Source organism: Stappia sp. (assembly GCF_965276915.1).
Taxonomy (GTDB): domain Bacteria; phylum Pseudomonadota; class Alphaproteobacteria; order Rhizobiales; family Stappiaceae; genus Stappia.
Genome location: NZ_OZ255709.1, coordinates 4074003 through 4296413, shown reverse-complemented (window position 1 = coordinate 4296413; position 222411 = coordinate 4074003). Strand labels below are relative to the sequence as shown.

217 protein-coding genes and 1 tRNA gene (2 of these 218 running past the window's edge) are annotated in these 222411 nt (G+C 66.1%); 98 read left to right on the top strand and 120 right to left on the bottom strand.

From position 1 onward, the window contains the following. Positions 1 to 976, top strand: the 3' end of a protein-coding gene (locus ACQY46_RS20095; protein ID WP_428697749.1) for a xanthine dehydrogenase family protein molybdopterin-binding subunit. Its footprint begins 1328 nt before the window's first position; the window shows 976 of its 2304 coding nt (coding positions 1329-2304); its start codon lies beyond the left edge, outside the window; the stop codon is at positions 974 to 976. Between the two features lie 201 nt (positions 977 to 1177). Then, complete coding sequence (locus ACQY46_RS20090; RefSeq protein ID WP_428697748.1) at positions 1178 to 2227, top strand: DMT family transporter; 1050 nt, start codon at positions 1178 to 1180, stop codon at positions 2225 to 2227. A gap of 91 nt (positions 2228 to 2318) precedes the next feature. Here ACQY46_RS20090 and ACQY46_RS20085 read toward each other — a convergent pair whose 3' ends face one another. Next, complete coding sequence (locus ACQY46_RS20085) at positions 2319 to 2699, bottom strand: VOC family protein (protein WP_428697747.1); 381 nt, start codon at positions 2697 to 2699, stop codon at positions 2319 to 2321. 51 nt (positions 2700 to 2750) lie between these two features. Here ACQY46_RS20085 and ACQY46_RS20080 point away from each other — a divergent pair, with 51 nt between their 5' ends. After that, on the top strand, positions 2751 to 3323 hold the full coding sequence (locus tag ACQY46_RS20080; RefSeq protein WP_428697746.1) for a winged helix-turn-helix transcriptional regulator: 573 nt from the start codon (positions 2751 to 2753) through the stop codon (positions 3321 to 3323). Positions 3324 to 3339: 16 nt separating this feature from the next. Here ACQY46_RS20080 and ACQY46_RS20075 read toward each other — a convergent pair whose 3' ends face one another. Further along, a complete protein-coding gene (locus tag ACQY46_RS20075) occupies positions 3340 to 3576 on the bottom strand; it encodes an Lrp/AsnC ligand binding domain-containing protein (protein ID WP_306029780.1) in 237 nt (78 codons plus the stop codon). A 444-nt stretch (positions 3577 to 4020) separates the two neighbouring features. Between ACQY46_RS20075 and ACQY46_RS20070 the strand changes: the two genes are divergently transcribed. Further along, the gene (locus ACQY46_RS20070; protein WP_428697745.1) at positions 4021 to 5091 is read left to right on the top strand and encodes a TRAP transporter substrate-binding protein; all 1071 of its coding nucleotides are present in this window, start codon (positions 4021 to 4023) and stop codon (positions 5089 to 5091) included. Here ACQY46_RS20070 and ACQY46_RS20065 read toward each other — a convergent pair. Then, positions 5088 to 5789, bottom strand: a complete 702-nt coding sequence (locus tag ACQY46_RS20065) for a TetR/AcrR family transcriptional regulator (RefSeq protein ID WP_428697744.1) — start codon at positions 5787 to 5789, stop codon at positions 5088 to 5090. The two genes, ACQY46_RS20070 and ACQY46_RS20065, sit on opposite strands and share 4 nt — an antisense overlap. A gap of 415 nt (positions 5790 to 6204) precedes the next feature. Between ACQY46_RS20065 and ACQY46_RS20060 the strand changes: the two genes are divergently transcribed. From ACQY46_RS20060 to ACQY46_RS20050, 3 genes are all read left to right on the top strand, one after another. Further along, the gene (locus ACQY46_RS20060) at positions 6205 to 7392 is read left to right on the top strand and encodes an efflux RND transporter periplasmic adaptor subunit (RefSeq protein ID WP_428697743.1); all 1188 of its coding nucleotides are present in this window, start codon (positions 6205 to 6207) and stop codon (positions 7390 to 7392) included. After that, on the top strand, positions 7389 to 10661 hold the full coding sequence (locus ACQY46_RS20055; protein WP_428697742.1) for an efflux RND transporter permease subunit: 3273 nt from the start codon (positions 7389 to 7391) through the stop codon (positions 10659 to 10661). The genes ACQY46_RS20060 and ACQY46_RS20055 overlap by 4 nt, the downstream gene beginning before the upstream one ends. Before the next feature lie 438 nt (positions 10662 to 11099). Next, positions 11100 to 12425 carry an OmpP1/FadL family transporter gene (locus ACQY46_RS20050; RefSeq protein WP_428697741.1) on the top strand — a complete coding sequence of 442 codons (1326 nt, stop codon included), beginning with the start codon at positions 11100 to 11102 and terminating at the stop codon, positions 12423 to 12425. Between the two features lie 147 nt (positions 12426 to 12572). Here ACQY46_RS20050 and ACQY46_RS20045 read toward each other — a convergent pair whose 3' ends face one another. Next, entirely contained in the window at positions 12573 to 13352 is a 780-nt protein-coding gene (locus ACQY46_RS20045) for an SDR family oxidoreductase (protein ID WP_428697740.1), read from the bottom strand. 202 nt (positions 13353 to 13554) lie between these two features. On the opposite strand from ACQY46_RS20045, the gene ACQY46_RS20040 reads away from it, so the two are divergent. From ACQY46_RS20040 to ACQY46_RS20030, 3 genes are all read left to right on the top strand, one after another. Beyond that, positions 13555 to 14361 carry a UDP-2,3-diacylglucosamine diphosphatase gene (locus ACQY46_RS20040; RefSeq protein ID WP_428697739.1) on the top strand — a complete coding sequence of 269 codons (807 nt, stop codon included), beginning with the start codon at positions 13555 to 13557 and terminating at the stop codon, positions 14359 to 14361. After that, entirely contained in the window at positions 14361 to 15404 is a 1044-nt protein-coding gene (locus ACQY46_RS20035; protein ID WP_428700528.1) for a glycosyltransferase family 4 protein, read from the top strand. Before ACQY46_RS20040 ends, ACQY46_RS20035 begins: the two co-directional genes overlap by 1 nt. A 97-nt stretch (positions 15405 to 15501) precedes the next feature. Further along, complete coding sequence (locus tag ACQY46_RS20030; RefSeq protein ID WP_428697738.1) at positions 15502 to 16491, top strand: threonine ammonia-lyase; 990 nt, start codon at positions 15502 to 15504, stop codon at positions 16489 to 16491. 23 nt (positions 16492 to 16514) lie between these two features. Here ACQY46_RS20030 and ACQY46_RS20025 read toward each other — a convergent pair whose 3' ends face one another. Next, entirely contained in the window at positions 16515 to 17564 is a 1050-nt protein-coding gene (locus ACQY46_RS20025; RefSeq protein WP_428697737.1) for a DUF2336 domain-containing protein, read from the bottom strand. A 170-nt stretch (positions 17565 to 17734) separates the two neighbouring features. Next, positions 17735 to 18991, bottom strand: a complete 1257-nt coding sequence (locus ACQY46_RS20020) for a protein phosphatase CheZ (protein ID WP_428697736.1) — start codon at positions 18989 to 18991, stop codon at positions 17735 to 17737. A gap of 127 nt (positions 18992 to 19118) precedes the next feature. Between ACQY46_RS20020 and ACQY46_RS20015 the strand changes: the two genes are divergently transcribed. After that, a complete protein-coding gene (locus ACQY46_RS20015; protein ID WP_428697735.1) occupies positions 19119 to 20351 on the top strand; it encodes an MFS transporter in 1233 nt (410 codons plus the stop codon). 21 nt (positions 20352 to 20372) lie between these two features. Here ACQY46_RS20015 and dgcA read toward each other — a convergent pair whose 3' ends face one another. Continuing rightward, the gene (gene dgcA, locus ACQY46_RS20010; protein WP_428697734.1) at positions 20373 to 21356 is read right to left on the bottom strand and encodes an N-acetyl-D-Glu racemase DgcA; all 984 of its coding nucleotides are present in this window, start codon (positions 21354 to 21356) and stop codon (positions 20373 to 20375) included. After that, positions 21353 to 22366: an N-acetyltransferase DgcN gene (dgcN, locus tag ACQY46_RS20005; RefSeq protein WP_428697733.1), complete on the bottom strand. Its 1014-nt coding sequence runs from the start codon at positions 22364 to 22366 to the stop codon at positions 21353 to 21355. Before dgcN ends, dgcA begins: the two co-directional genes overlap by 4 nt. A gap of 240 nt (positions 22367 to 22606) precedes the next feature. On the opposite strand from dgcN, the gene ACQY46_RS20000 reads away from it, so the two are divergent. The 4 genes from ACQY46_RS20000 to ACQY46_RS19985 are packed head-to-tail and all read left to right on the top strand — an operon-like array spanning position 22607 to position 26879. Next, entirely contained in the window at positions 22607 to 23752 is a 1146-nt protein-coding gene (locus tag ACQY46_RS20000) for an ABC transporter permease (RefSeq protein WP_428697732.1), read from the top strand. After that, positions 23753 to 24568: an ABC transporter ATP-binding protein gene (locus ACQY46_RS19995; RefSeq protein ID WP_428697731.1), complete on the top strand. Its 816-nt coding sequence runs from the start codon at positions 23753 to 23755 to the stop codon at positions 24566 to 24568. It begins immediately after the preceding gene. 17 nt (positions 24569 to 24585) lie between these two features. Then, positions 24586 to 26235: an MlaD family protein gene (locus ACQY46_RS19990; RefSeq protein ID WP_428697730.1), complete on the top strand. Its 1650-nt coding sequence runs from the start codon at positions 24586 to 24588 to the stop codon at positions 26233 to 26235. A gap of 20 nt (positions 26236 to 26255) precedes the next feature. Continuing rightward, positions 26256 to 26879, top strand: a complete 624-nt coding sequence (locus ACQY46_RS19985; protein ID WP_428697729.1) for an ABC-type transport auxiliary lipoprotein family protein — start codon at positions 26256 to 26258, stop codon at positions 26877 to 26879. A 129-nt stretch (positions 26880 to 27008) separates the two neighbouring features. Here ACQY46_RS19985 and ACQY46_RS19980 read toward each other — a convergent pair whose 3' ends face one another. Together ACQY46_RS19980 and ACQY46_RS19975 are read right to left on the bottom strand one after the other, a co-directional pair. Further along, positions 27009 to 28319 carry an MFS transporter gene (locus tag ACQY46_RS19980; RefSeq protein ID WP_428697728.1) on the bottom strand — a complete coding sequence of 437 codons (1311 nt, stop codon included), beginning with the start codon at positions 28317 to 28319 and terminating at the stop codon, positions 27009 to 27011. 263 nt (positions 28320 to 28582) lie between these two features. After that, a complete protein-coding gene (locus ACQY46_RS19975) occupies positions 28583 to 29800 on the bottom strand; it encodes an MFS transporter (protein WP_428697727.1) in 1218 nt (405 codons plus the stop codon). A gap of 103 nt (positions 29801 to 29903) precedes the next feature. Here ACQY46_RS19975 and ACQY46_RS19970 point away from each other — a divergent pair, with 103 nt between their 5' ends. Beyond that, positions 29904 to 30848, top strand: a complete 945-nt coding sequence (locus ACQY46_RS19970; protein WP_428697726.1) for an AraC family transcriptional regulator — start codon at positions 29904 to 29906, stop codon at positions 30846 to 30848. A gap of 12 nt (positions 30849 to 30860) precedes the next feature. Next, a complete protein-coding gene (locus tag ACQY46_RS19965; RefSeq protein WP_428697725.1) occupies positions 30861 to 31286 on the top strand; it encodes a DUF2267 domain-containing protein in 426 nt (141 codons plus the stop codon). 47 nt (positions 31287 to 31333) lie between these two features. On the opposite strand, the gene ACQY46_RS19960 is transcribed toward ACQY46_RS19965, so the two are convergent. From ACQY46_RS19960 to ACQY46_RS19940, 5 genes are read right to left on the bottom strand one after another with little or no spacing between them, the layout of a single operon-like run. After that, the gene (locus tag ACQY46_RS19960; RefSeq protein WP_428697724.1) at positions 31334 to 31609 is read right to left on the bottom strand and encodes a DUF1488 domain-containing protein; all 276 of its coding nucleotides are present in this window, start codon (positions 31607 to 31609) and stop codon (positions 31334 to 31336) included. After that, positions 31600 to 31962 (bottom strand): hypothetical protein, encoded by a 363-nt coding sequence (locus ACQY46_RS19955; RefSeq protein ID WP_428697723.1) that lies wholly within the window; start codon positions 31960 to 31962, stop codon positions 31600 to 31602. Before ACQY46_RS19955 ends, ACQY46_RS19960 begins: the two co-directional genes overlap by 10 nt. Beyond that, positions 31940 to 32197 (bottom strand): hypothetical protein, encoded by a 258-nt coding sequence (locus ACQY46_RS19950; protein ID WP_428697722.1) that lies wholly within the window; start codon positions 32195 to 32197, stop codon positions 31940 to 31942. Before ACQY46_RS19950 ends, ACQY46_RS19955 begins: the two co-directional genes overlap by 23 nt. Positions 32198 to 32227: 30 nt before the next feature. After that, complete coding sequence (locus ACQY46_RS19945; protein WP_428697721.1) at positions 32228 to 32377, bottom strand: hypothetical protein; 150 nt, start codon at positions 32375 to 32377, stop codon at positions 32228 to 32230. Continuing rightward, the gene (locus ACQY46_RS19940; RefSeq protein ID WP_428697720.1) at positions 32355 to 32672 is read right to left on the bottom strand and encodes a hypothetical protein; all 318 of its coding nucleotides are present in this window, start codon (positions 32670 to 32672) and stop codon (positions 32355 to 32357) included. Before ACQY46_RS19940 ends, ACQY46_RS19945 begins: the two co-directional genes overlap by 23 nt. A gap of 281 nt (positions 32673 to 32953) precedes the next feature. On the opposite strand from ACQY46_RS19940, the gene ACQY46_RS19935 reads away from it, so the two are divergent. Together ACQY46_RS19935 and ACQY46_RS19930 are read left to right on the top strand one after the other, a co-directional pair. Further along, positions 32954 to 33106 (top strand): hypothetical protein, encoded by a 153-nt coding sequence (locus ACQY46_RS19935; RefSeq protein WP_428697719.1) that lies wholly within the window; start codon positions 32954 to 32956, stop codon positions 33104 to 33106. A gap of 270 nt (positions 33107 to 33376) precedes the next feature. Further along, positions 33377 to 34150, top strand: a complete 774-nt coding sequence (locus ACQY46_RS19930) for an AraC family transcriptional regulator (protein ID WP_428697718.1) — start codon at positions 33377 to 33379, stop codon at positions 34148 to 34150. 116 nt (positions 34151 to 34266) lie between these two features. On the opposite strand, the gene ACQY46_RS19925 is transcribed toward ACQY46_RS19930, so the two are convergent. Then, on the bottom strand, positions 34267 to 36426 hold the full coding sequence (locus tag ACQY46_RS19925; RefSeq protein WP_428697717.1) for a methyl-accepting chemotaxis protein: 2160 nt from the start codon (positions 36424 to 36426) through the stop codon (positions 34267 to 34269). 238 nt (positions 36427 to 36664) lie between these two features. Continuing rightward, positions 36665 to 37321 (bottom strand): GntR family transcriptional regulator, encoded by a 657-nt coding sequence (locus ACQY46_RS19920; RefSeq protein WP_428697716.1) that lies wholly within the window; start codon positions 37319 to 37321, stop codon positions 36665 to 36667. A gap of 87 nt (positions 37322 to 37408) precedes the next feature. Here ACQY46_RS19920 and ACQY46_RS19915 point away from each other — a divergent pair, with 87 nt between their 5' ends. Next, positions 37409 to 38572 carry a pyridoxal phosphate-dependent aminotransferase gene (locus ACQY46_RS19915; RefSeq protein ID WP_428697715.1) on the top strand — a complete coding sequence of 388 codons (1164 nt, stop codon included), beginning with the start codon at positions 37409 to 37411 and terminating at the stop codon, positions 38570 to 38572. Next, on the top strand, positions 38560 to 39609 hold the full coding sequence (locus ACQY46_RS19910) for a membrane dipeptidase (RefSeq protein ID WP_428697714.1): 1050 nt from the start codon (positions 38560 to 38562) through the stop codon (positions 39607 to 39609). The genes ACQY46_RS19915 and ACQY46_RS19910 overlap by 13 nt, the downstream gene beginning before the upstream one ends. Positions 39610 to 39631: 22 nt before the next feature. Here ACQY46_RS19910 and ACQY46_RS19905 read toward each other — a convergent pair whose 3' ends face one another. From ACQY46_RS19905 to ACQY46_RS19870, 8 genes are all read right to left on the bottom strand, one after another. Then, on the bottom strand, positions 39632 to 40810 hold the full coding sequence (locus tag ACQY46_RS19905) for a vWA domain-containing protein (protein WP_428697713.1): 1179 nt from the start codon (positions 40808 to 40810) through the stop codon (positions 39632 to 39634). Positions 40811 to 40919: 109 nt separating this feature from the next. After that, positions 40920 to 41237 carry a hypothetical protein gene (locus ACQY46_RS19900; protein ID WP_428697712.1) on the bottom strand — a complete coding sequence of 106 codons (318 nt, stop codon included), beginning with the start codon at positions 41235 to 41237 and terminating at the stop codon, positions 40920 to 40922. Positions 41238 to 41434: 197 nt separating this feature from the next. Beyond that, complete coding sequence (locus ACQY46_RS19895; RefSeq protein ID WP_428697711.1) at positions 41435 to 43006, bottom strand: EAL domain-containing protein; 1572 nt, start codon at positions 43004 to 43006, stop codon at positions 41435 to 41437. Between the two features lie 156 nt (positions 43007 to 43162). After that, positions 43163 to 44242, bottom strand: a complete 1080-nt coding sequence (locus ACQY46_RS19890) for a YcjF family protein (RefSeq protein ID WP_428697710.1) — start codon at positions 44240 to 44242, stop codon at positions 43163 to 43165. Further along, positions 44239 to 45705 carry a YcjX family protein gene (locus tag ACQY46_RS19885; protein WP_428697709.1) on the bottom strand — a complete coding sequence of 489 codons (1467 nt, stop codon included), beginning with the start codon at positions 45703 to 45705 and terminating at the stop codon, positions 44239 to 44241. Before ACQY46_RS19885 ends, ACQY46_RS19890 begins: the two co-directional genes overlap by 4 nt. Before the next feature lie 70 nt (positions 45706 to 45775). Then, positions 45776 to 46354 carry a SixA phosphatase family protein gene (locus ACQY46_RS19880; RefSeq protein ID WP_428697708.1) on the bottom strand — a complete coding sequence of 193 codons (579 nt, stop codon included), beginning with the start codon at positions 46352 to 46354 and terminating at the stop codon, positions 45776 to 45778. A gap of 98 nt (positions 46355 to 46452) precedes the next feature. Next, positions 46453 to 46671 carry a helix-turn-helix domain-containing protein gene (locus tag ACQY46_RS19875; RefSeq protein WP_428697707.1) on the bottom strand — a complete coding sequence of 73 codons (219 nt, stop codon included), beginning with the start codon at positions 46669 to 46671 and terminating at the stop codon, positions 46453 to 46455. A 10-nt stretch (positions 46672 to 46681) separates the two neighbouring features. Then, the gene (locus ACQY46_RS19870) at positions 46682 to 47251 is read right to left on the bottom strand and encodes a DUF2975 domain-containing protein (RefSeq protein ID WP_428697706.1); all 570 of its coding nucleotides are present in this window, start codon (positions 47249 to 47251) and stop codon (positions 46682 to 46684) included. Between the two features lie 103 nt (positions 47252 to 47354). On the opposite strand from ACQY46_RS19870, the gene ACQY46_RS19865 reads away from it, so the two are divergent. Next, the gene (locus tag ACQY46_RS19865) at positions 47355 to 48002 is read left to right on the top strand and encodes a hypothetical protein (protein ID WP_428697705.1); all 648 of its coding nucleotides are present in this window, start codon (positions 47355 to 47357) and stop codon (positions 48000 to 48002) included. 34 nt (positions 48003 to 48036) lie between these two features. Here ACQY46_RS19865 and ACQY46_RS19860 read toward each other — a convergent pair whose 3' ends face one another. Next, on the bottom strand, positions 48037 to 48627 hold the full coding sequence (locus ACQY46_RS19860; RefSeq protein WP_428697704.1) for a hypothetical protein: 591 nt from the start codon (positions 48625 to 48627) through the stop codon (positions 48037 to 48039). 5 nt (positions 48628 to 48632) lie between these two features. Further along, complete coding sequence (locus ACQY46_RS19855; protein ID WP_428697703.1) at positions 48633 to 49478, bottom strand: AAA family ATPase; 846 nt, start codon at positions 49476 to 49478, stop codon at positions 48633 to 48635. 282 nt (positions 49479 to 49760) lie between these two features. On the opposite strand from ACQY46_RS19855, the gene ACQY46_RS19850 reads away from it, so the two are divergent. The 3 genes from ACQY46_RS19850 to ACQY46_RS19840 all read left to right on the top strand — a co-directional run bounded on the left by ACQY46_RS19850 (position 49761) and on the right by ACQY46_RS19840 (position 54661). Next, the gene (locus ACQY46_RS19850; RefSeq protein WP_428697702.1) at positions 49761 to 51164 is read left to right on the top strand and encodes a flagellar hook protein FlgE; all 1404 of its coding nucleotides are present in this window, start codon (positions 49761 to 49763) and stop codon (positions 51162 to 51164) included. Between the two features lie 77 nt (positions 51165 to 51241). Next, complete coding sequence (flgK, locus tag ACQY46_RS19845; protein WP_428697701.1) at positions 51242 to 53125, top strand: flagellar hook-associated protein FlgK; 1884 nt, start codon at positions 51242 to 51244, stop codon at positions 53123 to 53125. Positions 53126 to 53134: 9 nt separating this feature from the next. Beyond that, on the top strand, positions 53135 to 54661 hold the full coding sequence (locus ACQY46_RS19840; RefSeq protein WP_428697700.1) for a flagellar protein: 1527 nt from the start codon (positions 53135 to 53137) through the stop codon (positions 54659 to 54661). A gap of 280 nt (positions 54662 to 54941) precedes the next feature. On the opposite strand, the gene flaF is transcribed toward ACQY46_RS19840, so the two are convergent. The 6 genes from flaF to ACQY46_RS19810 form a co-directional block, all read right to left on the bottom strand. After that, positions 54942 to 55310 carry a flagellar biosynthesis regulator FlaF gene (flaF, locus tag ACQY46_RS19835; protein ID WP_428697699.1) on the bottom strand — a complete coding sequence of 123 codons (369 nt, stop codon included), beginning with the start codon at positions 55308 to 55310 and terminating at the stop codon, positions 54942 to 54944. Beyond that, entirely contained in the window at positions 55192 to 55686 is a 495-nt protein-coding gene (gene flbT / locus ACQY46_RS19830) for a flagellar biosynthesis repressor FlbT (RefSeq protein WP_428697698.1), read from the bottom strand. Before flbT ends, flaF begins: the two co-directional genes overlap by 119 nt. 108 nt (positions 55687 to 55794) lie before the next feature. Next, positions 55795 to 57183 (bottom strand): flagellin, encoded by a 1389-nt coding sequence (locus tag ACQY46_RS19825; RefSeq protein WP_428697697.1) that lies wholly within the window; start codon positions 57181 to 57183, stop codon positions 55795 to 55797. A 224-nt stretch (positions 57184 to 57407) separates the two neighbouring features. After that, positions 57408 to 58796: a flagellin gene (locus ACQY46_RS19820; RefSeq protein WP_428697696.1), complete on the bottom strand. Its 1389-nt coding sequence runs from the start codon at positions 58794 to 58796 to the stop codon at positions 57408 to 57410. Between the two features lie 206 nt (positions 58797 to 59002). After that, entirely contained in the window at positions 59003 to 60391 is a 1389-nt protein-coding gene (locus ACQY46_RS19815; RefSeq protein WP_428697695.1) for a flagellin, read from the bottom strand. Positions 60392 to 60623: 232 nt separating this feature from the next. Next, complete coding sequence (locus ACQY46_RS19810) at positions 60624 to 62009, bottom strand: flagellin (protein ID WP_428697694.1); 1386 nt, start codon at positions 62007 to 62009, stop codon at positions 60624 to 60626. Between the two features lie 354 nt (positions 62010 to 62363). On the opposite strand from ACQY46_RS19810, the gene ACQY46_RS19805 reads away from it, so the two are divergent. The 4 genes from ACQY46_RS19805 to ACQY46_RS19790 all read left to right on the top strand — a co-directional run bounded on the left by ACQY46_RS19805 (position 62364) and on the right by ACQY46_RS19790 (position 65951). Next, positions 62364 to 63233 (top strand): N-acetylneuraminate synthase family protein, encoded by an 870-nt coding sequence (locus tag ACQY46_RS19805; RefSeq protein WP_428697693.1) that lies wholly within the window; start codon positions 62364 to 62366, stop codon positions 63231 to 63233. A gap of 95 nt (positions 63234 to 63328) precedes the next feature. After that, positions 63329 to 64498, top strand: a complete 1170-nt coding sequence (locus tag ACQY46_RS19800) for a polysaccharide pyruvyl transferase family protein (protein WP_428697692.1) — start codon at positions 63329 to 63331, stop codon at positions 64496 to 64498. After that, a complete protein-coding gene (locus tag ACQY46_RS19795; protein ID WP_428697691.1) occupies positions 64495 to 65247 on the top strand; it encodes a class I SAM-dependent methyltransferase in 753 nt (250 codons plus the stop codon). The genes ACQY46_RS19800 and ACQY46_RS19795 overlap by 4 nt, the downstream gene beginning before the upstream one ends. Next, on the top strand, positions 65244 to 65951 hold the full coding sequence (locus ACQY46_RS19790) for an acylneuraminate cytidylyltransferase family protein (RefSeq protein WP_428697690.1): 708 nt from the start codon (positions 65244 to 65246) through the stop codon (positions 65949 to 65951). Before ACQY46_RS19795 ends, ACQY46_RS19790 begins: the two co-directional genes overlap by 4 nt. Positions 65952 to 65969: 18 nt before the next feature. Here the strand turns inward: ACQY46_RS19790 and ACQY46_RS19785 are convergent, their stop codons facing one another. The 5 genes from ACQY46_RS19785 to ACQY46_RS19765 all read right to left on the bottom strand — a co-directional run bounded on the left by ACQY46_RS19785 (position 65970) and on the right by ACQY46_RS19765 (position 70540). Next, positions 65970 to 67790 (bottom strand): tetratricopeptide repeat protein, encoded by a 1821-nt coding sequence (locus ACQY46_RS19785; protein WP_428697689.1) that lies wholly within the window; start codon positions 67788 to 67790, stop codon positions 65970 to 65972. Positions 67791 to 67899: 109 nt separating this feature from the next. Continuing rightward, positions 67900 to 68265: a flagellar protein FlaG gene (locus ACQY46_RS19780; RefSeq protein ID WP_428697688.1), complete on the bottom strand. Its 366-nt coding sequence runs from the start codon at positions 68263 to 68265 to the stop codon at positions 67900 to 67902. A 363-nt stretch (positions 68266 to 68628) separates the two neighbouring features. Then, complete coding sequence (locus tag ACQY46_RS19775; RefSeq protein WP_428697687.1) at positions 68629 to 69126, bottom strand: flagellar protein FlgN; 498 nt, start codon at positions 69124 to 69126, stop codon at positions 68629 to 68631. Further along, the gene (locus ACQY46_RS19770; RefSeq protein ID WP_428697686.1) at positions 69123 to 69455 is read right to left on the bottom strand and encodes a rod-binding protein; all 333 of its coding nucleotides are present in this window, start codon (positions 69453 to 69455) and stop codon (positions 69123 to 69125) included. Before ACQY46_RS19770 ends, ACQY46_RS19775 begins: the two co-directional genes overlap by 4 nt. Then, a complete protein-coding gene (locus tag ACQY46_RS19765) occupies positions 69455 to 70540 on the bottom strand; it encodes a flagellar basal body P-ring protein FlgI (RefSeq protein WP_428700527.1) in 1086 nt (361 codons plus the stop codon). Before ACQY46_RS19765 ends, ACQY46_RS19770 begins: the two co-directional genes overlap by 1 nt. A gap of 335 nt (positions 70541 to 70875) precedes the next feature. On the opposite strand from ACQY46_RS19765, the gene ACQY46_RS19760 reads away from it, so the two are divergent. The 3 genes from ACQY46_RS19760 to ACQY46_RS19750 all read left to right on the top strand — a co-directional run bounded on the left by ACQY46_RS19760 (position 70876) and on the right by ACQY46_RS19750 (position 73281). Continuing rightward, on the top strand, positions 70876 to 71295 hold the full coding sequence (locus ACQY46_RS19760; protein ID WP_428697685.1) for a flagellar assembly protein FliX: 420 nt from the start codon (positions 70876 to 70878) through the stop codon (positions 71293 to 71295). A 173-nt stretch (positions 71296 to 71468) separates the two neighbouring features. Next, positions 71469 to 71885, top strand: a complete 417-nt coding sequence (dksA, locus tag ACQY46_RS19755) for an RNA polymerase-binding protein DksA (protein ID WP_428697684.1) — start codon at positions 71469 to 71471, stop codon at positions 71883 to 71885. A gap of 229 nt (positions 71886 to 72114) precedes the next feature. Then, positions 72115 to 73281 (top strand): HD-GYP domain-containing protein, encoded by a 1167-nt coding sequence (locus ACQY46_RS19750; RefSeq protein ID WP_428697683.1) that lies wholly within the window; start codon positions 72115 to 72117, stop codon positions 73279 to 73281. A gap of 174 nt (positions 73282 to 73455) precedes the next feature. On the opposite strand, the gene flgH is transcribed toward ACQY46_RS19750, so the two are convergent. Genes flgH through flgF form a run of 4 tightly spaced genes read right to left on the bottom strand, consistent with a single transcriptional unit; the run spans position 73456 to position 76745 of the window. Next, the gene (gene flgH, locus ACQY46_RS19745) at positions 73456 to 74208 is read right to left on the bottom strand and encodes a flagellar basal body L-ring protein FlgH (protein WP_428697682.1); all 753 of its coding nucleotides are present in this window, start codon (positions 74206 to 74208) and stop codon (positions 73456 to 73458) included. Beyond that, on the bottom strand, positions 74208 to 75170 hold the full coding sequence (gene flgA / locus ACQY46_RS19740; protein WP_428697681.1) for a flagellar basal body P-ring formation chaperone FlgA: 963 nt from the start codon (positions 75168 to 75170) through the stop codon (positions 74208 to 74210). Before flgA ends, flgH begins: the two co-directional genes overlap by 1 nt. A gap of 29 nt (positions 75171 to 75199) precedes the next feature. After that, positions 75200 to 75982, bottom strand: coding sequence for a flagellar basal-body rod protein FlgG (flgG, locus tag ACQY46_RS19735; protein ID WP_306029845.1), 783 nt, complete (start codon positions 75980 to 75982; stop codon positions 75200 to 75202). 25 nt (positions 75983 to 76007) lie between these two features. Beyond that, positions 76008 to 76745 carry a flagellar basal-body rod protein FlgF gene (flgF, locus tag ACQY46_RS19730; RefSeq protein ID WP_428697680.1) on the bottom strand — a complete coding sequence of 246 codons (738 nt, stop codon included), beginning with the start codon at positions 76743 to 76745 and terminating at the stop codon, positions 76008 to 76010. Positions 76746 to 77029: 284 nt separating this feature from the next. Here flgF and ACQY46_RS19725 point away from each other — a divergent pair, with 284 nt between their 5' ends. The 5 genes from ACQY46_RS19725 (at position 77030) to ACQY46_RS19705 (ending at position 83993) form a co-directional block, all read left to right on the top strand. Then, positions 77030 to 77533 carry a flagellar basal body-associated FliL family protein gene (locus ACQY46_RS19725; RefSeq protein WP_428697679.1) on the top strand — a complete coding sequence of 168 codons (504 nt, stop codon included), beginning with the start codon at positions 77030 to 77032 and terminating at the stop codon, positions 77531 to 77533. Between the two features lie 13 nt (positions 77534 to 77546). After that, positions 77547 to 78770, top strand: a complete 1224-nt coding sequence (fliM, locus tag ACQY46_RS19720) for a flagellar motor switch protein FliM (protein ID WP_428697678.1) — start codon at positions 77547 to 77549, stop codon at positions 78768 to 78770. Then, a complete protein-coding gene (locus tag ACQY46_RS19715) occupies positions 78767 to 79258 on the top strand; it encodes a DUF6468 domain-containing protein (protein WP_428697677.1) in 492 nt (163 codons plus the stop codon). The genes fliM and ACQY46_RS19715 overlap by 4 nt, the downstream gene beginning before the upstream one ends. Continuing rightward, positions 79255 to 80025 carry a MotE family protein gene (locus ACQY46_RS19710; RefSeq protein ID WP_428697676.1) on the top strand — a complete coding sequence of 257 codons (771 nt, stop codon included), beginning with the start codon at positions 79255 to 79257 and terminating at the stop codon, positions 80023 to 80025. The genes ACQY46_RS19715 and ACQY46_RS19710 overlap by 4 nt, the downstream gene beginning before the upstream one ends. A gap of 92 nt (positions 80026 to 80117) precedes the next feature. Continuing rightward, positions 80118 to 83993 carry a hypothetical protein gene (locus ACQY46_RS19705; RefSeq protein WP_428697675.1) on the top strand — a complete coding sequence of 1292 codons (3876 nt, stop codon included), beginning with the start codon at positions 80118 to 80120 and terminating at the stop codon, positions 83991 to 83993. A gap of 86 nt (positions 83994 to 84079) precedes the next feature. Here the strand turns inward: ACQY46_RS19705 and ACQY46_RS19700 are convergent, their stop codons facing one another. The 3 genes from ACQY46_RS19700 to ACQY46_RS19690 all read right to left on the bottom strand — a co-directional run bounded on the left by ACQY46_RS19700 (position 84080) and on the right by ACQY46_RS19690 (position 86765). After that, on the bottom strand, positions 84080 to 84313 hold the full coding sequence (locus tag ACQY46_RS19700; protein WP_428697674.1) for a hypothetical protein: 234 nt from the start codon (positions 84311 to 84313) through the stop codon (positions 84080 to 84082). Positions 84314 to 84369: 56 nt separating this feature from the next. After that, entirely contained in the window at positions 84370 to 85071 is a 702-nt protein-coding gene (fliP, locus tag ACQY46_RS19695; protein WP_428700526.1) for a flagellar type III secretion system pore protein FliP, read from the bottom strand. A 62-nt stretch (positions 85072 to 85133) separates the two neighbouring features. Next, positions 85134 to 86765 (bottom strand): hypothetical protein, encoded by a 1632-nt coding sequence (locus ACQY46_RS19690; protein WP_428697673.1) that lies wholly within the window; start codon positions 86763 to 86765, stop codon positions 85134 to 85136. Positions 86766 to 87178: 413 nt separating this feature from the next. Between ACQY46_RS19690 and flgB the strand changes: the two genes are divergently transcribed. From flgB to cckA, 7 genes are all read left to right on the top strand, one after another. Next, a complete protein-coding gene (gene flgB, locus ACQY46_RS19685; protein WP_428697672.1) occupies positions 87179 to 87586 on the top strand; it encodes a flagellar basal body rod protein FlgB in 408 nt (135 codons plus the stop codon). Between the two features lie 81 nt (positions 87587 to 87667). Beyond that, positions 87668 to 88078 (top strand): flagellar basal body rod protein FlgC, encoded by a 411-nt coding sequence (gene flgC / locus ACQY46_RS19680; protein WP_306029855.1) that lies wholly within the window; start codon positions 87668 to 87670, stop codon positions 88076 to 88078. Between the two features lie 59 nt (positions 88079 to 88137). Beyond that, positions 88138 to 88452, top strand: a complete 315-nt coding sequence (fliE, locus tag ACQY46_RS19675; protein WP_428697671.1) for a flagellar hook-basal body complex protein FliE — start codon at positions 88138 to 88140, stop codon at positions 88450 to 88452. A 69-nt stretch (positions 88453 to 88521) separates the two neighbouring features. Continuing rightward, positions 88522 to 88791 carry a flagellar biosynthesis protein FliQ gene (fliQ, locus tag ACQY46_RS19670; RefSeq protein WP_306029857.1) on the top strand — a complete coding sequence of 90 codons (270 nt, stop codon included), beginning with the start codon at positions 88522 to 88524 and terminating at the stop codon, positions 88789 to 88791. A 2-nt stretch (positions 88792 to 88793) separates the two neighbouring features. Beyond that, positions 88794 to 89567 carry a flagellar biosynthetic protein FliR gene (gene fliR, locus ACQY46_RS19665; protein ID WP_428697670.1) on the top strand — a complete coding sequence of 258 codons (774 nt, stop codon included), beginning with the start codon at positions 88794 to 88796 and terminating at the stop codon, positions 89565 to 89567. A 4-nt stretch (positions 89568 to 89571) separates the two neighbouring features. Next, positions 89572 to 90648, top strand: a complete 1077-nt coding sequence (flhB, locus tag ACQY46_RS19660; protein WP_428697669.1) for a flagellar biosynthesis protein FlhB — start codon at positions 89572 to 89574, stop codon at positions 90646 to 90648. Positions 90649 to 90762: 114 nt separating this feature from the next. Then, positions 90763 to 93306: a cell cycle histidine kinase CckA gene (gene cckA, locus ACQY46_RS19655; protein WP_428697668.1), complete on the top strand. Its 2544-nt coding sequence runs from the start codon at positions 90763 to 90765 to the stop codon at positions 93304 to 93306. A 351-nt stretch (positions 93307 to 93657) separates the two neighbouring features. On the opposite strand, the gene ACQY46_RS19650 is transcribed toward cckA, so the two are convergent. The 11 genes from ACQY46_RS19650 to ACQY46_RS19600 all read right to left on the bottom strand — a co-directional run bounded on the left by ACQY46_RS19650 (position 93658) and on the right by ACQY46_RS19600 (position 104106). Further along, complete coding sequence (locus ACQY46_RS19650) at positions 93658 to 94377, bottom strand: helix-turn-helix transcriptional regulator (protein ID WP_428697667.1); 720 nt, start codon at positions 94375 to 94377, stop codon at positions 93658 to 93660. An 84-nt stretch (positions 94378 to 94461) separates the two neighbouring features. After that, positions 94462 to 95016, bottom strand: coding sequence for a hypothetical protein (locus tag ACQY46_RS19645; protein WP_428697666.1), 555 nt, complete (start codon positions 95014 to 95016; stop codon positions 94462 to 94464). Beyond that, complete coding sequence (locus tag ACQY46_RS19640; RefSeq protein ID WP_428697665.1) at positions 95000 to 95638, bottom strand: lysophospholipid acyltransferase family protein; 639 nt, start codon at positions 95636 to 95638, stop codon at positions 95000 to 95002. The genes ACQY46_RS19645 and ACQY46_RS19640 overlap by 17 nt, the downstream gene beginning before the upstream one ends. Before the next feature lie 13 nt (positions 95639 to 95651). After that, a complete protein-coding gene (locus ACQY46_RS19635; protein ID WP_428697664.1) occupies positions 95652 to 96599 on the bottom strand; it encodes a phosphatidate cytidylyltransferase in 948 nt (315 codons plus the stop codon). Next, on the bottom strand, positions 96596 to 97207 hold the full coding sequence (locus ACQY46_RS19630; protein ID WP_428697663.1) for a CDP-alcohol phosphatidyltransferase family protein: 612 nt from the start codon (positions 97205 to 97207) through the stop codon (positions 96596 to 96598). The genes ACQY46_RS19635 and ACQY46_RS19630 overlap by 4 nt, the downstream gene beginning before the upstream one ends. Positions 97208 to 97393: 186 nt before the next feature. Then, complete coding sequence (locus tag ACQY46_RS19625) at positions 97394 to 97885, bottom strand: hypothetical protein (RefSeq protein WP_428697662.1); 492 nt, start codon at positions 97883 to 97885, stop codon at positions 97394 to 97396. A gap of 198 nt (positions 97886 to 98083) precedes the next feature. Beyond that, the gene (locus tag ACQY46_RS19620; RefSeq protein ID WP_428697661.1) at positions 98084 to 99517 is read right to left on the bottom strand and encodes a hypothetical protein; all 1434 of its coding nucleotides are present in this window, start codon (positions 99515 to 99517) and stop codon (positions 98084 to 98086) included. A 46-nt stretch (positions 99518 to 99563) separates the two neighbouring features. Further along, positions 99564 to 100502: a DUF6384 family protein gene (locus tag ACQY46_RS19615; RefSeq protein WP_428697660.1), complete on the bottom strand. Its 939-nt coding sequence runs from the start codon at positions 100500 to 100502 to the stop codon at positions 99564 to 99566. Between the two features lie 121 nt (positions 100503 to 100623). After that, positions 100624 to 101805 carry a cell surface protein gene (locus ACQY46_RS19610; RefSeq protein ID WP_428697659.1) on the bottom strand — a complete coding sequence of 394 codons (1182 nt, stop codon included), beginning with the start codon at positions 101803 to 101805 and terminating at the stop codon, positions 100624 to 100626. Between the two features lie 197 nt (positions 101806 to 102002). Then, positions 102003 to 102956, bottom strand: a complete 954-nt coding sequence (locus ACQY46_RS19605; protein WP_428697658.1) for a pseudouridine-5'-phosphate glycosidase — start codon at positions 102954 to 102956, stop codon at positions 102003 to 102005. Between the two features lie 223 nt (positions 102957 to 103179). Beyond that, on the bottom strand, positions 103180 to 104106 hold the full coding sequence (locus tag ACQY46_RS19600) for a PfkB family carbohydrate kinase (protein WP_428697657.1): 927 nt from the start codon (positions 104104 to 104106) through the stop codon (positions 103180 to 103182). A 278-nt stretch (positions 104107 to 104384) separates the two neighbouring features. Here ACQY46_RS19600 and recA point away from each other — a divergent pair, with 278 nt between their 5' ends. From recA to ACQY46_RS19585, 3 genes are all read left to right on the top strand, one after another. Next, on the top strand, positions 104385 to 105464 hold the full coding sequence (gene recA / locus ACQY46_RS19595) for a recombinase RecA (RefSeq protein WP_428697656.1): 1080 nt from the start codon (positions 104385 to 104387) through the stop codon (positions 105462 to 105464). 659 nt (positions 105465 to 106123) lie between these two features. After that, a complete protein-coding gene (alaS, locus tag ACQY46_RS19590; protein ID WP_428697655.1) occupies positions 106124 to 108802 on the top strand; it encodes an alanine--tRNA ligase in 2679 nt (892 codons plus the stop codon). Positions 108803 to 108807: 5 nt separating this feature from the next. Beyond that, on the top strand, positions 108808 to 110208 hold the full coding sequence (locus ACQY46_RS19585) for a cyclic nucleotide-gated ion channel (protein ID WP_428697654.1): 1401 nt from the start codon (positions 108808 to 108810) through the stop codon (positions 110206 to 110208). 187 nt (positions 110209 to 110395) lie between these two features. Here ACQY46_RS19585 and murI read toward each other — a convergent pair whose 3' ends face one another. Together murI and ACQY46_RS19575 are read right to left on the bottom strand one after the other, a co-directional pair. Next, complete coding sequence (murI, locus tag ACQY46_RS19580) at positions 110396 to 111187, bottom strand: glutamate racemase (RefSeq protein ID WP_428697653.1); 792 nt, start codon at positions 111185 to 111187, stop codon at positions 110396 to 110398. Between the two features lie 22 nt (positions 111188 to 111209). Further along, positions 111210 to 112013 carry an RNA methyltransferase gene (locus ACQY46_RS19575; protein WP_428697652.1) on the bottom strand — a complete coding sequence of 268 codons (804 nt, stop codon included), beginning with the start codon at positions 112011 to 112013 and terminating at the stop codon, positions 111210 to 111212. A gap of 147 nt (positions 112014 to 112160) precedes the next feature. Here ACQY46_RS19575 and ACQY46_RS19570 point away from each other — a divergent pair, with 147 nt between their 5' ends. Then, the gene (locus tag ACQY46_RS19570) at positions 112161 to 112733 is read left to right on the top strand and encodes an HdeD family acid-resistance protein (protein ID WP_428697651.1); all 573 of its coding nucleotides are present in this window, start codon (positions 112161 to 112163) and stop codon (positions 112731 to 112733) included. Between the two features lie 105 nt (positions 112734 to 112838). Here the strand turns inward: ACQY46_RS19570 and ACQY46_RS19565 are convergent, their stop codons facing one another. Then, the gene (locus ACQY46_RS19565; RefSeq protein WP_428697650.1) at positions 112839 to 114272 is read right to left on the bottom strand and encodes a sensor histidine kinase; all 1434 of its coding nucleotides are present in this window, start codon (positions 114270 to 114272) and stop codon (positions 112839 to 112841) included. Between the two features lie 104 nt (positions 114273 to 114376). Continuing rightward, on the bottom strand, positions 114377 to 114943 hold the full coding sequence (locus ACQY46_RS19560; RefSeq protein WP_428697649.1) for a molybdopterin-dependent oxidoreductase: 567 nt from the start codon (positions 114941 to 114943) through the stop codon (positions 114377 to 114379). Positions 114944 to 115243: 300 nt separating this feature from the next. Between ACQY46_RS19560 and ACQY46_RS19555 the strand changes: the two genes are divergently transcribed. The 4 genes from ACQY46_RS19555 to ACQY46_RS19540 all read left to right on the top strand — a co-directional run bounded on the left by ACQY46_RS19555 (position 115244) and on the right by ACQY46_RS19540 (position 119101). Then, the gene (locus tag ACQY46_RS19555) at positions 115244 to 116455 is read left to right on the top strand and encodes an NADP-dependent isocitrate dehydrogenase (RefSeq protein WP_428697648.1); all 1212 of its coding nucleotides are present in this window, start codon (positions 115244 to 115246) and stop codon (positions 116453 to 116455) included. 242 nt (positions 116456 to 116697) lie between these two features. Next, entirely contained in the window at positions 116698 to 117108 is a 411-nt protein-coding gene (locus ACQY46_RS19550; protein ID WP_428697647.1) for a hypothetical protein, read from the top strand. Positions 117109 to 117363: 255 nt separating this feature from the next. Continuing rightward, positions 117364 to 117981 (top strand): 30S ribosomal protein S4, encoded by a 618-nt coding sequence (rpsD, locus tag ACQY46_RS19545; RefSeq protein WP_428697646.1) that lies wholly within the window; start codon positions 117364 to 117366, stop codon positions 117979 to 117981. Positions 117982 to 118132: 151 nt separating this feature from the next. After that, positions 118133 to 119101, top strand: coding sequence for an MBL fold metallo-hydrolase (locus ACQY46_RS19540; protein ID WP_428697645.1), 969 nt, complete (start codon positions 118133 to 118135; stop codon positions 119099 to 119101). Between the two features lie 29 nt (positions 119102 to 119130). On the opposite strand, the gene ACQY46_RS19535 is transcribed toward ACQY46_RS19540, so the two are convergent. Further along, a complete protein-coding gene (locus ACQY46_RS19535; RefSeq protein ID WP_428697644.1) occupies positions 119131 to 119304 on the bottom strand; it encodes a hypothetical protein in 174 nt (57 codons plus the stop codon). 274 nt (positions 119305 to 119578) lie between these two features. Between ACQY46_RS19535 and ACQY46_RS19530 the strand changes: the two genes are divergently transcribed. The 3 genes from ACQY46_RS19530 (at position 119579) to ACQY46_RS19520 (ending at position 123783) form a co-directional block, all read left to right on the top strand. After that, the gene (locus ACQY46_RS19530) at positions 119579 to 121363 is read left to right on the top strand and encodes a diguanylate cyclase (RefSeq protein ID WP_428697643.1); all 1785 of its coding nucleotides are present in this window, start codon (positions 119579 to 119581) and stop codon (positions 121361 to 121363) included. 115 nt (positions 121364 to 121478) lie between these two features. Then, on the top strand, positions 121479 to 122408 hold the full coding sequence (ttcA, locus tag ACQY46_RS19525) for a tRNA 2-thiocytidine(32) synthetase TtcA (RefSeq protein WP_428697642.1): 930 nt from the start codon (positions 121479 to 121481) through the stop codon (positions 122406 to 122408). A 106-nt stretch (positions 122409 to 122514) separates the two neighbouring features. Continuing rightward, entirely contained in the window at positions 122515 to 123783 is a 1269-nt protein-coding gene (locus ACQY46_RS19520) for an Hsp70 family protein (protein ID WP_428697641.1), read from the top strand. Between the two features lie 124 nt (positions 123784 to 123907). Here the strand turns inward: ACQY46_RS19520 and ACQY46_RS19515 are convergent, their stop codons facing one another. The 4 genes from ACQY46_RS19515 to purL form a co-directional block, all read right to left on the bottom strand. After that, positions 123908 to 124186, bottom strand: coding sequence for an antitermination protein (locus ACQY46_RS19515; RefSeq protein WP_428697640.1), 279 nt, complete (start codon positions 124184 to 124186; stop codon positions 123908 to 123910). Between the two features lie 211 nt (positions 124187 to 124397). Next, positions 124398 to 124730: a Grx4 family monothiol glutaredoxin gene (gene grxD, locus ACQY46_RS19510; RefSeq protein WP_428697639.1), complete on the bottom strand. Its 333-nt coding sequence runs from the start codon at positions 124728 to 124730 to the stop codon at positions 124398 to 124400. Positions 124731 to 124795: 65 nt separating this feature from the next. Further along, positions 124796 to 125029, bottom strand: coding sequence for a BolA family protein (locus tag ACQY46_RS19505; protein WP_306029889.1), 234 nt, complete (start codon positions 125027 to 125029; stop codon positions 124796 to 124798). 111 nt (positions 125030 to 125140) lie between these two features. Further along, on the bottom strand, positions 125141 to 127339 hold the full coding sequence (gene purL / locus ACQY46_RS19500; RefSeq protein ID WP_428697638.1) for a phosphoribosylformylglycinamidine synthase subunit PurL: 2199 nt from the start codon (positions 127337 to 127339) through the stop codon (positions 125141 to 125143). A 166-nt stretch (positions 127340 to 127505) separates the two neighbouring features. Here purL and yegS point away from each other — a divergent pair, with 166 nt between their 5' ends. Further along, positions 127506 to 128402 (top strand): lipid kinase YegS, encoded by an 897-nt coding sequence (yegS, locus tag ACQY46_RS19495; protein ID WP_428697637.1) that lies wholly within the window; start codon positions 127506 to 127508, stop codon positions 128400 to 128402. Positions 128403 to 128408: 6 nt separating this feature from the next. Here the strand turns inward: yegS and ACQY46_RS19490 are convergent, their stop codons facing one another. After that, entirely contained in the window at positions 128409 to 128948 is a 540-nt protein-coding gene (locus ACQY46_RS19490; protein ID WP_428697636.1) for a peroxiredoxin-like family protein, read from the bottom strand. A 155-nt stretch (positions 128949 to 129103) separates the two neighbouring features. Between ACQY46_RS19490 and ACQY46_RS19485 the strand changes: the two genes are divergently transcribed. Next, positions 129104 to 129889, top strand: a complete 786-nt coding sequence (locus tag ACQY46_RS19485; protein WP_428697635.1) for an AraC family transcriptional regulator — start codon at positions 129104 to 129106, stop codon at positions 129887 to 129889. On the opposite strand, the gene ACQY46_RS19480 is transcribed toward ACQY46_RS19485, so the two are convergent. From ACQY46_RS19480 to purS, 4 genes are read right to left on the bottom strand one after another with little or no spacing between them, the layout of a single operon-like run. Continuing rightward, entirely contained in the window at positions 129886 to 130143 is a 258-nt protein-coding gene (locus ACQY46_RS19480) for a DUF2164 domain-containing protein (RefSeq protein WP_428697634.1), read from the bottom strand. The two genes, ACQY46_RS19485 and ACQY46_RS19480, sit on opposite strands and share 4 nt — an antisense overlap. Before the next feature lie 23 nt (positions 130144 to 130166). Next, positions 130167 to 130841 carry a phosphoribosylformylglycinamidine synthase subunit PurQ gene (gene purQ, locus ACQY46_RS19475; protein WP_428697633.1) on the bottom strand — a complete coding sequence of 225 codons (675 nt, stop codon included), beginning with the start codon at positions 130839 to 130841 and terminating at the stop codon, positions 130167 to 130169. A 39-nt stretch (positions 130842 to 130880) separates the two neighbouring features. Beyond that, positions 130881 to 130988, bottom strand: coding sequence for a phosphoribosylformylglycinamidine synthase-associated small membrane protein (locus ACQY46_RS19470; RefSeq protein ID WP_428697632.1), 108 nt, complete (start codon positions 130986 to 130988; stop codon positions 130881 to 130883). 35 nt (positions 130989 to 131023) lie between these two features. Beyond that, complete coding sequence (purS, locus tag ACQY46_RS19465) at positions 131024 to 131266, bottom strand: phosphoribosylformylglycinamidine synthase subunit PurS (protein ID WP_428700525.1); 243 nt, start codon at positions 131264 to 131266, stop codon at positions 131024 to 131026. Positions 131267 to 131476: 210 nt separating this feature from the next. Between purS and ACQY46_RS19460 the strand changes: the two genes are divergently transcribed. Next, on the top strand, positions 131477 to 132241 hold the full coding sequence (locus tag ACQY46_RS19460; protein WP_428697631.1) for an SDR family oxidoreductase: 765 nt from the start codon (positions 131477 to 131479) through the stop codon (positions 132239 to 132241). A gap of 94 nt (positions 132242 to 132335) precedes the next feature. Here ACQY46_RS19460 and purC read toward each other — a convergent pair whose 3' ends face one another. Next, the gene (purC, locus tag ACQY46_RS19455; protein ID WP_306029899.1) at positions 132336 to 133133 is read right to left on the bottom strand and encodes a phosphoribosylaminoimidazolesuccinocarboxamide synthase; all 798 of its coding nucleotides are present in this window, start codon (positions 133131 to 133133) and stop codon (positions 132336 to 132338) included. A 417-nt stretch (positions 133134 to 133550) separates the two neighbouring features. Between purC and ACQY46_RS19450 the strand changes: the two genes are divergently transcribed. From ACQY46_RS19450 to ACQY46_RS19440, 3 genes are all read left to right on the top strand, one after another. Further along, the gene (locus tag ACQY46_RS19450) at positions 133551 to 133874 is read left to right on the top strand and encodes a DUF1476 domain-containing protein (RefSeq protein WP_428697630.1); all 324 of its coding nucleotides are present in this window, start codon (positions 133551 to 133553) and stop codon (positions 133872 to 133874) included. A gap of 97 nt (positions 133875 to 133971) precedes the next feature. Further along, complete coding sequence (locus ACQY46_RS19445; RefSeq protein WP_428697629.1) at positions 133972 to 134739, top strand: HpcH/HpaI aldolase family protein; 768 nt, start codon at positions 133972 to 133974, stop codon at positions 134737 to 134739. Between the two features lie 262 nt (positions 134740 to 135001). Further along, positions 135002 to 135220, top strand: coding sequence for a hypothetical protein (locus tag ACQY46_RS19440; protein WP_428697628.1), 219 nt, complete (start codon positions 135002 to 135004; stop codon positions 135218 to 135220). A gap of 43 nt (positions 135221 to 135263) precedes the next feature. Here the strand turns inward: ACQY46_RS19440 and ACQY46_RS19435 are convergent, their stop codons facing one another. The 8 genes from ACQY46_RS19435 to ACQY46_RS19400 all read right to left on the bottom strand — a co-directional run bounded on the left by ACQY46_RS19435 (position 135264) and on the right by ACQY46_RS19400 (position 141918). Further along, positions 135264 to 135944 (bottom strand): hypothetical protein, encoded by a 681-nt coding sequence (locus ACQY46_RS19435; RefSeq protein ID WP_428697627.1) that lies wholly within the window; start codon positions 135942 to 135944, stop codon positions 135264 to 135266. A 113-nt stretch (positions 135945 to 136057) separates the two neighbouring features. Continuing rightward, positions 136058 to 136618, bottom strand: coding sequence for an RBBP9/YdeN family alpha/beta hydrolase (locus ACQY46_RS19430; protein ID WP_428697626.1), 561 nt, complete (start codon positions 136616 to 136618; stop codon positions 136058 to 136060). A 45-nt stretch (positions 136619 to 136663) separates the two neighbouring features. Then, a complete protein-coding gene (locus tag ACQY46_RS19425) occupies positions 136664 to 137413 on the bottom strand; it encodes a metallophosphoesterase family protein (protein WP_428697625.1) in 750 nt (249 codons plus the stop codon). Between the two features lie 5 nt (positions 137414 to 137418). Then, complete coding sequence (purB, locus tag ACQY46_RS19420) at positions 137419 to 138747, bottom strand: adenylosuccinate lyase (RefSeq protein WP_428697624.1); 1329 nt, start codon at positions 138745 to 138747, stop codon at positions 137419 to 137421. A 42-nt stretch (positions 138748 to 138789) separates the two neighbouring features. Beyond that, entirely contained in the window at positions 138790 to 139266 is a 477-nt protein-coding gene (locus ACQY46_RS19415; RefSeq protein ID WP_428697623.1) for a hypothetical protein, read from the bottom strand. A 94-nt stretch (positions 139267 to 139360) separates the two neighbouring features. Then, positions 139361 to 140035 (bottom strand): ribulose-phosphate 3-epimerase, encoded by a 675-nt coding sequence (gene rpe / locus ACQY46_RS19410; protein WP_428697622.1) that lies wholly within the window; start codon positions 140033 to 140035, stop codon positions 139361 to 139363. 91 nt (positions 140036 to 140126) lie between these two features. Continuing rightward, entirely contained in the window at positions 140127 to 140888 is a 762-nt protein-coding gene (locus ACQY46_RS19405; protein ID WP_428697621.1) for a DUF2259 domain-containing protein, read from the bottom strand. Between the two features lie 31 nt (positions 140889 to 140919). Then, positions 140920 to 141918 (bottom strand): sodium:proton symporter, encoded by a 999-nt coding sequence (locus ACQY46_RS19400; protein WP_428697620.1) that lies wholly within the window; start codon positions 141916 to 141918, stop codon positions 140920 to 140922. Between the two features lie 159 nt (positions 141919 to 142077). Between ACQY46_RS19400 and ACQY46_RS19395 the strand changes: the two genes are divergently transcribed. Then, positions 142078 to 143298 carry an NAD(P)/FAD-dependent oxidoreductase gene (locus ACQY46_RS19395; protein WP_428697619.1) on the top strand — a complete coding sequence of 407 codons (1221 nt, stop codon included), beginning with the start codon at positions 142078 to 142080 and terminating at the stop codon, positions 143296 to 143298. Positions 143299 to 143308: 10 nt separating this feature from the next. Here ACQY46_RS19395 and ACQY46_RS19390 read toward each other — a convergent pair whose 3' ends face one another. Further along, a complete protein-coding gene (locus ACQY46_RS19390) occupies positions 143309 to 143764 on the bottom strand; it encodes a GFA family protein (RefSeq protein WP_428697618.1) in 456 nt (151 codons plus the stop codon). A gap of 191 nt (positions 143765 to 143955) precedes the next feature. Here ACQY46_RS19390 and ACQY46_RS19385 point away from each other — a divergent pair, with 191 nt between their 5' ends. Next, positions 143956 to 144579, top strand: a complete 624-nt coding sequence (locus tag ACQY46_RS19385; protein ID WP_428697617.1) for a LysE family translocator — start codon at positions 143956 to 143958, stop codon at positions 144577 to 144579. Positions 144580 to 144588: 9 nt separating this feature from the next. Here ACQY46_RS19385 and ACQY46_RS19380 read toward each other — a convergent pair whose 3' ends face one another. Further along, positions 144589 to 145068 (bottom strand): Lrp/AsnC family transcriptional regulator, encoded by a 480-nt coding sequence (locus ACQY46_RS19380; protein ID WP_428697616.1) that lies wholly within the window; start codon positions 145066 to 145068, stop codon positions 144589 to 144591. A 170-nt stretch (positions 145069 to 145238) separates the two neighbouring features. Here ACQY46_RS19380 and ACQY46_RS19375 point away from each other — a divergent pair, with 170 nt between their 5' ends. Next, a complete protein-coding gene (locus ACQY46_RS19375) occupies positions 145239 to 148733 on the top strand; it encodes an indolepyruvate ferredoxin oxidoreductase family protein (RefSeq protein ID WP_428697615.1) in 3495 nt (1164 codons plus the stop codon). Positions 148734 to 148736: 3 nt separating this feature from the next. On the opposite strand, the gene ACQY46_RS19370 is transcribed toward ACQY46_RS19375, so the two are convergent. The 3 genes from ACQY46_RS19370 to ACQY46_RS19360 form a co-directional block, all read right to left on the bottom strand. After that, the gene (locus tag ACQY46_RS19370) at positions 148737 to 149741 is read right to left on the bottom strand and encodes a P1 family peptidase (RefSeq protein ID WP_428697614.1); all 1005 of its coding nucleotides are present in this window, start codon (positions 149739 to 149741) and stop codon (positions 148737 to 148739) included. Positions 149742 to 149757: 16 nt separating this feature from the next. After that, on the bottom strand, positions 149758 to 150297 hold the full coding sequence (locus ACQY46_RS19365) for a flavin reductase family protein (RefSeq protein ID WP_428697613.1): 540 nt from the start codon (positions 150295 to 150297) through the stop codon (positions 149758 to 149760). Between the two features lie 63 nt (positions 150298 to 150360). Beyond that, positions 150361 to 151326: a LysR substrate-binding domain-containing protein gene (locus ACQY46_RS19360; RefSeq protein ID WP_428697612.1), complete on the bottom strand. Its 966-nt coding sequence runs from the start codon at positions 151324 to 151326 to the stop codon at positions 150361 to 150363. Between the two features lie 403 nt (positions 151327 to 151729). Here ACQY46_RS19360 and ACQY46_RS19355 point away from each other — a divergent pair, with 403 nt between their 5' ends. From ACQY46_RS19355 to ACQY46_RS19310, 10 genes are all read left to right on the top strand, one after another. Beyond that, positions 151730 to 152665 (top strand): ABC transporter permease subunit, encoded by a 936-nt coding sequence (locus ACQY46_RS19355; RefSeq protein ID WP_306031091.1) that lies wholly within the window; start codon positions 151730 to 151732, stop codon positions 152663 to 152665. A 4-nt stretch (positions 152666 to 152669) separates the two neighbouring features. Continuing rightward, positions 152670 to 153995: a high-affinity branched-chain amino acid ABC transporter permease LivM gene (gene livM / locus ACQY46_RS19350; protein ID WP_428697611.1), complete on the top strand. Its 1326-nt coding sequence runs from the start codon at positions 152670 to 152672 to the stop codon at positions 153993 to 153995. Further along, positions 153992 to 154837 carry an ABC transporter ATP-binding protein gene (locus tag ACQY46_RS19345; protein ID WP_428697610.1) on the top strand — a complete coding sequence of 282 codons (846 nt, stop codon included), beginning with the start codon at positions 153992 to 153994 and terminating at the stop codon, positions 154835 to 154837. Before livM ends, ACQY46_RS19345 begins: the two co-directional genes overlap by 4 nt. Further along, positions 154834 to 155565 carry an ABC transporter ATP-binding protein gene (locus tag ACQY46_RS19340; RefSeq protein ID WP_428697609.1) on the top strand — a complete coding sequence of 244 codons (732 nt, stop codon included), beginning with the start codon at positions 154834 to 154836 and terminating at the stop codon, positions 155563 to 155565. Before ACQY46_RS19345 ends, ACQY46_RS19340 begins: the two co-directional genes overlap by 4 nt. A 93-nt stretch (positions 155566 to 155658) precedes the next feature. Continuing rightward, positions 155659 to 156024 carry a DUF6867 family protein gene (locus ACQY46_RS19335; protein ID WP_428697608.1) on the top strand — a complete coding sequence of 122 codons (366 nt, stop codon included), beginning with the start codon at positions 155659 to 155661 and terminating at the stop codon, positions 156022 to 156024. Positions 156025 to 156223: 199 nt separating this feature from the next. After that, entirely contained in the window at positions 156224 to 157327 is a 1104-nt protein-coding gene (locus ACQY46_RS19330; RefSeq protein WP_428697607.1) for a branched-chain amino acid ABC transporter substrate-binding protein, read from the top strand. Positions 157328 to 157564: 237 nt separating this feature from the next. After that, complete coding sequence (locus ACQY46_RS19325; RefSeq protein ID WP_428700524.1) at positions 157565 to 158062, top strand: L,D-transpeptidase; 498 nt, start codon at positions 157565 to 157567, stop codon at positions 158060 to 158062. Positions 158063 to 158277: 215 nt separating this feature from the next. After that, positions 158278 to 159096, top strand: coding sequence for a hypothetical protein (locus ACQY46_RS19320; RefSeq protein WP_428697606.1), 819 nt, complete (start codon positions 158278 to 158280; stop codon positions 159094 to 159096). Between the two features lie 446 nt (positions 159097 to 159542). Then, positions 159543 to 159932 (top strand): CidA/LrgA family protein, encoded by a 390-nt coding sequence (locus tag ACQY46_RS19315; protein WP_428697605.1) that lies wholly within the window; start codon positions 159543 to 159545, stop codon positions 159930 to 159932. After that, a complete protein-coding gene (locus ACQY46_RS19310) occupies positions 159929 to 160648 on the top strand; it encodes an LrgB family protein (RefSeq protein WP_428697604.1) in 720 nt (239 codons plus the stop codon). Before ACQY46_RS19315 ends, ACQY46_RS19310 begins: the two co-directional genes overlap by 4 nt. Positions 160649 to 160663: 15 nt before the next feature. Here ACQY46_RS19310 and ACQY46_RS19305 read toward each other — a convergent pair whose 3' ends face one another. Both ACQY46_RS19305 and ACQY46_RS19300 read right to left on the bottom strand, forming a co-directional pair. Beyond that, the gene (locus tag ACQY46_RS19305; protein WP_428697603.1) at positions 160664 to 161920 is read right to left on the bottom strand and encodes a vWA domain-containing protein; all 1257 of its coding nucleotides are present in this window, start codon (positions 161918 to 161920) and stop codon (positions 160664 to 160666) included. Positions 161921 to 161925: 5 nt separating this feature from the next. Further along, positions 161926 to 162861, bottom strand: a complete 936-nt coding sequence (locus ACQY46_RS19300; RefSeq protein ID WP_428697602.1) for an AAA family ATPase — start codon at positions 162859 to 162861, stop codon at positions 161926 to 161928. Positions 162862 to 163062: 201 nt separating this feature from the next. On the opposite strand from ACQY46_RS19300, the gene ACQY46_RS19295 reads away from it, so the two are divergent. After that, complete coding sequence (locus ACQY46_RS19295) at positions 163063 to 163332, top strand: usg protein (RefSeq protein WP_428697601.1); 270 nt, start codon at positions 163063 to 163065, stop codon at positions 163330 to 163332. Between the two features lie 22 nt (positions 163333 to 163354). Here the strand turns inward: ACQY46_RS19295 and ACQY46_RS19290 are convergent, their stop codons facing one another. Together ACQY46_RS19290 and ACQY46_RS19285 are read right to left on the bottom strand one after the other, a co-directional pair. After that, positions 163355 to 164173 carry a tRNA1(Val) (adenine(37)-N6)-methyltransferase gene (locus ACQY46_RS19290; protein WP_428697600.1) on the bottom strand — a complete coding sequence of 273 codons (819 nt, stop codon included), beginning with the start codon at positions 164171 to 164173 and terminating at the stop codon, positions 163355 to 163357. Continuing rightward, complete coding sequence (locus tag ACQY46_RS19285) at positions 164170 to 164424, bottom strand: DUF2007 domain-containing protein (protein ID WP_428697599.1); 255 nt, start codon at positions 164422 to 164424, stop codon at positions 164170 to 164172. The genes ACQY46_RS19290 and ACQY46_RS19285 overlap by 4 nt, the downstream gene beginning before the upstream one ends. Before the next feature lie 193 nt (positions 164425 to 164617). On the opposite strand from ACQY46_RS19285, the gene ACQY46_RS19280 reads away from it, so the two are divergent. Further along, complete coding sequence (locus ACQY46_RS19280) at positions 164618 to 165634, top strand: polyprenyl synthetase family protein (protein WP_428700523.1); 1017 nt, start codon at positions 164618 to 164620, stop codon at positions 165632 to 165634. A 132-nt stretch (positions 165635 to 165766) separates the two neighbouring features. Here ACQY46_RS19280 and purU read toward each other — a convergent pair whose 3' ends face one another. The 3 genes from purU to ACQY46_RS19265 form a co-directional block, all read right to left on the bottom strand. Continuing rightward, positions 165767 to 166651 (bottom strand): formyltetrahydrofolate deformylase, encoded by an 885-nt coding sequence (gene purU, locus ACQY46_RS19275; RefSeq protein WP_428700522.1) that lies wholly within the window; start codon positions 166649 to 166651, stop codon positions 165767 to 165769. Positions 166652 to 166790: 139 nt separating this feature from the next. Beyond that, positions 166791 to 167780 carry a 4-(cytidine 5'-diphospho)-2-C-methyl-D-erythritol kinase gene (locus tag ACQY46_RS19270; RefSeq protein WP_428697598.1) on the bottom strand — a complete coding sequence of 330 codons (990 nt, stop codon included), beginning with the start codon at positions 167778 to 167780 and terminating at the stop codon, positions 166791 to 166793. Between the two features lie 10 nt (positions 167781 to 167790). Then, positions 167791 to 169566 (bottom strand): tetratricopeptide repeat protein, encoded by a 1776-nt coding sequence (locus tag ACQY46_RS19265; protein WP_428697597.1) that lies wholly within the window; start codon positions 169564 to 169566, stop codon positions 167791 to 167793. Between the two features lie 366 nt (positions 169567 to 169932). Between ACQY46_RS19265 and ppdK the strand changes: the two genes are divergently transcribed. Both ppdK and ACQY46_RS19255 read left to right on the top strand, forming a co-directional pair. Beyond that, on the top strand, positions 169933 to 172605 hold the full coding sequence (gene ppdK, locus ACQY46_RS19260) for a pyruvate, phosphate dikinase (RefSeq protein WP_428697596.1): 2673 nt from the start codon (positions 169933 to 169935) through the stop codon (positions 172603 to 172605). Positions 172606 to 172609: 4 nt separating this feature from the next. Then, the gene (locus ACQY46_RS19255; RefSeq protein ID WP_428697595.1) at positions 172610 to 173572 is read left to right on the top strand and encodes an ArgK/MeaB family GTPase; all 963 of its coding nucleotides are present in this window, start codon (positions 172610 to 172612) and stop codon (positions 173570 to 173572) included. Here the strand turns inward: ACQY46_RS19255 and ACQY46_RS19250 are convergent. Next, positions 173553 to 174335 (bottom strand): glycosyltransferase family 32 protein, encoded by a 783-nt coding sequence (locus ACQY46_RS19250; protein WP_428697594.1) that lies wholly within the window; start codon positions 174333 to 174335, stop codon positions 173553 to 173555. The two genes, ACQY46_RS19255 and ACQY46_RS19250, sit on opposite strands and share 20 nt — an antisense overlap. 114 nt (positions 174336 to 174449) lie before the next feature. Continuing rightward, positions 174450 to 176711 carry a bifunctional diguanylate cyclase/phosphodiesterase gene (locus tag ACQY46_RS19245; protein ID WP_428697593.1) on the bottom strand — a complete coding sequence of 754 codons (2262 nt, stop codon included), beginning with the start codon at positions 176709 to 176711 and terminating at the stop codon, positions 174450 to 174452. A 326-nt stretch (positions 176712 to 177037) separates the two neighbouring features. On the opposite strand from ACQY46_RS19245, the gene ACQY46_RS19240 reads away from it, so the two are divergent. Continuing rightward, the gene (locus ACQY46_RS19240; protein WP_428697592.1) at positions 177038 to 178456 is read left to right on the top strand and encodes a bifunctional enoyl-CoA hydratase/phosphate acetyltransferase; all 1419 of its coding nucleotides are present in this window, start codon (positions 177038 to 177040) and stop codon (positions 178454 to 178456) included. Further along, the gene (locus ACQY46_RS19235; protein WP_428697591.1) at positions 178453 to 179622 is read left to right on the top strand and encodes an acetate/propionate family kinase; all 1170 of its coding nucleotides are present in this window, start codon (positions 178453 to 178455) and stop codon (positions 179620 to 179622) included. Before ACQY46_RS19240 ends, ACQY46_RS19235 begins: the two co-directional genes overlap by 4 nt. A gap of 87 nt (positions 179623 to 179709) precedes the next feature. Here ACQY46_RS19235 and ACQY46_RS19230 read toward each other — a convergent pair whose 3' ends face one another. From ACQY46_RS19230 to ACQY46_RS19185, 10 genes are all read right to left on the bottom strand, one after another. Next, a complete protein-coding gene (locus ACQY46_RS19230) occupies positions 179710 to 180108 on the bottom strand; it encodes a phasin family protein (protein WP_428697590.1) in 399 nt (132 codons plus the stop codon). Positions 180109 to 180263: 155 nt separating this feature from the next. Continuing rightward, positions 180264 to 180971 carry a RadC family protein gene (gene radC, locus ACQY46_RS19225; RefSeq protein WP_428697589.1) on the bottom strand — a complete coding sequence of 236 codons (708 nt, stop codon included), beginning with the start codon at positions 180969 to 180971 and terminating at the stop codon, positions 180264 to 180266. Between the two features lie 21 nt (positions 180972 to 180992). Beyond that, complete coding sequence (gene map / locus ACQY46_RS19220) at positions 180993 to 181826, bottom strand: type I methionyl aminopeptidase (RefSeq protein ID WP_428697588.1); 834 nt, start codon at positions 181824 to 181826, stop codon at positions 180993 to 180995. A 255-nt stretch (positions 181827 to 182081) separates the two neighbouring features. Continuing rightward, positions 182082 to 182166: transfer RNA gene (locus ACQY46_RS19215), tRNA-Leu, on the bottom strand. Positions 182167 to 182223: 57 nt separating this feature from the next. Next, a complete protein-coding gene (locus ACQY46_RS19210) occupies positions 182224 to 183537 on the bottom strand; it encodes an HlyD family type I secretion periplasmic adaptor subunit (protein WP_428697587.1) in 1314 nt (437 codons plus the stop codon). Continuing rightward, complete coding sequence (locus ACQY46_RS19205) at positions 183524 to 185371, bottom strand: type I secretion system permease/ATPase (protein ID WP_428697586.1); 1848 nt, start codon at positions 185369 to 185371, stop codon at positions 183524 to 183526. Before ACQY46_RS19205 ends, ACQY46_RS19210 begins: the two co-directional genes overlap by 14 nt. An 11-nt stretch (positions 185372 to 185382) precedes the next feature. Further along, a complete protein-coding gene (locus tag ACQY46_RS19200) occupies positions 185383 to 186078 on the bottom strand; it encodes a hypothetical protein (RefSeq protein ID WP_428697585.1) in 696 nt (231 codons plus the stop codon). Between the two features lie 116 nt (positions 186079 to 186194). Then, positions 186195 to 188783 carry a TonB-dependent hemoglobin/transferrin/lactoferrin family receptor gene (locus tag ACQY46_RS19195; protein ID WP_428697584.1) on the bottom strand — a complete coding sequence of 863 codons (2589 nt, stop codon included), beginning with the start codon at positions 188781 to 188783 and terminating at the stop codon, positions 186195 to 186197. 189 nt (positions 188784 to 188972) lie between these two features. Beyond that, positions 188973 to 189938: a FecR family protein gene (locus ACQY46_RS19190; protein ID WP_428697583.1), complete on the bottom strand. Its 966-nt coding sequence runs from the start codon at positions 189936 to 189938 to the stop codon at positions 188973 to 188975. 147 nt (positions 189939 to 190085) lie between these two features. After that, on the bottom strand, positions 190086 to 190592 hold the full coding sequence (locus tag ACQY46_RS19185) for a sigma-70 family RNA polymerase sigma factor (protein ID WP_428697582.1): 507 nt from the start codon (positions 190590 to 190592) through the stop codon (positions 190086 to 190088). A gap of 537 nt (positions 190593 to 191129) precedes the next feature. Between ACQY46_RS19185 and ACQY46_RS19180 the strand changes: the two genes are divergently transcribed. After that, positions 191130 to 192575 carry a TrkH family potassium uptake protein gene (locus ACQY46_RS19180; protein WP_428697581.1) on the top strand — a complete coding sequence of 482 codons (1446 nt, stop codon included), beginning with the start codon at positions 191130 to 191132 and terminating at the stop codon, positions 192573 to 192575. Between the two features lie 51 nt (positions 192576 to 192626). Next, entirely contained in the window at positions 192627 to 193334 is a 708-nt protein-coding gene (gene sfsA / locus ACQY46_RS19175; RefSeq protein ID WP_428697580.1) for a DNA/RNA nuclease SfsA, read from the top strand. A 24-nt stretch (positions 193335 to 193358) separates the two neighbouring features. Here sfsA and ACQY46_RS19170 read toward each other — a convergent pair whose 3' ends face one another. The 5 genes from ACQY46_RS19170 to ACQY46_RS19150 all read right to left on the bottom strand — a co-directional run bounded on the left by ACQY46_RS19170 (position 193359) and on the right by ACQY46_RS19150 (position 197107). Next, positions 193359 to 194111, bottom strand: coding sequence for a L,D-transpeptidase (locus ACQY46_RS19170; protein WP_428697579.1), 753 nt, complete (start codon positions 194109 to 194111; stop codon positions 193359 to 193361). A 146-nt stretch (positions 194112 to 194257) separates the two neighbouring features. Next, complete coding sequence (gpt, locus tag ACQY46_RS19165; RefSeq protein WP_428697578.1) at positions 194258 to 194767, bottom strand: xanthine phosphoribosyltransferase; 510 nt, start codon at positions 194765 to 194767, stop codon at positions 194258 to 194260. Positions 194768 to 194798: 31 nt separating this feature from the next. After that, positions 194799 to 195548: a competence/damage-inducible protein A gene (locus ACQY46_RS19160; protein ID WP_428697577.1), complete on the bottom strand. Its 750-nt coding sequence runs from the start codon at positions 195546 to 195548 to the stop codon at positions 194799 to 194801. Between the two features lie 67 nt (positions 195549 to 195615). Then, a complete protein-coding gene (locus ACQY46_RS19155; protein ID WP_428697576.1) occupies positions 195616 to 196836 on the bottom strand; it encodes an FAD-dependent monooxygenase in 1221 nt (406 codons plus the stop codon). Between the two features lie 25 nt (positions 196837 to 196861). Then, the gene (locus tag ACQY46_RS19150) at positions 196862 to 197107 is read right to left on the bottom strand and encodes a zinc-finger domain-containing protein (protein WP_428697575.1); all 246 of its coding nucleotides are present in this window, start codon (positions 197105 to 197107) and stop codon (positions 196862 to 196864) included. Positions 197108 to 197357: 250 nt separating this feature from the next. On the opposite strand from ACQY46_RS19150, the gene ACQY46_RS19145 reads away from it, so the two are divergent. Both ACQY46_RS19145 and ACQY46_RS19140 read left to right on the top strand, forming a co-directional pair. Beyond that, complete coding sequence (locus ACQY46_RS19145) at positions 197358 to 198125, top strand: alpha/beta fold hydrolase (RefSeq protein ID WP_428697574.1); 768 nt, start codon at positions 197358 to 197360, stop codon at positions 198123 to 198125. Continuing rightward, positions 198122 to 199015: an alpha/beta fold hydrolase gene (locus ACQY46_RS19140; protein ID WP_428697573.1), complete on the top strand. Its 894-nt coding sequence runs from the start codon at positions 198122 to 198124 to the stop codon at positions 199013 to 199015. Before ACQY46_RS19145 ends, ACQY46_RS19140 begins: the two co-directional genes overlap by 4 nt. 533 nt (positions 199016 to 199548) lie before the next feature. Here ACQY46_RS19140 and ACQY46_RS19135 read toward each other — a convergent pair. Then, on the bottom strand, positions 199549 to 200397 hold the full coding sequence (locus tag ACQY46_RS19135) for an enoyl-CoA hydratase (RefSeq protein WP_428697572.1): 849 nt from the start codon (positions 200395 to 200397) through the stop codon (positions 199549 to 199551). A gap of 258 nt (positions 200398 to 200655) precedes the next feature. Here ACQY46_RS19135 and cysE point away from each other — a divergent pair, with 258 nt between their 5' ends. Both cysE and ACQY46_RS19125 read left to right on the top strand, forming a co-directional pair. Beyond that, a complete protein-coding gene (gene cysE / locus ACQY46_RS19130) occupies positions 200656 to 201495 on the top strand; it encodes a serine O-acetyltransferase (RefSeq protein ID WP_428697571.1) in 840 nt (279 codons plus the stop codon). A 270-nt stretch (positions 201496 to 201765) separates the two neighbouring features. After that, positions 201766 to 201984, top strand: a complete 219-nt coding sequence (locus ACQY46_RS19125; RefSeq protein ID WP_306030763.1) for a DUF3126 family protein — start codon at positions 201766 to 201768, stop codon at positions 201982 to 201984. A 120-nt stretch (positions 201985 to 202104) separates the two neighbouring features. Here ACQY46_RS19125 and ACQY46_RS19120 read toward each other — a convergent pair whose 3' ends face one another. Next, on the bottom strand, positions 202105 to 202830 hold the full coding sequence (locus ACQY46_RS19120; protein WP_428697570.1) for a hypothetical protein: 726 nt from the start codon (positions 202828 to 202830) through the stop codon (positions 202105 to 202107). Between the two features lie 223 nt (positions 202831 to 203053). On the opposite strand from ACQY46_RS19120, the gene ACQY46_RS19115 reads away from it, so the two are divergent. Continuing rightward, entirely contained in the window at positions 203054 to 203371 is a 318-nt protein-coding gene (locus ACQY46_RS19115; protein WP_306030765.1) for a DUF6949 family protein, read from the top strand. Between the two features lie 96 nt (positions 203372 to 203467). Continuing rightward, positions 203468 to 204001 carry a gamma carbonic anhydrase family protein gene (locus ACQY46_RS19110; RefSeq protein WP_428697569.1) on the top strand — a complete coding sequence of 178 codons (534 nt, stop codon included), beginning with the start codon at positions 203468 to 203470 and terminating at the stop codon, positions 203999 to 204001. Between the two features lie 282 nt (positions 204002 to 204283). On the opposite strand, the gene ACQY46_RS19105 is transcribed toward ACQY46_RS19110, so the two are convergent. The 3 genes from ACQY46_RS19105 to ACQY46_RS19095 all read right to left on the bottom strand — a co-directional run bounded on the left by ACQY46_RS19105 (position 204284) and on the right by ACQY46_RS19095 (position 206996). Further along, complete coding sequence (locus ACQY46_RS19105; RefSeq protein WP_428697568.1) at positions 204284 to 204913, bottom strand: transglutaminase-like cysteine peptidase; 630 nt, start codon at positions 204911 to 204913, stop codon at positions 204284 to 204286. A 689-nt stretch (positions 204914 to 205602) separates the two neighbouring features. Then, positions 205603 to 206223, bottom strand: a complete 621-nt coding sequence (locus tag ACQY46_RS19100; RefSeq protein WP_428697567.1) for a PilZ domain-containing protein — start codon at positions 206221 to 206223, stop codon at positions 205603 to 205605. Between the two features lie 119 nt (positions 206224 to 206342). Beyond that, positions 206343 to 206996 carry a PAS domain-containing protein gene (locus ACQY46_RS19095; RefSeq protein ID WP_428697566.1) on the bottom strand — a complete coding sequence of 218 codons (654 nt, stop codon included), beginning with the start codon at positions 206994 to 206996 and terminating at the stop codon, positions 206343 to 206345. Positions 206997 to 207521: 525 nt separating this feature from the next. On the opposite strand from ACQY46_RS19095, the gene ACQY46_RS19090 reads away from it, so the two are divergent. Then, the gene (locus ACQY46_RS19090; protein ID WP_428697565.1) at positions 207522 to 208301 is read left to right on the top strand and encodes a rhomboid family intramembrane serine protease; all 780 of its coding nucleotides are present in this window, start codon (positions 207522 to 207524) and stop codon (positions 208299 to 208301) included. Between the two features lie 114 nt (positions 208302 to 208415). After that, entirely contained in the window at positions 208416 to 208847 is a 432-nt protein-coding gene (locus ACQY46_RS19085; RefSeq protein WP_428697564.1) for a CBS domain-containing protein, read from the top strand. 155 nt (positions 208848 to 209002) lie between these two features. Here ACQY46_RS19085 and hisI read toward each other — a convergent pair whose 3' ends face one another. After that, a complete protein-coding gene (gene hisI / locus ACQY46_RS19080) occupies positions 209003 to 209455 on the bottom strand; it encodes a phosphoribosyl-AMP cyclohydrolase (RefSeq protein WP_428697563.1) in 453 nt (150 codons plus the stop codon). A gap of 47 nt (positions 209456 to 209502) precedes the next feature. Beyond that, positions 209503 to 210138 carry a GTP cyclohydrolase I FolE gene (folE, locus tag ACQY46_RS19075; RefSeq protein ID WP_428697562.1) on the bottom strand — a complete coding sequence of 212 codons (636 nt, stop codon included), beginning with the start codon at positions 210136 to 210138 and terminating at the stop codon, positions 209503 to 209505. A 271-nt stretch (positions 210139 to 210409) separates the two neighbouring features. Here folE and ACQY46_RS19070 point away from each other — a divergent pair, with 271 nt between their 5' ends. The 4 genes from ACQY46_RS19070 to ACQY46_RS19055 all read left to right on the top strand — a co-directional run bounded on the left by ACQY46_RS19070 (position 210410) and on the right by ACQY46_RS19055 (position 214097). Continuing rightward, complete coding sequence (locus ACQY46_RS19070) at positions 210410 to 210859, top strand: iron-sulfur cluster assembly scaffold protein (protein WP_428697561.1); 450 nt, start codon at positions 210410 to 210412, stop codon at positions 210857 to 210859. 52 nt (positions 210860 to 210911) lie between these two features. After that, positions 210912 to 211265 carry a membrane protein insertion efficiency factor YidD gene (gene yidD, locus ACQY46_RS19065; protein WP_428697560.1) on the top strand — a complete coding sequence of 118 codons (354 nt, stop codon included), beginning with the start codon at positions 210912 to 210914 and terminating at the stop codon, positions 211263 to 211265. 249 nt (positions 211266 to 211514) lie between these two features. Then, positions 211515 to 212630: a GNAT family N-acetyltransferase/peptidase C39 family protein gene (locus tag ACQY46_RS19060; protein WP_428697559.1), complete on the top strand. Its 1116-nt coding sequence runs from the start codon at positions 211515 to 211517 to the stop codon at positions 212628 to 212630. Between the two features lie 6 nt (positions 212631 to 212636). After that, positions 212637 to 214097, top strand: coding sequence for a RimK family protein (locus ACQY46_RS19055; protein WP_428697558.1), 1461 nt, complete (start codon positions 212637 to 212639; stop codon positions 214095 to 214097). Between the two features lie 40 nt (positions 214098 to 214137). Here the strand turns inward: ACQY46_RS19055 and ACQY46_RS19050 are convergent, their stop codons facing one another. Beyond that, on the bottom strand, positions 214138 to 215031 hold the full coding sequence (locus tag ACQY46_RS19050) for a DMT family transporter (protein WP_428697557.1): 894 nt from the start codon (positions 215029 to 215031) through the stop codon (positions 214138 to 214140). A gap of 128 nt (positions 215032 to 215159) precedes the next feature. Between ACQY46_RS19050 and ACQY46_RS19045 the strand changes: the two genes are divergently transcribed. The 3 genes from ACQY46_RS19045 (at position 215160) to thrS (ending at position 220256) form a co-directional block, all read left to right on the top strand. Then, on the top strand, positions 215160 to 215609 hold the full coding sequence (locus ACQY46_RS19045; protein WP_428697556.1) for an Lrp/AsnC family transcriptional regulator: 450 nt from the start codon (positions 215160 to 215162) through the stop codon (positions 215607 to 215609). Positions 215610 to 215757: 148 nt separating this feature from the next. Further along, positions 215758 to 218118: a diguanylate cyclase gene (locus tag ACQY46_RS19040; protein ID WP_428697555.1), complete on the top strand. Its 2361-nt coding sequence runs from the start codon at positions 215758 to 215760 to the stop codon at positions 218116 to 218118. Positions 218119 to 218273: 155 nt separating this feature from the next. Beyond that, on the top strand, positions 218274 to 220256 hold the full coding sequence (gene thrS, locus ACQY46_RS19035) for a threonine--tRNA ligase (RefSeq protein ID WP_428697554.1): 1983 nt from the start codon (positions 218274 to 218276) through the stop codon (positions 220254 to 220256). A 59-nt stretch (positions 220257 to 220315) separates the two neighbouring features. Here the strand turns inward: thrS and ACQY46_RS19030 are convergent, their stop codons facing one another. The 3 genes from ACQY46_RS19030 to ACQY46_RS19020 are packed head-to-tail and all read right to left on the bottom strand — an operon-like array spanning position 220316 to position 220972. Further along, positions 220316 to 220513, bottom strand: coding sequence for a type II toxin-antitoxin system VapC family toxin (locus tag ACQY46_RS19030; protein ID WP_428697553.1), 198 nt, complete (start codon positions 220511 to 220513; stop codon positions 220316 to 220318). Continuing rightward, positions 220501 to 220692, bottom strand: a complete 192-nt coding sequence (locus ACQY46_RS19025; RefSeq protein ID WP_428697552.1) for a PIN domain-containing protein — start codon at positions 220690 to 220692, stop codon at positions 220501 to 220503. Before ACQY46_RS19025 ends, ACQY46_RS19030 begins: the two co-directional genes overlap by 13 nt. Continuing rightward, positions 220673 to 220972: a hypothetical protein gene (locus ACQY46_RS19020; protein ID WP_428697551.1), complete on the bottom strand. Its 300-nt coding sequence runs from the start codon at positions 220970 to 220972 to the stop codon at positions 220673 to 220675. The genes ACQY46_RS19025 and ACQY46_RS19020 overlap by 20 nt, the downstream gene beginning before the upstream one ends. A gap of 189 nt (positions 220973 to 221161) precedes the next feature. Here ACQY46_RS19020 and ACQY46_RS19015 point away from each other — a divergent pair, with 189 nt between their 5' ends. After that, the gene (locus ACQY46_RS19015; protein WP_428697550.1) at positions 221162 to 222064 is read left to right on the top strand and encodes a lysophospholipid acyltransferase family protein; all 903 of its coding nucleotides are present in this window, start codon (positions 221162 to 221164) and stop codon (positions 222062 to 222064) included. On the opposite strand, the gene ACQY46_RS19010 is transcribed toward ACQY46_RS19015, so the two are convergent. Next, positions 222047 to 222411: the end of a hypothetical protein gene (locus ACQY46_RS19010; RefSeq protein ID WP_428697549.1), read on the bottom strand. Its footprint extends 703 nt past the window's final position; the window shows 365 of its 1068 coding nt (coding positions 704-1068); the start codon falls outside the window, past its right edge; the stop codon is at positions 222047 to 222049. The two genes, ACQY46_RS19015 and ACQY46_RS19010, sit on opposite strands and share 18 nt — an antisense overlap.

Below are 222411 nucleotides of genomic sequence, written 5' to 3'. Positions count from 1 at the left end.
GTTCGAGGCGCGCGCCGCCGCGTCGGCGGAGCGCGGAAAATATCGCGGCATCGGCATGGCGACCTATATCGAGGCCTGTGCCTTTGCCGGTTCCGAGGAGGCGACGGTGGAGCTGGGCGGCGACGGCTCGCTGACGCTTCTGATCGGGACGCAAACGAACGGCCAGGGGCACGCCACCGCCTACGGCCAGATCATCGCCGAGCAGTTCGGCGTCGACCTCGACCGCATCACCATGATCCAGGGCGACACCGACCGGGTGCGCAAGGGCGGCGGCACCGGCGGGTCGCGTTCGATCCCGATCGGCCTGCCGTCCGTCCTGGAAGCCTCCAAGGCGCTGGTGAAGAAGGTCAAGGACCTGGCCGCCGACAAGCTGGAGGCCGGTGTCGAGGACCTGGAACTGGCGGAAGGGTCCGTGCGGGTCGTGGGCACGGACCGGGCGATCACGCTGGCCGAGATCGCGGCGGCGGTGCCCGAGCCCCTTTCGGGCCGCGAGGAAGTCAAGCAGGCCGAGGCGACCTATCCCAACGGCACCCATGTGTGCGAACTGGAGGTCGATCCCGACACCGGCGACATCGAGCTTGTCGGCTATCTCATCGTCGACGATTTCGGGGTGACGGTGAACCCGATGCTGCTCGCCGGCCAGGTGCATGGCGGCGTCGTCCAGGCGATCGGCCAGGCCCTGATGGAGCACACCGTCTATGACAGCGACGGCCAGCTCCTGACGGCGTCCTTCCTCGACTACCGGATGCCGCGCGCCGCCGACATTCCCGACATCCGCTTCGAGACGCGCAACGTGCCCTCGACCACCAATGCGCTCGGCATCAAGGGCGCGGGCGAGGCCGGCACGATCGGCGCGGCGCCGGCGGTGATGAACGCGGTCAACGATGCCCTGCGCCGCGGCGCGGGGGTGGCGCAGATCGAGATGCCGGCAACGCCGTCGCGGGTGTGGGACGCGATCGCCGCCGCGCGCAGCTGACGAGGCAAGCCGCGGCCGGGGCGTTTGTCCCGGCTGCGGCCGCGGCCTTCCGCTGGGTCATGTGGCAGGCGCAGGGGTGCCTTGCGTTTTGTGCGGGAAAGCCCCTTGCGATTCATCATATAAATACGGAAAGTCGTTCCAAACCGGCGGGTTCAGGCACATGCCCAGCGTCGCTGGAGCCAGTCGTGGATCCTTGCCGGCATGCCTCTTGACCGTTCCGACCCCAGCGAAAACTTCGGCGAAAATTCCGGCGAAGTTCCCGGTGACATCCCGGCAGATCCGGCGCCTTCGGAAAAGCCGTCCCCCAAGCCTGCGGTCCGCGAACTGAACGCCTACAATCCGCGTCTGGGCATCGGCCTGAAGGTCGCCTCCGCGCTGATCTTCACCGGCATGGTCGCGATGGTGAAGATCCTCGACGGCCGTTATCCGGTCGGCGAGCTGATCTTCGCCCGCTCCTTCTTCGGCATGATCCCGGTGCTTGTCATGGTCGCCTGGCAGGGGCAGCTCGCGGTCGCCTTCACCACCCGCCGCCCGTGGGGCCATGTCAGCCGGGCGATCGTCGGCGGCTCGGCGATGGCCATGTGGTTCGGTGCGCTGGCGCGCCTGCCGCTGCCGGATGCGACCGCCATCAGCTTTTCCGCGCCGCTGATCACCGTGGCGCTTGCCGCGCTGATCCTGCGCGAGAAGGTGCGCGCCTATCGCTGGAGCGCGGTGATCGTCGGGTTTTTCGGCATCCTGATCATCCTGTCGCCGCATCTGGGCGGCGCGGTCCTCAGCGACGAGGCCACGGAGGGCGCCATGCTCGCCTTCGCCGCCGCCGTCTTCATGGCGCTCGCCATGATCACCGTGCGCCGGCTGACCAGCACGGAGCGCACCTCGACCATCGTCGTGTGGTTCGCCGCCGTCACTTCGCTGTTCGCGCTGATGACCGCGCCCTTCGGCTGGGTCGTGCCGGACACGGGCGACGCTGTGATGCTGGTGCTGATCGGGCTGCTCGGCGGCGTCGGCCAGATCCTGCTGACCCAGAGCTACCGCTATGCCGATGCCTCGACCATCGCGCCGTTCGAATACACGACGATGATCTGGACGGTGATCGTCGGCTGGCTGGTGTTTTCCGAGGTCCCGAGCGGGGAGGTGGTTCTGGGCGCCGTGATCGTCATCGGTGCCGGCGTCTTCGTCATCTACCGCGAGCGGCAGCTCGGTCTCGACCGCTCGAAGGAGCGGCGCACGGTGACGCCGTCCAAGGTGTGATCGAGGCGTCTCGGGAAGGTTGGAAAGCTTCGGCTGAGGCCGTGCCCGCCGGAAGCGCACACGCCCGCGGAGGCCACAAGAAGCCCGCGCTTCATACAGCTCCTCCGGTCAAATCCTCTGCAAGCATCAGCGCGTTGCCGTCGGGATCGTAGAATGTTGCGGTCTTGACCATGCCCTCGACGACATCGGTTTCGCCATCAAACCTGACCTTGGCCTGTTCCAGTTTCTGCCGGGCGGCGTCCAGGTCGGCGATCCCGAAGACCGGCACGCAGTTGCCGGGCGCGGGCCTGGTATGCTCGCCAAGGCCGATCGTGACGCCGGGCGTGTTCGTCCGGAGCTCGGACCAGCCAGCGTCATCGGCATGATAGAGCACCTCAAATCCCAACATGGTTTCGTACCACTTCGCGCTTGCATGGCGATCCTTGACCGACATTGCGATGGTGATGGTTTGCTCGAGCGAAACGAGTGACATGGGCTTTCCTTGTGATTCAAAATATACTAACTATATTTTATGGACATTGGAATGCTTGTCAACATCACTTCGAGGGCTTGGGCCTTGCCCATATTGTCGAGCCTGCACTCGGGTGTCGCCGGGCGGCAGGCGCCACTCCTGGCTGCGACCGGCGCAAGCAGGACCGCCTTCGCGCAAAGCATGGATCATCTGATCGAAATGGGACTGATTGAACGGAACCCCGGTTACGGCCACCCGCTGCGCCCGGAGTTCCGGCTCACACGGATGGGGGGGGCGGCCGCTGCCATCGCCAATAGGATCCACACTGTTTCCACGGAGGAAGATCGGCACTTGCTGCGCAGATCGTGGACGTTGCCGGTTCTGGTATCGCTCCACACGCCAAGCCATTTCAGCGACATCAAGCGAAACCTGCAGACGATAACGGACCGGGCCCTGTCGCAGTCTTTGAAATCAATGGAAGCGAGAAACTGGGTGTGCCGCAGCGTTGATGGAGCCGCCCGCCCGCCGAGGTCCATCTATTGTGCGGTGAACACTGGTGGACGGATAAGTCAGGTCACTGCGCCTGAAATCAACTTCATCTGGAAACCCCGGCCGTTCATCAATGCACCTGGGCCGGGGGCGTAACGTCAGGGTCCTGACCCTAGAACGCCTTGAAGGTGATGATCGTCTTGGTGTCGAGAATGCCGTCGAACGGGTGCAGCTTCTCGTTGACGAAGTGGCCGATATCGGCGTCGTCGTCGACATAGACCTTGACCAGGAGGTCGTAGTCGCCGGCCGTTGAGTAGATCTCGGAGGCGATCTCGGCGTCGGCGATGGCGTTGGCGACCTGGTAGGCCTTGCCCAGGTGGCACTTGATCATCACGAAAAACGGAACCATTTCAGTCTCCGGAGCCGGGGCGGCGGGTGCCGCCGAGTCGCCCGACAGTGAAGCGGATGTCCTGGCTCGGGGCAAGGGGAACCTCGCCTGTTGGCGCCCGCGCCCCCCGGCAAGGCATGAAACGGCCGGGCGGAAGCGTCGCGGAACCCGAAAACTTGAACGTTCCGGGCTTGCGAAGTTGCGGCGGGTGTCGGAGTCTGCCATGAAACCGTTGAGTATCCCTGCCGCGATGCAGGTCCGGACCCTGCGTCCGGGCAGGCCGGCCCGGTCGACGGGACAGTGCACCGGCATCCGTTTGCAGGCGCCCGTTTGCAGGCATCCGTTTGCAGGCACCCGTTTGCAGGCACCCGGCACGGCGCAGCCGGCCAAGGACGAATACCGAACCGAAGACATGGCCCCATGACCCGCCCGACGTCCCCTACACATCCCGCGCCGTCCTTCACGGTGACGCGACGCGGCGCGCTCGGCCTTGCCGGGTTCGGGCTGGCAGGCAGCCTGGCCACGCCGGCGCTCGCGCAGCCGACGATCGAATGGAAGATGGCCACCGCCTGGCCGGCCGATCTTCCCGGTCCCGGCCAGGCGGCGCAGCGCATCTGCGATGCCATCGCCTTGCTGAGCGGCGGCCGGATGCGGGTCCGCCTGTTCCCCGCCGGCGGGCTGGTGCCCGGCAGCGAGGTGTTCGACGCCGTCTCCGCCGGCACGGCGCAGATGGGCCATGCCTCCGCCGCGTTCTGGCAGGACCGGCTGCCGGCGGCGGTCTTCTTCGCCACGGTTCCCTTCGGCTTCCTGCCGCACGAGCATGCGACCTGGATCGAGCAGGGCGGCGGCCAGGCCCTGTGGGACCGGCTCTACGCCCCCTTCGCGGTCAAGCCGTTTCCCGGCGGCAATGGCGGCGGTCAGCTTGGCGGCTGGTTCATGAAACCGGTGCAGACGCTTGACGACCTCAAGGGCCTGCGGGTCCGGATGCCGGGCCTTGGCGGCGAGGTCATGCGGCGGCTCGGGGCGACCCCTGTTTCCCTGCCGCCGGCCGAGCTGGTGCCGGCGCTGAAGAGCGGACTGATCGACGCGGCCGAGTTCCTCGGACCGGAGAGCGACCGGGCGATGGGCTTCCAGACGGTCACCAAGCTCTGCTATGCGCCCGGCTTCCACGAGCCGAACGGCACCACCGAGGCACTCGTCAACAGGGTTGCCTATGACGGATTGCCGGATGATCTGCGCGCGATCATCGCAGCCGCCTGCCGGATGGAAACCCTGCATGGCATGTCGGAAAGCGCGTGGAGAAACGCGGAAGCGATGCGGCAGCTCGTCGGGGAGGACGGCGTCGAGCTCAGGGTCTATCCGACCGAGATCACGAGCGCGCTGCGCGACACGTCGACCGATGTCGTCGCCGGTCTTGCCGGCGGCGGTGACCTCGACCGCGAGATCTACAAGAGCTATGTCCGCGCGCTCGCCAGGCTGGCCCTGTGGAGCGATGCGTCCGAGCGTCTGTTTCTCGAGCGTCGGCGGCCGTCCTAGAGGGGTCTGGCCGGGCCGGGGCCCCTGATCTCCGGCGGCAGTTCGCGGAACCGGCCGTCGCGCAGCGCGGCGAGGGCGAAATCCACCATCGGGTCGAACATCAGGTCCTGATGCCCCTCGGGCAGGCAGCGGCAGGTCTGCGCCACGAGCGCGGGATGAAAGAACATCACCAGCGAATGCTGGAACAGCATCGCCGCCGTGTCCGCGTCCTGGTCGGCGAACTCGCCCTTCTCGATCCCCTCGCGGATGAGCCGGGCGAACGAGCCCCGCATCTCGGCCTTGTGGACCTCGATCTCGTCCCAGGCCTCTTCCATCGCGGCTTCGAGCAGGTCGTGGATCTTGCGGTCCGCGGTGTAGCTGTCGCGGGTGTGCTGGAAATGCTGGCGGACCATCTGGCGCAGCCTGTCGGCCGAATTGCCCTCGGCCGTCTCCACGCCCTTTTTCATCGCCTCGCGCAAACCGCCGGTGACCAGCAGCGTGACAGCCTTGGTCAGCTCCGCTTTCGAGGCGAAGAAGCGGTAGACATTGGCGGGCGACATGCCCAGTTCCCGGGCGATGTCGGCGACGGTGGTCTTCTGGTAGCCGTAATGGTGAAAAAGCTCGCTGGCCTTCTCGACGATCCGCCGGCGCATGTCATGCGCGGCCGGGCTCGTCGTCCCGTCCCGGGTCGCCGCCAGTGTCTCTTCACTTTCAAGCATGTCACTCATCATGCACTGATCCGGTTTTTGTTTCTTCGGTACGCCGCGATCGATGGGAACGACGGCAGTGCCGCACGGGATGCCCGCTTGCCGGGTGCGCCCGCGTGGGCCGGTTCGCGCCAACAATGGGAGCAGCCGGCGGTTGCGTCAACTTGTCCCTTCATCTGCGGCCAGGCTGTGGATGGCGGGCAGCCACGCGCCAAGGGCTTCCGGCGGATCCGTCCGCTCTTCTGTATGATATATGTTCTCTGACGTTTATTGACAATCGTCATTTAATATCCATATTCGTGCCGGGCGGTCGCCGCAATCCGGCGGCGGTCGATGCTCCGTCCGGGCGGTCGTCTGCTGCCCGTCCGGGAACGCCGCGCCCCTTGGGCCCTGAACGACCGGAATACCTGACCGGAGAAAAGATGAGATGAGCCGTTTCCCCGCATTTTCCAGCCTCGTCGACCTGATCCGGCCAGATATCTCGGGCGCCCGCCTTCGCCGCGCCCCTCTTTTGCGCTTCGCAACCGTTGTCGCGCTGGGCGCTGTCGTCGCAGCATGCCAACCGGAGGCGGCCGTCGAGGAGGACGTGGCCAAGCCGGCGCGCACCGTCTGGGTGGAGCCGGCGGCGCCGGCGGGCGGGCGCACGATTTCGCTGACGGGCATCATCCGCGCGCGCAGTGACGCACCCATCGCCTTCCGGGTCGGCGGCAAGATTTCCGAGCGCGTCGCCGACATCGGCGACCGGGTGAAACCGGGCGACGTCGTTGCCGTGCTCGATACCTCGGATCTGGAGGCGGCGCTGAGAGCGCGCGAGGCGGAAGAGCGGGCCGGGCGGGCTCAGTCCCGCCGTGCCGCGGAAGACCGTCTGCGGATCGCGACACTGAAGGAAAAGGGGCATGTCAGCCAGGCGGCGCTCGATCAGGCGGTTGCCTCCGACGATGCGGCTGCCGCGTCTCTCAAGGCGGCTGTCGAGCAGCGCATCCTTGCCGCCAACCAGCTTGCCTATGCCCGTCTCGAGGCGGATGCCGAAGGCGTTGTGACTGCCGTCCTGGCGGAGCCGGGCGAGGTCGTCACGGCGGGCCAGCCGGTGCTGCGCATCGCCCGCGATGCGGAGCGCGAGGTCGAGGTGGCAATCCCCGAGGCGCAGATCGCGGCCGTGTCCGGCGCCGCGCCGCGCATCACCCTGTGGGCCGAGCCGGACCGGTCCTTCCACGCCAGCTTGCGTGAAATGTCGCCGGTCGCGGATGCGGCCGCGCGCAGTTTCACCGCGCGTTTCTCCATTCTCGATCCAGGTGTCGATGCCCGTCTTGGCATGACCGCGACGGTGCATCTCGACCGGGCCGCGGAAGAAGGCGATGTCGCGGTGCCGCTTGCCGCGGTCTGGTATGACGGCAGCCAGGCCAAGGTCTGGCATGCGGAACCGGGTGCGGAAAAGGTCGAGCCCGTCGCCGTCACCGTGCGCCGGATCGAGGCCGAGCGGGCCATCGTCTCGGGCGGGATCGCGACGGGCGAGCATGTCGTCAGCATGGGCGCGCACCGGCTGGACCCGGGTCTGCGGCTCAGGGTGGTCGCGCGCGATACGGCCGGACCGGTTCGCGTGGGGGCCCTGCGATGAGCGGCTTCAACCTGTCCGCCTGGGCGATCCGCCACCAGACGCTGGTCCTGTTCTTCATCTTCGTCACGGCCGCCGCCGGCATCTTCGCCTACAGCAATCTGGGCCGGAACGAGGATCCCGCCTTCACGGTCAAGGTGATGGTGGTCACCGCCGTGTGGCCGGGCGCCAGCGCGGCCGAGATGCAGGACCAGGTCGCCGACCGGGTCGAGACGCGGCTGCAGACGCTGCCCTGGCTGGCACGGCTGGAGACCTATACCCGGCCCGGCTTCATGGCGACGCAGATCGTCCTGGAGGACGCCACTCCGCCGGGTGAGGTCGAGGACCTGTGGTATCAGGCCCGCAAGAAGGTCGGGGACATTTCCTCCGACCTGCCGGCCGGCGTTGTCGGCCCCTTCTTCAACGACGAATACGCGGACGTTTATGTCCAGGTGCATGCGCTGAGCGCGCCGGATGCCACCTGGACGGAGCTTTCGGATCTCGCCGAAATGGCGCGCCAGTCCTTCCTCTCCGTTCCCGGGGTCGAAAAGGTCCAGCTCTTCGGCGAGCAGGACCAGAAGATCCACGTGGATATTTCCTATGCCAAGCTGGCGACGCTCGGCATCCCGGCGAGCGCTATCTTCGACGCGCTGGCCGCGCAGAATGCAGTTGTCCCGTCCGGTTCGGTCGACACGCCGAGCGAGACCGTGCAGGTGCGCGTCACCGGCAGCCTCAAGGGGGTCGAGGCGGTGGCCTCGGTGCCGATCGAGGCGGACGGGCGCACGTTTCGGCTTGGCGATATCGCCACCGTCAGCCGCGGCGTTTCCGATCCGCGGTCCTACGTGACCCGCTACAATCGCGAGAACGCGATCCTTCTCGGCGTTGCCATGGCCGATGGCGGCAACGTGCTGGAACTGGGCGAATTGCTGCAGGACAAGGCGGCCGAGGTCCGCGCCCGGCTGCCGCTCGGCGCCGAACTGCATGAAGTTTCCAACCAGCCCGATGTGGTCGAGGAAGCGGTCGGCGAGTTCCTGCTGAAGTTCGTCGCCGCGATTTCCATCGTGCTGCTGGTCTCCTTCGTTTCGCTCGGCTTTCGCACCGGCATCATCGTCGCCCTGTCGGTGCCGCTGACGCTGGCCGCGACCTTCGTCTTCATGATGCTGATGGGCATCGACCTGGAGCGTATTTCCCTTGGCGCGCTGATCCTGTCGCTGGGGCTTCTGGTCGACGATGCGATCATTGCCATCGAGATGATGGTGGTGAAGATCGAGCAGGGCTGGGACCGCGTCCGCGCGGCGACCTTCGCCTGGGAATCGACCGCCTTCCCGATGCTGACCGGCACGCTGGTGACGGCGGCGGGCTTCCTGCCCGTCGGCTTCGCCAAGTCCTCGGCCGGCGAATATGCCGGCGGCATATTCTGGGTGGTGACGACGGCGCTGCTGGTCTCCTGGGTCGTGGCGGTGGTCTTCACGCCCTATCTCGGGCTCAAGCTTCTGCCGCGCTCGCTGGAACGCCACGCGGCGGCGCGCGGCGATGTCGACGAGGACGCGATCTATCGCACGCCCTCCTACAACCGCCTGCGCCGCATGGTCACCGGCGCGGTGCGCTTCCGCCTGCCTGTGGTGCTGGCGACGATCGGGCTGCTGGTCCTTGCCGGCTACGGCATGGGTCACGTCAAGCAGCAGTTTTTCCCCAATTCCTCGCGCCCCGAGGTGCTGGTCGAGTTGAAGGGGCCGGAAGGCGCATCCTTCGCCGCCACCGAGCGCGCAACGCGGGAGATCGAGACGCTGCTCGCCGACAGCCCGGACGTCGACTATTTCACCACCTATATCGGCGCCGGCGCGCCGCGCTTCTTCCTTGCCTACAACCCGGCGCTGCCCAATCCGGGCTATGCCCTTTTGCTGGTGCAGTCCAAGGGCGGCGAGCATGCCGACGCACTGGTCGACCAGTTGCAGGCGCGCTTTGCCGCCTCGGAAGGGGCGGTTCGCGGGCGGGCCAACAAGCTGGAGCTCGGGCCCCCGGTCGGCTATCCGGTGCAGTTCCGCGTGGTCGGACCGGATCTCGACGTGGTGCGCGGCATCGCGGAAGAGGTGCGCGACGCGATGCGGGCGAGCCCCGACACGCGCAACACCGAGCTGCAATGGGGCGAGAAGGTCAAGAGCGTCCGCCTCGAGGTCGACCAGGAGCGGGCCCGCGCGCTCGGCCTGTCGACCAGCGAGATCGGCCGTTCGCTGCAGACGCTTCTGGCCGGCTACGAGGTCACCTCGTTGCGCGAGGGGCGGCATTCGGTCGGCGTCGTCGTCAGGGCGGCGGAAAGCGAGCGCGCCGCGATCGGCGACATCTCCGACCTCGTCCTCCAGGTGCGCGACGGCCGGGCCATACCGGTCTCGCAGATCGCCCGTATCGACTATACCTCGGAGGATCCGATCCTGTGGCGGCGCAACCGGGAGACCGTGCTGACCGTGCGCGCCGACGTGGCTCCGGGCCTGCAGGCGCCGGATGTCACCGCCGCGCTCACGCCGGTGATGCAGGAAATCGCCGCCGGCCTGCCTCCCGGCTACCGGATCGACGCGGGCGGCGCGGCGGAGGAATCGGCCAAGGCGAACACGGCGCTTGCCGCGGTGTTTCCCCTGATGCTGCTCGCCATGGCCGTCCTCATCATGCTGCAGATGCAGTCCTTTTCGAAGATGGTGCTGGTCTTCCTCACCTTCCCGCTCGGGCTGGTGGGGGCGGTCGCGGCACTGCTCGTCACGGACGCGCCCTTCGGCTTCGTCGCCATTCTCGGCGTCATCGCGCTGGGCGGCATGGTGATGCGCAACACGCTGATCCTGGCCGACCAGATCGAGCACGATCTGGAGGCGGGGGCGACCATGCGGCAGGCGATCGTGGAATCCACCGTGCGCCGCGCCCGGCCGGTGATCCTCACCGCGCTGGCCGCCGTGCTGGCGTTCATTCCGCTGACCTTCAGCATCTTCTGGGGCCCGATGGCGATCTCCATGATCGGCGGCCTGACGGTCGCGACCGTGCTGACGCTGATCTTCATGCCGGCGCTCTACGCGCTGTGGTTCCGCCGCCGCCTCGATCGCACCGAGGCGCAGGTCCTTGCCGCGCGTGCGGGCAGCTCGCCGGAAGCGGACGGCAAGCCCGACGGAGCCGCTTCCGATACGGCCCCCGCGAAGGCCGTTCCGTCCGGCAGCGTTCCGTCCGGCAGTGTTGCGTCCCGCAAGGACCCGTCCGACAAGGCAGAGAGTGCAACGGACCCCGCGCCGGCTCTGCCTCAGGCGGCGGAATGACGCCCCCGTCGTTCCGTCGCCGCCCTTTCCCCGGTCCGCTCGAATCCCGGACCGTTTCGGGAACCGGGACGCCGCGCCGTTAGAAAACCGCCATTTCGGCCCTCCTCGAGTGATAAATTCGCCACAGTCTTTCTGGAAACGAAGTGCCCGGTGTCTTCCTCGCGATTTGCATATTTTTTGTGCATTTGCGCGACGGCTGCACAGGGCGTTACAAAAATGTCGTCAAACGTCCTGATTTAACCATTGCTTGACCATTCCCTAGGGGAAGGGTCGCGTTACGGAAGCGCAGTTTCGATCATTCTTCGCCGGAAAGCCCGTGCATTGTGCTGCTCCCAACGCGATTGCGAAGCCGGGACAACTTGACCATCCTTGTCGAAACGACCGCGAGGGAGGGGCAATCGCCTCGCGGTAAGTATTCGGGGAGGAGAAGGTCGAGTCATGCTGACACAAAAAACATCCGTAATTCTTTCATTGTCTGTTGTTGGCGGGATTGTTGCGGCAACGTCTGCGCAGGCTGGCGGTTTTGCACTGCGTGAACAAAGCTCCTACTACCAGGGGATGTCCTTTGCGGGCTACGGCACGACGGGGCCGTCGATCTCGTCGATGTTCTGGAACCCGGCGACGATTACAGGTGCGGGCGAAGGGTTTACTTTCGAGACGCACAACACGCTGATCGTTCCCAACGCGGAGATCACCGGCACGTTCACCTCGCCAGGTGTTCCGCTTCCGCCTTTCGCCATTGTCCTGCCGAACAGTTCGGTTCCCTCGGGCGATATCGGCAACGACGCCTTCATCCCGGCCTCCTACACCGCCTACAAGGTCAACGACCAGGTGTTCTTCGGCCTGGCGATCAACGCCCCCTTCGGCCTCGCCACCAAGCCGGGGCAGAACTGGGCCGGCCAGTTCTATTCCCGTTCCTCCAAGGTCCAGTCGATCAACGTGAACCCGATCATCGGCTACAAGATCAACGACATGCTGTCGGTCGCCTTCGGCGTGCAGTTCCAGCATTTCGCCGTGTCGCTGAAGACGGGCGTCCCCAATGTGCCGGGCTTCCCGTCGGGCATACTCGAAGGCGACGACATCGGCTTCGGCGTGACCGCCGGCGTCACCTACAAGCCGTTCGAGGGCACCGAGATCGGTCTTGGCTATCGCTCGGGCGTTGCCCACACGCTCGGCGGCAGCAGACAGACCCCGGCCGGCACCACCGCCATTGAAGCGAACCTGATCACGCCGGACATGGTCAACCTGTCGGTGAAGCAGCGTGTCACCGATGCCTTCCGCGTCTTCGGCACGGCCGAGTGGACCAACTGGAGCCGGCTGAAGTCGCCGCGCGTTACCAACCAAGCCACTGGCGCGACGATCCAGTCCTTGCATTTCAACTACAATGACGGCTGGTACTTCGCCCTTGGCGGCGAGTACGACGTCACCGAGGACCTGACGATGCGCGCCGGCATCGGCTACGAGCTCTCGCCGATCGACGATGCGATCCGCACGACCCGCCTGCCGGATTCCAACCGCCTGTGGCTGTCGGCCGGCGCCTCCTACCGGTTCAGCGAGGACCTGTCGTTCGACCTCGGCTACACCTATATCCACGGCGAAAAGGCGAACATCAATATCGGCCCGGGTCATCAGGACTACGACCCGGCGGTCGGCACCTATATCGGCACGGCCAATGCCAACGTGAACATCGTCTCGGCCTCCATGCGCTACCGCTGGGGCGGGCCGAAGCATCGCGGCGAGGTCGATCCGGTTCGCGGCTACTGAGCCCGTCCGGCGACTCAAAAAACTGCAAGTTTCGATCAATTTTTGCGCAATTATGCGCAAACAATGTTCGAACTTGTCGCGATTGCACCGGTTGAAACAGCGCCGGCGGAGCTCCTCCGCCGGTGCTTTTTCTTGCGCCCCTCGGCCTCAGAAGGCGGCCGGGTAGAGCCCGCCATCGACGAGGATATTCTGCCCCGTCACATAGCCGGCATGAACGGAACAGTAGAAGGCGCAGACCTGCCCGAACTCCTCCGCCGAGCCGAAGCGCCCGGCCGGGATTTCCGCCGCCTGCGCCCGTCCGACCTCCTCGACGCTGCGGCCGGAGGTTTCGGCGGCGCGCTCCAGCCCGCCGCGCAGCCGGTCGGTGTCCATCTTGCCCGGCAGCAGGTTGTTGAACGTGACGTTGCGCGCCGCGTAGGGCCGTCCGACACCGGCCAGGAAGGCGGTCAGTCCGGCCCGCGCGCCGCTCGAAAGGTCGAGGCCGGCAAGCGGCATCCGCACCGTGATCGAGGTGATGTTGACGATGCGTCCGAACCCGCGTTCGGCCATGCCGTCGGCCACCTTCTGGATCATCTCGATCGGCGAGATCATGTTCTGGATGACGCCGTCGATCATCGCCTGGCGGTCGAGTTCCCGGTAGTCGCGGCGCGGCGGGCCGCCATTGTTGTTGACCAGGATGTCCGGCTCCGGGCAGGCGGCAATGAGCGCTTCCTGCCCCTCGGGGGTCGACACATTGGCGACCACGGGGGTCACGTCGACGCCGAAACGGGCGCGGATGTCGCTGGCCGTGGCGTCGAGGCGAACGGCGTCGAGACCGTTGATGACGAGGTTGCAGCCGGCGGCGGCCAAGGCCTCGGCACAGCCACGCCCGAGGCCGCGGCTCGAGGCGCAGACGATGGCCGTGCGGCCGGAAATTCCAAGATCCATGTCCGTTCTCCCTGGGTGACATGTCGCCGAAGCGGCTGGTCGAGGCCGCGTTCGCGGTTGCAAGAAGTGATAGCGGAGGGGCGGGCCACGCGTCCAGTTGACCCCGCCCTTGCCACGGGACGGCAGCCGTTTCCGCGTGCTGTCATATTTCTGAGACCGGAATCGCGCATTTAAACGCTCAAAGTCTTGTCAGGAGCGTGCCATGTCCATCGAGCCGGCCCCGCGACATTACCGGGCGATCTTCCTGTCCGACATCCATCTGGGAACCCGGGGATGTCAGGCGGAGCTGCTTCTCGATTTCCTCAAGTATCACGATGCGGAGACCATCTACCTGGTCGGCGATATCGTCGATGGCTGGCGCCTGAGGCGCATGTGGTACTGGCCACAGGCCCACAATGACGTGGTGCAGAAGCTGATGCGCAAGGGCCGCAAGGGCGCGCGCATCGTCTACACGCCCGGCAACCACGACGAGTTCCTGCGCGATTTCCTCGGCACCCATTTCGGCGGCATCGAGGTGATCGAGGAGACTGTCCACGAGGCGGCCGACGGGCGCCGCTATCTTGTCATCCACGGAGACCGGTTCGACGTGGTCGTGCGCCATGCCAGGTGGCTCGCCTTCCTCGGCGACTGGGCCTATGTCAGCGCGCTCAACCTCAACACGGTGCTGAACGTGCTCCGCCGCCGTCTGGGGCTGCAATACTGGTCGCTGTCGGCCTGGGCCAAGCTGAAGGTCAAGAACGCGGTCAATTTCATCGGCAAGTTCGAGGAGACGCTTGCCGGAGAGGCGGAGCGGCAGGGGGTCGACGGGGTGATCTGCGGTCACATCCATCATGCCGCCGATCACCACGAGTTCGGCACGCACTATATTAACACGGGCGACTGGGTGGAGAGTTGCACGGCGGTTGCCGAGCATCACGACGGCACGTTCGAGATCATCCGCTGGGCGGAACGGGCGCGCGAATTGCCGGCCCTCGACGAGGCGCCGCGCGGCGCGCAGGCTGCCGCATGATGAAATCGCTGCTCATCGTCTCCGACGCCTGGCACCCGCAGATCAACGGCGTCGTGCGCTCCATCGAGCGCACCGTCGAGGAACTGCTGCGATTGGGTGTCCGGGTCGAGGTGCTGTCGCCGGCCGATTTCTACACCGTTCCCTGCCCGACCTATTCCGAGATCCGGCTGACGCTGACGACGCCCGCGGCGCTTCGCCGGCGGATCGAGGCCGGGGATTTCGAACATCTGCACATCGCCACCGAGGGGCCGCTGGGACTGCTGGCGGCGCGGGTGGCGCGCGGCCTTGGCCGGGCTTTCACCACCAGCTACCACACGCGCTTTCCCGAGTATCTTTCGGCGCGGGTGCCGGTGCCGGTCTCCTGGTCCTATGCATGGCTGCGCCGGTTCCACAATTCCGGCAACGGCTGCATGGTGGCGACGCCGACGCTGGAGCGCGAACTGCGCGCGCGCGGCTTCACCAACCTGATGCGCTGGTCGCGCGGTGTCGACCATGAGCTGTTCCGCCCGCGCGAGGGCGAACCGCGCCCCGCGGAACTGGAGAGCCGTACCGGCCCGCTCTTCATGTATGTCGGCCGGGTGGCGGTGGAGAAGAACATCGCCGCCTTTCTCGATCTCGACCTTCCCGGCACGCGTGTCGTGGTCGGCGAGGGCCCGCAGCTGGCGGAGCTGCGCGCCCGCTACCCGCAGGTGCTGTTCACCGGATCGAAGACCGGCGAGGAACTTGCCCGTCACTATGCGGCGGCCGACGTGGTCGTCTTTCCGAGCCTGACCGACACGTTCGGCAATGTCGTGCTGGAGGCGCTTGCCTGCGGGGTGCCGGTGGCGGCCTACCCGGTGATGGGCCCGCAGGACATTCTCGAGGGGACCGGCGCCGGCATCCTCGATGCCGATCTGGGGCAGGCGGCGCTTGCCGCGCTTGGAGTTTCCAGAATGCGCTGCCGCGAGGTCGCCTTGACCTATCGCTGGGCGCAGAGCACCCGGCAGTTCATCGAGAATTGCAATGCGGCGGCGGCCAACGCCGCGATGCCTGGCGCGGCCTGATTGCCAAAAGACGTGGCGAGCGAACGTCTTGCCCTTCTTCCGCGTGTGGCCATCGTGTACGGATAGGGCATTCCTTTTCGCTCCGGTGGAGGCCTCCATGGACAGTTTCGCAGTTGCCCCGTCCTATCAGGACATCGTCGATGCGCGGGCACGCATTGCCGGCGAGGCGGTACTGACACCCCTGTTGCGCTCCGCCTATCTCGACGCCCTTGTCGGCGGGACAGTGCTGCTCAAGGCGGAAAACCTGCAGCGGACCGGGTCGTTCAAGTTTCGCGGCGCCTATAATCGCCTCTCGCTGATTCCGGAAGACGAGCGGTCGCGCGGTGTTGTCGCCTGCTCCTCCGGCAATCACGCGCAGGGCGTTGCGGAAGCGGCGCGGCTGCTGGGCATGCCGGCGACCATCGTCATGCCGGAAGACGCGCCGCAGGCAAAGCTGGAACGCACCCGGCGCTCGGGCGCGCGCGTCGTCACCTACAGGCGCGGTGAAGAGGACCGCGACGCGATTGCCGCGACAATCGGTGCCGAGACCGGGGCGACGTTCGTTCATCCCTACAACGATGCCGGGGTGATCGCCGGGCAGGGAACCATCGGCGCGGAACTGGCCGAACAGGCGATGGCCATGGGGCTCTCTCCCGATGCGATGCTGACCTGCGCCGGTGGCGGGGGCATGACGAGCGGCATCGCGCTGGCGCTGGAAACGCTCCTGCCCGCCTGCGACCTGGTTCCGGTCGAACCGGAGGGTTTCGACGATCACGCCCGCTCGCTCGCAGCCGGAGTGCGGGTTTCCAACGCACGCGAATCCGGGTCGATCTGCGACGCGTTGCTGTCGCGCGAACCGGGCGAGATCGGTTTCTCGATCACCAGCCGACGGGCACGGCTGGGCGTTGCGGTCAGCGATGCCGAGGCGATGGCGGCGGTTGCCTTCGCGTTCAGGGAGCTGAAACTGGTGGTGGAGCCGGGCGGGGCGGTCGGCCTTGCCGCTGTACTGTCCGGAAAACTGCCGCTTGCGGGGCGGTGCGTGGCGCTGACGCTATCGGGCGGCAATATCGATGCCGAGGTGATGGCGCGCGCGCTGGCCGCCGGGTGAACCGGGCCTCGGCCAACAGGCCCTCAGTTGAATGTGCGCTTGCTGCCGGGGTGGCGCATGGTGCGATAGGTGTAGACCTCCTCGGCAACGCCCGAGGAGCCTACTCCCAACCATTCGCAGCGGAATTTCAGGAACTTGCCGTAGGTCTTGTGGCCGACACCGGTTTCCTTCATCAGCATTGCCACCGCGCCGCCGGCCTGCGAGGCGAAGGTGTCGCGCACCGAGCCGTCGCGCAGCGACAGGTGGCGCGAGACGAGCCATACAATCGCATCCATGTCCTTGCGCTCAAGCAGTGTCAGCAGGATGTTCTCGAAGCTGAGCTCGCCGGAGGCGATCTGGATGCGGACCTCGTGCTTCGAGAGCTGCTCGCCGCCGATCTCCAGCCCTGCGTCGCGGTCGTCGGCAACGGCGCGGCTGGCGATCCTGGTCAGCGTCTCGTCGTCGTCGAGCGCCTTTTCCAGTTCGGGCGGCATCAGCGGGCAGTCGGTCTGCGAGATCATGCGAAGGTCGTCGCGGAAGCCATCGTCCTGGGCGCAGCGAAGCGCCAGGGCACCGAGCAGGCGCTGGTCGGATCCGGCAAGGATCAGCAGTGCCAGCAGGGCCCGCACCGCGAATTCCGATCCGTCATTCTGCAGCAGGGCATTGAGAACGGGGAAGGTGCCGCGCGCCACCAGCGTGTCGACCACCTCCTTGGGCACGCGGATGCGCCGGGCGATTGCAAGCCGGTGGTGGTCGCTGCGCTTGCGCGACACCTCGATCAGCTTCTCCGTGCTGACGACCGGCGAATGTTCGAGCACCGGCTCGCACAGATCGAAAGGCTCTTCGGCAAGCCGGTCGGCGAGCGGCTGGGTGATGCGCTCCGTGCGTGCCAGGCGAACGACAATGTCGAGCCGCACGGAATGTTCGAGCTGTTCGAAGACATCAAGGACAAGGCCGGAGAAAAGATAGCGCTCCGCGTCGGTCGGCTCGCGCTCAAGCTTGTCGGCATATTGGGCACTTAGCAGGCGAACGAGTTCCGAGCGAGCCGAGGGCTCACGGATGCGCGCCAGTTCCTCCAGTCTGTCCCGGATCATGCCCCATGGTCCAATGCAGTCGTTTCAATTCGGAACAGATAACGGCAAACAGGCCGTCCTCCAAAGAACAATCGTAATTTCAGAGCGTTAAAATTACGTAGTGACGCTTCCCCTGCGGCAGGAGGGCGATGTCCGCAGTGATCCGGCATGAACCCGCCCGGGTTCCGACCCTAGCTGAACAGGGACTGCTTTTCGCCGGGCGACAACTGGTCCATCGGATCGTCGCCGTCATCGTCGGACAGGGGACTTGCGGGTTTTGCCGGCTTCGGGGTGTCCTCCGGCTCGACCTTGAACTCCGCTTCCCAGGCCGCGGTGTCCTCATCGTCGATCATGACGATGTCGTCCTCGGGGAGGATGTCGTCCATGCCGGCTTCGTCCGCCGCGGCCTTGGCGCCGGGACGCTCGAAGACATCGGCTTCGGCAAAATCGATGTCGTCGAATTCCAGGCCGGCCGTATAGTCGGGATCTCCGGCGTCGTCCTCGGGGACGGTCTGGAAGACGTCGGCGGGATCCTCGTCGGTGTCATCGGCAGCAGGCGCGGAGGCGAACAGCGCCTCGATCTCGTCCTGCGAGGCGGTTTCCCCGGCAAAGACCGAGGCGTCGCCCGCGTTGTCGTCGGCACCGGCTTCGTCTTCCGCGCGGGTTTCCTCGACCTCGGCCTCCATGGCGCTGGCCGCGGCCTCGAAAGGGTCTTCCCCGGTTTCGTCCGCGTCCTTCGCGAGGCTGCCGAACATTTCGTCGACGGCGTTCTGGGAGACGCCCTTGCCGTCCATCTGGGGGCCGTTGAGCAGATGCGCGTCGGGACGCTTGTCCTCGACGAATTTCGTGTCGGTGGCGGTGGCGTCCTCGATGCCCCAGATCGAGATCATCAGGTTGATGCGCGATTCCAGGTATTGCAGCACCTGGACGATCTTCTGGGTGCGCTGGCCTGTCAGGTCCTGGAAGGAGCAGGCCATGAAGATCTCGGTGGCGCGCGCATCGATGTCGTCGCAGCTGGCCTCGTCGGCACCGTTCTCGCGCAGCGTCCAGGCGGTTTCCTGGATGGCTTCGGCGGCGGCGAGGATCTCCTGGGTGGCGCTTTCCGTCTTGGTGACGATCGCGTCGAGTTCGTTGGAGGCCTCGATGAAGCGGTTGCCGTCTTCCTGCTCGTGCTTGATGTTGGCGATCTCGCGCTTGGTGCGCTCGATGGCTTCCTGCATGTCGGCGATGTCGAGGCGAATGCGGTCGAGATTCGGCACGGCGCGCTCGCGGGTCATCGCCTTTTCCAGCCGGCCGATTGCCTCCAGCACCACCTGGGTGTCGGGCTTCTGGTTTCGCTTGGTGTATTCCTGCAGGAACCAGCGGCCGCGATCGGTATCCGTCAAGGCGGTCAGGATCGCGTCGTAGTCGCTCTCCCGGATCGCGCTGGGCGTGCCCATGTCAGCCATCAGTGTCGTTCCGCGTTCCTGAATTTTCCCGGTGCCGGCATGCCGGCTGCGATCCCACATGCTTAATCGCCAAATCCTTAAAATCGGTATAGAACGCCAGTCCAACCGGAACACGGGTTCTCCATCCATGCCCCTGCGAGCCAGGGTTGCGGCGCTGTTCGCGGCCTATTTCTTCGGCCTCGGCCTGTTTCTCCCCTTCTTCCCGCTGGTGCTCGCAGAGGCGGGCCTGGGCGCCGGCGAGATCGGGACGCTGCTTGCCGTGCCGCTCGTCGTGCGGCTCGCGGCCAACCCGCTGATCTCCGCCGCCGTCGACCGTTTCGCCTCGCCCGGACGGGCGATCGGCCTGCTCAGCCTGTTGGCGGCAATCGCCTTTTCCGGGTTCTTCGTGGTCGAAGGGTTCCTTGCCAGCGCGCTGTTGCTGGTGGTGATTTCCATCGCCTGGTCGCCGCTGATGCCGCTCGGCGATGCCCTTGCCGCGCGGGTCGAACGGGAGGGCGAGGGCGACTATGGCCGCATGCGGATGTGGGGATCGATCTCCTTCATCCTTGCCAACCTTGCGGGGGGCGCGCTGGTCGGGCAATGGACCGTGGAAGTTGTGGTCGGTGGCATCGTTGCCGGTCTCGCAGGCGCCGCTCTTGCCGGCTGGTCGGTGCCGCTGGGGCGAATCCGGGTCCTGGAAAACGAATCGGTCTCCTTCGTCTCGCCTGACCTTGCCCTTGCCGGGCTCGAGACGGAGGAGGCGGGGCACGGCCGCCGCCGGGGGAGCCTGGCTGCAAAACTGCATCTGCTGCGCGGCGAGGCGCGTTTTCTCGATACCGGTTTCATCCTGGTCGTGCTGGCCGCCGGCTGCGTGCAGGCGAGCCATGCCGCCTATTACGCCTTCAGCGCGCTGTTCTGGTCGGGGATCGGCCTGTCCGGCATATGGGTCGGCGGGCTCTGGGGGCTCGGGGTGATCACCGAGATCGGCCTCTTCGCCATGTCGGCCGGGGTGAGGGCAAGGCTCGGCGTCACCGGCCTGCTGGCGCTGGGGATCGGCGGCGCCGTCCTGCGCTGGCTGTTGTTTCCGCTGGCGGTCGATCCGGCGTCGATCGCAGCCCTGCAATTGCTGCACGGGCTCAGTTTCGGCGCCACGCATCTGGGCGCCGTCGCCTTCGTCGCGCGCAATGCCCCGCCGCAATGGGCGGGAGCCGCGCAGGGCGTGATGTCGATGGCGGGCGGGGTGGTCACGGCGATCGCCTCCGCCGCCGCCGGCCTGCTCTATGCGACCGGCGCGGTCCCCGCCTTCGCGGCAATGGCCGGGCTCGCGGCGCTTGGAGGGGGCTTTCTGGTCGCCGGACTGGCGGCGCGGCGCGGGAGCTGAACCCGCGCGGCCGCGCCGGGTTCAGCCCCAGAGCGCCGGTCGCGGGGGATGCAGCGTGCTGCCCTCGAAGACAAGGCCCGGCTCGCGGTCCCTGGTCAGAAGCAGCGGCGCGTCGAGGTCGACATAGTCGGCCCCTTGCGCGACCAGCGTCGCAGGGGCCATGGCAAGCGAGGTGCCGAGCATGCAGCCGACCATGACCTTGAAATTCATCCGCCGGGCGGCGCGGGCCAGAACCAGCGCCTCGGTGAGGCCGCCGGTCTTGTCGAGCTTGATGTTGACCGCATCGTAAAGCGGGGCGAGCCGTTCCAGGTCGGCCGCGGTGTGCAGGCTCTCGTCGGCGCAGACCGGGATCGGCCGGGCGAGCGTTGCCAGCGCGCCGTCCGCGTCGGCGGGCAGCGGCTGTTCGATCAGTTCGACCCCGGCGGCAAGGCAGGCGGCCATGTTGCGGGCGAACAGATCCTCGGTCCAGGCCTCGTTGGCGTCGACGATCAGGCGTGCGTCGGGTGCGGCGGCGCGCACGGCGGCGATGCGGGCATCGTCGCCCTGGCCGCCGAGCTTGATCTTCAAGAGCGGCCTGGTGCGGGCCCGGGCCGTGTCTTCGGCCATCTTCTCCGGCGTGCCGAGGCTGATGGTGAAGGCGGTGGTCATCGCCGTCATCGCCGATACGCCGGCAAGCTGGGCGGCGGGAACGCCGGCCTGTTTCGCGGCAAGGTCCCAGAAGGCGCAGTCGAGCGCGTTGCGCGCCGCGCCGGCCGGCATGGCGAGTTGCAGGCTCTCCCGGTCGAGGCCGTGGGCGATCTCGGGGGCGAGGCGGGCAATCTCGTCCATCACCCCGGCCACGGTCTCGCCGTAGCGGGCATAGGGCACGCATTCGCCGCGCCCGCCATGCGGCCCCGAAGTCAGCGTCGCCACGACGACATGGGCGTGGGTGCGGCTTCCGCGGGCGATGGTGAAACCGCCCTCGATCGGCCAGCTGTCGGTTGCGACCGCCAGTTCGACGGTCATGGCTTGCCGAACTCGGCTGCGATCCGCTCGACGACGTTGTCGCAGCCGAAACGCACCGGGTCGGTGGCGGGAAGCCCGTATTCCGCTTCCGTCGCGGCCAGCAGCTTGCGTGCCTCGTCCTCGCCGAGGGCGGCCGTGTTGATGCAGATGCCGACGCAGCGGATCTCCGGGTTGGTCAACCGGCCGCAGGCGATGGTCAGGTCGATCACCTCCCGGATGGTCGGCAGCGGGGTCTTGACGCCGCGCATGTTGGTGCGGGTCGGCTCGTGGCAGACGATGAAGGCGTCGGGCTGCGAGCCGTGCAGGAGGCCGAGGGTGACACCGGCGAAGGAGGGGTGGAACAGCGATCCCTGACCCTCGATCACGTCCCAGTGGTTCTCGTCGGCGGCAGGGGAGATCCATTCCGCCGCGCCGGAGATGAAGTCGGCGACGACCGCGTCGAGCGAGACGCCGCGGCCGGAGATGAAGATGCCGGTCTGGCCGGTGGCGCGGAAGTCGGCGTCGAAGCCCTTCGCCCGCATGGCCTGCTCCAGCGCCAGGGCGGTGTATTTCTTGCCGACGGAGCAGTCCGTGCCGACGGCGAGCACGCGCTTGCCGCTGCGCTTCGTGCCCTTGCCGGTGTCGAACCGCATGTCTGAATGGCGGACATCGTGCAACTGACGCCCGTTGCGGGCGGCCGCATCGCGGATTTCCGGCACGGAGGCAAGCCGCATGTGCAGGCCGCTGGCGATGTCGAGGCCGGCATCGAGGGCCTCGACCACCGAGGCGATCCAATGGTCCGGCAGCACGCCGCCGGCATTGACGGCGCCGATGACCATCGTCCTGACGCCGGATTTCGCGGCTTCCTGCGGTGTCATGTCGGGCAGTTTTGCATCCGCCTTGCATCCGTCCAGGCGGAGCTGGCCATGGCACCAGTCCCGGCGCCAGTCGACGATGCCAAGGCCTGTCTTGGCCGCCAGCGCGTCCGGCACGTCGCCGAGAAACAGCAGATAGGGATGGGCGATTTCCATCGGATGCTCCTGATACCTGAAGAATGTCCGGCCGGCACGAGGGGAGAGGGGGCGTGTCGGGCGCGGGCTGCATGTCGCCGGCCCGCACGGCTGGACGCTTGCATCGGGGTCAAGGTATACGTGGGCGAGAGGAGGCTCGGCAAGGGGGGCGCGCGGCGGTGCGGCAAACCCTGCGGCAGCTTCCGACCTTTGCCCGGCGGAGATCCGCCGAGATGGCATCCACGACAATGGCAGAGGCGGATGACGGTCCACGCGGCGCAGGATATTCCACGGATTTCGGTCAGCGACCGGGACGGCGACTGCCGGATCGTGGTCGAGGGGCCGTGGACGATCCGCAACAGCGAGGCGATGGAGCAGGCCGTCGGCGAGTTCGCGACCCCGCGCGCAAAGACGGTCCGGCTCGATCTGTCGCAGCTCAAGGGGCTCGATACCGCCGGAGCCTGGCTCATCCACCGCCTGCAGGCGGATATCGAGTTTCACGGGGGGCGGGTCGAGCGAACGGGCGTGCGCAGCTCCTACGAGGCTCTTATCGGCGAGGTCGAGCAGCACCACCCGCCGGCCTGGAAGCCGGAGCGCCACCCCCTGTCGCTGCTTGGCATCCTGGAGAAGACCGGGCGCGAGGTCGTCGATGTCGGCGGCGACATCAAGGCCGTGCTGCATATTGTCGGCTCGCTGGTCAGCGTGCTGTCCGGTGTCTTCCTGCGCCCTCGAAGCCTGCGCCTGGTGTCCGTTGCGACCCAGTTCGACCGGGCCTGCATCGGCGCGGTGCCGATCGTGCTGCTGATGAGCTTCCTGATCGGGGCGATCATTTCGCAGCAGGGCGGGTTCTACCTGCGCCAGTTCGGCGCCGACATCTATGTGGTCGATCTCGCCGGCGTGCTGGTGCTGCGCGAGATCGGCGTCATTCTCACCGCGATCATGGTCGCGGGCCGCTCCGGCTCGGCCTTCACCGCCGAGATCGGCTCGATGAAGATGCGCGAGGAGATCGACGCGCTGCATGTCATCGGCCTCAGAGTGACGGAAATCCTGATCCTGCCGCGCCTGTTCGCCCTGATCCTTGCCCTGCCGGTACTCACCTTTCTGTCCAACCTGGCGGCGTTGTTCGGCGCCGGGCTGGTGAGCTGGATCTATCTCGACATCGCGCCGCGCGTTTTCATCGACCTGATGCAGGTGGCTGTTACCGTCGATACGCTGATGGTCGGGATCATCAAGGCACCGTTCATGGCGCTGATCATCGGCCTGGTTGCCTGCGTGGAGGGCATGAAAGTGGAAGGTTCGGCGGAATCGCTCGGGCACCACACCACGATGTCGGTGGTGAAGGCGATCTTCATGGTGATCGTGGTGGACGGGCTTTTCGCAATCTTCTTTTCCTCGATCGGAATCTGAATGCAGCCGGCAAGCGACAGTCTTCCCGCGCAGAACCCGGCCCCGGCCGGTCACGCGGGTTCGCGCGAGGTCATCCTGAGCGCCCGCGGGGTGACCGTCGGGTTTGGCTCGACGATTGTGCTCAAGGATCTCGACCTCGACGTCAACGCGCGCGAGATTCTCGGTTTCGTCGGCGGGTCGGGCACCGGGAAGTCCGTGCTGATGCGGGCCATTCTCGGGCTGACGCCCAAGCGCGCCGGCACGATCGAGGTGTTCGGCGTCGACCTGCAGAAGGCGACGTCCGACGAGCGGCAGGAGGTGGAGCGGCGCTGGGGGGTGCTGTTCCAGCAGGGTGCGCTGTTCTCCTCGCTCACGGTCCGGCAGAACATCCAGGTGCCGATGCGCGAGCACATGCGCATGTCGCAGCGGCTGATGGACGAGTTGGCGCTGCTCAAGATCGAGATGGTCGGCCTGCCACGTTCGGCGGCCGAGAAGTTTCCGTCCGAACTGTCCGGCGGCATGATCAAGCGGGCAAGCCTTGCCCGCTCGCTGGCGCTCGATCCCGATCTGGTTTTTCTCGACGAGCCGACCTCCGGGCTCGATCCGATCGGCGCGGCGGCCTTCGACGATCTGGTGCGCAAGTTGCGGGACACGCTCGGGCTGACGGTCTACATGGTGACTCACGATCTGGACAGCTTGCATTCCATTTGCGACCGCGTCGCGGTATTAGGAGAGAAGAAGGTGCTCAGGGTCGGAGCCATTGAGGAACTGATGAAGTTCGACAATGCGTGGGTCCAGTCCTATTTCAATGGCGAGCGGGCGCTGCGGCGGGTATGAGCAGGAACTGAAAAAGCATGGAAACCCGCGCGAACTACATTGCCATCGGCGCGTTCGTCTTTGCGACGCTCATCATCGGATTCGTTTTCATCTATTGGCTGGGAAGCCGCGCCGAAGGGCCGCGCGCGCTACCGGTAAAGGTGATCTTCAACGGGGCGGTCACCGGACTGTCGGTCGGCGGCGCCGTCAACTTCAACGGCATCAAGGTGGGCGATGTCGGTGATCTCGGGTTCGACCAGAAGGATCCCAGCGTTGTCATCGCGACAATCCGGGTGCGCCCGTCGACACCGCTGCGCAGGGACGTCAAGGCGACTCTCGGCTTCCAGACACTGTCCGGCATCGCCTATGTCGACCTTTCCGGGGGCACCACCGACGCGCCGCTCCTGCTCGATCCCGATGCCGAGGAGCCGCCGGTGATCCATGCCGAGCGTTCCGCCTTCGAGGACATTGTCGAGGGCGCCCGCGACATCCTTTCACGGGCCGATACCACGCTTGCCGCCATCGAGAAGGTGGTCACGGACAACCGCGAGGAAGTGAACCAGATCATCGTCAACGCACGCGTCTTTTCCGATGCGCTCGCCAAGAACGCCGATGGCGTCGACACGTTCATGTCGAGCGTGGCGAGCACCGGCGAAGCGCTGCAGAGCCTGTCCGGCCGGCTCGAGGGGCTTGTCGACAGCGCCACGGCAATCGTCGATGCGGTGCCGCCCGGGAAGGTCACCCAGATTGTCGACGACGCGGCGTCCGTCACCTCGAAGGTCGCCAGTGCCGCCGACGGGCTCGTCGGGCTGATCGACGACGCGGAAAAGGCGGCGGAGGAGCTGAAGCAGTTCACCGTGGGCCTGACACGCAGCCTTGGCGAGTTCGACAAGGTCATCGCCGCGATCCGGCCCGATGCGATTACCGACATCGTCGATGGCGTGGCCGCCTTCACCGGGATCCTCAAGGACCGCTCCGACGATATCGACCGGCTCGTCGTCTCGACGACGCGCACCATGGAGAATTTCGAGAGTGTCAGCTCGGTCGCCGCGGCGAGCGAGGAGGACATCCGCAAGGTGCTCTCCGACGCGCGCGTGCTGGGCGAGCAACTGGTCGAGACGGTCGGACGGATCGACCGGCTGGTCGCCGCCGTCGATCCGCAGAAAGTGGCCAGCGTCGTCGCTTCGGTGGAAGAGCTCTCGGGGGGACTGGCGACCCGCACCCAGACCATCACGACCGCCATCGACAAGGCCGGCGAGGCTGTCGACAACGTCACCGAGTTCAGCCAGAGCCTGAAAGGGCGCGGGCCGGAGATCGACCGGATCCTTGCCGATGCGCAGGAACTTGCCGCAAAGCTCAACGCCACCGGCACGCGCCTTCAGGGCGTCGTCGACAAGGTCGACGCGATGGTCGAGGGCGACGGCGAGGGGCTGGTCGCGGAAGCAACGCAGGCCGCTGCCTCGATCCGCAAGGTCGCCGACGTACTGGCGGAGCGGGTCGGACCGGTGACCAGCGGGCTGGAGCGGTTCACCACACGCGGATCGGCCGATTTCTCCAGTGCGATGGCACAACTCAGCCGGACGCTGGTGGAGATCCAGCGCACGGTCGCGGATCTCAACCGCGATCCGCAGCGGGTGATCTTCGGCGGCGACGACAAACCCACCTTCGGCGGGGCGCAAAGACGATGAGAATGCAGACGGGACGGGGCATGCGGTTGGATGATGTTCGGCTTGGCGGCCTGAGGCGCGCCTTCTCGGTGATCGGCCTGTCGCTGGCGCTCGTCGTTGCCGGCTGTGCAAGCTCAAGCGCGCCCGATGCCTACTACGGCCTGACCACGCCGCCGGCGGCGGAGAGCGGACGGGCCGGTCGTGCCGCCCGCGTGCAGGTGCTGGTTCCCGCGCCGCGCGCGCTGCAGGCGCTCGACACCGCCTCCATCGCCGTGGTCGATACGGGTCCGGTCTATACCTATTTCCCGAAAGCCGCGTGGACCGACACGCTGCCCAAGGTGGTGCAGGCGAAAATCGTCCAGTCGCTGGAAAACACGCGCGGCCTGCGCGGCGTCGGCCTGCCGGGCGAGGGATTGCTGATCGACTACCAGTTGCAGAGCGACCTGCGCGCCTTCGAATTGCGCATCGACGGACAGGACCGCGCCGTCGTGGAGATGATGGTTCGCCTCGTCAACGACCGCAACGGCCGCACCAAGGCGACCCGCATCTTCCGCACCGAGGTGCCGGCGAAGAGCACCAGCGTCACCGACGCGGTGGCGGCGATGAACGCGGCGGCCGACGCGGTGCTGCGCGAGATTTCCGCCTGGGTGCTGTCCAACGTCTGATTTCTCGAGGGCGCGTTTTTTGTGAGATGAAGGCGAGCGATCGCCTTGCGAAAAACAATCGGGCGCTTGCAGGGTTTCCCGCAAGCGCCCGTTCTGCTTTTCGAGATGCCTTGGGGCTCTTGCCGCCGCCTACTCCGCCGGGGCCGGCGCGGCGCGGCGCCAGAAGAACACCACCTCGTTGCCCTCATGCGGATCGTCCGGCACCAGCCGGGCCAGCACCAGGCTGACGCAGGCCATGGCCGCGCCGATCAGGAAGACGGCGGCCGGAGAGACCAGCCAGATCAGGCCGAAGAGCGCGGGAATGAACACCGCCGCGATGTGGTTGATGGTGAAGGCGACGCCGGATGTCGGCGCGATGTCCGCCGGGTCGGAGATCTTCTGGAAATAGGTCTTCATGGCGATCGCCACGGCGAAGAAGGCATGGTCGATGACATAGAGCGCAGCCGCCAGGTTTGCGTTGGTGACAAAGGCGTAGGTCACGAAGACGCCGATCAGCCCGACATATTCCACCGTCAATGCGGTCTTCTCGCCGACCTTGCCGATCCAGGATCCGATCTTCGGTGCGAGCAGCATGTTGATCGCGCCGTTCAGCAGGAACAGGCCGGCCACCTCGTGCACGTCGTAGCCGAAGCGCTCGACCATCAGGAAGCCGGCGAAAACGGTGAAGATCTGCCGCCGCGCGCCGCCCATGAAGGTCAGCGCGTAATACAGCCAGTAGCGCTTGCGCAGCACCAGCTTCTTGCGCTGCGGCACGCCTTCGCGGAACTGCGGGAAGGCGATGACGAGGAAGGCGAGTACCACCAGCGTCAGCAGCCCGGCGATCAGGAAGACGGTGGCGAAGCTCAGGTTGAAGGTCTTCCACGCGACCAGGATCATGCCGTAGGCGACAAGCTGGGCGAAGGCGCCGACGGAGAGGATCTTGCCCATGCCGGCGGCCGCCTTTTCCTTTGGCAGCCATTGCAGCGACAGGGACTGGTTCATCGTCTCGTAATAGTGGAAGCCGACCGACATGACGAAGGTGGTCATGTAGAAGCCCCAGGTGCTGGGGAAATAGCCGGTCGCGGCGACGCCGACGCCGAGCAGCGCCAGCGACAGGTAGGCGAGCGTCTGCTCGCGCAGAACCAGCAGCAGGTAGATGGCGGTGAAGGCGAGGAAGCCGGGGATTTCGCGGATCGACTGCTGGATGCCGATCTCGCGGCCGGTGAAGGCAAGCTCGTGGACCGCGAAATTGTTCATCAGGTTCCACCAGGCGGCGAAGGACAGCTGCATCGCCGCCGCCATGATCATCAGCAGCACCAGCGGCGAGCGCCAGCCGGTGCCCACGGGTGCGCCGGAAGGCGGCGGCGCGCCGAGCATTGCCGCGCCGGCCTCGCTCGCGACCAGGGTCGGTATCGTCTCCACCGGAGCGGTGGAGGTGGTGCTGGGGCGACGGTCTGGCATCGGGTTCATCCGCAAGAGGAAACAAGGGCGGCGGGGACTTGCGCCTGCGACCGGTTGGCAACCGGGGAGGGGTGGCCAGGAGGCGTCTGCATCACCGCGTTGCCAATCCTCTACCGCGAAAGGCCGTCTGCGTGTTATCGCTATTTTGTCAATTTATGTCGATGAAGCGACGAATGCCCGCCCTCGCCGAACCGCTCCTGAACACGCAGGCATGGTCCGGCGAGGGCCAACTTGTGGTTGGGGGTGCCTCGGTCAGGCCCCGGTCAGGCCCCGGCCGCTTCCGCTGCCGTGCTTTGGGCCCTGGCGTCTACGCCCGCGATGACCGTGATCGCCGCCAGCACCAGCACGGACCCGCTGGCGAGGAACACGCTCTGGACGCCGCTCAGGTCGAGGATCAGGCCGCCGATCGCCGCACCCAGGGCAATGGCAAGGTTGATCGCCGCGACCAGCAGGCCGCCGGCGCTTTCCGCCTCGTCAGGCACCGAGCGGGCGATCCACGCGGACCACGCCACCGGAACCGTGCCGAAGGCAAGGCCCCACAGGGCGATCAGCGCCAGGTCGATGACGAACGTGCCGCCGATCGTGGCGAGCAGGAAGGCCAGCACCGCGATCGTCAGCGGCATGACGGCGAGCGTCATCAGCAGCGAGCGGGCGACCAGCATGCTGCCCAGGTAGTTGCCGATGAAGTTGGCGACGCCGAAGGCGAGCAGCGTTGCCGAGATCGCCGTGATGCCGATGTCGGTGACGGTTTCAAGGAACGGGCGGATATAGGTGAAGAGCGACATGTGCCCGCCGAATACCATCAGCACGGCCAGCATGGCGAGCGCGATCCGCTTGCGCGACATCAGCTCGACCAGCATGCCGAAGCGCGCCCGGCCGCGCGAGGGCAGCGAGGGCAGTGTTGCGAACTGGAAGGCAAGGACCGCCAGTCCCAGCCCCGCCGCGCCGGCAAAGGCGACGCGCCAGCCGAACATGTCGCCGACATAGCTGCCGACAGGGGCGGCGAAGATCGTCGCGGCGGAGACGCCGGAGACCATGATCGACAGGGCCTTGGGCACGCTCGCCTCGGGCACGAGCCGCATGACGACGGCGGTGGAGAGCGACCAGAAGCCGCCAAGCGCCGCGCCCAGCATCAGCCGGCCGACCAGCAGGACCTCGACGCTGGCCGAGAAGGCGACGACGAGGTTGGAGAGAACCAGCAGGGCGGAGAAGCCGAGCAGCACCCGGCGCCGGTCGATCGAGCGGGTGAGGGCGGCGACGCTCAGGCTTGCGACGACGCCCATTGCCGCCGTTGCGGTCACGGCCTGCCCGGCGAGACCCTCGGAGATGCCCAGATCCTGCGCCATGTCGGTCAGGAGGCTGGCGGGCAGGAACTCCGCGCCTACGAGGCCGAAAACCCCCAGGCACATGGAAAAGACAGCCGCCCAGGCAGCCGTCAGGGTTGCCGCCGGAGTGCCGGCGGCGGTGTGTTCGCTAGTCATTGAAGTCCCCATCTTAGGAGCGAGATGAGTGATAGATGGGTGGTCTTTCCGGACGATCCATGACACATATCCTCCAATCATTGATCGAAAAGCCGGATGTGCCATGAACGCGCCTGTTCCCTCGGATCCTATCGGCGAGCTCTTGATGGGCATGCGCATGCGCGGCGCGAGCTATGGCAAGCTGCATCTCCCGCCTCCGCTGGGAGCCGCGTTCCCGGCCTCGACCGAGGCACGCTTCCATTTTGTGGCCGGCGGCATGGGGCTGCTGCGGTCGCCCTCGGGAGACCTGATGCCGCTCTCCTGCGGCGATGCCGTCCTGCTGCCGCGCGGCGACGAACATGCGCTTGTCTCGCGAGCGGACGCAGAGGTGCGCCCCATCGAGACCTTTCTCACGGTGCCGCTCTGTCCGGGCATGTGTTCCTTCGAGCCGGGATGCGGGAAGACCTCTCCGGAGAAGGGCGTGCTGATCTTTTCCGCTGCGATGCAGTTCGAGCTCGACACGCTGCACCCGCTGATCGAGCTGATGCCGTCGGTGCTGCATGTGGGGTCCATACCGGGCAAGGAGCCGGAGGTGCGGCCGCTGCTTGATGCCATGGAACGCGAGATGTCGACAAACCGGGCCGGCACGGCCGGCATCCTGGCGCGGCTGGCCGAGGTGGTCGCCGCGTCCGTCGTGCGCAACTGGGTCGAGTGCGGGTGCGGCGATGCCAGTGGCTGGGTCGCGGCGCTGCGCGACGAGCGGCTCGGCCGGGTGCTCGCCGCCCTGCACCGCGATCCGGGGCGAGAGTGGACACTTGCCGAGATGGCGGCGGCGATGGGCAGCTCCCGCTCGGTCTTTGCCGAACGTTTCGCCGCTGCCACCGGAACCACGCCGCTGCGCTACGTGGGCGCGCTGCGCATGCGCCTTGCCGCGCAGTGGCTGTCGCGCGACCGGATGTCGATCGACCAGGTCGCCCGCCAGCTCGGCTACCAGTCGCAGGCGGCCTTCAGCCGGGCCTACAAGCGCGTCACCGGCCAGCCGCCGGGCCAGGCGCGGAAGGCGCGGTGAGGGGAGGCGATCTTGACGATACCGGCCGAGTATTCGACCGCATCGGCCGTGTTCGACCGGTTTCTGGAGGACGCGCGGGACCGCGCCGGCCTTGCGACCCGCAACCAGACCTACACGATGGTCCAGGGCGTGTTCCAGGTCTTCCGGGCACGGCTTGAGCTTGAGGAGGCGATCCGCTTCGCCGCGGTGTTGCCGCCGCTTCTTCGCGCGCTCTTCGTTGCCGACTGGGATCTGGACGCGCCGAAACGGGATTTCAGCCGCCGCGAGGAGATGACCGGCGAGATACAGGCTCTGCGGAGGCACCACAATTTCGCGCCCGAGACGGCGATTGCCGATGTGGCAGGGGCGCTTCGCAGCCATGTCGACCGGCAGGCCCTTGACCGGGTTCTTGCCGCCCTTCCCGAAGACGCTGCCAGGTTCTGGTCGCTGCCCGCGTGAGGCGGAAGGCGGAAGCACCGGCCAGCTTGTGAGGCGGCCGTTTCCTTCTACCGGAAGTCCGAGGCGTTCAGGATGTGGGACGTGGCGCGACGTCTTGCGTGGATCGCGCGCGCGACGTCGTGAATGGTGGTGCGCAGCCGGTCGAAAGCCGACAGGCAGCCGTCCTGGGAGATATCGGGGCGGGCGGTGGTGCCGCCGGCTTTCGCAAGTGCATCCGCTTCTATGAAGAAGGGAACCTCGAACACGCCGTCATGGCCGACGAAACGCACGCCCTTGCGACTTTCGTCGAAGCTCCGGCTGGGATTGGGGAAACTCAATGCCATGAGAGGTGTCCGGTCCGGCGCCACGCTGCCCGCAGGAAGCCCGAAAGACCGCGCTCGGGCTTGTTTTCGCCGCCGTTTCGAAGCGCCCGGCGCCTGGCGTTGCGATCGTTGAGGAACAGCATGCCGTCGGTTGCATCCGAACGGCTCAGGCCGGTCATGCCCTGACCGCCGGCGACGGCCGGCATGCCACTATAGACGTGATAGATCGTCCAGGTGCGATCCGGTTCGATCCGCCTGCCGAAGTGCTGGTCCATCCGGGTGTTGTGCCCGGTGCCGGTGCCCTCGGTTTCCCAGATGGCGGTCTTCACGGGATCCGGTTCGCCATCTGGTTCATGCCTTGCGGTCTTCATCATTGTCGTTCTCCGCGGTATCCCGGCCGTTGCTGACAGGGCCGGAGTGAAGCACCGTGCCCTCGGCATCGGTTATCGTCATACCGTCCGGACGCTGTGGCAGCTCAAGCGTTTCCATCAAGCGCCCGGCTATCGCGATCGCGTCGTCGCGATCGACGGCATCGGCCGTCTCGCGACCGATGACAGCATGTGCCTTGTCCGTTTTCCGGAGCCGGAAGAACTCGATCACGATTTTCATTGCCTGCTCCTGAAACGGCCGGTCAGGCCTTCAGGCCTTGCTCTTTTCGCGCTGGCCGGTCGAGCTCGAGATCACCGAGAGCTTGATCCCGTTGGCGAAGGGCGCTTCCGGCTTGGCCTCCGTCTTCTTCTGCTTCGGTTTGCGGATTTCCCGGTTGCTACGCTTTTGTCCTTTGGCCATGCCCAAACGTCCTTTCCATCAAGGTTGCGTTGGCGCCGGTGCCTGCCGTGTCGACAGGTTCCAGCTCGTCCTGGAGCGCCACCCGCTCGTGGTTCTCCTCTGCATTGCGGATCCGGTACTGGGCGCCGCCGCCGGATGCCGGCATCATGCCGGTGATGCGGTAGACCTGCGCCTGCCCGGTCGTCTTGCCTATCGCGCTTTTCAGGCGGACGGATTGCCCGATGCTCAGGAGATGCTCTCCCGCGTCACCCGCGGACTGGCTGGCATAGCGTTGCCTGAAACTTGCCGTGGTCATTGTGGATCTTCCTTTTCACTTATGGCGTCGACAGTTGCGGGGATCGATCCGCACCATCTGTTGCGTTGTTGCCCTGGAGCCGATCGCGGGCAAATGGATGAAGGTTCCGACCCTGGGCCACGCGGCCCAGGAAAGCCCTTCGGTCATCTTGTCCTCGCGGTCGACCCGGTACTCGCCGGGCGGCCGGGCATCGGCAAGACCGGCGAGCCGAAAAGCGGTCGGGAAGCGGAGGACGGATTGCGTGTGCGGGCGGTCATCTTGTCGACCTTCAGGATGTCCGCATGAACGAGCCCATGGCTCTCGCGGACCGGTCGGGCAAACAGGAGGCGATGGCCACGCCGATGGCAAGTACGCGCCGTTTTTCGGAGTTTTTCGGGCTGCGGATTTTCTGGAATTATCTTTTAGATACGATCTTTATTTTCAGATGTAATTAAGTCTCAAATAAGGCGACTTTGAATATATGAAGTTCGATTTGGGTTTTATTTTCAAAATAGATGCTTTTCGGGAGGTTCGATTTGATTTTATTGTTTCGTTTTACGGTACACGGCCGCCTGGCGCGCTCACGGAAGGGCTGACGGAAGGGCTGGCGGAAGGCCCGGACAGAGGCCCGGTCAGAAGTCCGGCGCGGGCATGGCGGAAGCATGGCGTGGCCAGGGCATTGCCTGTATGGTGCCGGGAGCCGGCGTTCCGACACCTACGGTCCCATGATCCATCCGCTGCGTCAGACGAAGTTTCCGGAGGAGCATCCGGACCCGATCATCTCCTATGTGGGGACGGAGGCGGCCGGCTCGGTGACGCGGCCCCATGCCCACGGGCGGGCGCAGCTGTTTCACATCCTGCGCGGTTCGGTGACGGTGGCGACGCAAGGGGGCAGCTTCGTCGTGCCGCCGGAGCGGGCGATCTTCATTCCGCCGGGCGTCCTGCACCACTCCAGCTATCACACGGAGACGGAAGTCCGTTTCCTCTACATGCGCCCCGAGGGGCTTCCGGCGATGCCGGAGGAGCCGTTCGTGGTCCAGGTGACGGCATTGCTGCGCGAGTTGATCCTCGCCTTCATGGCCTGCGCGCCCGACTATGACGCAGGTGATACGACCGGACGGCTCGCCGCCGTTCTGGTCGACCAGATCGCCGCCTCCCATGTGGCGCCGTTGCATCTGCCGATCCCCGAGGAGCCGCGCCTGCGCGAAGCGATCCGGCCGTTGATAGAGGATCCGGCGGCCGGTCTTTCCGCTGCCGACCTGGCGGGGCGGGCGAACCTGTCCCTGCGCTCTTTCGAACGGCATTTTCCGGCCGCGACGGGGCTTTCCTTCCGCGCCTGGCGACGGCAGGCGAAGCTGATGAAGGCGGTCGAGTGGCTGTCGCAGGGAATGGCTGTCGGCGAAGTGTCGGACCGGCTGGGCTATGAGGGGCCGAGTGCCTTCGTCGCCACCTTCAAGAAGTCCTTCGGGGTGACGCCGGGGCGCTATTTCAGCCGCTGACCTGGCCGCATCCCGGTTTGTCCCGCTGATCGCGCCTCGCGCCTGCAGGGAGCGCGCCCCTCCGGCAAGGACGCCGGAAGGGCCAGGTTCGCAAGCCGTGGTGCTCAGGCCTGCGCTCAGGCGCTGCGCACCTGCTGCAGGAAGCGGTCGACTTCGCCGCGCAGCCGCTCGGCCTGGCCGGAGAGTTCGCCGGCGGAGGCCAGAAGCTGCTCGCTGGCGCTGCCGGTCTCCATCGCGGCGGCGTTGACGCCGGTGATGTTGCCGGTGACGTCGCTCATGCCGGCGGCGACCTGCTCGATGTTGCGGGCGATTTCGTGGGTTGCCGCGCCCTGCTGCGTGACCGAGGAGGAGATCGAGGTCGAGACGGCCCGGATCCGCTCGATTGTTTCGCCGATGGAGCTGATCGCGGTGACCGTGTCGCGCGTCGAGGTCTGGATGCCGCGCACCTGCAGGCCAATGTCCTCGGTCGCCCGCGCCGTCTGGGAGGCGAGTTCCTTGACCTCGGCCGCGACGACGGCGAAGCCGCGTCCCGCCTCGCCGGCCCGTGCCGCCTCGATAGTGGCGTTCAGCGCCAGAAGGTTGGTCTGCTCGGCGATGTCGGTGATCAGCGCGACCACCTGGCCGATGCGCTCGGCCGCCGTCGACAGTTCGCCGACCTTCTCGTTCGTCGAGGAGACGTTGTCGACCGCGACGAGGGAAATCTCCTGGGACTCGGTCACCTGGCGATTGATCTCGGCGATCGAGCTGGAGAGTTCCTCTGCGGCGCCCGACACGGCCTGGACATTGGTGGAAGCTTCCTCCGCCGCCGAGGCGACGACCGTCGAGCGCTCCGATGTGCCCGAGGCGTTGGCCGAAAGGCTGCGGGCCGATGCCAGCATCTCGGTCGCGGCGGAGGCGACGGTTTCGACGATCCCGCCGACCGCGGCCTCGAACTCGGAAGCGAGTTTTTCACGGGCAATGCGGGCCTGTCTGTCGGCCTGCGCCTGGTTCTCGGCCTGGGCCGCCTCGAGGCGACGCACCTCAAGGGCATTGTCCCTGAACACCTGGACGGCGCCGGCCATGTCGCCGATCTCGTCGCTGCGGCCGGTATAGGGCACCTCCATCTCGAGATTGCCACCGGCCAGGACGCGCATGACATTGCTCATCCGTCCGATGGGCGTGGAAATGGTGCGGGCGAAGAAAAAGCCGGCAAGGCCCATCAGCACGACGACCGCGCCGCCGATCATCAGGAACTGCATGCCCATCTCGTCGATCGGGCGCTGCACCTCCGCCTCGTCGATCTCGGCAAGAAGGGCCCAGTTGACACCCTCGAAGGAGAGCGGGGCGAAGGCCGCGAGCACGGCTTCGCCGCGATAGTCGGTCGAGCTTGCGACGTCGGTCTTGCCGGCGAGCGCTGCACGAACGGAGCTGGTTTCGGATCGGCGGGCAAGGATCGTGCTTGCCTCGCCCGGCTTGCGGAAACGGCTCTCGGAGCGCATCAGGAAATCGGTGCCGACGATGTAGGTTTCGCCGCTCTCGCCAAGGCCTGTCGAGCGGGTCATGATCTCGTTGATGCGGTCGATGGGCATCTGGAAGATGAGCGCGCCTTCGAAGCTGCCGGACGCTCCGACAACCGGTGTGCCGATAAAGCTTGCCGGAGCATTGCTGGACGGTGCGTAAGGGGCAAAGTCGGAGAAGGCGAAGCTGCCCGGTTTCGCGCTTTCCTTCACCTTGCGAAAGACCGTGGCGATATCGGTCGACTGCCACTCGCCGCTCGCAAGGTTGGTGGCGAAATCGTTCTCCTTGAAGACCGAGTAGACGATGTTGCCGGCGGCATCGACAAGGAAGATGTCGTAATAGCCACGCTGTTCGAGATAGTCGCGGAACCAGGGATGGTTCGCGCCATGAACCTTGCTGTAGGCGCTGCCGTCGCCGGCTGCGTCGAGCTTGTGCTTCTCGCCCAAGGGGTTCGGGTTGCCGGTGATATAGGCGTTTCGCAGGGCGGCGCTCGACTTGCCGTCATTGCCGGCCTCGCCATAGGCGTCCCGGAAGCTTGTCAGCGCGTCCCGGACAAAGGGGCTGCTGGCGGTGAGCTGCAGATCCTCCTCGATCGAACGGAGATAGCCGCTGATCTCGGCGCGGCGGGAGTCGACGGTGGCACGCATGGCCTCGAGCGAGGCGGCGCGCAGATGTCCGCGGGACGACTGGTAGCCCACCAAACCTGTGACAATGGTGGCGACGGCAACCGAGATCACGACCAGAAGCGGGATCTTGCTCGAGATTTTCAGGGAGATCATGGGTTTCACCATCCTCGGAATGTGGTCTGATGAAATTACCTATTCACTCTTTCCGCATGATTAATTTGCGCATGTCATTTATGCTTATGAATATAAACTCCATAAGTATCAGCAATTTAAAGCAAGGATAGACTTTCGTATCCACAACCTTTGCGCGAAGAAATTATATTGATTTCCATTCTACGTTATCGAATAGCTCTGAGAATTCGTACAAACAGGGACATGTTTTTCAGGGTTTTCAGGAGGGTTCTTTCTCCAGCAAGTAGCGCTCCAGTGTCTTGCCGGCCTCCACGATGTGCCGTGACGTCAGCTGCAAGGCGGCTTCGGTGTCGCGGCGATAGCACGCATCGAGGATGGCACGATGCTCGTCCGACGATTTCACGAGGTAGTCCAGCCGGGCAAGGGTGAAGCGCATGTAGCGATCCGCGACGTCGTGCAGGCTCGAGATATGGGCCAGCAGACGGGGTCTTTGGCAGGGCGCGTAGAGCGTTGTGTGGAATGCCTTGTTGAGGCGGCCGAATTCGATGAGACCGGCGTCCGCGATCCGGTCCTGCAGCGCTGCGGCCCTGTCGATCTGCGCGTTGGAGAGATGCGGCAGCGCCAGGCGCAGGGCGAGCAGTTCGGCCGCCTCGCGCATCTCGAAATTCTCCCGCAACTCGTTCGCGTCGATCGGGGCGACGATCGCACCGCGATTGGGCGCGAGTTGAACAAGTCCTTCGCCGGCAAGCACACGCAAAGCTTCCCGGATCGGCATCCGGCTGGTGCTGTAGGCCTTGGCGAGCTCTTCCTGGCGCAGGGTGCCGCCCGGTTTCAGTTCGCCGGCGATGATCGCCTGGCGGATCTCCCTCACCAGAAGTTCGGTCCGATCGCCTTTTCGCGTGTCGCTGGTCGTCATGCGAAAGGCCTAGCAGGCGCATGATTGACAGACAAGACGAGATAACGCATCACATATGTGTATCTTGGATCCAAGATGGAGTCTTGTATGACTGTTTCTCGACTTGCGCACATTCCCGGCATCGGTGTGGACAGGATGGGCAATGCGGCGGATGCCGCAGGGGCCGCCGAAATGCTCCGGCTGGAAAACCTCGACACCGACATTCCGCCGCCCAACGCCGCCATCGAGGCAACGCTGGCGGCCGTTCGCCGGGACGATGCCAACAGCTACCTGCCGTTCCTGGGCATTCACGACCTGCGAGCGGCGGCGGCGCGGAGGGTCTCGGCGACCGCAGGGCGCGACTACGATCCGGAGACCGAGTGCATCGTCTCGGCCGGGGGGCTGTCCGGCGTGCTCAACGTTCTTCTGGCGGTGCTGGAGCCGGGCGACGAAGTGATCATCACGGACCCGGCCTATGCCGGTCTTCTCAACCGTATCCGGCTTGCCGGCGGGGTGCCGCGTCTGGTGCCGCTCCAGGTGGTGGACAGGCGCTGGCGGCTGGACCTGGAGGCGCTGCATGCGGCGGTCGGCGACAGGACGCGGGCGATCCTGACCATGAGCCCCTCGATGCCGAGCGGCATCGTGCACACCCATGAGGAATGGACGGCGATCGTGGCCGCGGCCGAGCGCGCCGGGGCCTGGATCGTCCACGACGCGGCGATGGAGCGGATCGTCTTTACCGGCGAAGCGGTCCTTCACCCTGCCTCGTTCGGCAATGTGGCGGAGCAGGTGATCACGGTCGGCTCCGTGTCGAAGGAGTACCGGATGATCGGCTGGCGGGTCGGCTGGATCGTCGGGCCTGCAACGATCATGAAGGATATCGGCCTTGTCAGCCTGACCAATGTGGTTTGCCAGGTGGGCATCGGCATGCCGGGGGCGGCTGCAGCGCTCACGGCGGATGATGACGGGGTCGCCGCGGCGACCGCCGAGTGGCAGGCACGACGGGACACGATCGTGGACGAATTGTCCGACCTGCCGGTGGTCGTTCCCGATGGGGGCTGGTCGCTGCTGATCGACACGAGGGCCCTCGGCATGGATCCGGCGGACGCTTCCGCACGCCTTTTCCGCGACGGGGCCATCGCTGCGACCCCGATGACCGGCTGGGGCGCGGAGGACCGCGCCGGACGCTACCTGCGTTTCGTTTATGCCAACGAACCGGTGTCCCGGTTGAACGGTCTGCGCGAGCGGGTGCGAAAGGCATGGCTCCTGTGAGCGAGGAGAAGGGGAGGCTCGCGCCAGTGCCCGCGCCCGCGCCAGCGCCGCTCGCGGAGCGGTTCCCCTGGCTTGCGGGCGTGCCGGTCTGCGACGGGCTCTGGCCCTGGTCGTCCGGGTTCCTGCCGGCGGGAGCAGATCTGGCAACCCAGATCGGCCGGTATCGCGCGGCCGGTTTCACGCATGCCTCCTTCACGCTGTCGAGCGGACGGGAGACGGAGGCCGACGCGCTGGCCAATCTCGGCCGGCTGTCCGGCGAACTGGCGAGGGCGGGTGTCGTTGTCGCGCATGAGCGGGCGGCGATCCTGGCGGCGCAGGCGGAGGATGCGTTCTCTGCATCCTTCCATTTCCAGTCGGCGACGCCGTTCGCCCGTTGCCCCGAAGTCGTCGAAGCCTTCCTCGCTGCTGGCGTCCAACGTTCGATCCTCGCCTACAACGAGGCCAACATCTTCGCCGACGGATGTCACGAGCCGCGCAATGCGGGGTTGTCGGCGGCCGGCCGCGATCTCGTCCGGCGGATGGGCCGGATCGGAATGCGCGTCGACCTCAGCCATTGCGGGGTCCGCACCACCTTCGACGTGCTGGAAGCGGGCCTGCCGACGCCGCCGCTCTTTTCCCATTCGAACGCCCGGGCGCTCTTCGACCACGAACGCAACATCACCGACGAGCAGATCCGTGCAGCGGCGGGGGCCGGGTCCTATATCGGCATCAACGGGGTCGGCTTCTTTCTGGGCGTGCAAGGGGAGGCGATCCCGCGCGAGATGGCCCGTCATGCGGCGCATGTGGCGGAGATCTCGGGTTCGGCCGAACGCATCGGGCTCGGTCTCGATTTCATGTATCTGGAGGGGAGCGACTACGGCTTCTATCACGCTGCGCGCGAGCGCTGGCCGCGCGGCTATCCCGAACCGCCGTGGAGCTTCTTTCAGCCGGAACAGCTCGGCGACCTCGTCGCCGCCCTTGTGGCGGCGGGCTTCACGCAAAAGGATGTCCGGGGATTGCTGGGCGAGAACTATCTTCGCCACGTCGTGGCAGGGTGAAACGCGCGTCAGCCCCGGGTGACTAGCGCGCCAGTTCCTTCATCGCCGCCTCAAGCCCTTCCAGGGTCAGGGCGTAATGGCGGCCGTCCATCAGCTCGCGGATCATCCGGATGGAGTTGGTGTAGGTCCAGTGCCGCTCGGCCACGGGGTTCAGCCAGACGCTTCTCGAGTAGTGGTCGGTGAGGCGTTTCATCCAGACGGAGCCGGCCTCCTCGTTCCAGTGCTCGACCGAGCCGCCGGCATAGGCGATCTCGTACGGGCTCATCGAGGCGTCGCCGACAAAGATCAGCTTGTAGTCGGGCCCGTATTTGTGCAGCACGTCCCATGTCGGCAGCCGCTCGGAATGGCGCCGCGCATTGTTCTTCCAGAGAAATTCGTAGGGGCAATTGTGGAAGTAGAAATACTCCATGACCTTGAACTCGGTGCGGGCGGCCGAAAACAGCTCCTCGCAGACGCGGATGTGGTCGTCCATCGAGCCGCCGATATCGAAAAAGAGCAGCACCTTCACCGCATTGCGGCGTTCCGGTCGCATATGGATGTCGAGCAGGCCGCGATGCGCGGTGGCGCGGATCGTGTGGTCCAGATCGAGTTCCTCGGCCGCGCCCTGGCGAGCAAAGCGGCGCAGGCGCTTCAAGGCCACCTTGATGTTGCGGGTGCCCAGTTCCACCGTGTCGTCGAGGTCGCGGAAGGTACGCTTGTCCCAGACCTTGACGGCGCGCCGGTGGCGGCTTTCGTCCTGGCCGATGCGGATGCCTTCCGGATTGTAACCATAGGCGCCGAAGGGCGAGGTGCCGGCCGTGCCGATCCACTTCGACCCGCCCTGGTGGCGGCCCTTCTGTTCCTTGAGCCGCTCGCGCAGCGTCTCCATCAGCTTGTCGAAGCCGCCGAGCGCTTCGATTTGCGCCTTTTCTTCTTCCGTGAGGTGCTTTTCGGCGAGCTTGCGCAGCCAGTCTTCCGGCAGTTCGCGCGCCTCGGTGCCCGTGCCGCCAAGCTCCAGGCCGTTGAAGGTCTGGCCGAACACCCGGTCGAACTTGTCGAGATTGGTCTCGTTCTTGACCAGGCAGGTGCGGGCGAGGAAGTAGAAATCCTCCACCTGCTTGCCGGCAAGGTCGGCCTTCAGCGCCTCGAGCAGCGTCAGGTATTCACGCAGGGAAACCGGCACGCCGGCGCTGCGCAGATTGGCGAGAAAGGTCACGAACATGGCGGGAGATTAGGGCTGCCGCCGGCGGATGTCGAGACGGCGCGGATGACTTTGCCGACGGCGGTCCGGCCTCGCGGGCGTGACGCCCGCGGGGCCGGGGCTCAGGTCGTTACAGCGCCTGCTTGCCAATCTCGGCGATGACGCCGGCAAGGTTCGTGGACGGCAGTTTCAGCGAAATCTTGGCCCCGGCGCCCTGCAGGGACTTGAAGTTCGTCCCCAGGCGGGTCTCGCCGATGACCGAGGCCAGTGTCCCGACAGACACGTCGTTGATCTCGATGCTGAAATCCCCGTCGAAGGCCGCAGGGTCGACCTCGCGGATACTGGATTCGCACCACTTGGTGCATTTGCCGGTGCTGTGATTGTAGATCGCGCCGCAGCCGCCGCTGCAGGAAATGGAACAGCCGTGTCCGGCGTCACAATCAGCCATGTCATTGTCCCCCTTGAGATATCTTTATCAAAAGCATTGTGTTTTGTGTTGCGGCGAATGCCGTGCACCCGAAACGGGCACATTGTTAAAATACACTATAAAATTGTACATGAAAACCGGTAACTCACACGCAACTGCTGCAGCTCCCCGTGCGCGGCGGGGGCGTGCACGCCGCAGCGTGACCTGCGCCACCGGCCTCAGCCGACGGCGCGGCATTGCAGGGATTGCGGCGTCTGTGCCTTCATGAAATCCGCGAACTCTGCTGCCGGCATCGGCCGGGCGAAGTGGTAGCCTTGCGCGTAGCGGATGCCGATGCTGTCAAGCGAGGCGGCCTGTTCGGCTGTCTCGACGCCTTCCGCGATGCAGATCGACCCGACCTGGCGTGCGATCGCCAGAATGTTGGGCACCAGCGAGGCGCGCAGCGAGTCCTCCGATGCATCGACCTCGCCGACGAACTGGCGGTCGATCTTGATGTAGTGCGGCGACAGCTTGCGGACGCTCGACAGGTTGGCGACACCGGTGCCGAAATCGTCGATGGCGATCTCGAAGCCGCGTGCACGCAGATGCGCGATGGCCTCGCTCATGTCGATATCGGTCTCGAGGCCGGTTTCCAGGATCTCGCAGATCAGAATATAGGGCTTGCCGCCAAGGATGCGCAGGGCGGCGGATGCCTCAAGGCGGGGAATGCTGCGCGCGTGCAGGTCCAGCTGGAAGAAGTTGGCCGACAGATGGAAGCCCTGCAACCGGTCCTCCATCGGCGCCAGGTCGTCGATCGCCTTGCACAGGATGGCGTCGGTGAAGGACCACGTCCATCCGATGCGCTCGATCTCGGGGATGAAGGCGGACGGGGGGAGTGCGCCGTGCTGGTCGCGAAACCGGGCGAGCACCTCGCAGCCGACGATTTCACCGGTGCGCATGTCGATCACCGGCTGGTAGGCACAGTGAAAATCGCGGAAGTTGCGACGAATGGCGGAGCGGACCCTGCCGGCAAGCGTCGAGCGCTTCTCGAAACGGCGAAGCCTCCACCGGTAGCCAAGGAAACCGAAGGCCAGATAGGCCAGCATGCTGGCGGTGACCGTCAGGCGGTTGCGGGACAACTCGGCGAAGAGGTCGTCGCGGGTGACGACGCAAAAGCGCCATATCCCCTCGGAGCAGCCTTCCGCGAAGGTGCGGAAGGCGAGCGGGTGATGCAGGCTTTCCTGCGCTTGCAGGTAGAGCCCGGTTTCCCCGAAGAGATGCTCGCCGAACTCGCGGCCGGGTGGCCGGCTGAAAGCCTCCCAGGCGAATTCGGCGTCGCCGCCGGACAGGATCCGCTGGTCGAGAACGATGCCGATATCGTAGCTGCGGACGAAGAAGTCGACGGTGGTACCCGGTAGCGGGGGAAAGGCGAAGCCGAGCCAGTAGTAGCGGTTCGGGTCGAAGCGGGACTGAAAGCTGTAGCGGGGGAAGGGCAGCGCCTCGTCGAGCGGACCGAGTGTCGCGGAACAGAACGGCGCGGCCCGGCCATTGCGGAACAGCAGGATCTCGTGAACGTTGTTGTAGCTGTAGAGCAGCTTGCGGATCTCGCCGAGCATGGCCGGATCGCATGTGTCGAAGCGCCGCTTGTCGAGGAGTTCGAAGACGCGGTCCGCCTGCGAAGTGATCAACTCGCTGCGCTGGTGCACCGCTTCGACCGTGCTGCGCAGCTGGCTGCGCATGTCGAGATGATGCGCGACCTTCATGACCAAGAGGCAGGTCAGGAAAACCGCAAATCCGAACGCGACGCTCAAGATCCTGTCACGAATAGACGCTTGCATGGGCCGATTTTTCAGAGAAATTCCAGAATCGATACTTCATTTATGGACGTAGCATGAAATCGATTCGGGCAATACGCATAACTCAAAGAAGGACGAATGACGTTCGTGCCAGCAACCGGCCCGAATGTCCTATTTGCGCGGCGTTTCCGGCGCCTTGCCCGACGCAGTGTCGAGAAGGGCCCTGGTCTCCGGATCCGACTTGAACAGTTCACCCATGACATCGGAGACGCTGGGGCCGCCGCGATCAATGAAGGGGGCGGGGCGGCAAACCTCGATCGCGGCGATGCCGACGCGAGCGGTCAGAAGTCCGTTGATGACGCCTTCGCCGAGCCGGGCGGAAAGGCGGGCGGCCAATCCGTGGCCGAGCAGTTGCGAGACGAGGCTGTCGCCCGCGGCCATGCCTCCCGTCATCGCCAGATGGGCGCCCACATGCTGGGCGAGCCGCAGGAAGCCGATCAGGCCCGGCCTGCCGCCATAGAGCGCCGACAGGCGGCGCATGATGCGCAGGTTCTCGATCAGGACCACTGCAAGGTCGAGTGCGGCGCGCGGCGAGACGGCGGTGACGACGGAGACGCGCTTGACGCTCTCCTTGACGATGCGCACGGCGCGCGCGTCCAGCGCCTTCAGCAGGTCGCGCTCGGCCAGCAGCACCAGATCGCGCCCGTCGATCACCTCGCGCACGTGACCGGCCAGCGCCGCGCGTCCGCGCGCGGTATCCGGTCGCTCGCCGTAAAGCGCGATCAGGTCGCGAATGCCGGCGCGTCCCGTCTCGCCGTCGTCGCGGGCGGCGGCATCGGCAAGGGTCGCGCGCAGGCTCTCTATGCGCTTCAGCCGGAAGATGCCGACAATCTCGCGCAGCACGAGGCCGATCGCGGCGATCGCGGCCAGTGCGGCAAGCGCCAGGCCGAGCCAGCCGAGCCAGTCGGTGCGGGCAAAGAGGTCCCGGATCAGCGCATCCACCGACAGGCCGACGGCAAGCGAGACGAGCCCGCCCAGGCCGATCGACAGCCAGCGGCCCCAGCGCGGGCCCTTGCGCGTTTCCACGGCAGGCGGCAGCGGGGTCCCCCCAGTCTCGCGCTGCGGCACGATGCGGGCCTCCGACGCGCCGGCCGCAGCCTCGTCGTCGGGGTCCATGCGCACGCGGGCATCGTCCAGCCGGAAGGCGGCGGGCTTGCGCGGCGAGCGCGGCGTGTTGCCGGAACTGGTCATGCGAGCCGGTCTCCGATGAGGAACTGCAAGGCCCGGTCGAGCCGGATATGCGGCAGGGAGAGCTTGACCCCCTCGGCCGTCACCTGCAACTCGGGCGGCCGGAACCGGACGAAGCGGACGCCGCCGGGGGCCGCTTCCGCATCGAAGATGGCCGCTGGATCGTCCGGCAGGTCTCCCGGAAAGAGCGCGATCTCGGTCTTGCCGTCATAGGTTTCGCCGTTGACCCTTTCGCCGGAAAGAGGGGTGCCGAGGATCGCCGGCATGGTCTCGCCGCCATGCGAAAGGCTTGCCTCGCGCGTTGCGCGGATGGCGGCGAGCGCCAGCACCTCCACCTCGGCGCCGCTGTACTCGGCCCGCTCGATGGCGCGCGCGACAAGCCGGCGCAGGATCGCCTCCAGCCGGTCGTGGTCCGACCGGTTGAGGTGGTCGGCCTTGGTGGCTGCAAAGAGGATGCGGTCGATGCGGCGGGTAAAGATGGAAAACAGGCGCGAGACCTTGCCGGGCCGGAACGCCGACAGGATCTCGGCCAGCGCGATTTCCAGATCGGCCAGCGCCTCGGGGCCGGCATTGAGCGCATTGAGCGCGTCGACCAGCACGATCTGCCGGTCGAGACGGGCAAAGTGATCGTGAAAGAAGGGCCGTACGACGTGCTTCTTGTAGGCCTCGTAGCGGCGCTCCATCATCGCCCCGAGGGACCCGGGGCGCAGCGGTCCGTCGTGGCCCGACAGATCCAGCGGCGCGAAGGTGAGCGCGGGGGAGCCTTCCAGGTCACCCGGCATCAGGAACCGGCCCGGCGGCAGCATCGACAGCGCCCGCTCGTCTTCCCGGCAGGCACGCAGGTAGGTGGTGTAGAGGCCGGCGAGCCGACGGGCATGCTGTTCGTCGGCCTCGGCCGCCGGACCGGTCTCGGCAAGCGCCGCGAGATAGTCGGCGGCAATCGTCGCGCGGCCGGCCTCCCGGGCACGGGCGAGCGCTTCGGCGGAGAAGGTGCGGAAGTCCTTGTCCAGCAGCGGGAGGTCCAGCAGCCATTCGCCCGGATAGTCGACAATGTCGAGATGCAGCTTGCCGCGTCCGAGCGTCCGCGACAGGAAATGGGCGGATTCGAACTCGATCGTGAGCCGCAGTTCGGAAACCTGCCGCGTCGATTGCGGCCAGATGCGCTCTTTCAGCAGCGTGTCGACATGCGCCTCGACGTCGAAACGGGGGACATTGTCATCGGGCTGGGGTTCCAGATGGGCGCGGGCGAGGCGACCGCCGGCTGCGGCCTCCAGCAGCGGCAGCCGGCCGCCATGGACCAGATTGTGGACGAGCGCGGTGATGAAGACGGTCTTGCCTGCCCGCGACAGGCCGGTCACGCCGATGCGCAAGGTCGGCGTGCCGAGCGACCCGGCGGTCTCCGCGAGATTGTCCAGGGAATGGCGCACCTCGTCCGTGAGGCGGGTCAGCAGGCTTCTTTGCGTCACGTTTTTTCTCCGCACGCCCATGTGGGGAGAGGGGCGGGGGCTTGCAAGCGCGGGCGCGCCGGCGGCTGTCTCATGCCTCCGGCTTGGGGGCGCCGTCATTGGCGGCGGTGGGCACTGCCGAAAGCGTGGTCGCGCCGGCAAGCAGGCGCGGCAGGCAGAAGGCGACGACGCGGCCCGCGCCCGGCTCGATGGCCGACCAGCGCTTGGTGTCGAAGTCGATGACGGTCAGCGCGGCCGTCGGATACTTTTCGGAGATGGCTGTCTTCAGGGCGGGATTGCCGCCTCCGATCAGGTCGAGCGCGGTCTCCTGGGTTGCCGGATTGTGGCCGACGACCAGCAGGGTGCGGCTGCCTTCGCCGGCCGTGCGGATCGTCTCCAGGTAGTCGAACTCGGACTCGTCGTAGAGTTTGCGGGTCAGCCGGATGTCGATCTCGCCCTGCAGGGAGGGCAGGAGCAGGGCCAGCGTCTCGCGGGTGCGCTGGGCCGAGGAGCACAGGATGCGGTCGGGATTGAGCCCGTGGCGGGCCATGTGCGCACCGACCTCGGGCGCGGCCTGCCGGCCGCGATCGTTCAGGGGGCGCTGGAAGTCCGACAGGCCGGCCTGGCCCCAGTCGGACTTGGCATGTCTCAGCAATAGCAGGCGCAGCATCTCAGACGGGTTCCCCGAACGCGGTTTCGATGCCCGAGTTTAATCACATGCAGGCGCTCGCGTCCGGGGGAAGTTTGATGTGAAGCGATGCGTCGCCGTCAGTCCGTCTCGCCGGCTTTGCGGAATTCGAGAATGTCGCCGGGCTGGCAGTCCAGCACCTCGCAGATGCGCTCCAGCGTATCGAAACGCACGCCCTTCACCTTGCCGGATTTCAGCAGGGAGACGTTCTGCTCGGTGATGCCGATGCGTTCGGCGAGTTCGCGCGAGCGCATTTTCCGGCGCGCCAGCATGACGTCGAGATTGATCACGATCGGCATGTTGGCGGCCTCACACGAACTGGCGGTTTTCATCCGCAACAATGGCGGCTTCCTCGAGAATCCAGCCAAGAACGACAAGCAGCATACCGAAAACAAGGACAGTGAGGTTGTCGGTGTGCAGGCCGATGGAGACTTCCCGCTCGCCGGGAGCATTGGCCCAGGACACGACGGCGCTGCCGAGGGTGCCGATTGCGATCGTGATCGGTGCGAATGCGGTGAGAATGACGCCGATCCACTTCAGCCTCTGCCCGCTTTCGGGAGCGAGGGCGGCGCCCCGGGCGAAACCCTGGAACAACCGGCGCAGGAAGAAGAGAGCGGCGAGCACGAGGCTGAGGGGAACCAGGGCAAGCAGGATCGCCAGGACACGGGTGACGGGCGTCAGGCTTGCCTTGCCGGAGGTCGAGAGGCCCTCGATCAGCATCCGGTCGAGGTTCGACGGGTCGAACAGGAGGAGGCCGGCGATTGCGGCAGGGCCGGCAATCATGAGGAACAGCGTCAACCATGACAGGGCGCGGCTGACCCCGGCGATCCGGGCAAGACGGGGGTTGTGCCCGGTGCGAAGTGCAGGGTGGAACGTCATTCGATAATTCCTTCATAATTCAGTTTACAAACTTAATGTAAAACAATAAAAAATGCGCGTCAATCATGAAATTTCTTGGTCTTGCCCAGCACCGGAGCTTCCCATGCGCAAACCTCATCTCCTTCCCTTGAGCATCCACAAGATCGCACTCCTTGCGGCGGTTCTCATCGCCGCCTCGCTGGCTGCGTCCTGCGCCCAGCTGCCGCTTTCCAGCCTGATCGGACTGCGCAATTTCGATCTGGAGACGACGGATCCGGCGCGACTGCGCATCGCTGTGCGGCATCCGGACTGGATCCGGGTGCCGGCCGAGGGCGCGGTCATGCAGATCGAGCAGCGCAGCAAGGCATCCGGCGCGCTTATGATGAGCGAGCGGATCGTCTTCCGGCACAGTGTGGCGGGAGAGGATCTTGCATCCCTGGGCGCCGAGCGCCGGCACGGCAGCGTCATCCGGGTCTTCCGGATCGCGCCGCGCGATGTCGACCGGATGCGGGCCGTGCAGAAGGCGATCCGCGAGCGGTCGCAAGACAAGACGACGGGAGTGGAAGGTCGTCTCAGCGTGGCCGTCACCGGTTGCCGGCTGGGCGCCATGCCCGAGGGGGCGGTGAAGGTGTCGACCTATCTTGCCGCGAGCGAGCTGGACGGGTTCGTGCCGCTGACGAGGGACTTCGACCTGCGGGCGGCGATGATCGAAGCCGGGGCGCCGCATGACGACCCGATCGCTCCCTGTCCGCAGACGCGGGAAAGAAACTGACCAGGCTTCCGGTCACGGCAACGCGCTGGAGGCTTCAGGGGGCCTTTTCGGCCAGCAGTTCGGCAAAGGAGGTGACCAGAGGGCCGACTGCCTCGGCCTGGCCGGGCAGGGTGTAGGCGATCCACAACGTGTAGTCGGTGTTGCTCGTGCGGAACCGCCAGAGGCTCTCGCAGCGGCTGGTGTCTTTCTCCTGCCCGGTGAGAAAGGAGATTGCGGCGGCGGCGGCACCGGTTGTCTTCAGCAAAGGGAAGCCGGCCGCGCCGTAGCGTTCCCGGAAGGCGCGCGCGGCGATCGCGCCACCGCCGGAGGGATGACTGCGGACAATGGCCGAGACGCCGGCCGGGTTCTGGTAGATGCAGCCCGCGATCCGGTCGGCGGAGCCTGAGAGAACGCGGATGCGATTGAGGCTTGCCACCTGGTCGGGACAGGTCAGGCCGGTGAAATGGCGCATGCCGCGGGTTACCACCTTCCAGCCGGATTCCGTCGACCGCTGCTGGGACAGGGCCGGTGGCACGGAGGCCGTGGCGGAAAGGACAAGGGCAAGGGCTGTCGCGGGGAGGAGCCGTGCAGCCGCGCGCGAACCCGAACGTCGCCGCTTGCCCGTGACGGTTCCCGTGGCCCGCATCGCCGCTAGCGCCCCTCGCGCCGATTGAGGAAGGCGAGCCTTTCGAACAGGTGGACGTCCTGCTCGTTCTTCAAAAGCGCGCCGTGCAATGGCGGGATGAGCTTGCGGGCGTCGCGTTCGCGCAGGTCGGCGGGGTCGATGTCCTCGTTCAGAAGCAGCTTGATCCAGTCGAGGAGCTCCGAGGTGGAGGGCTTCTTCTTAAGTCCGGGCGTGTCGCGCACATCGTAGAAGATCTTGAGCGCCTCGCGCAGCAGTTCCGCCTTCAGGCCGGGGAAATGCACCTCGACAATGTCGGTCATCGTGTCGGCATCGGGAAAGGTGATGTAGTGGAAGAAGCAGCGGCGCAGGAAGGCGTCGGGCAGCTCCTTCTCGTTGTTGGAGGTGATGATCACCACCGGGCGCTGTCGCGCGCTCACCAACTCTCCGGTCTCGTAGACATGGAATTCCATGCGGTCGAGCTCCTGCAGGAGATCGTTGGGGAACTCGATATCCGCCTTGTCGATCTCGTCGATGAGAAGGACGGGGCGACGGTCGGCCGAGAAGGCTTCCCAGAGCTTGCCCTTGCGGATGTAGTTGGAGATGTCGTGTACCCGGTCGTCGCCGAGCTGGCTGTCGCGCAGCCGCGAGACCGCGTCGTATTCGTAGAGCCCCTGCTGGGCCTTGGTCGTCGACTTGATGTGCCATTCGATCAGTTCGGCATCGAGCGCGCCGGCGATCTCCTGGGCGAGAACCGTCTTGCCTGTGCCCGGTTCGCCCTTGACGAGGAGAGGGCGCTGCAAGGCGACAGCCGCGTTGACCGCGATCCGCAAATCCTCTGTGGCGACATATCCGGACGTACCCTCAAAACGCATTGAAATCCCCGCATCAAGACTTTCTTGCGCTGCACAGTATGAGGCAGGCAAGGCATGCGCAAGACCTGCCCCACGCGGGCTCCGGCCCGGCATTTGTTGCCGGGAGGAGGGGGACAAAGCTGCCGCCACGCCGCCGGTTGCGCGCGCGCTTCCCTTTTTGGGTCAAGCGATTTCAAAGACTTGGGACGTTTTGTGAAACTGGCACGTTGCTTGCCAACAACAATCGCGAGACCGGTGTCCGCTATGGCGCCGTCATGCCATCCGATCCGTCTGGAGGTTCACATGGGTGTTTTTGGTGCATTGAACGCGGCCGTGTCCGGCCTTTCCGCGCAGGCCTATGCGCTGGAGAACATCTCAGGCAACATCGCCAACTCGGCGACCGTTGGCTACAAGCGGCTCGACACGTCCTTCTCGGACCTTGTCGGCGGCGGTCGCGGCTCGCAGCCGAGCCAGCTTGCCGGCACCGTGTCGGCCAGTTCGCGGGCGACGAACGGCATCCAGGGCGACCTGCAGCAGAGCCAGGTCGACACCTATATGGCGATCAACGGCAGCGGCTACTTCGTCGTGCAGGGCCGCGCCGGCGAGGTCGACGGCCGTTCGATCTTCACCGGCAACGACCTTTACACCCGACGCGGCGATTTCGAGGTCGACAAGGAAGGCCGCCTGGTCAACGGCGCCGGCTACTACCTGATGGGCCAGCCGATCGACCCGGTCACCAAGAACGTCGCCGGTTCGGTGCCCTCGATCATGACCATCGACAGCTCCGTCATTCCCGCCGTCGTGACCGATCGCATCCAGTATGAAGGCAACCTGCCGACAACACCGCAGACCAGCGCCAAGCTGGCCGGCGGCACGGACCTGCTCGACACGGCGCTGACCAAGGCCTCGACCGGTGCGGTTCCCGACGCGGCGGCAGTCGGCCAGACGGTCGGTGCCGATGTGATCTCTTCCGATGACGAGGTGACCTTCCTCAACAGCTCGATCGCCGGCGAGGCGATCACGGTCTACAACGCGAGCGGCACGCCGGTAAACGTGCAGATGCGCTGGGCCAAGACCTTCGAGGATGACGGTTCCCAGCCCGACACGTGGTCGCTCTACTATCTCTCCGACTCCACGGCGACCGGTGCAGGCGCGAAATGGAGCAAGGTGTCCGACGCCCAGTTCGGCACCGATGGCCGCATGACGCTGCCGGCGACGGACTCCATGGCGCTTACCGGCCTCACGGTCGACGGACAGACAGTCGGCGACGTGACGCTCGACTTCGGCACCGATGCCCTGACCCAGTTCGCCGATGCCAACGGCAATGCCAAGATCTCCAAGCTGACCCAGAACGGCTATCCGGCCGGCGACCTGGCCGGCATCTCGGTCTCCGAGGCCGGCCGTCTCGTTGCCTCCTACTCGAACGGCCGGACCCGCGAGCTCTACGAGATCTCGCTGGTCTCCTTCTCGGGCGAGGCGTGGCTGGAGCGCGTCAATGGCGGCGCCTTCGAGGTGACGCCTGAATCCGGCGAACCGATCTCCGGGGCGCAGGGCAACATCGTCGGCAAGCGTCTCGAGGCGTCCAATACGGATATCGCCGACGAGTTCTCGAAGCTGATCGTGACCCAGCAGGCCTACTCGGCCAACACCCGTATCGTCAGCTCGAGCGATGAAATGCTCCAGGAAGCGATCAACATGATCCGCTGACGCGGATCGCGAACTGACCGGCCGGCGTTTCGCCGGCCGGCCGTCCTTTCACGTCGACGCGGAGGCCGGGCAAGGCCATGGGACTGGGTAGCGTTCTCAACACCGCACTGATCGGGCTCGGTTACAACCAGCGGCAGCTGGATGTGACGGCGGGCAACATCGCCAATGCGGATACGGTCGGCTACACGCGAAAATCCCTGACGGCATCGGTCAGCTACGACGGCAACGGCCGGGTCACGGGCCTCGACGCCGACAGCATGCGCCGCTATCTCGACCTTGCGGTGCAGACCCAGTACCGCACGTCGCTGGCGCAGAACAATTACGCCTCGGTCTCCCAGCAATACACGGCACGGCTCGACACGCTGTTCGGAACGATCCAGGATCCCGGCTCGCTGCCGAACACGGTCAATTCCTTCATCTCGTCGATGTCGAACCTGGTGTCCGGGCCGGAGGACTATTCCAACCGGCTCGAGGCCTTGCGCACCGCCGAGGCGATCGCCGGCAAGATCAACACCATGTCCCAGGAAATCCAGGACATGCGACAGGAGGTCGAGTACCAGATCTCCGACCAGGTCGACCGCGTCAACGAGCTGCTGACCGACCTGCAGGCGCTCGACCGGGAGATCGTGACCAATTCGCAGGACAGCGACATGCCGGTCGGGCTGATGGATCAGCGCGACATGATCCTGGAGGAACTGTCGGGCTATATCGACATCACGGTGAAGCCGACAGAGCAGGGCGGCGTGCGCGTTCACATGGGCGGCGGCACGTTGCTCTACGATGTCGACGTGATGAAGCTGAAGTTCGACGTGCGCGGCAATGTCAATGCCAACGCGCTTTACTCGATTGATCCTGCCGACCGGGATGTCGGCACGCTGGTGCTCGAGAACTCGGAAGGCAGCCAGATCGACCTGCTGGCAACGCGTACGCTGCGCACGGGGTCGCTCGCCGGTCTCGTGACCATGCGCGACGAGACCCTGACGAACGCGCAGACGCAGCTCGACGAACTCGCCGGCTCCCTCGCGCGCGCCTTTTCCACCCACGTGCAGGACGGCACTCCCTATCCGGCGGTGGGCACCCAGACGGGCTATGAGCTGGACCTGGCGAACATGCAGCCCGGTGACAGCCTGACGTTCGATGTCAAGGATATCACCACCGGGCGGACCAAGTCGGTCACCATCTACCGCAGTGACGGATCCGAACCCCCGGCGCTGACGGCGACCAAGGATTCCAACGACATCTTCCTCGCCGTCGATTTCTCGAGCGGCAATTACGGGACCATCGCGGCGAACATCCAGAGCGCCCTCGACGGGGATCCGCGCATCGGCGCCGGTGTCTTTACCGCCGCCAATCCGGGCGGCTCGACCCTACGGCTGGAAAGCACGGCGCCGGGGGCGACGCGGATCGAAAGCCTGTCGGCCAACGAGACGATCACCGATCTCTCCGCCCATGGCGATGCCTTCGCGCTGTTCGTCGACGACGACGGCAAGCCGTTTACCGGCATGGCCGACGGCCGGCCGAACACGACCGGCTTTGCCTCCCGGATACGGGTCTCCGAGGCGCTGCTCGACGATCCCTCGTTGCTGGTCGAATACGCGCCCGGCATCGCCAATGGCGATCCGACCCGGCCGCAGGCTGCCCTCGACAAGCTGAAAAACACCAAGGTCGCGTTTTCGCCAGGCACCAGGATCGGTGGAGTGAACGCGGTCTACACGGGGTCGATCAACGACTTCGTGACGGCTGCGGTCTCGCACCAGAGCGGGCGTGCCGCCCAGGCGAAGGCGACGCTGGCCGGCCAGGAAGTGGTGACCTCCAACCTGAAGACGCGTCTCGACAACGCCTCGAAGGTCGATGTCGACCAGGAACTGGCGCAGCTCGTCACGCTGCAGAACGCCTATGCGGCCAACGCCCGGGTGATGCAGGTGGTGCGCGAATTGTACGATATCCTGATGCGGAGCTAGTGAGACGCGATGTCCATCAATCCCTATGGCAGCCTCAACTCGCCGCGCCTGGTCAACTACCTGACCAGCATGCGCTCGCAGATGGACGACCTGCAGCGGCAGCTGGGCAGCGGCCTCAAGTCGGAGACCTATGGCGGCCTCGGCTCGTCGCGCGTCCTCGACCTGCAGCTCAAGCAGCAGCTCTCCGAGGTCGGCGTCTACAAGCAGACGATCCAGATCGCCGGCCTTCGGCTCGACACGATCGACAAGACCAGCGAGCGGCTCGAGGAAATCCGCATCGAGGCGAAGGCGACCACCGACCAGAACAATTTCGAACTGTTCAGCAATGGCCGCACCTCGTCCCAGACCGCGGCGGAGATTTCGCTTCGCGAGTTCATGTCGCATCTCAATACGGATGTCGGCGGACGGTACCTGTTCTCGGGAAAGACCGCGGACAAGCTGCCGGTGCAGAGCCTTGATTACATTCTTGCCGGCGACGGCAATTATGCGGGCCTGAAAACCGTCATCGGAGAATACAACCAGGCGGATCTCGGCGCGCTCGGCAACGGCCGCATGACGACCGCTCAGGTCGGCACCCAGGTGACGCTGGCCGAGGACGGTACCCATCCGTTCGGCTTCAAGATCGACAACGTGTCATCGGGCCTAAGCAACGTGAGTGTCACGCAGAATGCCGGCCCGCCACCATCGATGGATGTCGACTTCACCGGACAGCCGCAGCCCGGCGAGGCGATCCGCGTCTTCCTGACACTGCCGGACGGTTCCCAGAGCGAGATCACGCTGGGCGTCGACGGCGGACAGGACGATCCGGAATTCACCTTCTCGCGCGGCGCGACACCGGCCGACACGGCCGCCTATTTCAAGACCGCCCTCGACAGCGCACTGCAGAAGGCGGCGAACACGGAGCTGAAGGCGGCCTCGACGACGCGCGCCTCGGAAGCCTTCTTCGACACTGCGCCGAAGTCGCCGGTGCCGCCGGGCTATCTGCCGCAAGCGCGGGTGGTGCCGAATGCCGGCGACTTCACCACCGCGACCACCCTGCGCGACGGAACGCCGGACACGGTCGCCTGGTACACCGGTGACAACTCGCCCGGCAATCCGCGCCAGGATACCGGCGCCGCGATCGACGAAAACCTGAAGATCAACTACGGCGCACGCGCAAACGAGGACGGCTACCGCCTTGTCGTCCAGTCGCTTGCCGCCTTCGCCGCCTCGGACTTCTCCAGCAACAGCCCGGATAACCAGGCCTTCTACGAGCAGATGGCGCAGCGTTCCTACGGCGGCTTGACGCCGGCCGGCGCGGAAGCCTCCGGCATTCGCCAGAACCACATGGAGTTCGCCGCGGCGCAGCGCACGCTCAAGGACGCCGAAACCCGGCACCGGGTGGAGGAGGGATCGCTGAAGGCCTTTGTTGACGAGATCGAGGGCATCAACAAGGAAGATGTCGCTGTCAGGCTGTTGACGCTTCGGACCAACCTGGAAGTAAGCTACCAGGCGACCAGCATGACGCTGCAGCTGTCCCTGTCGAATTATCTATAGGGACGGGGCTGTCGGAGAGACGGGAACATACCTCTCTCCGGGTTGTTCCGAAGCCCTGCAAGAAAGACCCGGCCGGATCCGTTCCCGCCGGGTTTTTTCGTGCGCTGTTCGGGCCAGAAGTTTCGCCGGTCGCGTCCCGCTGCCCGGCCGGGCACAAGTTCGTGCCCGGGAGCGGGGGGGAGCGCGGGGGGCCGCGTCCTGAAACGCGAAACGCCGGCGCGAAGGCCGGCGTTTCAAGCGCTGCGGTGGCGTTCCGGGGTGTCCCGGCCGCGTTTCGCCTTCAGGTGCCGCGCAGGCCCTGGGCGATGTTGCGGTTGATCTGGATCAGCGTCGTCAACCGTTCGGGGCTCGGGTTGGTCATCACATCAAGCGTATGCTTGAGGATGAAGGCCCCCAGCGAACCGAGGTTCTGCTTGATCTCGAGCGGAAGCGGATTGTCGTTGCTTGTCACGGACGTGGCCAGGATCGTCCACAGGCGGCGATTGTAGGACAACGCCTCGTCCAGCGTCACCGGGCTGTCGCCACCCCAGTCATCCTTGACCGCCTGAAGCCGCGCTGCCGCCTTGAGCAGCAAGGTCGCCTCCAGCTCCCTCGGGTTCACGGTCGATTGCGTCGTCTGCTGATATGCTGCGTTGGCCAGATTGTGCATGTTCGATCAGTTCCCGTTCATACTCGACCAGATCCCTCGCCCGTCTCAAGGCAGCGTAGAGAGAACCGGTTAAGATCTCATTGTTGACGGCGTCCACACGGCCGATGGTGCTGGGCGCAGCCTGAATGAAGTCATTGACAAGTTCGAAGTAGATTTTCCGGTGACGCTCTATGTCCTGATTGAGGTACATGAGCTGGACTGCCAGGTAGATCCGCTTCGCGGGTGTGTTTGCCGTTTCCGCTGTATAGATGTCTTTTTCGCGAAGGATCGGTTCACTGCCCTCAATGAAGATATGCGTGCGGTGGTCACCGTTTGTTATTACGGTGGATCCGACGATAAATCGTTCCTTGGGGCGCAGTTCGATCTTCAGTGCCATGGTTGAATACTCTCATAGGCTTATGATTCAAGCAACAAGTAAGTGCTCTCAAAATAGAAAGGGCGGCGAGTTTTCTCGCCGCCCGGAAATATTTGCCTAGTATTTCTACTAGAACAGACGCAACACCGCCTGGTCGGCCTGCGAGGAGAGCGACAGGGCCGTGGTGGACAGCTGCTGGCGTGTCTGCAGGGCAAGAAGGTTGGCGCCTTCCTCGTTGGTGTCGGCAAGCACCAGGTTGTCCGCACCCGTCTGCAGGGTGTTGATCGACGCCTTGGTGAAATCCTTGCGGATCTGCACGGTCGAGAGGCTCGAACCGAACTTGGAGCCGGCCTCGCGCAGGGTGATCAGCGCCTCGGAGAGCTCGTCGAGCGAGGTGTTCGCCTCGGTGTCGCTGAGGCTCGAGACCTGGCTGATGCTGAGGCCCGAGGAGGTCAGGTCCTCGCCGCCGATCTTCAGCTCCGACTTCGTCGCCGCATCGCGCTTCTCGTTGAAGGCGACGGTGAGCTTCGAGGACGAGGAGTTGATCAGGTTGATGCCGTTGAACGAGGCATCCGCGGCGAGCTTGTCGATCTGGCCCAGGATGTCGTTGAACTGCGACACCAGCTTCTGGCGGGTGGAGGAGTTCGCGGCCGGGTTGGCCCTTGCGGCGATGATCAGCGAGTCCATGTCGCCGCCGGTGGTGCCGTCGGTGAAGGTGACCGCCGTCTCGCCGGCGTCGACATAGTCGCCATCGGCCGGGTCTGAGAGGTCGATATTGGAATTGGTGCCGAAGCCGAGCGAGGCGGCCAGCGAGGTTGCCTGGGTCGTCGAGGTGGAACCGTCGCCGCCTGTGTCGAAGATGTTCAGGTAGATGTCCTCGGCGTCCGATGCGGTGATCTTCAGCTTGCCGGCGTCGGTGACTTCGGCGGTGGCAACGCCCGAGGCATTGATCACGTCGAGGACGTCCTGAACGGTCGCGACCGGGCCGGTGCCGTCGGTCTTCTGCGTCGTGCCGACAGTGATCCCGAGGCCGGAGAGCGCGCCGGTCGCGGTGTCGTGCGCAGACAGTTCGATCAGATCACCGTTTTGGAACCCGAGGTTGGCGAGCGTCTGGCGCTTGGCCTGGTCCTGGATGGACTCGCCCGAGACCGGCGTGAGGCCGTTGGTCGAGATCGACGAGGAGCTCTCGACGACGGTGCCGGAACCGGCCGAGCCGTCCTGCAGCGCCTGACGGGCGGTCGACTGGGCGCTCTCCACCAGCTTGGTGATGGCGGTGATGCCGTTGTCGGCGGCTTCGATCGTCTTGATCGCGTTGCCGATGCCGTCGAGCAGCGAGCCGAGATCGTTGGCGCGGGCGCCGAGCGACTGCGAGGTGAAGAAGTTGGTCGGGTTGTCGAGGGCCGAGTTGACCTTCTTGCCGGTGGCAAGACGGTTCTGGGTCGTGGCCATCATGTCTGCGGTGCTCTGCAGCGTCAGGAGGTTCTGACGCACACCGGCGGAAAGAGTAATATTGGACACAGCAAAATCCTTTTGCCTGACCCCGCCGGGCGGGACAGCCTCATCCTGAGGCTTCTCGGCAGTGTGCCTTACTTATCCCTGATGAAAGGTTAAAGCGCGGGCTTGCAACTCCGAAACAGGTCGTCTTTTCAGGGGGAAAGCCTCTTGCCCGACTCGAGCAAAAAAGGGGCGGCGAGTGTTCTCGCCGCCCCTTTTTTGGACGTGAAACGCGGTTGCGTGTGTCCTTAGAACAGGCGCAGCACCGCCTGGTCGGCCTGCGAGGAGAGCGACAGGGCCGTCGTCGACAACTGCTGGCGTGTCTGCAGGGCAAGAAGGTTGGCGCCTTCCTCGTTGGTGTCGGCAAGCACCAGGTTGTCCGCACCCGTCTGCAGGGTGTTGATCGACGCCTTGGTGAAATCCTTGCGGATCTGCACGGTCGAGAGGCTCGAACCGAACTTGGAGCCGGCCTCGCGCAGGGTGATCAGCGCCTCGGAGAGCTCGTCGAGGGCGGTGTTCGCCTCGGTGTCGCTGAGGCTCGACACGTTGGTGATGCTGAGGCCCGAGGAGGTCAGGTCCTCGCCGCCGATCTTCAGCTCCGACTTCGTCGCCGCATCGCGCTTCTCGTTGAAGGCGACGGTGAGCTTGGAGGACGAGGAGTTGATCAGGTTGATGCCGTTGAACGAGGCATCCGCGGCGAGCTTGTCGATCTGGCCCAGGATGTCGTTGAACTGCGACACCAGCTTCTGGCGGGTGGAGGAGTTCGCGGCCGGGTTGGCCTGTGCGACGATCGACAGGGTGTCGGCGGCACCGGCGGTGGCGCCGTCGGTGAAGGTGACCGCCGTCTCGCCGGCGTCGACATAGTCGCCATCGGCCGGGTCTGAGAGGTCGATATTGGAATTGGTGCCGAAGCCGAGCGAGGCGGCCAGCGAGGTTGCCTGGGTCGTCGCGGTGGAGGCGTCGCCGCCCGTGTCGACGATCGACAGGTCGATCGTCTCGGCGTCCGATCCGGTGATCTTCAGCTTGCCGGCGTCGGTGACTTCCGCCGTGGCAATGCCCGAGGCATTGATCACGTCGAGGACGTCCTGGACGGTCGCGACCGGGCCGGTGCCGTCGGTCTTCTGCGTCGTGCCGATGTTGATCGCGATGCTCGAGACCGAACCCGTACCCGTGTTGGTCGTCTGCAGGGTGATCGTGTCGCCATTGGCGAAGCCGAGGTTGGCGAGCGTCTGGCGCTTGGCCTGGTCCTGGATGGACTCGCCCGAGACCGGCGTGAGGCCATTGGTCGAGATCGACGAGGAGCTCTCGACGATGGTGCCGGAACCGGCCGAGCCGTCCTGCAGGGCCTGACGGGCGGTCGACTGGGCGCTCTCCACCAGCTTGGTGATGGCGGTGATGCCGTTGTCGGCGGCCTCGATCGTCTTGATCGCGTTGCCGATGCCGTCGAGCAGCGAGCCGAGATCGTTGGCGCGGGCGCCGAGCGACTGCGAGGTGAAGAAATTGGTCGGGTTGTCGAGGGCCGAGTTGACCTTCTTGCCGGTGGCAAGACGGTTCTGGGTCGTGGCCATCATGTCTGCGGTGTTCTGCAGCGTCAGGAGGTTCTGACGGACACCGGCGGAAAGAGTGATATCGGACATTGCAAAATCCTTTCGCGTCGCCCCGTCGCGGGCGAGTCTCATTCTGAGATCGCGTTAAGGATTGCGACAAAAACACTAACGAGCGGTTAACCATAATTGCAATTGGCGGGCAAAGATTAAGAAAAATATCGCCTGGCTTTGATGCGAAAAAAAAACGGCGGGGAGAGCCCCGCCGTTTTGTTCTTCGCGCGTCTGGTCCTGGTCGATCAGAACAGACGCAGCACTGCCTGGTCGGCCTGCGAGGAGAGCGACAGGGCCGTGGTGGACAGCTGCTGGCGGGTCTGCAGGGCGAGGAGGTTGGCGCCTTCCTCGTTGGTGTCGGCAAGCACCAGGTTGTCCGCACCGGTCTGCAGGGTGTTGATCGCCGCCTTGGTGTAGTCCTTGCGGATCTGCACGGTCGAGAGGCTCGAACCGAACTTGGAGCCGGCCTCGCGCAGGGTGATCAGCGCCTCGGAGAGCTCGTCGAGCGAGGTGTTCGCCTCGGTGTCGCTGAGGCTCGAGACCTGGCTGATGCTGAGGCCCGAGGAGGTCAGGTCCTCGCCGCCGATCTTCAGCTCCGACTTCGTCGCCGCATCGCGCTTCTCGTTGAAGGCGACGGTGAGCTTGGAGGAGGAGGAGTTGATCAGGTTGATGCCGTTGAACGAGGCATCCGCGGCGAGCTTGTCGATCTGGCCCAGGATGTCGTTGAACTGCGACACCAGCTTCTGGCGGGTGGAGGAGTTCGCGGCCGGGTTGGCCTGGGTCGTGATCGACAGGCTGTCGGCGGCACCGGCGGTGGCGCCGTCGGTGAAGGTGACCGCCGTCTCGCCGGCGTCGACATAGTCGCCATCGGCCGGATCGGACAGGTCAACGTTGGAGTTGGTGCCGAAGCCGAGCGAGGCGGCCAGCGAGGTTGCCTGGGTCGTCGCGGTGGAGGCGTCGCCGCCCGTGTCGACGATCGACAGGTTGATGGTCTCGGAATCCGAGCCGGTGATCTTCAGCTTGCCGGCGTCGGTGACTTCGGCGGTGGCAACGCCCGAGGCGTTGATCACGTCGAGAACGTCCTGAACGGTCGCGACCGGGCCGGTGCCGTCGGTCTTCTGCGTCGTGCCGACATTGATCGCGATGCTGGAGACCGAACCCGTGGCGGTGTCGGTCGTCTGCAGGGTGATCGTGTCGCCATTGGCGAAGCCGAGGTTGGCGAGGGTCTGGCGCTTGGCCTGGTCCTGGATGGACTCGCCCGAGACCGGCGTGAGGCCGTTGGTCGAGATCGACGAGGAGCTCTCGACGACGGTGCCGGAACCGGCCGAGCCGTCCTGCAGGGCCTGACGGGCGGTCGACTGGGCGCTCTCCACCAGCTTGGTGATGGCGGTGATGCCGTTGTCGGCGGCCTCGATCGTCTTGATCGCGTTGCCGATGCCGTCGAGCAGGTTGTTCAGGTCGTTGGCGCGGGCGCCGAGCGACTGCGAGGTGAAGAAGTTGGTCGGGTTGTCGAGGGCCGAGTTGACCTTCTTGCCGGTGGCAAGACGGTTCTGGGTCGTGGCCATCATGTCTGCGGTGCTCTGCAGGGTCAGGAGGTTCTGACGCACACCGGCGGAGAGAGTGATATCGGACATTCGGAAATCCTTTCTGGCTGCCCAAGTTACGCATTGGGCCTCGTCCTGAGGCTTGCAGTCACAGTAGGGGCCGAAAGGCTAAATTAAGGTTAATCGGATCTTGCACGAACTCCGATTTTGCGTGCGTTACCAATGGGTTTGTTAACCATATCGCAAGGGATGCAGAAAAGGCGGCGAGTCGAAACCCGCCGCCTTTTCCGTAACGCTTTCGCGTCGTTTGCGTTTTGCGCCCTTAGAGGAGACGCAGCACTGCCTGGTCGGCCTGCGAGGACAGCGACAGGGCCGTGGTGGACAGCGACTGGCGGGTCTGCAGGGCGAGAAGGTTGGCGCCTTCCTCGTTGGTATCGGCGAGCACCAGGTTGTCCGCACCCGTCTGCAGGGTGTTGATCAGGTCCTTGGTGAAGTCCTTGCGGATCGTGACCGTGTTGAGGTTCGAACCGAAGGTCGAGGACGTCTCGCGCAGGGTGCCGAGAGCGGCGCTGAGCGTGTCGAGCGTCGCATTCGCCTCGGCATCGCTGAGGCTCGACACGTTGGTGAGGCTCAGGCCCGACGAGGTCAGGTCCTTGCCGCCGATCGACAGCTCCGACTTGGAGCCCGCATCGCGCTTCTCGTTGAAGGCGACGGTGAGCTTCGAGGACGAAGAGTTGATCAGGTTGGTGCCGTTGAACGAGGCATCCGCGGCGAGCTTGTCGATCTGGCCCAGAATCTCGTTGAACTGCGACACCAGCTTCTGGCGCGAGGACGAGTTTGCGGCCGGGTTGGCCTGGGTGGTGATCGACAGGCTGTCGGCGGCACCGGCGGTAGCACCGTCGGTGAAGGTGACCGCCGTCTCGCCGGCGTCGACATAGTCGCCATCGGCCGGGTCGGACAGGTCAACGTTGGAGTTGGTGCCGAAGCCGAGCGAGGCGGCAAGCGACGTCGCCTGGGTCGTCGCGGTGGAGGCGTCGCCGCCCGTGTCCGTAACGGTCAGGTTCAGAGTGTCGGTGTCGGAACCGGAGAGCTTCAGCTTGCCGGCGTCGGACACTTCAGCCGTGGCAACGCCCGAGGCATTGATCACGTCAACCGCGTCCTGGACGGTCGCGACCGCACCGGTGCCGTCAACCTTCTGCGTCGTGCCGACGGTGATCGAGATCGTGGAAACCGAACCGGTTGCGGTGTCGGTTGCCTGCAGCTCGATGGTGTCGCCATTGGCGAAGCCGAGGTTCGAGAGGGTCTGGCGCTTGGCCTGATCCTGGATCGACTCGCCCGCTTCCGGGGTGAGGCCGTTGGTCGAGATCGAAGAAGACGACTCGATCACGGTGCCGGCGCCGGCGCCGCCATCCTGCAGGGCCTGACGGGCGGTCGACTGGGCGCTTTCCACCAGCTTGGTGATCGCCTTGATACCGTTGTCGGCGGCCTCGAGGGTCTTGGTCGCGTTGGAGATGCCGTCGAGAAGGCTCGACAGCTCGTTGGCGCGGGAATTCAGGCTCTTCGAGGTGAAGAAGTTGGTCGGGTTGTCCAGGGCCGAGGTGACCTTCTTGCCGGTGGCAAGACGGTTCTGGGTCTGGGACATCATGTCGGCAGTCTGCTGCAGCGACAGGAGGTTCTGGCGAACGCCAGCGGAGAGAGTAACGCTCATGGGGTGTACCTTTCTGGTAACAAGTAGCGCAACGCATCCTCGTTGCCTGGCCAAGATACGGCGGCAAATCCGAATCAGTCGTAAAAACAAAGGGTTAACGGAAGTTAGGGTTAACGGCATATTACCGGCTTCCGGCAGCTTACGCAGGGGCCGCCGCGGGGCGAAAAAGTCTCGCCGAATCACATGGAAACGGGGATACTGGTGCATGCTCGAAAACGTCGCTTGCCGGAGATCGGACGTCATCAGCCGTCTGGCGGCGGCGTTAACGTCGTGCGAAATGAGCAGCGAAACCCGCGAACGCGCCGCACCGAGCATTCGGGATCCGCGTTCGCCGCGAGCCGAAAAGATCGCGAGATGAGCCTCTTCACCTTTGACAAGTGCACGGTCGTTGCCGAAATCGGCATCAACCACAATGGCAGCATCGACCTGGCGCTGGAGATGATCCAGGCGGCGCATCGCGCCGGCTGCGATGCGGTCAAGTTCCAGAAACGTACCGTCGATGTGGTCTATTCGGCCGAGGAACTGGAGCGGCCGCGCAAGTCGCCGTTTGGCGAGACCAATGGCGACCTCAAGCGCGGGCTGGAGTTCGGGCGCAAGGACTACGAGCGGATCGCCGCGCTCTGTGCCGAAATCGGCATCGCCTGGTATGCCTCGCCCTGGGACGAGGCGTCGGTGGACTTCCTCGTCGCGCTCGATGTTCCCTATCTGAAGATGGCGTCGGCCTCGGTCACCGACCGGGACCTGATTGTCCATGCGGCGCGCAGCGGCGTGCCGCTGCTGGTGTCGACCGGCATGTGCGACCTGAAGATGGTGCGTGCGGTGGTGGAGACGATCGAGGATGCCGGCGGTGAGATCGCCTGCCTCTACCATTGCACCTCGACCTATCCCGCGCTGCCGGAGGAGATCAATCTTGCCGGCATCTCGACGCTTCGCGAGCGGTTCCCGCAGCTGAAGATCGGCTATTCCGGGCACGAGGAAGGCATCCTGCCGAGCATCCTGTCGATTGCCTTCGGGGCGGTGTCGGTGGAGCGGCATTTCACCCTCGACCGGAACATGTGGGGATCGGACCAGGCATCGTCGATCGACGTGGCGCAGACCAAGGAAATGATCGCAGGCATTCGCCTTGCCGAGAAAACCCGTGGCAACGGCGTCATCGAGATCTACAATCGCGAGCGTCCGGTCATGGAAAAGCTGCGCCGGAAGGACACGCTGGCGTCGCTGTGAGGGCGGTTTTCGCATGTGGAGCAGATGGACGTTGACGTGATGCGCTTCCCGGGACCCTCGCCATCGCTCTGCATTCCATACGTGCCGGCGTTCGCATGCGTCCCTTGAAGGCCCTGCATCTCGCGTCCTTTGTCGGCAATCTCGGCGACAACGCCATGCATGACGGCGAATACCGGACGCGTGCGGCCGACCTGCCATTCGCCCTGGATCACTCCCCTTGCGAGGTGCGCGAGTTCATCCACTGGCAGCGTCGGGCCTTCGACGAGCGGTTTGTCGCCGAGGCGAATGCCGCGGATCTCGTCGTCATCGGCGGTTTCAGCCTGTTTCAGCTGTGGCGCGAGACGACCTCGTCGGGAACCTATCTGGAGGCCGGACCGGAGGTTTTCGCCGCGATCCGTCGCCCGGTCCTCTTCCACGGGCTGGGCGTCGACGCAACGCGCGGCGTCAGCCAGGTCGCGGTTGCGCGCAGCCGTGCCTTTCTCGATGAACTGCTCGCCTTCGATCATTGCCGTTTCTCGCTGCGCAACGACGGTTCGGATGCACTGATCCGCGATCATCTGGGGCCGGCCTATGCCGACGCCATGACGGTGGTTCCCGATGGCGGCCTCTTTGCCGAACCGGATACGTTCGACCATTCGGGCGTGCCGGAAGGCGCCCGTTTCATTGCGGTCAATCTTGCCGGCGACATGCCCGACAAGCGTTACGCGGGTGCGGACGGTGCCGACCTGACGCGCCGGTTCGCCGCCGATGTCGCGGCCGGCCTTGGCACGCTTCTTGGCGAGGATCCCTCGCTCCTGTGTGTTTTCGTACCGCATATCTACAGCGATTTCGGACCTATCGGGGCGGTTCTCGATGCCCTGGACGACCGGATCCGGCGCGAGCGGGTCGTGGTCTCCGGCCTGGCGCAGGGCGCAGGCGGGTGGGCGCCGTCCTTCGACCTCTATCGCCGCGCGGCGGCGGTGATCGCCATGCGCTACCATGCATGCCTCGCGTCCATCGGCTTTCGGACACCGGTTTTCGGCATCTCCACCCATCACAAGATCGAGGGGCAGTTCGAGGCTCTGGGTCTCGGCGGGCGATGCCATGCCTGGGCTGCCGAAACGGACCTTGCGCCGCTTTTCCATGCGCTCTCGCATGATCTTGCCGATCCGGCTTCAACAATCGCGCAGCTTGGCGAGATCCGTGCCGGTGAGCGGGCTGTCCTGAAGCGTCATCACGACGAACTGGCCGATTGGCTGTCGCTTCGGCTGGAGAATGTGTCGTGACATCAATCATCGAGCAGTGCCTGGCGCTCTATGGCTCGCACGACTATTTCGTGCACTATCCGGCCCGCGTCGCGCCTGATGAATATTGGGACGACAAGCGTGACCCGGACGGGCGCGTTCGCGATCTCTCCACCGAGCGCGACCTGCGCAAGGCCGACCTTGCCTATATCGCTGAAGCGGTGAATGCGCGTCCGGCCGGCCGGGTGGTCGACATCGGCTGCGGGCTTGGCGAACTGCTGGAGCAGATCGATCCGGCGCATGAGCGTATTGGTATCGATCCGTCCGAGAGAGCTGTGGAACTCGCCGCCGAACGCAGCGGAGCGCGGACGATTCGCGGCGTGCTGACCCGCGATAGCTTCGCCGCAGGCTCCTGCGACGCGGTCATTGCCCATCATGTGATCGAGCATATCGAAGAGCCTGTCGATTTCGTCCGCACGGTGGCGCAGGCGCTCGGGCCGGGTGGTCTGTTCGTGGTCGGCACGCCGAATTTCGCAAGCGCGGCGGCGCGGCTCTTTGGCGAGCGCTTCCGCTTGCTCCACGATCCGACGCATGTCAGCCTGTTCACCGATGACTCGCTGATGCGCCTGCTGCGCGCTTCCGGCTTCCGGGTCGTATCGGTCGATTATCCGTTCTTCGGCACGCGGTTCGCGACGAATGAAGCCTGGGAACGGATGCTTCGTCCGCAAGAGGGCGTGTCGCCCGCCTTCTGGGGGTCCTTCGTGACGGTGTTTGCGGAAAAAGAACAATGATCTGTGACGCGATTGTGCTTGCCCGCGGCGGTTCCAAGGGAATCCCGCGCAAGAACCTCGTCCCCGTCTTCGGCAAGCCGCTGATCGCCTGGACCATCGAGGCGGCGCAGAATGCCGGCTTTGTCCGCGACGTGATCGTCTCCACCGACAGCGAGGAAATCGCCGAGACAGCGCGCGCGCTCGGTGCACGGGTGCCGGTGTTGAGGCCGGGCGAGTTTGCAACCGACACATCGCCGGCGGAGGCTTCGCTCCACCATGCGCTCGACCGGATGTGCCGGAGCGAGGTGCCGGATGCGGTGCTCTTTCCGCAGGTTACCTCGCCTGTGCGTCGCCGCGACACGCTGGCGGGCGCCTGGGCGCATTTCGAAGAGGGGGGCTATGATTCGCTCTTTTCGGCGCGGTTGATCCGCAATTATATCTGGCGCAACCTGCCGGAGCCGGAGCCGCTCTACGATCCGCACAATCGTTTGATGCGCCAGCAGATTCCGGCCGAGGACCGCTATTATCGCGAAACCGGAAACTTCTATCTGTTCCGTACGGAAAGCTTCAGGCGCACCGGCTGCCGGCTGACCGGACGCACGGGCTTCTACGAGACCAGCGACGAAGAGGTCGTGGAGATCGACGAGCCGCAGGACATTGCCGTTGCCGAACTGATGCTGGAACGGCTGGAGCGCAATCTCGATATCCACCCGATCCAGATGTAGGCAACTCGGCGCAGCCGGTCAGCGCCGCGCGCCGAGCCACTGACGCAGGTCGCTCGCGAGACGCGGCACGATCTCGCCGGCCGGTTTTTCCGGTTCGAGGCGCAAATACCGCGTTGCCGGAGACCATGGCGGGTTCTCTTCGCCAAGCAGGATCGTGCCGGTCACCGGTCCGAACCGCCATGTCGGCACGCCGAGTGCGCCGGCCATGTCGGCGACGGACGTATTGGCCGAAATCACCAGATCCATGCAGGACGCAAGCGCCGCGACGGTTTCGAGATCATTGAAAAGATCGAGATCGTCCCAGCGATGCAGGGTGAAGGGTGCCTGCGCCTGCAGTTCGGCGATCTCGACGCTGCGGTCGGTATAGTCGAGCAGGACGAAATCGACCTCGTCGATGGCCAGCAGCGGCAAGAGATCGGCAAGCGCGAGGTAAGAGCCGGCGCGCAACCCCGTGCGGTTGCCGCTGGTCCAGGACAGGCCGACCTTCGGCCGGTCGCTGCCGAGCGGCGGCCGCATGCGGAGTTCCGCGACGCGGGCCTGGTCGGCCGACAGGAAGGCCCGTTGCCGCGGGAACGAGGCGATGTCGGGCCGCAGATGCATCGGCAGCGTGCCGAAGGAACACTGACAGTCGAACGCTTCCGCCGCGAAGAGCGTGACGGCCGCTTCGTGTTGGCGGGGGCGCACCTCGATCCCCGGGAAATTGCGGGCCAGCAGCGGAATGAGCTTGGGATGGCACTCGACGATCAGCTTTCCGGCCTGTTCGGCCAGTTCGGCAAACATGGAGGCGGAGCGCAGCACGTCGCCGATGCCCTGGTCGTCCCAGATCATCAGCGTCCTGCCGTCAAGCGGTTCGCCTTGCCATTTGGGGCGGGTGAACTTGCGGGTGATCAACCCCTTGCTGTTGGCGTCCATGCGGCGTTCGGCCAGTGCCCAGCCGCGGGCGAGATCGCCGTTGGCAAGACAGGCGAAGCCGAGCGTCATTGCCGCCTCGTGGCGCCCGGGATCTAGCGCCAGCACCTTGTCGAGCGCCTCGATCGCCTCGGCGAAACGACCGAGATGGTAGAGCGCCTTGCCACGTACCAGATGGCTGTCCGGGCCGGCAAGGCCGAGGGCCAGGCTGCGATCCGCTCCGGCCAGCGCCAGGCTGTGCTCGCCGCTGCCCCAACGGGAATTGGCAAGGCTGAGGTGGTATTCGGCGTCGCGGTCGACCTCGAAGGCGGCCGAGCTGGCAAGCAGCAGGTCGCGGGCTTCCCGGCTGCGATACATCTGGTTCAGCGCGTCGGCGCGGCTGAGAAGCGCCAGGCGATGGCCGGCATCGACGGACAGCACGAAGTCGAGGACGCGCAGCGCCTCCTCGTGCTTGCCGGCAAGGATGAGCGTCTGTCCGAACTCGACGAGAAGCGTGGCGTCTTCAGGGTTGGCGCGCACGGCCGCGTCATAGGCGGCAAGCGCCTCGGAAAAGCGGCCGGCCTGGCGCAGCAGGACGGCGCGGCGATGCAGAAGGGCAGGAGAGGGCGTTGTGATCCCGGCCAGCGCGGCTTCCGTGACGGCGAGCGGGTCGACGTCTTCCCCGAACCGTGCCTGGCAGTCGATCAGGTTGATGCGGTAGCGCTCCTCGCCGGGCATGAGTCGCACGGCGCGTTCGAACAAGGGCAGGGCCCGTTTGGGAAACTCCTGTTCAAGGAAGCACATGCCGAGCAGGTTTGCGGCCTCGGCATTTTCAGGCTCGCTCTTCAGGATCTTCTCGTAGATGGCGCGGGCGCGGGCGATCTTGCCGTCGCGCTGCAGGTGCAGTGCCTTGCGCAGCTTTTCGAGATTTGCAGGATCGGGAGCGGGCATGCGCCATCCGTGTCGGTGTGGAACGGATCGCGACTATAGCCGATTCGGAATGGCCGGCTTCAGCGCCGGGCGCTCTTGAGACCGGCCATCGGCCGGTCCCGTCACGTGTTCACAGGCTGCGGCTGAAGCCGAGGCCCGTCATGTCCTTGTGGGTCGTTTCCGCGAAGGCGCGGCGCAGGCGCAACAGCGATTCCTCGGGGATCTGCCGGACGACCTCTCCGGTGTTGATGTCGACAGCGCGAAACACCAGCGAATCCGTCACCTTGTCGCGATACTCCTCGCGCTTGATGTTCGCTTCGGCGCTGTTGAAACCGTTGTCGGCCGGACGGCGACTTGCGGCGCTCTCGGTGGCCGGCTGCACAGCCTTTTCAGGCGGCACGTCGGTGGGAACCGGAGCCGGGTCGGTCGGTTCGGAGGGCCTGACCGTCGCCGGCGGCGACGCATAGGCCGGTGTCCTGATTGCAGTTGCTTCCATTTCATACCCCTCCACCGGAAAGACCCCTGAAGGCCACGCACCCGGGATCAAACGCCTTGGTTAATTCTTCCGCCTTTCATCCATTAACCTTGTGTCGGCTCTTCTTGATAGAAATTTGTTCAGGCATGAACGACGCTAGACATGCAGTTCACGACGCAGATACTGACATAAAACTGTGAATCGGCTGTTAATGAATTCGTTAGGTTTTTCGATTGATGCGATGTGATCCTGATTCGTTCCCGTTCCGGCGCGAAAAGACCCGCAAGACCGTGATCCGGGATCTTGCCTGGCAAGATCTCGCGGAGCCCGGTCTGCGGGTCGGACAGAGAACTCAAGTCGTTCCGATTGGTGCCGGAGGCGGGATCAGAGCGCCCGGTTGACGGCGATGCCGTCGGCGAGCGACGGCGTGCGCGGAGCGGTGCCGCCGGGACCGTAGGTGGTGGGCGCCCGGCTGGTGCCGGCGCCTTCCGCGACCTTGCGCAACAGGCTGTCGGCGACCTCGCGTGCGGTGGCCAGAACGGCCAGATTGATGCGCAGCACCGGCTGGAACTCGGCGTGGCGACGTTTCAGGCGATCGACGGACTGGGGCGCCAGATTGCCGAGCGCGACGGTCTGGTCGCGCACGAAAGTCATGCCACGCATGTAGACGCTGACCAGCTTGGCCTTGTCGGGCTGCAATTCGCCGGCCGCGTCGAGTTTGCCGAGCCTGACCAGTTCGGTCTCCTGCTCGATCACCGACAGAAGATCGCCCATGGCGGATTCGAGCCGGGCACAGGTTGCCTCGGCGGCTTCCCGGTCGGCGATCGAGCCGGAAAAGAACTCGGGTGCAAGCTCCGCGAGCTGTTTCGTTTCGAGGGTCATTGTCCCTGCGTCTCCTGAAGGGAAAGCAACTGGCGCTGGACAGCATCGGCGATACCGATGCCGCCAGCCTTGGCGATTGTGTCGGCATATTGCTCGACGAGCATGCCGCTCCAGGCATCCGATCCCTCGCCGCCGCCCCAGGTCCCGCCGTCTTCCAGGCCGGCGAACATCTGCTGGAACATGGTGTTGAGGAAGATGCCTTCGAACTCTTCCGCGTTCTGGCGCGAGACGCCGGAGGCGGCGCTGGCCGCCGTCAAAGCGGAGCCGGGCCCAGCGGTGTAGCGGCCTTGCGCGGTGCCCAGCACGTTGTCGATGGCGAGACCGGTCATCACATCACCTCGATTTCGGCCTGCAAGGCGCCGGAGGCCTTGATCGCCTGGAGAATGGAGATCATGTCGCGCGGGCCGATGCCGAGCGCGTTCAGCCCGTCGACCAGCTGCTGCAGGGTGACCGACTGCTGCACCAGCGCCAGCTTGTTGTCGCTCTCGTCGTCGACGAGAAGGTCGGTGCGCGGCTCGACGGCGGTCTGCCCGTTGGCGAAGGGCAGCGGCTGGACGATCTGGGGCGTTTCGGCAACGGTGACCGTCAGGTTTCCTTGCGCGATCGCGACGGTGGAGACCTTGACGTTCTGGCCCATGACGATGATGCCGGAATTCTCGTCGATGACGATGCGGGCCGGCAGGTCGGGCTCGACGATCAGCTGTTCGATGTCGGTCAGAAGGTCGACGATATTGCCGTTGAACTGGCGCGGAAGGTCGATCCGCACGGTTGCCGGGTCGAGCGGCTCGGCCGTCGGCAGGCCGATCAGCTCGTTGACGGCAAGCGCCATGCGGCGCGCGGTGGTGAGATCGGGATTGCGCAGCGCCAGGCGCAGGCTGGTCATCGAGGCGAGCTTGAAATCGATCTCGCGCTCCACCAGAGCGCCGTTGGCGATGCGGGCGGAGGTGGGCACGCCGCGCACGACCGAGGCGGCGTCGCCCTGGGCGGCGAAACCGCCGATCGCCAGCGGGCCCTGGGCGATGGCGTAGACCTCGCCGTCGGCGCCGAGCAGGGGGGTGACCAGCAGGGTGCCGCCCTGCAGGCTCTCGGAATCGCCAAGGGCGCTGACGGAGACGTCGATGCGCGTGCCCTGGGTCGAGAACGCCGGCAGGTTGGCGGTGACCATCACCGCGGCGACGTTCTGGGTGTTGAGGTTGAAACCGCGGGTGTTGACGCCGAGGCGCTCGAGCATGGCCTCAAGGCTTTGCCGGGTGAAGGGCGCGTTGCGCAGGCTGTCGCCGGTGCCACGCAGGCCGACCACGAGGCCGTAGCCGATCAGCTGGTTGTCGCGGATGCCTTCGAAGTCGGCGATGTCCTTGATGCGCGACGCCGCGCTGGCAGCCTGCGCCATGACCAGCAGCAGGGCGAGGATCATCACGAGGCGGACGAGCCTGCTTGCGGGCGTTGCGGAGAGGAAAAAGCCGGTCAGGGTCATTCTGGCAGGACTCGATGCATCGGGTTGCGGTCAGGATCTCGCGATCCCGTGTCGATATATGCGAGGCGCGTGCCAACTTCTTGCCAGTCGTTTACGTTTCTGTACGCATCTGAAATATATGTATTTTTCAAAAATCAGAGGCTCCCCGTGAGGGTCGGCGCGCTGTCTGGAGGCCGCTGGCCCGGCAAGAAATGCCGGGTTGTTAACGGTTCGTTTACCAACTCGGAAAATTTTGTAGCGTGTGAATGGCCTCGAGCAGGACCGGTTTTCCGACAATGAGAATCTCAGGCTACGCTCCCCTCAACGGGGTTGCGGGACGCAATCAGAAGAAGCGCAGCGACGGCAGCGGCGGCACGTTCGAGCTTGGCTCGGGCGGGTCGGCAAACGCGTCGGGCGGCGCCTCGGCCAGCAGCGGCATCGGCGGCATCCAGGCGCTGCTTGCCCTTCAGGAGGTTGACGATCCGTTGACCGGCCGCCGGAAGGCAGTGGCCCGCGGCCACGATCTTCTCGACACGCTGGAAAACGTAAAGACGGACCTGCTCGCCGGACGTGTCTCGCCGGAACGGCTCGGCAGACTGATGCAGATGCTGCAGCGGCGGCAAGACACCGGCGATGCGCAGCTGGAGCAGGTGATCGACGAGATCGAATTGCGCGCAAGGGTGGAACTGGCAAAGCTCGGACACTTCGGGGATTAAGCCCGCCGAAATGCGCGGATTGCAGGCCAAACTCTCGCCGAATTCCTTCGCAACTGCGTTAAGTAGCTGAGATTCATCACGTAAAATTGGCGTTATTTTTGGCGTGGTCGACATTGTCGATTGGCCGCTGTCCCGCTATATTCCGCGCGGCCTAACGGGAGCCGGAGTAGGATATGACGGTTGAGCTGGATGCCGAGTATCGTCCGAGCGAGGACGAGACTTTCATGAACGAGCGTCAGCGCGAGTATTTCCGGAACAAGCTTTTGCGGTGGAAGGAAGAGCTTCTCAAGGAGAGCCGCGAAACGCTCGCCAATCTTCAGGAGGAAAGTCAGAATCACCCCGACATCGCCGATCGCGCGTCGTCGGAGACAGACCGCTCGATCGAGTTGCGCGCCCGGGACCGCCAGCGCAAGCTGATCGCGAAGATCGATGCGGCACTTGAGCGGATCGCCGATAGCTCTTACGGCTATTGCGTGGAGACCGGCGAGCCGATCTCGATCAAGCGCCTCGAGGCGCGTCCGATCGCGACGCTGTCGCTCGAGGCCCAGGAAGCGCACGAGCGCCGCGAGAAGGTTTATCGCGACGACTGAACACGATGTCGTTCCCGGCGATCAAGCGACCGGGCATCGACGACAGGATTTCCCACTTCGGCCCGGACCAGTCCGGGCCTTTTTTGTTTCCAGCTCCCGGAGCTGCCGGCTGGAAAGGTCTTCTTAATGTTTTCTGTTCGACCGTATTAACGGTTCTCAAATCGACTGCCGGCTATCTATGACGCAGAGGAAACTGGCCTTCACGGGCTGTTCGAATGGGTTGGCCGGCATGAGAGACGTCATCATCATCACGGATTGGGGCACCGATCCTCCGGCGTTTGCCGGAGCGCTTGCGATGGCTTTCACCGTGGCACCCGCGTCGGTGGCGACCGTCACGGCGGAGGCGATCGCCTCTGCCCGTGTGATCATCGTCTACAGCAAGCTGCGAAAGGCGGATGACGTTGCGCGTTTGGGCGAGTTGATCGGAGAGGATCGTCGCCGGATCGACACGATCTATGTCGCCTCGAACAGTGACCGGGTAGGTCTTGTCCAGGCGGAGGCGCTGAAGATCGGGCTTATCCTGCCGAGCTTCCGTTCATCGGGGGACATCCGGGCCGCCGTCCAGAAGATACTCAGCAGGGGCCTGGAGACAGGGCTGCTACGGCGCTCGCGCCTGGTGGCCAACGCGATCGAAACCGGCGATGCGCTTTACCAGGAACTCGGGGCGGCGATGCGGGCGGACAAGCCGCTGCCGCCGGAAATTCTCACTGCGGTCGCGCGGTCGATCGGGGAAGTGACCCGGCGGGAAGGGCTCGCCGAATGGCTGGACGCGGTCCAGCTGCATCACAGCGGCACCTGCCGGCACATGCTGACCGTTGCCGGTCACGCCAGCTCCTTCGGCCAATACCTGTCCTTGCATGAAAGCGATGTCGCGATGCTCGCGGAAACCGCTCTCCTGCACGATGTCGGCAAGCTCTTCATCCCGATCTCGGTCCTGGAAAAGACCGGAGCGCTTACCGAGATGGAGCGGCGGGCGATCAACACGCACAGCATGCGCGGTGCGTCCGCATTGGTGCGCGGCGGGTGCACGGCCAAAGAGATCATCGCCGCGGTGCGTGACCATCACGAGTATCTCGACGGCAGCGGTTATCCGCGGGGCGTGGGGGCGGACGGCCTTGGCCCGCTGACCCGGATGATCACCATCGCCGACATCTACAGCGCGCTGACGGAAGTGCGTTCCTACAAGGAGGCGATGACGCCGCGCCAGTCGATCGCGATCATGGCGGACCTCAAGGGCAAGCTCGACAGCCGGCTGTTCGCCGCCTTCCGGTCCATGGTTCTCGATCCCGTCTTTGCAAAACGACAGACGTCGGCACTGCCGGGCAGCGGCGGGCGTCCCGCCTGCCTGCGGGCGGGAATACATCCTTTCGATACGTCTCAGGAAACTGCGGCCTGAAGACCTCCCGGCCTTCCTGCCGCGCGATGAAATGCGACGGGCACGGGGCCGCTGGGGAGCGGGGGGATCCCGTGCCCGTCAACCGTCCTGGTGCCTGGGGAGCGTGGAACGGCTTGGGGAGACGTGTGCGTTCCGCCACCTCTCTTGGGGAGCATGGCGGCGGAACGGGAAGGCTCAGAAGGGCAGCACGATATCGAGGACCTGGGCGCCGTAGCGCGGTTGCTGCACATCGGTGATCTGACCGCGTCCGCCGTAACCGATGCGGGCCTCCGCGATCTTCTCGCTCTCGATCGTGTTGTTGGCGGCGATGTCCTCGGGGCGAACGACGCCGGCGACGATCAGTTCGCGGACCTCGAAATTGACCCGGACTTCCTGACGGCCCTCGATCACCATGTTGCCGTTCGGCAGGATCTGGGTGACGACGGCCGCGACCTTGGTTTGCAGTTTCTCCTCGCGATCGACCTTGCCGCTACCCTTGAAGGTGGATGCACCGTTCGCGGAGGCGAGGTTGTCGGAGCTGGTGCCGCCCGGCAGGAACAGGGTGTTGATCGCCGCGCCGACGGCTCCGCCGGTGCCGCTCGATTCCGAGCCGCTGCGGTTCCGCTCGGTCTCGTTGTCGAACTCGGCCTTGTCGGAGATCGTCACCATCACGGTCAGGATGTCGCCGACGCGGGCCGCACGCTGGTCCTTGAAGAAGGCGCGTGCGCCCGACCGCCAGAGCGAGTTGGAATTGTAGTGAACCGACTGGGGGGTCGGCATCGGCATCTGCACCGGGCGGTAGCCGGCGGTCGTCGTCGGGTCCTGGATCGCCGACAGGGCCGGAGCCTTGCCCACCTGGGACAGGCGATCGGCGCTGCCGCAGGCAGCGGTGGCGAGAGCAAGCGACACGGCGAGCACGGGCCGGACAAGGGACGTGAGCGGAGCCATCAGTTCGTCTCCTGGAGCTGGGCGATGCGGGTCCGGGTGGTGCCGACCTCGATCTGGTCATGGGCACGCACGATGCCGGTGACCGTACGGCGGGATTGAAGGTTGAGGATGTCGATGACGTCGCCCTTCGCGCCGTTCGACAGGGCCTGGCCGATGGTGGTCAGCGTCATGCCGGCGGTGTGGTAGACGAGCGTCACCTTGGTGCCGCGCTTGACCAGCACCGGCTGCTCGAAGTCGATGGCGCGCAGCGGCCGTCCGGCCTGGATGGAGCGCCGTGCGGCAAGGCCCACGATGTTGCCGAGATCCGCGACCTGACGAAGGGTCAGGCGATTGCGGGGCATGCGCACGGGAGCAAGGTCCGCTTCCGCGACAATGGTGCCGCGCTCGATCGGGCGAACGGCTGTGTAGACCTCGATCATCTCCTGAGCGAGCCCGGTCAGCTTTGCCGACTGGGTGCGGTTGGCGGCGCGTATCCGCAAGGTGGCCGAGAGACGGCCGGAGGCGCGATCCCAGTCGAGGGTCTCCACGGAAACCGGATTGCCCTGGCCGGCATCGGCGAGGATCGGACCGCGAAATCCGGACAGCGAGACCTGGAGCGCGTCGGCATCGAGGCCGGTCTCGCGGAGCAGAAGCGCGTCGCGAACAGCGGTCTCGACCTCGGTTTCGCCGATGGTGAGCGCAAGGCGCTCGACCACAACCTGGCGCAGTCCGTCGGTGCCGGCCTCGGCAAAGCCTGCCGCCTGGGCGCGTTCCGCGATGACATGGGCGGAAACCGCACCGCGGGTTCCAAGGTCGGGTGCCCGGAACAGCGGCGTTGCCGCGTGCCGGCCGGCTTCCGGGTAGAAGTCGCCGATCGTCACGACGGCGCCGGTGACCGCCACCTCGGAGCGCAGCGTGGCCGCGGCAAGCGGCGCTGCCGACAGCGCAAGCAGGGCGGCGGCGAGGAGTGAGTTGCGAAGCATGGCCTGCATCCTTCCGTTCAGCCGGCGCGTCAGCGCAGGTTCGAGGTGGTGGCCGACATTTCGTCGGCGGCCTTGATGATGCGCGAGTTCATCTCGTAGGCGCGCTGGGCGGCGATGAGGTCGGAGATCTCTCCGACCGCCTCGACATTCGCCATTTCCAGATGCTTCTGCATCAGGTCGCCGAAGCCGGCCTCGCCGGGGGTGCCGACAATGGCGGCGCCGCTCGATTCCGTCGGCAGGAACAGGTTGTCGCCGATGGCTTCCAGGCCCGACTTGTTGATGAAGCGGGCGGTCTGGATCTGGCCGAGCTGCTGCACCGCGTTGTTGGCATCGAGCACCTGGACCTGACCATCGGTGGAGATGGTGATGTCGCGGGCATCTTCCGGAATGACGATGCCCGGGAGGATCGCATAGCCGTCGATGGTCACCAGCTGGCCGTTGGGGTCGCGCTCGAAGGAGCCGTCGCGGGTGTAGGCGGTGCCGCCATCCGGCATCTGGATCTGGAAGAACCCTTCGCCGCGAACCGCGACGTCCAGTTCCTTGCCGGTCTGGGTCAGGTTGCCCTGGCTCATGATGCGGGCGGTCGAGGCGGTCTTGACGCCTGAACCGATCTGCACGCCGGTCGGGACGACGGTTCCATTGGCCGAGGAGTTGGTGCCCATGCGGCGCAGGTTCTGGTAGAGCAGGTCCTGAAAATCCGCGCGCTGGCGCTTGTAGCCAGTGGTGCGCATGTTGGCGACGTTGTTCGAGATGACCTCGACGTTGAGTTCCTGGGCGCGCATGCCGGTGGCGGCGATGTGAAGTGCCTTCATGACGAATATCCCTTTTCCGCTTCGCTCAGGCCGTGACCGATCCGAGGCGCTCGATTGCCTTGCGCAGCAATTCATCGCCTTCGTTGATCATCTTCGAGACAGCCGTGTAGTGGCGGGTGATCTCGATCATCCGGGTCACTTCGATGACGCCGGAGACGTTGGATTTCTCGACCGCGCCCTGCAGCACGCGAATGCGTTCGGCCGGTTGCGGATTCTCGCCGGCGAACAGGTTGTCGCCGATCCGGGTGAGCATCTGGGGATTTTCGAACTCGACCATGCGCAGGCGCCCCTTGACGCCAAGCGCCGTGGAGACCGTGCCGTCCTCGGCGATGGTCACGTCTGTGTCCTCGGCGGTGAAGACGAGCGGGCCGCCTTCGCCGAGAACCGGCCGACCATCCGCGGTCACCATCTGGCCAGTCGAATCCAGGTGGAATGCACCGTTGCGGGTGAAGCGCTCGCCATCCGGCGTGTCGATCACGAAGAAGCCTTCGCCCTCGACGGCGACGTCGAAAGCGTTTTCGGTCAGCGAGATCGAACCCGCCTCGAAATTCGAGGACGCGCCGTAGTCGACCACATACGAGAAGTCCTGGTCGCCATCGACGAAGCTGGAGGCCTCGGCGACGGGCATCAGGTACTCCTCGAACAGCAACCGCTGGGCCTTGAAGCCCGTGGTGTTCATGTTGGCCAGATTATTGGCCACCACGTTCAACTGGTTGCGAAGGGCCGTCTGACGCGACAGCCCGATCAGCAGGGAATTCTCCATGACGTGTCGTTCCTATGCTCCCCAGCGAGCATCCGTTCTCCCCAGACCGGATGCCCGTTAACCCTGTAGCAGTCTTCGTGCCAAGTCATGGATCATTGATTTAATTGAGATATTTTTAGTTCGCGGGGACGCAGCCCGGCAGCTTTGCCGACCCAATCCTTACCGACCGGCAAAAATTGCCGCGTTATGCAAGGCGTTAACGATCCGGTAACCAGTCGTTAACCATTGTGGCTTTAGAAATTAATCATACGCGCGGGAGGGTAGCGCAGCGAGAGTGAGCCACGATGACGGCGGATGCGGATGCAGTCGAGGCCGGCGCCCCGGAAGAGGCGACCGGCAGGTCGAAGAAGAAGCTGGTGATTTTCGGAGTTGCCGGCCTGGCGCTTCTGCTGGTTGGCGGCGGTGCCGGCGCCTATTTCCTGGGGGTCTTCGATGCTTCGGCGCCGTCCCAGCAGGTTGAGGGCGAGCCGGCTCCGGCCCAGAAGCCGGTGGTGTTCTACGACCTTCCCGAGATGACGGTGAATCTGTCTACGGACGGTCGGGCGACCTACCTCAAGGTCCGCATCGCGCTGGAAGTCGCCGACAAGGCGGCCGTGCAACAGATCGAGCCGTTCCTGCCGCGCATCCTGGACGCATTCCAGGTCTATCTGCGCGAACTCAGGCCGGCGGACCTGGAAGGGTCTTCCGGTTTGTTCCGACTCAAGGAAGAGTTGCTGCGACGCATCAATACCGCAGTCTACCCGGCTAGGATCGAGGGCGTGCTCTTCAAGGAAATTCTGGTCCAGTAGGGTCGCAAAACCAATGGCCGACGACGACGAACTTGGCAACATCGACGAGGCGTGGGGCGAGGCTCTGGCGGAGCAGCTCGACGGCGAGGAAGAAGACGAGGACCTGGCTGCCGCCTGGGGTGCCGCGCTCGAGGAGCAGGGCGTCGCCGGGGGCGATGACATGGCCGCCCAATGGGCGGCGATGATCGACGACAGCGAGCCGGAACTCGAGAACGCCACGCGCGGCGCCGACCGTATCCTCAACCAGGAGGAAATCGACAACCTCCTGGGTTTCAACATCGAGGACACGATCGCCGCCGACCAGAGCGGTATCCGGGCGCTGATCAACTCGGCGATGGTCTCCTACGAGCGTCTGCCGATGCTCGAGATCGTCTTCGATCGTCTTGTGCGCCTGACGACGACCTCGCTTCGCAACTTCACCTCCGACAATGTCGAGGTGTCACTCGACAGCATCTCCTCGGTGCGGTTCGGCGACTATCTCAACTCGATCCCGCTGCCGGCGATCCTTGGTGTCTTCAAGGCCGAGGAGTGGGACGGCTTCGGTCTTTGCACGGTGGAATCGAGCCTGATCTACTCGATCATCGACGTGCTGCTCGGCGGCGGGCGGGGCATGTCGGCCGTGCGCGTGGAGGGCCGGCCCTACACGACCATCGAGAGCAATCTCGTGCGGCGGATGATCGAGATCATCATGCACGACATGGAGCAGGCGTTCTCGCCGCTCTCGCCGGTGCACTACAATCTGGAGCGGCTGGAAACCAATCCGCGTTTCGCCGCGATTTCGCGCCCTGCCAACGCAGCCATCCTCGTCGAGCTTCGCATCGACATGGAAGACCGCGGCGGCAAGATCGAAATCATGATGCCCTATGCAACGCTCGAGCCGATCCGCGATCTGCTCCTGCAGATGTTCATGGGCGAGAAGTTCGGCCGTGACCCGATCTGGGAAGGGCATCTGGCGACCGAGATCTATGCCGCGGAAGTCGATGTCGATGCGGTTCTCTACGAGACGCACATCCCTCTCGGCCGGGTTCTCGACCTTCAGGTCGGTGAAACGCTGTTGTTCGACATATCCCCGAACGATCCGGTTTCGATCAAGTGCGGCGGTATTCCGCTGACGCAAGGAACGATGGGCAAGGACGAGGACGCGATCGCGATCCGCGTCGAGCGCGTCCTGCAGAAGCCCAAGATGACCCTGGCCGCGTTCGAACGCGCCATGCAGAAGGAAATGGACCCGACATGAGCACGCTCCCTGTTGGACTGATGATCGAGAGCCTGGTTGCCGTGCTGCTGCTGGTGACGATTGCCTATTGCGTCGTCCTCAACAAGCGGCTGAAGCGCCTGCGCGCCGACGAGGAAGCCCTGCGGGCGACGATCTCGGAGCTCATCACCGCCTCGGAAATTGCCGAACGCGCCATTCTCGGGCTCAAGGCGACGGCCGGCGAGGCCGATCGCACGCTGGGCCAGCGTCTTATCGATGCCGAGCGCCTGTCGCAGGAACTCTCCGCGCAGATCGGGACGGGCAATACCGTGCTTGAGCGGATCACGCAGATCGCCGAGGCTGCCTCGTCGCGTCCGGCACCCGAGGCGCCTGTCGCCCGGGTTCAGCCCGAGATGGCCGAACCGGCCCGTCCGGCGACGATGCGGGCGAGCGATATCCGTTCCGCCGCAATGGAAGCCACCGCGCGCCTGGAGCACTTCCGTCGCCGTGCAGCGGAGCAGGCCGCGTGACAAATCTGCGCCTGATCCCCGCCCTTGTGCTGGCAGCCAGCGCGTTGTTCGCGCTGAAGCTGCTCGGCTTCGCGCTGGATGGCGGCAGCCATGTCACCAGCGTCGGCATGGGCGTGGCGATGGCGCAGCAGGCGGACGGCACGAACGGGCAGGAGGGCAACGCGGCGCCCGCGCCCGCAGTCGAGGCGGCCGCATCCGGTCAGGGAAACGGGGATGCTGCGACCGGGGACGCGCCGGGCGAATCTCCCCTGCCGGCCGGCATGGGGGCTGCAACCGAACCGCCGCCCCTGCCGGGCGGACTGGAGCTCGGAAGCTCGATTGCCGAACGCAAGGTGCTTGAGTCGCTGAGCGACCGGCGGCGCGAACTCGACAATCGCGAAAAGCAGTTCGACCTTCGTCAGCAGTTGCTGAAGTCGACGGAGGAACGCCTCCAGAAGAAGGTCGACGAGATGGCAGCGCTCGAGGCCAGCATCAAGTCGTTGCGCGATGCGCAGGTGCAGCGCGAGCAGGCCGAGCTGAAGGATCTCGTGATCATGTACGAGTCCATGAAGGCGAAGGACGCGGCGCGGATCTTCGACCGGCTGGATCTCGACATCATGATCCGGGTGGCGAAAGCGATGAAGCCCCGCAAGATGGCCGACATCATGGCCCGCATGTCGCCCGAGGCGAGCGAGCGGTTGACCGTGGCGCTCGTGACCGGTCGCAAGCCGGCCGCGATACAGGCCGATGCCGGCCCGCCCGAATTGCCGAAGATCATGGGTAACTGACGGAAACATGCGGTTTCTGCCGTCCGGTTAAACATCACGTTAAGCCGGATTGGCTAGACTTGCAGTTCGATCCAACGGTTCAGGGGAGCCCCGTGAGGCAGCCAGGTCCGCAGAAGCAGAAGACGCAGGACGTCGCCACGAAACGCGTGGCGGCGATTTTTGCGTTTGCGCGCCTCTGCTTGGCTGCCCTGCTGCTGCTGCCCGTGTTTGGCCAGCTTGCCGGCGCGGAGACGCTGAAGGCGACCCTGCGTGCCTCCCAGCAGGACGGGTACGGACGGCTCGTGCTGACCTTCGAGGACCTGTCGCTGCTGCCGGAATACGACGCGCTTGCCTCCAACGGCGTGTTGCGCATCCGCTTTCGCGACGAGGTTTCGACCAGTGTCGAGAGCGTGCCGATCGACATGCCCGACTTCATCTCGATCGCGCGTCGCGATCCCGACGGGTCGGCCCTGCGCTTCGCGTTGATGCGCGATTTTCGCGTCAACACGATGGAGGCGGGTGAAAAGCTGTTCATCGACCTCCTGCCGCCGAACTGGCAGGGCTTGCCGCCCGGCCTCCCCGACGATGTGGTTCGCGAGCTTGCGCGCCGCGCGGAGGAGGCGATCCGCCGTGCCCGCGCGCTCGAGCAGGCGCGCCTCAAGGGACAGATCGAGCCGCAGGTGGACTTGAGCGTCGGCAATCATCCGACATTCACCCGATTGTCCTTCGACTGGAACCTGAATTTCGATTCCGCCTTCGTACGCGAGGGCGACATGGTCAAGCTCACCTTCAACCACGACGTTCCGCTGGATCTTGGCCAGTTGCGGGCCCATTTGCCGCCTGGCGTGGCCGATGCCACCGCCTTTGTCGATGAAGGCAGGCTCAAGTTCCTGCTGCGCGTCAACCCGGACGTCGACATCCGCGCCTTTCGGGAGGACATGTCCTATGTGGTCGACATCACGCCGCGGGCCATGCCGGAGGATCCGGTCAATGCGGCGATCGATGAGGCGCTGAAGGAAACGACGGCAGTCCCGCAAGGGGCGAGCGAGATGGTGACCGCGGCCGGCAACAGCGGCCCGGTCCAAACGCCGCCCGGTGTCGACGCGCCCGGCTCGTCGGTGGCGGCGGGGCCGGAACGCTCGCTTGCGGAAACGGATGCCGCCCCGCGGCCCGTGTCCAAGCCCGGCGCCGAGGAAACCTCGCAGGCGTCCGCCGTAGCCGATGCCGCCGCCGCCGAGATGTCGGCGGCCCTTGCCGCCGGAGATGGCGGCACGATGGCTGCCGCCGCAATGACGCAGGCGGGGGAAGCTGAAGAACCTGCCGTGGAGCCGGCAGCGGCACCGCAGACCCGGGAACCCGAACAGGTGCCCGGGGGGCAGGCGCAGGCCGCACAGGTGCCCGAAAAGCCGGCCGAGGACGACCTGCCGGGAGAGATCGACCTTCGCAAGATCGCCCGGCCGGCCGAGGTTCCTGCCGACGCGCCCGAGCCTGTCACCGCGACGCCCGAGACGCCGCCGCTTGGCTACGACGACGAGGCACGCCGCTTCGTCGTCGCCGAAGCCCGGCGTATCGGCGACACCGTCCGGATCGCGTTTCCGTTTTCCGATCCCGTTTCCTCGGCGGTTTTCAGGCGCTACCAGAGCATCTATCTGGTCTTCGATACGGCCGATCCGATCGATATTCGCGGCATGCGCTCGGTTCTCGCCGACCGCATCGAAGCGGTCGAGTCGACGGCGTCGGGCGACTGGCAAACCATTCGCATCGATCTCGACCGGGACGCGCTTGCGACAATCGGGGTCGACGGAAGCTCGTGGATCATGACCATCGGCGACACGATCCTGGAACCGTCCCGGCCGCTGACGCTCGAGCGGGCGGTTCGCGGCGACGGCGGCGCGACGATTGCCATTCCCTTCAAGGCACCGGCGCAGGTGCGCAGCGTGCCTGATCCGTTTGTCGGCGACCGGGTGTCCGTCGTCACGGGCTTCGGTCCGGCGCGCGGCGTGCTCAAGCCGCAAAGCTTCACGGAGTTCGACGCATTGATGTCGGCCCATGGCGTCGCGGTGCTTCCCAAGGCCGATGACCTGGAGGTCAAGATCGAGGGCGACGCCATCATTCTGGAGCGGCCGCGCGGACTTGCGGTGTCGCAGGGCAACCTGTCGCAGGGTTCCAAGGTCCTGCAGCCGGTCGTCGATCCCTCTACGCCGGGCCATGTCGATCTCGGCAACCTGATGAGCAGCGATACCCAGGACTTCCTCCAGAAGATCAAGGAAATGGAGTATCGCACCGCGAACACGCCGGAGGAGAACCGCCGGGTTCCGCGGATGGAACTGTCACGCTTCTATCTTGCGCACGGCTTTGCCCACGAGGCGCTCGGACTGATGCGACTGGCGGAAGGGGACGATCCGGCACTGACGCGCGATCCGAGCTTCAATCTTCTCATGGGCGCGGCGCAGGCGCTGGCGGTGCGCCCGAAGGAGGCGATGGGCTATCTCAACCAGGGCGAGCTGGTGGACAATGCGGACGCGGCGGTGTGGCGAACGATCACCTCGGCGCAATTGCGCGACTGGACGGCGGCGCGCCACAACATGTCGCGCGGCCGGGCGGTGGTCGGAAACTATCCCGAGATCATCCAGATCGAGTTCAACCTCGCCGCTGCGGAAACGATGGTCGAGGTGCACGACTACGGGCAGGCCGCGGCCGTGCTCTCCGAGATTGATCCGAGCCTTGCCACCCCCCGCCAGGCGGCGCGCTACGACATCATCCGGGGCGAGCTTGCAGATGCCTCCGGACGCTCGCGCGAGGCCCTGACCGCCTTCGATCTCGTGCAGCGCTCGACCGAGCGGCCGCTCGCGGCGAAGGCTGCCTATCTGGGGCTGCGCATCCGCCATCGCGACGGCGAGATTTCGACGGACGAGGCGATCGAGGAACTGGCGGGACTGGCCGCATCCTGGCGCGGCGACGAGATCGAACTCCAGACGCTGCGCTTCCTGGCACAGCTCTATGTGCAGTCGGGCCAGTACCGCAATGCCTTCGAGGCGATGCAGTCCGCGATCCAGGCCGATGCCGGCGCCGAGACGACCCGGGTGTTGCAGGACGAGATGGGCGCGGTTTTCGCCAGCCTCTTCCTCAACGGCGAAGCCGACGGCATGGAGCCGGTCCGCGCGCTCGCGCTCTTCTACGACTTTCGCGAGATGACGCCGGTGGGGCGTCGCGGCGACGAGATGGTGCGGCGGCTGGCCAACCGGCTGGTCGACATGGACTTGCTCGACCAGGCTGCCGAACTTCTGCGCCACCAGGTCGATCATCGTCTCAAGGGCGCAGCGCGTGCCCAGATCGCGGCCGATCTCGGTGTCGTCTACCTCATGGACCGCAAGCCGGAGGAAGCGCTTCGGGTGCTGACGCGGACCAGGCAGGCGAAGCTGCCGCGCGAGTTGGAACGCCAGCGCAATATCGTCGAGGCGCGGGCGCTGACGGAGAGCGGCCGGCCGGACCTGGCGCTGGAGATCGTGCGCAACATGCGGGGCGAGGATGTCGAGCGTCTGCGTGCCGACACGCTCTGGGCCGCCCAGAGCTGGCGTGAGGCGGGCGAGCAGCTCGAAGGCATTGTCGGCGGCCGCTGGTCGGATGCCGTGGCGCTCGCCGATCAGGAGCGCAACGACATCCTGCGCGCCGCGATCGGATATTCGCTCGCCGATGACGGGTTCAGCCTGAGCCGCCTGAAGGCCAAGTTCATCGAGAAGATGAGTGACAGCCCGGAAGCGGCGGCCTTCGAGGTAGTCACCCGTCCGCTTGAGCAGCGCGGCGTCGAGTTCATGTCCGTGCTGGACTCGCTGCAGCGGGTGGATTCGCTCGACATCTTCCTGACCGAGTACCAGCGCAAGTACCTGCAACCCTCGCAGCATGTCGAGAAGCCCGCCAGGGAGCGCACGGCGCAGCGGCAACAGGCCGAGCCGGTCGAGAGTGCCGCCGTCGCGGGCGATGCCGGCTAGCCGGGCGATTGCCGGTACGCCGGCAGTATTTCATCTTTATTGCGAATTCCTGAAACAAAGCCTGTCGTGCGGCGCGGGGCCCGGCATCACTTCCCGGGCTTCTTCCTGACGGCGGGCGCGACGAAGTCGGTGATGATTTTCACCGGAAGCCTCCAGGCATCGGGCTTGTTGTAGTTGCCGGCGAAGACAACGACGACCAGACCCATGCTCTCCTGCACGGTGAGACGCTGCCCGCCGGTTCCAAAGCCCGCGACCCAGTCAGGAGGCGTGCCGCCGGCCGAAAGCCACCATTGATAGCGTAGCGCAATTCGTCGAGGCATGCGGCGGCCAGCCTGGACGCAATAGTCATGGCCTGGATCTCGCTCCTTCTGCACCACTAGCTGCTGACGAAACTTTGCACGAGGCTGCCGGCGATCAGGTTCCAACCGTCGACAAGTACGAAGAAGATCAGCTTGAACGGCAGGGAGATCACCACCGGCGGCAGCATCATCATGCCCATCGACATCAGCACCGAGGCGATGACGAGATCGATGATCAGGAACGGCAGGTAGAGCAGGAAGCCGATCTCGAACGCACGCCGGAGCTCGCTGATCATGAAGGCCGGCACCAGGATGCGCATGCTCAGGTCTTCCGGCAGTTCGGGAGCCTCCTGGCCGGACAGTTCGGTAAACAGGGCCACATCCTTCTCGCGCACATTGGCCCGCATGAAGGCATGGAAAGGGCGCGAGCCGCGCTCATAAGCCTCGGTAAGTTCGATGTTTCCCTCGACCAGCGGCTGGATCGCCTCGTTATAGGCCGCCTCGAACGTGGGGGCCATGATGAAGGCGGTCAGGAACAGGGCAAGCGATGTCATCACCGCGTTGGGCGGTGCCGTCTGCAGGCCGATGGCCGAGCGCAGCAGCGACAGCACGACAACGATCCGGGTGAAGCTCGTCACCATGATCAGGATCGACGGCGCCAGGCTGAGGATGGTCAGCAGCGCGACGAGCTGAACGGCACGCTCGGTGAGGCCGGTGCCTTCGCCAAAGCCGATCGAGATGTCCTGGGCCAATGCCGGCTCGGCAAGGCCCAGAAGCATCAGGCATGCGAGCCCTGCGCCGGTGATCCTGCCGGACAACAGGATGCCGCGGCGCAGGTGGTTCATTTGCGTGTTCCGCTGATCTCGCTCAGAAGGCGTGCCATCTCTTCCTCGATGGCATCCATGGTCACGGGGCTGCCGTCGGCCGTCTTGCCGGGCGCGGAGGCGTCGTCATCCGCTTTCTCGGGCTGGTCCGACTGAGGGGCCTGCGTCTCGGCAGTTGCGGTTTCGGCGGAGGTGTCGTTCTCGGCCGGCGTCTCCTCGACCGTCGCCGCCGGTGTCGCCGGCGCATCGGCTTTCACCGGCTCCGGTGCATCGGCAGTAGCTTCCCGGGCTTCCGGCCGGTTTTCGACTGCCCGGTTTTCTACTGGCGGCGCGGCGGGCGGAGCTTCGGCGACGGGTGCCGCCTGCGAAGCGGGCGCAGGCATGGGCGGCGGCGGTGTCGGGCGGGCACCGAAATCGGCACGCGGTTCGCTCCGTGGCGCGGGAGCTCCACCGCGCGACTGGTCGAGTTCGGCCAGCAACGCGTCTTCCAGGGAGCCTGGCTCCGGCACATGTTTTTCCGCCACCGGCGGAGCGGACGAGGGGGCCGCCGGAGGCGGGGTGACCGGCATGGGAGCCGGGGAGGGCGCCGGAGAGGGGGCCGGGGACGGCGTTGCCGCCGGGCTTGTCGCCGAGGGAGCCACGGGCGTCGGCGCGGAGGCTGGCGAGGAGAGGCCGCTGGAGGCGCCTGTTCCCGTGCCTGCTGTGGCGCTCACGCCGGACAGGTCCCCGCGCGATGTCCTGTCGCCGTTCTCGCCTGACTGCGGAAAGGCGGTGCGGGCATTGGCGGCCGGTCCGGAAGAGGGAGGCGTCACGTTGCGCCGGATCGGCGGCGGCGGGTCGCGTCGCGGGGGAGGCGCCGAAACGGCACCAGTGGAGGAAAAGGCGGAACTCGCAGGAGGCATGGGCGCACGCGGTGCCGGTGCTGGGGCCGATGCTGGGGCCGATGCGTCCGCACGTTCCGCGGCCGGAGCGGACGAGCTCCCGCGCGCCAGACCGGCGACGGCGGCCCCTGCCGCCGCGACGGAGGCGCCTGCCCGTTTCAACGGAGACGCACCATTGTCGGGATTGTCGGCGGGGCGCGGCTGCGAGGCCGCAAAGCTTCTTTGCGGAGCCGGCGCCCTTGGTGCCGGCGGGGCTGCGCCTGCCTGGGGCGCCGGTGCCGGCTGGGGTGCGGGCCGCCGCGCGGCGGGCGCTTGTTGGGGTGCGGGGCGCGGAGGTGCCGCCTCGCGCATGGCGGGCTGCGCCGGTGCCATGGGAACCGGCTGCGGCTCGGTGTCGAGCGGCGCCATCGTGACCATGGCTTCCGAGGCTGCTGCCGGCTGGCGCGGATAGGCTTGCGACACCGGCACGCCGCGAACGATGTTGCGCTCGACGACGACGTCGCTCGGTCCGCCGACCAAAAGGAGATGCTCCACATTGTCGCGGCGGATCAGGATCAGCCGGCGGCGGGTGTCGAGGGCGGCGGCATCCATGACGGCCACGCGCGGCTGGCGCGAGCGGCCTCCGAGGGCGCGCGTTCCGGCGATCCGCCGCAAGACCCAGACGAAGATCGATATCAGTGCCAGGACAATCACGACGGCAATGAAGAAGCCGATACCGCGCGCCCAACCGGGCTCCATCTGGAAGGTGTCAACCAGCCAACTTGTCATGCCCTTCGGCCTTTTCCTTTTCGAGCGTGGCCTGGAAGGACCGCATCCACGCGGCCCGTTGCCTGTCCATCCTCGCCTCGTTTCCGGGGCGCGCACCATGCGGCCGTCCCGGAATCCCCTGATCTGTGGCCTCGCGCGGCCCACCCCTGTTCCAGGATGTGCGCGCGAATCCAAACCTGCTTCAACCTGTTTAGCCGTTTTGCGCGATTCTCTCAAAGAGGGAGGTTAACGCGGATCGGCAAAAAATGCCGAATTGGAGCCGCAAACTGCAAGGCGACGATGCGGGGCGGCTGGAAAGGCGCGCGAATGCGGGCCCGAAACTTACCGATCCGTTAATCGTTAACCGCCCGTTAACCATCTGCCCGGCAGTATCTGCCTAGCATTACTCAAGAGTCGCGAAGGCAAGGACGGCTATGTCGATCTCGGACCTGCAACTGTTCCAGGCGCTGAAATCCAAGATGCAGTGGCATCAGAGCCGGCAGGGCGTCCTGGCGGAGAACGTCGCCAATGCCGACACGCCCGGTTACGCCGGCAAGGACCTGAAGGCCTTCTCCTTCCAGGATGTCATGGCTCAGCGCTCCGTCGGCCTGCAGACGTCGCGCACCAGCACCAGCCATCTTGCCGGATCGATGATGCGCGAGACCGGCAATGTCGAGCGCGACGAGGCGACAGGGTTCGAGATCACGCCGGACGGCAACTCGGTCGTGCTCGAGGAACAGATGATGAAAGTGACCGAGAACCAGATGGACTACCAGACGGTCGCCTCGCTCTACCAGAAGGGCCTCGGCCTGATCCGAACCGCGCTCTCGCGCAACGGCTGAGGCATGGCCGGCCGCCACTAGCCAAAGGCAGGCGCGTCCGGGTGCGGACGTATCCCCTTTCTCCGATCCGGGAGTTTCACTGTGGATTTCGTCAAGTCGATCTTCATCGCCGCCACGGGCCTCAAGGCCCAGAACGGACGCATGCGGATCATCGCGGAAAACATCGCCAACGCAGACTCGACCGGCCGCACGCCGGACGAGGATCCCTACCGGCGCAAGATCCCGACCTTCAGCGCGACGCTCGACCGCGAGCTCAAGGCCGAGGTCGTCGAGCTTGGCCGCGTGGAGTTCGACAAGTCGGACTTCAAGACACGCTACGAGCCTGGCCATCCGGCCGCCGACCAGAACGGCAATGTGCGCATGCCCAATGTCGATACGCTGGTCGAAATGGTCGACATGCGCGAGGCGCAGCGTTCCTACGAGGCCAACCTCAACCTGATTTCGGCGACACGGCGCATGCTGCAGAAGACCATCGACATCCTGCGGGCCTGACGGCGGCGCTCTCAGCCTTGCAATCCTGACCTGTTTTTCATTCCGGGAGCCCCCGACACATGTCCACGCCATCGATCGCAGCCGGCGCCTATCGCATGACATCCGCGCTTGCGGGCGCGAATCAGGATAAACAGGTTAAAACTTCGTCGACGGCGACGCCGGACTTCGCCAACATGGTCAAGTCGGCCGTCGAGACGGTCGTCGAACAGGGCGAGAAGTCCGACCAGCAGGCGCTGGCCCTGACGCAGGGCAAGGCAAATGTGGTCGATGTCGTTACGGCGGTCGCCGAGACCGAGGTGGCGATGGAAACGCTCGTTTCGGTGCGCGACAGGGTGATTTCCGCCTATCAGGAGATCATGCGCATGCCGATCTGAGCATGAGCGGCGGCGGTTTGTCGCCCGAAGTCCGCAGCGCGGGGATCGGAAGACGGGAATGACACGGGAATGACCGGGCCGGAAGTACTCGATCTTGCCCGCCAGGGCATCTGGACCCTCATCATCGTGTCCGCGCCGCCGATGGTCGTCGGTCTGCTTGTCGGCGTTGTCATCGCCTTGTTCCAGGCCCTGACCCAGATCCAGGAAATGACGCTTGTCTTTGTGCCGAAGATCCTGGCGATCTTCGTGACGCTGCTGATTTCCCTGCCTTTCATGGGGCAGGCGCTGGAAGCCTATACGGCACGGATCGCCGACATGATCATTGCCAGCGGCGGCTGACCATGACCTTCAACGTCTCCATCCTGCCGCAAGTCGCGCTGCTGTTCATGCTGCTCTTCGCCCGGATCGGCACGATGCTGATGCTGATGCCGGCGCTCGGGGAAGGCTCGATCTCGCCGCAGGTCCGTCTCGGCGTGGCCTTGCTGCTGACGCTGACCTTCTACCCGCTGGTGACCCCCCTTTATTCGGTGGATGCCACCTCGCCGCTGCCGCGTATCGGCTATCTGCTGGCGATGGAATTCGCCATCGGCTTCTTCATCGGCCTGAGCTCGCGGATCATCACCTATGCGCTTTCCATCGCCGGGATGATCATCGCCAACCAGTCGGGCCTTGCCTTCGCGATGGCGACCGATCCGACGATGGACGGCCAGCAGGGCGCGGTGATCGGCTCGTTCCTGAGCCTGCTCGGCATCACCCTGATTTTCGCCTTCGACCTGCACTATCTGGTCATTGCCGCGATGCATGACAGCTTCCGCCTGTTTCCCCCCGGCGCGGGGCTTCCCGTCGGCGACATGGCGGAGATGGTGACGATGATGACGGCGGAGGTCTTCGCCATCGCCATCCGGATCTCTGCCCCGTTTCTGGTGGTCGGGCTCGTCTTCTATTTCGGCCTCGGGCTGCTCAACAAGCTGATGCCGCAGATGCAGATATTCTTCATCGCCATGCCGCTCAACATCGCCGTCGGAGGGCTGATGCTGTTCGCCCTGCTGACCACGATGATGATGTGGTACCTGGCGCATTTCCAGACGGCGCTCGGCCGGTTTATCGCGGGGTAGGGCGATGGCCGAACAGAACGACGACGCCGAAAAAACAGAAGACCCCACCCAAAAGAAGCTCGAGGACGCCCTTAAGAAGGGCGATGTCGCCAAGAGCCAGGAAGTCTCCACCTGGTTCGCGATGCTGGGCACCGGGCTCGTGGTGGCGATCATGGCGCCGAGTGCCGCCGGCGCCCTGCAGGACACGCTGGCGGGCTATCTCGCCAATTCGCACCAGATCCCGGTCGACAGCGGCGGATTGCGCCAGCTCTGGCAGGGCACGGGTCTGCGCATCGGCGCGATCCTGGCCCTGCCGCTGCTCATCCTGCTGGCGCTGGCGCTTGCCGGCAACATGGTTCAGCACCAGCTCATCTGGTCTGCCGAGCGGATGAAGCCGAAGCTGTCGAAGATCTCGCCGCTGGCAGGGTTCAAGCGATTGTTCTCCTCGGAGAGCCTTGTCAACTTCGCCAAGGGGCTGGTGAAGATCTGCGTGGTCAGTGGCCTGATGGTCGCGGTTCTGTGGCCGCACCGCGACGAGATCGACACGATGATCCTGCGCGAGACGGGCACGATCCTGGTCATCACGCGAGAGCTGATCCTGCAGCTTATCGCCGCGATCCTGGCGGTGATGACGGTGGTGGCGGCGGCGGATTTCCTCTACCAGCGCAACCGCTGGTTCGAGAAGCAGAAGATGAGCCAGCGGGAGATCAAGGAAGAGTACAAGCAGACCGAAGGCGACCCGCTGGTCAAGGGCAAGATTCGGCAATTGCGCATGGAGCGATCGCGCCGGCGCATGATGGCCTCGGTGCCTGATGCGACGGTGGTGATCACCAACCCCACCCACTATGCGGTGGCGCTCAAATACGAGCAGGGCATGCAGGCGCCGCTCTGCCTTGCCAAGGGGACGGACCAGGTTGCGCTGAAGATTCGGGAGGTCGCCCGCGACAGCGATGTGCCGATCATCGAGAATCCTCCGCTTGCCCGTGCATTGTATGCTTTGATCGACATCAACCAGGAAGTTCCCGAGGAGCAGTATCGGGCGGTGGCAGAAGTGATCGGTTTCGTTTATCGAATGCGGGAGCGTGGTTCCTGGCGCGGATAGGGCATGGTGGCGGTTGCCGTCTCCGGTCGGTCGGCGCGCCGGGGCAAGACGCGGGAATCGTTGTCGGACGAGAAGCGGGAGGCGGGCGCGTGTGGCGCGCCACGGGGTGGTTGAATGAGCAGAACTGAACCTGGTCCGTCCTCGCCTGCTGTCGAACGCGCCGAACGGTCCGGCAATATCGGCCTGCTGATCGCGCTGGCGGTCGGGCTCATCGCTGCGGCGGTCACCTTCTCGATGATGGGCAAGGACGAGGCCGAACCCTATGTTTTGGCGCTGCTCGGGGTGCTTGCCGTCATCGGTGTCTTCTCGCTTTTTGCAGGCGCCATCGGCCTGCTGCGCTTTTCCGCGCGCGCCCCGGCCAGCCCGGTTCCTTCCGCCTTTCTCAACACGCTGGACGAGGGCGTCCTGATTGCCGAGCGCGACGGGCGCATCGTTTATGCCAATGACGCCTATGCGCGGATGGTCGACGCCCAGAGCACCGCCGACGTGCGCGGCGTGGAAAGGGTGTTTTCCTCCGATCCGTCCGCGACCGAGGCCATTTTCCACCTGACCCGCGCGGCCGAAGCCGAGCGCAGCGCGGAGGAGGAAATCCGCCTGCCGCATCCGCTTGGCCGCAATGACGGGGATCCGTGCTGGTACCGGGTTCGCGTGCGGCCGTTGGCGCTTGCCGGCCAGGGCAGCAAGGAGCGTGCCTGCACCGTCTGGCAGATCGCCGATATCAGCGGTGACCGGACCGAGCAGGAGACCTCCTTCCAGGAGCTGCAGCGGGTCATCAACTTCCTCGACCATGCGCCGGCGGGCTTCTTCTCGTGCGATGCCGCCGGACGCGTCGTCTATCTCAATGCGACGCTCGCCGACTGGCTTGGATACGATCTCGTCAGCTTCGTCGCCGGATCGCTCGGCCTCGACGAGTTCATCCGCGGCGATGGCGCGGAGTTGCTCCTGTCGATGCAGGGCAAGGCCGGAGAGGTGAAGAGCGAGAGCTTCGATCTCGACCTGACGACCCGTGGCGGACGCTCGGTGCCGGTGCGCATCCTGCACCGGGTTCCCTTCGGCGCCGGCGGCCTGCCCGGCGAAAGTCGCACCCTGGTCCTGAACCGCTCGCGCGGCGAGGACTCGGCCGAGGCGTTGCGGTCCTCCGAAGTGCGCTTCGCCCGCTTCTTCAACAACACGCCGATCGCCATCGCCTCGATCGACCGGGACGGCGGCGTCAGCAAGACCAACGCGCCCTTCGTGCGGCTGTTCGGCACGCCCGAGGCGGCCAACGGGGCATTGAAGCTCGTCGATTACGTCCAGCCGGTCTCGCGCCCGGCGCTGATGGAGGGGCTGACGGCGGCGACCGAGGGGCGCAGCGAGATCCCGCCGGTCGACGTGCGTCTCGACGAGCGCGACGACGGGCGCTCGGCGACGGTCTATGTGTCGGCGGTGCGCGATGGCGAGGACGACGGCGATGCGGCGATCGTCTACGTGCTGGAGACGACGGCGCAGCGCGTGCTGGAAGCACAGTTCGCGCAAGGTCAGAAGATGCAGGCCATCGGCCAGCTTGCCGGCGGCGTGGCGCATGACTTCAACAACGTCCTGACGGCGATCATCGGCTTCTCCGATCTGCTGCTCGCCAGCCACCGGCCGAGCGATCCGTCGTTCCAGGACATCATGAACATCAAGCAGAACGCCAACCGGGCCGCCGGCCTGGTGCGTCAGCTTCTGGCCTTCTCGAGGCGGCAGACGTTGCGGCCGAAGGAACTGGCCCTCAACGACGTCCTGGCCGACCTGTCGATCCTGCTCGACAGGCTGCTAGGCGAGAAGGTCGAGCTCCACGTCGTCCACGGGCGGGACCTGTGGTCGGTGATGGCCGATCTCAACCAGCTCGAGCAGGTGATCGTCAACCTGGCGGTGAATGCGCGCGACGCGATGCCCGACGGCGGACGGGTGACCGTGCGCACGCTCAACGTCACCGAGGAGCAGTCGCGGGAGTTCGACAACACACGCGGCATGCCGGCGGCCGAATATGTGCTGGCCGAGGTGAGCGACACCGGCACCGGGATGACGCCGGAGATCATGGAAAAGATCTTCGAGCCGTTCTTCTCCACCAAGGATGTGGGCAAGGGCACGGGTCTCGGGCTTTCGACCGTCTATGGCATCGTCAAGCAGACGGGCGGTTTCATCTTCTGCACCAGCGAGGTCGGCAAGGGCACGGTGTTCCGCATCTTCCTGCCGCGCCACATCCGCAACGAGGCGGAGCAGGTGGAGGTCAAGCAGGTCGAGCAGCAACCCCTGACCGATCTCACCGGCTCGGCCACCATCCTGCTCGTCGAGGACGAGGAAGCGGTGCGCGCCTTCGCGGCCCGCGCGCTGACCTCGCGCGGCTACACCGTGCACGAGGCGGCAAGCGGCGCCGAGGCGCTGGAGATCATGGAGGAGACCGACGGCGAGGTCGACCTGGTCGTCTCCGACGTGGTCATGCCGGAGATGGACGGGCCTTCGCTCCTGCGCGAGCTGCGCAAGACACAGCCGGACCTGAAGATCATCTTCGTCTCGGGCTATGCCGAGGACGCATTTGAAAAGAACCTGCCGGAAAACGAGAAATTCTCGTTCCTGCCGAAACCCTTCACGCTGAAGCAGCTGGCCACCATGGTGAAGGATGTGCTGGCGAGTTAAAAGATTATTTTTTGGATGGTATATTTAGCCAGAGGATTCTTTCAGGCTTTTTGCGAGATGTACTTTAAGCGTTCTTGTTCTGCATTTGCTTTTGCCAATGAAAGGAAGTTTCTTGATTTTTGAAGTTTTTTATCGTTTCTTGTCTTATCTAGAGACTTTTCTATCTTGAATATTATATATTCTATTATCTTTATTTTATTGTCGTGCAATATTCTCTCCCATGGATCCCGATTTCTGCTCCGTTATGGGTTGTGTGCCGCCGCAACCAGAGCTTCTCTTCACGAGTTGTATGCAGAAAGGGTCGCAAATGGCGGCCGCGTTGGGGAGGGGGCAGATGTGACGGTTGACAGCCTAGATCAAAGAGATTTCGCCAGTCTGGATGGCACGGACGACTGCCGAAGTGCGGTTGCAGGCGTCGAGTTTTTTCGCCGCGCTTTGAACATGACCGTGAACGGTCCTGTTTGATATTCCCAGTATGACGCCAATTTCCCAGTTCGTTTTTCCGGCTGAAGCCCACTTTAGAATTTCCTTTTCACGCTCTGATAATTTGTATTTTTGTTTGCTGCCTCCGTTGCTGATCTCTTCAATGACATGGTGCGCGAATGTAGACACGATTTGTATCGACTGGCGAAATTCCTCATTTGCTTCGATGAACTCGCCCGACATGGTAATGCAGGAGCTTTGAGAATTCGGTTTGTAGAAGGGTATACAGTATCCGTCATTCATTCGAAAATCTTTGGACAGGTTCATTATATTTGAGGCCATGAGATTCTCCTTCGGAAAGTGAACTTCTGACCATCTGAAAGGAAGTATGGATCTTTTCGTGTGTGCTGCGATCGGATCGTGTTTGTAGAATTCGTTCTCGATATAAATATCGTGCCAATCTTCTTGCCACCCATTAATTTCTATATGGCTTTTGAAATCTTCCTCTTGATCAGGCATTCCTGTAAAAATGAAGTTTTCGAACCCGTAATGGGAAATGAAATTGTGAATCTCCAGATAAACTGTTTCTTTTGACTTGGATCGGAAAATTCTGCCAATGGCCTCGTATGTTCTTGCTTCGGCGGACATAATCTTTTCCTCTTTTCTGCATTAATTCATGGAGAAGCGGTTTCGCGCAAAAAAAATGTCGGGTACGGAGACGGCCAAGACCCCTCACCATTCCATCGCAATGAAATAGCCCGCATAGAACACCAGCCAGAAGCCGGAGAGCAGCAGGCGCTTTGTGCGCAGCTTGAGCCCGCCGAGCAGTCGGGTGAAGACCAGCCAGCTCGCCGCGCTTGCGAGGGCGAAGCGCAGCAGCCGGGCTGGCAGGCTCGCCGTGAGGAAGGTGGAGAGCGGCACCCCGGTCATTGCCGCTTCGGCGACGAAGAGCTTGTAGGGCGCGCCGCTGAGCGCCCCGGCCGCGAGGCCGGGGAAGAGGTCGCCGCCAAGCAGAACGGCGACGCGGGAGACAAGTTCCGGCGAGATCCCGGGCACGGCCAGCAGCACTGACGTTGCCGTTTCGGGAGCCGCCAGAACGAAGGCATAGAGGGCCGCTCCGCCGGCCAGTGCCCCGCAGGCCGCGGCGAGGCTGGCGAGGAGGGCTCGGCGCAGCCCGATCTGGGCGAGGAAGGTCAGCAGGACATCGGGAACGATAAAGAAGAGCGTTGCCTCGGCGAAGCCCCAGAGCGCCGCCGCCAGGAGGACAAGCCTATTCCCACGGGGCAAAGGTCTTCTCCGCCGACAGGCTGGCGAAGCGGGCGGCGAGGATGTTCATGAAGGTTGCCCTGTCGCCCGGCCAGGTGATCGGTTCTCCGACGAAGATGTCGCAGAAGAAGGGCACCAGCAGGAACGAGCCCTTGGGCAGTGCCTTGCCGAGGCCGTGGGTGAACACCGGGACGACGGGCGCATCCGGGTTCTTTTCGGCAAGATGCGCAATCCCCTTCTTCAGCGCGGTCATTTCCTCCGGCGCGCCGCGGCTGCCCTCGGGGAACAGGATCAGGATCTCACCGCGTGCGAGCGCTTCGTGGCACTCGGCCAGCGGATCGCCGCCGGCCGTGCCTTTCTGGCGATCTATCGGGATGATGTGCAGGATGTTGAGCGAGAACCAGGCCATCGCCCTGTTGGCGAGGAAGTAGTCGGCGGCGGCGACCGGGCGCAGCTTGGCGATCCTGGCGAGCGGCGTCAGGCTCATCATCACCAGCGTGTCGAGATGGCTGTTGTGGTTGGCGACCAGGATCGCCGGCCCGTCCTCCGGCAGCCATTCGCGGCGGCGCACATTGAGGCCGAGGACGAACAGAACGACCACCCTGACCAGCAGGAAGAACACCAGTTGCAGGATCCGCGTCATCGGCCAGATCCCTTCAGGTGTAGAGATAACGGGTGAAGTGGAAAAACAGCGGTGCGGTGAAGGTCAGGCTGTCGATCCGGTCCATGATGCCGCCGTGGCCGGGGATCAGCGCACCGGTGTCCTTGACGCCGAGATCCCGCTTGACGGCCGAGACGGTGACATCGCCGATGAAGCCGGCTCCCGCGATCATCGCCCCGGCCAGGCCGGCATGCAGCGCCGAGAAGGGCGTCACCAGAGGCGCGACCAGAACGGCAAGCACCGTCGTCGTCAACATCCCGCCGAGAAATCCTTCCCATGTCTTCTTCGGGCTGACCTGCGGCACGATCTTGCGGCGCCCGAAGAGCTTGCCCCAGGTATATTGGGCAACGTCGTTGAACTGGGTCAGGAAGACGAGGAAAAGCAGTAGCCCGGCTCCTGAGGCCGCCGTTCCGCCAATCGATCCGGGGCCCTCGACCGGCAGCACCAGCAGGAAGGCGGCATGGCTCAGCGAGAACACGCAGAGCATCAGGCCCCAGTTGAGCGTGCCGACCGCTTTCAGGAACCCTTCCGTCTGCTGCGACAGGAGCATGGCGAAGGGCAGGAACAGGAACATGTAGACCGGGATGAAGACGGCGAACATGCCGTACCATTCGTCGGCAACCCAGTAGTACTGCACGGGGATCGCCAGATAGGCCCAGAACAGCACCCGCCGGTCGGCGCGGCGCGTCGGGATCATCGACAGGTATTCCTTCAGGGCGAGGAAACTCACCAGCGCGAAGACGGTGATCGACAGCGTCCGGCTGAGCAGGAAGGCGGCGGTGAAGACGGCGATCATCGCCCACCAGCTCGTCGTGCGTTGCACCAGTTCCGAATGATCGCGGGCGGGTTGCGTTTTCGTCAGGGTGAAGACGATCAGGCTGGCGGCGATCAGCAGCGCCCAGATGCCGCCAAGCGCGATGTGGATCGGCAGCAGGGTCGTCATGCGGGTCCGCCTTCGGCAAGCGCCTTGCGGGCGCGGTTGAGGATCGTGAGCGCGACGAGCAGCGCGGCGAGACCGATTGCCCAGCCGGCAAGGCCCGGCCCGACGATGCCGAGCCCGATCAGCAGCGCCAGCGTGCCCATGAGGGCGGCGCGGTCGCTCTTTCCCATCGGCCCGTCATAGCGGCGCGAGGCGCCGATCTGGATGGCAATGACGCCGGTCATCTCGCTGATCACCGCAAGCAGGCAGAAGAGGACGACAGCGGCCGGTGAAATGCCGGGCAGCAGCGCGAAGGGCAGGTAGATGGCGGTGTCGGAGACGACGTCGCCAAGCTCGTTGAGGATCGCACCGAGCCGCGATTTCTGATCGTGCTCGCGCGCCAGCATGCCATCGACGGCGTTCAGCGCCATGCGGACGAAGAGAACGGCCGGCAGCAGGATCAACGGCAACGGATGGCCCGGCCATATCGCGATTGCCGCGCCGGCCGCCACGGACAGCAGGATCGCGGCGAGCGTCACCTGGTTGGCGGTAGCGCCGGCGGCGGCCAGGCGGCCGACGGCCGGGCGCAGCAGGTCCTGGAAGCGGGATTTCAGCTCGTAGACGGAGGCCATGGCGATATCGGTTGCGCGGGATGTGGCGGGACTGCGAAGGACGGGCGATTCAACCCGACCGCGAGACAAGCGCGTTTTCGCCTTTTGCGCAATGGGGGCATCGGTCGGCCTTTTGCCGTCATGCCCCCCGTTGCCCGGTCAGGCCCGCTGCATTTCGATGATCGGGATCCTGCGCGCCACGCCGCCTCAGGCGCAGCGGGCGCCGGCTTCCGCCTTGCCCTTCATCCCGACAAGGCTGTCGCGCGGGTTGTATTGCGGCTGGGTCAGGGTGAAGACCTGCTCCAGAGCCGTGCCGGCATTGTTGACCACCGCCACGTCCTGGACGACCAGCGTGTCGCAACCGGTGCCCTGGAAGCGGATGCGGATGCGGAACTTGCGGGGGCCGTTGTCGGAGGGGCCGAACTCGCCGTCGAGGGCCGGATTGGCTTCCGTGACGGTGCGTTCCAGCACGACCATGTTGGGCTGGTTCTGGGCGATCGGCGTGCCGCGCTCGGTCGCGTTGGCGACGATGGTCTGGCGGATCGTCGCGGCGTCGGCGCGTACCGAGATCGACTGGGCGCCGGCCGGTACGGTCAGCACTTCCTGCTGCGGCTGAAGCGAGACATTGCTGCGCCGGCCCGACTGGCAGGCGGTGAGCAGCAGCGCGGCGGCGAGCACGAGGGACAGACGGAGCAGCATTACGGCATTCCCCAAGGAGAAGGACGGCCTGGAACAGGACGAACCATTTTGGCGACGGGCGGGACGCCAGCCACCGGCTTTCGGTCGCAAATCAACATGCGCGCGCAAGGTTAACAAAGACTGGGTAGGGCGACATCCCGGCGATATTGCCAACCCGGTCCGCGCACAGGGCATGGGAGATGACCGGCGCGAAGCGGCTCAGAATGTATCACCGGAGGTGAAGCCTCCGCCGCCGAAGGACCCGCCGCTGTCGAAGCCGCCGCCTCCGAAACCGCCGCCGCCATGACCGGAACCGCCCATCGAGCCGGGCAGGCCGACGCCGCCGGGAAAACCGATGCCGCCACCCTGGCGCTTGCGCTTGCGGCGGGACTTCTCCGCCTTGGCCCAGTAGTCGGCCCCCGACAGCGCACCCTTGGCGAGTTCGCCGAGCAGGACGCCGGTCAGACTGTCATTGTCAAAGGTCGAATCCCATGTGTCATAGCGCTTCTGGCGGAACTGGCGGGTGACCTTGACGAGCTCGTCGCGGCGCCGCCCCATGTCGCGCAGATCCTGCTGATCGGCCTCGATGGTGCCGGTGCTGCGAGTGATGCGGGCATCGAGGTCCTGCAGGCGGCGAACGATGCGTTCGTCGTCGGGCGAGGGGGTGGCGAGTGCCTCCTGCCACAACGTGCCGAGCTCTTCCGATTGCAGCGAGCGCAGCAAGGCCTCTTCCGCCGTGCGGTAGTCGGCATCCTCGCCGGAGAGGTAAGGCTGCTCGCGGCGGGCCACATCCTCCAGCTCCGCCTCGAGCTTCTCGAGCGTCGCCGTCGCCTCGGCGATCCCGGCCTCCGCCGTCTCGATGGTCGCGGCAAGGTCCTCGCCGGCAATGTCCGCGGCCGCGGCGCGTGAAAGCTGGCCAAGTCTTGCCTTCTCGGTCTCGGCTTCCGCCTCCCGGTCGAGCGCGTAGGTCTCGAGCCTTTCGGGGATCTGCACCAGCATTGCGTAATTGGGCCGGGCATCGTCATAGCGGATGACCCGCGCCACCCAGCGGTCGAGCATGCGAATGACGCCCTTCGATGCATAGGCGGACGTTCCGAAACCGCGCTGCCAGAGATAAAGGAAGAGCGTGTCGCTCTCGTATGCGACACCCTTTTTCTGGCGGTCGGCCAGGGCCTGTTCGGCCTTGGAGCGGGCCGCTGCCGCGGTCTGCTCCGCCGCTTCTGCCGCCGCCCGCTGGGCTGTATAGGCCTCGTCGCCTGCAAGCTTTTCGTCGACGGCACCCAGGATCCCGTCAAGCCGGTCGCTGGCGCCGTCACGTTCGCGGGTCAGACGGCGTCGTTGCTCGGTCAGCTCGGCGATGTCGCTTTCCAGCTGATCGTGCTGGGCACGAAGAGCGGAAAGGGCGAGTTCGCGTTGCTCCAGCCGTCGCTTGGCCTCGGCCTCGTCGCGGTCGATCCGCTGGCCGAAGATCCTGTCGCCTCCTTCGCGCATGCGAAAGCGGGCGAGCTCGCGATAGGCGTCGAGCTCGGCCGAACGCAGATCGTTGATGTCGCGCATCGCCCCTTCGACGCGCCGCTTGAGCTGGTCTTCCTCATGCCGCAAATCGTTCAGGGCACGTTCGATGGACCCGAGCGTCTGCCGTCCACTCACCATGCCGGCCGCCCTCGCGCAGGTTCGCGTTGCTGTCGTTCAGTCCTGGCTACCATTGCGTGATCGCACCTTCGTCAACCCTCACGCGCCAATCCGGCTCCAGCCGGCCGCGTGCCTTGCTGCCGAGCACCGCATCGCGAACGATGCCGTCGTCTTCCTTGTCGCGGCGGACGGCGTCGAAGGTGGCGCGCGGCACGCGCTGGGCCCAGATATCGACGGACGAAACCGCGCCGTTTTCCTCGGAGGTGATCTCCTGGGAGATCACGTTCCCGTCCGGTGCCACCGCCTCGACCACGAGATAGTAGTTGCGGGTCGCGGTGTTCGCTTCCGGGATGCGGGTCACGCCGGTCGGCGTGCCGGGACGCGAAACGATGCGAACCTCAAAGACCTGGAGCAGGCGGGCTTCCAGCTTGCGCATGTCGGCAAGCGTCTTTCGCGCCGCCGCTACATCGCCCGAGGCTGCGGCCGAGCGTCCGCTGGCAGCCAGCGTTTCCGCCCGCCGGATCGCGGCATCGACCTCGGCCACGTCGCGGATGCGGGTGAGGGCATCGCCGAACTCCGCCGGCAGCGTCCGGGTCAGTTCGATGCGCAGGGCCTCGGCGGCGCGTTCGCGCGGGGCCACCACAAGAAACCGCCAGGCGAGGAAGGCGGCCGCCACCAGCAGCACCAGCACCAACAGGGCCTTCGCCCATCGCATGCGCGTCACGTAGATCAGTGCCAGCGTGCGCTGGAAGCCGGCGGCAGGCGGTGCATAGACGAAACGGTTCTGCTTCAGGTTCTCGACGCCCTCAAGCAGGATCCGGTCGGGAACCTCGATCCCCTGGCTGCGATAGATGTCCCGCAGCCGCTCGATCATCTGCGCGTCGCGCTGTTCGGTTCCAAGCTCCTTGAGCGCGATTCGTTCGTCGTGGCGCAGCGTGTCGACCACGTCCATCGCCATCATCACTTCGTCGAGTGGCGCCCTGGTCGAGGCGGTATCGGAGACCATCCAATCGCTCCCCTGCGGTCCCTGGTCAGGGTGACCGGTTCCGGCAAGCGGAACCGGATCGTCCGGTGTCAAGAAACGACCGGCGCCAACCGGGCGCCGATCATGGTGTCCCCGGGGCCGGTCAGGCCCCGATCATGTTGCCTTGCGCGGCGAGCTTTGCAAGGCGGCGCTTGCCGTCCTCGACCGCGTCGCGGATCTCCTCGGAGTTCTTCGTCGACATGGCGCGCATTTCGGTGATGATCTCGCGCGAGTTGACTTGGAAGTTGACGACGGAATCGACCAGCTTCTTCACGGCGGCCGCCTGAACGGTCGGGCCGTAACCGGCCTTCAGCGCCGCTTCCTGCACCGCATCGCCGATCTCCGCCAGCGTTTCCAGCGACTTCGACACGCCGTCCTTCATCGCGTTGAGCGTTTCGGTGGACTCGTGCAGGCCCTGCAGGCCGGTGAAGGAGGCGTTGAGCGCCGTCAGCACGGAATCGTTGGTCGAGAAGAAGCTGACGGCCTGGGCGTAGACCCGCTCCTTGGCGTTGGTCGTCTGCATCAGACGCGCCATGATCACTTCCGAGGTGTTGTAGCCGATCGTCAGGTTGTCGGAGAGATCCTTGGCGATCTGGTAGCGCTTCTCCTCGTCCTGCATCGCCCGCATCCGCTCGTCGCGGCCAAGCTCGAGCCGGGCGCGGCCGGCCGGGTCGGTGCCCTGGTAGGCCTCGACTTCCTTGTTGGCTGCTTCCAGGTCGGCCTTGGCGCCGTCCAGCTTTGCCGTCGCGGTGGACAGCACCTCGAGGGCCAGCACCTCGGCCTGCTTCAGCGCGCCGCGGAAGTCGCGGTAGGCCTCCAGGATGCGCTGCTCGCGCTCGATCTGGTCCTTGGTGTCGCGGGCGACGTCGATATAGATGTCGCGGATCTTGCCGAAACGGTCGGAGACCGTGCCGCGTGTCATGTCGCGCCACTTGTTTGAGATGTTCTCGAAGAAGGAGATCTTGCCGTCGGAAAGCTGGTCGACCATGCCCTTGGCATCGTCGCGGATCGAGTTGAACGCCTCGGTGATCGCCTCGTAGCGCTCGCCGATCGACATGCCCTGGATCTCGTTGCGAACCACCTCGTTGAAGGTCTGGGACTGGCCGAGCGTGCGCGTGATGACCGCGATCTTGTCCGGCGAGAGATCGGAAATCTTCTCGAGCAGCGCGTTGATCGGCGCCTCGGCAGTGCCATCGGGCATCAGGCCCATGTCGCGCAGGGCGGTCATCGCCTTGTCGAGATATTGCATCGGGGAAAGTCCGGTCTGCGCCACTGTTTCAGCCATCGTCCGTCCTCTGTCTTGACTGTGCCGCCTGTCACGCATCGTCGTTGGCGTGCGGGGCACTTAAAGGTTGTGCCTGACCTTGTCCGGGGGAAAAGCGACCGGAACAAGGCCGCCTGCCGTCCCGGGGCAGGGCAAGTTAAGCACATAAAATGCGACAGTTACACGTCCCCGGCACGGAACCCCGCAGCCTCGCGAATTCAACGGATGCCGGTTGCCACACGTTCCGCAAGGGCGACGGCGATCTCCGCCGCCAGACGCGCATTGTTGCGCACCAGCGCGATGTTGGTTTCCAGGCTGCGCCCGCCGGTGATCTCGAAGATCCGCGACAGGATGAAAGGCGTGACCTCCTTGCCGGCGATCCCTTCCCGCGAGGCCTGGCCGACCGCTGTATCGATCGCATCCGCGATCTCCGCCGGCGGGATTTCCGCCTCCGCCGGCACCGGGTTGGCCACCAGTACGCCGCCATGGCCGCCGAAGCGTTCGCGCATGTCCAGAAGGTCGGCGATCTCCCGGGCCGTGTCCATGCGGTAGGGGGCGGCAATGCCGCTGTCGCGCGACCAGAAGGCGGGGAAGGCATCCTGCCCGTGCGCGATCACCGGCACGCCGCGCGTTTCCAGCACTTCCAGCGTCTTGGGCAGGTCGAGCAGCGCCTTGGCGCCGGCGGCCACCACGCAGACCGGCGTGCGGGCGAGTTCGTCGAGGTCGGCGGACATGTCGAAACTCGTCTCCGCGCCGCGATGCACGCCGCCGATGCCGCCCGTGGCGAAGACGCGGATGCCGGCCGCGTGCGCCGCCATCATGGTCGCCGCGACCGTGGTCGAGCCGGGCCGTCCGGAGGCGAGCGCGATGGCAAGATCCGCGCGCGAGCATTTCATCACGCCCTCGGCCTTTGCCAGTTGCTCCAGCCGCGCATCGGAAAGCCCCACATGGAGCACGCCGTCGAGGGCGGCGATCGTGGCCGGAACTGCGCCGGCGGCGCGGATGTCCGCCTCGACCTGCCGGGCCGTCTCGACATTTCTCGGCCAGGGCATGCCATGGGTGATGATGGTCGATTCCAGCGCCACGAGCGGCCGTCCGGCGGCCATCGCGGTTTCGACCTCGTCGCCGAGAACGATGGGCAAATCGGTCTGTGGCGCGGCGTTCTGTTGCATGATGCGGGTCCGTTCCTCAGCGATCCGTATTGGCGTTCCGTGGCGGCAGCCCGATGCGGCGAAGGCCTTGCCGGCGTGCCCGGCGTCGCTCGCCGGATGTTGCAAGGCGGGCCTGATGGCAGGGCCGGCCGGATTTCGTTGTCCTATAGGCCGCGTTCGCCTGTCCTGTCGAGCACCCGTTGTCCGGCGCGGCCACACGGCGATGCTTGCCGTTGCGGTCGTGTCACTGCGGAGCGGGAGCGATTGCCGGCCAGGACAGTGCATCGGCAACCGCGCCGGCCTGCGACAGGGTCAGGGCCGCCGCATTCACGCCGGCGTTGACGGCTGCGGCGAGAGGCAGGCCGAACTCCAGGCCCGCCAGGGTGCCTGCGATCAGCGCGTCGCCGGCTCCTGTCACGTCGACGACCGGTGTTTTCCGCGTCGGGATCCGGACAACCTTGCCATCGGTCGCAAGGACGACAGGTTCGGCGCCCTGCGAAAGGATCACCGCACGGGCGCCGTTACCGTGAAGCGCTCGCGCGAGACCCTCCGCATTCGTTTCGTCCGGGCCGGTTCTGTCCGTATACGATTTGTCGCGGCCAAGGATCGCGGCTGCCTCGGCGGCATTGCAGAACAACATGTCGAGCCGGAAAAGAACGGGCGTGAGGCGTGCAGCCTTCGCCTGTGAGACGGCATCTGCGGCAATGCGGCGCGGGCCTGCCGCTGATGCGAGGCTAGCAATCACGCTCGTCGGCAGGTTGGCGTCCAGAAACCAGAGGTCCGCCCGTTCGACTGTCGGGGCGGGCGGCAGGAAGCTGCCGGGGGCAAGTGCATCGGTGATGCGGCCGTCGACCACGGCGGCCGCCAGGGATCCGTCGGGATCATGCAAGGCGAGGTAGCGGCCGGTGGGCAGGGCGGAGCGCCGAACGGCGGAGACGTCTATTCCCTCGAGAACCAGACGCGTCAGCAGCGCATCCCCCTCGGCGTCCGTTCCGACATTGCCGGCAAGGGCGGTTGCGACCCCGAGCCTTGCAAGTGCGCGGGCGACATTGGCCGCGACCCCGCCGGGGCTGGCGGAAAGGCGCGCCGGGGTCGATGTCTCGCGCAGGATCGGGACGCCGGCATGGGCGATCGTGTCGAGGTGAATGGCGCCGAAAGCGGCAACGGGCATGGTACGGCTCCGGGAACACGGGCGTCCCTCATGCCACATTCGGGCCCGCTCCCGGAAGCGGAACCGTCGGGCCGAGACAAAGGTGATTCTCCGCTTCGGCCCTGCCGTTTCGATCTCGTCTCTCGCAAAGGTTGCAACAACGCGCCGAACGAAAATCGAACAAAAACGGTTTTATGATATTTTTCAGTATGTTGATACGTATTGTAAAATCAGAACAAAAGAGGTACAAAAGCGCAGTTTGAATCGCCAAGCGTGGCGTGGAATAAGGATGACATCCGATGGCTCAGAATTCACTCCGCTTGGTCGAAGGCATGCAGATGGACAAGAACAAGGCGCTCGAGGCCGCCCTTTCCCAGATCGAACGCGCATTTGGCAAGGGCTCCATCATGAAGATGGGGCAGGGGCAGGTGGTCGAGGTGCAGACCGTCTCGACCGGTTCGCTCGGGCTCGATATCGCGCTCGGCATCGGCGGGTTGCCGCGTGGCCGCATCGTCGAGATCTACGGTCCTGAATCCTCGGGCAAGACGACGCTGGCCCTGCACACGGTGGCCGAAGCCCAGAAGAAGGGCGGTATCTGCGCCTTCATCGATGCCGAGCACGCGCTCGATCCGATCTATGCCCGCAAGCTCGGCGTCAATATCGACGACCTGCTGATCTCGCAGCCGGATGCGGGCGAGCAGGCGCTGGAGATCTGCGACACGCTGGTGCGCTCCGGCGCCATCGACGTGCTGGTGATCGATTCGGTCGCCGCGCTGACGCCCAAGGCCGAGCTCGAGGGCGAGATGGGCGACAGTCTGCCGGGCATGCAGGCGCGGCTGATGAGCCAGGCGCTGCGCAAGCTCACCGCCTCGATCTCCCGGTCGAAATGCATGGTGATCTTCATCAACCAGATCCGCATGAAGATCGGCGTCATGTTCGGGTCGCCGGAGACGACGACGGGCGGCAACGCGCTGAAGTTCTATGCCTCGGTCCGTCTCGACATTCGCCGCATCGGCGCGATCAAGGACCGCGACGAGGTGGTCGGCAACCAGACCCGGGTCAAGGTGGTCAAGAACAAGCTTGCACCTCCCTTCCGCCAGGTCGAGTTCGACATCATCTATGGCGAGGGCGTTTCCAAGATGGGCGAGCTGATCGATCTTGGCGTCAAGGGCGGCATTGTCGAGAAGTCGGGTGCCTGGTTCTCCTACAACAGCCAGCGACTTGGCCAGGGGCGCGAGAATTCCAAGCAGTTCCTGCGTGAGAACTCCGAGATCGCCGACGAGATCGAACTGGCCGTCCGGCAGAATGCCGGCCTGATTGCCGAGCGCATCACCGATCCCTTCGCGGAAGGCGACAACGAGGATGCCGGCGAGGCGTGATCACGGGCGCGGTCGTTCCCCGTCCCCTCCAATCGCGAAGGGCGGGCACCGCTCCGCGGCCGGCATGCGCGCCGGTGACAGTTTTCCCGAATAGTGGCGGGGCCTCGGGTGCAGGTTTCCGGTTGCGAGCCTTTCCGGCAGGTGCGCCGGGAAGGGCCCTAGGCATCGCCGGATCCGTCAATCGGGATCTTCCCCTCGACCGGCAGCCGGGAATGCCCGCAGCCGGAAAATGCCTGCCACCGGAAATGCCTGCCGCCGGGCAGACGGCAGCCCGGAATGCCTGCTCAAGGAGGCTCCCGCGAAGGCTCCGCCAAACGAACCTTGCGGGATGTCCGGTTGCAATGGCGATGCCGGCGGCGTGTCACGTTCGCGATATCCTGCCGCTGGCCGGCCGTTGCCGCTCACGCCTGCCCGCCCGTCCTGCCTCTCGCTGTCTGCATCAACACTCCGCCCGGCAATCGCCGGTCCGCCAGCCGTCCCGTCGCCCGCCTGCATCCGCTGGCGGGCGGGCGCTGCCGGTTGCCTGCCTCCCGCTGGACTTGTCGGCGGCGCAAAGCTAAAAGCGGGCTCAAGAACGAAGTCAGCCGCGTACCCCCCTTGTCCGAGGTCGAAAACCGCCGGGGCGGGCGGGTCGGCGCGGCAAAACGGGTGGCATCTTCATGAGCGGCGTAAACGAAATCCGGTCTGCCTTTCTCGAGTACTTTGCCCGCAACGGCCATGAGGTCGTCGCGTCGGGTCCGCTCGTGCCGCGCAACGACCCGACCCTGATGTTCACCAATGCCGGAATGGTGCCGTTCAAGAACGTCTTCACCGGCCTTGAGAAGCGCGATTACAATCGCGCGGCGACCGCACAGAAATGCGTGCGTGCCGGCGGCAAGCACAACGACCTCGACAATGTCGGCTACACCGCCCGGCATCACACCTTCTTTGAAATGCTGGGGAACTTCTCCTTCGGCGACTATTTCAAGGACCGCGCGATCGAGCTTGCCTGGAACCTGATCACCCGGGAATTCGGTCTGGCGAAGGACCGCCTGCTGGTCACCGTCTATGCCGAGGATGACGAGGCGTTCGGCCTGTGGAAGAAGATCGCCGGCCTCAGCGACGATCGCATCATCCGCATCGCCACCTCCGACAATTTCTGGGCGATGGGCGACACCGGCCCCTGCGGCCCCTGTTCGGAGATCTTCTACGACCACGGCGACCATATCTGGGGCGGTCCTCCGGGATCGGCGGACGAAGACGGCGACCGGTTCATCGAGATCTGGAACCTCGTCTTCATGCAGTTCGAGCAGCTGCCCGGCGAGCGGGTGGCGCTGCCGCGCCCGTCCATCGATACCGGCATGGGGCTGGAGCGTATCGCCGCCGTCATGCAGGGCGTTCACGACAACTATGACATCGACCTGTTCCGTGCCCTGATCTCCGCCTCGCAGAACGCGGTTGGCGTGGAGGCGGAGGGCGATGCGCGCTCCAGCCACCGGGTGATCGCCGATCACCTGCGCTCGGCCAGCTTCCTCATCGCCGACGGCGTGCTGCCGTCCAACGAGGGGCGGGGCTATGTCCTGCGCCGGATCATGCGCCGCGCCATGCGCCATGCCCACCTGCTTGGTTCCGAGGAGCCGCTGATGTGGCGGCTGGTGCCGACGCTGGTGCGCGAGATGGGGCGTGCCTATCCCGAGCTTTCCCGCGCCGAGGCGCTGATCACCGAGACGCTGAAGCTCGAGGAGCGCCGCTTCCGCAAGACGCTGGCGCGCGGCCTGACGCTGCTTGACGATGCCAGCGGCGACCTTGGCGAGGGGGCGGAGTTCGACGGCGAGACCGCGTTCAAGCTCTACGACACCTTCGGTTTCCCGCTCGACCTGACGCAGGACGCATTGCGTGCCCGTGGCATTTCGGTGGATACCGAGGGCTTCAAGGTCGCGATGGAGCGCCAGCGGGCCGAGGCGCGCGCCGCCTGGTCCGGCTCAGGCGAGGCGGCCACGGACACGGTCTGGTTCACTCTGAAGGACCGCCTGGGTGCGACCGACTTCCTCGGCTACGACACGGAAGTCGCCGAGGGCGTCGTCACCGCCATGGTGCGCGACGGGGCCGAGGCGATGGAGCTTCAGGCGGGTGACAGCGGCCTGATCGTTCTCAACCAGACGCCGTTTTACGGAGAGTCCGGTGGCCAGGTCGGCGACACGGGCCGGATGCGGGGCGAAGGCGGCGTCGAGATCGAGGTCACCGGCACGCAGAAGAAGGCGGACGGGCTTTTCGTTCACGAGGTGAAGGTCATTGCCGGCAAGGTCTCGCTCGGCCTGCCGCTCGAGCTTCTGGTGGACAGGGCCCGCCGCGCCGCGATCCGCGCCAACCATTCCGCCACCCATCTGGTTCACGAGGCCCTGCGCGAGGTGCTGGGCACCCATGTGGCGCAGAAGGGTTCGCTCGTCAGTCCGGAGCGGCTGCGTTTCGACTTCTCCCATCCCAAGCCGGTGGAGGATGGCGAGCTTGCCCGGGTGGAGGATCTCGCCAACGCGATCGTGCTGCAGAATTCCGGTGTCGAGACCCGGCTGATGGGCGTCGACGAGGCGATCGAGCACGGGGCGATGGCGCTGTTCGGCGAGAAGTACGGCGATGAGGTTCGCGTTGTCTCGATGGGCGTGGCGACAGAGGGCGACAAGGCCGGCAAGACCTATTCGCTGGAGCTTTGCGGCGGCACCCATGTTGAGCGCACCGGCGATATCGGCCTGGTGACGCTGGTCGCGGAAGGTGCTGTCGCTGCCGGCGTGCGGCGTATCGAGGCACTGACCGGGGCGGCAGCGCGCCACCACCTTGCGACCCAGGACGCGCGCCTGCGCGAGGTTGCCGGCGTTCTCAAGTCCGGCCAGGCCGAGGTGGTCGAGCGTGTGACGGCCCTGGTCGAGGAAAAGCGGCGGCTGGAGCGCGAGCTTGCCGAGACCCGCAAGAAGCTTGCCATGGGCGGGGGCGGCGAGGCCGATGGCGGCGTCCGCGAGATTGCCGGCACGCGCCTTCTCGCGCGCGCGGTCGAGGGGCTCAACCCCAAGGATCTCAAGGGCCTTGCCGATCAGGCGAAGGAGCAGGTCGGCTCCGGCATCGTCGTCCTGATCAATGCCGGGGAGGACAACAAGGCGGCGATTGTCGTGGGCGTCACCTCCGACCTGACGGACCGTCTCAGCGCGGTTGACCTGGTGCGCGTCGGTTCCGAGATCCTGGGCGGGCGCGGCGGCGGCGGGCGACCCGACATGGCCCAGGCCGGCGGCAGCGATGCCTCGCGGGCGCAGGAGGCGATCGACGCGATCGCTGCGCATCTGGAAAGCACGGCCTCGCTGACACAGGCGTGAACGGGATGGAGCGGAACCCTCAGCGTGACGATGCGCCGGGCGGTTCCGATCCACACACGACTGCCGGCCGGGCCGCACGCGGCGGGCCGCGTGCGCAGCGGGGTCTGAAAGCGCGCCTCTACCGCTGGCTGGAACTTGGCTCCGCCGGAGATCCGCAAGGCCGCATCGTCGACCGCGTTCTCGTTGTCTTTATCTTCGCGACTGTCATGCTCGTGCTTCTGGAGAGTTCTCCGGATATCGAGGCCCGCTGGGGCGGGCTTCTCTATCTCGCCGAGCTATGCGTCGGGGCGACCTTTCTCGCGGAATATGCGGCGCGGCTCTGGGTTGCCGACCTGCATCCGCCCTATCGGCGACTGAGCCCGCTTGTCGCTCGCTGGCGCTATGCCCGCCAGAGCGCGGCAATCGTCGACCTGCTGGCGATCTTGCCGTTCCTGGTCAGCCTGCTGACGCCGTTCGACCAGTTGCAGGCGTTTGTCGTGCTGCGCCTCCTGCGGTTTCTCAAGCTGGCGCGCTATTCGCCGGCGCTACGGTCCCTTGCCAATGCCATCGGCGAGGAGAAGCACGCGATCGTCGCCAGCCTGATCATCATCTTCGGCGCCATGATCCTGTCGGCGACGGCCATGCATCTGGCCGAAGGGGACCTGCAGCCGGACGTCTTCGGGTCGATACCGCGCGCCATGTGGTGGGCGACGGCGACGCTGACGACCGTCGGCTATGGCGATGCCGTGCCGATATCGGCTCTGGGCAAGATGATCGGCGGGGTCGTGATGCTGCTCGGCTACGGCCTGCTCGCCCTTCCGGTCGGCATCGTGGCGACCGCGTTCGCGCGGGAAATCCACTCGCGCGATTTCGTCGTCACCTGGGGCATGGTTGCGCGGGTGCCGTTGTTCGAGGATTTGAAGGCCGCCGAGATCGCGGAGATCGCGCGATTGCTTCGTGCCCAGTCGGTTCGCGCCGGCACCGTCGTCTCGCGGCGCGGAGACGAAACGAGCCGCATGTATTTCATCGCCGACGGCGCGGTCGAGGTGGAGATCGGCGATCGCCGTCTCCGGCTGGAGGAAGGCGCGTTTTTCGGCGAAATGGCCATTCTCGGCCACCGCCGCAGTCTGGCCGAGGTCACCGCACTGGAACCGACCCAACTGATGGTTCTGGAGGCGCATGACCTGAACAGGCTGATGCGGGAGAAGCCGGATGTGGCACGCAAGGTTCTGGCCGAGGTCGAGGAGCGCACCCGCGAGGTTTCTGCCGGAGAGGGCGGGGGAGACATCATGGAGGAGGAACTGGCTTCCGCGACGACGATCCCGGGCCTGCTGGACGACGAGCCGGCGCAGGATGAACCGGAAGAGGAGCCGGAGGCGGATCTCCTGGACGCAGACGACCTCAAGCCGCCTCCGTCCCGCGGCTGACGACCGGCCGTATCCAGGGCGCGGCCGTTAAAGACCGGTTGCTTCTTAAACCATCTCGCGGCGTTGCAAGCAGCAAGGGCGGGTCGCCCTTCCAGTCATGAAACCGGGTGAGGCGTGCCGGAAACGGAGCGGATTTCAGTTCGGGCGAGCGCACCGTCTCGGCGGTGAGCTCGCGGCGCCTCGCGCCTCAGGCAGGTTCCGCCTGGAGCAGCCGGAGGAAGCGGGAGAGGTCGGCGCCCGAGGTCGCGACGACCGTGTCGGCCATGCCCGGCATCGCCGGGTCGCTCCCGCCCGGCGTCGCGGCGGCGATCACGTCGCGCAGGCGTCTTGCGATGGCGGGGGCGGGGTCGAGCCACTCGACCGGCCAGGGTGCGATAGCCGCCAGTTCGTCCGCCAGAAACGGAAAATGAGTGCAGGCGAGGACGACGACATCGGTTCGCCTGTCGTCGCGCGAGACGAAACAGGCGGCAGCCTCGGCGGCGAGCGCCTGCATGTCCGGCACGCGACCGGCGAGCTTGTCCTCGGCAAGGGCGGCGAGCCGCTTCGACCCCACCAGCGTGATTGCAACATCGGGAGCGAAACGGCGAATCAGGTCGAACGTGTAGTCGCGGCTGACCGTGCCGGGGGTTGCGAGCACGCTGACCAGGCCCGAGCGCGTGCGCTCTGCAGCCGGCTTGATCGCGGGAACCGTGCCGACCACCGGAATGTCCAGCGCCTGCCTCAGTGGCGGCAGGACCAGGGTCGATGCGGTGTTGCAGGCGATCACCACGGCCCGGGGCCGATGAAGGCGAACGAGGTCCGTGACGGTCGCGACACAGTGGCGGGCAAGGGCATCCCCGTCCCATGCGCCATAGGGGAAGGCGGCATCATCGGCGGCGTAGACAAGCGGCAGTTCCGGCATCAGGCGCCGGACTTCGCGGGCGACCGTGATCCCGCCGACGCCGCTGTCAAAGACCAGAACCGGTGCCTGCTGGGTCACTGCGCCGAAGTCTCCCGGAAGGTTATAGCTGGTCCGGCTCTGTGCTGCGCGGCCGTGTGGCCCGCCCCTCCAGCGCCGCGATGACGCCGCGCAGGGTCTTCACTTCCTGGTCCGTCAGTGCGGCTTTTTGAAGGATGTTGCGCAGGTTGCGCACGATGGAGGGGCGCTTTTCGACCGGGCGGAAGAAATTGACCGTGTCGAGCGCGCCTTCCAGGTGTTCGAACAGGCGAACGAGGTCGTCCTTCGTCGCCGGCGGGTTCTGGAGCTCGTCGAGGCGGAAAGGCAGGGCGCCGTTGTTCGCCTTGACGCGCCATTCATAGGCGCACACGAGCACCGCCTGGGCAATGTTCAGCGAGGCGAAGTCGGGATTGACCGGCAAGGTGACGATCTCGTTGGCCAGCGCCACCTCGTCATTGTTGAGCCCCCAGCGCTCCCGGCCGAAGAGATAACCGATCCGCGTGCCGCCGGCACCCAGCCGGGTGGCGATGACGGCGGCCTCGTCGGGGCCGCGCACCGGTTTGGCGACCTCGCGCGAACGCGCCGTCGTCGCGAAGACATGGCCGAGGTCGGCAACCGCCGCCTCGACGCTGTCGAACACCTGGACGGCGTCGATGACGTGGTCGGCGCGGCTGGCCGCGGCACGCGCCTTCTCGTTGGGCCAGCCGTCGCGCGGGTTGACGATGCGCAGGTCGGTGAGGCCGAAATTCGCCATGGCCCGGGCGGCGGTGCCGATGTTCTCGCCAAGCTGCGGCTCGCACAGGATAACGCAGGGCGGAACAAGGTCGACGTCCCGCGCGGCGGGATCAATGGAGGCGTTGCGTGTCATGCGCCGGCAGATATCCCAATCCGGCGCGCATTTCCAGTGGAGACGCACCGGGGCCGTACTCACAGCCGCCGGTCATCGACAGCGCCGCGTCACGCGCTACACTCGGACTGCCCGCATTCCGGGGTTGCAACACGGTGGATCAATGACATGACAGATGCTCCCGCTCCCTCCATCACGGACATCGTGCGCGCCAAATGGGGCTGGTTTCTCGCCCTTGGCATCGCGCTGGCGCTTGGTGGCGCCTTGATGATCGCGCTGCCGCTGGCCAGTTCCATCGCCGTCACGATGATCATCGCGGCGGTCTTCGTTGTCGGGGGCATCCTGCAGATCTGGCACGCCTTCTCGGTGAAGGGGTGGAGCGGGTTCCTGTGGAACGTTGCCACCGGGCTGATCGCCCTGATCGGCGGGGCGGCGGTCTATTACAACCCCTTGGTCGGCACCTTCACGCTGACGCTGGTCGTGGCCGGCATCCTTCTCGCCCAGGGCGTCACCCAGATCCTGCTGGCCCTCAAGGTGCGTCCGCATGACGGCTGGGGCTGGGTGCTTGCGGCGGGCATCATCTCGATCCTTGCCGGCCTGTGCATCTGGCTGGAGTTTCCCACCTCGGCGCTGTGGGCGCTCGGGCTGCTCGGCGGCGTTGCCGTTCTCACTAATGGATGGAGCTATATCGCGATCGCGCTGGCGGCCAGACGAACAGACACCAGACGAACGGGCACCTGAGGAGCGGGAATCTGAGGAGCGGGAGCCTGAGAAAACCGGCCTGAAGGCGGGACGGGCACGACGTCCAGAACCGCAGGCTCCCGTCGCCGGCTGTGCCGGGCCCGGTTACTCGGCCGCGGCCAGCTGGGCGGCGTCCGATGCCGCCAGGCGCTTCGCCGGTGCGAAGTCGATCCGGAAAGTGGAGCCTTCGCCGGGCACGCTCGTTGCATCGAGGTCCCAGCCGTGACGGCGGGCAATGGCCGAGCAGATCGCCAGTCCCATTCCGGTGCCGGCATAGCGGTCGCGCGGATGCAGCCGCCGGAACGGTTCGAAGACCTGCGCCTTGTGGGCCATGTCGAAGCCGATGCCGTTGTCCCGGACGATGACGGCCAGCGGGGCGCCGTTCTCGTCGCGTTCGGCAAGGATCTCGATGCGGGGACGCCGTTCGGGATCCCGGAACTTGATCGCGTTGCCGACGAGGTTCTGGAAGAGCTGCTCCAGGAAAACCGGGTCGCCGAGCAGTTCGGCATCGCCCTCGCTCAGCACGATCTCGGCCTCGCCCTCGCGCACCCGCTCCGACAGGCTGTCGCGGACGCGGTCGATGAGGACGGACAGGCGCACCGGCTCGTTGGAGAGTTCCCGGTCGGAGGCGGCCGAATAGTTGAGCAGGTTGGAAATCAGCGTCTTGGCGCGGCCGGCGGAGGCGCGCATGACATTCGCCGCATAGTCGATGGTCTCGCTGTCGCTGTTGGCAACGCCTTCCAGCAGCAGGTCGCTGAAGACGGTGATCTTGCGAACCGGTTCCTTCAGGTCGTGCGAGGCGAGGTTGTTGAACTGGGTGAGCCGTTCGTTGGCGGACAAGAGCTCCGCATTGGCGTGGGCAAGCTCTCCGGTGCGTTCGGCGACCCGGCGCTCCAGCTGCGTCTGCAGGCGCACCAGCCGGCGGCGGTCGCGCAGCAGCAGCAGGCCCATGGAGACGCCGGCGACCAGCAGGCCGATGATCAGGAAGAGGACGAGATCGACGGTGCGCTGGAGAACGCCGCGCTGGCGCGAGGCCGCCTCCAGCTGCAGACGGTACACGGCGGAACGGAACGAATCGAGGGTGGATTGCAGCGCCTCGAAGTCGCCGCGCAGCTTGAGGGCGGCGCCCACGTCGCCGGCGCTGATCCGCTTGATCAGCGGGTCGGACGCAAGCAGGGTCTTCTCGAGCTCGGCCATCAGCGGCACGGACCCGTCGACACGCACGAGTTCCTGGCCGGCCTCGCCCTCGTCGAGGCGCATGGCGCGGCTCCACAGGATGTCGAAACGTGCCGACACCTCCTGGCGATGGCCCTCGCCGCCGTCATGCACGATCATCGTATTGAGGGCGTGCATCAGGTCCTGGTACTCGACCACGAGCTGTGCCGTGTACCAGATCAGGCTCTGACGGTATTCGGAGCGGTCTTCGCTGTTCTGGCGATTGAGGGTGGATACCACGATGAACAGCGAGCCGGTGATGATCGCGACGCCGATCATGAGGGACACATAGAGTGCCCGCACCCATTTCGCGCTGAGGTCCATTGCCACCCGGTCCACTCGACGCACGCGCACAATATCGTGCGGGTGTCCTGTCGAGGCAGCTTACAATCGACGCGGCGTCGATGGAAGCGGCATTTCAACCAGAACTACCCAGCGTCGCCGGCTACCACTATGATCTCGCGGATCTGCCAGATCGAGCGCGAGTAGTAGAGTTCGCTTTGCAGCGCCTCGTGCTGCGACCAGGGATAGATCAGCCAGAGCGGTCCGCGGTCGCGGATGCCGATATCCTGCCCGTCGGCGCGCATGGCGAGAATGACATCGTAGTTGCGGGCGTCCTCGATGGGAACCTCGACTCTGTAGTTGTTGAGCGCGACCGCCTCGATCCTGTCGCCGCGCGCGCCCACATGGTCGAGCAACTGTCGCAGCAAGGGGCCTTCGAAGAAGGTCGTGCGCCGGGTCCAGGGGGTGTCGGTGGAAACGCCGGTCATGCCGATGCGCTTGAGGTCGGCGCGGGTGAAGGCCCGGGGAGCGTTGCCGGCGATGGCGCCGCTGACGACGAGAACCGGCTTGTCCGACGCCGCAGCAGACCGCATGCCGAACGGGCCGGCAGCGACGAATGCCAGGCAGATCGCGAGAATGACCGCGACACGGCCGGCCAGGCGGCCCCGCCCGTATCTATCGAAATTGCCCATTCCGCACCATTCGAGCCGCATCCTCCCTCCGAATCTTTTACAGGGGAGGTATGCGACGAATAGGCAGTTCCCGCAAGCGTCGGCGCCGATCGTGGTTACGCCCTGGGGATCACGGGGACAGCCTCAAGCGGCATTCGCGGCACGACCTTGCGTGCTTATTGACGAATGGCCGGCTTCCCGTTTCGCCGCCCCTTTGGTATAGGGGCCGCGCGGTCGCTGCGACCGGCGGCGCCAACCGGTCATGGCAGGCGCGCCGGCAGGACCGGCGGTATCGGGCGCATGAGGCGCGGGAGCCACCCAAGACGCGAGGTCATCTGCACTATGGCGAAGATTAAGGTTGTCAATCCGGTTGTCGAACTCGACGGCGACGAGATGACGCGGATCATCTGGCAGTTCATCAAGGACAAGCTGATCCATCCCTATCTCGACATCGACCTGAAGTACTATGACCTCGGCATCGAGAAGCGCGACGAAACCGACGACCAGATCACCATCGACGCGGCCAACGCGATCAAGGAACATGGCGTTGGCGTGAAATGCGCGACGATCACGCCGGACGAGGCGCGCGTCGAGGAATTCGGCCTGAAGAAGATGTGGCGTTCGCCCAACGGCACGATCCGCAACATCCTCGGCGGCGTGATCTTCCGCGAGCCGATCATCATGCAGAACGTGCCGCGCCTGGTGCCGGGCTGGACCGAGCCGATCATCGTCGGCCGCCATGCCTTCGGCGACCAGTACCGCGCCACCGATTTCCGTTTCCCGGGCAAGGGCAAGCTGACGGTGAAGTTCGTCGGAGAAGACGGCACCACGATCGAGCATGAAGTGTTCGATGCCCCGTCGTCGGGCGTCGCCATGGCGATGTACAACCTCGACGATTCGATTCGCGATTTCGCCCGGGCCTCGATGAACTACGCGCTGGCACGCGGCGTGCCGTGCTACCTGTCGACCAAGAACACCATTCTCAAGGCCTATGACGGCCGCTTCAAGGATCTCTTCCAGGAGATCTTCGACGCGGAATTCAAGGACGCCTTCGAGAAGAAGAAGATCACGTACGAGCACCGCCTGATCGACGACATGGTCGCGGCCGCGCTGAAGTGGTCGGGCGGCTATGTCTGGGCCTGCAAGAACTACGACGGCGACGTGCAGTCGGACATCGTCGCGCAAGGCTTCGGCTCGCTCGGGCTGATGACCTCGGTGCTGATGTCTCCGGACGGCAAGACGGTCGAGGCGGAAGCCGCCCACGGCACCGTTACCCGCCATTACCGCCAGCACCAGCGCGGCGAGGAGACCTCGACCAACCCGATCGCCTCGATCTTCGCCTGGACCCGGGGCCTTGCCCACCGCGCCAAGCTCGACGACACGCCGGAACTGGCGAAATTCGCCGCGACGCTCGAGAAGGTCTGCATCGACACGGTCGAGTCCGGTCACATGACAAAGGATCTGGCGCTGCTCGTCGGCCCGGACCAGAAGTGGCTGACCACCAACGGCTTCCTCGACAAGATCGACGAGAACCTGCAGAAGGCGATGGCCTGAACGCCAGCCCTTGGGCGCCAACCCGTGAGCGCCAGCTGGTGATCACGTTCGAAATCCGGAAAAGGCGCCACCTGGCGCCTTTTTCTTTGCGACGTCGCGGGGCGGCCTTGCCTTGAGGACGGCCAGGATGAAAAGCTTTCCGGCGATGCCCGGGCGCGGCATCGACCGGGACATAAAGGGCAGGGGACAAGATGCTGTTTTCACGGACGGGACATATGCCGGTTTGGCTTGGAGCCATGGTCATGATGCTGTCGGTTCTGGCCGGAGGCTCCGGGGCGCTGGCGCAAGGCGCCTACGAGCCGGGGCGGGGCACGACCGAGCGCGCCGAACTGATGAACACGATCCGGCCGCTGGTCGAGGTACGCGTCGGGCCTCCGGTCGAATTCGTGATCGAGCGGCTGCAGGTCTCGGGCGGCTGGGCCTTCGCCATCGTGGCGCCGCAGCGCCCGGGCGGCGAGGCTATCGACATGGCGCGCACGGTTTACCGCGAACAGGTCGATTACATGGACGGATTGCAGACCTATGTCCTGATGCACCAGGCCTATGGACGCTGGAACGTGGTCGATTTCGCGGTTGGCCCGACCGATGCGTTCTGGGACGGAGATCCGCTCTACAGCCAGGTGCCGCACGGCCTGCTGCCCGGTACGGACTGAACCCCCGGTCCGCGTGCAGCGAGGGTCCCCGCAGGGGAGAAAGCCGGCGGATTCGTTTGACTCGCAGCCTGCTTTGGGGTAGGCATCGCGTCGCTTGGCGGGCCCTGTTGGCCCGCTTTGCATTTCACGCAACCGCGGGAAGCCTGCCGGCGCTGTTTGGCCGGGTTCCCTGTCGCCTCTTCCGATACCCGCACCGGAGGAGGAGAGGAGGTCGCGTTTCCTTGTAAAAACGCACATACAACGAAGGAACCGCGTATGTCGAAGCGCCATGGCGTAAAGTACAAGATCGACCGCCGGATGGGCGAAAACATCTGGGGTCGCCCGAAGTCTCCGGCCAACCGCCGCGAGTACGGCCCCGGCCAGCACGGCCAGCGCCGCAAGGGCAAGCTCTCCGACTTCGGCGTGCAGCTGCGCGCCAAGCAGAAGCTCAAGGGCTATTACGGCAACATCTCCGAGAAGCAGTTCCACAAGATCTACGTGGAAGCCTCGCGGATGAAGGGCGATACGTCCGAGAACCTGATCGGCCTGCTCGAGCGCCGTCTCGATGCCGTCATCTACCGCGCGAAGTTCGTTCCCACTGTCTTCGCCGCGCGCCAGTTCATCAACCACGGCCATGTCAAGGTCAACGGTCGCCGGGTCAACATCTCCAGCTACCGCTGTAACGCCGGCGACGTGATCGAGGTTCGCGAGAAGTCGAAGCAGCTCGTCACCGTGATCGAGGCTGTCCAGCTCGCCGAGCGCGACGTGCCGGACTATGTCGTCGCCGACCACAGCAAGATGAGCGCGACCTTCTCCCGCGTTCCGACGCTGGGCGACGTGCCGTACCCGGTCCAGATGGAGCCGAACCTCATCGTCGAGTTCTACTCGCGCTGACACCTGCAGTTTCGCCAGGCCTGCAAGAGGGGCGCGCCGATCGGCGCGCCCCTTTCTCGTTTGCGCGAGCGATCAGCCGGTGCGAATGCGACTTCTTCCCTTTTCATATTCGCGTGCTCGAATATGATGCCTTCAAAAGGGAGAGGCCACGGTGACCATTTCAAGACGGACAATTCTTGGCGGCGGCCTCGCCGCGCCGGCAACATTGCGGCTTGCCGCGCTTGGCGGGGCCTCGGTCGGCGGGGCGCTCCTGCCTTCGCCTGCGCGCGCCGCGCAGGACGCCCATCGCCTGACGCTGGGCGCAACGGAACTCACCATCCTGAGCGATGGCGGCTTGTCGCTGCCGGCCTCGACCCTGGCCGGCAATGTGGAGGAGGCTGAAAGGTCCGCCTTCCTGGCAGCCGGCGGTTTCGACACGGCGATGCGCGACAGCGCTCTCAACATCACCCTGATCCGTTCCGGCGATGCCTTGGTGCTCGTCGATACCGGGGCGGGCATGAATTTCTTCGAAAGCGCCGGGCTGCTTGCCGACAGTTTCGACGCGGCCGGCCTTGACCGGGAGGCGGTCACGCATGTGGTGCTGACCCACGCCCACCCCGATCATGTGTGGGGCATCATCGACGATTTCGACGAGGCGGAACGGTTCCCGAACGCCGGCTATCTGATCGGCACCGGGGAATGGGACTTCTGGATGGACCCGGACTTCCTGGCCAACAATCCGGAAGAGCTGCATTCCTTCGGGCTGGGCGCGCAGCGAAATCTTGGCGCGGTGGCGGAAAAGATCACCCGTGTCGGCGCGGACCATGCGGTTGTGCCGGGCGTGACGATGATCGCGACGCCGGGCCACACGCCGGGACACATGTCGGTTCTGGTGGAGGATGGCGGCGAACAGCTTCTCATTCTTGGCGACGCGCTGACCCACCCGACGATCTCCTTCGAGAGGCCCGACTGGCAGCCGACCTCCGACCAGGTGCCGGAGCAGGCGATCGCCACCCGCCGTGCGCTCCTCGACCGCGCGGCGACGGACGGGTTGATGCTGATCGGGTATCACCTGCCATGGCCGGGCGTCGGCAGGGTCGAGGTCAAGGACACGGCCTGGCGCTACGTGCCGGCGGGCTGAGGCCGGTCACACCCGGGACCGGACCGCGGCTATGGCGGGGGCGGGATGTCGGCCTTGCCCGGCGTCCCTATGATCAGCGAGCGCGTGTCGATGGTTGCTGCGCCGCGTCCGTCGGACTTCAGCACGACCGTGCCAACCGAGGCGGAGGCGCACGCTCCCGCAAGCAGGGCGACTGCAAGGCTGATCGGCAGAAGAGGGCGCAAGGCGGGCCTTTACGGTTTCCGGTTCCGGTGCGGTCCCGGCGAGCCGGAGACGCGACGACGGGAAGCCGCTCCAACGGTGACGGATCGGGATCGCGATTGCAACCGCAACCGCGCGGAATGCCGCCTCTCGTCCGCCAAGGGCTGTGAGCAAATCTGCCACATCGCCTGAAAATCATCGGCGGCCCGAACCGGACGGCGCTTGTTTGCTTTTCCGATGCTACCCGCATGCTAATGCAAGGGGGTAGTCGACACTCCGGAAGCACCAGAATTCACCATGAAGATCAGCACGATCACCAATCTGGCCTATGGCGTCACGGTCGCCCTCACGGTCCTGTCCGGTTTCGCGTTTATCATGTCCGGTCAGATGGCCGCCAACGAGCGGCGGGCCGTGGAAGTGCACATGGCGCTCAACGATCTCGGAGCCCGGCTTGAAGTCGATGCCGAGTTGCGGACGGACGAGGCCCGTCTCTTCGTCATGCGGGGGGACCCCGCCCATCTTGCCGTCTTCGACAAGGTCAACGAGGAGGAGCACCGGCTCGAGGAACTGGCCCGTCATGCCGAGACCCTCGGCGGCACCGATGATGAACTCGCCTTGCTGAAAGAGACCACGGCCACGATAGACCGGCTCGAGGCAATCGAGCGACAGGCGATCGAGGCGTATCAGGCGGGCGAGGTCGCTGCCGCGCGGGCCGCGCTTTTCGGCGATGAACACTATCGACAGCATGTGCGTCTCGTCGACGAGGTCGAGCGGTTCCGCAAGATGGTCGACATCAGGACCGGGCTTGAGCTGCAACGCGCGCAGATCTGGAGCGACTGGCTCGGTTTCATTGCGCGCATCCTGCTTGGCGTGACCGCGATCGTGTTTCTCGCCGTCCTCTATTTCGTCCTGCGCCGCCGGGTCTCCGTGCCGCTTACCCGCATGACCGGCATCGTCAAGCGCCTTGCCACGCAGGACTTCGCGGTCGAGGTGCCCCATGACGGCCGCAGGGACGAGATCGGCGAACTGACATCGGCGATCCGCATCTTCCGGGAAAACGGGTTGGAGCGCGAACGGCTCGACGCCGAGCGCCGCCGCGACCTGAAGATGAAGGATCTCATTCTCCAGATGATGCACCGCATGCAGGCCTGCCAGAAGGTGGCAGAGGTGGCGGATGTCGTCGGCCGTTTCTCGCCGCAGATCTTTCCCGAACTTGGCGGAGCGCTGTTCGTGCGCAGCGATCCCAGGGCGATGCTCAGGTGCATGGGGACGTGGCAATTGCCTGACGACGTCGCCGCGAGCCTGGATCCGGAGGACTGCTGGGGATTGCGGCGCGGCCAGCCGCATCACAGCCATACGGGCGGGGACGACGTGGACTGCACGCATCAGGTTTCGTCAGGCTCGGAATCGGCGCTGTGCATTCCCTTGAGCGCTCACGGCGACACGCTCGGCCTGTTGTCCGTCGCGGACATCTCCGGCGACGTCGCCTCGATCGCCGACTACAAGACCTATCTGGGAATGATCGGCGAGAACGTCTCCCTCGCCATCGCCAACCTGCAGCTGCGCGACCGGCTGACCAGCCTCGCCGTGCGCGATCCGCTCACCGGCCTGCTCAATCGGCGTTCGCTCGACCAGGCGCTGGCGAGGCATGCGCGCCAGGGGGCGGGCGTCGAGCTGACCTGCTTCGTCATCGACATCGACCATTTCAAGCGTTTCAACGACGAGTTCGGCCACGATGCCGGCGACACGGTTTTGCAGACAGTGTCCGGCGTCCTCACCGATATCGTCGGCGATCGCGGTACCTGCTACCGCTTCGGCGGCGAGGAATTCGCGGTGCTGCTGGCCGATGTGACGGCGGAGGAGGCCTACCAGATCGCCGAACATATCCGGACGCGCACGGCGACCCTGTCGCTCAGCCACACGGGCCGCATTCTCGGTACGGTCACCGTGTCGATCGGCATCGCCGACAGCCGCGACGGCCGGTCCCTGCGTACGGTACGCACCCGTGCGGACGACGCCTTGTTCGTGGCCAAGGCTTCCGGGCGCAACCGAACCCGGCGCGACGGCGACGCCGAAACCTGAGAGCCTGCCGCATGAGGCCGGTCCTCCGCGAAAGCGGCTTTCCGCTTGGCGCGGCTGCCGCAAGCCGTTATGCAACGGCGAGCAGCCAACATTCCGAGATATCCGGGACCGTCCCATGACCGATCTTGCCAACAGTGCGGAGAGCGACATACCGGCGCTCTTTCGCAATGCGCCGTCCTCGGTCGGTTTTCGCAAGCTGCGCAAGCGGCTCGTGCGGGAGGTGCGCGAGACGATCTCCCGTCATGCAATGGTCGAGGCGAGCGGCGCGCGGCCGCGCTGGCTGGTGTGCCTTTCCGGCGGCAAGGACAGCTACACGCTGCTTGCCGTGCTGCTGGAGCTGCAGTGGCGCGGGTTGCTGCCTGTCGACCTCCTCGCCTGCAATCTCGACCAGGGACAGCCGGGCTTTCCCTCGCATGTGCTGCCCGAGTACCTCTCCGCCAACCGCGTTCCGCACCGGATCGTGTGCCAGGACACCTATTCGATCGTCACCTCGAAGATCCCGGAAGGGCGGACCTATTGCTCGCTCTGTTCGCGGCTGCGGCGCGGACTTCTCTACCGCACGGCGCGGGAGGAGGGTTGTCAGGCGATCGTTCTGGGCCATCACCGCGAGGATGCGCTCGAGACGATGTTCATGAACCTCTTCCATGGCGGCCGGCTGTCATCGATGCCGCCGAAGCTGGTCAATGACGACGGCGACCTGATGGTGCTCCGCCCGCTGATTTCCTGCGCGGAAGCCGACATCGCCCGGTTCGCCAAGGCCATGGAGTTCCCGATCATCCCGTGCGACCTGTGCGGCAGCCAGGACGGCCTGCAGCGGGCCGAGGTCAAGCGCATGCTGGAGGAGTGGGAGCACGCCCATCCCGGACGGCTTGCCACCATGGCGAAGGCGCTGACCCAGGTACGGCCGTCGCATCTCCATGACGGGACGCTGTTCGATTTCGCGGGCCTTGCGCCCGGTCTCCCCGCCGCAGCGGAGCCCCGCGAGGAAGCGGAGGGCTGCGGCGCGGCGCTTGCGATGACGGCGCGGCTCTTCGCCGCCGAATAGACACCACCGTTCCAGACCGACACGCTGAGCCGGGAAGGGCACCTTTCCCGGCTTTTACTTTCTTTCCCGCGTTGCCATCGGCGGCGTGAATTCCCGGAACCAGACGATGACACTCCAGCAGCCTTGCGGCATCGATTTCGGCACGTCCAACTCAACGGCCTCGATCATCGATCGTGACGGCTCGGCCCGTCTCCTGCCCCTGGAAGGTGACAGCGTCGTGCTTCCCAGCACGATCTTCTTCCCCTTCGAGGAGCGGCATGTGCGCTTCGGCCGGGCCGCGGTCGGCGCCTATGTCGAAGGCATCGAGGGGCGGCTGATGCGGGCTCTCAAGAGCGTGCTCGGCTCAAGCACGATGGCGGAGAAAACCACGATCAAGGCGCAGCGCTGGACCTTTTCCGAGATCATCGGCCTTTATCTCGGCCAGGTGAAGCACCGGGCGGAGCAGGCCGCGGGGCGGCCGCTCGATGCGGTGGTGCTCGGTCGGCCGGTCCGGTTCGTCGATGACAACGAGGCGGCCGACCGCCGTGCCGAAGGGGAACTGGAGGCGATCGCCCGGGCCGCCGGCTTTGCCTCCGTCGCCTTCCAGTTCGAACCGATTGCCGCGGCGCTCGACTACGAGCGCTCGGTGTCGCGGGAAGAGCTTGCGATGATCGTCGACCTTGGCGGCGGCACGTCGGATTTCGCCATCGTGCGCGTGTCGCCCGAGCGCCGGCGCAGCGCCGATCGTCGCGACGACATTCTCGCCAGCGCCGGCATTCATATCGGCGGCACCGATTTCGACAGGCTCCTCAGCCTGCGCAAGCTGATGCCGGAACTCGGATACGGAACGCTGGCGCGCGACCGCCGGCGCGACCTGCCGAACTGGGCCTATTTCGAACTCGCCACCTGGCACAGGATCAATTTCCTCTACGCCCCGCAGGTGGACACCAGGCTGAGGGCGCTCAGGCAGGACGCGGACCGGCCGGATCTTGTCGAGCGGCTGATGTCGGTGGTCGCCGAGCGGCAGGGGCATGCGCTTGCCGGCGCCGTGGAAGAGGCGAAGATCATGCTGTCCGGCAGCGAGCTCCACCGTCTGCGCTTTCCGATGCGCGACGAGGATCTCGACATCGACGTGGCGCGCGAGGACCTGATCGCGGCGATCGAGCAGTCGGTCGGCGGGATCGAGGGCGCACTTGCCGGCTGCCTGACCCAGGCGGGCGTTCCGGCGGAAGCGATCTCGTCCGTGTTCCTGACCGGCGGATCGGCCTCCGTGCCTTTCGTGCGCGAACGGCTGACGCGCCTGTTCCCGCAAGCAGCGGTGGTGCAGGGCGATGTCTTTGGAAGCGTGGGGGCGGGGCTGGCGCTTGACGCGGCACGCAAATACGGCCCCGTGTGAGCCGTATTGCGTCGTGGTCGGGACAAGCGATGCCGTTCCGGATCTGAAGCAGGGCGGCGACGTCTCGCGGGGAAGCAGGCGTCACTCCGAGCGTGGCCAATCCGGTGTCAGGGCTGCTGCCCTCTCAGGACCCCTTGCCGACGGTGAGGCCGTGGTCGGAACCCGCGGGCCGGTTGCGCACAAGGATAACGAGAGCGGCAGGAGCCGCCGTTGCGCCTTCCGCCGCCAGCCCGCCATGGGAGCGGCAGGTGTCGGCGTCGCTGATGCCGTTGGCGGGCGCGAAGACCATGAGATTGACGCAGGAGATGCGGCGGAGGCCGGCATCCGACTCCTGAGCGAATGTTGCAAGACCCAGCCCCAGGCTGAGAGCGATACCGGTAACGGCGAGTTTCGCGATCCGCATCTGCCAATCCTTTCGGTGTCGGGAACCCCTGATACAACCGAGGACTATCCCGCCCGGACTGAGTACGACCTGAAGCGAGCGTTCATCTGACGTTCATCGTGGGTGATTCGGCAAATTTTGCCTAGTCTTCAAATTTTGTAAAAATAAAGGGCAGATCGACTTCGATCCGCCCTTTATTAACTATTTATTAACCTGTCAATTCAGGTGAAGGTCATGCCGACTGGCGCGTCTCGACGCCTTTTTCGGCAAGATGCGACTGCAGTTCCTGGTTCTGGAACATCTCGCGGATGATGTCGCAACCGCCGACGAACTCGCCCTTCACATAGAGCTGGGGAATGGTCGGCCAGTCGGAGAATTCCTTGATGCCCTGGCGCAGCTCGTCATCCTCGAGCACGTTGATGCCCTTGTAGGTGGCGCCGACATAATCGAGAATCTGCACGACCTGGCCGGAGAACCCGCATTGCGGGAAGGCCGGGGTGCCTTTCATGAACAGCACGACGTCGTTGTTCTCGACTTCGCTCTTGATCCAGTCCTTGATGCTCATTGTCCTGTCCTTTCGTTCCGCCGGGTCAAGGTCCGGCGAGCGTGGAATTGGTTGCGGGCGGGCCGCTATTCGGGAGCGCTGGTCTGCAACGCCAGCGCGTGCAGCTCGCCGCCCATGTTGCCCTTCAGGGCCTGGTAGACCATCTGGTGCTGCTGGACGCGCGTCTTGCCCTTGAAGGCATCCGACACCACGACCGCCGCATAGTGATCTCCGTCCCCTGCCAGATCGCGGATTTCCACCCGTGCGTCGGGCAGGGCCTCCTTGATCAGGGCTTCGATCTCGCGCGCCTGCATCGCCATACTGTCACGTCCTTCCTGTCGGGCAGTCCGCAGGGCCGGATGTCCGGTCCTGCAATCCTCGGTTTGCATTTCCTTCACGGCAATCCTTGCGGACGCCATGCGGCCGTTGCCTCAGGCGCCGGCCATGTAGCGCGGGAACCAAGTCTCGTGGGTCTCGCGCAGCTTTGCAACGGATATGGTGAGAATGTCCTCAACCGTCAAACCCGTGCCGCCGACATTGCCGATCTCGACAATCTCGAGCCCTTCGTCGAGCGCGTCCTCGACCACGGCCGAGGCCCTGTCCGCGGGGATCGTCACCACGTAGCGGGCCTGGTCCTCGCCGAAAAGCGCGGCATGGGCGGGGGCGGGAACCGCGACGCTCGCCCCCTTGCCACCGGCCATGGCCATTTCCGCGAGAGCGACGGCGAGACCGCCGGAGGAAATGTCATGCACGGCGGTGACGCGACCGGCGCGGATCAGCTCGCGAACGAAGTCGCCGCGCCGTCGCTCGGCTGCAAGGTCCACCGGGGGCGGCGCACCCTTCTCCTCGCCCAGAATGTCGCGCTGGTAGGCGCTCTGGCCGAGATGGGACCCATGGCCGCCGATCACCGCGATCACGTCTCCCTCGCCGGAAAAGGCAAGGCTGGCGCGCTTGGTCACATCCGGCAGCAATCCGACGCCGCCAATCGCCGGTGTCGGCAGGATGCCCTCTCCGCTGGTCTCGTTGTAGAGCGAGACATTGCCCGAGACGATCGGCATGTCGAGGGCCTCGCAGGCCGCGCCGATACCTTTGATCGCGCCGACGAGCTGTCCCATGATCTCGGGGCGCTCGGGATTGCCGAAATTGAGGTTGTCGGTGGCCGCCAGCGGCTCGGCGCCGACGGCGGTCAGGTTGCGCCAGCATTCGGCGACCGCCTGCTTGCCGCCCTCGAAGGGGTCGGCTTCCACATAGCGCGGGGTGACGTCGACGGAGAAGGCGAGCGCCTTGCCGTTGTCGCCGACCCGGATGACGCCGGCATCGCCCCCCGGCGAGGCGACGGTGTTGCCCTGGACCAGCGTGTCATATTGTTCGTAGACCCAGCGGCGCGAGGCGCCGTTGGCGTTGCCGAGGAGGGTCAGCAGCGCGTCCGCGTAGCTTTCGGGCTCGCGGATATCCGAGGCGGACAGCAGCGGCTGCTTCGGGCTTTCCGCCCAGGGACGGTCATATTCGGGAGCTTCGTCGCCGAGTTCCTTGATCGGCAGGTCCGCGACCGTCTCGCCCTGGTGGTTGACGATGAAGCGCAGCGTGTCGGTGGTCACGCCGACAATGGCGAAGTCGAGCCCCCACTTGCGGAAGATCGCCTTGGCCTCGTCTTCCTTCTCCGGCTTCAGCACCATGAGCATGCGCTCCTGGCTTTCCGAGAGCATCATCTCGTAGGCGCTCATGCGCTCCTCGCGCACCGGCACCTTGTCAAGATCGAGGGTGATGCCGAGATTGCCCTTGGCACCCATCTCCACGGCCGAACAGGTGAGGCCTGCCGCGCCCATGTCCTGGATGGCGACGACAGCGCCCGTCTTCATCAGCTCCAGGCAGGCTTCCAGCAGGCATTTCTCCGTGAAGGGATCGCCGACCTGCACGGTCGGGCGCTTTTCCTCGATGGTTTCGTCGAACTCGGCCGAGGCCATCGTGGCACCGCCAACGCCGTCGCGGCCCGTCTTGGCGCCGAGATAGACGACCGGCAGGCCGACGCCCTCGGCCTTCGACAGGAAGATGCCGTCGGCGGGCGCGATGCCGGCCGCAAACGCGTTGACCAGGCAGTTGCCGTTGTAGCGGGAATGGAACTCAACCTCGCCGCCGACCGTTGGCACTCCGAAGGAATTGCCATAGCCGCCGACACCGGCGACGACGCCGGAGACGAGATGGCGGGTTCGCGGATGCTCCGGCGCGCCGAAACGCAGCGCGTTCATCGCGGCAACGGGGCGCGCGCCCATGGTGAACACGTCGCGCAGGATACCGCCGACGCCGGTCGCGGCGCCCTGGTAAGGCTCGATATAGGAGGGGTGGTTGTGGCTCTCCATCTTGAAGACCACCGTCTCGCCGTCGCCGATGTCGACGACGCCGGCGTTCTCGCCCGGTCCCTGGATGACGCGCGGCCCGGTCGTGGGCAGCGTCTTCAGCCACTTCTTCGAGGACTTGTACGAGCAGTGCTCGTTCCACATGGCCGAGAAGATGCCGAGTTCGGTGAAGCTCGGCGTGCGCCCGATCAGCGCCAGAATGCGCTCGTATTCATCCGGCTTAAGGCCGTGGGCCTTGACCAGTTCGGGAGTGATCGCGATGTCGTTGGGGATCATGGGCGCCTGCAGCCTTGGATGCGAAAGATGCCGCCCGTTTAGCAAACCGGGAGGCCAAAGGGAATTGTAGACATTCCCTGTCGTCACACCCATCTTCGAACATGGGACGATCGACCACCTCCTCGTCCCGGTTTTCTCCCTCCCGCCAACATACCGGACCACCTCCATGCGCCGCATGCATCTCATCCTGAACGGCAAGTCCTCGCAGCGCGAGGATGTGCGGGCGGCTGTTGAACGCGTGCGCGAGCAGGGCGCCGAGCTTGAGGTGAGTGTGACCTACGATGCGGGAGATGCGGCACTTTTCGCGCGCGAGGCAGTGCGCCGGGAGGCCGGGGAACAGCCCGACGTGATTGTCGCCGGGGGCGGAGACGGGACGCTCAACCAGGTTGTCGCCGCCGCCCTTTCAGCGAATGCCGCGACGTCTTGCGCGTTTGCGCTGCTGCCGCTCGGGACCGCGAACGATTTCGCGGCCGGTCTCGATCTGCCGGTCGAACCGTATGCGGCGCTCGCCCTCGCGGCCTCCGGCACGCCGCGCAAGATCGACATAGGCCGCATCAACGAGCGTGTCTTCGTCAATGTCGCCAGCGGCGGGACGGTCACGCGCATTACCCGCGAGACGGATCCGCGCGCCAAGCGGTTGCTGGGCGGGGCGGCCTATCTGATCGCCGGCGCCAGCCGGATCGGCGAACTGACACCGAGCCGGGCCTCCTTCTCCGCCGACGGGTTCAGCTGGGAAGGACAGTTTCTCGCCATGGCCATCGGCAACGGGCGGATGGCGGGCGGCGGCGTGCCGCTCTGCGCGGAGGCGAAGGTCGATGACGGACGTCTCGACCTGACGCTGTTCCCCCAGCCCGAGGCCGACAACGTCCTGTCGCTGCTGTCGAGCCTGCTGCGCGAGCCCGACGGCAACCTGCAGGGTTATGCAAGGCGGGCGAGTTTCACCTCGCTGCGTGTCGAGGCGGAGGAGGAGTTGTCGCTCAATCTCGACGGCGAGCCGATGTCTGCCTCCCGGCTAGATGTCAGGGTCGAGCCGGGAGCGCTTCGTTTCGTGACCCGGGCCTGAGGCGCCTCAGACTGCGCCGGTATATTCGCCGCGCGCCGGATAGTCGTTCTTGCGCACGAAATCGAGGGCGCCGACCATCTCCTGGAAATGCGGGCGGACGAAGGGCATCGTCTGTACCGAGGCGAAATAGAGCGTGCCGTCGGTGCGGACCAGGAAGACGCCCGGCTCGGAGAAGAGCTCCGGCTCCTCGATGCCGATCGATGTCGTGCCGCGTCCGGTCGAGACGTAAAGCCCCCATTCGCGCGCCAGTTCGAGCGGCAATCCGTAGCCGAAGCGCAGGTTGGCTGCGCCGATCTTCTCGGCCATCGCGCGGGTGCGTTCCTCGCCATCGGAGGAGATCGCAATGGTCGTCACGCCGCGTTCGGCAAAGTCCGGGGTCAGGCGCTCCAGTTCCTTCAGATACGTGGCGCAGATCGGGCAGTGCAGACCGCGAAAGAAGACGACGAGCGTGGCGAAATCCGGAGCTTCGGACGCAAGGTCGAAGGTGCCGTGGTCGAGCGTGTCAATGATGAGGCCGGGAACGGGCTGGCGGGGGAGGAGGGGCATGGGCGTATCCTTCTGGGCAAAGGGGAGCGCCCGGCCGGCTGCCGGGCTGTCTTGGACGGGTGCGGGACGCATTGTCCGGAATTTCTAGATAGTGTATTCCTGAGCAACATCGATGCTAATTTCTTGCCATATCGTTCAGGTGCGCCATGGATGTCATGCAGAAGCGGGTTGACCGGCTGTCGGCCCTGATCGACCGGTTCCGGATCGACGCCTCCGTTCTTCATGCCCCGCTCGCGGGCAGGGCGCCGTCTTGCGTCAATCTCTTCCTGATCACCGAGGGCATGGCGGAACAGGCCTCGCGTCCCCGCTGGCTGGTGTTCCGCACGGGAGGTGCCCCGGCCGGGGGCGTGTCCGCGCCGCCTGAGGGCGATGTCGCGGTTGCCGCTCGGGTTGACCTGGGCGGGGAGGGATCGCCGCTGGCGATGGCCTTGCCGGCGGAGGTGCGCGTCGATCTTGAGGACGCGCCGGCGCTGGCTGCCGTGTCCACTGTTCTGCTGGAGGAAGTCGAGCGGCCGCGATGCGGCGGCAAGGCGATTGTCGACCGGCTTTGCGAGATCGTGGTGATCCGTTTCCTGCGACATGCGATCGAGACCGGCCGCGCCGAAAACGGGCTGATTGCCGGGCTGGGCCATCCGCAGATCATGCTGGCGCTGGTCGCCATGCACGAGGCGCCCGAGCGCCGCTGGAAGCTGGAGGATCTCGCCGGCCTGTGCGGCATGTCGCGCACCGCCTTTGCCACCACCTTCCGCGATGTCGTGGGGCGCACGCCCGGGGCCTATCTGCAGGACTGGCGGCTGGGCATCGCGCGCCAGGAAATCGGCCGTGGCGGGTCGCTCAAGACGGTTGCGGGGCGGGTCGGCTTTTCAAGCGCGGCCGCTTTCAGCCGTGCCTTCTCGCGCCAGTTCGGACATGCGCCGAGCGCCTGCGCGCGGGCCGGTTAGCGGGGCCCGCCGGTCGTCGGCCTTTCCAGCTGATAGACCGCGTCCGTCGCCTCCTCGAGGCGGGTCGAGATAGCTGCCTGGGCGTCGAAGAGGCCGCGATTGTAGAAGGCGTTGCCGATCTCGCCCGCCAGGAAATCCAGGAACTCTTCGGTCTCGAGCGTACCGATCTCCACATCGAGCTCATCGCGCAGATGTGCGCGCAACCGGTGCACCAGTTCCGTTTTCTCGTCGGTGCTGAAAGGGGAGCGGTTCATGGCGCCCTCCGTCGATCGAGCCCTCAGGCGGTGGCGAAGGCGTTGCTGATGCTCTCGAAGAAGGCGCGGCCGTCGGTGCTCGCCTGCAGCGGATCGACGTAATTCTCCGGGTGCGGCATCATGCCGAGCACGTTGCCGCCGGCATTGGTGATGCCGGCAATGTCGTTGATCGAGCCGTTCGGATTGGTGCCCTTGGCGTAGCGGAAGGCGACACGATCCTCTTCCTCCAGCGCGCGGATCGTGTCCGCATCGGCGAAGTAGTTGCCGTCATGATGGGCGACGGGGCAGCGCCAGGTCGCGCCTTTTTGCATCGCCGCGGTGAAGCGGTTTGCGGTGGAGGCCGTTTCCATCAGCACCTCGCGGCAGACGAAGGTGAGGGCGGCGTTGCGCATCAGGGCGCCCGGCAGCAGGCCTGCCTCGGTCAGCATCTGGAAGCCGTTGCACACGCCAAGCACGAGGCCGCCCTTGTCCGCGAAGGCGCGGACCGCATCCATGATCGGCGCGCGTGCGGCAATCGCCCCGGAGCGCAGGTAGTCGCCATAGGAAAAGCCTCCCGGCAACACCACCAGGTCGACGTCGGGCAGTTGCGTGTCGGCGTGCCAGACGGCGGCCGGCTTGCGGCCGGAGACCAGCTCCAGCGCATGCATCATGTCGCGCTCGCGATTCGAGCCGGGGAAGGTGACGACGGCGGATTTCATGGCGGGACGGCTCCCTTGGAGTTCGGACCAGAACGGGCTTCAGACCAGAAACAGCGCGGCGATCAGTGCAAGCAAGGCGGGCAGGACGATGAAGAGCGCTGCCTTGACCAGCATGAAACGCAGGGCCCGGGCGCTGTCCTCGTCCATGCCGGCCTCCCGCGTTCCTGTCGATCCGCGATCCCTTACAGGATCTCGATGTCGTAGTTCTCGATCACCGTGTTGGCGAGCAGCTTGTCGCACATGGCGGCAAGGTCGGCGCGGGCGCTGTCCGCGTCGCGGCCGCCAAGCTCGATGTCGAAGACCTTGCCCTGGCGCACGCTGTCGATGCCGGCAAAGCCGAGCGCGGCAAGGCCGCCCTCGATGGCCTTGCCCTGCGGGTCGAGGACGCCGGTCTTCAGGGTGACGGTCACGCGTGCTTTCATCAGGGCTCGTCTCCGCGAATGGGGGGCCGGCACGGATCGCGGCCGGTCGGGCTTTCGCGCCGCTTCTAGCGCGGCGGCCGTACGGAAGGAAGGGGCTTCTGTACATTTTGCATGATCCCATGCGCTCCGCACAGGCACGATCTCTAATCGGGTGTCGCCGTCGCCTCTCGCCGCTTACCAAGCCTGTCATTGGCAACGGCAATGGAGGGTTTCATGCCTGTACTGGAAAACAAGGTCGCGATCGTCACCGGAGCAAGTTCGGGCGTCGGCGCGGCAACGGCGCGGCTGTTCGCGTCCGAGGGCTGTGCGGTGGTCCTTGCGGCCCGCCGCAAGGCGGAGCTTGAGGAACTGGCAGCCGAGATCTCGCACAATGGCGGCCAGGCTGTGGCACTTGCCGGGGATGTCCGCGATGAGGCCTATGCCGAGGCGCTGGTCGACCTGGCGAAGAACCGCTTCGGCGGGCTCGACATCGGCTTCAACAATGCCGGCATGCTCGGACCGATGGGACCGGTCCCGTCGCTGTCGCTTGACGACTGGAACATGGCGCTTTCCACCAACCTGACCGGGGCCTTCCTCGGCGCCAAGTATCAGGTGCCGGCGATGGAGGAGCGCGGCGGCGGATCGCTCATCTTCACCTCGACCATCGTCGGGCACACGGTCGGCTTTCCCGGCATGGCAGCCTATGCGGCGAGCAAGGCGGGGATGGTCGGACTGATGAAGGTGCTGGCCGCCGACCACGGGCAGCAGGCGATCCGGGTCAACGCGATCCTGCCCGGCGGCATCGACACGCCGATGGGACGCGAGGCCGCCGACACACCGGAGGCACTAAGCTTCGTCGAGGGGCTGCATGCGCTGAAGCGGATCTCGAGCCCGGAGGAGATCGCCCGCTCGGTTCTGTACCTGGCCTCGGACGCGTCGAGCTTCACCACCGGCACGGCGATGCTGGTCGATGGCGGCGTCTCGATCAACCGCACCTGAGCAGCGTGCGAAGGCACCCCAAGCAAAAAACCCCGGCCAATGGCCGGGGTTTCCTCGTTCGTGACGGCCGCAGACATGCGGCGCGCAGGCGGTCCTACTTGACGAGAACCGGGCCTGTGCCGGCCGCGCGGTCATTGTCGTTGAGGATGCCGAGGCGGCGGGCCACTTCCTGGTAGGCTTCCAGCATGCCGCCGAGATCGCGGCGGAAGCGGTCCTTGTCCATCTTTTCGTTGGACTGGATGTCCCACAGGCGGCAGCTGTCGGGCGAGATCTCGTCGGCGACGACGATGCGCATCATGTCGCCTTCCCAGAGCCGGCCGCACTCGATCTTGAAGTCGACGAGACGGATGCCGACGCCAAGGAACAGGCCGGAGAGGAAGTCGTTGACGCGGATGGCCAGCGCCATGATGTCGTCCATCTCCTGCGGCGAGCACCAGCCGAAGGCCGTGATGTGCTCCTCGGAGACCATCGGGTCATCGAGAGCGTCGTTCTTGTAGTAGAACTCGATGATCGAGCGCGGCAGCTGTGTGCCTTCCTCGATGCCGAGGCGCTTGGACAGCGAGCCGGCGGCGACGTTGCGCACGACGACCTCGAGCGGGATCATCTCGACTTCGCGGATCAGCTGCTCGCGCATGTTCATGCGGCGCAGGAAATGCGTCGGAATGCCGATCCCGTTCAGGTGATTGAAGATGAACTCGGAGATCCGGTTGTTCAGGACTCCCTTGCCATCGATAATCTCGTGTTTCTTGTTGTTGAAGGCGGTCGCGTCGTCCTTGAAGTGCTGGATGAGCGTCCCGGGTTCCGGGCCCTCGTAGAGGATCTTGCCCTTGCCCTCGTAAATGCGCCTGCGGCGGTTCATAGGCACGTACCGTGTTGGAGAAAGAAAATCCATAACTGGCGGAGTTGCTCCGGTTGACTGCGGTCCCGAGCCCGGTGGACGCTGTCTGATCGGCCGTTCGGGCTGGTCGGGACGGTCATCGGAAGGCGCGAGAACGGCAGTTGCACTTTCGGCCCCCCGCTCGATGGCGCGGAACCTACACGATCGCCCGGTAAAGTACAATGAAGCGCGAAAAGAGAATTTCCGGTCCGTTCGGACGGGCAGGGACTTTCCCCGGAAACGCCGTGGACATGGCCTGTCAATGCCCGGGCGGGGGTTCTTATCGCGTTGATTTGGCGGCCTGCGAAGGATATGCAAGAGCGCACCGGATACCCATATGACAGAAGCCCGAGAATATGGCGCAATCCGCAACCCTTCCAGCGGCCACCAGCAACGGCGGGCCGCACCCGAGACGAGGCAGGAGACACAGGCATGAGCACGTTCGACCGTCGCGAGGAGGCCTTCGAGAACAAGTACGCCCACGACGAGGAGCTCCGCTTCAAGTCCGTGGCGCGCCGCAACAAGCTGCTTGGCCTTTGGGCTGCGGAAAAGCTCGGCCTCGATGCCGACAAGGCGCAGGACTACGCCAAGGAGGTCGTGCGCTCCGATTTCGAGGAGCCGGGCGAGGAGGACGTGTTCCGCAAGATCCGCAAGGACTTCGACGACGCCGGCGTTGACCAGTCGGACCATCAGATCCGCCGGACCATGGATGAGCTGCTGCATCAGGCCGCCGAGCAGATCCAGAACGAAGGCTGACGCCGCAACGCGAACCGATACCGGCGGCGTTCGCGCCGCCGGATCCTGCCGGCACCCGCTCACGGAGCCGGCACCTCCCTCCCGCAAGGATGTCCCCATGACCGCCGCTCCCTCCCTTGCCGCGCGTCTGCGCGCCGACGAAACCGTCATCACCGCCTGGTCGACGCTGGCCGTGCCGATCCTGGCGGAGCTGCTCGGGCGGGCCGGCTACGGTGCCGTGACACTGGACATGCAGCACGGCGCCCATGACGTGGCGACGGTTCGCGAGGGCATCGTGGCGACGCGGCTTTCGGGTGCGCATGCGGTGGTGCGCCCGCCGGTCGACGATTTCGCCACGGTCAGCCGGGCCTTCGACCTCGGTGCCGAAGCCGTCATCATGCCGATGGTGAATTCGGTCGAGGACGCGCTGGCGCTGGTCGGGGCGGCCAAGTATCCGCCGGTTGGCGCGCGCAGCTGGGGACCGCATCGCGGGGCGATGCTGCAGGGCATGACGGCGCCGGACTATCTTGCCTCCGCCAATGCCGAAACGGTGGCGCTTGCCATGATCGAGACGCCGGCCGCGATCGAGGCGCTCGACGAGATCCTCGCCGTCGACGGACTGGATGGCATCTTCGTCGGCCCGGGCGACCTGTCCCTGACGCTTTCGGATGGCGCGAGCGTGACGCCGAGCAGCGAGAAGGTGCAGGGCATGGCGGCCGATGTCGCCGCCAGGGCGCGCGCTGCCGGCAAGTTCGCCGGCATCTTCTGCAACACGACGGCGGATGCGCGCGCGGCGCGCGAGATGGGCTTCCGCTTCCTGGCGCATGGCGTCGAGATGTCGCTGCTGATGGACGCGGCCAGGGCCAAGCTCGCCGAACTCGACTGACGCGGGGGCGGTTGGTTCCCGCCGTTCCGGTGTCGATATGGAGGCGCGTTGCGACGGCGTTGCGGCTGGCGGGCACCTGCCGGGCTTCCAACGGATCCCCGTCCTTCCGCATGCGTGGAATCCCTGAGCGGGAAACTCCGCTGGGGCCCGGTGACGCACTAATTTCCACTAAATGAATATTATGATGACCGGCGTCGAGCGACGAAGCGATGCGCCAGGGCGCACGCGCTTGCGTCGAAACCCTCGTCATGGAGCGTGTCCCATGTGGAAACTCGCAGCCGTGCTTTTCATCGTCATCGGCCCCACTCTTGCCGGTGTCTTCGCCCTCGTGCCGATGACCTTCTATGGCATCAACGATTTTGAGCCGTGGCTGCTGGCCGCTTTCGCCGGGGCGGGCGGGGTGGTCGCCGTGCCGGTCAGTCTTTTCGTGGCCAGACGGATTTTGACGCTGATCAGGAACGGACCGCGCACCGCCGCCTGAGGGTGGATCAGGCAGCGGCCCGTGCGGTCGTGCAGGCGCGTGCCTACCCCGCCGGGGCGAGGAGGCCTTTCAGGTCGTTCTGAAGGTTCTCGATCGGCGGCTTGCCGTTCTTGAGCAGCGGTTTGCGGGCGGGCGCGCAGCCCGGGAAATAGGGCTTGGCGGCATCGCGCGGCAGCGGCTTCACCACCCTTGCGCCGGTCAGGCCGAACACGTCGCCGCGCTTGGTGTCGAGCGTGAAGACGTTCTGGTGCTGGAAATTGCCGCACTGGAAGCCGGGGCCGGCATCCTTCATCATCGGGTTGCGGGTGCCGGGACCGTAGTTGTAGCAGACCTGCAGATAGTCCTTGCTGTCGTCCAGCTTCCAGCGGCCCTCCAGAATGCGGGGGTTGCCCGGATACCAGAGCCACGAGCGGCCGTCGGCGGAGGTGTAGGAAATCTGCGTGCCGTGGCCGGGCATGTAGGAGACATCGGTGCGGTCGGCCATGGACTCGGGTGCGTCGGCCCTCGTGTAGCGCGTCAGTCCGCGCAGGCGATCCTTCTCCACGATGGCCCGCGCCGCGGGCGCATCGTTTTCGGTGTTGCCGCAGGTGCTTTTCTTGTCCCAGGCCTGCACAAACAGATCCTGCTCCTGCTGCAGCACTTCCTTGCTCGGGCCGCAGCCGGCGAGCACCATCGGGATCGAAAGGAAAAGCGCGGCGCGCAGAAAGATCTTGTCCGTCTTCATCGAAATGTCTTTTCCAAAAAATTCGAGGGCTTACCGGGCTCGGGATGCACCGGCCGGTGCATGGGGCAGTTCGGCTTCCGCCGCACGCGGAACTAGACGCGCAAGCAGGCCTCTTACAGGTCCTTCATCAGATAGGCGAAGGACATCAGCCCTTCCGGCCAGGGGCCGTGGCCGCTTTCCTGGTTGATATGGCCGGCATCGCCCGCGTCCTGGAAATGGGCGCCCCAGTCGCGAGCCATCTGCTCGGCCATCTCGAAGGCGCAGTAGGGATCGGTGCGGCTGGCGACGATGCGGGCGAAGAAGGGAAGCGGCCCCTTCGGCACGGCCTGGAAGGGGGCGGCGTCGAACGCGGGCTTCGGCTCCTCGCGGCCAAGGTCCGTCGGGGCAACCAGGAAGGCGGCCCTGATCTTGTCGGTGTCGAGGCCGTGGCCGTGCGCGGCATGCACCGCGGTGATCGAGCCGAGCGAGTGCCCGACCAGAACCACCGGACGCTCGGCCTCGTCGACGGCCGCCTTCAGCGTCTCGATCCATTCTTTCAGCACCGGGCGGAACCAGTTGCGCTGGGCGACGATGCGCGCGGTCGGCATCTTCTCGCACCAGCGGTGCATCCAGTGGCCGGCGGGCGTGTCGCCGTAGCCGGGCAGAAGCAGGATGTCGGTCTCGGAAATCTTCACGGGTCTCCGCTCCTTGTCTTGAGGGATGTCGGCGGACGGCGCGGCTCAGGAAAGCGGGCCGTAGAAGCCGGTCCTGAGCGGCCGTGCCCAGTCGGAACGGCCGTTGCGTTCCGCCTCGCGGGCGGCGCGCTCCCAGTCATAGGCGACCGCCTTCATCTCGAACCGCCATTCGCTCGCGTGGCGTTCGATGATCGCATAGCGGGCGTGCGGGCTGCCAGTCTCGACCTTGTGCGGGACGGGCGTGTCGTCGCTGTAGCCCGGCAGGCCGACGCTTCCCGGATTGAGGACGGTCCGGCCGCATCGCGGCAGACGCACCAGACGCGGGATGTGGGTGTGGCCGCAGCACACGACACGTGCCATCGTGTCGCCGAGGCGTTCGGCGATCGTCTCCTCCGTCGCCATGCGGGTCGTCTCGCCGGAGATTTCTTCCGCGAGGTAGAGATCGTCGCGAAACGGCGTGCCGTGGCAGAGCAAAATGCCGCCATCGAGCTCCAGCACCGCCGGCAGGGCCCTGAGCCATGCGTGGCTCTCGGCGGAGAGGTCGTCTTCGGTGAAGCGGTCCGTCCGGTTCGCGGCCCGCACGTTGCCGGCGGCGACGACGCGGTCGTGGTTGCCGCGCACCGTCGGCCAGCCGAGCTCGCGCAGGATTTTCGCCGTGCGCTCCGGCCAGAGCGGCCCGGACAGGCAATCGCCGAGATTGACGACCTCGTCCGGTGCCTCGCGCCCGAGATCGGCGATCACCGCCTCGAGCGCCTCGGCATTCCCGTGGATGTCGGCAACGAGGGCGATGCGCATTGCCCTCAGGCCTCGCCGAACACCCGGGCGAAGATCGTGTCGACCGCCTTGGTGTGATAGCCGAGATCGAAGCGCGAGCGGATCTCCTCCTCGCTCAGGGCGGCGCGCACGTCGGTGTCGTTCAGCAGCTCCTCCAGGAAGTCGACATCGGCGCTGCCGTCCTTCTGGTAGCTGTCCCAGACCTTCATGGCATTGCGCTGGACGAGCCGGTAGGCGTCCTCGCGCGAGGTGCCGGCCTGGGTCAGCGCCAGCAGGATGCGCTGCGAATGCACGAGGCCGCCGAGGCGGTTCATGTTGGCAAGCATCCGCTCGGGATAGACGAGGAGCTTGTCGACGACATTCGTCAGGCGGGCGAGGGCGAAATCGAGCGTCACCGTCGCGTCCGGGCCGATCATCCGCTCGACGGACGAATGCGAGATGTCGCGCTCGTGCCACAGCGCCACGTTCTCCATCGCCGGCAGCGCATAGCCACGAACCATGCGGGCAAGGCCCGTCAGGTTTTCGGTCAGCACCGGGTTGCGCTTGTGCGGCATGGCGCTGGAGCCCTTCTGCCCCGGCGCGAAATACTCCTCCGCCTCCAGCACCTCGGTGCGCTGCAGATGACGGATTTCCGTTGCCACCCGCTCGATCGACGAGGCGACGACGCCGAGCGTGGCGAAGAACATCGCGTGGCGATCGCGCGGGATCACCTGCGTGGAAACCGGCTCCACGGCAAGGCCCATGGCCTTGGCCACATGCTCCTCGATGCGCGGGTCGATATTGGCGAAGGTGCCGACGGCGCCGGAAATGGCGCAGGTGGCGATTTCCGCGCGGGCGGCGACGAGCCGCGTGCGGCAGCGGTCGAACTCGGCATAGGCCTCGGCCATCTTCAGGCCGAAGGTGACCGGCTCGGCGTGGATGCCGTGCGAGCGGCCGATGCAGACCGTGTCCTTGTGCTCCATGGCGCGGCGCTTGAGAGCGGCGAGCAGCGCGTCGATATCGGCAAGAAGCAGGTCGGCGGCGCGGGTCAGCTGCACGTTGAAGCAGGTGTCCAGCACGTCGGACGAGGTCATGCCCTGGTGGATGAAGCGGGCGTCGGGCCCGACGATCTCGGCCAGATGGGTCAGGAAGGCGATGACGTCGTGCTTGGTCTCGCGTTCGATCTCGTCGATCCGCTCGACGTCGAACGTGGCGGCCCCGCCCTTCTCCCAGATCGTCTTCGCGGCGTCCCTGGGGATGACGCCGATCTCGGCCAGCGCGTCGCAGGCATGGGCCTCGATCTCGAACCAGATGCGGAACTTCGTCTCGGGAGACCAGATGGCGACCATCTCGGGCCGCGAATAGCGCGGAATCATGCGGGTTCCTTCAAGGGCGGAGTGCTTAGGATGTGCCGGTCCTTAGCAGACGCGGCGGCGTGGCTCAATGCGGGCGAAGTACAAGGAGAAGACGAGCAGCGGCACGAGGGCGAAGGGAAGCAGGGCACGCGCGCCCAGGACGCCGAAGATGTAGGCGGTGGTGGCGGCGGTGAAGACCTGCTCCCACAGCATCCGGTAGGAGATCCGCTGCGTGTGCCATTCCGAGTAATAGGCCCGCAACTGCAGGAAGAAGAAGAAGGCCGTGAAGGCGGCGGTGCCGAGCGACAGGAAGAGGACCATCGCGGCGAAGCGCGCCGGACCGCGGGCCCGGCGGCGGCGCAGCGTGACAAGGCTCGCCGCTCCCCAGGCGCACCAGGCGCCGCCGAAGGAGCCGGCGGCGAAGACCGCGACGACGGCGGCGGAGCGGCCGCTCAGCGCTTCGCCGCGCCAGTGGGCGACAAGCGCGGCAAGGCCGCCGATGACGAGCGCCCAGGCTATCGCGAAAGCAAGTGAACGCACGGGCGGGTCTGTCCTCGCGGCTGTCGGCGGCTTCGGGAAACCGGAGCCGGCGTCAAGTCTTGTGATCCAAGAGTGGGACCGGGCCGGGTTCCGGTCAAGCGGCGGCGGCGGCCGCCTTGCGGATCGCGTCGATATTGGCGCGGTAGCCCTCGATGTCCTTGCCCTTGAAGACGGCGGAGCCGGCCACCAGCGCATTGGCGCCGGCTCTTGCCACCAGCGGCGCGGTCTCGGCCGTGACGCCGCCATCGACCTCGATGTCGATCGGGCGGTCGCCGATCATCGCCTTGATGCGGGCGACCTTGTCGACCATCGCATGGATGAAGGACTGACCGCCGAAGCCGGGATTGACGCTCATCACGAGGACGAGGTCGAGCCGGTCGAGCACGTATTCCAGAACGCTTTCCGGCGTGCCCGGGTTGAGCGAGACGCCGGCCTTCTTGCCGAGCGCGCGGATCGCCTGCAGCGAACGGTCGAGATGGGGACCTGCCTCGGCATGCACGGTGATGATGTCGGAGCCGGCCTTGGCGAAGGCCTCCAGATAGGCGTCGCAGGGCGCGATCATCAAATGGGTGTCGAAGACCTTGTCGGTGTGCCGGCGCATCGCCGCGATGACATCCGGGCCGAAGCTGATATTGGGCACGAAATGGCCGTCCATCACGTCGAGATGGATCCAGTCGGCGCCGGCCTCCACGACGTTGCGGACCTCCTGTCCGAAGGCGGAGAAATCGGATGCGAGCATCGACGGGGCGATGACGAGGGGACGGGACATGGCGGCGGCTCCGAAGGGAAAGGTTGGCATGCCGCTATCATAGCCGGTGCCGCCCCACAAGGCCGCCGCCCGGTTCAGTGCCCGTGTCGCGTCAAAGACGACCGGTGATGGCGATGTAGCGGCCGTCGGGCCCCTCGAAACCGACCCGCTCGACCAGCACGAGAACGGCGAACACGGGACGTCCCATCTCCTGCGGATAGTGCATCACCAGCCGGTCGATCCGGTAGCGCAGGGCGCAGCCGCGGCTGTCGGGCAGGCGGGTGTCGTCGTTGAGCACCCGGGTCTCGCCGTCATGGGTCAGGGTCAGGCGGAAGCCTTGTATCGTGCCGAACCCCTCCGGGCAGTTCGCCGGGCGCTGTACCGGCGTCTCCGTCAGGCGCAGTTCGACCGTCGGTCCGATGGCCGGTGCCGCCGCGCGGGTGCCGGCAATCATCAGGTGCGGATCGGCGCCGCGCTCTGTCGGCGGATTGTGGGCAACGGTGGCGCCGGCGCCGGAGATGGCCACCGTCTCGACCGCGGCGTGGGCCGCCTCGTGATTGGCGGCGCGGGTGCGCGCCAGCTCGGCATCGAAGTCGAGAGGCTGGCTGTCGTCGACCTCGTCGAGGCGGCGGAACGGGCTGCCCGCGACCCAGCTGTCGCGGGCGACGTCGATCACGTAGAGACTGGACCAGGGAAAGCCGGAACCGTCCTGGATGCCGTATTCCTCGAAGGCGAAATGCGCGCCATCGCCCGAAAAGCCGAGGATCTCGGTACGGGCGTAATCGCCGGCGAGAGCCGCCTGCGGGGCAAGCAGGGCCGTCAGTATGCAGATCGCCAGCATTCGCCGGCCGGCTCGCGCTATCGGACAGTTCATCGTTGTCGCTCCCTTGCGGTTTCTCCGCAATCTAACTGGTCTTGTCCGGGCCGGCGTGACCGGCGTCACGGCTTGCCTGATTTGCCGCAAGCCGCGTCGCCACCGGTTTCAGCAACCAGGGGAGCAGGTAGATCGGCAACTGGCCGAGACCGAAATAGAGCCAGGCAAGATCGGGCAGTGTGCCGCCGAGCGCCGCCACCAGCAGGCCCATGTTGCGGTTGCCGGCGGCGTGGGCAAGCACGAAGGCGTGGTCGCGGCGGACCCGGCCGAAGACCAGGAGCGTCACTCCCATCTGGGTGAGGGCGACGACGAAGGTGAGAGCGGCGATGCCGAGGGTGAAAAACGGGGTCTCCAGGAACCTGGCCGCGACGCCGTCCATCACGGCGACGGCGAAGACGAAGAGGATCAGCACGTTCAACCCGTCGACATGCTCCTTGGCGGCGGCCACGCGGACGGAGCCGGCAAGGCGCCGAATCAGCGTCGCGAGGCCGGCCGAGGCGGCAAGCAGTGCCGTCAGGCGGATGCCGAGGGCGACCGCGTCGATGGGCAACACCTCGCCGATCAGGAAGGCACCGATCAGCGGCGCGGCCAGCGGCGTCAGCAGCATGCCGCCTCCCACCAGCGCCAGCGACAGGGCGCCGTCGAGCCCGATCAGGGCGATGAAGGCCGGTGCCGCCATGATCGGCGGAGCGGCCGTGGCGATGAAGGCGGCAAGCGCGATATCGGGGTGAAGCGCGATCAGGCCGGTCGCGTGCAGCACCAGCCCGACCATGACGGGAACGGCGATCAGCATCCACGAAAGCGCAAGCGCCACAAGGCGCGGGCGGCGCATGTGGGCGACGACGGCGACCGGGTCGACGCGCAGGAAGGCGAGCACCAGCAGCACGAAGATCGCTTCTTCCACCAGCGGCCGGAAGAGGGCCGAGAGCTGCGGCAGAACAAGCCCCAGAAGGGCGCTGATGGCGACGGCGCGGGTTCCCTGGCGGCCGAGCCAGGCAAGCAGGTCGAGCGGCAATGAGAGGGCCCGCATGGCGGCATCCAGGGCTTGGGGAGGAAAGTGAGGCGGGAACAAATAGGGAGGGAGAGTATCGCGGAGTGCGTCTTCCACTTGCAAGGCGATTGTGAACGGTGTCGATAGGTCCTGATGCGAAGAGTCGATGTCCTTGTCCTTGGAGCCGGAATCACCGGCGTGAGTGCCGCCCTGCATCTGCAGGGGCGGGGCCTGCGCGTGCTGCTTGTCGACCGTCGCGCGCCGGGCGAGGACACCTCGCGCGGCAATACGGGCCTTCTGGGCCGGGACGGGTTCTCGCCCGTGCCGCTGCCGTCATCGGTGCTCGGACTTGCCGCGCATGCGCTGAGCCCGATGAAACGCCCGCGCATCGAGCCGCGTTCCGTTCCCGCCCTGCTGCCGTTCCTGGCCGCCTCCCGCGACGCGGCCCAGCCTGCCGCCATGGCCCGCAGCGCCCGGGCTCTGGCGCCGCTGCAGGGGGCGGCGGTGGGGGAGCACCTGGCGCTGGCGCGCGCCGCCAGCGCCTTGCGGTTCTTCAGGCGCACCGGCTGGATCAAGATCCAGCGCTCGCGCGAGGCGCTTGAGGCGGCGGAGATCGAGCGCCATTTCGCCCGTGTTCTCGGCGTTCCCTATGCCGATCTGGCGGCGCAGGACATCGTCCGCCTGGAGCCGCATTTGCGGGCGCTCGACCATGCCGCCATGTCGTGGCCCGAAAGCCAGTCGGTGTCATCGCCGGGAGGGGTGACGAAGGCCTATGCGCGGCTGTTTCGCGAACGCGGCGGCGAAACCGGGACCGGCGACGCGGCGACCCTTGTCGAGATACGCGGAGGCTACGGGCTGAGAACGGCGCGGGGCGAGGTCGAGGCGGCGCATGTGGTGGTGGCGCTGGGCGCCGGCGCCATGCCGCTGCTGGACCGTCTCGGCCAAAGCCTTCCCGTTGCGGCCTGCCGCAGCTACCACCGTCACTTCCGGGCGGTTTCCGGCGTCGCACTGTCGCGGCCGGTCACCGACGTCGATGCCGGGTTCACGCTGACGCCGATGGAACGCGGCCTGCGCCTCGTCGGCGGGGCCGAGCTTCTGTCGCCGGCGCGGGCAACGGGAGACCTGGCGCCGCGCCTGTCGGCACTTAACCGCGCCACCGCGCTTGCCCGCACGCTGCTGCCGCTCGGGGCGGCGGTGGAGGAGGCACCGGTGGCGGGCCTGCGTGCCTTCGTTCCCGATCTCCTGCCGATTGTCGGGCCGGTACCGGGGCGCCCCGGGCTTTGGCTCTCCATCGGCCACGAGCGCGACGGGTTCGCGCTCGCCCCCGTCATGGGCCGGTTGCTCGCCGACCTGATGACGGAGGCGCTGCCGGTCGCCGATCCGCTGCCCTATGCGCCGGCACGCTTTCTGCTTCATTGACGGAAGGAGATCAGTGTCCGGCGGCGAAGTCCTGCATGAGCGGGCCGAAATCTTCCGGCGGCGGGAAGCCCTCGTAGCTGCGGGCGACGGTGAGCTCTACCCAGTCGAGCTTTTCCGCCGTCATTGTCTCGATGAAGGGACGGCTCCACGCGGGATCGTCGAGCATGGTAGGCCGCACATTGACGATATCGGGCATCTGGGTGATCCGGGTGAACAACCAGCTCATGCAGTCGGGGCAGAAGTAGTGGTCGAGGTCGGGACCTTTTATTCCGCCCTTGACCGGCTCTCCCCTGGTTACGCGAAAGGCGGGCGCCGGGACCATCGCGGTCAGCGAGTAGGCGCTGGAGCTCATCTTCTGGCAGCCCCGGCAATGGCAGGCCGCGGTTATGATCGGTGTGGCCGAGATCTCGAAGGCGGTGGCGCCGCATCGACAGGTTCCGGTGAGCGGTTTTGCTGCGTCTTGCATGGGCAGGTCTCCGGTTGCGTGAGGGGAGGAAATGCGATCCTGCGGCGCATTCTGGCGGAAATGCCGGGTGCCCGAAAGCCTCCCTGCGGTTTCGTTTTCTGCCTGGAAAATGGGCTTGCCCGCAATGGGTGCAGATGATGTGCTGCGCGGTGGTTGCCGCTGTCCGGCCGCCGCTGCGCGGGGAAATTGCGATGCTTTTCGACCAGGTGCTCGTCATTGCCGGCCTGACCGTTCTGATCATGGTCAGTCCCGGGCCGGACATGATCATCGTCATGCGCAACACGATTCTCGACGGCAAGCGCGCCGGCCTTGCCACCTCGCTCGGGGTGCTGACCGGCAATCTCGTCCATATCGCCTATTGCGCGGTCGGGATCGGCTGGTTGATCTCGCAGAGCATTCTCGCCTTCTCGATCCTGAAATACGCGGGAGCGGCCTATCTGGTCTATCTGGGGATCATGAGCCTGCGCGGCGCGGGCAAGGGCGTTTCGCTCGAGGCCGGAGACGGCGGCGCGGCGCGGGCGCGCCGGACCCATGTGGTGCAGGGTTTCCTCAACAACATCCTCAACCCGAAGGGAACGCTGTTCTATCTCGGCCTGTTCACGGTGGTGATCACGCCGCAGACCTCGACCGGCGGCGTTCTCCTGCTGGTGGCGACGACCGTTTCGATCAGCGCCCTGTTCTGGGTGTTCTTCGTCGCGACGCTCGACGCGCCGCTGGTGCGGCGGGTGATCGAGAAGGGGCAGGGGCTCGTCAACCGGATCTTCGGCGGGGTCCTGATCCTGCTCGGGCTCCGGGTCGCGACGCTGGAGCGCTGAGGCCCGCGCTCAGGTCTCCCTGAGCGGCAGTGCCACGGTCTGCTTGACGTTGCTGACGACGATGCGCGACTGGACGTCGGAAACGAGCGCGTTGTCGAGCAGCTTCAGCCGAAGGAAGTCGTCATAGGCCTTGATGTCGCTCGCCACCACCTTGATCAGGTAGTCGACCGCCCCGGTAATGCGCTCGCAGATCACCACTTCCGGCCAGCGGTTGATCAGCCTGTCGAAGGTTTCCATGTTGTCGCGGCTCGGCACGGCGAGCTTGACGAAGGCATAGGCGACGAAGCCCAGGCCGACGGCTTCCCGGTCGACGACGGCGACGATCTGGCGGATGACGCCGGCCTCCTTCATCTTCTTGATCCGCCGCCAGCAGGGCGTCTGGCTCATGCCGGCCTCGCGGGCGATTTCGGCGATGGAGAGGGAGGCGTCGCGCTGGAGAATCTGCAGCACACGGATGTCGGATGGGTCGAGAAGTGTTTTTTCGCTCATAGGCCGTGATCTGGGAATTTTCATTCTCGTTTGTGGTGATAGGCCGGCACGATAGCACAGAAATCAACCTGATGAAGGACCATATTGGGTGGCACGAAAGGCGTGCGGGGCGCGCGACCGCAAGGTCCCCTCGCATGTGCATGCTCGAAGACGGATGAGGAGGCCGTCGCATGAACGCCATCACCAGAACCATCTCGCTCGACGACAAGTATGTGGCCACCCGCGGCCGCGTCTATCTCACCGGTATCCAGGCGCTGGTCCGCCTGACCCTCGACCAGGCGCGGCTCGACGCGGAAGCCGGACTGCGCACCGGCGGGTTCGTCTCCGGTTATCGCGGGTCGCCGCTCGCCGGCTACGACACCGAACTGACGCGGGCCAGGCGGCATCTTTCGCCCGCCAGCATCGTCTTCAAGCCCGGCGTCAACGAGGAACTGGGCGCGACCGCCGTCTGGGGCACGCAGAAGGTTGGCCATCACGGCAAGGGCAGCGATTATGACGGTGTTTTCGGCATCTGGTACGGCAAGGCGCCGGGTGTCGACCGGGCCGGCGACGTTTTGCGCCAGGCCAATGCCAGCGGCACGGCGGCGAAGGGCGGCGTGCTGGCTCTGGCCGGCGACGACCACCTCGCCAAGTCCTCGATCCTGCCGGCACAGTCGGAGTTTTTCTTCGAGCATGTCGAGATGCCGGTGCTCAACCCGTCCGACATCCAGGAAGTGCTCGACTACGGCCTGCACGGCCTCGCCATGTCGCGCTTTTCCGGTCTCTGGTCGGGCCTGATCTGCCTTGCCGACACGATGGATGCCTCGGCGACGGTCTCGGTCGATCCGCGCCGCCTCGCCTTCATCCATCCCGAAGATCGCGATCCGCGCAGGCATGACGATCTCAACCGGGTGCTGCTGCTCGGCAACCGGCTCGAGACCGAGCGGCTCCTGCGCGACATCCGCATTCCGGCGGCGCGCGCCTATGTGCGGGCCAACGGGCTCGACCGGGTCGCCTTCGGGGCGAGCCGGCCGCGCATCGGCATCGTCGCCACCGGCAAGGCCTATCGCGACCTGCGCCAGGCGTTCGAGCTGATCGGCCTCACCGAGGAGCGGGCGCGCGACATCGGCCTTGCCATCTACAAGGTCGCCATGCCCTGGCCGCTGGAGCCGGTCGGCCTGTCGAATTTCGCGCGCGGCCTGGAACGGCTTCTGGTCGTGGAGCACAAGCGCGCCTTCCTCGAACCGCAGATCAAGGAGATCGCCTATGACTGGCCGGAGCGGGCCCGTCCGGCGGTCTGGGGCAAGAAGACGCCGGAGGGCGGGCCGTTCCTGTCCGACGTGCTGGAACTGGCGGTGGCCGAGATCATTCCCGCGCTGCTCGCCTTCCTGCCGTCCGATTTCGTCACGGGGGAAATGCGCGCCGTCGCCGAGCGCATGAACCGGCAGGTGATGTGGTCGCAAGGGCATGCGGAGCGTGCCGCCCGGGTGCCGTATTTCTGCTCCGGCTGTCCGCATTCCACCTCGACCGTGGTGCCGGAGGGCGCGCGCTCCATGCCGGGCATCGGCTGCCACGCGATGACCGAGATCGCGGGCCGCACCACCGACGGCCAGATCGCAATGGGCGGCGAGGGGGTGCTGTGGGTCGGCCAGTCGGAGTTTTCCAACGACACCCATGTCTTCGCCAATGTCGGCGACGGCACCTATTTCCATTCCGGCATCCTGGCGATCCGTCAGGCGGTCGCCTCGAAAGTGTCGATCACCTACAAGATCCTCTACAACGACGCGGTGGCGATGACCGGCGGCCAGCCGGTCGACGGCACGCTCACCGTGCCGCAGCTCACCCGTCAGCTCGAGGCGGAGGGCGTCGAGCGCGTCGTCGTCGTCAGCGAGGAGCCGGACGCCTATCTCGGCCGGCACGACCTGGCGCCGGGCACCGACGTCTTCCACCGCGACGATCTGATGGAGGTGCAGACGGAGCTGCAGGCGCTGAAGGGCGTCACCGTGCTCATCTACGACCAGACCTGCGCGGCGGAAAAGCGCCGCCGACGCAAGCGCGGCGGTCTCGCCGATCCGGACATGCGCCTCTTTATCAACGAGCGCGTCTGCGAGGGCTGCGGCGACTGCTCGGTGCAGTCGAACTGCATCTCGGTCGAGCCCTCGCCGACCGCCTTCGGCGAGAAGCGGCGGATCAACCAGTCGTCCTGCAACAAGGATTTTTCCTGCGTGAAGGGCTTCTGTCCGTCCTTCGTCTATGTGGAGGGGGCGGAACTGCGCCGCGCCGACACCGGTCATATCGACATCGACGCGCTTGCGGCCGAGCTGCCCGAGGCGGAGGTCGCGGGGCTTTCGACGACGCTCAACCTCCTGATCGCCGGCATTGGCGGCGCCGGCGTGACGACGACGGCGGCGGTGCTTGCCATGGCCGCCCATGTCGACGGCAAGCAGGCCTCGACGCTCGACATGACGGGTCTGGCCCAGAAGGGCGGGCCGGTGACCTCTCACTTGCGCTTCTCGACGCTGGAGCGGGCGATCGAGGGGCCGCGTATTCCCACGGCCAGCCTCGACGTGCTGCTCGCCTCCGACATGGTGGTTGCCACCAATGCCGAGCAACTGGCGCTGCTCGATCGCGAGCGGACCGCCGGCTTTGCCAATGCGCGGGTCGCCCCGACGGCCGAGTTCGTCATGAAGCAGACGCTGTCCTTCGACGCGGCGCGGATGCTGCAGACGCTGAAATCCGCCTGTCCCACGTTCATCGGCCATGATGTGGCGAGCATCGCCGAGGCGCTGTTCGGCGATGCCATCTATGCCAACATGATGCTGGTCGGCATGGCTCTTCAGGCCGGCCGCCTGCCGCTGACGAGCGCCGCGCTCGAGACCGCGATCCGGCTGAACGGCGCTGCAGTGAAAAACAATCTCGCCGCCTTCCGCGCCGGCCGGGTTCTTGCCGCCGACGCGGGCAAGATCCTTTCGGCGCTGCCCGGCACGGGCGATGTCGTGCGGGCCGAGGACATGGATCTCGACACGCGCATCGGGTTTCTCGGCAACGAGCTTGCCGCCTATCAGGATGACGCCTATGCGCAGCGCTTCCGCGAGGCGATCGCTCGCCTGCGCAAGGCCGACGAGACGGGTGGCAACGGCACCTTGCGGCTGACGCGCAGCGCCGCCGACATGGCCTACAAGGTGATGGCGTACAAGGACGAGTACGAGGTGGCGCGGCTCTACAGCGAACCGGGTTTCCGCGCCCGGCTGGAGAGCCAGTTCAAGGACCCGGCGAAGCTGAAGGTGATGCTGGCCCCGCCGCTCGTCTCGCGCGGCCTCGACCCCAAGACCGGACGGCCGCGCAAGATCGCCTTCGGGCCGTGGATCTTCACCGCCTTCCGCCTGCTCGCCCGGTTCAAGGGCTTGCGCGGCGGCGCGTTCGATCCGTTCGGGCGCACGTCGGAGCGGCGCATGGAGCGGCAGCTGGTCGAGACCTATCTCGCCGATCTGGAGCGGATTGCCGGTCTTGTCGGCCATGCCGGCTACGGATTGCTGGTCGAGCTTGCCCGCATTCCCGACACGGTGCGCGGCTTCGGCCCGGTGAAGGAGGCCAATCACGCCAAGGCGATGGAAAAGCGCGCCGCGCTTCTTGCTCGCCTTGACGATGAAAGCGGCGGCGTTCCGGTGCTGGAGGCGGCGGAGTAGGCGTCAGGTCCCGAAACGGGCCTGCCAGGTCGGCAGCGTGTCGCCCGGTCGGGCCTCGGCGGCATGGATCGCGCGGGCGATGGCCCGGCTCATCACGGCAGCGCTCGCGGCACCGAGAGCGACATTTTCCGCCAGTGGATCGGTCGGATCGGCCGGTTTTCGCGCAGCCGTCGAAAGGGCGAAGACGAGGTCGCCGTCGAGCGCGGTATGGGCCGGCCACAGCGCCCGGGCAAAGCCGTCATGCGCCATCACCGCGAGCCGTTGCAGCTCCGCCTTGGTCAGGTCCATGTCGGTGGCGACGATGGCGATCGTCGTGTTGGCGCCGTCCTTGAGCGCGTCGAGCTTGGTGCGCGGCCGGTCGATGCCTTCCGGCATCAAGTGCGGCCAGCCGCGCCCCCCGAATTCGCCGTTCTTCTCGAAGGGAGCCGCCCAGAAATGCGGGCTCTCGCCCATCGTGGCGCTGCCGAGCGCATTGACGGCGACAAGCGCGCCGATGGTGGCGCCGCTGTCCAGCCGTACCGACGCCGAACCGAGCCCGCCTTTCAGGTTGGCGGTCGTTGCGCCCGTGCCCGCGCCGTGGCTGCCGAGGGCGAAGTCGCGGGCCGCGGCGGCAAGTGCCTCACGGCCGAGCGCGCCATAGGGATTGACGTCGCCCCATGCCTTGTCGCCGCCGTTGAGCAGGTCGAAGAGAATGGCAGACGGGACGATCGGCACGCGCGCGGACCCGACGGCAAAGCCGCGCCCTTCGGCAGCCAGCGCCATCTGCACGCCGGAGGCGGCGTCGAGACCGAAGGCGGAGCCGCCGGCAAGCACCAGCGCGTCGACCGCATCGACCGTGAAGCGCGGATCGAGGAGAGCCGCCTCGCGCGTTCCCGGCGCTCCGCCATGGATGGCGATGGAGGCGCGCGCCGGTGCGTCGGGCACCAGCACGGTGACGCCGGATTTCAATGCTTCGTTCGAGGCATTGCCGACCGAAAGGCCGGGCACGTCTGTAATGAGGTTTCGCAAGGTCGCCAGGTCCGCGTCAGATACGGTGATAGGTGCGGTCGAGATAGATCAGCGCCGGGCCGCGCTCGCCGAGGCGAATCCCGACGATCTCCCCGAAAATGACCGAGTGGGTGCCGATCTCGGAGACCTCCGTGACGCGGCAGTCGAGCGCGACGCGTGCGCCGGCGAGGATCGGCGCGCCGGTGGCGAGCCGTGTCCACTCGGCCAGTGCGAAACGCTCGTCGAAGGTGAGGTCGCCCTTGCCGGCAAAGGCGTCCGACAGCGGCTCGGCATGGGCGGGAAGCGTGTTGATGGCGAAGGCGCCGTTCGCCTTGATCACGGCGTTGATGCGGGCCTGGCGGTTGACGCAGACGAGAACGGTGGGCGGCGCGTCGGAAACGGAGGTGACGGCGGAAACCGTGGTGCCGCCGCGGCCGGCCGCTCCGTCGGTCGTGGCGATATGAACCGCCGCGCCGAGGCGGCTCATTGCCTCGCGGAAGTCGTTGCGGTCGACCGCGCGCGCATGACGCTGCCGCGCTGCGATCCCGCCCGTATCGGACGCGGGGCTGTTGGTCATCTCGTCCTTTCGGGTCCGTTGCCACCGGGGCCCTCGGCTCGAACACCCATCATAGCCGTAATGCTAACCGGGTCCGGTTTCAAATAGGTTTCCCGACCGTTGCGGTTCGAGCATGACGCTGCCGGAGCGCTGCGGACCGGCGGTTCCGGTGCCCGGCATGCGGTCGCAGATCCAGTCGATGAAGCTCTGCGCGGCCGGTCCGGGCTGATGGGTCGCCGTCAGCCAATAGCCGCGATCCCGGTTGCCGGCCGTGTCGGTCAGCGGGATCAGGTCGCCGCGTTGCAGTTCCGCCTCGATCATTGTCTCGACGCACAAGGCCACGCCGTGGCCGGCGACCACTGCGCTGACCAGCAGGTTGAAGTCGTTGAAGACGGGGCCGTTGCCGGCAAGCTCCGCCGAAAGCCCGTTGCCGGCCAGCCAGTCGCGCCAGTCCTTGCGCGTTTCGTCGTGCAGGAGCCGCGCGGCCGCAACCTGGCCAGGGGCGTCGAACGGACCGTGGGCGGCCAGATGCGCGGGGCTGCAGACAGGCCGGGTATGCCCCGACAGCAGCCGCAGGCGGACGGCATAGCGGCCGGTCTCCGGCGGCGTGTCGAACCAGTCGATGGAGATGTCGGCATCCTGCGGCGTGCCGTGCAGGGCGTAGAGCAGGCGCAGTCGCAGGGTCGGGGCGACCTCGGCGAAGTCGACGAGGCGCGGGATCAGGTAGCGGGTGCCGAAGGAGGGCACGCAGGCGATGGAAAGTTCCGGCCGGCGGGCGGTCTCGGCCACGTCGTTGCAGACCTCGCCGATGCGCGTGAGGGCGGCCTGCATGGCGCCGGCGATGCGCTCGGCCTCCGGCGTCAGCTCGATTCGCCGGCCGACGCGGCGCACCAATGCCATGCCGAACCAGTCCTCCAGGTTACGCAGATGATGGCTGACGGCGGCATGCGTTACGCCGAGTTCGTCCGCCGCCAGCCCGACGCGCCCGGTCTGCGCCAGTGCCGCAAGGGCGCGCAAAGCATTGAGCGGAGGAAGACTGGTGCGTTGCATCGTTAGATTTGCTAACAAGTTTGTCGGTATCTTTCAATTGAAACTGGCGTTTCAATGTGACTTTTTTCCCCAACGTGAATTGGCGGAAGCGGGAGGAAACGCGCCATCGCCAGCTATCCCGGACATGACCATTCCTGCGATCCCGCGCGCCAGCCCGACCGGGCCGGCGTGTGCCCTGGCGTTGTGCGCAGGGTCTGATCGCGGGACACTGCCCGGGAGAATCCGTTCGCGTTCCGGTGCCACGGGGAAAGATGTTCTTTTCTAGTCGTGGCTTTTCGAGGGGAATTGTGCCGTCAATGGCGGCTTGGTAAGTACATGCTATCACGCGCCGGCCGCAAACCGCGCCGCGCGACGGACTGAGAACGGCACAAGCCGCCAGTCCTTCAGGGGGACCACAGGGCAGATGGACTACTTCATCCAACAGTTGATCAATGGCGTGACGCTGGGGTCGATCTACGGCCTCATCGCCATTGGTTACACGATGGTCTACGGGATCATCGGCATGATCAACTTCGCCCATGGAGACATCTTCATGGTCGGGGCCTTCATCGCGTTGATTGTCGTCATCGCACTCGGCATCACGGCGGCGACGCCGCTTCTGCTGCTCATTCTGGCGCTGGTGCTGGTGCTGGTCATCGCCATGGCGCTGACGGCGGTCTGGGGCTGGACGGTGGAGCGGATCGCCTACCGGCCGCTGCGCGGCTCGTTCCGGCTGGCGCCGCTGATCACCGCGATCGGCGCCTCGATCGCGCTGCAGAATTTCGTGCAGATCTCGCAAGGCGCGCGCAACAAGCCTTTGCAGCCGCTGATCTCCGGCAATTTCAAGCTCTGGGAGACGGTGACGCCGGAAGGCTCGTTCGTCGTCCAGATCAGCTACATGCAGATCCTGATCATCGTCACGACGCTGGCGCTGATGGTCGGCTTCACGATGCTGATCAACAAGACCTCGCTCGGCCGCGCGCAGCGCGCCTGCGAGCAGGACCGCAAGATGGCCTCGCTGCTCGGCGTCAATGTCGACCGGACGATCTCGCTGACCTTCGTGATGGGCGCGGCGCTCGCCGCCGTCGCCGGCCTGATGTTCCTGCTCTACTACGGCGTGATCGACTTCTACATCGGCTTCCTGGCCGGCGTGAAGGCCTTCACCGCAGCCGTTCTCGGCGGCATCGGCTCGCTTCCCGGGGCCATGCTCGGCGGATTGCTGATCGGTCTGATCGAGACCTTCTGGTCGGGCTACTTCTCGCTTGAGTACAAGGACGTGGCAGCCTTCTCGATCCTTGCCATCGTGCTGATCTTCATGCCCGAAGGTCTGCTCGGCAAACCCGAAGTGGAGAAGGTCTGAGATCATGGCCGAACAGAAAAAGGATTTGCTTGCAGGCTCCGTGAAGGATGCCGCCGTTGGCGCGCTGGTCGCATTCGGCCTGTTCTCCATGATGATCGGAATGAGGACCGAGGTCGATGTCGGCGGACTGGCGATCGAGTATCGCTGGGGCGCGGTCGCCATGGCGGTTGCCGTTGTCTTCGGAGGACGGCTGCTGCTCAACCTCTTCGTCTGGAAGAGCGAGAAGCCGGTAACCGGGATGCTTGGCGGGCTCATGCCGACCCGGTCGTCCTTCTCGAAAGTGTCGCATCTGGTCACGCCGCTGCTCTTCGTGCTGGCGGTCGTGCTGCCCTTCCTGCTGATGTATTTCCTCGGCACCCGCGGATCGCGCCAGTATCTCGACCTGGCCATCCTGGTGACGACCTATGTCATGCTTGGCTGGGGGCTGAACATCGTGGTGGGCCTCGCGGGCCTGCTCGATCTCGGCTATGTCGCCTTCTACGCGGTCGGCGCCTACTCCTACGCGCTGCTCGCCCAGAATTTCGGCTTCTCCTTCTGGATCTGCCTGCCGCTGGCCGGCATCCTGTCGGCCTTCTGGGGGATTATCCTGGGCTTCCCGGTGCTGCGGCTGAGAGGTGACTATCTCGCCATCGTGACGCTGGCCTTCGGCGAGATCATCCGGGTGGTGCTGCTCAACTGGTACCAGTTCACCGGCGGTCCGGACGGGTTGTCCGGCATTCCGCGCCCGAGCTTCTTCGGGCTCGAGTTCGAGAGGGGCGAAGGCGGGTTCGCGGACTTCTTCGGCCTCGACTACAGCTCCATCCATCGCATCATCTTCCTCTACTACCTGATCCTGATCCTGGCGCTGATCACCAACATCGTGACGATGCGGCTGCGCAAGCTGCCGGTCGGGCGGGCCTGGGAAGCGCTGCGCGAGGACGAGATCGCCTGCCGCTCGCTTGGCATCAACACCACGCATACCAAGCTGACGGCCTTTGCCATCGGCGCCATGTTCGGCGGGTTTGCCGGGTCGTTCTTCGCCACGCGTCAGGGCTTCATCTCGCCGGAGAGCTTCACCTTCATCGAGTCTGCCGTGATCCTGGCGATCGTGGTGCTCGGAGGACTGGGCTCGCAGGTCGGCGTCGTCATCGCTGCTGTGGTGATGATCGGCGGCTTCGAGTTCTTCCGGCAGTTCGAGGAGTACCGCATGCTGGTCTTCGGCCTGCTGATGGTGGTGATCATGGTGTGGAAGCCGCGCGGTCTGATCTCGACCCGTGCGCCCTCCATCGCGCTCGACAAGCGCAAGGCCAAGGGCATTTCCGCCGATATGGTTCAGGAGGGCCACGGATGACCCGCTGGAACGACGACGCAGTCCTTCGCATCGAACGCGTGACGATGCGCTTCGGCGGCCTGATCGCGGTGAACGACCTGTCCTTCAATGTCGGGCGCGGCGACATCACCGCCCTGATCGGCCCCAACGGCGCTGGCAAGACGACCGTCTTCAACTGCGCCACCGGCTTCTACAAGCCGACCGAGGGGCGCATCGTGATGATGCGCAAGTCGGGCGAGCATTTCCTGCTCGAGCGCATGCCGGACTTCAAGATCTCGGCGCGCGCCGGCGTGGCGCGCACCTTCCAGAACATCCGCCTGTTCGGCGGCATGACGCTGCTGGAAAACCTGATGGTGGCCCAGCACAATCCGTTGATGGTCGCCTCCAATTTCACCGTCGGCGGCCTTCTGGGCATCGGCGGGTTCCGCAAGGCGGAGGCGGAAGCGGTTGAACGCGCCCGCTACTGGCTCGACCGCACCTCGCTGCTCGACCGGGCGGACGATCCCGCCGCGGACCTGCCCTATGGCGCGCAGCGGCGACTGGAGATCGCCCGGGCGATGTGCACATCGCCGGAACTGCTGTGCCTCGACGAGCCGGCGGCGGGCCTCAACCCCCGGGAAAGCGCGGAGCTCAACACGCTCCTGCACTTCATCCGCGACGAGCACGCGACCTCTGTGCTCTTGATCGAGCACGACATGTCGGTGGTCATGGAGATCTCCGATCACGTGATCGTTCTCGACTACGGCGAGAAGATCTCCGATGGCACGCCGGACGAGGTGAAGAACGATCCTAAGGTGATTGCGGCCTATCTCGGCGTTGCCGATGACGAGGTCGACCAGGTGGAAGAAGAGGTGGGCCTGTGAGCGAGAATCAACTCCTTCTCCAGGTTCGCGGCGTCGAGACCTATTACGGCAAGATCGTCGCCCTGCGCGGCGTCGACCTCGATGTTCACGAGGGCGAGATCGTGACCCTGATCGGCGCCAACGGCGCCGGCAAGTCGACCCTGATGATGACGATCTGCGGCACTCCGCAGGCCCGCACCGGCACGGTCGTCTACAAGGGCATCGACATCACCCACATGCCGACGCACGAGATCATGCGCATGGATATCGCCCAGTCTCCGGAAGGGCGGCGCATCTTTCCGCGCATGTCGGTGCTGGAAAACCTCCAGATGGGGGCGGCGGTCGTCGACCAGAAGCATTTTTCCGGCGATCTGGAGAAGGTCTTCACCCTCTTCCCCCGTCTCAAGGAGCGGCGGGAGCAGCGCGGGGGAACGCTGTCGGGCGGCGAGCAGCAGATGCTGGCCATCGCCCGGGCGCTGATGGGCCGCCCGCGGCTGCTTCTGCTCGACGAGCCGTCGCTGGGTCTGGCGCCGCTGATCGTCAAGCAGATCTTCGATGCGATCGGCGAGCTCAACCGCGCCGAGGGGCTGACCGTCTTCCTCGTCGAGCAGAATGCCTATCACGCGCTGAAGCTCGCCCATCGCGGCTACGTCATGGTCAATGGCGTGATCACGATGTCGGGGACGGGCAAGGAGCTGTTGTCGCGCGAGGAGGTCAAGGCGGCCTATCTTGAGGGCGGCCGGCACTGACGACGTGGCCGCCGGTACGGCGGCCGGGATTGTTTCATCGCCGTTTGCGGAAGGGCGCTCGTCCCCGCACGGCGGAAACCTAAGGAGGTCCTGATGGGATTCCTCTACGATACGAGCCTTGCGGGTTTCATCATCCTGACGCTGGTGCTGGGCAGCGCCGCGGCGTGGGCCACGGGGCGTGCCTGCGCGCTGACCTGGCGGCCGTTGCCGGTGCTGGTCTGGTTCGCCTTCCTGCTGTCGGTGGTGGTCCGGTTCCTCAGCTTCGCGCTGTACGGCGGCACGCTGCTGTCGATCCAGCACTGGCTGGTGGCCTTCATCTATCTGGCGGGGTTCGCGCTGGCCGGATGGCGGGTGACGCGCACGTCGCAGATGACCAGCCAGTATCGCTGGCTCTACGAGAAAACGAGCCCGTTCGGCTGGCGGCTTCGTCCGGGTGCGGACGACAGCATTGTCAATTAGGACAGGGCTTTAGCGGGAGGGGACGGTTTCCCTTCCGGAAGGATCCGAAACGCTCGACTTTGTTCGAAAAGGCGATAGTGTTTCGGTACATGGCGGCGCCGGAAGGGGCCGTCGGCGGGCGCAAAGCCCGCGACCAGAGTGGTCCAGCGCCCGGCCCGGGGTGGGTCGGGAAAGCATCTGGAACAGGGGAGAATATCTTATGAAGAAGCTTCTTATGGCGAGCGTAGCCACCGTCATCGGCATGGGGCTTTCGAGCGCCGCGCTGGCGGATATCGTGATCGCCACCGCCGGTCCGATGACCGGCCAGTACGCGTCCTTCGGCGCGCAGATGAAGGCCGGCGCCGAGCAGGCCATCGAGGACATCAACGCAGCCGGCGGCATCAACGGCGAGAAGCTGGTGCTGCAGGTCGGTGACGATGCCTGCGATCCGAAGCAGGCCGTCGCGGTTGCCAACCAGTTCGTCGGTTCGGGCGTCGTCTTCGTCGCCGGCCACTTCTGCTCGGGCTCTTCGATCCCGGCAAGCCAGGTCTATGCGGAAGAGGGCATCATCCAGATCTCTCCCGCCTCGACCAACCCGAAGTTCACCGACGAGCGTCCGGGTCCGGGCACGTTCCGCACCTGCGGCCGTGACGACCAGCAGGGCCAGGTCGCCGGTGCCTTCCTTGCCGAGAAGTTCGGCGACAAGAACATCGCCGTCATTCACGACAAGACCGCCTACGGCAAGGGTCTCGCCGACGAGACCAAGAAGTACATGAACGAGGCCGGCAAGCAGGAAACCCTCTACGAGGCCTATACGGCCGGCGAGAAGGACTACACCGCGCTTGTGTCCAAGCTGAAGGCCGAGAACATCGGCGTGCTCTATGTGGGCGGCTATCACACCGAAGCCGGCCTCATCAAGCGCCAGATGGCCGAGCAGGGCATGGACACCATCCTCGTCTCGGGCGACGCGCTCGTCACCGACGAGTACTGGTCGATCACCGGCGACGTCGGTGCCGGCACGCTGATGACGTTCTCGCCGGATCCGCGCAAGAACGAAATCGCCAAGCCGGTCGTCGATGCGCTTGAGGCCGCCGGCCGTACGGCCGAAGGCTACTCGCTCTACACCTACGCAGCGATCCAGGCCTGGGCCGAAGCCGTGAAGGCGGCTGGTTCGACCGATTTCGACGCTGTCGTGGGGAAGCTCAACGAGGGTGAGTTCGCCACCGTTCTCGGCAGCCTGTCCTTCGACGACAAGGGCGACGTGACCCTGCCGGGCTACGTCTTCTACGAGTGGAAGGACGGCACCTACGACTACCTGCAGTAATCGCTCGCAGGCAGTCAGCCGAAGATGAATGCGCCCCGTCCGGCCTTGCCGGGCGGGGCTTTTTCGTCCGGGCGGCGGTGCGCGCCACCGGGGCCCCGTAAACCTTAACGCGTAACCTTGTCGCGCGAATCCCGCCCGCCGGGCCCATGAAATCCTTCCCGCCGGTGCGCTATTGCGTAAACTTTCCGTAAACCAACCATTGCGGGGCGCGCGGGGATGAGCAGGGTAATCTGGGCAATGGTCGCCATTTACCTGGCGATCGGGCTGGCCTTCTGGAGCCATGCAGCGGCCGCGGCGCCGGAAGTTGTTTCCTTTTCCGACGCCCGTTTCGCGCCCGGCACCATCGTCGTCAGCAACAGCGAGAAGCGGCTCTATCTCGTCCAGCGCGGCGGGACGGCGCTGCGCTACCCCGTCGCCGTGGGCAAACGCGGCAAGGCCTGGACCGGGCGCACCTTCATCCGCGGCATGCATGTGCGGCCCGCCTGGTCGCCGCCGGCCGTCGTGAAGCGCGACCTGCCGCACCTGCCGGCGGTTATTCCCGGCGGGGCGCCGAACAACCCGATGGGTGTGGCTGCCATGACGCTGGCCGGCGGCGAATTCGCCATCCACGGCACGAACCGCCCCGGCTCCATCGGCCGCGCCGTCTCCTATGGCTGCATCCGCATGCAGAACCGCGACATTGCCGACCTGTTTCGCCGGGTGAACGTGCGTACCCCGGTCGTCGCGGTGAACTGACGGCCGACGGGTTGTCCCCGCATTGCCGGGCGTCCCGAAAACGCGTGTGTCTTCCCCAGCATTCCCGCTTTCCGATTGCGTGCACCCTGGAGTTCTGATCCTCTTCCGCTGCCTGGAAGTTCAGGGAAACGCGATGTGGCGTCGGTGGTTGTCCGGCTTTGCCGCGTTGTTCTCCGGCAGTCAGGCGCCGGAATGATGGAGTGGGAGGCTTGGGAATGCTGGCAGGACTGCGGCGCGTGATACACAGCCAGGACGGCGAGGACGGGCTTCTTGAGGCCCTGTTCGCGCGTACGGGCGGCGGCCCGGGCTATTTCGTCGAGTTTGGTGCCTGGGACGGGCGCTTCAAGAGCAACACGTTCCATCTCTACGAGACGCTCGGCTGGAAGGGCTGTTACATCGAGGGCAATCCGGACCGGTTCAAGGACCTTCTCGCCAATGTCGATCCTCAGCGGATCGATGCGCGCAACGTGTTCGTCACGCCGCAAGGCGGCAATTCCCTCGACGCGATCCTGGCGGGCACCGGCTGTCCCAAGGAGTTTGATGTCCTGTCGATCGACATCGATTCCGACGATCATGCCATCTGGAGCGGTGTTGCGGGCTACCGGCCGAAAATCGTGATCATCGAGTACAACCCGACCATCCCCAACTCATCCGACTACGTGCAGCCGCTCGGCAGCTACATCGGCAATTCCGCGGGCGCGCTCTACAAGCTGGGACGGGAAAAGGGCTACGATCTCATCGATGCGACCGAGACCAACCTGATCTTCTGCCGGACTGACCTGCTCGACGCGTTTGAACTGACGGCGGTCGACCTGGACACCGCGCGCCCGGATGTCGGCCATATCTTCTTCGGCTATGACGGGTCGGTGCGGGTCACCGGTCGTTTGACATCCAATCCCTGGACCGGAAAGTCGCTGCACACGACGGTGACGGGCCAGGAACCGAGCCTGTCGGAAATTCGCAAGCTGCTCAGTCGCAAGCTGCGCCGCCTTGTCAGGAGGCTTCGTGCCAGGCTGATGCCCCGTGCCGGCTGACCGCCTGCGTCGCAGCGCTCGGGGGGAGCGGGAGCTGCGCGCGTGAAAGGGCCGGCGTCGGCGCGATCTCCGGGCCGGAAGCCCTCATCCTGCCGGTGTCGAGCACGGCCGTGCCGAGCGCGAACAGCGTTGCTGTTGCAAGAACACAGGCGACGACCGCAGGTAAAATTCCCCCTGCGCGCCTGCTTGACTGTGCCGTCCGTTCCGTCAGTCTCATCGTCATTTCCGGCCTATGCCGGACCTTCCGGTTTGTCCGCTTGTGCGCGTAAGACAACCTGGCGATTACACGTTTCTATACTTGAGATGAGCGTTGGGTTCGGCAATTTCAAGGCGGGCCGTTGCCGAGAATGTGGCATGCCAATGCCAAGGGGTCGGCGCATCGGGACTTGTGGTCGGCTCGCGCGGCCAGCACTCTTCCTGTCGGGGTTCGAAAAAAGGGGAGAAAAATGCTCAGTGCCTTGACACTCATCCTGTGCTGCCAGCTTGCCGGAGAGCTCCTGGTCGAGGCGTGCGGCCTGCCCGTGCCGGGACCGGTCGTCGGCATGGTGCTGTTGTTCGCCTGGCTGATGCTGCGCAAGCGCGAGGACAAGGAGCTGGCTGCGACGGCGGACGCGCTGCTGCGCAACCTGGCGCTTCTTTTCGTTCCCGCCGGCGTCGGTGTCGTCCTGCATCTCGGCCTGATCGGGCGTGAGGGGATTGCCATCTCGGCGGCCCTGATCGTCTCGACGCTCGCGACCGTCGCGGTGACGGCGCTGGTGATGCAATGGACCCTGCGCGGGGAGGGCGGGGGCAAGGGCGAAACCGGCACATCGGCCAAGGGGGAGGGCGGCCGGTGAGCACGCCGCTTGAGCAGATCTGGGTCTATCTCTCGGCGAGCCCGCTGGCCGCCCTGACGGTGACGCTTGTCGCCTACCAGACCGGTTTCGCGCTGTATCGCAGATCCGGATACCACCCGTTGGTCAATCCGGTCCTGATCGCGGTCGCGATCATCGCCGGGCTGCTGATTGCCGGCGGCATCGATTATTCGGTCTATTTCGACGGCGCGCAGTTCGTGCATTTCCTGCTCGGCCCGGCGACCGTGGCGCTTGCCATTCCGCTCTACCGGCAGATCGAACGGGTTCGCCGCTCGGCCCTGGCGATCGTCGTAAGCCTGATGGCAGGCTCGGCTTTCGCGGCCGTCTCGGCCGTCGGCATTGCCGCGCTGCTCGGGGCCTCGGATGCGACGCTCGCCTCGCTGGCGCCCAAGTCGGCGACCGCGCCGGTCGCCATGGGCATTGCCAGTTCGCTCGGCGGGCTGCCATCGCTCACCGCCGTCCTGGTCATTCTGACCGGCATCCTTGGGGCCGCGCTCGGGCCGCTTGTGCTCGATCTGGTGCGGGTGAGGGACTGGCGGGCGCGGGGCTTTGCCATCGGCGTCGCCGCCCATGGCATCGGCACCTCGCGCGCGCTTCTGGTCAACGAGACGGCGGGCGCCTTTTCCGGCCTCGCGATGGGGCTGAATGCCATCGCCACCGCCCTGCTCGTACCGTTTCTCTGGCGCCTGTTCTTCTGAACAGGGACAGGTTTGTCAGCCCGCCGCCTTGAGCCACTGGCGCGGGTCGACCGTTCCGTCCGGCCGGGTGCTTCCGGAGAGCGCCCGGCAAAGATCCTCGACCGTGTCGAGCGAGTGTACCGAGCGGAACTCGTCGACATGTGGCAGCATTGCCCGGACCCCCTTGGCGCGCGCCTGGAAGCCGTCGAAGCGCAGCAGCGGGTTCAGCCAGACCAGTCGCCGGCAGGAGCGGTGCAGCCGGTCGATCTCGCGGGCGAGATCCTCGTCGGTGTCGCGTTCCAGCCCGTCGGTGACGAGCAGCACGATCGGGCCGCCCGACATCACCCGCCGCGACCATTTCCGGTTGAATTCGGCAAGTGCCGTGGCGATCCGGGTTCCGCCCGACCAGTCCTCGACGCCGTCGGTGCAGGCGATCAGCGCCTCGTCCGGGTCCTTCATGCGCAGTTGCCGGGTGACGTTGGTCAGCCGTGTGCCGAACAGGAACGTGTGGACGTTGCGGCGCTCCTCGGTCAGCGCATGCAGGAAATGCAGCAGGATGCGGGTGTACTGGCTCATCGAACCGGAAATGTCGCAGAGCGCGACGATCGGCGGCCGGCGCATGTCGGGGCGCTTGTGGCGCAGGTCGATCATGTCGCCGCCGGTCCTGAGCGAGGCGCGCAGCGTCCGGCGCGGGTCGATGCGGCCGCGCGGCGCGGTGACGAAGCGGCGCAGGCGCACCTTCTCCATCGGCATCACCATGCGCCGCAGCGCGGCCTTGGCGGCGCGGATCTCCTCCGCGTTCATCTGGGCGAAGTCCTTGCGCTGCAGCAGTTCACGGCCCGACACGGTGAAGCGCGCGTCGATCTCCAGTTCCTCGCGCTCCTGGGTGCTCTGGCGGTCCCGGGTTGCCTGGAAGGCCTGGGCGACGCGGGTCTGGCCTGCCTTTGGCTTTTCGGCCTCGCCGCGCGGCGGGGCGACGGGGGAGAGGATCGACAGGAGCTTTTCGATCAGCCCGCGCGACTTCCAGTAGATGCGGAAGGCTTCGTCGAAGACGATGCGGTGCTCGCGCTTGCGCACGAAGACGGCGTGCAGTGTCCAGTAGAGATCGTCGCGGTCGCGGATGCCGGCAAGCTCGACGGCGCGCACCGCATCGACCACGCTCGCCGGCCCCACAGGCATGCCGGCGCGGCGCAGGGTGCGGGCGAAATGCACGATGTTTTCGGTGATGCGCCCGGCGGAAGCGCCGTTGCCCCCCGGCGTGCCGCCTTCGGCCGTGCCTGCCTGATCGGCCATTCGGGCTACACCGTCTCCTGTCCGGCGCGCTCCATGTCGCGGCGGATCTCGTCGATCATCTGGCGGGCGCGCGATCCGCGCACACGGTCGATATCGTCCTGGTATTTCAGCAGCACGCCGAGCGTGTCGGAGACCATGTCGGGATCGAGCGCGATCTCGTTCAGTTCGGTGAGCGCCGTGGCCCAGTCGAGCGTTTCGGCAACGCCCGGCTGCTTGAACAGGTCCTCGTCGGTGCGCAGCTTCTGGACGAAGGCGACAAGTTCGGCCGTCAGCCGTTCGGCTGCACCGGGCACCTTGCGCCGGACGATCTCCAGTTCACGTTCCGCGTCGGGATAGTCGACCCAGTGATAGAGGCAGCGGCGCTTGAGCGCGTCGTGGATCTCGCGGGTGCGGTTGGTGGTGATGATGACGATGGGCGGTTCCTCGGCGCGGATCGTGCCGAGTTCGGGGATCGTCACCTGGCTGTCGGCGAGGACCTCCAGCAGGAAGGCCTCGAACGCCTCGTCGGCGCGGTCGAGTTCGTCGATCAGCAGCACCGGCGCGCCGTTGACCGAGGGCTGCAGCGCCTGCAGGATCGGCCTGCGGATCAGGAATCGCTCGCCGAAGACCGACTTCGACAGATCGTCCCGGTCGGTGTCGCCGGTGGCCTCCGACACGCGGATCTCCACCATCTGCGCCGCGTAGTTCCACTCGTAGACGGCGGTGGAGATGTCCAGCCCTTCGTAGCATTGCAGGCGGATCAGGTCGCGCCCCAGCGCCTGCGACAGCACCTTGGCGATCTCCGTCTTGCCGACGCCGGCCTCGCCTTCCAGGAACAGCGGCCGCTTCAGCTTCAGGGCGAGCAGCAGCACGGTGGCGAGCGCGCGGTCACCGACATAGCCCTCGCTGTCGAGCAGGGCCATGGTGTCGTCGATCGAGGCGGGCAGCGGCGTTGCGGTCATCTGGTCTCCGTAAGCTGTCATCCTGCCGCACACCATAGTGCGAGGGCGCATGCCTTGTCAGGTGTCCTTAAGGCCGAGGCACATATGGCACGGTATCGGGAAGCGGACGATGTGCCGGAGGGCCGGTTTTCGAGGATTAACGCTCTGTTAAGCATGAATTCCGGACACTGTTGGCGGGGAGAGGTTACGGAGGTTCCGATCATGACTTCATCGGATTTTTCGCGCCAGCTTGAGGGTTACGGCCTGCTCACCGCCCAGATCCTCTATCACATGCCCGACCATCCCGGCCTGCTGCAGACATTTCTCTGGCAGACGCAGGACAAGGCTCCTGTCTTTCCGGAGCTGAAGCGCTTCCTGACATTCTGGGAGCGCGACATCGACGGCAAGATCCATTCCGTGCGGATCTGTCATCGCGACCTGATCGGGCCGTCCGACTGGCGTCTGCTGGATGCGGAATATCCGATCCACTGACGGGCGACGCCGGGCGGGACTGCTATCGTTTCGGCAGGTCCAGCCCCGCGCCGTCGCGCATGATGGCGCGGGCTTGCTCGGTGAAGTCGGACCCGCTGCCCTCGTGCAGCACGAAGCCCGGCAGCAGGCGCAAGGGCGCGCGGCTTGCCCGGATCGCGCGCAGCAGGATCCGGGTCGCGGCCGCTTCCGGCCGCGGCCTGAGCGGGATCACGTCGACGGCCCCGAACCGCCCTTTCAGCGCTTCCAGCAATTCGCCGAGCCCGTCGGCGCGGAAGATCATGGTCAGCGTTCCGCCTTCGCGGACAATGTCGGTCGCGACCCGCGCCCAGGGTTCAAGGCCGCGCGCGTCGAGCACATGGGCGCCGGCGCGGGCATCCGCCGGCGAGGCGCGAAAGCGGCCGTCTGCATAGTAGGGCGGGTTGATGATCGCGTGGTCGGCGAAGGCCGGGACGAGGCCGGCGGCGTGCCGGGCGCTGCCCTTGGCGCCGATATCGGCGTCGATGATCGAGACGCGGCCGGCGAAACCGGCATTTTCCGGCAGTTCGAGCGCACGGGCGGCAAGGTCTAGGGCGAAGCGGTCGCGGTCGACCAGCGTCACGCGCACATCCGTGAGCCGCGCGGCGAGGCAGAAGCCCGCCGTGCCGACGCCTGAACCCAGATCGACCACGTGGCCCTGCGTCCCGGCCGGGACGGCGGCGGCCAGATAGACGGCGTCGAGGCCGGCGCGGTGGCGTCCGCGGGCCGGCTGGAGAAGCTGCACGAGGCCGCCCAGAAAGGCATCCTTCGTGATCTCCTCGGTCTCCGCCGCCGGCCGGCCGGCCGGTTCGTCCTCGCCGGTCATGCGCCGGCGTTCCGCCCGTCCTTCAGGGCGCGGGGGTCGAGTTCGTGTTCGAGCCCGGCCGCGACCAAAAGGCGCACGGCCGCGCTGCGGTCTTCCTCCACCACCATCACGCGCCGCGCAATGGCCCCGATCGAGCCCTCCAGCACGCTCATGTTGCCGTCGAGGACGAGATGGCCGATCCCGGCCTCGCCGAGCAGCGCCTCGACAAAGGAAATCAGCACCATGTCATTGGTGCGCAGCAGAGGAACCATGTACTCGATTTCCCGTCCGTGTTTGCGGTGCCGCACCATACAAGACGAACGCCGGTTTTGCGACATGGCGATGGCGGTAGCCGATGTGTCGGGTCCGATGTCTTCAACAGTGCGTAGAGCGAAAGACGGCTTGCCGTGGGCAGGGGCGAGACCTATTGTCCCGGCGACACGTATCTGGAAAAGGTTGTTCAACGTGGGTGTGGTGGTTCCCTTGCGCGAAACCCGGTCCGAGCCGGCGAGCATTCAGCATCTGGTCGACCTCACAGCCGGCGGCATGGAGGCTGTGAACCAGCTGATCCTGTCGAAGGCCGGTTCCAACGTCGAGCTCATTCCCGAGATCGCCCGGCACCTGATTTCCTCCGGCGGCAAGCGGCTGCGGCCGATGCTGACGCTGGCGATGGCGGACCTGTTCGGTTATCGCGGCGAGGGTCATGTCGGGCTCGCCGCCAGCGTCGAGTTCATGCACACGGCGACGCTCCTGCATGACGATGTCGTCGACGAGAGCGACATGCGCCGCGGCAAGCTCGCCGCGCGCAAGCTGTGGGGCAACCAGGCGAGCGTCCTTGTCGGCGACTACCTGCTCGGCCAGGCCTTCAAGATGATGGTCGACGTCGGATCGCTCGAGGCCTTGCGGATCCTGTCGAGTGCCTCGGCGGTGATTGCCGAGGGTGAGGTGATGCAGCTCGGCGCGGCGCAGGATCTGGGCACCACCGAGGACCGCTACATGCAGGTGATCGAGGCGAAGACGGCGGCGCTTTTCGCCGCCGCCGCCGAGGTCGGACCGGTGATCGCCGACGCGGGCGAGGCGGACCGCGCCGCCGCGCGCGGCTACGGAATGGCGCTGGGCCTGGCCTTCCAGCTCGTCGACGACGCGCTCGACTATGGCGGGTCGGCCGCGGATCTTGGCAAGGACACCGGCGACGACCTGCGCGAGGGCAAGATCACGCTGCCGGTCATTCTCGCCATCGCCCGGGGGCGCGAGGAAAACCGCGCCTTCTGGCAGCGCTGCCTGGAGGCGCGCCAGGTCCGCGACGGCGATCTGGAAACCGCGATCGCGATCATGCACGAGACCGACGCGCTGGCCGACACGGTGGTGCGGGCGCGCTCCTTCGGCGAGCAGGCGCTCACCGCGCTGGAAAAGCTCCCGGCCGGTTCGCAGCGCGATGCGATGGCCGAAGCCGTCGAATTCTGCATCGCGCGAGTCAAATAACGACAATTTTCGCGCAGTTTTTTACAAGATTTGCGCGAAACATTTTCGAAATTGCGCGAAATATTTTCCGCTTTGACGCAAAAGGCCGCCCCCGTCGGGGCGGCCTTTGTCGTCGAGAGGCCGCAGTTTCGCTCAGCCCATGCGTTCCGAAGCGTAGCTGCCCGGGCTCGCCGGGAAGACGACGGTCTTGTTGCCGTTGACGAAGACGCGGCGGTGAATATGCGCGTGGATGGCGCGCGCCAGCACCTGGCTTTCCACGTCGCGGCCGAGCGAGACGTAATCGTCCGGCGACTGCGCATGGGTCACCCGCACGGTGTCCTGCTCGATGATCGGCCCCTCGTCGAGATCGCTGGTGACATAGTGCGAGGTCGCGCCGATCAGCTTCACGCCGCGCGCGAAGGCCTGCTTGTAGGGATTGGCGCCCTTGAAGCTCGGCAGGAAGGAATGGTGGATGTTGATGACCCGGCCGGCCATCTCCTCGCACATGCGCGTCGACAGGACCTGCATGTAGCGCGCCAGCACCACGAGTTCGGCGCCCGTCTCCTCGACGATCGCCATCTGGCGCGCCTCGGCCTCCGCCTTGTTGGCCTTCGTCACCTTGATGTAGTGGAACGGAATGTCGTGATTGACCACCAGCTTCTGGTAGTCGAGATGGTTGGAGATCACGCCGACGATGTCGATCGGCAGGGCGCCGATGCGCCAGCGGTAGAGCAGGTCGTTGAGACAATGGCCGAAGCGCGACACCATGATCAGCACTTTCATGCGTGCCTTCTCGTCATGGAACGTGAAGTCCATGCCCAGAGGCTCGGCGCGCGCGCCAAACCCGTCCGAGAGCTGCTCCAGCGTCGTGCCGGTCTCGCTGTTGAAGCTGACGCGCATGAAGAAGTTGCCGGTCTCGCGATCGTCGAACTGGGCACTGTCGGTGATGTTGCAGCCGTTCTCGGCCAGGTAGGTCGAGATGGCTGCGACGATGCCGCGGGTCGAACGGCATGTGACGGTCAGGGCAAAGGCGCTCATGGGAACTTCCTGCTGGGCGAGGGCTTCGTTGCGGGCCGGATCGCGGACGAACCAATAGCCGGTCGTGACCAGTCTTGTCAGCATCGCTTCGCCGCGCCATCGCGAAAAGCGGCGCGCAGCGGCTGATTTGCGACGAAGGTCACCCGCCGGGCGGGGCGACACCCTCTACAGGGGCGGCGGCGGCCCACCAGTGCGGGTGCCGGGCGCCGATGTCCTTCGCCAGCGCCCGCGCCGCGCCAAGGGTCTCAAGGAGCGCGAAGCAGGTCGCACCGGACCCGGACATGCGGGCCAGCCGTACGCCGTCCTGCCGCCGGAGCATGGCGAGCACGTCGCCGATTTCGGGTGCCACGGAGATTGCGGCCTCCTGAAGATCGTTGCGCGTCTCGCCGAGCCAGTCGACGAGATGGTCGACACCGGCAAAGCCAGTGTAGCCGGTCGGCGGCAGGGGAGGATTGTCGCGGCCGGCGAGACGGGAGAAGACCGCGGGCGTCGGTATGGCGATGCCCGGATTGACGAGGACGACGGCATGGGCGGGAAAGCGCGGCAGCGGCGCGATCCTCTCGCCGATGCCGGAGACAAGTGCGGGGCGCGAGGCCAGGCACATGGGCACGTCTGCGCCCAGCTCCAGCGCAAGCGCGGCCAGCATGTCGAGATCGTGGCGATCCGCCTGCCGCCCGGTTCGCAGCTCGAGGCCGAGCAGCAGGGCGGCGGCGGCATCGGCCGAGCCGCCGCCGATGCCGGAGGCGACGGGAAGGTTCTTTTCCAGGTGAAGCCTGTATCCCGTGGCCGACGCGCCGAGACGGGCATCGAGGGCACGCAGCGCGCGCAGGACGAGGTTGTCCCCGGTGTCGGCGTTTGTGCCAAGATCAGCTGCGAAGCGACCGCCGACCGTCAGGCCCAGGGCACCGTCGTCGGGGGGCGAGGCGGGAGGCGCCAGGGCCAGCCGGTCGCCGAACTCGGGGAAGGCGACGAGGCTTTCCAGGAGGTGGTAGCCGTCCGCGCGCCGCCCCGTCACGTGCAGGGCGTAGTTCACTTTCGCGCGGGCAAGACGGACTTCTGCGAGGCGGGCTTGGGCGAGGGGGGCCCGGGCCGGTTCGCTCCGGGCGCCGTCCGCGTCGTCGGCGGTCATGGGACGCGAGTCAGCCGCCGTTTTTCTTGGGTTCGATATTGGCGGCAGGCGTTTCCGGTGCGTCTGTCAGGCCGTTCTCGATCTTTTCCAGGATCTTCGGCAATTCATCGGGCTCGGGACCAAGGTCGCGGGCGTGGTTCCACTGGAAGCGGGCTTCGAGCCGGCGATCCACCTTCCAGTAGGCGTCGCCCAGGTGATCGTTGATCACCGGATCCTGCGGACGCAGCTCGACCGCGCGTTCCAGTTCCTTGACCGCATCCTCGAAGCGGCCGAGGCGGAAATAGGCCCAGCCGAGACTGTCGACGATGTAGCCGTCCTTCGGCCGCAGCTCGACGGCCTTGCGGATCATGTCGAGCGCCTCGGCGAGTTTCAGGCCCTGGTCGACGAGCGAATAGCCCAGATAGTTGAGCACCAGCGGCTGTTCCGGGGACAGTTCGAGAGATTTCCGGAAGTCGGCTTCGCCCTGGCCCCACTTCTTCAGCCGTTCGCGGCAGATGCCGCGATAGTAGAAGAGCGTCCAGTGCTGGGCCTTGGGCGTCTCGATCGTGTCGATGCCCTTGGTGTAGGCCTCCTCGGCCTCGGCGAAGAGCTTGTGCGAGCGCAGCACATTGCCAAGGGCGGTCACCGCATCGAGATCGGAGGGGTCGCTCTCGACCAGCGCCTCCAGGTGGGCACGCGATTCCTCGAGGTTTTCGAGGGCGTTGTAGTTGAGGCCGACCTGGATCTCGGCATCGCGCTTGAGCGGCGAGGCGTCCGGCACGCCCTGCAGCACGGTGATCGAGCGCTCGTATTTGCCGAGCCGGTCGAACAGCCCGGCCAGCGCGACGGCCGCGACATCGGCTTCATTGTCGAGATGCAGGGCAAGCTGCAGGAAGACGGCGGCCAGTTCCTCGCCGCCGTCGCGGCCGATGGCGGCACCCAGGCCGTACAGGACCTCGGCCGCACCCACTTGCGGGGTCTCGGCGATTCGCCCGGTCGGCTCGCCCGCCTCGATCTGCTCGCGCGTGGCGACGATCACCGGGTGGTCGGGCAGGATGCGGTTGTAATCGGCAAGAACCTTGAGGGCGGCGTCCTTGTCGCCGTTGCCGGCCAGCGAGCGGGCATAGGCATCGACGACGCGCAGGGCGCCGCGATCGGTCGTGTAGGCCTCGCGAAAGTTCTCCAGCGCTTCCTTGCCCCGTCCGGCGTGATCCTGGATCAGCCCGGCATGGTAGGTGACGAAGACGGTGTACCAGCTCGGCCCCTTGAGGCGGGAGACCAGTTCGAGCGCCTTGTCGGTCTCTCCCTTTCCGGCCAGAGCCCAGGCGGAAACGAGCCCGGAGGCAAGTTCGGCGAGCGGGCCGCGCCCGCCATTGGCGAGCTTGTCGCCGGCGGCGGTGAAGCGGCCGGCCCGCATGTCCTCGACGGCGAGCATCAACCCGGCGACAAAATGATCGGACTGCTCGGTCTTCAGCCGCTCGGCAAGCTCCAGCGCATCGGCGAGGTCGCCATTGGCGAGCTTGAGCACGAAGGTGCGGTCAAGCAGGAAGGGGTTGCCCGGATCGACCACAAGGGCTTCGCCGAAGAAGGCGGCGGCATTGCCCAGATCGTTGGTCTGGCCGGCGAGCCTGCCGGACAGGTAGCTGCCGCTCAGGGTCAGTGGCAGGCCTTCCGCCGTCCCGGTTGTCTGCGGTTCGGCATCCGCGCGAAGCGGCGACATCCCGGCGGTGGCGAGCATCGAGCACAAGGCGACGCCGGCAAGCAGGGCCGTGCGGCGGAACGAATGGGCGAAACGGCTGTTCTTCATACGATTGGTCTTGCTGCCCCTGGTGCGACACGGGTCAAAACGAGTCAGGATGCCCCGATTTTCCCTGTCAGGATGGCCTTATTGTGTCTGCGTCGCAAGCAGGCCGCAGCGACCGACGGCGCATGGCATCCGGCCGGCGCCGTTCAGCGGCGCAACGGCCTGCCGCTGCGTCGAAATATGGTGCGCGGATACGGCACGACAACGAGATGCAGGGCAAAGCTCGCAAAAAACCTTTGTTTCGTGCACTGCATCATTTAAGTGGGGTGACATCCGGGGAGGGAGCAATCCTGCACGGAACGGAATGCTTCCGTGCGGCCGGCGGTCCTGCCGGCGACAGGCCTGCTCCGAAGAGGGGATATGCGCGGTATGACGAAATGGGTGTTCGGTTTCGGTGACGGTAACGCCGAAGGCACCGCCTCGATGAGGAACCTGCTGGGTGGCAAGGGAGCCAATCTGGCCGAGATGTGCAATCTCGGACTGCCGGTACCTCCAGGCTTTACCATCACGACCGAGGTCTGCACCTATTTCGACACGCACGGGAAGACCTATCCGGAAGGTCTGCGCGACGAGGTCGATGCGGCGCTCATGGAGATCGGCCGGATCACCGGCCGCCGTTTCGGCGATGCCGGCAACCCGCTGCTGGTCTCGGTGCGCTCCGGCGCCCGGGTCTCGATGCCGGGCATGATGGACACGGTCCTGAACCTCGGTCTCAACGACGAGACGGTGCCGGCACTGGCGGAAGCCGCGGGCGACCCGCGTTTCGCCTATGACAGCTATCGCCGTTTCATCCAGATGTATTCCGACGTGGTGATGGGCCTCGACCATCACGCCTTCGAGGAGATCCTCGAGGACTACAAGAACGAGACCGGTCACGAGCTCGACACCGACCTCAGCGCCGATGACTGGCGGATCGTGATCGCCAGCTACAAGGCGCTGGTCGAGGAGGAACTGGGAACCCCGTTCCCGCAGGACCCGCACGAGCAGCTGTGGGGCGCGATCAGCGCCGTCTTCCACTCCTGGGAGAGCGCGCGGGCGATCACCTATCGTCGCCTGCACGACATCCCCAACGACTGGGGCACGGCGGTCAACGTCCAGGCGATGGTGTTTGGCAACATGGGGCAGGATTCGGCCACCGGCGTCGCCTTCACGCGCAATCCCTCGACCGGCGAAAAGGCGCTTTACGGCGAGTTCCTGATCAATGCCCAGGGCGAGGACGTGGTTGCCGGCATCCGCACGCCGCAGGATATCACCGAAGCGGCCCGCGTCGCGGCCGGCTCCGACGCGCTGTCGCTGGAACGTGCCATGCCGGCGGCCTTCGCCGAGTTCGTGGAGATCTGCGATCGCCTCGAGGCGCATTACCGGGACATGCAGGACCTGGAGTTCACCATCGAGCGCGGCAAGCTGTGGATGCTGCAGACGCGCTCGGGCAAGCGTACCGCCAAGGCGGCGCTGAAGATCGCCGCCGAGATGGCGGACGAGGGCCTGATCACCACCGAGGAAGCGGTGATGCGGGTCGATCCGTCCGCCCTCGACCAGCTGCTGCACCCGATGATCGACCCGGCCGCGACGCGCGACATCGTCGCCACCGGCCTGCCGGCCTCGCCGGGCGCGGCCTCGGGCGAGATCGTGTTTTCCTCCGACGAGGCGGAAGAGGCGAAAGCCGCCGGCCGCAAGGTGATCCTGGTGCGCGTCGAGACGAGCCCGGAAGACATTCACGGCATGCATGCGGCGGAAGGCATCCTGACGACGCGCGGCGGCATGACCAGCCACGCGGCGGTGGTGGCGCGCGGCATGGGCAAGCCCTGCGTCTCGGGCGCCGGGACGCTGCGCATCGACTATCGCTCCGGCACGCTCACCGTTGCCGGCCGCAAGCTCGCCAAGGGTGACCGCATCACCATCGACGGGACGACCGGACAGGTGCTGGTCGGCGAGGTGGCGATGCTGCAGCCGGAAATGTCGGGCGAATTCTCCCGGCTGATGGAATGGGCGGACGCGCACCGGCGCATGGCGGTGCGCACCAATGCCGAGACGCCGGCGGATGCGCGCGCGGCGCGCGGCTTCGGCGCCGAAGGCATCGGGCTGTGCCGCACCGAGCACATGTTCTTTGAAGGCGAGCGCATCGTCGCGGTGCGCGAGATGATCCTGTCGGAGAGCGAGCAGGGCCGGCGCGCGGCGCTGGACAAGCTGCTGCCGATGCAGCGCGGCGACTTCACCGAGCTTTTCGAGATCATGCAAGGGTTGCCGGTGACGATCCGCCTGCTCGACCCGCCGCTGCACGAATTCCTGCCGCATAGCGAGGAGGAGATCGCCGAGGTCGCCGCCGTGATGGGCGTCGACAGCGAGGTGCTGCGACAGCGGGCGCTCGACCTCAACGAGTTCAACCCGATGCTGGGGCATCGCGGCTGCCGGCTGCTGGTCACCTATCCCGAGATCGCCGAAATGCAGGCGCGCGCCATCTTCGAGGGTGCGGTCGCGGCCGGCAAGACGACGGGCGCGCCGGTGACGCCGGAGATCATGGTGCCGCTGGTCGGCGTCAAGGCCGAGCTCGACCTGGTGCGGGCGCGCATCGACGCGATGGCGAAGGCCGTGTCGCAGGAGACCGGCGTTGCCATCGACTACCAGGTGGGCACGATGATCGAACTGCCGCGGGCCTGCCTGCGCGCCGGCGAGATCGCCGAGGCGGCCGAGTTCTTCTCCTTCGGCACCAACGACCTGACGCAGACGACATTCGGCATCTCGCGCGACGATGCGGCGTCCTTCCTTGGCACCTATCAGCGCCTCGGGCTGGTGGAGCGCGACCCGTTCGTCTCGCTCGACCAGGACGGCGTCGGGGAACTGGTGCGGATCGGCGCGGAGCGCGGCCGCGCGGCCCGTCCGGGACTGAAGCTCGGCATTTGCGGCGAGCATGGCGGCGATCCGGCCTCGATCGGCTTCTGCGAGAGCGTCGGTCTCGACTACGTGTCCTGCTCGCCCTTCCGCGTGCCGATCGCCCGGCTGGCGGCGGCACAGGCGGCCTTGAGGGCCAAGGCCGGGGCCTGAACGGATGGCAGCCCGCCGGCCGTCAAGCGTCGAGGAGCTGCGCGCCGGCGGCAAGCCGGCGCTGGCCCGGACGCTCTCGGCCGTCGAGACGCAAGGCGACAGCGCAGAGTTCGCCGCGTTTCTCGACGAGGCGGCGAAGGCGGGGCGGGCCCATGTGCTGGGCCTGACCGGTCCGCCGGGCGTCGGCAAGTCGACGCTGACCAACGCGCTGATCCGCAGTTTCCGGGAACGGGGCGAGAGCGTCGGCGTCATCGCCGTCGATCCTTCCTCGCAACTGACCGGCGGCGCGCTTCTCGGCGACCGCACGCGGCTTGCCACTGACCCGGAGGACACGGGCATCTTCGTGCGCTCGATGGCGGCGCGCGACCGGCTCGGCGGGCTCTCCGACCACGCGGTTGCGGCGGTCGTGCTGATGCGTGCCGTGATGGACCGGGTGATCGTCGAATCCGTCGGCATCGGCCAGTCGGAGGCCGATGTCGCCCATGCGGTCGACACGCTGGCCCTGTGCATCCAGCCGGGCTCGGGCGACAGTCTGCAATTCATGAAAGCCGGGGTGATGGAACTGCCGGACCTCGTCTTCGTCACCAAGGCCGACATGGGCGCGCTGGCGCGGCGCGCCCGGGCCGACGTGGAGGGCGCACTGTCGCTCGCCCGGCCGGCCGGCGCCGGGCCGTTGCCGCAGGTCCTGCCGCTCTCGGCAAGCACGGGCGAGGGGATCGCGGAGGCCGTGGCGGCTTTTGACACGCACGGCGCGCGGACGGCCTCGGACGGGAGCCGGGAGCGCCGCCGCGCGGCCCAGCAACGGCACTGGGTGGCGGACACCGTGCGCCGCCGGTTCGGCAGCCACGGATTGCATCTGTGCGATGTCGACGGGGCGCTGGCCGAGGCCGGGGGCGCCTTCGCGGCGATTGCCGGGATCGACCGGGACCTGCGCACCCGGTTCGGGACTATGCCGTCCGCGATGTGAGCCGCGACCAGGCGGTGCGCAGACGCACAACGGCCGGCGGACCGAAGCCCGTCAGCAGCGAGGCCCTGCTGCTGGTGTAGCCGCTGCTGCCGGCAGTGCCGCGTGCGAGTGCGCCATTGTCGAAGATGGAATAGACGAGGCCGAGATCCGCCGCCGCGACAACGCGATGGGGGTGCCGGGCAAGGATCGGGCGGATGGCCGTGGTGTAGGCGACCGGGCCGGTCGTTGCCACGGTGGCGGCCTGGCCGACGCCGTCACGCACCGGGTGGTAGGCGGCCAGGTTGCGCCAGACCTGCTCGATCGCGGCCGCCAGGAACGGATGTCGCGGGACGCAGACGATGTGCCACTGCTGGTATTCGCTGTCGACCCCGTAGCGCGGCCAGCGGCCCCAGTCCTGGTAGAGGGAGCCGGGGCCATTGTTCCAGAAGGACAGCAGGAAGGCATCGTCCGGCGCCAGCACCTCCGACAGCGGCCGGCGGGCGGTCGACTTGATGTCGAGATAGACCCCGCCGGTCTCGTAGAGCTGCACGTAGCGGAAGATGTCGGCCTTCGCCGCGCCGTAGTCAGGATGGATGCGGTCGAACAGGGCGAGCCTGTCCGGCCCGCAGAGGCGCCGGATGCAGGCGCGTGCGTCGTCGTCGTCGTAAAGGCGATGCTCCCAGCCCGGATTGCCGGCCTTCAGGGCCTCGACATTCGCGCGAAGCGCGGGATGCAGGGGGCTCGTGCAGGAGGCGGTCTGGTGGATGATCCTGGGGATCGACAAGAAATGCTCCGGGAAAAACAACCACGTGACGTAAAGTCATAGGGGCTGTTTCACCGTGCGGCAAGCCGCTCGCGCGGCGCGGAGGCGGGCGCAAGGCGCGTGTCAGGGCGTGTCTCAGGCGCTGAGCGAGATCGCCCTGCTTGCATCCTCGTCGCCGGCCAGCCGCTTCTCGGCCTCGACGATCCGTGCCGGCGGGATCGGCCGGGAAAGGTAGAAACCCTGCAGCCGGTCGCAATTGGTGCGCTGCAGGATTGCCGCCTGCTGGCGCGTCTCGATGCCTTCGGCCACGACCTTCATGCCGAGCGCCTCGCCCAGATCGATGATCGTCGACAGGATCGCATGCGCGTGAGGGGCGATCTCCAGGTCGGCGATGAAGGAACGGTCGATCTTCAGCGTGTCGAAGGGGAAGCGGCGCAGGTAGCTGAGGCTGGAATAGCCGACGCCGAAATCGTCGAGCGCGACGCGCACGCCCATCTCCTGGACCTGGGTCAGCACCTTGAGAATGTCGGTGTCGTTGTCGGCGAAGACCGATTCCGTCACCTCGATTTCCAGCCGGGTCGGCTCGAAATCGCAGGCCTCCAGCGTGTCGCGCAGGTCCTCGATGAAACGGGGGTGGCGGAACTGGGTCGGCGAGACGTTGACGGCGAGCCCCAGATGCGGCCAGGCGGCGGCGTCCTGGCAGGCGCGGCGCAGCACATAGAGGCCGAGATCGTTGATCAGGCCGATCTCCTCGGCGATCGGCACGAAGGTCGACGGGCTGATCGCTCCCATGTCCGGGTCGGTCCAGCGCAACAGGGCCTCGACGGAGAGGACCTTGGTGCCGTCGATGGTGGTCTGCGGCTGGTAGACGACGTCGAGCTTCTCGCGGGCAATCGCCTCGCGCAGCGCATGGGCGAGGTTCTCGCGCGTGCGCACATGCTCCTCCATGCCCATGTCGAAGAAGGCCCAACGGCCGCGACCGCTCGCCTTGGCGGAGTAAAGGGCAATGTCGGCCTTGCGCAGCAACTCGCCCATCGACAGGCTGTCCTCCGGCGCCGTCGCGGCGCCGACGCTGAGGCTGACATGCAGATGGTGGCCGCCGATATACATCGGCACGGCAAAGCGGTCCTGCATGCGCTTGAGCACCTGCTCGATGGTCGCGCGCGAGCCGCAATCGGGCAGCAGCAGGGCGAATTCGTCGCCGCTGATGCGCGCAAGCGTTGCCGCCTCCGGGGCCAGGACGCGCAGGCGCCGGGCCGCCTCGCGGATGACCTCGTCGCCGGCCGCGTGGCCCAGCGTGTCGTTGATGTCCTTGAAGTGGTCGAGATCGATGTAGATGACGCCGATCAGCCCCTTGCCGAGCTGCCAGTCGGCCAGCTCGTCGCGGAAGCGGGCGGCGAAGAAGTCGCGGTTGGCAAGGCCGGTCAGGCTGTCATGCAGCGCCGCGTGCTGGGCACGGGCCTCGCTCTCGGCGAGGCGGCGCGTGTTCTGCCGCGTGTAGAAGAGGACGAGGCCGGTCAGGCCGGCAATGGTCGCGGCCAGGAAGAACAGGACCGGCCCGACGCCGGACAGGATCGCGGAACCGGGGTTTTCGGCGTTCCATGTCAGGTAGCCGAGCGACGCGGCGCGCGGGCTCTTCAGCATCATGTAGGCGCCGCCGGTGGCGTTGCGCGGATCCGCGACGCTGCGCAAGCCGCTGATGCCGGAGCGCTCGGCCAGGGCCGCCAGGCGTGCCGGGTTGAGTTTCTTCAGGCTGACCAGCACTGCGGGCGGACGGCGGGCGGAGAGGAACTGCTTCATCTCCGGACCGATCGCCGTCACTGAAATCAGCGCCGGCTGGCCCTCGAAAACGGCGAAGCCTGTTTCATATAGCGAACGGGTGAAGCCGGTCTTGGGCCTCTCGACATAGTAGAGACCGGAGGGAAGGCGCGAGAAACTCGCGATGAAGCGGGCGCGGGCGCGCGCGATCAACGGCTTGACGGCCTCCAGCAGGTCCTCGGCCTTCTCCGGATCCTGGCGCTGGCCGCGCACGGAATTGTAGATCGGCTCGCCGCCGACGCTGACGACGACCGTCTGGTCATGGCCGTGGTTGGAGTAGAGCCATTGCCCGATATTGGCATTGAGCCAGTCGGTGCTGAGAGTTTCGGGCCGGGCATAGAAGAACGCCTGGTCCCAGACCGCGACACCTTCCTGTTCCTTGGCGAGAAGCTCCAGCTGCAGGCCCGTGCTGCCGCGCAGCAGGCTGCGCTCGCTGTTCAGCGCGGCAATGTCGGCCGACCGCGACGTGTAGGCAATCAGGGCAACCGAGAACGCGATGGCCAGCAGAACCAGTCCCACGACGGGGAACAGGATCGCGTTTGCCAAGCGTGCACCGGTGTCCGTTTTTGCTGCTGCCATGGGGGCCTCTTCTTGTCGGACCAAACCTTGCACAAACGGTTTAACAAAAGTCCTCGAATGTTAGTTAACCGCCATTCAAAACCCTGTCGGAAGAGTTGCGATTCGCAAAGCCCGGCGAAACACGGACCGGACGAATAAGTGTTTCGGCCAAGCCACTTGCGGATCTACCGCGCCGGCGAGCGCGGATCCGTGGTGCCGGCGGTGCCACAAGCGGGAGGCGAGGCCGGGGAGGTCCGCATATTGACGGATTGCGGCAGGCGACACGCGGCCTGCATGCTGGCGCGCAACAGCCCCTCTTCACGCCGTGCTACCTGGAACCCGCCTTCATGGACAAGAGACCGAGCGAGCCGCGATCCGAGTTTCTCGAAAGCCGGACCATCGACGAGATCGCGCCAGGGGACACCGCAACGCTGCGGCGGAGCGTGGCGCAACAGGATATCGACCTTCTGGCCGTGCTTTCCGGCGAGGCGATGCCGGTCTCGCCGGGGGCGGCATCGCCGCCGGGCAGCGTTCCCGGTCCTCTTGCCGCGAGCCTGATTGCGCTGCTTCTGGCAACGGAACTGCCGGGGCCGGGAACGGTCAGCCTGAGCCAGTCCCTGACATTTCATGGCACGGTCGCGGCGGGCGACGTCCTTGAGCTTGCGCTGACCGTCACGGCCTGCGACCGGGCAACCCGCGAGCTGGAGCTTGCCTGCGACCTGAAGACGGAGGCGGGGCGGGAGGTAGCGTCCGGGAGCCTGCGCGTGCGCGCGCCGGAGACAAAGATCCGCCGTCACCGGCTGGAGCTGCCCGATATCCGCATGAGCCGGCATGAACGCTTCCGCACCCTGATCGCGGAAGCGGCAAGCACGACACCGCCGGTGGTGGCGGTTGCCCATCCGTGCAGCGCCGCCGCCATCGCCGCGGCCGTCGAAGCGGCGGATTTCGGCATCGTCACACCGGTTCTGGTGGGACCGCGCGCCAGGGTCGAGCAGGCGGCAAGGGAGGCCGGGGTGGCGATCGACCGGTTCCGGCTGGTCGATGCGCCGCACAGCGATGCGGCCGCGGCCGAAGCGGTGGCCCTGGTCAGGCGCGGCGAGGCATCGCTGCTGATGAAGGGGTCGCTGCATACCGACGAGCTGCTTCGGGCGGTGCTGGCCCGAGACGGCGGCCTTCGGACCGAGCGGCGGCTGTCGCATGTCTACCTGATGGACGTTCCGGGCTATCCGCGCCCGCTGCTGATCACCGATGCGGCCGTCAATATCGAACCGGACCTGGCGATGAAGCGCGACATCATCCAGAACGCCGTCGATCTTGCCCGGGCCATGGGCATCGACACGCCGAAAGTGGCGATCCTGTCGGCCGTGGAGACGGTCAATCCGAAGCTGCGCTCGACGCTGGATGCTGCGGCGCTGTGCAAGATGGCGGACCGGGGACAGATCACCGGCGCGCTGGTCGACGGGCCGCTTGCCTTCGACAATGCCGTCAATCCGGAGGCGGCGCGGGAAAAGGGGATCCGTTCGCCGGTGGCGGGCGTTGCCGACATCCTGGTGGTGCCGGATCTCGAGGCCGGCAACATTCTCGCCAAGCAGCTCACCTTCCTTGCCGGGGCGGACGCGGCGGGCGTCGTTCTGGGCGCGCGGGTGCCGATCATCCTCACCAGCCGCGCCGATGCCGAGCGCACGCGGCTGGCCTCCTGCGCGGTGGCGGCGAAGCTGGCGCGGCTGGCCGCGGCGCCGGTGAACCTCGGCAAGGGGGCGGCGTGAGCGATGCCATCCTGACCCTCAACGCGGGATCGTCGAGCATCAAGCTGGCGGTCTTCGATCTCGCGCCCGGCGGCGGCCTTTCCTGCTGGCGACGCGGAGAGCTTCGCGAGGCCGGCGCGGCGCAACGGTTCCGCCTGCGCGATGCGGGGGGGCGGACCATCGCCGAGGAGACATGGCAGGCGGAGGGCTTCGAGACCTCCCTCTCGCAGCTCATGGCCCGCATCGGGGACGAACTTGCCGGGCGCAGGCTGGCGGGGATCGGCCACCGGGTGGTGCATGGCGGGGCGGGACACCGGGTACCGGAACGCGTGACGCCGGACCTGCTGGCCCTGCTGGAGGAGCTCGCGGACCTTGCCCCGCTGCATGTGCCGCACAACCTGGCGCCGATCCGGGCGATTGCCGGGCAGTTGCCGGACGTTCCGCAGGTCGTGTGTTTCGATACGGCGTTCCACCATACGATGGCGCCGGTGGCGCGGCGCTTCGCGTTGCCGCGTGAATACGAGGATCGCGGCATTCGCCGCTACGGCTTTCACGGCCTTTCCTACGAATTTGTCGCCAGGCAACTCGCCGCGCTCTCGCCCCGGATGCATGCGGGGCGGACGATTGCGGCGCATCTGGGCAGCGGCGCCAGCATATGCGCGATGCGCGGGGGGGCCAGTGTCGACACCACGATGGGCTTTACCGCATTGGACGGGCTGGTAATGGGAACGCGATGCGGTGCGCTCGATCCCGGCGCGCTCCTGCATGTGATGCGCCAGGACGGGCTCGATGTCGAGGCGGCGGAACGGCTGCTCTACACCCGCTCGGGATTGCTGGGATTGTCGGGCGTTTCCAACGACATGCAGGTTCTGCTGGGGAGCGGGGAGGCAAGCGCGGGGGAGGCTGTCGATGTGTTCGTCTACCGGATCGTGCGGGAGGCGGGAGCGCTTGCCAGCGTGCTCGGTGGGCTCGACGGCTTCGTCTTCACCGCCGGGATCGGCGAGAACGCGCCGGAGATCCGGAAGAGGGTCTGCGAGCGGCTCGGCTGGCTCGGCGTGGACCTTGACGGGGAGGCGAACCGCCGCGGCGCGGCGGTGATCTCCACGCCTGAAAGCCGGGTGGAGGTGCGGGTGGTCGCCACCGACGAAGAGGCGATGATCGCGGAACATGTCCGCGACCTGCCATAGGCCGCCATAGGCGGCCATGGGCCGCCATGGACTGCCAGGGCCGGACGGGGGACGCCCGCCCCGGGGCGCCCCGGACCCCGCGAGGCGTCAGGCGACCGTGAGGGTTGCCGTTTTCAGGTCGTCGGACAGGTCCTCGGCGTCCTTGCGGACCTTTTCGGAGGTTTCCGATGCCACGTCCTGACCGTAGCGCGCCGCCTTGACGGCTTCGCGCGTGTAGTCGTCGAAGGCCTGGCTGCAAAACTCGCTGCAGGTCGAGACGACCTCGTCCGGCTCGCGGGCATGCATCAGCCTGTCGACGAGGCGGACGTCCTGCTCGATCCGGTGGCGGAGGAAGTCCAGCATCCCGGCCTGCCAGTCGAGCGTTGCGCGCAACGCCTCGGACTGCATGCGCTGGGCGATCAGCAGCGGGTTTGCGTAGGCTGTCTCGAACGGCGCCAGCGACGCGTTGATTGCGTCCTCGGGCGCCTTGTTCCGGGCTTTTGCCATTGTCTGCCTCCCTTTCTTTCGGTCCCCGTGACGAACGGGGCATGAAGAGGCGGCCTCCTCGACCGCGGACAAAGTCTAGACGCGGCATGTGTCAGAACGTTGATCGAGATCAAGCGGACGCTGCGGCAGCGTGTCGCTCGTCGATCCGGGCGGGCTCAGATGAGTTGCAGGCCCTTGAAGCTCACATGCCCGTCGCGGCCGACGATGATGTGGTCATGCAGGACGATGCCGAGCGGCTTGGCGATCTCGGCGATCTGGTTGGTCATCTGGATGTCGGCGCGAGACGGCGTCGGGTCGCCGGAGGGGTGGTTGTGGACGAGCACGATGGCGCTGGCGGAGAGCTCCAGTGCCCGCTTCATCACCTCGCGCGGATAGACCGGCGTGTGGTCGACGGTGCCGCGTTGCTGCACCTCGTCGGCGATCAGGGCGTTCTTCTTGTCGAGGAAAAGGATGCGGAATTCCTCGCGATCGGAAAAGGCCATGGCGGTGCGGACATAGTCGAGCACGGCCGACCAGGAGGACAGGATCTTCCTGCCGGTCACCTGGCCGCGCAGGAAGCGTTCGGCGACGGCGTGGGCGAGTTTCAGCTCGTCGACGACGCGGTCGCCGACGCCGCGTACCTCCTTCAGCCGCGCCGGCGGGGCGGCGAGAACCTCGGCGAAAGAACCGAAGCGGGCGATCAGCGCCTTGGCGATGGGCTTGGTGTCGGCCCGCTTGATCGGCGAGAAGAGCAAAAGCTCGAGCAGCTCATAGTCCTGCAGGGCGGCATGGCCGCCCTCGCGGAAACGCTGGCGCAGGCGGTCGCGATGGCCGTGAAAATGCGGGGAGGCAGCGTCCGAGAAGCCGTCTTCCGTGCTGCTCATGCCGACCCTCCCGCTGCAGGCTCAGGGCCGGACGTGCGCCGATGGATTGTCGAGGCCGGCCGGCGACAACGTGAAGATCTCGCAGCCCGTCGCGGTGATGCCGACGGAATGCTCGAACTGGGCCGAGAGCGAGCGGTCGCGGGTGACCGCGGTCCAGCCGTCCGCCAGCACCTTCACATGCGGCCGGCCGAGATTGACCATCGGTTCGATGGTGAAGATCATGCCGGGCTTCAGCTCGATGCCCTCGCCCGGGCGGCCGTAATGCAGGATGTTCGGCATGTCGTGGAACAGCCGGCCGACGCCGTGGCCGCAGAAATCGCGCACGACCGAGCAGCGCTCCGCCTCGACATAGCTCTGGATCGCGTGGCCGATATCGCCGGTGGTGTTGCCGGGTTTCGCCGCCGCGATGCCGCGCAGCAGGGATTCGTAGGTGACCTCGACCAGCCGCTCGGCGGCGCGCTTGGGCTGGCCGACCGAATACATGCGGCTGGAATCGCCGTGCCAGCCGTCGAGGATGTAGGTGACGTCGATGTTGACGATGTCGCCGTCCTTGAGCGGCTTGTCGTTGGGAATGCCGTGGCAGACGACATGGTTGATCGAGGTGCAGGTCGACCTGGTATAGCCGCGATAATTCAGCGTGGCGGGGATCGCGTCGTGCCGGATGCCGAAATCGAAGACGAAATCGTCGATCTCCTGCGTCGTGACGCCGGGCACGATCCGCTCGGCCAGCGCGTCGAGGCAGCGGGCGGTGAGTTGCCCGGCCCGGTGCATGCCGGCGAAGTCGTCCGGTCCGTAGAGCCGGATCTGGCCGGTGTTCTTCAGTGGTGCCGTCGCGGCGTCGATATAGGTGACCATCGGTATCCCGCACTCTGTCCCGATCCGGCCGGCGTTGCCGGCTGTCGCGCCCGGGGGGGCGCCGCCGCCGTCGGCATGATCCCGGCACCCGGAGGAGGGCGCGCCCGCCGCAATCGGTCCTGTCCTGTTTGGTATAGCCTTAATTCGCCGGGACGCGCGGTGCAATCCGCATTCGCCGCAGGGTTGCCGCCCGCCCGCGGGAGCAAGGGCACGCCAAGCGGAGGCGCGTGCGCGATGCAGGCAGCCTGCAGCTCCTGGTACGGACGGCGGGACTCGAACCCGCATAGCCGAAGCCGAGGGATTTTAAGTCCCTTGTGTCTACCAATTCCACCACGTCCGCACGTGCATCTCTGCTAGCAAAGCGGCGGCCAATGCTCAACCTGGAACTACGAGATGATCACTCCTCGCGGAACGTGCGGGCGATCTGGTCGGAGAGCGGCTTGAGGAGATAGGACAGCGCCGTGCGTTCGCCGGTGCTGATGAAGGCCTCGGCCGGCATGCCGGGCACGAGCTCCAGCACGCCGAGACGTGCGATCTCCGCCGGCGCCACTGAAATGCGCACGAGATAGTAGGAAAGCCCCGTGCGTTCCTCGTGCGTGAGGTCGGCGGCGATCCGCGTCACCTTGCCGGCGAGTTCCGGCGTGGTGCGCTGGTTGAAGGCGGACAGGCGCAGGACGGCGTGCTGTCCGATATGGATCTGGTCGATATCCTGCGGTGCGATCCTGGCCTCGACCGCGAGCGTGTCGCGGTCCGGCACGATCAGCATGGTCGTGTCCGCCGGCGAGACCACCGCACCCGCCGCATGGACCGCAAGCTGGTGGACGACGCCGCCCTGCGGCGCGGTCATCTCGACCCGCCGCAACTCGTCCCGGGCCGCGACGTGCCGCTCGACGAACTCGCCGATCTGGGCGTCGATCTCGCGCAGTTCCGAACCGACCTCCGTCTTCAGGTCGCTCTCGACCTGGAGGATCTGGAGGCGTGCCTCGGAGATGCGCGCCCCCGCCTGCGCCTGCCCGGCGATCGCCTCGCCGCGCTCGCCGCCCAGCGTTGCCGCCTCCCGGTCGAGCGCGTTCATGCGCTGTATGGTGACAAGCCCGCGCTTGCGTAGCTCGCGCAGGCCCGCGAGTTCGTCCTCCAGCACCGAGAGCCCGCGCGCGAAGGCGGTCTCCTGCGCCTTCAGGCCCTCGATCTCCTTCTTGAACTGGCTGATCCGTTCGCGCAGCTGGCTTTTCCGGCCCTCGCGCGATTGCCGGCGAAAGGCAAAGAGCCGCGCCTCGCTGGAGAGCGTCGCGGCAAGTTCGTCCTCGGTTCCGGCCCGCCGGACAAGCGCTTGCGGGAACACCACGCGGGCGAGGCCGTCCCGTTCCGCCTCGAGCCTTGCCTTGCGGGCGCGCAACTCGTCGAGACGCTTGAGGACGATGGCAAGCCGGGCGAGGGTCTGGGTGGCATCGAGCCGGATGAGAGGGTCTCCGGCCGCCACCCGCTGGCCCTCGCGCACGAGCAGCTCGCCGACGACGCCGCCGGTCGGATGCTGGACCTTCTTGACGTGGGAGCCGACCACGAACGTGCCGCCGGCGACCACCGCGCCGGTGAGGCTTGTTGCCGCCGCCCAGCCGCCGACGCCGGCAACGAGCGCGATGCACACGAGGAGGCCGGCCACCTGATGGCGGCGGATCGACAGGGACAAGCGCGTCAGGTCACTGTCGCTCATCGCTCTCCTCCCGCGTTTTTGGGGAACCCTTCCCGGCCGCGTCGCCGGTCCTGTTGCCGGGAAGGACGCGCAAGGGAACCATCTGCCGCCCGGTCGCGCGGAAGCCGCCCGCTTGCGCGGCCGCGGGCGGCGTGCCGGCGGGGCGCGCGACCCTTGCCAGCACCTCGTCGCGAGGCCCGAAGGCCCGCATGCGCCCCGCCTCCATCATCAGCACGAGGTCGACGGCACTGAGCGCTCCCGGCCGGTGGACGATGACGATGGCGATGCCGCCGCGGCGGCGCACGCCCTCGATCGCCGCCGTCACCGCCGCCTCGCCCTCCGCGTCGAGATTGGCGTTCGGCTCATCCAGCACGACGAGAAAGGGATCGCCGAAAAGCGCGCGCGCCAGGCCGATGCGCTGGCGCTGCCCTGCGGAGAGCGAGGACCCGGCCTCGCCGACCGGCGTCTGGTAGCCCGCGTCCAGTTTCAGGATCATGTCATGGGCGCCCGCGGCCCTGGCGGCCGCAACGACGGCGCATGGATCCGCGTCCGGCACGAAGCGGGCGATGTTCTCGGCAATCGTGCCGTCGAAAAGGTCGATGCCCTGCGGCAGGTAGCCGACATGGGGGCCGAGCGCCTCCGGGTCCCAATGGGCAAGGCTCGCCCCGTCGAGGCGGACCTTGCCGGAGGCGATGTTCCAGGAACCGATCAGCGCGCGGGCAAGGCTGGACTTGCCGCTGCCGCTGGGCCCGACAATGCCGAGCCCGCTGCCCGCATCAACGGTGAAGGTGACGCCGGCGACCGTCGGCTTGCGTGCGCCAGGGGGAACCACCGTCACGCCTTCGGCCCTGAGTTCCGCCTCGGGCGCGGGCAGGGGCATGACGTCGCCGGCGGGCGGGAGCTGCGCCAGCAGCTCCTTCAGCCGCGCCCAGCTCTGGGTGGCCATCAGGAACGGCTTCCAGCTGCCGATGGCCAGGTCGACCGGCGCCAGCGCCCGGCCCATCATGATCGAGCTGGCGATCATCACGCCCGCCGAGACTTCCTGCTCGATGACGAGCCACGCGCCCACACCCAGGATCGCGGATTGCAGCATCATGCGGACGGACCTGGAGGCGCCGCCCAGCCCGCCGGCGACATCTCCGGCGCGGCGGTTGGCGTCGAGACAGGCGGTGTTGGCCTGCTGCCAGCGGGCCGCCAGCCGGCCCGTCATGCCCATCGCCCAGACGGATTCCGCGTTGCGCCGGGCCGCCTCCATCTGCGCGTTGCGGGCCATGCCGCTCTCCATCGCCTCGCGGGTCGGGCGGCGCGACAGCATGTCGGTGACAATCGTGAACGTGACCAGCACGAATGCCCCGACAAGCGCGGTAACGCCGATCCAAACGTGAAACAGGAAGCAGATGGCCAGATAGACCGGCATCCAGGGAAGATCGAAAAAGGCGGTCGGCCCCGGCCCGGACAGGAAGCCGCGCATGTTGTCGAGATCGCGCAGCGGCTGGAGCCCGTCGCCCGGCACGCGGCGACGCAACGGCAGGCGGACGATCGCCTCGTGCACCCGGTTCGACAATTGCCGGTCCGTCCGCTCGCCGAGCCTGAGCAGCACGCGCGAGCGCAGGACGTCAAGCAGCGACTGGACCGCGTAAAGCCCCCCCGCCAGCACGGCGAGGCCGATCAGCGTCGGGATGCTGCGGCTCGCGAGCACCCGGTCATAGACCTGAAGCATGAACAACGGCGCGGTCAGGGCGAGCAGGTTTACAACCCCGCTCATCAGCGCTATCGACACCGAGCTTCGTCTGAGGGATGCGACCACCGCCGCAGCCAAAGGCTGCGACGGGGTCCGCTGTGGGGCTTGCAACACTACAGCGTTTCTCAGACGAAGACGAAGTCGGACGCGTCGATGGTTCCGGCAAAGCCGGCCAGCGAAATGGTGCTGATCGTCGATCCGTCATTGTAGGTGACGGTGTCATTGACGTTGTCGACGGAACCGCCGCTGGATGTGAAGTCGCCGAAGTTGCTGAAGCCCAGCGCGGTGAGGTCGATCAGGTCCTGGCCGTCCGTGAAGCCGTCGATGTCGTCATCACCCCAGTCGCTGTCGAAGACGAACGTGTCGACCCCGTCGAAGGCAGTGAACACCTCGTCGGCCGCCGAACTGGCCTGCTCCGTGCCCTGCTCGCCCAGATAGTCGTAGAAGGTGTTCAGGTTGCCCGTGTTCGACATGAAGTAGATGGCGTAGGCGAACGAACCGCCGGTCGTTGCCCCCGACAGGTCGAAGGTCACCGAGGCGTCGATCGTGTAGCCCGACGAATTGCCGGCGAGATCGTCGCCGAAGACGAGGCTGTCGATGTCGCCATTGAAGCCGCCCGGTGCGCCATAGTCGAAGTCGCCGTTGAGCAGCACGGCGGACCCGGAGGTGCCGGCGTTGCCCGCGCCCCACTGGCTGTAGTCGTTGGTGTCGCCCGGGCCGGCGAAGAAGCCGTGGCTGTTGTAGGAATAGTTCGCCCCCCAGGTGTTCTCGAGATAGTCGAGCAGGTCGGTGACCCCGTTGAGATCGATCTTCACAGTCATGGTCGTTTCCTTGAGGTTTGCTCCGGATTCCGGCGGGCACCGGCGGAGCGTCTTCGCATGTCCGCCCTACGGCGAACCCGGGGGCGCGGTGCCGTTTTCCGGCACCGCGGGTCTCGTCAGAACTTGACGTTGAAGGAGGCGGTGATGGTCCGTCCGGGGGCGGGGAGCGACTCCGCGCCGAGCGCCGGCACATAGGCAACATCGGTCAGGTTGTTGACCCCGAAGCGCAGCCTGGCGTGGTCGTTGAACCTGATTGAACCGTAGAGGTCGACGAGCGTGTAGTCGCTGGTGACATAGCCCGAGGCGAGCGAACCGATGCCGGGATTCGTGCCGCCGACATGGTTCATCCGGGCGCCCAGCGTCAACCGCCTGTCCAGCAGGCGCACACCGGCGTCCAGCGTCACCTTGAACTCCGGCGGCACGAAGATCACCGACGGCTCCACCGGCTGCGACACGCCCTGATAGGTGTAGGTGCTGCCGAAATCGGTATGAAGCCAGGTAAAGGCACCGCCGAGATAGTACAGGCCGGCGTCATAGCTGGCCTCGATCTCGACACCGCTCATCCGCGTCGTGCCGTCCACGTTCACATAGGAGGTGTAGTCCTTGTTGAACTCGGCCCGGTGCACCGTGCCCATGGAGATGTAGTCCTCGATCTCGCGGTAGAAGGCGACGGCCTTCATGCGAAACCCGTCTTCCGCGGAGAACACGCCGTTGCGCGAGACGTTCGCGCCGATCTCGTAGGTGTTGCCCTGCTCGGGCTTCAGGTCCGGATTGGGCGCGTTGTTGACCGGCAGAGCGGGGGGCGGATGACCGCCGGCGATCAGCGCCTCCATGACCGAGGGGGCCCGGTAGCTTTGCGAGAAGCGGGCGAAGGTCTGCAGCCAGTCGAAGGGCTGGACCGTCACCATGGCATTGGGCAGCAGCGCCCCGTCCGAGCGGTCGACCGAGAGATCGGCACCCGGATAGACGTTGACCCACCGGTATCCGAACCGGCGACACGTGAAGCTGGTGTCGCCAGGATCGCACGGCACCTGCGTGCGGACCGAGTTTCCGTAAATCGTGGTCGAGCCCCAGAGCCTGGAATGGTCGTAGCGCAAGCCGCCCGACAGGGTCAGCCAGTCGTCATGCTCCAGCGTGACATTGGCGAAACCGCTGAGCATGGTGCGGCGACCGTTCGGATTGGTGCCGTTGAACCCGACCCCCAGATCGATGCCGCCGTCGCTGACAGGATACGCGGTGGCGAGGTAGCCGCTGTCGACCTGCGTGGTGCCGTCGTCGTGGAACATCTCCATGCCGTAGTTGACGGAGAGGGCGCCGAAGGCGACGTCGAAACGGCTGGTGTTTTCAAGCGAGCCGCCGATCGTCGCCATGGCGTAGTCGACCGGGAAGAGCACGTCCGGATCGAGCACGTAGCCGCGCGTCTCGTCATTGGCCAGGTGGTTGTACCAAAGGCTCGCCTTCAGATCGACGAGATCGCTGTCCGGGTTCCAGTCGGCCCTGGCAACGATGGTGTTGTTGGTGATTTCCTCCAGATCCTCGTCGAAACCGGTGCTGGGGGAAAAGGAGCCCTGGCTTGAATCCGTCCGGTTGCGCATCCAGCTCAGGGTGAACTTCAGGCTGTCGCCGAGCTCGGCCTCGCCCTTGAGGAAGGTCGTCAGCACGTCCTGACCGGTGAAGACGACGGCACCGTCCACATAGGTGAAATCGTCCCAGAGCTCGATGTTTCCGTTCTTGCCGACATCGTAGGAGCCGACTTTCTTGTGGCTGATGCCGGCGATCACCGAAAACCGGTCGGAAACGCGGGCGGCGGCCGTGAGGGAGCCGTCGAAATCGAGGGCATTGGTGCCCGCGCCGGCGCTGGCCTCGACGCCCCAGGTCCGGCCGGGCTCGATGATGTCGCCCGCTTCCAGGGTGCGGAAGTTGACCGTTCCGCCGAGCGCGCCGGCGCCGCCCACGCCCGTGGTGGCCGCCTTCTCCACGTCGATCTCGCGGATGAAGGCCGTGTCGACATAGGCCCGCTGGCTCGCGCCATGGCCGCTGCGCTGGAAATTCTGGCGCGCGCCGTCGACCATCGTGACGACGCGGTTCTGGTCCTGCAGGCCGCGGATGTTGATCGCGATGCCCGGGTTCTGCCCTTCGGAGCGGTTGACATAGACACCGGAAACCGTGTCCAGCAGATCGCGGGTGTTGCGCGCCGGGGCCTGCTCGATCAGTTCGCGCGAGACGACGCTGATGCTGCTGGCGCTCGAGTAGACCCAGTCGGGCGTGCCCTGGTAGCCGGAGCCGTCGTCGAAGCTGGACAGCACGACCGGGTCGAGCACGGTCGTGTCGCCGACATTTGCCGTCCCGGCTGCCTGTCCAGGGGCATAGACGATCACCGTGCGCGGACCGCCGGAGCGCCAGGAGAGCCCGGAGCCGGCCAGAAGCCGGCCGAGCGCGCCGCGTCTGGTCAGTTCGCCCGACAGCGCCGGTGCCGAGAGCCCCCGCACCGCCGCCGCGTTCACCGAAACCTGGAGACCCGCCTGCTGGCCGAAGACGGACAACGCGCTCGACAGCGGCTGCGCCGGGATGCGGAACCGGGCCCTTTCCTCGCCGACGAGGGCGGCCGTGTCCTGTGCCTGTTCCTGGGCCTGTTCATGGGCCGGGACCTGTGCATGGGCCGGTGATCCCGCGACGAGCCCCGAGGCCGAAATTCCGGCGAGCATCGCCCCGGACAACCGGCGCCGCGCGTTCCCCCTTTTCAAGCCACCCTGCATTGCCAACCTTCACTTTCCTCATGCGACGGGGCGCTGTGGAACGTGCTCCAGAGCGCCTCTCTCACTGAAAGGACGAAGCAGGGCCGGTTTTTTCCTGATAAAAAAACTCATGTTTTATTTTGTAGTAAACTCAAATAGTTAAATCGAAGACAGAATGAGAAGCCAGGGGCCTGCCTGACGCAGAACGGCCCCGTGAGCGGCCGCCACCGCCTCCAGCGCGCGAACCGGATCCCCGGTCCGATAGACGCCCGAGACGCGCTGGCGGGCAAGATCCCCACCGACCACGAGCACGATCCCGGGGTAGTAGCGTCCGATGTCCTCGGCAATCCCGGCGACCGTCTCGTCATTCGCGGTCAGGAGACCCTGGCGCCAGGTCGCCACGCGTTCGGGCGCGATCCTGCCGCGTTCGACCGTCCGTGCGCCGTCAACCCTGCTCCAGTCGCCGGGGCGCATGCCGAGCGGGCGCGCGTTCTCCTGGCGGTCGGGGGCGACCTCCACGTGTCCGGAGGAAACGGCAACGCCCACCGCGCCGCCGGCCATGCCGACCTCGAAGCTGGTGCCCTTGACGCGGGTCTCCACGCCCGCCGCCTCGACCACGAAGGGCCGGCCGGGGTCGCTCGTCACGTCGAAGAAGGCAATGCCGGAGAGAAGGCGCACATGCCTGCGATCCGTCTCGAACACCACGTCGATGGCGGTTTCCGCGCCCAGCGTGACCAGGGAACCGTCCTCAAGCCGAATGTCCCGCAATTCGGCGGTGCCGGTCGCGTGATCGGCGGCAAGCCAGATCCAAAGACCGGGAAGGACGAAGATCGCAAGACAAGCGGCCATCGCCAATGCGGTGCCCGCGGCGAGGATGCGGCCCGCCCGTTGTCGCGGAGCCTGCGTCCGGGTTGCGGCGGGCGGCACTCCCGCGGCCGCCGGGGCGAGGGGGCGTGGCGGTGCGGGGAGGCGCCGGTTCGCCGGCACCTCGCCAAGCAGATCCCACAGATCAAGCGCATCGGCATAGGCGCGCGCGTTCTCCGCCGCTTCCGCGCACCAGGCGTCGATGCGACGCGCCAGTTCCGCATCCTCCGGGTCGTCCTTCAGGGCGATGAGCCAGCTCATTGCCGCCCGGGCCCGCCCGTCCATGTCCTCGTGCGGTTCGATGGCCGCGTCTCCCTCTATCCCGGTACGGCCAGCAAGACGCGCCGCAGCCGCCATACCGCCTGTATGAATGACGTTTGGGCCGTCGGTTTTTTCACAAGAATCCGCTCATGACCTTCTGGCAAGGCGTTTGCGGCAATGATCCAGCCCCTGGACCACCAGCGCATGGGCGAGGGAGACCGAGATGTCGAGGTGCGCGGCGATCTCGCGCAGCTTCAGTCCCTCGAACCGGTGCATCTCCAGCGCGCGCCGGGTGCGGTCCGGGAGTTCGGCAAGGGCGTCCACGAGAATGCGCAGCTGCTCGCGCCGCGCCAGGTCCTCCTCGATCGAGGGCCGCTCGTCGAGCGCCTCCTCCACCTCGGCATCGGGGTCGAACAGGCGCAGCTCGCCGGCCTGGCGCCGGCACCAGTCGAGAGCCAGGTTGCGCACGATGCGGCGCAGGTAGCCGAGCGGCTCGCCGATCTCGCGCAGGGCCATTGCATGGTCGAGCCGGATGAAGGCTTCCTGGACGATATCCTCGCCCCGCGCCCGGTCGCCGACGATGGATGCCGCGTAGTCGACAAGCTGCCTCCGGTGGAGCCGGTATGTCTCGATGCTTGTTCGGGCGAACGCCAACAGCCGTGCCTCCGCTCGCTTGCCCGTATCCGTCCGGGCATGGCCTGGCGTTGCCCCAGACCTTCAGGGGAGATGGCTTTCGGCTACTCGCAAGGGTTTCGGTACTGGAAACCGCAAGGTCATGCAACGGTGCGATGCGGCGCTGCCGCAACCGGCGGGGCGATGCCGGACGATGTGCATCCGGCGCGGCGTGCGGCGGCCGCGCGAAGCCTTGACCATGTCCGCCCAGGCTTGTACTTGGCTCGGCTGGGGAAGATGGTAGGTTGGCAGCCGAATGCCCGTGCCGCCGCGAGGCGACGGGCGGATGAGGTCCGGGATGTCCGCCGGGCGAGCATAATTCGCGCACACGATCTGGCCGCTTCCGGGCGAAATCCGGTTTTACGTTTCAATACAAGGCTATACGGACGGGCCTGCAGGATCTAAAATTCTTCGGCCTTTGCGCCGTGCGGGTTCCGGTCCCGCCCTGCGTGCCGGCGGCCCGCGGCGGCCGGGAGACGAACTGATCGCGAACCGTAGACGACGAAAGACGCCCGCAACGTGATTTCACTTCGTCCCGTCCTCAATGTCCTCGGCTTCCTCTATGTGGGCCTTGCGACCGCCATGCTGATCCCGGCGATGGTTGATGTCGCGGCGCGCAATGCCGACTGGCAGGCCTTCGTCATGTCGGCGCTGATCACCGGGCTGATCGGCCTGCTGTTGTCGGTTGCCGTCGGCGGCTCGCTGACGGAGGGGCTCGACCTGCGCCAGACCTTCGTGCTGACGACGCTTGCATGGCTGACCCTGCCGGCCTTCGGGGCGCTGCCCTTCCTGTGGCTGGGCATCGGCTATGCCGATGCCGTGTTCGAGGCGGTCTCGGGCTTTACCACGACAGGCTCGACCGTCTTGTCGGGGCTCGACGGGCTGCCGCCGGGGCTGCTGGTGTGGCGCTCGCTGATGCAGTGGATGGGGGGCGTCGGCATCGTCGTCATGGCCATCGTGCTGCTGCCCTTCCTCAAGATCGGCGGCATGCAGCTGTTCCAGACGGAGAATTCCGACCGCAGCGAGAAGATCGTTGCCCGCTCCATCGAGCTGGTGCGGCTGATCGGCGTCTCCTACCTGTTCCTGACGCTGGCCTGCGCGCTGGGCTACTGGGCGACGGGCATGAGCGTGTTCGATGCGGTCAACCACGCCTTCACGACGATCGCCACCGGCGGCTACTCGACGCATGACGCGTCCTTCGGCCATTTCACCAATCCGGCGACGAGCTGGATCGCGATCCTGTTCATGGTGATCGGCTCGCTGCCCTTCGTGCTGATCATCCAGGCGCTGCGCGGCAAGCCGCTGTCGCTCTGGCGGGATCCGCAGGTGAGGGCGTTCTTCGGCTTCATCGTGCTGGTGTCGCTGGCGGTCACGGTCTATCTGGGGCTGGAGCACCGGGTGCCCTTCGGCGAGGCGCTGCGCATTTCGGCCTTCAACATGATCGCCATCGTCACCGGCACCGGTTATGCCTATGGCGACTACACGACTTGGGGCGCGCCCATCGTCGTGCTGGCCCTTTTGCTGAAATTCGTCGGCGGCTGCACCGGGTCGACGACCGGCGGCATCAAGATGTTCCGCTTCCTCGTCTTCTTCGGCACGGTGCGTGCCCATCTGCGCCGCATGGTGCGCCCGAACCGGGTGCTTTCCGAGGAATACGGCAACACGCGCCTGACACAGGACCTGTCGTTCTCGGTGCTTGCCTTCCTCGTGGTCTACATGGGGACGGTCGGGGTGCTGACCCTGGTGCTGGCCAGCTTCGATCTCGACCTGGTCACGGCGCTTTCGGCGGCCGCGACTTCGGTCGGCAATGTCGGCCCGGGCCTTGGCCCGATCATCGGCCCCTCCGGCAATTTCGCGCCGATCCCGGATGGCGCGAAATGGATCCTGTCCTTCGCCATGCTGATGGGCCGGCTTGAACTGTTCACCGTGCTGGTGCTGCTCGATCCGGATTTCTGGTCGCGCTGATCCGGCCCGGCCCGCGTTTCCCTCAGGCCGCGTTTCCTTCAGGAGGTTGTCTTGCGCTTTTCCTCGCCGCTCGTCTCCGGCCGTCTCGTCAAGCGCTACAAGCGCTTCCTCGCCGATGTCATCCTCGACGAGGGCGGGGAGGCTGTCACCGCGCATTGCGCCAATCCCGGCTCCATGCTCGGCCTCAAGGACGAGGGATCGCGGGTCTGGCTGTCGCGGTCCGACAACCCGGCGCGCAAGCTGAAATTCTCCTGGGAGATCGTCGAGGCGGACGGCGCGCTCGTCGGCATCAACACCGCGCATCCCAACGGGCTGGTGGAAGAGGCGCTGAGAGCGGGCCTGGTGCCGGAACTGGCCGGGTTCACCGGCCTGCGCCGCGAGGTCAAGTACGGCAAGAACTCGCGCATCGACATCCTGCTGGAACAGGGCGAGGGCGGCCCGCCGGCCTATGTCGAGGTGAAGAATGTCCACCTGATGCGCGAGGCGGGGCTGGCGGAGTTTCCCGATTCCGTCACCGCGCGCGGCGCCAAGCATCTGGTGGAGATGGGCGACATGGTCGAACAGGGCGCGCGCGCCGCGATGGTCTATCTCGTCCAGCGGCCGGACTGCGACCGGCTGTCTTTTGCGCGCGACCTCGACCCTGCCTATGCGGCGGCCTTCGACGCGGCGCGGGCGCGCGGTGTCGAGGCCTATGCGATCGGCTGCCGGGTCACATGCGAGGAGATCGTTGCCGAGCGGACCGTCAGGCTTCTGGCCTGAGGCGCTGGCGCGACCACGTCAGCCTCAGGCGATGCCTTCGCCGCCCTGCTGCACGACGATGGGCGTGTCGTTCGGCACGCGCGCGGCAAGGTCGATGACGTCCTGGTTGAGCAGGCGCACGCAACCGGAAGAGACCGCCTTGCCGATGGTCCAGGCTTCCATCGTGCCGTGAATGCGGTAGATGGTGTCGCGACCGCCCTCGAAGATGTAAAGCGCGCGGGCGCCGAGCGGGTTGTCGAGGCCCGGCTCCATGCCGTTGCGATACGGCTCGAGTTCCGGCTGGCGGGCGATCATCTCGGCCGGCGGCGTCCAGCGCGGCCAGGCACGCTTGTAGGCGATGCGGGCCCGTCCGCCCCACGAGAAGCCGGCGCGGCCGATGCCGACGCCGTAGCGCAGCGCCTGGCCGTTTTCCATCACCAGATAGAGGAACCGGTTGGGCGTATCGACGATAAGGGTGCCGGCGCGCTCCGAAGTGGAGTAGGGCACGACCTGGCGGAAATAGACAGGGTCGACCTTGCGCAGGTCGACCGCCGGCACAGGGAACTTCTCCTGGGGCATGGCCGCGTACATCTGCAGATAGTACGGGTCGATGGCCGGCGCCGCGGGGGCAACGCCCATGGTCTGCAGGCGCGGGTTCGAGCCAGTGCTCTGGCAGCCCGCAAGCGCAAGCGAACCAAGGCCGACGAGCAGGCTGCGGCGGCTGAGCGGGCCGGAGCCTGAAAGCCGCGAGCCTTTGTGGAGGGCGCCGGTGCGCCGCAAATCGAGATCCTGTGTCATGGCGCCGTTATAGGCTGAGAAATTGCGCCAAAATATGGGCACATCCTCACTTTCCCGCGAGCGCAAGGCAGCCTTGCGCAGAGCGGGAAGCTTCGCCTTTCGCAGGCACGTCCGCGCGCGTCGCCGGAAGCGCCGCCGCCGCGACGTCAACCCTGGGTGTTGGTGGAAATCGGCGGCTGGAACTGCCAACCCATGTCCCAGGGGAAATAGATCCAGGTATCCTGGGAAACTTCCGTCACGAACGTGTCGACAAGGGGGCGGCCCATCGGCTTGGCATAGACGGTGGCGAAATGCGCGTCCGGCAGCATCTCGCGCACGACGCGCGCGGTCTTGCCGGTGTCGACGAGATCGTCGATCACCAGAACGCTCGATCCCTTGCCCGCATTGAGGTCGATGACGTTGTGATCGACCGGCTTGATCACCTCCAGGGCGCCTTGCGATTCGTAGTCGTGATAGGAGGCGACGCAGACCGTCTCGATCATCCGGATGCCGAGTTCCCGGGCAACGATCGCCGCCGGCACGAGGCCGCCACGGGTGATGCAAACGATGGCTTCCCACTTGCCCTGGCTCGACAGGCGCCAGGCGAGGGCGCGGCAGTCGCGGTGGAACTGGTCCCAGGAGACGGGAAAGGCTTTCGGGGGTTGCGGGTTTTCCATGCGGGTCGGTCCTGTTCGGTCGGTCATGTGGTCAGGTGGCTGCGGCGACGGCCTCGATGGCGGAACGCACGGCCGCGCCGGCGCGTTCGAGGAGCTCCGTGTCGCGGGAACGCACCACGACCTGGGTGGAGAAGCGCCCGTCGATCGAGCGCGGATAGGATCCGATCAGGACGCCGGGATGGGCCTCCTGGATCTCGCGCAGCGCGCCGGCGACGCGGCTTTCGGGAAGATCCGCGTCGACGGCCAGCGAATGCATCTTCGCGCCGGTGCGCAGGGTCGGGGCGATCGCGTCGAGCATGGCCTGCATGATTGCCGGTACGCCGGCCATCACATGCACATTGCCGATGCGGAAGCCCGGCGCCTTCGACACGGAGTTCTCGATCAGGTCCGCCCCTTGCGGAATGCGGGCCATGCGGGCCCGGGCCTCGGTCAACTGGCCCTCCGGATAGAAGGCGGTGAGAATGGCGATCGCGCGCGGGTCGTGGTCGATGGGAACGTTGAATGCCCTGGCGATGGAATCGGCGGTGATGTCGTCATGGGTGGGGCCGATGCCGCCGGAGGTGAAGACATAGGTGTAGCGGGCGCTGAGCGCGCGCACCGCCTCGACAATGCGCTCCTCGATATCCGGAACGATGCGCACTTCCGACAGCTCGATGCCGATGGCGGTGAGGTATTCGGCAAGGTAGCCGATATTCTTGTCCTTGGTCCGGCCCGAGAGGATCTCGTCGCCGATGACGAGAAAGCCAGCCGTGACAATGTCCGACACCTGGTCAGCACTCATGCCGATCCGCCCCTTCGTGTTTCGCAGGCGATCATGCGCCTGGCCTGCCGTCTGGCCCTCCGCACGCTCAACCGGCGGCGGGAGGTCGCCATCCATATAGCCAATCGAGCCGCGCGAGAAGCCGTTCGGCGGGCAATCCCCGCATGACGGCGTCACGGGCCAGCGCCATCGGTCCGCTCATGTGATAGACGCGGTCGTTGGCGCGGGCCAGCCGGAGCACCTTGTCGGCCCGGTTCTGGCGCTCCGCCTGATAGGCGCGCAAGGCCTGCGGCACGTCGGCGATCCCGTCGATGGCGCGGGCCAGCGCCTCGCCGTCCTCGATCGACATGCCCGCGCCCTGTGCCGCGAAAGGCAGCATCGCATGCGCGGCATCGCCCATCAGCGCGATCCGGCCGTCGACCCAGTCGGTGCCGGGGTCCATGCCGCACAGCGCCCATTTGAGCCAGGAGGGAGGCCGGGCGAGAAGATCGCGGCAGGCCGGCGGCCAGTCGGCGAAACGCGCGAGCAGCGCGTCGCGGTTCGCGGGCGCCGACCAGCGCTCTTCCTGCCAGTCCTCGCTGACCAGGGCGACCAGGTTGAACTGGCTGCCGCCGGATACCGGATAGTGAACCACATGGGCATTGGCGCCGAGCCAGAGCCCGGTGACATCGCGCCATTCTTTCGGCACGTCGTCGGCGGGGATGACCGCACGGTAGGCCGTGCGACCGCTGAACACCGCCTGGCGCAGGTTCATGACCCGCCGGCGCACGGTCGACCAGACGCCGTCGGCGCCGATCAGGCCGGCGCCTGAATGGTGGTCGACATGGGATGCGCCGCCATCGCTCGCCACCTGTTCCAGTTCGACCTTGACCGCGCCGGCATTTTGCGAGGCGTCGCGCAGTCGGGTGCCGAACCGCAGCGTGATGCCGGCCGAGGCCCTGGCGGCCTTGAGCAGGACGGACTGCAGGTCGGCCCGGTGGATCACCAGATAGGGCGCGCCGTAGCGCTGCTCGGCCTGTTCGGCGAGCGGGATTTCCGTAAGGGTGCTTCCGCTGCGGGCCGACATGATGCGGATCGCCCGGGGCGCGACCGCGTGCCGGAGCAGCGCCTCTTCAAGGCCGAGACCGCGCAGCACATGCATGGCGTTTGGAGAGAGTTGCAGTCCGGAGCCGACCGGCTCGAGCGTCGCGGCCTGCTCGATCACCGTCACCGGCCGTGCCCGGCGCGACAGGGCCAGGGCGGCCGTCAGGCCGCCTATGCCCGCGCCCGCGATGAACAGGCGGTTCGCGTCGGAACGGGACTGAGCCATTCGGCGTCTCCGGCCGCGCCCGTGCTCAGGCGGCCTCGGGGGTCCAGACGCAGTCGGACGGATTGCTCTCGCCGGCGCTCAGCGCGGAACTGAAACGGTAGAGCGTGGAGCAGTAGGGACAGACGATCTCGTTGTCGTCGCCCATGTCGAGAAAGACATGAGGATGATCGAAGGGCGGGCGTGCGCCGATGCACTGGAATTCCTTCGCGCCGATCTCGATCGCGTCGTGGCCGCGGTCGTTCTGGAAGTGGGGGATTGCAGCATGCGCCATCGCATTTGTCCGTCGTTTCTTGAGTCCCTTGAGATTTGGCGGACCATACGCAGGAAGGACGGGTTTGAACAGTGGGAAGTCGCCGTATCCCGGCGCGCGGGCATGGTGTCGCGGGACGATGGCGTGCGCATGCCGCATGAAGGAGAGGGGTGCGCCTGGCGGCACGGTGCGCGCGGGGCTTTTCATCGCGGCCCTGTCAAACTATCGTAGGCCTCTGTCCGTTTTACGTTTACGTCAAGGTAATCTTGCAATGCCCCATTTCGAGTCCGCCGACCTGCGCCTTTCCTACCTGGATGAGGGGCGGGGCGAGCCCATCCTGCTGATCCACGGGTTTGCCTCCAACAAGGAGGTGAACTGGGTGTATCCCGGCTGGGTCAAGCTGTTGACCGAGGCCGGCCGCCGGGTGATCGCCATCGACAACCGGGGTCACGGCCAAAGCCAGGGCAGCCACAGGCCGGAAGACTATGGCGCGCCGACCATGGCGGAGGATGCCCGCCGCCTGCTCGACCATCTCGACATCGCCCGCACCGACGTCATGGGCTATTCGATGGGCGCGCGGATCACGGCGTTCCTCGCCCTCAACCACCCGCAGCGGGTGCGCAGCGTCATCTTCGGCGGCCTCGGCACCGGCATGATCACCGGCGTTGGCGATCCCGAACCGATCGCCGCAGCGCTGGAGGCGGAGAAGCTGTCGGACGTGCCCGACAGGACCGGCCGGGCCTTCCGCGCCTTTGCCGAGCAGACCAATTCCGACCGGCTGGCGCTGGCCGCCTGCATGCGCTCCTCGCGCCAGAAGATCAGCGCGGAGGAGGTCTCGCGGATTTCCCAACCCGCCCTCGTGGCGATCGGCACCAAGGACGATATCGCGGGATCCGCCAGCGGGCTCGCCCGGCTGATGCCCCGTGCGGAGGTGCTCGACATCCCCGACCGCGATCACATGGTCGCCGTGGGCGACAAGGTCTACAAGGCCGGCGCGCTGCGCTTCCTGGAGACTGTCTCGCGGGGCGGAGTGGCATGAGCGGGCGCATCGCCGAGTTCACCGGCGACTTCACGGGCGAGTTCACCGGCGCGGACGGCAACCGGCTCGTCGCCGACCGGTTCGGCGCGGCGGGGCGGCCGGTGCTGCTGCTGCATGGCGGCGGCCAGACCCGGCATGCCTGGGACGCGACCGGCACGCGGCTGGCGCAGCGCGGCTTCCAGGCCTGGTGCATGGACCAGCGCGGCCATGGCGACAGCGACTGGGTGGAAAGCGGCGCCTATGACTTTAGCGATTTCGCCCGCGACGTGGTCGCCGTTTCCGAGCGCATCAAGAGTGACACCGGAGCCCGTCCGATCGCCATCGGCGCCTCGCTCGGCGGCATTGCCTCGCTGCTGGCGGAGGGGCGGCTGCAGGCGGGCGCGCTGTCGGCGCTGGTGCTTGTCGACATCACGCCGCGCATGGATCCCTCGGGCGTCAACAAGGTGATCTCCTTCATGTCGGACCGGATCGAGAACGGCTTCGCGAGCGTGGAGGAGGCGGCCGATGCGATTGCCCGCTACCTGCCGCACCGCAAGCGGCCGAGCAGTCTCGACGGGCTCGCCAAGAACCTGCGGCGACATGCGGATGGCCGCTACCGGTGGCATTGGGACCCGCGCTTCCTGGGCGGGCACCACGACCGCGAGGTCGAACCGCATCACATCGAGGATGAACTGGTGGCAGCCGCGCGGACGCTCAAGCTTCCGGTGCTGCTGGTGCGCGGGGGACGCTCGGAACTGGTGAGCGACCACCATGTCGAGGAGTTCATGACCCTCGTGCCGCATGCCCAGTATGCCGATGTGGAAGGGGCCGGCCACATGGTCGCCGGGGACCGCAACGATGCTTTCGCCGGCGCCGTGGTCCGCTTCCTCGACCAGCTCAAGGCCGCCTGAGAGCGACCGCTCCCAACCTGTCCCCAGTCTCCCGCGAGCGTGGCCGGCAGGTGCCGGCGCGGGCAATCACGTTCGCCTCGGTGGCGGCCCGGAGACATTTCCTGTGTGGTGCAGGATCGGGTCCGCGCTGTCGCGGCTTCGGTTTGATTTTTTCTTTTTTGGCAATTGTTTACATGGTTAATCGAAAGTTAATTCGAAGAGCGCGGACGTGCTGAAGCATTGCCTTAGAAAAGCTCTTCAAGGTACTTGTTTGAAAGAAAATTCAGGCGCTTTTAAACCGGTTTCTCCGGTTCGTGCTGACAATCCGATTCAAGCGCTTCGCAAAGAGAATCAAGCAGCAGACTGCGGCATGGAATCAGGCGCGGGAGCCGCCGTCAAGCACGGGAAGGCGGCGTTTCGACCGCGGGCGGACGGCCCGTTCCGGGGTATCTGGTTTCACGCTGCAAGGAGTCGGTTAACGAAATGACTCCGGCGCGCGAGTGTCCCCGTTATCCCCGAAAGGAGCGGCCTGGTTTCGGACCTGGGTCCCGACCCTAGCTGCCGGTGAAGCGGGGGGCGCGTTTGTCCATGAAGGCCGTGCGGCCTTCGGCGAAGTCCGCGCTTTCGAAGCAGGCATCGGCCAGCGCCTGGCAGGTGGCAAGGTCGGCGGGCGAGAGGCGCGCGGTCAGTGCATCGATGCCGGCCTTTGCTGCCCTCAGTGTCAGCGGCGCGCCGTGTGCGACGGCCTGTGCCAGCTCCCGCGTCGCCTGCTCCAGGGGCGTCTCCGTCGCCAGCGCGTCGACGATGCCGAGGCCCTGTGCCTCGGACGCGCCGAACTGGCGCGCGGTGAAGAATATCAGCTTGGCGCGCGAGGGCCCGACGAGGCGGACGACGTCGGCGATGGCCGATGGCGGATAGCCGACGCCGAGCCGGGCGGCGGGAATGCCGAAACGCGCGGTCGCATCGGCGATGCGCAGGTCGCAGGCGGCGGCGAGGGCGAAGCCGCCGCCCAGGCAGAAGCCGCGCACCATCGCGATCGTCGGCAGGGTGGCCTCGCGCAGCGCGTCGAAAGCGGCCACGTTGGCGGCCTCGTAGGCGCGCGCGGAAGCGGCATCGCGGCGCACGGTCTCGAACTCCGAGATATCCGCCCCGGCAACGAATGTGTCGCTCCCTGCGCCGCGCAGCACGATCACCCGCAAGCCGGGATCGGCGCAAAGCCTTGCCACGGCCTCGGGTATCGCCGCCCACATGGCGAGGGTGAGTGCATTGCGGCGGGGCTCGTTGTCGATGACGATCCAGCCGATCTGTCCCTCGGTCTCGATGCGGACACGCCCGGCGACGGCGGTGTCCCGCGTCCGGGTCGATGCAGTGTTGGCGTCGGTGTCCGCTGCCGGTGTCGTCATGTCGGTCTCCTCAAGGCCGGGCTGCCGGGAATGCCCGCAAGGGCGCTTGTTGCAATGTCGCGCGAACCAGTCCATTCGCCGCCCGTATCAGGAGCGCGCATTCGTGAACGAAAGAGGTTTCCGCGACGGCCACAAGCCCGCTTGACCTATGGCCATCCTTCCTTACATCGCTGTAAGATGTTGTCCATGACGAGTGCTTGAAACGGACCGCCAGACCGACCCGGATGTGGCCGGCGGCGGGTCCACAAGGAGGCAGGCATGCCGCAATCCACCCCCCTTACGGACGCAGCCCCCCTGGCGCGCCACGATCCCGTGTGGGATCGCCTGCGCGATGAAGCGGAGGCGATGGTCCGGTGCGAACCGGCGCTCGCGTCCTTCGCCTACGAGACCGTACTCAATCACGACCGCCTCGAGGAGGCGGTGGTGCACCGGCTGGCCGACCGGCTCGGCCATGTCGTGGTGTCGCCGTCGCTGATCCGCCAGACCTATCTGGAGGCGCTTGTCGACAGCCGCGAGATCGCCGAGGCGTTCCGTGTCGATCTCGTCGCCGTCTACGACCGCGATCCGGCCTGCACCCGGTTCCTCGAGCCGCTGCTCTATTTCAAGGGGTTCCACGCGCTGCAGACCCACCGGCTGGCCAACTGGCTGTGGCGGCGCGGGCGCAAGGATTTCGCCCTCTACCTGCAGAGCCGCTCCTCGGAGACGTTCCAGGTCGACATCCACCCGGCGGTTCCCGTTGGCGTGGGCGTCTTCATGGACCATGCCACCGGTATCGTGGTCGGTGCGACCGCCCAGATCGGCGACAATGTCTCGATCCTGCAGAACGTGACGCTGGGCGGCACGGGCAAGGAAGAGGGCGACCGGCACCCGAAGATCCGCAACGGGGTGCTGGTGGGCGCGGGTGCGAAGGTGCTCGGCAATATCGAGATCGGCCACTGCTCGAAGATCGCCTCGGGCTCGGTGGTGCTGACCGACGTGCCGGCCAACTCGACCGTGGCCGGCGTGCCGGCGCGCGTGGTCGGGGCGGCAGGCTGTGCCGAGCCGTCGCGCACGATGAACCAGCTGCTCGCCTCGGAAGAGGGCGGCGGCGCCGGCTGAGGCGACCGCGATTGCCGGTTTTTGCCATGGCTTGGGGAAAAGGCGCGCCTTTTCCCTTGGTTCGTGCGCGTGATTGTGTAGGGTCCAGCTTCACGGATGCCAGCCTTGCCGCCCCTCCGGCGGGCTGGTCCGGAGCCGGCAATACTCGGCCACCGTTCCGTTTCGCGTTCGCGAACGGGGCGGTCCCGCCCGTCGCCGACCGGGACAATCCGAAACCGCATCGAAGAAGAACCGTCCCGCCACCGTGACGGTCGCCGAAAGGAGCCTTTCGTGAAGCCTGACGAGATCCGCAAGCTCGAAGCCTACCTCCAGAAGAAATTCGAGCTGCAGAAGCTTGTCGTCCGGGCGCGGCCGAAGAAGGACGATTCCGCCGAGGTCTATATCGGCGACGAGTTCATCGGCGTCATCTACCGCGACGATGATGACGACGACGACCTGAGCTGGAACTTCCAGATGGCCATCCTGTCCTACGATATCGACGAGGGCTGAGCGCCTGACGAAAGGCCTCCCGTCCGTGACGGGAGCGCCACTTGAACACGGAACGAAAACGGGCGACGCGGCATGCGGGCGCCCGTTTTTTTATGCGCAAGGCGGTGATGTGGGGCCGCCTCAGGAGGCGGCTTCCGGCCGGAACGAGGCGACCAGCCCGGTCACCGCGGCATCCATGTCGCGCCAGTGTTCGAGCAGGGCCTGGCGGAAGCGGTAGGTGACGAAGAGGCCCGGGGCGACGCGAATGCTTCGCTCGCAATTGGCGGCAAGGGCGGCATCGCGCGGGGTGAAGCAGCGCGCGGCGAAGAGCGTGCCTCCCTCGGCGCGGTGGGCGACGAAACCGGTGCCGCTTTCCGCATCTCCCGGCAGGGGCAACAGGGCAAGGCCCGCCGGGCCGGGCAGCGGCTCGCCGGAGGCCAGCGACATCCACACACGTTCGAGGCGCTCGCTGGTGTTCATCTCCGGCAGCGTTCCGGTGGCGGTGGCGCCGATCAGCATGACCGGCGAACGGTCGCCGGAATCCGCGAAGAGGCGGGCGTTGAATTCACTGTAGCCGTCCATGGACGGCCAGAGCACCGCCAGGCTGAGACGCTCGACGGGGCCGCCGGCAATGCGCTCCTCGACCCGGCGCATCAGGTTCGCCGGAACCTTGAGGCTGACGGAACCGAGCTGCACGGGCACCCGGTCGGCGCTTTCGCTCCAGCCGGAGGGCGCGCGGGTGTAGTTCATCCACTTGCCGACCGTGTGCACGACGAGGGCCGTGCCGGCAAGCGCCAGAGCCAGAACCATCGGGGTGAAGTGCCGGGCGCGCATTCCCGTTCCGCTCGGCAGGATCAGCGGCATCATCCGCGCGCTCCTGCTGCAGGACCGGTGTCCCGGCGGCTCGCCTTGCTGTCCCGTCGCGGGACAGGTGTCCCGTTTTGTCGCGGGACGAGGGGCAGTGCGCTCGCCATTTTATGGTTACCAGTCCGTTAATGGGGTTGCGGAAACGGCATGCAATTTGCTGGAACAGAACCCGAGTTCAAGTTTAAGGTCCCAGAACATTGGTTAACGGGGGGTTAACGGCATCATGAGCGAACTGGCACTGGCTGCCTATCTCGGCTGCGCGGGCTTTGTGATTTCCGGAATCACCGGCAGTTTCTATCAGTTGGTGACGGGTGAACCCTTGCGGTTCAATATTTCGGTCGAGACCTGGATCAAGGGCGTCATGTCCTGCGTTCTGTGTGTCTTTGCCGGACCGTTCATCATCATGCGTAACGCGATTCGCGGACGGCGTATCGAGCAGCGACCGCTTGGCTGGCTTGTCGCGTCCTCCACCATCGCCGGAATGTGGAGCCTGTGCTCCGGCGTGATGGTGGTGCATTTCATGCTCGTTGTGATGCTGTAGACTGGCGGTCCGCGAGCCGGACCGATGCCGGCTCGCCTGTTGCCCGGCCATCGCTGCCGGCCCCACCCCGTGTCCGACCAAATGCGAGTTCCCGCCATGACGACCTACCGCCTCGACGACCGTATTCCCGTGACGCCGGCCGATGGCGACTTCTGGATCGCGCCGGACGCGGCGGTGATCGGCGCTGTGATCCTGGAGCGGGCGGCGAGCGTGTGGTTCGGCGCGACCCTGCGCGGCGACAACGAGACGATCACCATTGGCGAAGGCTCCAACGTGCAGGACGGCTGCGTGCTGCATACCGACATGGGCTTTCCGCTCGACATCGGGCGCAACTGCACCATCGGCCACAAGGCGATCCTGCATGGTTGCACGATCGGCGAGAACAGCCTTGTCGGCATGGGCGCGACGGTGCTGAACGGCGCGAGGATCGGCCGCAACTGCATTGTGGGTGCGAATGCGCTGGTCGCCGAGGGCAAGGACATCCCCGACAATTCCCTCGTCGTCGGCATGCCGGGCCGGGTGGTGCGGGCGCTCGACGAGGAAGCGGTGCGGGGCCTTGTCGCCTCGGCCGAGGCCTATGTGCGCAACTGGCGCCGCTTCAAGGCGGGTCTTGCGCCGGTCGGCGGCTGAGCCAACACCTCCTTTTGCAAAAAAAATGGCCGGCCCCCTTTTGACAGGGGACCGGCCGGGCAACCCGACCCGGCGTGTGTGGGGGAGGGGGATGGGCCTGGTTGCTTAGGTGTCGGGCGCAAACAATGTCCCGCAGGCCGTCTCCGGGGAGACGGAAGCTTGTCGGGTCCGGCGGAGCCCGCCGGATCCGGAGTGTCTCGTCATGGCGGCAAGGGCCGCTCTGTCCTTTCGTCCTGGCGCGGCCTCGCGCGCAAACTGGGTGAGGCCTCGCCCGACCTTGCCTTAATCGGCAAGGCTGGCGACGGTGCTGGTCCGGCGATCCGAGATCGCGGCCCATTTCGCCGGGCTCTTCACAGACTGGCGTTTGACGAAGCGATAGGGCGCCGAATACCAGGGCAGGACGGCCTCGATCTGGTTGTCGAGAATGACGTCGCCCTGATCGGTGCGCACCGTCAGCACCGCGTGCCCCGCGTTGTTGGTGTCCTTGACCACGGTGATGAGCAGGGCGCTTTTCGGCCAACCGCGCCGGACCAGCACGCGCTGCTTCTCCAGCACGTATTCCTCGCAGTCGCCGACGCCGTCGCTCGGATAGGTCCAGTATTCCTCGACGCCGAACAGTTCGATGTCGGTAACCGGCCGGACCCGCTTGTTGACCTCGGCATTGACCGCGATCAGTTCGTTCCAGCGGTCGCGGTCGAGCTTCACGACCACCGCGCCGCCCTTTCCGGTCCTGCATTCATCGGGGTTCTCCCGACAGAAGCCGATATGACCGACGGGGGCTTTGGCTGCGGCGCCGACATCCATGAAACGGCCGGCCCGCTGATCCGCCAATGCGGCATCGGCGGAGAGCATGGCAGCGGCCATGCCCAACGCCACGGCAATATACTTCAGTTTGTTTGTTGTCTTTGTCATGTCTTCATCCCTTCCCCAAGGTTGAAGACACAATGGCAGTACGATTTTTATCCTGATCTAAGGTGCGTTGTTGGATTTGAAGTGAAGTGAATTCAAATAAACATCAAGTTTTATCTTGTTTTTATTTGATTTTTATCTTGATTTGAGTAAAATTTTATCGATCGCTCGGCGCAGAGCGAAAAAGCGCAGAAATGCGCGCTTTCTCGCTCTCGGCCTGGTTTGTCCGCAACAAGGAGAGGAGGGCATCAAGGCATGCCGAGGCCTCGATCCGGACGACCATGGGGGCGTTGCCGCCGGGCGGTTTTCGGGAGATTTTTTTTCAGGAACGAGCGGATTGGGGCGGGCTTGGGCGTGCCGGGCAAGGGATCGCCACAAGTTGCGGCTCGAAAAGCGGGCGCGCCGGTTCCGGTCCGCCGGCGTCAGGCCGAACGACAAGAGAGACGTTCCGGAGGGGGCGGTCCTTGCGGCGGCCGTTTCGGGCACGGTTTCGAACCGGACCTCAGGCGCCCGCCGGGAAAGTCACGGAAGCTGTAACGTGAAAACCCTGCGGGCCATGCGGGCGGGGCCGGCAAGACGGGCCACCCGCAAGACGGGCCAAAAAAGCGCGACGCCGCCCGGCAAACTCGCGCAAGCGACCTGTCTCGCCGGAGGGGGCGCCGGATTCGGCTTTCAGGAGCGCGGTCGGCGTATCAGGAAATGTGCTGTTCGAGCAGGGAGCGGTTCTGGATATGCGCGAACTCGACGGCGATGCCGTCTTCGGTGTGGCGAACCACACGGGCGCGCATCTTGCCGATCCCGATCGCCAGGCCGATTTCGGGCCTCACATCGGTCTTCAGCGAGGCGCCCGACAGCGACACGTCGATGATGCGCGACTTGTAGCTGCGCCCGTCGTCCAGAACGATTTGCGTGAACGGGTTTTTCGGCGTGAAGCGGTCGTGGCGACGGTCTTCCGGAAGGTTCAGGACGTCGCGGTTGACCAGCCAGGTCAGCACATTGGCGAGCTTGTCGCGCTTGCGCAGCGGCGCGTTGATGCGAATGGCGAAGCCGCCCTCGATCTCGCGCACGACCTCGCCTTCGATACGGCCGATATGGTCGATATAGGCGATGACGCGCTCACCGATACGGGCACTGACGGGCGCGATCAGCGCGGCGCCGCCGGGCGACATGTCGATGATCTGGCACGGATACTCGCGACGGTCTTCAAGCATGAAGCGGCCAAGGATATTGACCGGGACGCGTGCATGCCGGCGAAGGTCAAGTTGCTTCGCTGCGGCAGCCGTCATGTATGTGAGTGCCGTGGCTTGCGCCATCCGTCATCGACCTTCCCTGGAGCACAACGGCACGACATGCCGCGTGAACACTGCAATTGGGAAGATAGGGAGCGACAGTTAACACTTGGTAAGTGCAACCCGTCTCGGCGGTGCTTCCGTCAAGACTTCCCGCCCTCGATGACTGTCAGATGCTGTACCTGGCGGGCATTGGCCGCGACCGGCAGCGCGGTGATGGCCTGGATCGCCGAGGAATGGCGGCCAAGCTGGGGGACGGGGCTGGTGGCGACATTGCCGCGCATGCTGAGGAAGGCGGGCCGCTCGTCCGGCCAGATGAGGCGGACGCTCTTCACGGTCTGCGAAAGAATCGGATGCATGCCGGCCCAGTACGGCTGCTCGAGCGCGACGCAGGACCCCAGCACCCGGCTGCACCCCTCGCCGGGAATGTGCAGTGGCAGAAGCAGCATCTCCATGTCGACGCTCTGCTTGCGCTCGGTGTAGCCGCTGATGCCGATCACCGCGGCCGCGGCATCCTCGGTCACGGCGGCGAGCAGCGTGCCGAGCGCTTCGTGGTCTTCCGGGGACCAGCCGCGCAGGATGTTGCGGTTCTTCAGCTCGCGGCAGTGCAGGGCGCACAGGCGCGTCCCGGCAAGACGGTAGCGATAGGTCGCGCGGTCGACCAGCTCCAGGATGAACGTGTCACCGAGCACGCTGCGGATACGCGCCGGCTCGATCTCGCTGCGATCGGGAGCGGGGCGGGTGTCGCGCAGCCCGTCCCAATACTCGTACAGCCGCTGTGTGACCGGATGTTTCATCGTGTTCCTCGCCCCCCTGGCCGCGTGAACGGCGTTCTGTGCGGCCGCGTGCATTTGCGGGACTTCAGCCACCGGAGATGTCCGAATTCGGGACACTTGCGGCGGCTTCCGCGTTTCCTGGGGGATACGAAGCAGGCGGCATGCCAAGCAGTTGAGCGTTTCCGTTAACCTGTCATTAGGGTTAACGAAGGGTAGCGATTGCCGTAGAGGTGGATAACTGCGCAAGATCGGGCAGTTGGTGAATACAAGCTTACCTGCACCGTAGATGGAACTGACCTCGACTTGCCGGGCGGGCGCGCAAAGCGCCTTGCCGGCCCTACTTGAAACCGTCCGGATCGCGCCCGTTGCGCGGCGGACGGTTTTTTCTTGCCCGTCGGCACGACCTTTTGTCAGATCGCGAGCAGGGGCTATCTTGACTGGGACCTGGATCGGGCCGATGTGAGCCGGGGCGGCATCCGGAATCGGGACAGGTTCCGGGCAACCGTTTCGTGCCGACACAACACTGCGTTGACGCCAAGGACCCTCATGCTCGATCCCGTGACCAAGGACGACCCGGAGCGGATGCTGACGCCGCCGCCGCCGCCACCCGCCGAACCGATCTTCAATCTCCCGCGCGTGGTCTCGACGCTGGCGATGCTGCTGATCGCGATCCATCTCATGGCGACCTACATGCTGTCGCAGGACGGCCGCTTCGAACTGCTCGTGACCTTCGGCTTTCTGCCCTTGCGCTACCTGCCGGACGCCGTTGCCCAGTACCAGCTGCCTGGCGGCGAGGCCGCGCTTGTGTGGACCTTCCTCACCTATGCCTTCCTGCATGGCGGATGGGGGCATCTCTTCGTCAACGTGATGTGGATGGCCGTGTTCGGCAGCGCGGTCGCCCGGCGCTTCGGTACGCTGCGCTTCCTGCTTCTGTCGGCGGTGTGCGCCGTCGCTGGCGCCGGCCTGCACCTTGCGATGCATTTCGGCGAGACGGTGCCGATGATCGGGGCCTCGGCGGCGATTTCCGGGCAGATGGCGGCGGCGACGCGGTTCGTCTTCCAGCTCGGCGGCCCGCTCGGCGCCATGCGCCGGACGGATGCCTTCGCCTACCGGGTTCCGGCCAGTGGCGCGCTTGAGTCGCTCTCCAATCCCAAGGTGGCGATGTTCCTGCTGGTCTGGTTCGGCATCAATCTGCTGTTCGGCATCATCTCCCTGCCGATTGCCGGAGAGGGGGCAAGCATTGCCTGGGAGGCCCATATCGGCGGCTTCGTCGCCGGTTTCCTGCTGTTTCCGCTGTTCGATCCGGTGCGCCTGCGCCGGAGCTGAACGGGAGGCCCGCAAGCTTTGCCGATTGCGCCGGGGCGCGGATTTGTCATGATGCCTTAAGGCGGTGGCTCGAAGGGCCGCCGAAGCGACGACAAGCCACCCGGGAGGTACAAGATGACTGTCGCATCTATTCTCAACCAGAAGGGGCGGGACGTGACGACGGAACGCGCCGAGACGTCGATGCGCGAGATCTGCGCCATCCTGGGAGCGCAGCGTATCGGCGCCATCGTCATCACCGACGCCAAGGGAAGCATCAACGGCATCATCTCCGAGCGCGACGTGGTGCGCGCCATCTCGGAGGACGGCACGGATGCGCTGGACAAGCCGGTTTCGGCCTACATGACCGCGCGGGTCGTCACCTGCGATCCGATGGAGACCGTCAACACGGTGATGGCGCGGATGACGGGCGGGCGCTTCCGCCACGTGCCGGTGGTGAAGGACGGCAAGCTCGACGGGCTGATCTCGATCGGCGACGTGGTCAAGCACCGCATCGCGCAGATCGAGCAGGAAGCCGAGGACATGCGCAACTACATCGCCATGACCTGAGGGCCATGACCTGAGGGCCATGACCTGAGGGCCATGACCTGAGGGCCATGACCCGAGGAGCCGGGATCTGCGGGCCATGACCTGAGAGGCGGGGATCTGAAGCGCGGGGATCTGAAGGGCGGGGAGCTTGCCGGCCGCCCGGGCCGGCCGGCCCGTCAGCTGCCGTAGACGTCCTTCGGATCGTAGACGCGCTCGCCGCCGGTCATCTCGAGACGGACCGATCCGTCGGCGGCGCGGGCGATGCGGCGGTAGAAGCAGGACCGGTAGCCGACATGGCAGGTGGCGCCATTGCCGGCGACCCGGACCTTGAGGACGAGGGCGTCCTGGTCGCAGTCGGTGAGGATCTCGACGACGCTCTGGACCTGACCGGAGGTCTCGCCCTTCTTCCAGAAGGACTGCCGGGACCGGCTCCAGTAGCAGGCCTCGCCCGTCTCGATGGTGCGGGCGAGCGCTTCGGCGTTCATGTAGCCGACCATCAGCACGGCGCCGTCATCGGCATCCGTGACGACGCAGGCGATCAGCCCGTCGGCGTCGAATTTCGGCTGGAAGGCGTCGCCGCCCTCGATCTCGGCCTTGCTGCCGCGCCCGGCGAAGGAAAGTTCGGTCATGTCCGGTTGCCCGCGCCGGGCGGCGCGTCCCTCGATCGATTGAGGCCTCAGCCGCGACGGGTGTCGCGGACAAGGCTCATGAAACGGACCTGTTCGTTCGGATCGTCGCGGAAGACGCCGGTGAACTGGGTGGTGATGGTCGAGACGCCGCGCTTCTGCACGCCGCGCATGGTCATGCACTGATGCTCGGCCTCGAGCATCACGGCGATGCCGCGCGGGGCGAGATTGGTGTCGAGCGCGTCGACGATCTGCGCCGTCAGGTTTTCCTGCGTCTGCAGGCGCTTGGCGAAGATGTCCACCACCCTTGCGATCTTCGACAGGCCGACGACCCCGTCCGTGGGATAGTAGGCGACATGCGCCTCGCCGATGAAGGGCAGCATGTGGTGTTCGCAATGGGAAAAGAACGGGATGCCGCGCACCAGCACGATGTCGTCGTAGCCGCCGACATCCTCGAAAGTCCGCTGCAGGTGTTCCGCCGGATCCTGGAAGTAGCCGGAGAAGATCTCCTCATAGGCCTTGGCCACGCGCTTGGGCGTGTCGAGGACGCCTTCGCGTTCCGGGTTGTCGCCCGCCCATGCCAGCAAGGTGCGCACGGCCGCCTCGGCCTGCTCGCGCGTCGGGCGTCCGAGCGATGCGTCCGCTGCATCGCCGCGCTGCGCGACCGGTTTCAAGATGGCATCCATCGCGGGCTCTCCCGTTTGTACTGTATTCCGCATGGCCTACGCGTCTCCCGACTGTTCGGACCACACGGACCGCTGCTTCCGGGCCGTCTCGGCGGAGACGGGATCGCATGCCAGATTGTTTGAATTGCGGCAGTTTTTCACGACCTCGTCCGCCCGGTCGGCTCTCGCTGCACCTGTGTCCATTTCTTTCCTGCGTTCCACCCTATATAAGAAATGCGGAAGGGCTGTGAAGCCGGATCGCCTGCGTCACGCTTTCTTGAAGAGGCGCTTAATGCTCGACGATATCTACAACGCCAAAATTCTCGAACTCGCCGGCAATATACCTCGTCTTGGCCGCCTCGATGCCCCCGACGCCTCAGCCAAGGCGCACTCCAAGTTGTGCGGTTCGACCGTCATTGTCGACCTAAAGATGCAAAAAGGAGTTGTGACCGATTTCACGCAGGACGTCAAAGCCTGCGCGCTCGGCCAGGCCGCCGCATCGGTCGTGGCCCGCAATGTGATCGGTGCAAAGCTCGAGGAACTGCGGCGCGCGCGCGACCAGATGCGGGCGATGCTGAAGGAAAACGGCCCTCCGCCGGAGGGGCGTTTCGCCGAGGCGGAGGTGCTTCAGCCGGTGCGCGACTTCAAGGCGCGGCACGCCTCCACCCTGCTGGCTTTCGAGGCGGTCGTCGATGCGGCCGAACAGATCGAGGCGCGGCGCGGCGACGAGGCCGCCGCCTGAGACAAGGGGCGTCGGCGGGCGGATTTCCGGCTCCCGGACGCAAGGTGCGGGCATGTGCTCAAACGAGGATCACGCGGCCCGTGCGGGCCTGCGCCCGCCCGGGCCGGTTGCGCGGGCCGTACTGCTCCTCATCCGTGTCTACCAGCTCACGCTTTCGGCGTTTATCGGCCGCTCGTGCCGCTATGCGCCGAGCTGTTCGGGCTACATGTCCGACGCCATCGTCCGGCACGGGCTCTGGGCCGGGTTGTGGATCGGCCTTGCCCGCCTGCAGCGCTGCCGTCCGGGCGGCGGAAGCGGGTTCGATCCGGTTGCGGACGACCTTCCGGCCCGCTCACGCTGGTATCTGCCCTGGCGCTATGGCCGCTGGACGTCGGAACATATCGATCCGGCGACCCGGCTTGATTGAGGGCGGGCCTGGCGGCCGCGTCGCGTGTCATGCAATTTTCGCAAAAGCCATGCGAAACGTGTTGAAGACGACCATCCCGAATACGGATATTTGACGCGCGCACAATCGAGGGTGCAGGCTTGACGGGCAAATTGCGGGCCGTCTTGCCATCCGCCCCGCGTTTGTGCCGGATGCCGGCGGTTTCACGCCCGGCCATGCGCAGCGGAACCGCAAACCAGTTCCGGCAAATCGTCCCCGGGGGACCCGGATTTGGACATTCCAGAAGGCGCGGGCCTGACCCTGCGCGCTGCAACTCCCGACGACCTTCCCGCGCTTCTCGACATCGAGAACGCCTGCTTCACGCAGGACAGGATCTCGCGGCGCTCCTTCCGAAGGTTTCTGGAAAGCACCGGAGCCTCCTGCATCATGGCGACCCTCGAGGGCCGGCCGGCCGGCTATGCCTTGCTGCTGTTCCGCAGCGGAACGGCGCTTGCCCGCCTCTATTCCTTTGCCATGATGCCGCAGATGCGCGGACGCGGCCATGCGCGCGCCCTTCTGGGAGCTGCGGAGGCGGATGCCTTCGCCCGCGACCGGATCGTGCTCAGGCTGGAGGTGCGCGAGGACAACACGCCCGCCCGGCGGCTCTATGAAAGCGTCGGATATCGCGCCCATGGCCGCGTTCCGAACTATTACGAGGATGGCTGTGCGGCGCTGCGCATGGAAAAGCCGCTGCGCGACGCGGCGGCTCAAGGATCCATCGTTCCCTATTTCGCGCAGACGAGCGAGTTCACCTGCGGTCCCTCCTGCCTGATGATGGCGCTCAAGCATTTCGACCCGCAGACCGAGACCGGCGAACGCCTGGAACTGCGGTTGTGGCGGGAGGCGACGACGATCTATCTTGCCTCCGGGCATGGCGGCTGCGGTCCCTACGGGCTGGCGGCTGCCGCGGCGCGGCGCGGCCTGAGGGCCGAGGTACGGCTGTCGCCGCCCGGCCACCTGTTCATCTCCTCCGTGCGCGATCCCGACAAGCGGCGGGTGATGGAGATCGTCCAGGACGACTACCGGGCGGAAGCGGCCGGGCTGGGCGTCGCCGTCAGCGAAGAACAGCTCTCCGCCCGCGATCTTGCCGGAGAAGTGGCCGGGGGCGCGCTGGCGATCGTGCTGATCTCCGAATACCGGATGCTCGGACGACGCGGCCCGCATTGGGTGCTTGTCCAGGGAGAGGATGCGGGCCACCTTTTCATCCACGATCCCTGGCTTGGATACGAGGGCTACGAGACACCGCAGGACGCGGCCAACCTGCCGATACCGGACGCCGAATTCGACCGCATGGCGCGCTGGGGAAAGCCGCCCGTGCGCGCACAGATCATCTTGAGAAAGGGCTGAGCCACGATGGCCACATGGGTTGTTCTCGTCGACAACGCAAAGGATGTCTCCAACGCCGACACGCCGCACAAGGTGATGAGCGTGCGCGACTACATGATGCGGCCGAAGCTTTTCACCGGCACGCATCCCAACATCATCAACCTGTCGCGCTCCTATTCCTACCAGGGCGCGGGCTACTACGCCTCGCTGCTGGCCGAGGCGCGCCAGCACCGCGTGCTGCCCAATGTCGAGACGATGATCGAACTGTCGCGCAAGGGGCTCTACCGGCACGCGCTTCCCGAGCTCGAGGACAGCCTCAACCGCTGCCTCGGCAAGCCGGGCGCGGCGGAGGCGGGCGAGCGCATACTGGTCTGTCTCGGTCATACCGCGATTGCCGCGCTGGAGCCGTTTGCCCGGCTGCTCTTCGACTGGTACCGGGCGCCGATCCTGGAGGTCAGCGTGGCCTCGGGCCAGTGGCGTGCGATCACCCGCATCCGCGTCGTTCCGATCCCGGAGCTGGAGGGCGATGCCCGTGCCTTCATGATGGAGAGCCTGGAGCGCTACACCCATCGCGCCTGGCGGGCGCCGAAGCAGCGCGTGCCGATGAAGCATGCGCTGGCGGTCCTTTCGAACCCGAAGGAGGAGCTGCCGCCCTCGGCCCAGTCGTCGCTGCGGCACATGGCCAAGGTCGCCGCGCGCCAGGGCGTCGAGATCGTTCCCATCGGCAAGGGGGATCTCGACCGGCTGGCGCAGTACGACGCGCTGTTCATCCGCGAGACGACCAATATCGACAACCACACCTACCGTTTCGCCCGCCGCGCGGTGCAGGAGGGGATGCCGGTGATCGACGATCCGGTGTCGATGATCCGCTGCACCAACAAGGTCTACCTGGCCGAGTTGATGGAATCGCACGGCATCCCGATCCCCAAGACGGCGATCCTTTCAAGCGTCAAGGAGGCGGCGGGACTGGAGGCGCGCCTCGGCTCGCCGGTGGTGCTGAAGATCCCCGACGGGTCCTTCAGCCGGGGCGTCTATCGGGTCGAGGGCGAGACGGCGATCGCGGCGAAGCTGAAGGAGCTTCTGGAGGACAGCGACATCATCATTGCGCAGGAATACTGCCCGACCGAGTTCGACTGGCGCATCGGCGTGCTCGACGGCGAGCCGCTCTTTGCCGTGCAGTACCTGATGGCCAAGAAACACTGGCAGATCGTCAAGCACGAGGACGGCAAGCAGTCGAAGGAAGGCAGCTTCCGCTCCGTCTCGCTGGCGGAGACACCGCCGGCGGTGGTGGAGACGGCGGTGCGCGCGGCGAGCCTGATCGGCGGCGGGCTCTACGGCGTCGATCTCAAGTCCTTCGGCGACCGGGTCGTCGTCATCGAGGTCAACGACAACCCCAATCTTGACCACGGTGTCGAGGATTCCGCCGAGAAGGATGCTGTCTGGGAACGGCTGGTGCGCTGGTTCGTGCGCCGCATCGAGGCGCGGTGAGGGGCCGGAAGGTCCCGTCCGCTCACGAGGCCCTCTCCACTCAAGAGGCCCTTGCCTGCCGCCGTCGCCCGAGCAACCGCCAGCCGAAGGTCAGCCCGGCTGCGGCGATGATGATGGCGGCCGCGCCGGCGATCTGGACCGGCTGCAGCCGGTGACCGAAGGCAAGATAGTCGACCAGGATGGCGACGACGGGGTAGACGAACGAGAACGCACCCTGGAGATGGGTCGGCAGCTTCTGCACCGCCCCGTACATCAACGTGTACATCAGTCCGGTATGAACGACGCCGAGCGTGACCAGCGCCCCCCAGGCGGCGGGCCTCTGCGGCGGTTCGGCCCAGGTGGCGAAAGGGGCGAGCATGGCGATGCCGACGCCGACCTGGATCAGCGCGATCAGGTGCGGCGGCGTGCCGCTCAGCTTCTTGGTGATTAGCGCGGCCACGGCCCAGAAGAAGGCGGCACCGAAAGCGAGCGCGATGCCGAGCGCGTAATTGGCGCCGGTGTAGCCGGCATCGGGCTTTGCCTGGACGATCATCACCACGCCGGCAAAGGCGATGGCAAGCCAGCCGAGCTTGGTTGCGGTGACCTTTTCGGACAGGAACAGCGCGCCGAACCCGACCAGAATGAAGGGCTGCATGTTGTAGACCGCCGTCGCGATCGAGATCGAAGCCTGGCCATAGGCGCTGAACAGCATGGCCCAGTTGACGACGATGGCAACGCCGCCAAGCGCGGCGAGACCGGCGGTCCGCCATGTCAGCCGGTGGCGCAGCGCGCCCTGCAACCCGCAGATGACAAGCAGGGCCAGCGCGCCGAAGACGCAACGCCAGAAGACGACGTCGACGGCCGGCTGGCCGGACATGACGACGAACCAGCCTATCGAGCCGAGAATGGTCATCGCGGCGATCATTTCGGTGGCGCCGCGCAGGGTCTTGTCCATTGGATCCTCCTGGAAACATGTGCCACCACAATCGCGCTGCGGGCGTGCGGATTCCATCGTTTGGGTAAGGTGAATTGACGGATTTGCCTTTTATTGTAAGGTGATCATGAAATTTCCAGGAGTTTTCCATGATAGACGACATTGATCGCCGTATTGTCGAAGCCCTGATCGAGGATGCCCGCATGTCGCTGAAGGAGCTTGCCGGACGCGTCGGCCTGTCCTCGCCGGGAGTTTCGGAGCGCATCCGCCGGCTGCAGGAGCGCGGGGTCATCCGCGGCTTCACCGTCGATGTCGATCCGAAGGCGCTGGGCTACGGGCTGCAGGCGATCATCCGCATCCGGCCGCTGCCGGGCAAGCTGCACATCGTCCAGCGGCATATCGAGGAAACGCCGGAATTCTGCGAATGCGACAAGGTGACGGGCGAGGACTGCTTCGTCGTGCGGCTGGTGCTGACCTCGATCGACGAGCTTGACGGCATTCTCGACAAGATCGCCGACAAGGCGGAGACGAGCACGTCCATCGTCAAGTCGCAGCCGATCCGCCGCCGGCCGCCGCCTCTCGTGCCGACGGGCGCCTGATCCCGGTCGCCGGCATCTGGTACAGCCCGGAGGCAACGCAAGGTAAGCCGTGTTGATCGAAATCGGTTTCCCGTATTCGCGATTCAGTTACTCTTGCATGGCATTATCTTCGTGTTGCTGAAAGCAGACGCATCGGAAAGCCGGCAAAATGCCCGAGGAGATCGAGCGCCTTCAAGCACTGGACAGACACGAACTCGTCTTCCTTGAGCAGGACGAGAGCCTGGATCGTCTTGCCGAGCTCATACGACACCAGTTCAAGGTGGACGTGGCCTCGATTTCCGTCCTTGACCGAACGACGCAACATGTGAAGGCATCGGCGGGCGAGGTCTGCAACACGCGGCTGCGCTCGGATTCCTTCTGCGATCAGGTCGTGATCTCGCAAACCGCGTTCCTGGTCGACGACCTGTCGAGCCATGCGCTGTTTCGCAACCGAAAGAGCGTCACGGGCGGTCCCCGTTTTCGCTCCTATGCCGGGTCGCCGATCCGCATCGACGGTCATGTCGTCGGCGTCGTCTGCCTCAAGGACCGCCGGGTCGGGGCGCTTGGCGAGGACACGCTGGCCCAGCTCGCGGCCTTTGCCGGGATCGCCGCCGATCTTTTCACAGCCGCGCAGGCGCGTCGCGCCGCCGAGCGTACCGCCCGTTTCAACAATGACGGCCCGATCGTGCGCATTCGCTGGCAAGGCAAGCCGGCCTGGCCCCTTGCCGGCGAGAACCCCGCATTGGCGCGCCTTCTGGGCCTGAAGGACCCGGGCGATGCGGCCCGTTTCGGGTTCCTCAGCTTCGTCCATCCAGAGGACCGGGACGGGCTGATCCATGTGCTCAACAGTCATCTCAACAGCCAGGCGAGCGAGACGGAGAAGCAGGAATTCGAGTACCGGCTGGTGCGGCCCGACGGCCGCGAAGTGTGGGTGCACCAGTACACGCAGGGCTTTTACGGCGGCGACGGACGCCTGATCGTCGTCGAGGGGCTGCTTGTCGACCAGACGGACCAGAAGCAGCTGGCCCTGCAGGTGCGGGCGGCGCTGGGCCGGCTCAACATCGTCATGGATGCCGGCGAACTCGGCGCCTGGGAATGCATGCTTGCGACCGGCGAGCTGCACCGAAGCCAGCAATGGGCCGCCCTTGTCGGCAAGTCCTACGATCATCTCGAACCTTCGCTGCTGTCGTGGAAACAGGCCATCCATCCGCTCGACAGGGCGCGGTTCGAGAAGGCCTGGCGCGATCACGTCGAAGGGCGCTCGCCCGCGTTCTCGGTCGAGTGCCGCGTGCGCCACGAGATGGGACACTGGATCTGGATGCAGAATTTCGGCCGTGCCACCGACCGGGACGCGCTCGGCAACCCTTCGCGCATCATCGGTGCGAGCCGGGACGTCACCAAACGCCAGCAGGCCTTTTTCCGGCAGAGCAAGCAGGGCGAATTGTTCGACCTTCTCAATCGCAGCCAGCAGGCCTTCCTGATCGAGAAGGACGTGCGCAAGGCCTGCGAGATGCTGCTCGGTCCGATCATCGAGTTGTCCGAAAGCCAGTTCGGCTTCATCGGCGCGGTGGCGCGGGACCAGGAGACGGGCAACCGGGAGCTTGCCATCAAGGCGATCTCGGATATTTCCTGGAACGCCGAAAGCGCCCGTCTCTACGCTCTCCACGAGAAGGGTGAGCTGGTGTTCAAGAGCCTCGACAACCTGTTCGGCTCCACCATCACCACCGGAAGCGTCGTGGTCGCCAATGACGTGCCCGCGCATCCGCTGGCCAAGGGCGTGCCTGCGGGACATCCCGTGCTGACGCGTTTCCTCGGACTGCCGATCAAGTATGGCGACGAATTGCTGGGCATGATCGGGCTGGCCAACCGGACGGACGAATACGACGGGGAGCTGCTCGACCTGCTCGCGCCGCTGCCCATGGCGCTCGGCCTGTTGCTGCATGCCCGCAGGCTGGAGGAACAACGGGCCGAGACAGAGGAGGAACTGCAGCGGCTGGCAAGCCAGGATTCGCTCACCGGCTTGCTGAACCGGCGGGCCTTCGTTTCGGCCATCGAAGGCGTCGCGGAGACGCCCGACCGGCTGGTCTGTCTCGCTATCGTCGATCTCGATCACTTCAAGTCGGTCAACGACGTTCATGGACATGGCGTGGGCGACGAGGTGCTGCGCGTCTTTGCCCGCTGGCTCAGGGAATGCCTGGCCGAGGGGGACCTGTGCGCGCGCATCGGCGGGGAAGAGTTCGCTGTCCTGCTGCCCGCATCGGGCGAGGCGGACGCGGTGGAGCGGCTCGACGCGATCCGCAAGACGATAGCGGCACGCGAGATCGATGTGGGAGGGATCAGGCTCGAGGTCGCGTTTTCCGCCGGCCTGTGCAGCTGGCGCCCGGACACGGAGACGGTGGAGACAGCCTTCGCGGTGGCGGACAAGGCGCTCTACGAGGCGAAGCGGGCGGGCCGCAACCGTATCCAGCTTGGCAGGATCGGCAAGGCCGATCGCCGCGGCGTTGTTGCCCACTTGCGGCAAATCTCTTAAGGGAGTGTCGGGCGGCCGCCGTGCCGCTTCGAATTGGCCTGTCCAAACGCCGGGCGCGCCCCCCTTGCCTTGACGCGAGGGGCCGCGCGCGCGGACGGCCAGCCTTGAAACGATCGCTTACCTGCCTTGTTTGCAGGAGTGAGCAGGAGACAGAGATGATCCATCTGACCTTCCCCGACAATTCGGTTCGCGATTTTTCGCCCGGCGTCACCGGCGCCGAGATCGCCACCGGCATTTCCAAGTCGCTGGCCAAGAAAGCCGTCGCCGTGACCCTCGACGGCGAGCTTGCCGACCTGTCGCTGCCGATCGCGCGCGACGCGCGGCTGGAGATCGTCACCCGCGAGGATCCGCGCGCGCTGGAGCTGATCCGTCACGACGCGGCCCATGTCATGGCCGAGGCGGTGCAGGCATTGTGGCCCGGCACCCAGGTCACCATCGGCCCGGTGATCGAGAACGGCTTCTATTACGATTTCAAGCGCGTTCATTCCAATTCCGGGGAAGACTGGCCGTTCACGCCCGAGGACCTGCCGGTCATCGAGAAGAAGATGCGCGAGATCATCCAGCGCGGCGACGCCTTCGCCCGCGAGGTCTGGTCGCGCGACGAGGCCAGGCGCCACTTCCTCGACAAGGGCGAGACCTACAAGGTCGAACTGCTTGAGGCGATCCCCGCCGGCGAGGATGTCAAGATCTACCGCCAGGGCGACTGGCTCGACATGTGCCGGGGCCCGCACATGGCGACCACCCGCCAGATCGGCGACGCCTTCAAGCTGATGAAAGTGGCCGGCGCCTATTGGCGCGGCGACAGCAACAACCCGATGCTGACCCGCATCTACGGCACCGCCTGGGCGAACGACGCGGACCTGAAGGCCTATCTCCACATGCTGGAGGAAGCGGAGAAGCGCGACCACCGCCGGCTGGGGCGCGAGATGGACCTCTTCCATTTCCAGGAGGAGGGGCCGGGTGTCGTCTTCTGGCACGGCAAGGGCTGGACGCTGTTCCAGAACCTCGTTTCCTACATGCGCCGCCGTCTGGACGGCGACTATGACGAGGTCAACGCGCCGCAGGTGCTGCACACCTCGCTGTGGGAAACCTCAGGCCACTGGACCTGGTACAAGGAGAACATGTTCTCCGTGCAGTGCGCGGACACCGAGGCCGAGGACGATCGCGTCTTTGCGCTGAAGCCGATGAACTGCCCCGGTCACATCCAGATCTTCAAGCACGGGCTGAAGTCGTATCGCGACCTGCCGCTGCGCCTGGCCGAGTTCGGCGCCGTTCACCGCTACGAGCCGTCGGGCGCCATGCACGGGCTGATGCGCGTGCGCGGTTTCACCCAGGACGACGCCCATGTCTTCTGCACCGAGGAGCAGATGGCGGCGGAGTGCCTGAAGATCAACGACCTGATCCTGTCGGTCTACGAGGATTTCGGCTTCGACAAGATCGTCGTCAAGCTCTCCACCCGGCCGGACAAGCGCGTCGGCTCCGACGAAGCATGGGACCATGCCGAGGCGGTCATGCGCGACGTGCTGAAACAGATCGAAGAGCAGGCCGGGGGGCGTATCAAGACCGACATCCTGCCGGGCGAGGGCGCGTTCTACGGGCCGAAATTCGAGTACACGCTGCGTGACGCGATCGGCCGGGAATGGCAGTGCGGCACCACGCAGGTGGACTTCAATCTGCCGGAACGCTTCGGCGCCTTCTACGTCGACAGCGCCGGCGAGAAGAAGACGCCGGTGATGATCCACCGCGCCATCTGCGGCTCGATGGAGCGTTTTCTGGGGATCCTGATCGAGAATTTCGCGGGCCACTTCCCGCTCTGGCTGGCGCCGCAACAGGTGATCGTCACCACCATCACCTCGGATGCGGACGAGTATGCCCGCGAGGTGCTGGCGGCGATGAAGAAGGCGGGGCTGCGGGCCGAGATCGATCTCAGGAACGAGAAGATCAACTACAAGGTCCGCGAGCATTCGCTGGCCAAGGTCCCGGTGATCGTCGTGTGCGGCAAGCGCGAGGCGGAGGAGCGGACGGTCAACATCCGCCGGCTCGGCTCCCAGCACCAGAGCGCGATGGGGCTCGACGAGGCGATCACGGCCCTGCGCGAGGAGGCCGTCGCGCCGGACCTCAAGCGTGACGCCGACTGACGCCGACTGAAGCAGGTAACCTGTGAGCCGCGTTCACAGCGCGGCTCACAGGCATTGTGCTACCAGCGGCGCAGGTCCGTGAACAGGTCGAGTTTCTCGTCGCGAGAGACGAGAACGAGGCCGAGACTGTTTGCCTGAGCGGCAAGCATCCGGTCGAACGGGTCGCGATGCGCATCGGTAAACGAAGCCGCCGCCTGTGCCTGCTCGAAGGTGACGGGAAGCGGATCGAAGCCGCTTTCCACGATCAGACGAGACATGCCGTTGATCCAGCCGGCCGCCTCGCCGAGCTTGCCAAGACGATTTCATAAGCGCTGATGGCGCTGACGAAGGTCGCGCTTTCCGGGTCCTCTACAATGCCGCGCGCCACTTCGCTCAGGTTTTCTGGCGCAGACAAGGCCCAGATGAAAACGTGAGTGTCAATCAGGTGATCCGGCATTCCAGGCCTGAAGTTCCTGTTCGCTCAGGTCGTCGAAAAACTCGTCAGGAAGGGTGTACTTCCCCGCAAGCAGCCCGAGCGTCTTGGGACGCCGGTGGTTTTGAGCGGCGCGCGCGCCACCGGGCCACGACCTGATCGAGCGCAGTTCCCGAGGTGCTTCGGTCGCCAGGTCAGGTTGGCGGTGTGTCCCGACGCGCTCGTATGCGCCATGACCGATGTCGCGGGGCGGTTTCTGCACCCGGGATCCGGTAACAGGCTTTTCCTTTTCCCGCGAACTCATCTTGATCTCTCCTTCGATCCTTGTATAGCACGCCGGGGTCGGCCTGTCGGCAACTGCGGTATGCCCGACCTGTCGCCGATCTGTCACGGAATGCCGGCTATTATTCCCCTTTCGAGAATCGTCTAAATTGACGAGGAGCCGCCGGGGAACCTGCCGGTGGCGGTGGACGACAGGCACGAGGGTCGCCCGGTGCAAGAGACCGAACTGAGCTACGCCAACGAGGGGCATTCCTGGTTGAAGCGATCCGTGATCCGGGTGATCGAGACCCTGTCGGGCCGGAACCATCTGCTCGGCTATTACCGCTACTGGCGCGATGCCGTTGCCGCCACCTCGACCACCAAGTGGAGCGACCTGCTGGCGCTGATCGGGGTCGATGTGGTGGTGGAGGAGGGCAACTGGCCGCCGCAGGGCCTGCCCGAGGGGCCGCTGGTGATGATCGCCAACCACCCTTACGGCCTTGGCGACGGGCTGGCGATCCTGGCGCTCGCGGAGCGGCTGGAGCGACCCTACCGCATCCTCATCAACAACGAGCTGCTGAAGGCGCCGGAGATCCGGCCCTATTCGCTGCCGATCGATTTCGAGGAAACGCCGGAGGCCTTGCGGACCAACATGCGCACCCGGCAGGAGGCGCTGAGGCTGCTCGCCGAGGGCGTCACCATCATCGTTTTTCCGGGCGGCGGCGTGGCAACGGCGGACAAGCCCTTCGGCCGGGCCCGCGAACTGCCCTGGAAGACCTTCACCGCAAAGATGATCCGCGCCGCGCGGGCGACCGTGATCCCGCTCTATTTCGACGGCCAGAACTCGCCGCTCTTCCACCTTGTGTCGCGGTTCTCGCTGACGTTGCGCCTGTCGATGTATATCCGGGAGTTTCGCCGCATCATGGGGTGCGACCTGCCGGTCAGGGTCGGTGCGCCGATCCCCTTTGCCGAGCTTGCCGCCTTCGGCGACCAGAAGGCGATGATCGAGCACCTGCATCACCGGGTGATCTCGATGGCGCCGGCGCGCCCGCGCGCCAGGTCCAGGGCCGATCGCAGGCGCCTGCGCCCGATCGCGGCCGCAGGGACACTGCCCGCGTCACTGCTTGAGCAGTGAGCTGGTCAGCACCTCGACTTCGCCGTGACTGGCGGTGTTGACCTCGAACTCGCGCGAATAGAGCTTGTCCTCGTTGCGCGCGATGACCTGATATTCGCCTGAAGCCAGGATGAAAGCCGGGAACGCGCCGGTGCCCTCGACGACGACGTCGCCGCCGGGGGTCAGAACCGACCATTTGGTGTTGGCGATGGCCTCTCCGCCGGACTGGTTGACGAGCTTCAGGGTGACGCGGGCGGCGTTGTGATAGACGGTTGCCTCGGTCAGCTTGCCCGGCTCGACACGGATGTCGGCGCGCACGGTCGCGTTGACCGCGCCGTAGCGGCTGACCACATGATAGGTGTCGGCGT

Excerpts from the sequence above, each read along its gene's own strand:
- ACQY46_RS20090 (WP_428697748.1), top strand. The coding sequence starts at position 1,178 with ATGCCTCTTGACCGTTCCGACCCCAGCGAAAACTTCGGCGAAAATTCC.
- ACQY46_RS20085 (WP_428697747.1), bottom strand. The coding sequence starts at position 2,699 with ATGTCACTCGTTTCGCTCGAGCAAACCATCACCATCGCAATGTCGGTC.
- ACQY46_RS20080 (WP_428697746.1), top strand. The coding sequence starts at position 2,751 with ATGCTTGTCAACATCACTTCGAGGGCTTGGGCCTTGCCCATATTGTCG.
- ACQY46_RS20075 (WP_306029780.1), bottom strand. The coding sequence starts at position 3,576 with ATGGTTCCGTTTTTCGTGATGATCAAGTGCCACCTGGGCAAGGCCTAC.
- ACQY46_RS20065 (WP_428697744.1), bottom strand. The coding sequence starts at position 5,789 with ATGCTTGAAAGTGAAGAGACACTGGCGGCGACCCGGGACGGGACGACG.
- ACQY46_RS20060 (WP_428697743.1), top strand. The coding sequence starts at position 6,205 with ATGAGCCGTTTCCCCGCATTTTCCAGCCTCGTCGACCTGATCCGGCCA.
- ACQY46_RS20055 (WP_428697742.1), top strand. The coding sequence starts at position 7,389 with ATGAGCGGCTTCAACCTGTCCGCCTGGGCGATCCGCCACCAGACGCTG.
- ACQY46_RS20050 (WP_428697741.1), top strand. The coding sequence starts at position 11,100 with ATGCTGACACAAAAAACATCCGTAATTCTTTCATTGTCTGTTGTTGGC.
- ACQY46_RS20045 (WP_428697740.1), bottom strand. The coding sequence starts at position 13,352 with ATGGATCTTGGAATTTCCGGCCGCACGGCCATCGTCTGCGCCTCGAGC.
- ACQY46_RS20040 (WP_428697739.1), top strand. The coding sequence starts at position 13,555 with ATGTCCATCGAGCCGGCCCCGCGACATTACCGGGCGATCTTCCTGTCC.
- ACQY46_RS20035 (WP_428700528.1), top strand. The coding sequence starts at position 14,361 with ATGAAATCGCTGCTCATCGTCTCCGACGCCTGGCACCCGCAGATCAAC.
- ACQY46_RS20030 (WP_428697738.1), top strand. The coding sequence starts at position 15,502 with ATGGACAGTTTCGCAGTTGCCCCGTCCTATCAGGACATCGTCGATGCG.
- ACQY46_RS20025 (WP_428697737.1), bottom strand. The coding sequence starts at position 17,564 with ATGATCCGGGACAGACTGGAGGAACTGGCGCGCATCCGTGAGCCCTCG.
- ACQY46_RS20020 (WP_428697736.1), bottom strand. The coding sequence starts at position 18,991 with ATGGCTGACATGGGCACGCCCAGCGCGATCCGGGAGAGCGACTACGAC.
- ACQY46_RS20015 (WP_428697735.1), top strand. The coding sequence starts at position 19,119 with ATGCCCCTGCGAGCCAGGGTTGCGGCGCTGTTCGCGGCCTATTTCTTC.
- dgcA (WP_428697734.1), bottom strand. The coding sequence starts at position 21,356 with ATGACCGTCGAACTGGCGGTCGCAACCGACAGCTGGCCGATCGAGGGC.
- dgcN (WP_428697733.1), bottom strand. The coding sequence starts at position 22,366 with ATGGAAATCGCCCATCCCTATCTGCTGTTTCTCGGCGACGTGCCGGAC.
- ACQY46_RS20000 (WP_428697732.1), top strand. The coding sequence starts at position 22,607 with ATGACGGTCCACGCGGCGCAGGATATTCCACGGATTTCGGTCAGCGAC.
- ACQY46_RS19995 (WP_428697731.1), top strand. The coding sequence starts at position 23,753 with ATGCAGCCGGCAAGCGACAGTCTTCCCGCGCAGAACCCGGCCCCGGCC.
- ACQY46_RS19990 (WP_428697730.1), top strand. The coding sequence starts at position 24,586 with ATGGAAACCCGCGCGAACTACATTGCCATCGGCGCGTTCGTCTTTGCG.
- ACQY46_RS19985 (WP_428697729.1), top strand. The coding sequence starts at position 26,256 with ATGCGGTTGGATGATGTTCGGCTTGGCGGCCTGAGGCGCGCCTTCTCG.
- ACQY46_RS19980 (WP_428697728.1), bottom strand. The coding sequence starts at position 28,319 with ATGCCAGACCGTCGCCCCAGCACCACCTCCACCGCTCCGGTGGAGACG.
- ACQY46_RS19975 (WP_428697727.1), bottom strand. The coding sequence starts at position 29,800 with ATGACTAGCGAACACACCGCCGCCGGCACTCCGGCGGCAACCCTGACG.
- ACQY46_RS19970 (WP_428697726.1), top strand. The coding sequence starts at position 29,904 with ATGAACGCGCCTGTTCCCTCGGATCCTATCGGCGAGCTCTTGATGGGC.
- ACQY46_RS19960 (WP_428697724.1), bottom strand. The coding sequence starts at position 31,609 with ATGGCATTGAGTTTCCCCAATCCCAGCCGGAGCTTCGACGAAAGTCGC.
- ACQY46_RS19955 (WP_428697723.1), bottom strand. The coding sequence starts at position 31,962 with ATGATGAAGACCGCAAGGCATGAACCAGATGGCGAACCGGATCCCGTG.
- ACQY46_RS19950 (WP_428697722.1), bottom strand. The coding sequence starts at position 32,197 with ATGAAAATCGTGATCGAGTTCTTCCGGCTCCGGAAAACGGACAAGGCA.
- ACQY46_RS19945 (WP_428697721.1), bottom strand. The coding sequence starts at position 32,377 with ATGGCCAAAGGACAAAAGCGTAGCAACCGGGAAATCCGCAAACCGAAG.
- ACQY46_RS19940 (WP_428697720.1), bottom strand. The coding sequence starts at position 32,672 with ATGACCACGGCAAGTTTCAGGCAACGCTATGCCAGCCAGTCCGCGGGT.
- ACQY46_RS19935 (WP_428697719.1), top strand. The coding sequence starts at position 32,954 with ATGAACGAGCCCATGGCTCTCGCGGACCGGTCGGGCAAACAGGAGGCG.
- ACQY46_RS19930 (WP_428697718.1), top strand. The coding sequence starts at position 33,377 with ATGATCCATCCGCTGCGTCAGACGAAGTTTCCGGAGGAGCATCCGGAC.
- ACQY46_RS19925 (WP_428697717.1), bottom strand. The coding sequence starts at position 36,426 with ATGATCTCCCTGAAAATCTCGAGCAAGATCCCGCTTCTGGTCGTGATC.
- ACQY46_RS19920 (WP_428697716.1), bottom strand. The coding sequence starts at position 37,321 with ATGACGACCAGCGACACGCGAAAAGGCGATCGGACCGAACTTCTGGTG.
- ACQY46_RS19915 (WP_428697715.1), top strand. The coding sequence starts at position 37,409 with ATGACTGTTTCTCGACTTGCGCACATTCCCGGCATCGGTGTGGACAGG.
- ACQY46_RS19910 (WP_428697714.1), top strand. The coding sequence starts at position 38,560 with ATGGCTCCTGTGAGCGAGGAGAAGGGGAGGCTCGCGCCAGTGCCCGCG.
- ACQY46_RS19905 (WP_428697713.1), bottom strand. The coding sequence starts at position 40,810 with ATGTTCGTGACCTTTCTCGCCAATCTGCGCAGCGCCGGCGTGCCGGTT.
- ACQY46_RS19900 (WP_428697712.1), bottom strand. The coding sequence starts at position 41,237 with ATGGCTGATTGTGACGCCGGACACGGCTGTTCCATTTCCTGCAGCGGC.
- ACQY46_RS19890 (WP_428697710.1), bottom strand. The coding sequence starts at position 44,242 with ATGACCAGTTCCGGCAACACGCCGCGCTCGCCGCGCAAGCCCGCCGCC.
- ACQY46_RS19880 (WP_428697708.1), bottom strand. The coding sequence starts at position 46,354 with ATGCTGCGCCTGCTATTGCTGAGACATGCCAAGTCCGACTGGGGCCAG.
- ACQY46_RS19875 (WP_428697707.1), bottom strand. The coding sequence starts at position 46,671 with ATGCCGATCGTGATCAATCTCGACGTCATGCTGGCGCGCCGGAAAATG.
- ACQY46_RS19870 (WP_428697706.1), bottom strand. The coding sequence starts at position 47,251 with ATGACGTTCCACCCTGCACTTCGCACCGGGCACAACCCCCGTCTTGCC.
- ACQY46_RS19865 (WP_428697705.1), top strand. The coding sequence starts at position 47,355 with ATGCGCAAACCTCATCTCCTTCCCTTGAGCATCCACAAGATCGCACTC.
- ACQY46_RS19860 (WP_428697704.1), bottom strand. The coding sequence starts at position 48,627 with ATGCGGGCCACGGGAACCGTCACGGGCAAGCGGCGACGTTCGGGTTCG.
- ACQY46_RS19855 (WP_428697703.1), bottom strand. The coding sequence starts at position 49,478 with ATGCGTTTTGAGGGTACGTCCGGATATGTCGCCACAGAGGATTTGCGG.
- ACQY46_RS19850 (WP_428697702.1), top strand. The coding sequence starts at position 49,761 with ATGGGTGTTTTTGGTGCATTGAACGCGGCCGTGTCCGGCCTTTCCGCG.
- flgK (WP_428697701.1), top strand. The coding sequence starts at position 51,242 with ATGGGACTGGGTAGCGTTCTCAACACCGCACTGATCGGGCTCGGTTAC.
- ACQY46_RS19840 (WP_428697700.1), top strand. The coding sequence starts at position 53,135 with ATGTCCATCAATCCCTATGGCAGCCTCAACTCGCCGCGCCTGGTCAAC.
- flaF (WP_428697699.1), bottom strand. The coding sequence starts at position 55,310 with ATGCACAATCTGGCCAACGCAGCATATCAGCAGACGACGCAATCGACC.
- flbT (WP_428697698.1), bottom strand. The coding sequence starts at position 55,686 with ATGGCACTGAAGATCGAACTGCGCCCCAAGGAACGATTTATCGTCGGA.
- ACQY46_RS19820 (WP_428697696.1), bottom strand. The coding sequence starts at position 58,796 with ATGTCCGATATCACTCTTTCCGCCGGTGTCCGTCAGAACCTCCTGACG.
- ACQY46_RS19815 (WP_428697695.1), bottom strand. The coding sequence starts at position 60,391 with ATGTCCGATATCACTCTCTCCGCCGGTGTGCGTCAGAACCTCCTGACC.
- ACQY46_RS19810 (WP_428697694.1), bottom strand. The coding sequence starts at position 62,009 with ATGAGCGTTACTCTCTCCGCTGGCGTTCGCCAGAACCTCCTGTCGCTG.
- ACQY46_RS19805 (WP_428697693.1), top strand. The coding sequence starts at position 62,364 with ATGAGCCTCTTCACCTTTGACAAGTGCACGGTCGTTGCCGAAATCGGC.
- ACQY46_RS19800 (WP_428697692.1), top strand. The coding sequence starts at position 63,329 with ATGCGTCCCTTGAAGGCCCTGCATCTCGCGTCCTTTGTCGGCAATCTC.
- ACQY46_RS19790 (WP_428697690.1), top strand. The coding sequence starts at position 65,244 with ATGATCTGTGACGCGATTGTGCTTGCCCGCGGCGGTTCCAAGGGAATC.
- ACQY46_RS19785 (WP_428697689.1), bottom strand. The coding sequence starts at position 67,790 with ATGCCCGCTCCCGATCCTGCAAATCTCGAAAAGCTGCGCAAGGCACTG.
- ACQY46_RS19780 (WP_428697688.1), bottom strand. The coding sequence starts at position 68,265 with ATGGAAGCAACTGCAATCAGGACACCGGCCTATGCGTCGCCGCCGGCG.
- ACQY46_RS19775 (WP_428697687.1), bottom strand. The coding sequence starts at position 69,126 with ATGACCCTCGAAACGAAACAGCTCGCGGAGCTTGCACCCGAGTTCTTT.
- ACQY46_RS19770 (WP_428697686.1), bottom strand. The coding sequence starts at position 69,455 with ATGACCGGTCTCGCCATCGACAACGTGCTGGGCACCGCGCAAGGCCGC.
- ACQY46_RS19765 (WP_428700527.1), bottom strand. The coding sequence starts at position 70,540 with ATGATCCTCGCCCTGCTGCTGGTCATGGCGCAGGCTGCCAGCGCGGCG.
- ACQY46_RS19760 (WP_428697685.1), top strand. The coding sequence starts at position 70,876 with ATGAGAATCTCAGGCTACGCTCCCCTCAACGGGGTTGCGGGACGCAAT.
- dksA (WP_428697684.1), top strand. The coding sequence starts at position 71,469 with ATGACGGTTGAGCTGGATGCCGAGTATCGTCCGAGCGAGGACGAGACT.
- ACQY46_RS19750 (WP_428697683.1), top strand. The coding sequence starts at position 72,115 with ATGAGAGACGTCATCATCATCACGGATTGGGGCACCGATCCTCCGGCG.
- flgH (WP_428697682.1), bottom strand. The coding sequence starts at position 74,208 with ATGGCTCCGCTCACGTCCCTTGTCCGGCCCGTGCTCGCCGTGTCGCTT.
- flgA (WP_428697681.1), bottom strand. The coding sequence starts at position 75,170 with ATGCTTCGCAACTCACTCCTCGCCGCCGCCCTGCTTGCGCTGTCGGCA.
- flgG (WP_306029845.1), bottom strand. The coding sequence starts at position 75,982 with ATGAAGGCACTTCACATCGCCGCCACCGGCATGCGCGCCCAGGAACTC.
- flgF (WP_428697680.1), bottom strand. The coding sequence starts at position 76,745 with ATGGAGAATTCCCTGCTGATCGGGCTGTCGCGTCAGACGGCCCTTCGC.
- ACQY46_RS19725 (WP_428697679.1), top strand. The coding sequence starts at position 77,030 with ATGACGGCGGATGCGGATGCAGTCGAGGCCGGCGCCCCGGAAGAGGCG.
- fliM (WP_428697678.1), top strand. The coding sequence starts at position 77,547 with ATGGCCGACGACGACGAACTTGGCAACATCGACGAGGCGTGGGGCGAG.
- ACQY46_RS19715 (WP_428697677.1), top strand. The coding sequence starts at position 78,767 with ATGAGCACGCTCCCTGTTGGACTGATGATCGAGAGCCTGGTTGCCGTG.
- ACQY46_RS19700 (WP_428697674.1), bottom strand. The coding sequence starts at position 84,313 with ATGCCTCGACGAATTGCGCTACGCTATCAATGGTGGCTTTCGGCCGGC.
- fliP (WP_428700526.1), bottom strand. The coding sequence starts at position 85,071 with ATGCTTCTGGGCCTTGCCGAGCCGGCATTGGCCCAGGACATCTCGATC.
- ACQY46_RS19690 (WP_428697673.1), bottom strand. The coding sequence starts at position 86,765 with ATGACAAGTTGGCTGGTTGACACCTTCCAGATGGAGCCCGGTTGGGCG.
- flgB (WP_428697672.1), top strand. The coding sequence starts at position 87,179 with ATGTCGATCTCGGACCTGCAACTGTTCCAGGCGCTGAAATCCAAGATG.
- fliE (WP_428697671.1), top strand. The coding sequence starts at position 88,138 with ATGTCCACGCCATCGATCGCAGCCGGCGCCTATCGCATGACATCCGCG.
- fliQ (WP_306029857.1), top strand. The coding sequence starts at position 88,522 with ATGACCGGGCCGGAAGTACTCGATCTTGCCCGCCAGGGCATCTGGACC.
- fliR (WP_428697670.1), top strand. The coding sequence starts at position 88,794 with ATGACCTTCAACGTCTCCATCCTGCCGCAAGTCGCGCTGCTGTTCATG.
- flhB (WP_428697669.1), top strand. The coding sequence starts at position 89,572 with ATGGCCGAACAGAACGACGACGCCGAAAAAACAGAAGACCCCACCCAA.
- cckA (WP_428697668.1), top strand. The coding sequence starts at position 90,763 with ATGAGCAGAACTGAACCTGGTCCGTCCTCGCCTGCTGTCGAACGCGCC.
- ACQY46_RS19650 (WP_428697667.1), bottom strand. The coding sequence starts at position 94,377 with ATGTCCGCCGAAGCAAGAACATACGAGGCCATTGGCAGAATTTTCCGA.
- ACQY46_RS19640 (WP_428697665.1), bottom strand. The coding sequence starts at position 95,638 with ATGACGCGGATCCTGCAACTGGTGTTCTTCCTGCTGGTCAGGGTGGTC.
- ACQY46_RS19635 (WP_428697664.1), bottom strand. The coding sequence starts at position 96,599 with ATGACGACCCTGCTGCCGATCCACATCGCGCTTGGCGGCATCTGGGCG.
- ACQY46_RS19630 (WP_428697663.1), bottom strand. The coding sequence starts at position 97,207 with ATGGCCTCCGTCTACGAGCTGAAATCCCGCTTCCAGGACCTGCTGCGC.
- ACQY46_RS19625 (WP_428697662.1), bottom strand. The coding sequence starts at position 97,885 with ATGCTGCTCCGTCTGTCCCTCGTGCTCGCCGCCGCGCTGCTGCTCACC.
- ACQY46_RS19620 (WP_428697661.1), bottom strand. The coding sequence starts at position 99,517 with ATGGTGAGTGGACGGCAGACGCTCGGGTCCATCGAACGTGCCCTGAAC.
- ACQY46_RS19615 (WP_428697660.1), bottom strand. The coding sequence starts at position 100,502 with ATGGTCTCCGATACCGCCTCGACCAGGGCGCCACTCGACGAAGTGATG.
- ACQY46_RS19610 (WP_428697659.1), bottom strand. The coding sequence starts at position 101,805 with ATGGCTGAAACAGTGGCGCAGACCGGACTTTCCCCGATGCAATATCTC.
- ACQY46_RS19605 (WP_428697658.1), bottom strand. The coding sequence starts at position 102,956 with ATGCAACAGAACGCCGCGCCACAGACCGATTTGCCCATCGTTCTCGGC.
- ACQY46_RS19600 (WP_428697657.1), bottom strand. The coding sequence starts at position 104,106 with ATGCCCGTTGCCGCTTTCGGCGCCATTCACCTCGACACGATCGCCCAT.
- recA (WP_428697656.1), top strand. The coding sequence starts at position 104,385 with ATGGCTCAGAATTCACTCCGCTTGGTCGAAGGCATGCAGATGGACAAG.
- alaS (WP_428697655.1), top strand. The coding sequence starts at position 106,124 with ATGAGCGGCGTAAACGAAATCCGGTCTGCCTTTCTCGAGTACTTTGCC.
- ACQY46_RS19585 (WP_428697654.1), top strand. The coding sequence starts at position 108,808 with ATGGAGCGGAACCCTCAGCGTGACGATGCGCCGGGCGGTTCCGATCCA.
- ACQY46_RS19575 (WP_428697652.1), bottom strand. The coding sequence starts at position 112,013 with ATGACACGCAACGCCTCCATTGATCCCGCCGCGCGGGACGTCGACCTT.
- ACQY46_RS19570 (WP_428697651.1), top strand. The coding sequence starts at position 112,161 with ATGACAGATGCTCCCGCTCCCTCCATCACGGACATCGTGCGCGCCAAA.
- ACQY46_RS19565 (WP_428697650.1), bottom strand. The coding sequence starts at position 114,272 with ATGGACCTCAGCGCGAAATGGGTGCGGGCACTCTATGTGTCCCTCATG.
- ACQY46_RS19560 (WP_428697649.1), bottom strand. The coding sequence starts at position 114,943 with ATGCGGCTCGAATGGTGCGGAATGGGCAATTTCGATAGATACGGGCGG.
- ACQY46_RS19555 (WP_428697648.1), top strand. The coding sequence starts at position 115,244 with ATGGCGAAGATTAAGGTTGTCAATCCGGTTGTCGAACTCGACGGCGAC.
- ACQY46_RS19550 (WP_428697647.1), top strand. The coding sequence starts at position 116,698 with ATGATGCTGTCGGTTCTGGCCGGAGGCTCCGGGGCGCTGGCGCAAGGC.
- rpsD (WP_428697646.1), top strand. The coding sequence starts at position 117,364 with ATGTCGAAGCGCCATGGCGTAAAGTACAAGATCGACCGCCGGATGGGC.
- ACQY46_RS19530 (WP_428697643.1), top strand. The coding sequence starts at position 119,579 with ATGAAGATCAGCACGATCACCAATCTGGCCTATGGCGTCACGGTCGCC.
- ttcA (WP_428697642.1), top strand. The coding sequence starts at position 121,479 with ATGACCGATCTTGCCAACAGTGCGGAGAGCGACATACCGGCGCTCTTT.
- ACQY46_RS19520 (WP_428697641.1), top strand. The coding sequence starts at position 122,515 with ATGACACTCCAGCAGCCTTGCGGCATCGATTTCGGCACGTCCAACTCA.
- ACQY46_RS19515 (WP_428697640.1), bottom strand. The coding sequence starts at position 124,186 with ATGCGGATCGCGAAACTCGCCGTTACCGGTATCGCTCTCAGCCTGGGG.
- grxD (WP_428697639.1), bottom strand. The coding sequence starts at position 124,730 with ATGAGCATCAAGGACTGGATCAAGAGCGAAGTCGAGAACAACGACGTC.
- ACQY46_RS19505 (WP_306029889.1), bottom strand. The coding sequence starts at position 125,029 with ATGGCGATGCAGGCGCGCGAGATCGAAGCCCTGATCAAGGAGGCCCTG.
- purL (WP_428697638.1), bottom strand. The coding sequence starts at position 127,339 with ATGATCCCCAACGACATCGCGATCACTCCCGAACTGGTCAAGGCCCAC.
- yegS (WP_428697637.1), top strand. The coding sequence starts at position 127,506 with ATGCGCCGCATGCATCTCATCCTGAACGGCAAGTCCTCGCAGCGCGAG.
- ACQY46_RS19490 (WP_428697636.1), bottom strand. The coding sequence starts at position 128,948 with ATGCCCCTCCTCCCCCGCCAGCCCGTTCCCGGCCTCATCATTGACACG.
- ACQY46_RS19485 (WP_428697635.1), top strand. The coding sequence starts at position 129,104 with ATGCAGAAGCGGGTTGACCGGCTGTCGGCCCTGATCGACCGGTTCCGG.
- ACQY46_RS19480 (WP_428697634.1), bottom strand. The coding sequence starts at position 130,143 with ATGAACCGCTCCCCTTTCAGCACCGACGAGAAAACGGAACTGGTGCAC.
- purQ (WP_428697633.1), bottom strand. The coding sequence starts at position 130,841 with ATGAAATCCGCCGTCGTCACCTTCCCCGGCTCGAATCGCGAGCGCGAC.
- ACQY46_RS19470 (WP_428697632.1), bottom strand. The coding sequence starts at position 130,988 with ATGGACGAGGACAGCGCCCGGGCCCTGCGTTTCATGCTGGTCAAGGCA.
- ACQY46_RS19460 (WP_428697631.1), top strand. The coding sequence starts at position 131,477 with ATGCCTGTACTGGAAAACAAGGTCGCGATCGTCACCGGAGCAAGTTCG.
- purC (WP_306029899.1), bottom strand. The coding sequence starts at position 133,133 with ATGGATTTTCTTTCTCCAACACGGTACGTGCCTATGAACCGCCGCAGG.
- ACQY46_RS19450 (WP_428697630.1), top strand. The coding sequence starts at position 133,551 with ATGAGCACGTTCGACCGTCGCGAGGAGGCCTTCGAGAACAAGTACGCC.
- ACQY46_RS19445 (WP_428697629.1), top strand. The coding sequence starts at position 133,972 with ATGACCGCCGCTCCCTCCCTTGCCGCGCGTCTGCGCGCCGACGAAACC.
- ACQY46_RS19440 (WP_428697628.1), top strand. The coding sequence starts at position 135,002 with ATGTGGAAACTCGCAGCCGTGCTTTTCATCGTCATCGGCCCCACTCTT.
- ACQY46_RS19435 (WP_428697627.1), bottom strand. The coding sequence starts at position 135,944 with ATGAAGACGGACAAGATCTTTCTGCGCGCCGCGCTTTTCCTTTCGATC.
- ACQY46_RS19425 (WP_428697625.1), bottom strand. The coding sequence starts at position 137,413 with ATGCGCATCGCCCTCGTTGCCGACATCCACGGGAATGCCGAGGCGCTC.
- purB (WP_428697624.1), bottom strand. The coding sequence starts at position 138,747 with ATGATTCCGCGCTATTCGCGGCCCGAGATGGTCGCCATCTGGTCTCCC.
- rpe (WP_428697622.1), bottom strand. The coding sequence starts at position 140,035 with ATGTCCCGTCCCCTCGTCATCGCCCCGTCGATGCTCGCATCCGATTTC.
- ACQY46_RS19405 (WP_428697621.1), bottom strand. The coding sequence starts at position 140,888 with ATGAACTGTCCGATAGCGCGAGCCGGCCGGCGAATGCTGGCGATCTGC.
- ACQY46_RS19400 (WP_428697620.1), bottom strand. The coding sequence starts at position 141,918 with ATGCGGGCCCTCTCATTGCCGCTCGACCTGCTTGCCTGGCTCGGCCGC.
- ACQY46_RS19390 (WP_428697618.1), bottom strand. The coding sequence starts at position 143,764 with ATGCAAGACGCAGCAAAACCGCTCACCGGAACCTGTCGATGCGGCGCC.
- ACQY46_RS19385 (WP_428697617.1), top strand. The coding sequence starts at position 143,956 with ATGCTTTTCGACCAGGTGCTCGTCATTGCCGGCCTGACCGTTCTGATC.
- ACQY46_RS19380 (WP_428697616.1), bottom strand. The coding sequence starts at position 145,068 with ATGAGCGAAAAAACACTTCTCGACCCATCCGACATCCGTGTGCTGCAG.
- ACQY46_RS19375 (WP_428697615.1), top strand. The coding sequence starts at position 145,239 with ATGAACGCCATCACCAGAACCATCTCGCTCGACGACAAGTATGTGGCC.
- ACQY46_RS19365 (WP_428697613.1), bottom strand. The coding sequence starts at position 150,297 with ATGACCAACAGCCCCGCGTCCGATACGGGCGGGATCGCAGCGCGGCAG.
- ACQY46_RS19360 (WP_428697612.1), bottom strand. The coding sequence starts at position 151,326 with ATGCAACGCACCAGTCTTCCTCCGCTCAATGCTTTGCGCGCCCTTGCG.
- ACQY46_RS19355 (WP_306031091.1), top strand. The coding sequence starts at position 151,730 with ATGGACTACTTCATCCAACAGTTGATCAATGGCGTGACGCTGGGGTCG.
- livM (WP_428697611.1), top strand. The coding sequence starts at position 152,670 with ATGGCCGAACAGAAAAAGGATTTGCTTGCAGGCTCCGTGAAGGATGCC.
- ACQY46_RS19345 (WP_428697610.1), top strand. The coding sequence starts at position 153,992 with ATGACCCGCTGGAACGACGACGCAGTCCTTCGCATCGAACGCGTGACG.
- ACQY46_RS19335 (WP_428697608.1), top strand. The coding sequence starts at position 155,659 with ATGGGATTCCTCTACGATACGAGCCTTGCGGGTTTCATCATCCTGACG.
- ACQY46_RS19330 (WP_428697607.1), top strand. The coding sequence starts at position 156,224 with ATGAAGAAGCTTCTTATGGCGAGCGTAGCCACCGTCATCGGCATGGGG.
- ACQY46_RS19325 (WP_428700524.1), top strand. The coding sequence starts at position 157,565 with ATGGTCGCCATTTACCTGGCGATCGGGCTGGCCTTCTGGAGCCATGCA.
- ACQY46_RS19320 (WP_428697606.1), top strand. The coding sequence starts at position 158,278 with ATGCTGGCAGGACTGCGGCGCGTGATACACAGCCAGGACGGCGAGGAC.
- ACQY46_RS19315 (WP_428697605.1), top strand. The coding sequence starts at position 159,543 with ATGCTCAGTGCCTTGACACTCATCCTGTGCTGCCAGCTTGCCGGAGAG.
- ACQY46_RS19305 (WP_428697603.1), bottom strand. The coding sequence starts at position 161,920 with ATGGCCGATCAGGCAGGCACGGCCGAAGGCGGCACGCCGGGGGGCAAC.
- ACQY46_RS19300 (WP_428697602.1), bottom strand. The coding sequence starts at position 162,861 with ATGACCGCAACGCCGCTGCCCGCCTCGATCGACGACACCATGGCCCTG.
- ACQY46_RS19295 (WP_428697601.1), top strand. The coding sequence starts at position 163,063 with ATGACTTCATCGGATTTTTCGCGCCAGCTTGAGGGTTACGGCCTGCTC.
- ACQY46_RS19290 (WP_428697600.1), bottom strand. The coding sequence starts at position 164,173 with ATGACCGGCGAGGACGAACCGGCCGGCCGGCCGGCGGCGGAGACCGAG.
- ACQY46_RS19285 (WP_428697599.1), bottom strand. The coding sequence starts at position 164,424 with ATGGTTCCTCTGCTGCGCACCAATGACATGGTGCTGATTTCCTTTGTC.
- purU (WP_428700522.1), bottom strand. The coding sequence starts at position 166,651 with ATGAGCGCCTTTGCCCTGACCGTCACATGCCGTTCGACCCGCGGCATC.
- ACQY46_RS19270 (WP_428697598.1), bottom strand. The coding sequence starts at position 167,780 with ATGACCGCCGACGACGCGGACGGCGCCCGGAGCGAACCGGCCCGGGCC.
- ACQY46_RS19265 (WP_428697597.1), bottom strand. The coding sequence starts at position 169,566 with ATGAAGAACAGCCGTTTCGCCCATTCGTTCCGCCGCACGGCCCTGCTT.
- ppdK (WP_428697596.1), top strand. The coding sequence starts at position 169,933 with ATGACGAAATGGGTGTTCGGTTTCGGTGACGGTAACGCCGAAGGCACC.
- ACQY46_RS19255 (WP_428697595.1), top strand. The coding sequence starts at position 172,610 with ATGGCAGCCCGCCGGCCGTCAAGCGTCGAGGAGCTGCGCGCCGGCGGC.
- ACQY46_RS19245 (WP_428697593.1), bottom strand. The coding sequence starts at position 176,711 with ATGGCAGCAGCAAAAACGGACACCGGTGCACGCTTGGCAAACGCGATC.
- ACQY46_RS19240 (WP_428697592.1), top strand. The coding sequence starts at position 177,038 with ATGGACAAGAGACCGAGCGAGCCGCGATCCGAGTTTCTCGAAAGCCGG.
- ACQY46_RS19230 (WP_428697590.1), bottom strand. The coding sequence starts at position 180,108 with ATGGCAAAAGCCCGGAACAAGGCGCCCGAGGACGCAATCAACGCGTCG.
- radC (WP_428697589.1), bottom strand. The coding sequence starts at position 180,971 with ATGAGCAGCACGGAAGACGGCTTCTCGGACGCTGCCTCCCCGCATTTT.
- map (WP_428697588.1), bottom strand. The coding sequence starts at position 181,826 with ATGGTCACCTATATCGACGCCGCGACGGCACCACTGAAGAACACCGGC.
- ACQY46_RS19210 (WP_428697587.1), bottom strand. The coding sequence starts at position 183,537 with ATGAGCGACAGTGACCTGACGCGCTTGTCCCTGTCGATCCGCCGCCAT.
- ACQY46_RS19200 (WP_428697585.1), bottom strand. The coding sequence starts at position 186,078 with ATGACTGTGAAGATCGATCTCAACGGGGTCACCGACCTGCTCGACTAT.
- ACQY46_RS19195 (WP_428697584.1), bottom strand. The coding sequence starts at position 188,783 with ATGCTCGCCGGAATTTCGGCCTCGGGGCTCGTCGCGGGATCACCGGCC.
- ACQY46_RS19190 (WP_428697583.1), bottom strand. The coding sequence starts at position 189,938 with ATGAGCTGGCTCATCGCCCTGAAGGACGACCCGGAGGATGCGGAACTG.
- ACQY46_RS19170 (WP_428697579.1), bottom strand. The coding sequence starts at position 194,111 with ATGACACAGGATCTCGATTTGCGGCGCACCGGCGCCCTCCACAAAGGC.
- gpt (WP_428697578.1), bottom strand. The coding sequence starts at position 194,767 with ATGGAAAACCCGCAACCCCCGAAAGCCTTTCCCGTCTCCTGGGACCAG.
- ACQY46_RS19160 (WP_428697577.1), bottom strand. The coding sequence starts at position 195,548 with ATGAGTGCTGACCAGGTGTCGGACATTGTCACGGCTGGCTTTCTCGTC.
- ACQY46_RS19155 (WP_428697576.1), bottom strand. The coding sequence starts at position 196,836 with ATGGCTCAGTCCCGTTCCGACGCGAACCGCCTGTTCATCGCGGGCGCG.
- ACQY46_RS19150 (WP_428697575.1), bottom strand. The coding sequence starts at position 197,107 with ATGGCGCATGCTGCAATCCCCCACTTCCAGAACGACCGCGGCCACGAC.
- ACQY46_RS19145 (WP_428697574.1), top strand. The coding sequence starts at position 197,358 with ATGCCCCATTTCGAGTCCGCCGACCTGCGCCTTTCCTACCTGGATGAG.
- ACQY46_RS19140 (WP_428697573.1), top strand. The coding sequence starts at position 198,122 with ATGAGCGGGCGCATCGCCGAGTTCACCGGCGACTTCACGGGCGAGTTC.
- ACQY46_RS19135 (WP_428697572.1), bottom strand. The coding sequence starts at position 200,397 with ATGACGACACCGGCAGCGGACACCGACGCCAACACTGCATCGACCCGG.
- cysE (WP_428697571.1), top strand. The coding sequence starts at position 200,656 with ATGCCGCAATCCACCCCCCTTACGGACGCAGCCCCCCTGGCGCGCCAC.
- ACQY46_RS19120 (WP_428697570.1), bottom strand. The coding sequence starts at position 202,830 with ATGATGCCGCTGATCCTGCCGAGCGGAACGGGAATGCGCGCCCGGCAC.
- ACQY46_RS19115 (WP_306030765.1), top strand. The coding sequence starts at position 203,054 with ATGAGCGAACTGGCACTGGCTGCCTATCTCGGCTGCGCGGGCTTTGTG.
- ACQY46_RS19110 (WP_428697569.1), top strand. The coding sequence starts at position 203,468 with ATGACGACCTACCGCCTCGACGACCGTATTCCCGTGACGCCGGCCGAT.
- ACQY46_RS19105 (WP_428697568.1), bottom strand. The coding sequence starts at position 204,913 with ATGACAAAGACAACAAACAAACTGAAGTATATTGCCGTGGCGTTGGGC.
- ACQY46_RS19100 (WP_428697567.1), bottom strand. The coding sequence starts at position 206,223 with ATGGCGCAAGCCACGGCACTCACATACATGACGGCTGCCGCAGCGAAG.
- ACQY46_RS19095 (WP_428697566.1), bottom strand. The coding sequence starts at position 206,996 with ATGAAACATCCGGTCACACAGCGGCTGTACGAGTATTGGGACGGGCTG.
- ACQY46_RS19090 (WP_428697565.1), top strand. The coding sequence starts at position 207,522 with ATGCTCGATCCCGTGACCAAGGACGACCCGGAGCGGATGCTGACGCCG.
- ACQY46_RS19085 (WP_428697564.1), top strand. The coding sequence starts at position 208,416 with ATGACTGTCGCATCTATTCTCAACCAGAAGGGGCGGGACGTGACGACG.
- hisI (WP_428697563.1), bottom strand. The coding sequence starts at position 209,455 with ATGACCGAACTTTCCTTCGCCGGGCGCGGCAGCAAGGCCGAGATCGAG.
- folE (WP_428697562.1), bottom strand. The coding sequence starts at position 210,138 with ATGGATGCCATCTTGAAACCGGTCGCGCAGCGCGGCGATGCAGCGGAC.
- ACQY46_RS19070 (WP_428697561.1), top strand. The coding sequence starts at position 210,410 with ATGCTCGACGATATCTACAACGCCAAAATTCTCGAACTCGCCGGCAAT.
- yidD (WP_428697560.1), top strand. The coding sequence starts at position 210,912 with ATGTGCTCAAACGAGGATCACGCGGCCCGTGCGGGCCTGCGCCCGCCC.
- ACQY46_RS19055 (WP_428697558.1), top strand. The coding sequence starts at position 212,637 with ATGGCCACATGGGTTGTTCTCGTCGACAACGCAAAGGATGTCTCCAAC.
- ACQY46_RS19050 (WP_428697557.1), bottom strand. The coding sequence starts at position 215,031 with ATGGACAAGACCCTGCGCGGCGCCACCGAAATGATCGCCGCGATGACC.
- ACQY46_RS19045 (WP_428697556.1), top strand. The coding sequence starts at position 215,160 with ATGATAGACGACATTGATCGCCGTATTGTCGAAGCCCTGATCGAGGAT.
- ACQY46_RS19040 (WP_428697555.1), top strand. The coding sequence starts at position 215,758 with ATGCCCGAGGAGATCGAGCGCCTTCAAGCACTGGACAGACACGAACTC.
- thrS (WP_428697554.1), top strand. The coding sequence starts at position 218,274 with ATGATCCATCTGACCTTCCCCGACAATTCGGTTCGCGATTTTTCGCCC.
- ACQY46_RS19030 (WP_428697553.1), bottom strand. The coding sequence starts at position 220,513 with ATGTCTCGTCTGATCGTGGAAAGCGGCTTCGATCCGCTTCCCGTCACC.
- ACQY46_RS19025 (WP_428697552.1), bottom strand. The coding sequence starts at position 220,692 with ATGCCGGATCACCTGATTGACACTCACGTTTTCATCTGGGCCTTGTCT.
- ACQY46_RS19020 (WP_428697551.1), bottom strand. The coding sequence starts at position 220,972 with ATGAGTTCGCGGGAAAAGGAAAAGCCTGTTACCGGATCCCGGGTGCAG.